The organism is Niallia sp. Sow4_A1 (genome assembly GCF_052116745.1).
Lineage (GTDB): Bacteria > Bacillota > Bacilli > Bacillales > Cytobacillaceae > Niallia > Niallia hominis.
In genome coordinates, this window is record NZ_JBQKKM010000001.1 from 57,672 (window position 1) to 259,768 (window position 202,097).

Here is a 202,097-nt window from a genome sequence, read left to right on the forward strand (position 1 = left end):
ATTCGGACTGGGGAGACCTCGATTTAAATTACCAAATTGTAGCACAAATCAATAATGACGTTTGCATCAATTGCAATAAATGTCATATTGCTTGTGAAGATACAAGTCATCAATGTATTGACATGCTAAAGGATAGTAATGGAAAAAGCTATTTAAAGGTAAGAGAGGAGGATTGTGTAGGATGCAATCTCTGTTCCATTGTATGTCCAGTGGATGGAGCCATTGAAATGATAGAAGTTGCTCATTCTATGCCTGCGATGACATGGAATGAACGACAAGCCGTAATTGGAGCATTTCCTACTGCATTAGGAATAGGAAATAAGTAAATTTTTTCAGCTGAAAAAGATAATGTTCAGACCTAAAAAGTAAATGGAGGAATGACCATGAAAAAAATTATTAAAAATGGTTGTATTGTAACAGCAACTGATACGTATAATGCAGATATTGCAATGGAAAATGGAGTAATTACCCAAATTGCCGAGAACATAATAGATCTTCAGGCTGAAATCATTGATGCAAAAGGAATGTATGTTTTTCCAGGAGGCATTGATCCGCATACGCATTTAGATATGCCGTTTGGGGGGACAATGACGAAAGATGATTTTGAAACAGGAACAATGGCTGCTGCGTTTGGAGGGACGACTTCTATTATTGATTTTTGTTTAACGACGAAAGGAAAAAGCTTAAAAAGCGCAATCGAAACTTGGCATGCCAAAGCTAAAGATAAGGCAGTGATTGATTATGGATTTCATTTGCAAATAGTAGAAGTAACAGATCTGGTGCTAGAGGAACTACAGGAAATGATCACAGAGGAAGGCATCACTTCCTTAAAAGTATTTATGGCATATAAAAATCAATTTCAAGCGGACGACGAGACATTATTTAAGACGTTAATAGCAGCAAAGGAATTAGGCGCACTAGTTATGGTTCATGCAGAAAATGGGGATGTAATTGATTATTTGGTAAAAAAGGCATTGGAAGAAGGAAATACTGACCCCATTTATCATGCATTAACAAGACCACCAGAAGCAGAAGGAGAAGCAACAGGTAGAGCTGCAACATTAACACAGCTAGCCAATTCACAACTTTATGTTGTCCATGTTTCCTGTGCAGAAGCAGTGAAACAATTAGAGGAGGCTAGGAAAAAAGGAGTAGATATTTGGGGAGAAACATGTCCTCAATATTTGGTATTAGATCAATCCTATTTGGAAAAGCCTAATTTTGAAGGAGCGAAGTATGTATGGTCTCCGCCTTTAAGAGAAGCTTGGAATCAAGATGTATTATGGAATGCATTGAAAACTGGTCAACTGCAAACATTAGGATCAGATCAATGTTCATTTGATTTTAAAGGACAGAAAGATTTAGGGAGAGGCGATTTTTCAAAGATACCGAATGGTGGACCAATTATTGAAGATAGAATGAGTATTTTATTTTCTGAAGGTGTAAAAAAAGGAAGAATTACCTTAAATCAATTTGTAGAGATAACTTCCACTCGTGCTGCCAAGTTATTTGGTCTATATCCGAAAAAAGGAACGATTGCTATTGGTGCAGATGCTGATATCGTTCTTTTTGATCCAGAGACAGAAAGAATAATTTCCGCTGAAACACATCATATGGCTGTTGATTATAATCCGTTTGAAGGCATGGAGATTATAGGAGAGCCAGTTACGGTATTTTCAAGAGGGGAATATGTGATTAAAAATAAAGTATTTGTAGGGACAGCAGGTAAAGGTCAGTATTTAAAACGTGCAAAGTATGGAGAAGCATTATCTGCAAAAAGCAAATCACTAACAATGAAGTAGTAATGTATGATTTTTGAATTCTTAATATTCTGAATAAATAAAAGGAAGGTGTTTTATATGTCCCAAAAAAGTAATTATTTAAAATCTCCTGATTTATTGCCGATTAGTCACGAAAAACGAAGTATTGGACCATTTGGTTTTGCGGTTATTTGGGTAGGGATGGCAATTGTACTGGCGGCATTTGCCATTGGCGGGGGAGGGATTATAAACCTTCCTTTAGGTATGGTTATCTTAGCAACAATCATCGGTTCAGTAGCTATAGGAATTCTTATGACGATTATTGGCGATATAGGGGTGGAGCATGGCCTATCGTTTCCTGTTTATATGAGGGCTCCATTTGGAACGATTGGGACACATATTCCTTCTATTGTAAGGGGGGTTACTGCCGCTTGCTGGTTTGGAATTAACACGTATTTTGGATCGACTGCCATTAATGCCATATTAAATTTATTATTTGGCTTTGACAATTGGCTAGTATGCTTTTTTCTCTTTGCTGCATTGCAATTATTAAATACTTCATTAGGGATTAAATCAATTGAACGATTTGCTGATTTGGCGGCACCTATTATTATCCTCATCTCATGCTGGATGTATGTCTCTTTATCTGATAAAGCCATTGCAGATGGAAAGGATGTGTGGACTTGGGTGGAAAGCCCTGTAACAGGGGGAGCTGCTTTTACAGCATTTATGGTCATTGTCATGAGCAATATGGGATTTTGGGCAACATTAGCTGCCGATATGCCTTCTCTCTCTCGTTTTTTTAAAGCACCAAAAGAAGAAAGAAATTGGTTTAAAAGAAATAAAACACAGCTACTAGGAAGCATTGTTGTAATGCCGATTGTGAATACATTTATGATTATCATTGGTGCAGTATCCTATATGGCTGTTTCTAACGCAGATCCTGTCGTTGCTTTGCAAGAAGCTGCAAGTGGTTTCGCATTAGGAATCTTATTATTAATGATTGTTCTTGCACAGTGGTCTACAAATACATCTGCTAACGTTATACCAGCAGCCACTATTTTTTCAAATGTAGGTGGACCAAAGATGCCTTTTTGGGTAGGCGTGGTGATTGCAGGAATTATTGGTGTCATTGCACAGCCATGGAGTTTATTTGAAGTATTAAATAGTGCCCTGCTTGTTATCGGCGGAATTTTAACATCCATTGTAGGAATCTTGTTTGCAGATTACTATCTTTTAAGAAAAAGAAGGGTAAATGTCATCGATTTATATGAACCAGATGGACAATTTCGATATATGAAAGGAATAAATCTTGCTGGATTCATCGCTTGGATTGTTGGTGGAGTGCTGGCAAATCTTCTTTCTTCTTATTCTTCCATCGTTGGTTTTGTTGTAGGATCAGGGCTTTATTATGTATTGGCAAAATATTGGTGGTTTAAAAAATATCCACAAGCAGAAATAGAGGATCCTTGTGATGAAAAATATTTAGGTATCACGGTAAGTCATGACTGGTATATTGATGGAGCAGAAGAGGAAGCTACAGAAATAGAGGATGCAATGGTGGAAAGAGTTTAGTTACTAGAATGTAATTGGAAATATTTAAACAGCGACAGTAAGTGAATGGGAAGCTCCCCTGCTTGAAGTAGATTTATCTTGAATAAATAATCATGTTGAATCCCGTGAAGAAAGACTTTTTAAAAAGGAGGAGTTAGATGTCCGATTATCAGAAATTCTTACATGAGCGTGACCAAATAGATTATTTAATTTCGGACGGCTATCGAATAAAAAGTATATTAGAAGATTTAAATGGTGCGATGGTTCAACTAGAAAAACAGGATAGAATTAATCGACTAGTAGAACAGCAAACACTACGAATCCATACGGCTAACGGAAGAAAATACTTTTCTGTGCTTTTACTAGAGCAATTAAAAATGCATCACGCTTCAAAAAGTTAAAAAAGGGAGTGAATCAAGGATGGAGGGCCAAAAAGTATTAATAAATGGTGATCGCTTAAAAGCTTCATTAGAAAAATTTGCAGACTTTGGTAGGACAGAAAATAATGGCGTTACGAGACTTGCCTTGTCAAAAGAAGATGAGGAGGCTAGAAATTATTTTCGCAGCTGCTGTGAAGAACTGGGGATGATCGTAAGTATTGATGATATGGGAAATATGTATGCCCTTTTGGAGGGGGAAGCAGAGCATCCACCAATTGTAATGGGATCTCATTTGGATTCTGTGAAAAAAGGGGGCCGATTTGATGGAGTATTTGGTGTTGCAGCAGGACTTGAGGTCATTACAACGATTGTAGACAATAGCATTAAACCAAGGATTCCGTTAATGCTTGTTAATTTCACAAATGAAGAAGGAGCAAGGTTCGAACCTTCCATGATGGCTTCAGGTGTTATAACAGGAAAATTTGAAAAAGAAATAATGATGAGAAAAAAAGATGAAAATGGCATTACTTTTGAACAGGCATTAAAAGCAATCGGCTATGATGGGGATAAGAAAAACCGATTAACAAAGGCCACAGCATTACTAGAAATGCATATTGAGCAAGGACCAGTTCTTGAAGCAGAGAATCTAACAATTGGCGTTGTTGAATGTGTTGTTGGAATGGTGTGTTATGAAATAACAGTAAGTGGCGAATCGAATCATGCTGGAACGACGCCAATGTCAATGAGAAAAGATGCGCTTTTTGCTGCTAATGATATAATAGCGGAAATAAGAAAGCAGCTTGGAAAATTAGATAGTGAATTAGTTTTTACGATAGGCAGAATGAATACATATCCTAATATTCATACTGTTATTCCCAATAAGGTGATTTTTACAGTAGAGGCTCGGCATAAGGATCCACTTATTATGAAACAAGTGGAAAGTGTTTTGCAAGATTTAGATACTTCTGTTGAACTAGAAGATTGTAGCTTGACGGCCATAAAACTATGGGATAGAAATACCGTCTGGTTTGATGAAAGGATTTTGGAACAAATAGAAGAGTCCGTAAAAACTTTAGGCTACTCCTATAAGACAATGGCAAGTGGCGCGGGACATGATGCTCAATTTATGGCAAGTGTGGTACCTACAGCGATGATTTTTGTACCAAGTATAAAGGGGAAAAGTCACTGTGAGGAAGAACTAACGCCATGGGAGGATTGTGAGAAGGGTGTAAATGTTTTATTAGAAACTGTCTTAAGTTTAGGAAAACAATAGTAAGAGTAAATAGAACGGTAGCGAAATAGTCGAATGATGGTTGGAGGCTGGTCAAAACAATGGCTAGCCTTTTATTTTGACATAAAGGGGACAGCAAAAATGAAAGGGTTCCAATAATAGCTACAGGTGTTCATTATTTTGAAGTGTTTTTCCTGTCATCCAGAAATGATGTTGTTCTATAAAAGGAACGAAAAAAGAAAAAGTAAAAGGATGTGATTGACTTTTAGGCAATTATAATGATAAAATGTTCTTAAATAAGAACGAATGGTGGAGATGAATCCAAAAGTTATTATTTTTTTTGTTCACTTGTTCTTTTTAAAGAACGATTTGTTTTTTAGTAAGACAACTTGATGAAGTCTAACATAGCATTATGAAGAAAAATGAAAGTTGGTGGATTCATTGTCATTAGTAGTAGAAGAGGAAAAAGGTAGTATATCGTTTTTTAGCATGCCTGGTATAAAAAAATCCTATATGAAACCTAGAATTGTAGCACTAATTCCTGCTCACAACGAAGAAAAATCCATTAGAGATTGTTTAGCCGGAATTAATGATCAATTGCTACCAAAAGGCGTAGAGTTAGATGTTTATGTCATCGCAGATAACTGTACAGATCGCACGGAAGAAAAGGCAATAAAGGCAGGCGAAGAATTCGGCTTAAATCTAAAAGTGATTATTACGGAAGGAAATAAACTTCGGAAGGTTGGCGCTTTAAATAGCGGATGGAAATTATTGTATGGGGATATTATGGATTTCTATAATATTCAATTAACCGAATCGCAAGAATTATATAAACAAAGTATTAAAGCGATTCTTGGGATGGATGCAGATAGTCGTTTAGCCCCTAACTGTTTAAAATATCTATGGGAAGGGTTGATGAGTGGCCGCAACATTGGTGGAGTTATGGCTAAATATACAATGCGTATGCCGAAAAAGAAGAGCTTATTAAGCAAACATGATGTCTATTATGAAGAAAAGATAGCTAGCGGTGAGTACGGTGGTCCCATTAGTAGATGGTGGACACATCAGCAAAAACAAGATATGGCAAGCTGGCTATTAGATCTTCAGTATCATGGTGGCAGCACATATGTACTTGGAGGTCAAGCAACCTTATTTCGACCAGAAGCATTGCAAGAAGTAGTAAACCATAATAAATTAGATGGCCCATGGCAGAATGATAGTGATGTAGAAGATATGCTACTTACTTGGCAATTGCAAAAATCGGGATGGAAGACGCTTATTAGTCCAAAGGGCCGCTGCTTTGTAGATGCAATGCGCTCGTACCATACTTTTAGGGAACAACGAAATAAGTGGAATTCCGGAACGGTTGAATTGCTTACAAATAAAGATTTAAGTATTCAGACGCGACACAAGGGGAAAATTTGGCGAAACCAACTAAAGTCATTTTCGGATTTAGTAATACGTGTCCTCTTTGTCATTTTATTAAGTGTTGCATTAGCGACAGATCAATTTTATTGGTCCTGGATATGGTTAACACCAATAGTACTGGCATCTATTCTTAATACGGTTCTTGCTATCAAAACACCGATGCATCGGACAATAGATGTCATTTTTGCGGCACTATTGATTGCTCCCGAAGTTTATTTATGGGTGAATTTAATGACTTTTAGTCAGGTGTGGCTGCAAAAGCTATCTGCTAATAAGAAAGACGGATGGGCAAATCAATATGCTGCCGAGTCAGGAAAAACGCGAAGCAAATTAGCCCAAGGAATCTTGCTTGGAACAATAACTATTTTAATTATCGGCTATATATGTTTTTCTTATCGTGATTTTCTAACAAGTGAGGCTGTTCAACAAGCAATTAATCCATATTTGATGGGTGGTTGGATAACATTAACATACTTGACTATTTTAAAATCTTTCATGATGGCTTATCAAATTTGGACATTGCGCGGAAGACATACAGCTTAAGATTTAATGGAGAAACGTTTAGATAGATTATCTAAGCGTTTTTTTTTGCTTATATGGAGAGGTAAATTCCTATTTTAGACTCCGCAAAATGGTAATAAAACCACATCTAAATAACAGGAAAAAAGAGTGACCACGAAAAATGATTGGTTAAAAATCGAGGAGGGAATCACCCGTCGTTTGCAGCTTTCCTTTATTTTTAATAAGGATTTGTTTATTTCCGATCAACGTAAGAATTCCTTTATCCGCAAACTTTGCAAGTTTTCGACTAATTGTTTCTCTTGTTAAACCTACGTAACTAGAAATCTCTTCTCTTGTAATGGGAAGATTAATCAGAATAGCATTTTGTTTCTCTGTCCCAAAAATTTCACAAAACTCTAGAAGCATATTTGCAATTCTAACTTCAGGGTCTTTTGTCGCTAATGTTCTCGCTAAGTCCTCTGTATGGGCTAAGCGCTTTGTGATTGTTTTTAGAAATTTGAAAGAGATGTCAGGATTATTTGCCATAATTTGATCAAAATCTTGTTTCTTTAAAAGGCATATCTTTGTATCTTCTACTGCATAGCCGCTCAAGTTCATAACCGTATTGTCATGAAAGAGATTTTGTTCTCCAAAGAAATCACCAACTGTTAATAAATGGACAATTTGTTCTTTCCCCTGAACAGTTAATTTAGATAATTTTATTTTTCCACTATGAATAATATAGAGGGAAGTTGATTTTTCCCCTTCCTCTATAATTCTTTCGCCTTTTTTAAAGACTTTATGATGGACAACGTCAGTTATTTTTTGAATTTCTAGTTCGGATAAAGAATGGAAAATTGGCACACGTTTAGGACAAGGCTCATTCGCATATGGTTGCATATAAACACCTCAGTAGAGTTTGTGTATTTTTTCACAATTAATAATGTGAATATCTGAATAAATTATAACAAGGATTGATATGTGATTTCAATCCTATTTTGCTTTGCTTTTTTCTCCTATACTGAAGCTATTCTAAAAAAGGAGAGTGTCAAAATGAATACCATTTTTACAGAGGATACAAAAACAGGTGATATTATTATTAAGTTTCCAGCTGCGAGTAAGCTATTTAAAGAATATAAAATTGACTTTTGCTGTGGAGGGAACCGTCCAATTGGCGAAGTTATTAATTCCTTACAGCTTGAAGAGAAGGATTTAATAAAAGTGCTCAATATTATGTACGAGCAAATGCAAGCAACAGAAGAAGTGGATTGGATGAATATACCGTTAACAGATTTAGTAAACCATATCATTCGCCATTATCATGCACAAACAAGGGATTTACTAGAAGAGTTATCTGCATTTGTGAGTAAAGTATACCGTGTGCATGGAGAAAGAGACACCCATTTGAAAGAAGTATATACCCAATTTTTCTTATTAAAAGATGAATTAGAGCAGCATTTGCTTGGAGAAGAGCAACGAATTTTTCCAAAGATAATGGAATATGATTTAAATAAATCACTTGATATTCTTGAAGAAGCAAGAGCAGAAATTAGTATATTAGAAGAGGAGCATGAAGGGGCAGGAGATATACTGAAAAAAATCCGTCAAGCTACAGAAGATTATTCCATTCCTGTGAATGCATGCAATACCTACAGATTAACCTATTTAAAATTGGAAGAATTAGAAAGCCTAACATTTGATCATATTCATTTAGAGAATAATGTATTGTTTAGAAGGTTATAAAAATCTAAGAAAATATGAGGAGAACCCTCTTTCATTATATTTTTAACCTAGCGCCTCTCCTTTCCATACGTATTTTTATATACGATATGGTAAAATGTGTATGAATAGGAGAACGAAAGGACGGGATGTTTGCGTGAAAATTGGTTGGATTGGATTAGGAAATATGGGAATTCCAATGGCTTTAAATTTAGTAAAGGCTGGATATGAATTAACATTTTATAATCGTACACCAGATAAGGGAGAGGAACTGGCTGAACTAGGTGCTAAACAGGCGACTTCTTTAACAGAATTAGTTAATCAAAGTGATGTCATTTTTACGATGGTATCTGACGATAATGCGGTGAAAAGCATTTATATTGAAAACGGGATTTTATCGCAAGCAGAAGCAGGCAAAGTATTTATTGATGTGAGTACTGTTTCCCCGCAAACATCTCAATTCATATACAACACTGCTTTAGAAAATGGTGTGAAATATCTTGATGCTCCTGTATCAGGAAGTGTTCAGCCAGCAAAGGATGGGAAACTACTAGTTCTGGTCGGCGGAGAGGAAGAAGTGTATGAACAGGTAAAATCGATATTTGAACCGATGAGTAAACTATCTATTTATCTCGGAAATTCTGGAGCTGGCAGTAATGCTAAATTAGCGATCAATCTTTTATTGGGGATTACTGTACAGGGAATTGCTGAATCTGTTCTTTTTGCAGAAAAACAAGGTATTAAGCAGGAGGACATGTTAACCATTATTAATGAGAGTGCGGTCGGAACCGCTATCTCGAAAATGAAAACACCGTCCATATTAAAGAATGAATTTCCTGCTGCATTTGCGCTAAAGCATATGGCAAAAGATTTGCGCTTAGCAAGTGAAACAATGGAATTACAGGCAGTTGGTGCATCTGCCAATAAAACCTACCAGCGTGCACTTGAAAAGGGACTAGGAGAATTAGATGTAATGGCTGTTTTAAAAGAGCTAAAAGGAGATGGATCAACATCGCTTTAATGCGATGTTAGATTCATCTCCTTTACAATTTTTACACTTGTTTCATAGCAGTGAGATTTTCAAGTACATTTATTGCTGCTATAACTTCATCCACCGTATATGAACCCATTAGCTGAAGAGATTCTTTTGGATTAACAGCATGTGCAGCAATTTTATGCAAGGCTTCTGGTTGATTGTCGACAATATTTAACTCGGCTAAATTGGTAGGGAATCCAAGCTTTTGATAATACGATAATAATGCTTCGATTTCGTCTAGGCGATTTTCTAAAGCAAGCTGAACTAAAATGCCAAATGCTACCTTTTGTCCATGAAGGATTGTATGTGTTTCTTCAATAAAGCTTAGTCCGTTGTGGACGGCATGCGCTCCAGACATTCTGCCATATCTTCCTCCAAATCCACCTACTGTTCCTGCTAAAGTGATGACTGCTTCAATCGTTTTAGTAAAGCTTGGTGTAACATTACCTGCTTCACTGTTTTGAACAGCTTCAATACTTTCTTTTAGCAAAATATCGCGGATAAATACAGACTGGCTTAAAGCAGCTTGGACAAATAAAGATTGTGATCTTTCATCGTTCGCATTGCGAATAATAGCTTCTGCTTCATACCACTTTGTTAATGTATCACCAATACCACTTTTTAAATAATCAATTGGTGCATGTATTAAAAAGGAAGGATCGATTAATGTTAAATAACTAGAACGACGATGATAAGCAACTCGTTCAAACACTCCTTCGGGCGAATAAATGACACTTAATGGAGTACTAGCAGCACAGGTTCCTGCAACGGTTGGAATTAATACCACTTCGATATTTAGTTGATTTGCAATAGCTTTAGCCGTATCTAAAACAAGACCACCACCAATGCCGACAATTACATCTGTACCTGTACACGTTTGAGAGATTTGATCTACTGCTTGTTGAGAACTATAGCCTGTATGCTGAATAACTTGCCAATCAATAGGAATAGAATCAACATATTGTGAAAATGCTTGAAAAGACTTATAGCCTGTTATAATAGTAGGAGATTGAAAAGGAGACAGAAAACTACTTAATTCCTTTAGAATTCCTTCTTTACAAATGTATTGATTAGGACCACTTCTAACGATATCCTCTGGTTGAATTTGCATGTTTTTTCCTCCTTACAATAATCCAATAGTAATAAATTCTATTATTCTAAAAATTATACAACTTTTGAGAACCGAAAAGTAGATATTCTTATAAATTTCATAAAGAAAGAAGAGTGCTTGAGAAATTTGCTATAGTAAAGAGAAGAATCTTTCTGTTTGGGGGAGTCCTATGATTATTTGGATTAATGGAACATTTGGTTCAGGAAAAACGACAACAGCCTATGAGTTAGAAAAAAGAGTAGAAAAAGCATTTGTTTTTGATCCAGAAAGCTTTGGATATGTATTGATGAAAAATATCCCTAAGTCCTTACAAAAGGAAGACTTTCAAGATTTTCCTATTTGGAGAGAAACAAACTATTCCTTATTAAAGCAAATCGCCATAAATTATGAAGGGATCATTATTGTACCGATGACAATCACAAATGAAGAATACTTTCACGAAATTCTCTCTCGATTACGGAAGGATCAAATACGTGTTAAGCATGTTACACTTATGGCATCGAAAGCTACCATTAAAAAAAGGTTACGGAGCAGATTAGAAGGAGAAAATTCTTGGGCATACAAACAAGCAGCAGTTAGATTACAGCAGCTACAAAGACCATTATTTAAAGAACATGTAGAGACAGATGATTTAACTGTAGAGGAAGTCTTAGAGAAAATTGCACAAGTTACAGGTTTAAAACTGAAAGAAGAGAAAAGAAGTCTACTTAGAAAAAGAATGGATCGATTCTTGATTAAGCTAAAAAGAGATTAGCTTATTTAAGTAAAGGTAAATAAATTAAATGAATAATGGTGGTATAAATTGAAAGATATTATTTTTCGTTTATTAGATTTTATTAATAATTACAAAACAAAAGATACAAATTATTTCATTGCATTAGCTCTATTAAAAGATGTGCATCATATTGCTAGTATGAATATCAGCATTTTGGCAGAATCCTGCTATACCTCGCCAGCCGCAATTACGAGATTCTGCAAGAAAATTGGCTATGCCTCTTTTCAAGAATTTAAAGATATAGCAAAAAATGATAGGCTAGAAAATCCAGTGGATGAATATATTGATTATGGATTACAAGGGAATGAAGTTGGCGCAGAACTTCAAAAACAGTTTTATCAAAAAATGGTAGAGTGGCTTGACACAATGGAAAAAGGGATGGATGTGGCGAATGTGAGGAAGATTTTAGACGTTATTCATCGTTCTAAGAAGGTTTCTTTTTTGGGAACCCAGTTATCACAAGCAATGGCCCAAGACTTCCAATATCGTTTAGTAAAGTATGGGAAGTTTATTCATGCCTTTTCAGATATACAAGAGCAAATGGAGGATGTAGCAGAATTAGACGAACATTCTGTTGCAATAATCACAAGTCCTTCTGGAAGGTTTATAGAAGGAAATAGGGAGTTGATCCAATCTATCCAAAGGAGTAAAGCAAAAATAATAATCATTACTCATAATGAAAAGGTTCCATTTATTGACACAGCTGATATAGTATATCGACTCCATGGAAAAACATATGATCGAACTGGTTTCTCCTCTGAACGATTTGGTCTTATGTACTTTTTTGATTTTGCCATTGGATTTTATCAAAAGCTTTATCCGGTTAAGCGTACAAAATAATTTGGTGTAATGGGAGAATTGTGCGTTATTACTGTGGAAATAGGGTAATTTCTTTGCTTTGACCTGCAATTTTTAAATTGGTACTATGAGTACGAGGTGACATAATGATGGAAAAAAATTTTCAAGCAGTCGTAGTTGATAATAAAGATGGTAATTTTTCAGTAGAAACAAAGCAAGTTTTTTTAGAAGATTTATCTTCTGGTGAAGTAGTTATCAAGGTTCATTATTCTGGAGTGAATTATAAAGATGGACTTGCTAGTACACCTGATGGGAAAATTGTCCGCTCCTATCCCCATATTCCAGGAATTGATTTGGCAGGTACTGTCGTTTCCTCAGAAGATAGCCGTTTTAAAGAAGGAGATCAAGTCATTGCGACTAGCTATGAAATTGGTGTATCTCATTCTGGTGGTTATAGTGAATATGCTCGTATTCCAGCTGATTGGATCGTACCACTGCCAACAGGATTAAGCCTGAAAGAAGCGATGATTGTCGGAACAGCAGGATTCACGGCAGCTCTTTCTGTGCAACGGTTATTGGATAATGGGATGAACCCAGAAAATGGACCTGTATTGGTTACAGGTGCAACTGGTGGTGTAGGTAGCTTCGGTGTTGCCATGCTTTCTAAATTAGGCTTTAACGTTGTTGCAAGTTCAGGAAAGAAAGAGGCAGAAGACTATTTAACAAGCATCGGAGCATCAAGTGTCATCGGAAGAGAAGACGTGTATAACGGCAAGATAAAAGCAATGGACAAGCAGTTATGGGCTGGAGCAGTTGATCCTGTCGGTGGAGAATCATTGGCAGCTATTCTTAGTAAAATAACCTACGGGGGATCAGTTGCAGTAAGTGGTTTAACAGGTGGAGGAGCTGTGCCGACAAGTGTATTTCCATTTATCCTGCGAGGAGTAAATCTCCTTGGAATCGACTCCGTTTATTGTCCAATGGAGAAAAGACAAAAAATCTGGGAGCGAATCGCAACTGATTTAAAGCCAGAAGCTCTTACTTCTTTTATATACAAAGAAGTAACTTTAGAGCAACTTCCTAATGAACTGCCAACTATTTTAGAAGGCGGAATAACAGGAAGAATCATTGTTGCTGTAGTATAAAAAAAGGTGAGGCTGTTCTTACGGAATAGCCTCTAAAAAAGGATGAGTCCAATTATTATGCTTTACAAACCTCGTACAGTATCTCCAGAAATATTCGTTTTAAATTCCTTGAATAAGCGGTTGGAACTTAGTGCGAATGAAAAACAATATTTAGTTAATTTGCAAAAAGGTTTTGAAGGAGAAAAAATGTTTGATAGCTTCACGGAAAAACTTATAGAAAATGGCTATATCATCCATGATTTATTGCTCCAAACGAACAATAACATTTTTCAGATTGACTCCACAATCATCACATTAGAAGAAATTCATCTTTTTGAAATAAAGAATTACGAAGGAGATTATTACTATCAAAATGATCGCATCTATACGATGAATCATAAGGAAATCAGTAATCCATTAAATCAAATAAGAAGGAATGAAACACTATTTCAACAAATACTTCAAAAGCATGGTTTGGAGAATAAAACAATCACTTCCTCTGTTGTTTTTATAAATCCTGAGTTTACCCTATATCAAGCACCATTAACGTTACCTTTTATTTTTCCAACACAAATCCAGCGATATTTAAAAAGAATAAATCATCATTCCCAAAAGACAAACAAATCTCAGAAGCAACTAGCTGAAAAATTAACATCGTTGCATATTAATAAGTCCCCTTTTTCAAAATTACCTCCATATGAATTTAAAGAATTAAAGAAAGGGATTTTCTGCGAAGTGTGCAACTCATTCGAAGTAGCAGAAGCAGGAACGAATGTACTTTGCAAAGAATGTGGCCATGAAGAAGCATTCGAAAAGGTGGTATTACGAAATGTAGAAGAACTTAAGATACTTTTCCCAAATGAAAAAATAACAACACCCCTATTATATAATTGGTGTAGAATCATTGCTTCGAAGAAAAGGATCCGGAAAATATTAGAAAAGCATTATAAGCTAATCGGAAACAATCGTTGGAGTTATTTTGAATAATTATTGAAAGAATGATTAAGTTTATTGTTCTTGAGTGGGAAAGAAATAGAGACAGTCTGCCCCCCCTTTTTTTTAAAAAAGAGAATTGGAAGGGAATAGAGAGCGCCTCTCTGAGCCCGAAATCCAGCAAAAGAAGGTGCAAAGGTAACAGAGAAAGCGTCTCTAAGCCCGAGATCTGGAAAAAGGAGTAGCAAAGGTAAAAGAGAGCGCCTCTCTGAGCCTGAAATGCAGCAAAAGAAGGTGCAAAGGTAACAGAGAGCGCCTCTCTGAGCCCGAAATGCGGAAAAAGGAGTAGCAAAGGTAAAAGAGAGCGCCTCTCTAAGCCCGAAATCCAGCAAAAGAAGGTGCAAAGGTAACAGAGAGCGCCTCTCTAAGCCCGAAATGCAGCAAAAGAAGGTGCAAAGGTAACAGAGAAAGCGTCTCTGAGCCCGAAATGCGGAAAAAGGAGTAGCAAAGGTAACAGAGAGCGCCTCTCTAAGCCCGAAATGCAGCAAAAGAAGGTGTAAAGGTAACAGAGAGCGCCTCTCTAAGCCCGAAATGCAGCAAAAGAAGGTGCAAAGGTAACAGAGAAAGCGTTTCTGAGCCCGAAATGCGGAAAAAGGAGTAGCAAAGGTAACAGAGAGCGCCTCTCTGAGCCCGAAATGCAGCAAAAGAAGGTGCAAAGGTAACAGAGAGCGCCTCTCTAAGCCCGAAATGCGGAAAAAGGAGTAGCAAAGGTAACAGAGAAAGCGTCTCTGAGCCCGAAATGCGGAAAAAGGAGTAGCAAAGGTAACAGAGAGCGCCTCTCTAAGCCCGAAATCCAGCAAAAGAAGGTGTAAAGGTAACAGAGAGCGCCTCTCTAAGCCCGAAATGCGGAAAAAGGAGTAGCAAAGGTAACAGAGAGCGCCTCTCTAAGCCCGAAATGCGGAAAAAGGAGTAGCAAAGGTAACAGAGAAAGCGTCTCTAAGCCCGAAATGCAGCAAAAGAAGGTGTAAAGGTAACAGAGAACGCGTCTCTGAGCCCGAAATGCGGAAAAAGGAGTAGCAAAGGTAACAGAGAGCGCCTCTCTAAGCCCGAAATGCAGCAAAAGAAGGTGCAAAGGTAACAGAGAGCGCCTCTCTAAGCCCGAAATGCGGAAAAAGGAGTAGCAAAGGTAACAGAGAGCGCCTCTCTGAGCCCGAAATGCAGCAAAAGAAGGTGCAAAGGTAACAGAGAAAGCGTCTCTAAGCCCGAAATCCAGCAAAAGAAGGTGCAAGGTAACAGAAAGCGCCTCTCTAAGCCCGAAATCCGGAAAAAACAGTAACCAACGTAACAGAACCCCCATATCTAAGCCCTCACACAACCACAACCAGAATAAAACAGAAGGCAACGTAACAGAGCCCCACAATCTCCCCACAATCTCCCCACAAACAAATTATTGGAATAAAACACCAAATAAATGGATAATCTAATTAAAAAACTAAAAATGTAGGTTGTTTATGAATAGAAAACAAATAGTTATGGATGGTTTATTCCTCACTTCTTTACTAGCTATCGTTTATTTAACAATGTTTCCCAATATGTATTTAGGAACTGGCATCGCCAAAGGGGGACATAATTTTACACCCTTTTTGATGATAACGGAGATTTTCCTAGATGGTAGTGTATTTTCTGCTATTGTAAATAATATTGGAAATATCGCTATGTTTATTCCATTTGGATTACTTTACCCGTTAACCTTTCCGAAAAAAAGTTCGTTTCTCCCCGTGCTATTAGCGGGAGCAGGGCTTTCATGCTCTATTGAAATGATTCAATGGTTTATGGAAAATAGATGGAGTGATATAGACGATTTGATTTTAAATACATTTGGGACTGTATTGGGATACGGAATATATCAAGGAATTAGGAGAATGAAGAAAAGAATTTCTATATTTCTTTGAAAAGTCTTGCAAAGTTGGTTTTTAAAAAAACGGCATGCCTGTATAATACAGGTATTAGCTGTTTTTTTATTTATCCATATTCATGGAATAATTACTCTCCTCATTAGGAGAAACAAATGTTTTTTTAGGAAAACGGACCATTAGAAGCGATAAGTATGCTGCTTTTTATTTACTATTAATGTAGCGTTTTTATATATGTTTTTGATAAATTTGCAGTAAATTCCTATTAAAGAGAAGAAAGGGGAGAGGATAATGGGAAAAAGCCTGATACAGCAGCAAATAGTAACGAAGGATAGTAAAGGTTTTTTTCTTTCCAGTGAGGGTGCTGATACAATAGTCATTTCGCCAAACGTTGATGAAAGCTTCGTGAAAAAATATCTTAATCCCATTAGTACCTATCATATGCCGAGTGAATTAAAGAAAAGCGGTGATAAAGAAATAGACGCCTATCCGCCGCTATTTACCATGATTCAGCCTGAGTCAGGTGAATTCGTTATAGGAAAATCTAATTTTGCACCTGCAGAAAGCTCGAAGCAAAAGAATCGTCTTTTTGTACATAATTATATTATTCCGGCAAATAGAAAAGAAGAATGGATCCTTCAGCCTTCCCAAATTTTTCATATTGATCAATTTTATGGTTTGGAAGATATGGAAAATCTAAAGGGGGAACTAGAAGAAATCGACCATATACCTTATAAAAACGAAAATATATATGCTAAAAAGCAAGAACTGTTTCATGTTTTACAGTTGGATGAAAAGAAATATAAGGAGCTGCTGTGTGCGTGTATTACTGCAGTTGCTGAAAAGAAAAGAGTCTATATATCGTTTCAGGCTCCACCTAACATGCAACATAAATATGCCATGTGGCTATTGGAGTTACTATTTCTATATATGCCCTATGAAACAAGAAAACTGTTTGGAGCAACCACATTTCATAATGAACCGGAGATTATCGAAAATATCCATGTTATGTTTGTAGAACAAGGATCGATTCGTCTACGAAACAGAGCGGTGGAAAATCAATTTACATTTGATTTAAGTCAGCATAAAAGCAGTGGATTAACCTTTAAGGAAGAAGAACATGATTATCTCCATTTCGCTTATGAAGCACTTCAGACTGCCACGGAGCTTGACGAGTTTTTCATATACTGTGAGCGGGCCTTACAAGGATTAGATCAGCAAAAGAAACTAACTATTCAAACATATGATGATTTATTTCTGCTGTTTTATATGGAGAAGCTAGATTACTATTTTTATGAAAAGGATAAAGTAGGCACTTTACAAATGCTGTTAGCTTTTCTTCAAAAAAATCATCGAGAAAAAGTGGAATTGGTAAATATATTCACACACTTGCTTCAAAGAGAAGAAAGAATGAAGGATGCTTCCATTGTACAGGATTATTTGAGATTCGTTTTGGAAATTCAAAAGGCAGTAGAACATGTAAATGTTGTTGACTTTATAGTGAAAAGCCTTGCTTACTATGAAGGAGAAGCTATCTGTCAATCGCTATGGGGGATTTTAGAAAAATACCCAGACATTTATCAGCAAGTTTTATCTTATATGAGTGATATTTTTTCTTACGCTGAGATGATGGAAGATTACTTAAAGGATAAATTTAGCTTTCAACATTCATTAGCAGATGTATTGATTAATATAAAGAGCTTATTAAATGTTAATTCCTCTTTTGAACATAATGCAATTTTCTTAAAATTAACGAAAAATAGACTAGTGTATGAAGTCAAAAAAAGTAGTCATCCTATTTCTGTCGTTTTTGAAGTAATTACATACTTTGAACGATCCATTCCATTTCAAACATATAAACGAATGGCTCTGCCAGATGTAAAGGCACAGCTTTTGGTGCAATTACAGCTAGAAAAAGTGAATCTAGTAGATGTGAAAAATTTTGGGGAAATATTTTTACTAGATAAAGAGGAACATAGCTTTGAAATTAAAGGCTGGGAGAAGGAGAAATTTGAGGTGTTAGAGCTGCTGTATACCTACTTCTATCTTCCTATTGAACAAACACAACATGTATTTCGGATGGCGAGTACACCAATCAAGGCGAAAGCAAGTGATTTGGCACAGGAGATTATCAAAGACAATGGCCTTTTTAAACCATATGAACGTTTCCTCCTTTTGTTCCCAGGCGGAATGGAAGGGGTGGAATTTCGCCAAGTATTTTCGAATATAGCCATCTATGGATCAGAGGATGAAATGCTTGATTATATAGAATGGTCTCTAAAAAAATATGGGACAAGTCCAAGATTTAGCCATGCTTTAAAGGACTATTTAATAACAGATCGAAACTCCATATGGAAGAAAAAAGACATGAAAAAAGAATTAACAAGTATCCGGTCACAATCATTGAAGAAGTTATTAAAAGAGGTGCGTGAGCAAACGGCAAATCCAGGAGTAAGGTTTTTTCGAAAATATGGTGTACTATTAATCGTACTTGTCATTTTGGGAGTCGTTGGTTATTTTTATGTGAATTAATCGAAAAAAAGGAGTATCTTTTAAAAAAGGATGCTTCTTTTTTATAGAGTCTATTCCATTAATAGAGTAATTTTAGGAATGGAGTTTCATCAAGTGGAATTATCCAAAATGTTTGTTATGATAAAAAAAACAGACGAGAAAGGAGAATAGAAATGCAATATATTAATGGAGAATGGTGTCAGGCAACCACAGGAAAAACCTATCCAGTCTATAATCCAGCTACCGGTGAAGTTATTGAACAGATAGCAAGAGGTGGAAAGGAAGAGGGGAATTTAGCAATCGATGCAGCAAAGAATGCTTTGCCTTCATGGTCAAAGAAAACAGCTAAAGAACGCGCTTTTTATCTGAAAACAGTATCGGAAAAGTTAAGGGAGAGAATAGATCATCTCGCAACCATTATTACGACGGAAATGGGGAAACCAATAGCAGAAGCGAAGGGAGAAGTGAACTTAGCTGCTGATTATTTGGAATGGTATGCTGAAGAAGGAAAACGAATCTATGGGGATACAATTCCTTCCAGTTCTGAAACAAAGCGAATCATTGTGCTAAGACAGCCAGTTGGCGTCGTTGCTGCCATTACGCCATGGAATTTTCCAATTGCCATGCTTGCTCGAAAAATAGCGCCGGCTCTTGCTGCTGGCTGTACAGTTGTCTTAAAGCCTGCTGAATCTACGCCTTTAACAGCAATTGAGGTAATGAAGATATTTCATGAAGTAGGACTGCCAAAAGGTGTGTTAAATTTAGTCCACGGGGAAGCAGCTCCAATTGGCGAGGCGATGATGGAAAGACAAGAAGTAAGAAAAATAACCTTTACAGGATCCACTAAGGTTGGAAAAGCACTTGCAGCAAAAGCTGCAGCTACCATGAAAAAGATATCAATGGAGTTAGGGGGACATGCTCCTTTTATCATTTTTGAAGATGCCGATTTAGAAAAAGCAGCAGAAGGAGTTATTGCAAGTAAGTTTCGTAATGCTGGCCAGACGTGTATATGCACAAATCGTATTTATGTCCAGAGAACTATTGCAGAGCGTTTCTCCGAAATATTGGTAACGAAAATGGACAAATTAGTAGTTGGGAATGGTCTACAGCCAGAAGTAACAATTGGACCACTAATTAATGAAGCTGCAGTAGCTAAAACAGAGGACCATATTTCTGATTCTGTTAAAAAAGGCGCAAAAGTAGTATATGGGGGAAAGAAACCTACAGGGGAAGTCTATAAAAAAGGACATTTCTATGAACCGACCATTTTATTACATGCTACCCATGAAATGAAAATCGCAACAGAAGAAACATTCGGACCAGTCGCGCCAATTTTTGAATTTGATACAGAAGAAGAAGCATTACATCTTGCCAATGATACGTCGTATGGATTAGCGGCTTATTTTTATACAAAAGATGTATCTCGTGTCTTTAGAATGTCTGAAAAACTAGAATACGGAATAATTGGCATTAATGATCCGGTACCAACAACGGCACAAGCCCCATTTGGAGGAGTAAAGGAATCAGGAGTAGGTCGTGAAGGTGGAAGATATGGTTTAGAGGACTATTTAGACTATAAATTTCTTTCCTTAGAATTAGAGCTTTGATTTGTTTGATAGGGGGAAAATTCATTATTCAGGCTATGCCAACAAACTAGATGAAACAGCCTCTTTAAAAAAATAGAGTAAGAAATTCTGACAAAAAGGAAGAAAGTTGTACAATGATATGATATTATCCAATAAACAGAATATTCACTATTTTAATAAGTGGATAGATCACGTTTTGCTTGTATGATGTGAGCATTTGGTCGACAAAGGAATCGCTCATTCATTCTGCTATATCTATTGGGGGTGATAATCATTTTAGTTGATCAACTACCAAGAACACTAGGAGAATTGAAGCAAAGCATCATGAGGGAAAACAATCTTGTGAATCAATTGATTTTCAAAGTTGGTCTTACCGAACAGCAGATTAGTTTAATGGATAATAAAATTATTATTATTGCTAAGCATAAACGTATTCCTGTACTAGAAATAATAGAAAGTTCAAGTGATAACCTTGCGGAGATCATTGATCGTCTATTAATTGATAAATACAAGGAACTGCTTTTGCGTAATTTAGAAGAAAAACTGCACTTTAATGTGCAGCTAATATTAAAGGACTATGATTCCATGAGAGAAATTAGTGGAACAATTATTTTGTTGGAAAACAAAATTGAATCCTATTTGGCTGGTTAAATGAACTCTATTTAAGAGAGCAGGAAAACCGTCAGAATTAGACTGAGCGATTACGCTCGGTAAATTCTGGCGGTTTTTTTATTTGGAAAAAGCAAGTGTATATATAATGGCAATTCAAAGGAAAGAAGGGAGTTTCACTATGTATAAACTAGAGGTTCGCCAAACGAATAAAATTTTTAAAAAAGAAGGGAAAGAGGTTGTTGCCTTAAAGGATGCCAATTTAAAAATCGAAGAAGGAAAATTTATCAGTTTAATTGGTCCGAGTGGCTGTGGAAAATCGACGTTATTTAATATAATTGCAGGGCTTATTAAGCCAACGACAGGTGAAGTGCTTCTCGATGGCAAGAATATCGTCGGAAAAAATGGAAATGTAGGCTATATGCTTCAAAAAGATTTGCTACTACCTTGGAGAAGTATTTTGCAAAATGTGATATTAGGACTGGAAATCAAGGGAGTTACCAAGAAAGAGGCGATCGAAAGAGCAATGCCCCTTCTGCAAAAATATGGCTTAGGTGGGTTTGAACATCATTATCCAGATGAATTATCTGGCGGCATGAGACAAAGAGCAGCATTATTGCGAACCCTTTTATACGATCAAGATATCATTTTGCTTGACGAACCTTTTGGTGCCTTAGATGCACAGACTCGGTTGCTGATGCAAACATGGCTTCTTAATATTTGGACTGATTTTAAGAAAACGATTCTTTTTGTAACCCATGACATAGATGAAGCGATTTATTTGTCAGATGAGATTTATGTTCTATCTCCGAGACCTGGACGGATTAAGGAAAAGGTAGATGTACATTTATCAAGACCACGAAATGAACAAACGTTATTACAACCAGCATTTATTGATTTAAAACAGCATTTATTTGCTTTATTAAAGCAAGAAGTAGTCTTAGAAAAATAAATTTACATAAAGGAGGAGTTAGACATGCGTGACAATCCAGAGCAAATCATATTGCCGCATAAGGTGAAAGTGAAAGAGATAGACTCATCCATTCTTATTGAGGATGAAGAGCTAAAGGAAAGAAGAAGGAAACGGATTACGCTTATTGGGCAGCTCTTAATCGGTATTTTTGGCTTTGTTCTTTGGGAGTTGTTTGCAAAGTGGAAAATCATTGATGCTTATTACTGGAGCAGCCCATCGATCATATGGGAAACAGGCCTTATTGCTTTTACGGAAGGGACTTTATGGAGCGACCTCCTATATACATCAGGAGCAACGATATTAGGGTTTCTATTTGGGACTTTTTTTGGGGCATTACTTGGATTATCCTTCTGGTGGTCCTACTTTTATTCCAGAATAGCGGAGCCTTATTTAATTGCTTTTAACGCCATTCCGAAATTAGCATTGGCTCCGGTATTAGTCATTCTTTTTGGAATTGGTTTTAGTTCAAAGGTTGTTTTGGCATTTATGATGACGGTTATTGTCACAGCCATTGCGGCACATAGTGGAGTGAAGAGTGTTGATTCTGATTTAGAAAAAATGCTTTTTTCTTTAGGAGCCAAAAAACATCATATTTTTGCGAAAGTCGTTATCCCGTCTGCGATGCCATGGATTGTCAGTAGTTTGAAAATTAATATTGCATTAGCGTTAGCAGGTACAATCGTAGGCGAATTTATTAGTTCTAGACAAGGAATTGGTCGAATGATTTTGTATGCGGGACAGATTATGAATATTAATTTAGTTTGGGTAGGGGTTGTTGTTTTATCCATTCTATCTGTACTGATGTATGTTGGCACCGTATGGGTAGAAAAACGTTTATTAAGAGGACGAAGAATAAGAGGGTAACGATTTTAGGATTAATTAAGGATATAAAAAGTATGCATAGAGGGGGAGAAAAGGAAATGAAAAAAAGTATTTTCTTTAAAGCTGGAATTTATTTGTTGCTTCTTTTAATGATTTTAAGTGGATGTTCCTCATCAGAAGGTACAAGTGGAGAAGAAAAGTCTGAAAGTGGAACAAAAAAGCTTGTTATTGCAGAACCAGTTCACTTAATTGGCTATTTACCATTATATGCGGCGATTCGAGAAGGCTTTTTTGAAGAAGAGGGGCTGGAGGTGGAAGTCATTACAGCAACAGGAGGAGCACATGTTACTTCAGTAGTAAGTGGGGATGCGTGGGGAAATATCGGTGGTCCAGAATCAAATCAGATGGCAAACACAGGTAACTCTGACCCGATTGTTTCTGTAGTAAATGTCGTAAACCGAGCGAATGTCTACCTAATGGCGGATACAGAACAAACAATAACAGATACTAGTAAGGAGAGCCTTGCTGAATATTTAAAAGGTAAAACCATTGCGGCTGGGCGATTTGGTGGAAGTCCCAACCTACTAACTCGCTGGTTATTAATGGATGTAGGATTAGATCCTGAAAAAGATGTCAAACTAGAAGAACCAGCAGATGCTAGTGCTGTCGTCTCTTTAGTGGAATCCGGTCAAGCTGACATCGCAAATGGAGCAGAACCACAAATTACAGAAGGAATAAATAAAGATGTCTGGGCCGAACCATTTTACAGCTTTGCAAGTCTTGGAGATTATCCATATTCTGTTTTAAGTGTCAAAAAATCAACTATAGAAGAAGATCCAGAGACGGTAAATAGCTTTGTAAGTGCTGTTATGAAAGGATTAAAGTTGATTGATGAGGATCATGAATTGGCACTGGAGATCTTAAAACAGGAGTTTCCTTCTACTTCAGAAGATAGCTTACAGGCTTCACTTGATCGAGCTTATGCAGATAGCCTTTGGAGTAAAGATGGATTTATAACGGAAGAAGCGCTTGCGAAACCAATGGAAGTTGTAGAAAAAACAGGCGTTTACACAAATGGCTATAGTTACGATGAGTTAATTGACATGCAGTTTGTAGAGGCACTTTCCCAATAAACGAAAATTGCTTAAAAATACGGTAAAAAGAGTAGAAGTGAATTTGACTTGAAAGGATGAAACAGATGAAGTTGGAATGGAATCCACAACATAGTGCTTTACTAATTGTTGATGTTCAGAATGATTATTGTCATAAAGAAGGATGTTTGGCTAAACAGGATTTGGACGTTTCCATGGTCGAAGAAATGATGCCTAATCTAAAAAATATGATTGCAACTATGAAAGAGGAAAATGTCCCTATTATATATATCCAGACGATCCATGAGAATAGTACGGATTCGGAAACGTGGATTAAACGATTAAAAGGAAAGAATCAAACAAACTTATGTAGAAAGGATACGTGGGGAGCGGAGTTTTATCAATTAGAACCAGATAATGATGATGTTATTGTGATAAAACATCGATACAGTGCATTTATTAATACAAGATTGGATTCCGTACTTAGAGCCTTGAAAATCGAGACACTTTTAATGGCAGGGGTTAGTACAAATATTTGTGTGGAATCAACAGCAAGAGATGGCTTCATGCTTGATTATGATGTTATTTTCTTATCTGACTGTACAGCAGCCTTCTCAAGAGAGGCACACAATATGACATTGCAAACCATCAATCAGTTTTTTGGTACAGTTGTTACTAGTAATGAAGTTATCCAATCTATTCATGCTATACCTGTTGGAAGTGAATGAATTCATTCGAGATTTTGATTACTTTAGTAGTAGTAAAATGTATATAGGAGAGAATGATTCTCTCCTAATATACTCACAATTAAAAATATGCAGATGTTCAACACCACAAAGGATGATTCAAATGACTAAAAACAAGATAAGCTATTTGGAGGTAAGGAATGAGCCAAAAGCAGAGGATAAAAAGTATCAATCGATACTTTTGTTGTTATCTGTATGTACAGGCGCTTTTTTATCTCATTTTTCTGCAGGCTTTGTCAATATTGCTTTAACAGATATATCGATTGATTTTTCTGCAAAGCTATCTATCACACAATGGATTGTCAATGGCTATCTTCTATCCATCATGCTATTTTTACCGCTAATGGGTAAATTAGCTGATCAATTTGGAAAAAAACGTATACATAATATGGGCTATCTTATTTTTGCCGTAGGGGCATGTGGTTCTGCGTTATCATCAAGTATCCCCATTTTAATTATTGCGAGAGTTATCCAAGGTGGTGGTGCTGCCATGTTACAGGCCGTTAATATGGCAATTGTAACAGATGCCTATCCTGAAAAACATCGGGGAAAGGCACTTGGCATTATTAGTACTTCTGTTGGAATAGGTGCTTTATTAGGTCCTTCCGTTGGTGGGTTCTTTATCGAAGCATTTTCTTGGCATATGTTATTTTGGACCGTTGTGCCAATAAGCATCGGAGCCTATTTTTTGGCACAAAAATTTGTGCCGAGGGATAAGAGCTTTCAGAACTCCAGTTTTGATTATAAGGGGAGCATCTATTTTGGGATAGGGATTGTTTCGTTTGTTTTTGTACTTAACTCAATAGGGGAGGGTGTTTATAAGGTATATTTATTAGGAATAGCATGTGTTAGTGTTGCATGTTTTCTTTTCTTTTTTTTCCATAGCAGGAAGGAAGAGCATCCCTTTATACAGCCCTCCATTTTTTCTTCCCCAATCGTTAAAGCAGGTGGGTTGATTTTAATGGCGAGCTATTGTGCAGCGTTTGCTTCTACTGTCATTATGCCGTTTTATTTACGAGGCGTATTAGGATTCTCAGCAGATCAATCAGGACTTTTATTAATGTGTTATCCATTATTTCTTGCAGTACTCGGTCCAATAAGTGGATCATTATCAGACCGATTTGGCGGGGGAAAGGTAGTAGTAATTGGTTTAGGACTATTATGTATGACCATGCTTGGGCTTAGTTTTTTAACACCAGGAACATCTTTAGCAACATTAATTATTTTGTTTAGTTTATTAGGTTTTTCAATGGGGATTTTAACCTCACCGAATTACAGCATTATGATGCTATATGTTCCCCTGCAATATTTGGGAATGATGAGCAGTACGATTGCTTTGCTTCGTAATATCGGAATGGTTATCGGAACAGCACTTGCGATTACCTTTATGAATACATGGCTAGATGGCACGATAACAGATTGGATGAATGATACAAAGCGCTCAGAATTCGAGGCAGTAATGCTAGGTTTCCATTATTTATTTCTACTTTTGTTTATCCTTTTAGTGTTGATTGGTATTTACTTTCTTTATTCTATTTTGCGAGGTAAAGATGATGAAAGAGGTTTTTCTTAAAAAATTATGTGGATTCTTGTGAATTTTGCTTTAATTTTTAATTATATTAGCCAACCTTATGAATATATCAGCCAAAAGCAAGGGGAAATCAGCCCAAATAAAGTTATATCAGCCAAACCAATTCCATTTAGTTCCCCAAAAAAGGAGTATGGAACAGATTGTCCTATACTCCTTTCACCTCATATTTAGATTTCTTCTTTATGATTAAACTGTGATACAATATCCATTAATTCATCGGCCATACTAGATAAAGATTCTGCAGATGCTTTAATTTCTTCCATGGATGCGAGTTGCTCCTCTGTAGAAGCGGCAACCTCTTCTGTACCACTCCCATTTTCTTTAGAAAGAATGGCAATCTCGTTAGCAACCTCCACCACATCTTCAATTTGTGTCGTAATCTTGGCAACTGTTAGGGCAACTTCTTCTATTTCTGGAGCTACTTTTTGCGTATTTGATACAATGATGGAGAAAGATTCAACGGTATTGGTTGATATGCTTACTCCTGTCTTCGCTTTATCCAATGTCTCATTCAACATGGTGACTGCTTCAGATGTATCCTGCTGAATTCCATGTAAGGACTGTGAAATATCTTGTGCAGAAGCTTGTGACTGCTCCGCTAATTTACGAACCTCATCAGCAACAACTGCGAATCCTTTCCCATTTTCCCCTGCTCTAGCAGCTTCAATGGCAGCATTTAATGCTAATAGATTTGTTTGGTCAGCAATATTGCTTATTAATTCAATCATTTTTCCAATTTCATTTGATCGATCAGCCAAGGCGGCAATAATCGAATTGGAACGTTGAACAGAGTCATAGATGAACTCCATTTGATTCAAATTATCATGAACTTGTTTCGTTCCTTTTTCTGCATTTGTAAAAGCAGCTTGTGATAGTGCAGATACATGCAAGGAACGTTCCTTAATTGCCTCCACTCCGTCAAGAATCGAATCTAGGGCGAGCTTGTTATCAGAGATTTTAGCAATGGTATGCTCATTGCTCTCAGCAATAGACTGTATAGAGGACGCGACTGTAGCAGATGCATTACTCGATTGTTCTGCACTTGCAGTTAATTGTTCTGCGGATGCTGCCACAAGAGTAGAGCTATCTGTCATATTGGAAATCATGAGCGATAAATTATCTTTCATTTGCTCAAAAGCCTCGTTTAAATAGTAAATTTCATCTTTTGCTTTAATAGAGAATTTATCTGTATGTAAGTTCCCTTTAGCAACTTTCTGCATATTTGTTTTCAAACTTTGAATCGGCTTCGTAATAAGAGAAGCGTGTAGGAAACCAATAGCTAAAGAAATAGCAGTAACGAAAACACTAAATATCATAACAAATAACATTTTTTGTTTTGAGTGTGTTTGAGCACTTTCAATTTCTGGATTCAAGACATCATTTGTCAGCAAAATATTTAAGGTCTCAGCCTGTTGTGATAAATTATCAGATAATGTAGTAACCTCATCTAAAGCAGTTTGAGAAGGATTATTGCTATTCATCAGTGCGTTAGCCTTATGTGTAAGTTCTTTATTTAAAGTCTTTAATTCATTTAATCGCTTTTCTATTTCTGCATTGGTAGAGATCTTAATCCCATTGTCTACAAAAGTATCAATATTACTGCTTGCTCCATTTACTCTGTTTTTGTAATCAGAGGTTCCATAGACAAAATAGCCTCTTACGTTTGCAATTTGTCTAGCTGCATTTGTGTTGATTTTTTCTGAGATAGAGCGTAATTCTGTAACTGTTTCGATTAAATAATCATATTTTTCTACAGTTTCCTTTGTACTTCTATAAGAATAATAGGACAGAATCATAAATAAAATAGAAACAATCAGAAAACTTGCTAATAATTTCTGCTTAATGGATGTTCTCATGTTATTCTCCTTTCTTTTATAACACGCATAAGATGAAATGGACTTATTAAGCTTTTCAAAAGAATCTAGCAACTTAATGTACATCGCTTTATATCGACGAAAATCCTCTAATTTTTAGTAGAAAAAAAGAAGTCGGAATAAAAAGAAAAGCGGTAATAATTCAATGGAATCATTGGATTTTAGTGTTGCTAACTAAAGGAATGATTTAGGAAAAAGAGGGGTATACAGTAGTATCAATAGATAGAGAGGTGTACATCCAATGGCTAATCCAGATATTACAATGTATTATTTCGAACAAAATAGATATATACCAAATCACCCTTATTTGCCTGCTTTACATTATAAAAGGGCAATGGAGAATAAGGAGGAAAATATAGAAAAAGTTTTTCATTTAAATAATTGGAAAAATAGTTGGACGAATGGAGTTTTTCCATACCATCATTATCATAGCAATGCACATGAAGTACTTGGTATTAAAAAAGGATCTGCTTTATTACAAATAGGTGGGGAAGGTGGATCAAAGCTTATTGTAAAGCATGGAGATATTTTATTGCTTCCAGCTGGAACAGGTCATAAAAAATTATCTGCTTCACCAGACTTTGAAGTGGTTGGGGCATATCCTAATGGAGTAGAGTATAATCTCAAAAAAGACGTGGAGGAGGACTTGGAAGGGGTACAGGAGGAAATCGAAAATGCCGTGTTCCCTGTTGCAGATCCTGTTTATGGGGAAAGTGGTCCTCTTGCAAAAATGTGGAGAAAAAAATAATTTTTTGAAGATAATCTTTATGGAACCCTTATCACTGTAGGTATTAAGGACTACTCAGAGATATTGGTTCCATAAAAGCGCTTTTTAAAAAATCTTTACTTATATACATATTTTAGGTAATGTAAAGATATATCGTCACATTAATTTAAAAGGTGGGAGAACAGCGACAATGGTTTATAAAGAAATCGTAGAAAAGTGGACAAGTTTTGCAGGATTAGAAGCTAACTTAAAGGCGCAACTAACAGAATTACAAACATCTGATAAGTTGCTGGAGGACAGTTTTTATAAGCATTTGGAATTTGGTACTGGCGGTATGCGTGGAGAATTAGGGCCTGGTATTAACCGAATGAATATTTATACTGTTCGTAAAGCAGCAGAAGGATTAGGGAAATACATAGTAGAACAAGGAGAAGAAGCGATGAAACGCGGAGTAGCTGTGGCGTATGATTCCCGTCATCAATCTCCAGAATTTGCTTTAGAGGTTGCGAAAGTAGTAGGGAAGCTTGGAGTTAAATCCTATGTATTTGAAGAACTTCGTCCAACACCAGCATTATCTTTTGCTGTACGCTATCTAAATACATTTGCTGGAGTAGTGATTACCGCTAGTCACAATCCTCCTGAGTATAATGGATTTAAGGCATACGGAGAAGACGGTGGACAACTTCCTCCTGAGGCTGCAGATATCATTATTAAATATGTAAATGAAGTAGAAGACGAGCTTACAATAGATGTTTTAGAAGAAAAAGAGCTATTAGATAAAGGACTATTGACATATATTGGTGCAGATGTAGATGCTGCCTATGTAGAACAATTAAAGACAATTCAATTAAATCGTTTGCCAGAAGCAAAGGATTTAAAAATAGTTTATACGCCATTACATGGTACAGGAAACAAGCCAGTTCGTGCAGGATTAGAAGCATTCGGATTTGAAAATGTAACGATTGTAAAAGAACAGGAATTACCTGATGCTAACTTCTCAACTGTAAAATCGCCAAATCCAGAAGAGCATGCCGCTTTTGAAATTGCGATTCGTTATGGCAAAGAAATCGATGCGGATATTCTTCTAGCAACAGATCCAGATGCAGACAGATTAGGAGTTGCGGTTAAAGATTTAAGTGGAGAATACACGGTTCTAACAGGAAACCAATTAGGTGCATTAATGCTTGAATATCTACTATCAGAGAAGAAAGCGAAAGGCATTCTTCCTGATAATGGTGTTGTAATCAAAACGATTGTAACATCTGAAATTGGGCGCACTGTTGCCAAAGCTTATGGAATTCCTACAATTGATACATTAACTGGATTTAAATTTATTGGTGAAAAAATTAAGGAATTCGAACAAACACATGAGCATACATTCCTTTTTGGATATGAAGAAAGCTATGGCTATTTAATTGGTGATTTTGTTCGTGATAAGGATGCTGTTCAATCTGCTATTTTTGCTGCAGAAGTTGCTGCATACTATAAAGCAAAAGGCTTAACACTTTACGAAGGTTTACTAGAAATCTTTGAAAAGTACGGCTACTATCAAGAAGGATTAGAGTCCTTAACATTGAAAGGGAAAGATGGAGCAGAACAAATTGCTTATATTATGGACACTTTCCGTAAAGCTCCAATCAAAGAAGTTAATGGCTTAAATGTTGTTGCAGTAGAAGATTATTTAACAAGTCAACGTCAAGAAGGCTTAACAGAAACATTGATTGATTTACCAAAGTCCAATGTAATCAAATATTATCTAGATGACGGTTCATGGTTCTGCTTACGTCCATCAGGAACAGAGCCGAAAGCTAAGTTCTACTTTAGTGTAAATAGTTCTACTTTAGAAGAAAGCACAAGTAAGCTGAGCGCATTGAAGGCAGGCGTTATGGAACAAGTGAACACTGTAATCGCTGGATATAATAAGTAAAACTAATTGAGTATAACTAAAAAGAACTATCAATCTCTTCTTCCGATGCTTTATATGCATCGGAAGAAGAGATTTTTTTAGGTTTTTTAAAAAAATGCAAAAATTAAAGTTTAAAGCTATTTTATGTTTAAAAATGCAAAAATGGCCTAGGCGAAAATTCGATGTTTTATGTCGAAATAGTGACAAAACTTGAAATTTCGACATTTGGCAATCTTCTTCCTTAATAGTATGATTTAACTAATTTATAATAGAGAGGAGGGAAAAGATGATTAATCAGGTTACTTTAGTAGGAAGGCTAACGAAGGATCCAGAGCTAAGAGTTACACAAGAAGGAACGTCTATAGTGAATGTTACTGTCGCAGTAAATAGAAACTATAAAAATCAAGCTGGCGATTACGATGCCGACTTTGTCCTATGTACTTTGTGGAATAAAGTGGCAGAAAATACAGCACAGTATTGTAATAAAGGTTCACTGGTTGGTATTACTGGCAGGATCCATACGAGGAATTACGAAAACCAGGATCGAAAAAAGGTCTATGTGACAGAAGTAATTGCCGAATCTGTTCGTTTCTTGGATCCGAAAAAAGTGGAACATACCATTCCGTAAAGGAGGTAAGGATGGTGAATAATGCACCAGATTTAATGGTTACATTAATTAAAATGCAAGCAAAGACAAATGAAAAATTAGAACAATGTAATAGAAGAATAAAGCAATTAGAACATATTATTCACATGGAAAACATCTCGCGTACTTCCCCAACATCTTAAGACTTTCACCCTATACACTACTCACACCCATTATCTTTCCGTTTCAAAATTCATTTGAAACAATCAATCTTTTAATAGAAAAAATCAATAAACTCCCCCAAGAAATCCTTCTTTTTTGAAAGTGCCTAATGAGGCGCTTTTTTTGTGAATTATTGAACAATATTATTGTATGTAAAGGCGGCATGAAAGGTACATTGGCTTATGCTTTTGCAAAAAAAATAACCTTAAAAATAATTAAGGCTAAAACGTTATCATTATTGAATATTCTGATATTGTGTTCAATTGCTATCTTCTAATATTGTTAATAGGGCACGTACTTCTTCTTGGGTGAAGCCTTGCTTTTTTGCCTCCATTATGAGTGTTATCCATTCACTGTCCAAATTACTTTTCGTCAAAACATCTGTGGGAAACAAATTAATCATGATAATTAACCTCCTTATAGAGAATATAAGGTGACCCAGCCATCATAGTAAAAATCTACCTTAGACCTGAAGCTTTGCGTCCCACCCTTTCAGATGGTTTGCCTTTATCTGATAATTGTACAAGTAAAATTTTATCACTATTGTGCTAATGTTAACAACCTTTTCATATACAATCTTTCGACATATTTCAACATATGCATAGTGAATATTTCTGTTTAATAGAAGGGTTGTTGAGAAAATAGAATGCAAGCCTTTTTTCCTTTAGAAATGTTACGAGTAAACCATCACTAGCCTTAATTGTTTCTAGGAGACAATTTTTATATAATAGAAAGGGGCTTTTTAAAAATTTTCTCATTAGGGGATACAAAATGGATAAGAAATGGCTAGGAAATTTAAAAGTAGATGTTTTAGGCTCAAAAGAAGCTATTACATATATAAAAGAAAAACTGGAGAAAAAAATTGCATCGGATATTTTTTTTCTAAATGACCATGGATATAATATTGCACAAAAGGATTCGGAATATCGCGATATGTTAAATAATGCAGATTTATTGTTAAATGATGGAATCGGTATCGAAATGGGTGCTAAGTTTTTTGGCTTTTCTTTTAAGGAAAATTTAAACGGTACAGATTTTATCCCTGCATTATTTGAATCATTAAATGAAGAGAAGAGTAACCAATATCGAGTGTTTCTTTTAGGCGCTAAGCCTGGCATTGCACAAAAAGCTCAAGAGCGGTTGCAGGAAACCTATAAGAATATTTTATTTGTAGGCAATCAGGATGGATATTTTCCGAAAGAAAATACCGATCGGATCATCCATCAGATTAATGAGAGTAAGGCAGATATTCTTTTAGTAGGTTTTGGGATGCCGCTACAAGAACAGTGGATTAAGGAACATCGATCAAAGCTTGAGAGCACGATTACAATGGCTGTAGGTGCTTTTATCGACTTTTCTTCCGGTGAAGTTACAAGAGCTCCTAAAATTTTTCGCGACCTTCGTCTCGAATGGCTATATCGAATGGGAAAAGAGCCGAGAAGATTATGGAAACGAAATTTCGTGGGGCATTTCGCTTTTTTCTATTCTATTTATAAGCAAAGAAAGACAGAGAAAAATACCTGATAAGGAAAACTCCTTGTCAGGTATTTTTCTCTGTTAATTAGCTGTTCGCTTTTTCCTTTTTTGTACTAGAAATACAATTGCCCCAATTAGCAGGAGACTTAACCCAATTAAAAGAAGGTTATAAGTACCTGTAGCAGTATTAGGAAGTGATTCTCCTTTTCCTTTGTTTGGATTACTTGATGATTCTGTGACTTGCTTTGAATCCTCCGAGCCTGGTGTTTTAACATCGTTACCACCAGAAGCAGGCGGTGGTGTTTCCGAATCTGTTTCTCCAGAAGTAGGTGGTGTTTCTGGTTTAGTAGGCTGAGTTGGCTCTTTTTCATCAGCATCGACTAATAGAATAGTTCCACCGTCTTCTCTAGAAGGAAGGCTTATCGTAATTTTATTTTCACTAATAGGATATGTCTTTCCAGAATATAAATCTACTGCTTCCTTAGCAAATGGAACTTCAAAAGTTACTTCATTTGCTGTTTCTTTCGTATTTAATCCCACAAAAACTTGCTGATTGGAGTATTCACGTTTAAATACAGAATAACCTTCTTCATCACTCCCCGTTACTTGAGCACGAGTTCCTTTTGAAAATACGCTAGAGTATTCTTTTCTAGCATTTAATAGTTTTGTATAGTGTGCTAGGACATCATTGTTTTGTGTTAAATTCCAATCAATACTATAACGGTTATCATAGTAAGGGTAATTATTTGCTCCTGACAGTCCAAGCTCTTCTCCATAGTAAATGACAGGTTGACCTTTGGAAGTAATTTGGAGAGCTGCTGCAAGTTTAAGCTTTCCTATGTCACCATCAACAGATTCTAAAAATCCATCTTCATCATGACTACCTAAAAATTGGCCTAATGTTCCTGTATTTGAAAGCTTATTATTTCTTTCCTCTAATGCAAGTTGGACACGCTCTATATCGCCATTTGCAAAATCACGTGCTAAATATTTGAAATCGAAATCTAATAAGGAATCCATCATGCCACTATTTAAATAGCCTTGATCGTCATTTACCTGTGCTCCCCATGCTTCTCCAATTAATTTAAAGCTTGGCATAATTTTTGATAATTCATTTTTGAAGCTCATCCAGGTTGTATTTTCAACGTGCTTGACTGTATCGACACGGAAGTAATCGATCGTGTTGCCTTTCGCTGTTTTTGATTTTTCAATCCAGCTAGTTTGCCAATCTACAATTTGTTTCCGTACTTCTGGCTTCTCGGTTAAGAAATCAGGTAGTCCAGATAGTTCCCCTTGTACAGTATCTGTGCCACCATCACGGAACATTCCAGCAAAACGATTTCGATCTTCCGATGTAGGGAAGTTGGCGATTTTTCCATCATTTACTGCATCACTTGCTTTTAAACCATAGCCGGCATGGTTTACGACAACATCAACCATAATTTTTATCCCACGATCATGGGCTGCATCAATTAGCTCATGAAAATCTTCCATTGATCCAAAATGAGGATTTAACTTTTCAAAATTACTAGCCCAATATCCATGGTACGCATAATAAGGGGTTTCTGGCTCTTCATTGCGAACATCGTACTGGATATTTTCTACTATAGGATTAATCCATATTGTATTGATTCCAAGGTTTTCGAGGTAATCTAACTTTTTCGTTATGCCCTTAATGTCTCCACCATGATAGGTTCCAGATTTACTCGTATCATAGCCAATACCGTACGGATCATTGTTGGATGTATCTCCATCAAAGAATCGATCGGTAAGCATAAAGTATATTCTTGCCTCATCCCAGTCAAAATCATCTTTTCCTACTGAATGTCTTGCTTTAATGGTGATTTCTGCTTTTTCTGTATGAGTGTTGCCATACTGATCGATAATATATACTGGAATTTCTTTTGGTCCAGTAGTTGTATTTTGGTCAATAGCAATGGTTAGTTCCTTTAATTGTGGATCAATCGCTACTTTTTCTTTTCCACCAATTGTTCGTAAATCAGCATAAACTTCTCTAATAGCTGTATTCTTGTTTGTTTTCCAATCAACCGCTAGTACTGCATTGTCGTTATAAGTAGCTTCTTTTGGATGGATATTTGCAAGTATATTTAAATCTGCTTTTTCATAAGCGAGAAGGGACTTTCCATCGACTGTATTGTAAGGATCAGTAACCTCTGTTTCTATCCCATCAATTGTGACAAAGAATGAATAAGGATGCGTTCCTTCTGGAATATTTTCTATCGTATAGGAAAAACGTTCATTCTTTGTTTCATTCGCCATCTTATAACGTTTTCCATTGTATTGAAGTTCTACTTGCTCGATTTTGTCCATTTCATTTTTAGCAAATAAATCTTTGTCTCTGTAGTAGAATGTGGCATTTCCGTTTTCCAAAACAGGACCAGTAACTTCAGGGACAATATAAAGATCCTCTTGACCACTAGTTACATAAACCTTCGTTATTAAATCTGTTTTATTTAGAGAAATGTAACGGTCTCCATTACCTTCTTTAATAGCAGTATCCCAATTCTCACCCTTTCGTAAAATAAATCCAACGTTTTGCGTTTCTTCACTTACATTAATCGTTGCAGTCGCCATGCCATGGAGATTTTGATCAAAATCGATTTGATCATCTTTTACACCAGTTCCCCAAACCCATATATGCCAATCCTTGTAATCTGAATCAGGTCGATCATACATAAATTGGATATGTCGCCGTTCATAATTGCCTCCCTTTAACTTATCAATGGCTTTAATAGCTTCTTCTTTCGAGTAAAAAACAGTTTCTAATCCTTCAATTACCCATGCTTCAGTATCTTGTTTGCCATCAGCAACAACAATTGTATTTTGCGCATCTTGTGCTTCCCAGTTTCCTTTGCGGGGGATAATGGTTATCTCGTTTTCTGGAAAAGAATAAGTTCCACTTATAAACGTATAATCATTTGTAACATTCTTCGTAAAAGGAAAGCCATTATCAGGTACGCCACTGTTAAAAATCCATAAATCCCATTTCGTATAGTCTTCATCGAAACGGTAATAGTTTATATTGTACGTATACATGCTTCCAACAATCTCGATTTTCTTTTCTGCTTTTTCCCCATCTTTTTCAGCAAGAAGGGTAAAGGATTCATTTGCTTTTGCATTGTCATGCACTTTTAGTAGTCCATCAACAAGCTCGATACCTTCAACTTTGTCTTTCAGTGACCAAGTTAGCTGCGTTTCCTTTTGCACACTGCCATCTTTGTTTACTAGTGTTGCTTCTAATGGATAGGCTTTATTTTTTTCAACTTTTACAGGAATTAAATCAAGATTTAAGCCGGGAACAACGAAGGTACTGTTTCCATTTTCTATCTTTTCATTGGCTGGATCTGTTATCCATTCATTGTCCACGATAAACTTATATTGATAGACACCTGCTGCGAGATTCGGAACGGTAAGCGACCATCGATTATCAGCATCCTGTTCCATTGATAATGCTCCATTTTGCCAATCCGTAAAGCTTCCTGCCACTTTAACTTCCTTTGCAGCTGCATTATCATAGAAAAACTGCACGGACTTATCAGCAGTAAGGATAGGGGAATCTAGTAAACTATCTGCTTGTGCTTTTTTACTTGGAAGATAGCCTCCAAAGCTGCTGAAAATAAGAAGAAAAATTAAACATAGTGCGAGATAAGGATGTTTTTTTGTTTTCAAAAAACATTCTCCTTTCCATTTTTTTATGAGAAACAGAATGACTTCTGTTGCTACCTATGTATTGCTTCCAAGAAAACGATTGCGCTAAGAAAATAAAGGTATTTATCGAGAAAGTGAAGTCATGATGAAAAGGTTTGTGAAAACGTTTGCGCAAAATAGCAAAAAAAGAAGATGGTTGAATTTAATTGTTGAAAACGTTTTCTGCTGATTCTTTTTAAAGATACTATGTTTTTCGGTTTTTGACAATAGTTTTTGTAGTTTTTAATATGAGAAAAAGTGATATAATGACTAGATTATTTTAATTTTTATCTGACAGAGTAAGGTATCAATATAGGTTTTTCTTTTTAAGTTATTATATTTAACTTCTTATAAGAATAATAAATGTAAAAGATGTGATAAAATAGGAAAGAGTTTAAATTGTAATTTAAAGGAGAATTATTCTTATGATTTTAGTAGTAGGTGGAGCTGGCTATATTGGTAGCCATCTAGTCAAAGAATTGGTGGAAAAGGAAGAAGTGGTAGTACTAGATAATCTTGCTACCGGACATGAGGAAGCTGTTGATTCTCGTGCAGTTTTCGTAAAAGGTGATTTAGGAAATGTGGAGGACTTAGAATCCATTTTTTCGAAGTATCCAATTAAAGCAGTCATGCATTTTGCTGCTTTTAGTCTAGTAGGTGAATCTGTTCAAGATCCGTATAAGTATTATGAGAATAATGTTGCTAATACATTAACATTATTAAATGTCATGTTAAAACATAATGTTAAAAACTTTATATTCTCATCTACTGCGGCTACATATGGAATTCCGAAGGAGGAAATAATTGTAGAAAAATCAGAAACTTCCCCTATTAATCCGTATGGAAGATCAAAATTAATGGTAGAACAAATTTTAGCTGATTTTCATGCAGCTTATGGACTTAATTATGTAGTATTACGTTATTTCAATGCCGCAGGTGCTCATGTATCAGGCGAAATCGGCGAAAATCATGATCCGGAAACACATTTAATTCCGATTATCTTACAGCAATTATTGGGAGAAAGAGAGTCTATCTCTGTCTTTGGTACAGATTATCCAACAGAAGATGGGACTTGTATTCGCGATTATATCCATGTAACAGATTTAGCCAATGCTCATATAGCTGCATTAGACGCCCTATTAAATGGAACAAAGAAAGCAGAAACCTATAATCTTGGCAATGGGGTGGGCTATTCTGTAAAACAAGTAATTGAAATGTGTGAAAAGGTTACTGGTGAAAAAGCGAACGTAATTCTTGGTGATAGAAGAGCAGGAGACCCAGCAAGATTAGTTGCTTCTTCAGATAAAATATTCAGCGAACTTGGCTGGAAAGCAGAAAGAGGCTTAGAGACAATTATTGAAAGTGCTTGGAAATGGCATAATAAATAATACTGAAGGCGAAGGAATCAATACAATTTCTTCGCTTTTTTCTAACACTCCGGTCTTATTTTAGGTTGGATAGCTTGTCTCAGCAATCGTATTTAACACAAAGGGAGCTAAAAAATGTTTAATGTAAATCGTATTCATCATATAGCAATTATCTGTAGTAATTACGAAGTTTCTAAACAATTTTATGTTGATCTATTAGGTTTTAAACCACTAAACGAAGTATACAGAGAAGAAAGAGACTCATATAAGCTAGACCTTTTAGTAAATGATATTTATCAAATTGAACTTTTTTCTTTTCCTAATCCAAAGGAAAGACCAAGTTATCCTGAGGCTGCTGGCTTACGTCATATTGCATTTGAAGTGAATAACATAGAAGAAACTGTACAATATTTACAATCGAGCAATATTACAGTTGAAGAAATTCGGATTGATCCAATTACAGCCAAAAAGTTTTCCTTTTTTGCAGATCCTGATGGGTTACCAATTGAACTATATGAGGCTTAATTAGCATGTGCTTTTCCCTTATATTGAGAAAGGGAACAAACAGTTTGTAAAATAAATTGCTTATCTTGAGAACTTAGTAATCTCCAGCTTCCAGCTTTTATTTTCATATTTATCATCCTTTCTACTATTTTTTCTTATAGTATATATATACCGCGTTTAAATTCATTGAAAACACTAAAATTATCAACAAAAGCTGACAAGTATTTCCCGAGAAATGTCGGATGGATAAAAAGTGACCTTTAGCCAAAGTGCTAAAGGTCATTTTTTATTAAATTAACCAGTTATTTATCGTTTCGACAACATTCTTACTAGAGCTGCCAATTGAATACGTATTCCATTCTTGATGAAAATCAGCAATTTTTTCTAATTGAAAAGAAGAATGGTGAATGATTTCAACGATCTCTTCGGTTGAAAAAGCAATGGGACCAGGAACAAGTTCATGATAAGGTACCCAAAAACCTCGAGTCTTTCTGTATTCTTCTAAATCATAAGGATAAAAAATCATTGGCTTTTGCAAAAATGAAAATTCAAAAGGTATAGAGGAGTAGTCCGTTATTAATATGTCGGTAATAAATAATAAATCATTCAAAATAGGGTAATCAGAAAAATTATAAACAAAGCCGTTATAGTCACTAAAATCTATTTGATTATTAATGCTAGGATGAAGACGAACAAGAATGATATACTCTGATGCTAAAGCATTTTTTAAATAGGGAAGGTCTAAATGAATTTGATTAGATAATTCTGCTTCATTTTCTCGAAAAGTTGGAGCATAGAGAATAATTTTCTTATTTTTTAGATTGGTATACTTTTTATAAAAGGAGCTTGTCACTTTCTCTATATGTTCTTTATCAAAAAAAATATCTGTTCTTGGTATTCCCATTTGTAGTATTTGACGGGAGGAAGCAGAGAAGGCTTCACAAAAGATAGCAGACATTTTTTCTGAACCAGACAGAATATAGTCAAACTGTTTATAGACAGCTGCGAATCTCTCTTTCGCTTTACTTGAACGATCTTTGACACTTAAGTCTTTCCAGCCAAAAGTTTTAATTGCGCCATTCGCATGCCAAATCTGTATTTTTTTTACATTTTTCTTGAATGTGATAGAAGATAAGAAACCATAATAATTATCTAATATAATCACTTGAGATGTTGCTAAAAAATATATTCCTTTAAGGAAAGATAAAGGATGTTTTGGAGAGAAGTGCAAAACCGTATCTCTTGTAATCCGTTCTTTAAAAAAAGGATGAGTTTTATCATCTGTTAATAAAATGCATTGGATGTTTGGGTAATCTTTCTTTAATTCCTCATAGAGATGAGTAGTATTTTCAACAAAAGACACACAAAAAACTATTTTCTTCTGTAAAGGAAATAGTTTTGCAATTCCAAATAGAAAAGAAAATAGTTTTAAGTATAAGTAAATGGTTAACTCTCTAACCATTTACTTTAAATAAGTCCTTTTTAATTTTTGTTGTGGAAATCCCAACCGTTCTTGGAAGATAAACCACTTCACAGTAATCCTTTAAGAAGTCAAATTTTCCTTCCCAATCGTCTCCCATAACAAAAATATCAATGTTATGATCTACAACATCTCTTATTTTTTGGTCCCAATCATGCTCAGGAATTACTTCATCAACATAACGAATTGCTTCTAAAATCATTTTTCGATTATCATAAGTATGGTATGCTTGTTTATTTTTAATGGCATTAAATTCATCGCTGGAAAGGGCAACTGTTAAATGATCGCCTAATTCCTTAGCTCTCTTTAAGATATTAATATGGCCCCAGTGTAATAAGTCGAAGGTTCCATAAGTAATTACTTTCTTCATTGTTTGCCTCCTATTTAAATAAATTATTTTAAGTATGAGCCTAAATATTATTTTCTTTTTTATTTTATTAAGATGGAAACTTGGTAAAGATGGTATTAGGATTTATTTCATTCTTATATATTAAAGCACTTCCTTTAAACTGACAAGTAAATACAAATAATTTGTAATTTGGCGGAATAAATATGTAATTTTAGTATTACATAATAAGACTAGTTTATTCTCTATATTATCAATAGTAATAATAAAAAACATAACGTGTAGTATAAATTAGGAGATGTGAAATTTGAAAAAGGAATTACCTCATATAATTTTAAGTAGCTTAAATGTTATGGAAACAGAGATGATAATATCATTTGATATAAAACTCAATTTGCTAGATGGAAATAAACTGTTACTACAACTTAATAAAAGAAATAATCAAGGAAAAAAATTAGTGTTTCCTGTAAAAACTAAAAAAATTAAAAATTCCCATGCATTAATGGAAGCAGAAATTGACTTAGAAAAAAATAAAATTTTTTTCAGTGAGATAGATGTACTGGATGTATATATAATAATAAATAATGGAAAATCAGAATCAAAATATCGATTAAAAAGCAAGAATGAGCCATTAGAATTTAAGTTATATATATATGAGTCCTTAGGAAAGACTGTTTATCCATATACAACAAATAAATATAATTTATCTTTTAAAACAATACGAAATGGTATAATTGCAAGAGTGAGTGAGGTCCATCTAGATAGAGAAGGTCTATTATCCTTTTCTGGTTATGTTATTAATACTCAACAAAAAAATGAAATTAACCCTAAAAGATATTTAGTAGTTACAAATCACGATAGTGAATTAATGGAAGAAATGCCTTTGAGAATATTGGATACAAAAGAATTCCAAAAAGACTATTCTCTTTATTATTATAGTGGTGAGATGTTTTTGCCAAAATATATTCAGACAGATGGTTTAGAGTTTTTTAGGTTTTACATAAAAGAAACTTATGAAAAAGATACAAAAATAATTGAAAAATATAGTCCTCGAGTTCAAGTTTCTCCCTTTGAAGATATAAGTCATGAAGCGTTAATCTATATAAAAGGGCTTAAAAGGAAAATTATTGTAAAACAGACAAAGTCAAAAAAGTTTTTATCTACAAAAATTTATGTGTATAATCGAAGAAGAGAATGGAATAGTCAAATTAAAATTAAATTAAAGAAGTGGAAAAATAAAAAAATGTTAAAAAGAATATACAAAGTATTGTTTAAATTAACAAGTATGCTACCAGTAAAAAAAAATACGGTGATTTTTGAGAGTTTTTTAGGAAAACAGTATAGTGACAATCCTCGCGCATTATACGAATATATGAAAGAAAATTATCCTAATTATAAATTATATTGGAGTGTAGACAAAAGATATCTACACAATTTCGAAGGTAAGAATGTAGAGGTTGTTAAGAGATTTTCTATTAAATGGATGTTTGTGATGGCGAGAGCTAACTATTGGGTTAGCAATAGTAGGCTTCCATTATGGATACCTAAACCAAGAAACACTAAGTACATACAAACATGGCATGGAACACCTCTAAAAAAATTAGCAGCTGATATGGATGAGGTACATATGCCAGGAACAGATACAATTAAATATAAGGAGAATTTTCTTAAAGAGTCTTCCAAGTGGGATTATTTAATATCCCCCAATTCGTATTCCTCTGAAATATTCGAGCGAGCGTTCGATTTTAGAAAGAAAATGATTGAATCGGGTTATCCAAGAAATGATGTATTATATAGAGATAATTCGAATGAAAAAATAGAGGAACTTAAGGTTCAATTTAAATTACCATCAGATAAAAAGATTATTCTTTATGCTCCAACATGGAGAGATAATCAATTTTATGGAAGGGGCAAATATAAATTTAATTTAGAATTAGATTTGCCTTTAATGAGAGAGCAATTAGGTGATGAATACATCGTAGTACTTAGAATGCACTATCTTGTAGCGGAAAATTTTGATTTAACACCATATGAGGGGTTTGCATATGATTTTTCAAATTATGAAGATATTAGAGAACTTTATCTGATCTCAGATTTCTTAGTGACAGATTACTCTTCTGTATTTTTTGATTATGCTAACTTAAGAAAACCAATGATCTTTTATGTATATGATATCGAGGAATATCGCGATAAACTCAGAGGGTTCTATTTCGATTTTGAAAAAAAAGCTCCAGGTCCTCTTGTGAAAACAACGAAAGAAGTGATTGGTGCGATAAAGGTTGCTGAATTAGAAGGTTTAAGTGTTGATTTTGAAAACTTCTACAAAAGGTTTTGCTATTTAGAATGTGGAAAATCATCAGAAAGAGTATGGAAAGAAGTATTAAAAGGCGATATCAACTCCTAAAGTTTGATATCGCTCTTTTTTATATTTACTTTATATTTAAATGTTCTTTTAATGTATTCTGGATTTTAGTTTTTTCTGATTCATCTACAATTAGATACCAAACTTTGTTAATTGTTTGCCCGGTACCAGTGATAGTTAATTGTTCGATATTATTGGCAGCACTTTTATAATTAGCTTGGATATCAACCATTTCATCAAAAGTGATGTCTGTCTTTATATTTTTACCCAGTGCCTCAAAGATATTATGAAAATTAGTTAATGAATTTAAACTAGCCCCTTTTTTCACAACAGCTTCAATAATCATTCTTTGTCGAAGTTGTCTGCCGAAGTCACCTCTAGGGTCGTCGTATCTCATTCGTGAGAATTTTAATGCATCTTCTCCGTTTAATGTAAGGGTTCCTTTTTTAAAATGTACTCCTTCATAGGTGAAATCGAGGTCATTATTTACTGTAACTCCACCTACAGCATTAACGATATCTTGAAAACCTTCCATATTAATTTGCATATAGTAATCAATAGGAATGTCAAGGAAATTTTCAACTGTATCCATTGCCATGGCGACACCGCCAAAAGCATATGCATGATTGATTTTATCAGTTGTTCCATGCCCTATGATTTCTGTACGAGTGTCACGAGGAATACTTAATAATTTTGCTGATTTCTTTTCAGGATTAACTGTGACCACAATCATGGTATCAGAACGTCCCTTATCTCCATCACGTTCATCAACACCAAGCATTAATATGGAAAAGGGTTCTTTGTTATTCAAACTTAATGTTTTATCTCGTTTAGAAGTTTCCCGTTCAATTGGTTGCTGCATAGTTTCAACAGCATTATTTAAAGAGTTCCAAACACTATATATATAAATTCCAACACCTATTAATAGTAATAATACTACTATTAGGGTAATTCGTAGCCATTTACGCTTCTTTTTTTTGGGCCTTTTAGTATCCATTCTTCTAAATCCTCCATATCTTGACAAAAATTGATAACTAATATAAGAATACCAGAAAGAATCAATAAAAGGTATAATTAATTTGAATAGTTGCTTAATGCAAAATCTAATCGCTATTCTATTAATATGCATCATAAGAAGTTGAATTTATACAAGCGATAATAAATATTATTGAGAATATAGGGGAAAAATAATATATAGAAGTTATGTTGGACAAAAAGAGGTAAAAATAATAAAATATATTATTATTTTTCTTAAGGAGGCTAATGAATGAGTAGAGTGAAAAAAGCCATAATACCAGCTGCCGGACTTGGAACTAGATTCTTACCAGCAACTAAAGCGATGCCAAAAGAAATGTTGCCTATTGTAGATAAACCAACTATTCAATATATTGTAGAGGAAGCTGTTGCCTCGGGAATTGAGGATATCATTATTGTAACAGGAAAAGGTAAAAGGGCGATAGAAGACCATTTTGATAATTCGTTGGAATTAGAAGAAAATCTAGTTGCAAAGGAAAAGTTCGAGCTACTTGCGAAAGTAAAGGAATCGGCAAATGTAGATATCCATTATATACGACAAAAACAACCCAAAGGTCTAGGACATGCTGTATGGTGTGCTAGAAATTTTATTGGAAATGAACCATTCGCGGTTCTTTTAGGTGATGATATTGTTGATAGTAAAAAGCCATGTTTAGGGCAATTAATCGAACAATACGATGAGACGTTATCTTCGGTAATTGGTGTTCAAAGTGTTCCAGAATCAGAAACTCATCGCTATGGAATTATTGACCCTGCAAGCCAGGTTGGTAGAAGATATCAAGTTAGTAGATTTGTTGAAAAACCTAAGCAAGGTACCTCTCCTTCGAATTTAGCGATTATAGGAAGGTATATTTTCACACCTCAGATATTCCGTTTTCTTGAAACGCAGGAGATAGGAGCAGGTGGAGAGATACAGTTGACGGATGCAATTGAGAAATTAAATCAAATCCAAAGAGTATTTGCTTATCAATTTGAGGGCAATCGCTATGATGTTGGAGAACAATTAGGTTTTATTCAAACTACAATTGAATTTGCGTTAAAGCGTGAAGATCTTAGTGAACCCTTAAAGGATTATTTAATTCAGCTAACGCAAAAACTTGTAGGAGAGCAAAATAATATTTAACTGTTACTTTTAGGGGAAATAGGAGCGTTCCCCTTTTTATTATGGGGAATTAATCTATCTTGCCTAAACGGTAGAATTAAGTATATAAAAACATTATAATAATGGTTGAATATTAAATATGATTTATTCTTAATGAATTATTTTCTATAGAATAAAAAAGAAACGTAAGGTAAAAGTTAAAATTAATATCACCGTATAAGGGGAAATAAACTTGAAGAAAAATATCTTAAAACCACTAAGATTAGCTAGGAAAACAGTGGAAAAAATAACTGGTTATGAAATTAATGTAACAGACCCAAATGGAAGATCTAGAAAAAAGACTAAATTTAATACTTTAATTAAGAAAGAAATGATTGAAAAGAAAGAATTAATTGTTAGAAAGAATAGAGATATTTCAACTAACACTGAGAAAATGTATTTTACAAATAAGAGTTTTAGTCAAGTAGTTGATTATACAAATTATTATGAGATTTTGGAAGTCAGAGATAATACTATTTTTTATGAAAGTTTCCACGGGAAAAATATGACTTGTAATCCTTATGCAATTTTCAAAACACTAATTAAGGATCCGAGGTTCTCTGATTTTCATCATGTTTGGGCACTAAATAACTTAAACGATTGCCCTAAAGAGTATCTCAATTTGCCAAATGTGGAATTTGTTAGAGTAAACTCAGAGGAATATCTCCAATACTTAGCTTCTTGTAAATATTTAATTAATAATACATCTTTTCCTCCTTACTTTATAAAAAAAGAAGGGCAAATTTATGTTAATACATGGCATGGTACGCCATTAAAAACATTAGGTAAAGATATGGAAGGATCATTAGGTCAGCATAAGAATCTCATGAGAAATTTTCTACATACAGATTACTTAGTTTCACCTAATAAATTTACCATCGACAAAATTATTGATTCTCATGATTTAAGGGGAATATATAATGGACAGATAATTGAATCAGGTTACCCACGGATTGACTTGGTGAAAGAAGATAACAATGTACTTGCTAATAAATTAAATATTAAAACAGATAAAAAAGTGATTCTTTATGCCCCAACATGGAGGGGCGAAGTTGGGAATGTTTCTGGTGAAATCAATAAGATAATAAGAGACATGAGAAAGCTTAAGTCAGTACTAGGGAAAGAATATGTCATTTTATTAAAAGTTCATACGTTAATGCAGAAATATATAAAGCAAAACAAATTAGATTTCGATGTAGTTCCGGATAAAATTGATAGTAATGAGTTATTTAGTGATGTAGATATTCTTGTTACGGACTATTCAAGTATTTTCTTTGACTTTTTAGCAACAAAAAAACCGGTTATCTTTTATGCCTATGATCGAGAAGAATACGAACGTGATAGAGGTTTTTATTTAAACTTAGATGATATGCCGGGGGCTATCTGTTCTACCATTGAAAGTGTGATAAAAGAGATTAAAAATGCATCAAATTATCAGGACGTATTTAATGAAAAGTTGGACAAATGTATAAATGAATTTTTATATTTAGAAGACGGTGCTAGCACACAAAGAGTAATTGATACAGTATTTTTCGAGAATAAGCAACATACTTATTCGGTAAAAAATGATAAAAAAACAATTGTTATGTATTGTGGAGGTTTCTTAAATAATGGAGTCACTACTTCTGCTGTCAATCTGATGAATAATATTGATTACGAGAGATACAATGTTATTGTAGCGGACAAATCAGAATTTGATGAAGAAAGTTCAAAAAACTTCATGAAGTTAAATAATCATGTGAAGAAATTATATAGAGTTGGAAGTATGAATGTCTCATTGAATGAGCTAGAAAGTCAAAATCAATTATTTGCTTATGCAGCTGAACAATTTTATAAAAAAGGTCCAATGAATTATCTAGAAGAAGATATTATTACTATGTACAAAAGAGAATTCAAACGCATGTTTGGGACAGTTGATATAGATATAGCAATTGACTTTAGCGGTTATGTTAAATTTTGGAGTATTCTTTTTGCAGCGAATGATATTTCCAAAAAAGCTATTTTCCAACATAATGATATGATGGAGGAATATGATAAAATCGTAGATAATGAATATAAACATAAGGAAAATCTAAGTGTTATTTTTCCGCTTTATAATAAGTATGATCATGTTATTGCGGTATCTAAGCATACAAGAAATAAGAATAAAGCAGGTTTATCTCATCTAGTGGTCAATAGTGATCAAAAAATGGTTTATGTTCATAACTCTATTAATTATCAATATGTCCTTAACGCCATTGCCTCAGTGGAAAAAGTGCAAGTGAATAACAAAGAATATTATATTGAGAAAAATGGGGACATAAATCAAATCCTAGATGGTAATGCAATAAAAGTACCTGATACATCTAAATTTAACTTTGTAACCATGGGGCGCATGTCTCCAGAGAAAGATCAAATTAAATTGATTAAGGCATTCGCAGAATTCCATAAAGAGTATAAGGATACAGAGTTATATATTATTGGTACGGGAGAATTAGAAGAGGAGATAAGATCAACTATTAAGTCTTTTGGGTTAAATGATCAAATTCATCTGGTGGGACAATTAGATAATCCATTCCCCTTAATACAAGATTGCGATTGTTTCGTCTTATCTTCTAACCATGAAGGACAGCCTATGGTACTGTTGGAATGTTTAATCTTAAATAAACCTATTGTTGCAACAGATATACCAGGGAATAGAAGTGTTCTAGAGAATGGCTATGGAGAATTAGTGGAGAATAGTATAGAAGGTTTAGTGCAAGGCTTAAAAAAAATGAGAGAAGTAAAACCAACATTTAAGAAGTTTGACTACGTAGAATATAATAAGTCTGCTATGGAAATGTTTTATAGTTATATTCAGGTTTAATTATTTACAATATAGGGAAGATGTCCTTTATTCAACATCTTCCCAAAATATATATGGTTAGTAAAAGTTATAAAGGGTTAAAAAGGTTAAAATAAGAATAAGGATGAGTTGTTTTATGAAAAATAGTAATCTAACTCCTATAATGGTAATGGGAAATATATTTAAAAAAAATGGAGGAGTAACTAAGGCAATATACCATCGTGTGAACGCGCTTATAAAAGAATATAATGAGGTAATAATTTGTACTTTTAATTATCATCCCAATTTTAACGAACTAGTAGAGTATCATAAGAGTAACGGAAATATAGATCAAAAAGTAAAAATTTTCAACTTGTTTGAATCAACGGATCAATTTATAAATAATCAAACTTATATTAATAACTCAAAAGAAGCAAGATTTTTGGATGAAAACATGAGATATCAGGATAAAAATAACCCTAATGTTTATAGATGTTTTAATAAGTCTGGTCATTATGTAATGTATGAGTTATACAGAGAGAATAACATTGAATTTGTTGATCATTTTGAGGTGCCGTGGACAAGGGTTAGAAAAGAAATTTTTGATTCTAATGGAAATACTAGAAAAGTAATACATATGGATAAATTAAAAAATAAACCAGCTTTTAATTGTTATTATTCACCTGATGGAACATCAGTGCTATCTACAAAAGTTGATATAAATACAGGAAAAGAAACTAATTTCTTTTATCATATTAATGGTCAAGAATACCAAAATGAATTAGAATTATTAGCAGGTTGGTTACAAGGAATAGTAAATATGTTTAGTAATCCTGTGCTTTTTATAGATAAAAGAGAATTTGTTCTTCCATTTATGAATATAAAGCATGAAAATTTAAAGAAAATTTTTATTTTGCATAACGTGCATCTTAAAACTCCATATGATGATATTACGAAATTGGAACCAACTTGTGAACCGCTATTTCAAAATATTAACAGTATAGATAAATTAGTAGTGCTTACTAATGAACAATATAAAGATATAAGTAAGGTGTTTGGTCATGAAAATAAAATGGTAGTTATACCACATTTTCAAAATAAAGTGGAGATATTTCACACAACGAGGGAAGAGAATTTAGTCATTTCTTTAGCAAGATATCATCGACAAAAAAATTTAAAAGATGCTATACAAGTTATAAAAAAGGTTGCAAAAAAAATTCCTAATGTAAAGTACCACATATACGGATATGGTGCGCTAGAAAAAGAGTTAGAAAATCAAATTAAAGAATTGAATCTAGAAAATAATATCCAGCTCAAGGGTTTTACCGATAATCCAATAGCAGAATTACAGAAAGCTTCTGTTATGTTAATGACCTCTTTATATGAGGGATCTCCACTAGTTATCAACGAAGCTTTAGCTTGTGGAACTCCAATTGTATCTTATAATACAAGGTATGGCCCAAACGAAGTAGTTAGAAATGGAGTAGATGGCATTATAACAGAAAAATATGACATAGATGCTACTGCAAAAGCTGTAATTGAATTATTAAAAAATAAAAAATTGTATCAAAGAATGTCTGAAAATGGTCCAGAAGTTGTCCAAAGATATAATGAAAAAGAAATATCACAAAAATGGATTGACATGTTAGCGAATTTATAATGATAGAAAAAAGAATCTCCTACTAGTGTAAAAGTTGGAGATTCTTTTTTCTGTTTAAAGAATTTCTTTATAAAATTTATCTAATGCTTCTTTATTATAAGACGTATAGTTAAACATATTAAATCTTGGTAGATTATTATTCAAATATTGTTCCATACCTTGAACTAATCCATTTACACTATTTTCAACAATTAATCCATAATCTTCTTGCAAAATACTTCTATTTCCAGGTATATCTGTAGCTATTATAGGCATGCCAATAATAAGATTTTCTAATAGCACCATAGGCTGTCCTTCATGATTAGACGAAAGAATAAAACAATCACATTGGCTAATTAGAGAATACGGATTTGTTAATTGGCCTGTAAAGATTACATTTTTTTGTAATCCTAAATTATAAGTCAATTCTTTTAATTGTGTCTCAAGAACTCCTTCGCCAATAATATATAACATACTATCTTTCTTTTTCGTATAAAATTCTTTAAATGCCCTTAATAATTTTTCATGATCTTTTTCAGGAGAAAGTCTTCCCATAGTAACAAAGTTAATTTTATTCTTAGTTGGTTTTTTTATACCTTTAATTTGCAAATTTCCATCAGAAATGTCCTTGCTAGAGAGTAAAAAGGTAGTCTCCTCCAAAACCATTTCTTCATTTACTTTGATCTGTTGCTTAATTTTTTCTGAATCTATACAGTTATGAACATAAACTGTTTTGGTCTCTTCCATATATTTAGAAAGATTTTTAATATTTTCATCTCTTGTATTTTTGGAAACAGCAATTATTTTGTCGAAATATTTATAGATAGGAAAAATTAGATTCATCTTTTGTTTATGTTTAAATTTATTGTTGATTTTCTTATAGTATTCAGCATGCATATCGTTATGTTGGTATATTGCTTTCTTTTTGAATCCCCCGAAAGCAAATATAAATGACCAAAATGGAACATATCCACTAAAATCTATGGCCACATCATAATCTATATTACCGAAAAGCCTTTGAGCCTCTCTTTTATATAAGTTAAAAGGAAGATATTTTTCTAATCGGTTATTAATTAATCCTTTTTTAGTGATGTAATGATGGATATACCATTCGCTTACAGAAATATTCATAGCGCCAACTCTAATTAACTTTGTTGCGTTATGATTAATTTTTTTGAAGTTCTCAATGGATGCTTTGTCTGTTCTTATATTGTCCACTACAATCACATTAAACCTATCGTAATCAATATTGTTTATAAGGTTAATGGCAGAAGTGGTAATACCGTTATTTAAAAAACCTCCACAATAGAAAATTAAATTGGTTTTTTCATTTGCTATACTATAGATTTTCCATGAAGAATTGTTGTTTAAAACGGAATCTATAATTTTTGGTGTTATCTTACTCGTTTCACTTCCATATTTTATGTCAGAAGTTAAGGTATTAGACATGTTTCTCATGGCTTTAGTAACAGCAGTTAAATCTGTACAAATTTTAACTGGAATTTCAAAAGAATCAACTTCTTCGTTAGTAAAAAATATTATTGGACGATTTGTAAAAGCAAAGTCATTTATAATATGCATATTATCTGAAATAAGAAAGTCTGTAATAGATAATATTTCATTTATGTCCATATAGGAAGGAATTATGAGATCCTTTAAATTTTCATTTATAGTAGCAGGAGGAAGTCCCTCAATATTTAGTAAAAGTTGAAATCCTGTAGGAATATTCAGCTTTAGTTGTGCAAGGAAATCTGTTAGTTTTATATCATCATTTTGTTTACTGAAGTACTCATTTTTCCATGTTGTAGAATAAATGATTAATTTCTGATTGCTCTTATAGGTGGTGCAATTTGATAACTGTTTCTTAACCAATTGACTATTTGAATTCAAAACCAAATCAATTCTCGGGTAGCCTTCTGCTAAAATTTTCCCTTTGAATATACCATCTAAATCATATGAACCCATCAAATTTTTTGCGTTTTGCAAACTATCTGTAAGTAGGTAGTCTACTTGTAAGAAATTTCTTTGAGTATTTGCATAAACTCTCCCATAGTTAGAGCTTTCATCATATAAGGAAGGTGTATTATGCCATGTATTCACATAAATTTGCTCTTCTCTTTTTTGAAAGTAGCTTGGAAATGAATGGTTATTAATTAAGTATTTTGCAGAAGCAAGATACATTAAATACTCATCACTATGAAGTTTAACAAATTTAACATTAGACATAGAACTATATTGATTAATCGTGGGATTATTTATATCATTTACGACCCATATATGTTTATAACCCTTGTAGCTTGGATGGGAAATAAGTTCCTTAAAAATAGCTAAAGGACTATCGGACATCCCCATTCCATTATGAGACTGGTATAATATAGTGTTATGTAGTATAGCTTTCTTTTTAAAATAGTCAGTATATGAATTAATCATTTTAAATTCTCTATCTGTTGCTCGTTTAATATAAGGTAATCTAATAAGCTCAATTAATGTAAATATTTTATTGAAAAAATTTTTTATGGCCATTTTTAATATACTCCTCTTTTAACATTGGTCTTTGTATAGTATAGCAATTTATCTTATAAGTATAAAAAGATTTTCTTTTTTTTTATTATAAAAGAATAATCTACTGAAAAAAATTATACTTTATTCTTTTATAATTTCCTGTATAAAGAATTTAATGTTTCGAATTAGCGTAAAAAGTGAATTAAATTTGGGAAGAATATTAGAAGAAAATGAAGATATATGATAAAATATGTAGGCTATTACTTTAAAAGCTAAGGGAGGGAATATACATAAACTGAATCATAAAGAGATGAGATAAAAAGGAAGAATCACTTACTTATAGGATAATAATAACTTTAAATAAAAATAATGATAAAAAAATAAATACAATTAGGTTTGTTTTAGGAAGGGCATAATAAAAATGAGTTCTATTATCAATGTTATAAAAGAGCAAATAGATAATTTTCATTTAATAAGAAGATTGTCTATGTATGAACTTAAGAGTTCAAATAGGAATAATTATTTGGGGATATTATGGGAGTTTATCAATCCTGGTATTCAAATTGCAATCTATTGGTTTGTTTTTGGATATGTTCAAAAAAGACCAACTGTTGATGGTGCAAATGGACAAGAGATACCTTTTTTTATATGGATGCTAGCTGGGATTGTGCTGTGGTTTTTCATTTATCCAGCTATAACGCAAGGATCTAAATCTATATACACTAGGTTACGAATGGTCTCAAGAATGAATTTTCCGTTAAGTGCCATTCCGTCTTATGTCATGCTGTCCTTATTATATCCGCAGCTCTTATTAATGGTTGCTGTTATTATAATTTTTCAATTTATTGGTTATCCAATATCTATATATTATATTCAGTTACCGTACTTCTTATTTGCAGCCATTATCTTTTTATTTTCATTATCACTTATTACATCGACTATAGCTACTATAGTTCGTGACTTTCAAATGCTGTTACAATCCCTAATGAGAGTTCTGTTGTATGTAACTCCTATATTGTGGCCAGTGCATAATTTAGGTGATACATTTAAATTTATCATGAAATTAAATCCAGTCTATTATTTAATAGAAGGATATCGATATGCCCTATTAGGACAAGGTTGGTTTATTATAGAACATCCAGCTATAACGATATACTTTTGGGCTGTAGTTTTCCTATTATTGACTATAGGATCTTATATGCATGTGCGTTTCAGAAGACACTTTATTGACTTTTTATAATTGGAAGTGGTTAGATGGAAAAATCTGTTGTAGTGAAAAATTTAACAAAAAGATATAAGTTATATAATAATAAATCGGAAAAACTAAAGGATGTATTTTTTCCTAAAGATTATGGAGAACCATTTTATGCTTTAAGAAACGTTAGTTTTGAAGCAGACCATGGCGATGTTATAGGATTTGTTGGAGTAAATGGATCCGGTAAATCTACTTTATCTAATATTATTGCAGGAATTGTTCCGCCTACATCTGGTGAGGTTTTAATTGACGGACAAGCATCTCTTATAGCTGTAGCAGCGGGTGTCAATAATGAATTAACGGGTCGTGAAAATATTGAACTAAAGTGTTTGATGCTTGGCTTTACTAAAGACCAGATAAAAGTGCTTGAACCAAAGATTATTGAGTTCTCCGAATTAGGAAAATTTATTGATCAGCCAGTAAAATCATATTCAAGTGGAATGAAATCAAGACTTGGGTTTGGTATTTCTGTTCATACAGATCCTGATGTTCTTATTATAGATGAGGCATTGTCAGTAGGAGACAAGGCGTTTGCAGATAAATGTTTAGCGAAAATGGAAGAGTTTAAAGAGCGTGGTAAGACGATGTTCTTTGTAAGTCATTCTATTGGACAGATGAAGCAATTTTGTCAAAAAGGAATCTGGATTGAGCATGGACAAGTTAAGATGATTGGAAGTATAAATGAGGTTTTATCCTCTTATGAGGAGTTTTTAAAGACATATAATAAAATGTCCCCTGAGGAAAAGCAAGCTTTTAGAGAAAAAGGGTTTGAAAGTTAAATAATATATTAGCTAGATGTGTAAAGGAAACCTTAACGATTTTTTGGAGACCTCAATCACATCTAGCTTTTTTTGTTATTTTAAATTATATCTACAACTAACTCTAAATTACATAAGTAGTATTGATGATAAAATTTTTAAACATTGTTGTACCCCTTTTTATGGAAAACTAAATTAGGTTTGTACGTTTAACTGGTATCTTTGGATATTATAGATAACCACTATATAAATTCTATAAGGAAGATCATTGTAACCGCTAGAATAAAATAGACAGTTTTCGCTAGAATCCCGTGAACACTTTCGCCAAACATATAGACAATCTAGTAAACTAGAATTATTCGTTTACTGGAGGTTAAAGACTTGGAGGGAAAGTTAGTGTTATATATTGAGATTCATCAACTATTTAAGCGTAAATTAAAGATTGCTCAAATTGCTAAACATTTAAAAATTAATCGGGGGACTGTCTATAAGTATTTAGGAATGTCTTTTGAAGAAGCACAGGAGTATTTAGGAAACCCACTTCAAAAGCCTAAAAAACTAGATCCCTATCGGGATTGGATTGTAGCTTGGTTAGAGGAGTACCCTCATTTAAGTGCTGCACAAATTCAAGATTGGCTATTAGAACGTCATCCCAATTTAGAGATTGGAGAAAGCACGGTACGTTCTTATGTAAAAGAAATTCGCGAAATATATCAGATTGAGAAAAAAGCCATTGTTAGACATTACGAGGCTGTACCTGAACAGCCGATGGCTAAGCAGCTACAAGTGGACTGGGGTGAAACAAAGCAGAAAACGATAAAGAAAAAAGAAGTTAAATTGTATTTCATCGCTTTTGTCTTGGCGCATTCACGTTATAAATATATGGAGTGGCTAGACCGGCCTTTTACAACAAAGGATGCCATTCGCTGTCACGAAAATGCATTTCGCTTTTTTGGTGGTTATACAGAGGAAATTGTTTATGATCAAGACCATTTACTTTCCGTTAGTGAAAATGCAGGAGATTTAATTTTAACGTCAGAATTTCAAGCCTATATAAAAGAACGTAAGTTTCGCGTACACTTATGTCGAAAAGCCGATCCTGAGTCAAAAGGGATGATAGAAAACGTGGTGAAATACATAAAAGGTAATTTCGCAGATAGTCGCGTCTTTAAAGACATTGAGAGTTGGAATGTAAGTGCATTACAATGGTTAGATCGTACAGGTAATAAGAATGTACATAATACAACGAAAAAGAGACCAGTTGAAGTGTTTCTCGTCGAAAAGCAACACTTACAGCCAGTCTCCCCTATACTTTCATTAGAAAGTAACCATACAGTAATTATACCAAGGAACATAAATAAGGACAATACGATTCGCTTCAAGTCAAATCGTTATTCAGTTCCTGTTGGAACTTATGGGTCGCAACCAGACAATCAAGTGTACCTCAAAATAAAACAAGATACGTTGATTATTCTAACTCAGGCAGATGGCGAGATACTAGCTGAACATAAAATTAGTAATGAAAAAGGTAGACTTATTAAGAATAGAAATCATTCACGCGACCGTTCTAAAGGAATTGAGGAGATAAAACAAAGCGTCATTTCTAGTTTTGAAAAGCAGGAAGATGCAAGAGCCTATATAGATGAAATTTGTCAAATCTATACTCGTTATCGACGCGATCAACTAGCTATTCTTTTATCTGTCATAAAAAGCGATCCAGAATGGATTAATCAGGCACTTCAAAAATGTATCTACGAAAAACTTTATAGCGCCAATGATTTCCGCGATGTGGTTAATTATTTAAGTAAGTCAAATACAGAATCTATTTCCGCAATTTATAAGAGTAATATTGTGCCAACTTCTAAAACAAAAATTAAAGTAACAACACGCTCTATAAGTACATATACAAGCATTTTGGAGGGTGTATCCAATGAATAAAACCGTCAAGGAGTTACAAGACTACTTTCGCCAACTAAGATTAGCTGAAACTGCAGAGGAACTTCCTCAACTCCTTCGTGAAGCAGAAAAAGCATCATGGACTTATTTAGAATTCTTAGAAGCAGTTACAACATTCGAACTAAATAAACGTGAGATAAAAAGTATGGAGCGAAGAATGAAATGGGCTCGTTTCCCTTTTGTTAAAACGCTTCATGAATTCAATGTAGAAGAACAAACTGCCATTACAGAACGGCAGTTAACACAACTTCAAGAATTTAGCTGGCTAGAAAAACAGTATAATTTAATTTTATTAGGACCTCCTGGTGTAGGAAAAACGTTTCTAGCCGTAGGGCTAGGAATACAGGCTATCCAAAAAGGATTCCAAGTGTATTTTGTGACAATGGGCGAACTAATCCAGCTACTGAAAACACAAGAATTTGCGCATAAATCACAGGTGCAATTGAAAAGATTACAGGCATCTGATTTAGTAATCATCGATGACTTGATGTATATGGCAATGGATCAACGTGAGGCAAACCTATTCTTTCAACTGGTTAATCACTTGTATGAACGAAGTTCGATTGTTTTAACCTCAAATAAGAGTCCTGACCAATGGAGTGAGCTAATGGGAGATCAAGGTATAACTACAGCAATTTTGGACCGTTTGTTACATCGAGTAGAGGTTATTCGCATGAATGGCGAAAGTTATCGCATGAAAAATAGACAGCATGTATTTCAAGAAAAAATGTAAATGGAAAATAAGCGATAACTACAAAATTCTATTTAAAGGTGGCAAAACTATTTAGAATCAGTTAACTCAGTAAGCCGGAGGTTTTAAAAGATGGTTAAATTATTAAATGAAAATGAAGCTACCCTACTTATTCATTCATATGGGATAAAATGTGATGTGCAGATGGTAAAACAATGGTTAAAAGAAGGAAAACTCAAAGGAGTTGAAAAAGAAGGGAATACTATTATAGAGGAAGGAGCAGTTTATAACTTCTTAGCAGCATATAGATGGGAAGGGACTGCATATGAACAAGGAATAGATGACCAGCTAAAGATTAGTAGATTATTAGAAGAAGTTGAGGATTATAGACAAAGAGTGATCGAATTAGAAAAAGAGAAATCACAACTGAAGGAACAATTACAGAACTTACTAGGAATTATGCCGTTCTAAGTTTAGGAGGTATTTTTCTCCACCCATTTTAAACAGGTTTGGTAGGAGAACATTGAATAAATGGATAATCAAGGATTACGGCTGTCAATTTAGATCGTCAGTTATATGATGTAAAGGTTCTTACATAAATGGCGATCGCAAATAATAGGCAGCTGTATCTTTAGCAAAAGTGTTCATTACAAACGAGCAAAAAATGTTCATTTTTACTTGACGGTTACAATCATGCTTTTGTTTCTTCTAAATGAGTTTTATCAGCTTAATTTAAATTCTTCTATTCTTATGAAATTAACTGTCCCTTTTGACTATTGTTACGATATTCAAGCAGATAGTGTTTCTGAGTAATACCTACATTTTTCTCGTTAGTGAGATAGAATATTATGAAAATTACAAAAAAATGAAGGAGCTACTTGTTACACACCTTTGTTTAAAAAATTTATATCTAGTTGCATACTAAGTCTGAATATCACTGACCAAGTTATTTAATCCATTCTATCTAGAAGACTTGACTAACTTATTAGAACAATAGATTTTCTGTATGTTTATCTACGTATGTTTCAGTCAACAATGAAATAGTAAATATAGCGAAAGAAAGGGAGAAAGTAATGGAAGTAAATTATACTCCAGTATTTATATTTAAATCACTAAATATAGTAAGAGGTGGGCTCACTAAAGCGATTCTTACAAGAGCGAATACATTAATAAAATACTATAATCAAGTTTATATTCTTACTTTAAGCTTCCAACCAGATTTTGAAGATATTCTACAGGAATTATATAGTACAGGTCGATTAGATAAGCGTGTACAGGTGTTTAATTGTTTCCATGATTTATCAAAAAAGGTAGGCGATAATAAAGTAGATATAAAAGAACCTAAAAACAATATAATCAAAGAAGAGGGCTTATATGAGTTTATTGATAAGGGAAATGAATTGCCTTCTTATCGTTACTATAAAAATGGTGTTTATATAAAATATAAAAGATTCGATAAAGAGGGAAGGTTAGTATTTGTTGATTATATGAGTGAAAGTCGGAATCGAACTCGCAGAGATGAGTATGATAAAAATGGCTATTTGGTGTGCTCACAATTCATGGACCCAATAAATAATAGTCCAAGACTAAAAAGTTATTATGCTAAAAATGGGAAGTGCTATATGACTGTTTGGATAGATGACTATACTAAAAAAGAAGGACGTTCTCTCTTGTATGAACCAACTTGCCACGAATTTAAATCACTATATAAATTATTTACTTTTTGGGTGCAGGAAAAGTTAGAAGATATTGAGAATCCGGTTGCTTTCTCTGATTCACGTTTTTCTGATGGTCTCGTTCTTGATTTAAAGGTAGAGAATATAAAAAGAGTTGCTGTTCTACATAACAATCATTATTCCTGGCCATACAATACTAGAGCGGATACTAAGCAAACATGGAAATCCTTTCTCAATAGAATTCATGAATATGATAAGGTCATTTTTTTAACGAATGATCAAAAGAAAGACATTGGAACATTAGTGGGGAATCTCCCTACATTTGATGTGATTCCCCATGCTGTGCCTGAAATGAAGGTTGCTACAGTGGAGAAATATAATCCAAAATTAGTAGTCTATTTAGCAAGATTTGAATCTCAGAAGAGAATTGATGAAGCAATTAAAGCATTCAAATATGTTGTAAAAAAGATACCAGATGCTCAATTGCATATTTATGGATTTGGTCCCCAAAAAGTAAAGTTAGAAGCGTTAATAGAAGAATTGAATTTAAAGAAAAATATAATGTTACAAGAGTTTACGAATGCAGCATCTGCAGTTTATCAGTCCGCATCCTGTTCTATTTTGACATCTGATTATGAAGGTTTTGGAATGGTTATTACAGAAAGCATGGCGGTAGGAACTCCGGTTGTTTCGTATAATTGTAAATATGGACCAAGTGATATTATTCGAGATGGAATAGATGGGTTTTTAGTACCATGTAGAAATAAAAAGAAGTTAGCTGAAAAAGTAGTAAAGATTTTGTCTGATGACGATACTAGAAATCAATTGTCCAAGAACGCACTAGAAGTAAATGAACGTTTTAATTATCAAAAGTATGAAGAGAGATGGATAAGAGCAATTAATTCATAATAATTAGGATAATATCTGTCTATCTCCTAATCAAAAAAAAGATCTATACGAGGTGAATTTACCACTTTATATAGATCTTTTTGTTAGGAAGTATTTGCTAAATGAGTATGTTTAATCTTGCTCATTTATTGCTATTTTTGAGGGTATATCTAATAATTCTTCGCCTTCTTCATCATCGCTGTAGAATAGTTTGCTATTATAGTGCTGTAAATTTTCAAGGTTTGTTCTGTTGAACGTCCAGATTTTCATTTCTATCCCTCATTTTATATTGTTTTTTATTTTTAATAGTATGAACTAACTTAGAACGTTTTAAAGCAATAGTTGAAAAAAATATTAAACATTTCAAAACAATAATCTAAAAACTCTTCATTATAAAAAATTTAGAATTGAGTTTAATTTTAGGTAATTAATAAAAAAATTTAAGATGAAACTTTCTAAAATGAAATACGTCATATATAATAATAAGCAGTTATTTAAATTTAGTTTATAAAAAATGTAATATAAATGTAAAATAATGATGAAATTAATATAAACATGCCAGTAGGTATTGTGTTATAATAAACTTCGATTATATGCAAGAATAGATGCCTATGAAGTACGTTAATTAAGGCATTAGGGAGGATTTGCATGATTTATATAATGCTTGTGGTATGTTTCATTGCTTCTATCTTACTTACTCCATTAGTAAAAAAGCTTGCATTTAAAGTTGGAGCAATGGATAAACCAGAACAAAGAAAAGTACATCAAAAAATTATGCCTCGTATGGGCGGTTTAGCTATATACATTAGTTTTGTGATCGGTGCATTAGTAGTTAATCCGGATAAAGCTTACCATTATCCAATATTGATTGGTAGTGTCATTATAGTGTTAACGGGAGTATTGGATGATATTTATAATCTTTCTGCAAAGATTAAGTTTCTTGCTCAAACAATCGCCGCTATAATTGTTGTTGTTTGGGGTGGCGTACAAGTTGAATTTATTAACTTGCCATTCGGAGGACAATTGGAATTTGGATTCTTGGATATACCGATAACCGTTCTTTGGATTGTCGGCATAACGAATGCAATTAATTTAATTGATGGATTAGATGGGCTTGCCTCAGGTGTTTCCTGTATTGCTTTATTTACGATCACTGGTATGGCAATGATTATGGGGAATGGATATGTAATTGCTATATCTTCCATTGTTTTAGCAAGTACACTTGGGTTTTTATTTTTCAATTTTTATCCTGCAAAGATTTTTCTTGGAGATACGGGAGCATTATTTCTTGGCTATATTATTGCGGTAATGTCTCTATTAGGATTTAAAAATGTTACGTTAATCTCTTTTATTATTCCAGTAATTATTCTAGGAGTTCCTATTTCAGATACATTTTTTGCTATTATTCGTCGATTAGTTAATAAGCAGCCATTGATGGCTCCAGATAAGTCGCATTTACATCACTGCTTGTTAAATGTTGGTTTTACACATCGTCAAACGGTTATTATAATTTATGCAATGGCATCTTTTTTTGGACTAGTTGCGGTGATTTTTTCAATGGCAAAAGTATGGGGAGCAATACTCCTAATAGTTACTGTATTATTAGTAATTGAATTAATTGTTGAAAAGATAGGTTTAGTTGGAAAGAACTATAAACCTATTTTAAAATTTATTAATGATATAAGATATTCTACTGATAAAAATCGATAGTAAAAGACCCCCTTCAAGAATGAAGGAGGGTCTTTTGTTTTTTATGTAGTAAATAGAAAGGAAAGAAGTAAGGCTAGATTTGCCTTACTTCTTATTTATTATTTCACATTCTTTACGTATTGTACTGAAACATAGCCAGTAACTTTACCATATTTAATTTTATACCAAGCTCCGCTTTTTTCAAAAATTGTTATTTTCTTGTTATTAGGTATTGAACCGACTTTTTTGGATGACGCATTCGGCTTTTGTCTAATATTTAGATTTGTTGCCTTAACAGTCCCTGTCTTTACTTTATATAACGTAAACTTTTTAGTAGCTGTTTTTTTTAGCTTACTACCATTTACAGATTCAATAGATACAGTATAGCTTCCATCACTTGCATTGCCAACATTCCATGTATAAGAATGAATTCCTGCTTTTATGGACTTATTAGAAGCAAGGGTTTTGACGACTTTGTTTTTACCATTTACGATTTTTACAGTTGTTGTCGAAGCTTGGTTAACATGGAAGCTAACTTTGATTTTATTGCCAGATGTATCATAGCTCGTTTTCATCTCTTTAATGGTGGGAGCAATTGCTTTTTTTAAAGTGAATTTTTGATTAGCCGTTTTTTTCTGCCCACTAGTATTAGTAGAAGTGACTGAAACAGTATAGGTTCCATTATTAACTTTACTAACATCCCAGTTATAAGTTCTCGTACCAGTGGCAATTGATTGATTGTTTGCTAATGTTTTGATGACTTTATTTTTGTTGTCTTTAATTTGCACAGTAGTTTTGGTCGTTTGATTAACATTGAAACTAATTTTCATCTGGTTGTTACTTGCTGTATAGTTTGTCTTTATGTCTTTTATAGTAGGAGCAGTTGGCTTTTGTAAAGTGAATTTTTGAGTAGCTGTCTTTTTCTGTCCACTATTATTAGTTGAAGTTATTGCAACAGTATAGGTTCCATTATTAACTTTGCTAACATCCCAGTTATACGTTCTCGTACCAGCAGCCTTTGATTCATCACTAGCTAGCGTTTTAATTACTTTATTGTTGCTATCTTTCAATTCGACAGTTGTTTTTGCTGTTTGATCAACATGGAAACTAACTTTTACCTGGTTGTTACTTGCGGTATAGCTTGTTTTTATATCTTTAATAGAAGGAGCTACTATTTCTGCTTTTTTTAAAGTGAAATTTTGTTTAGCAGAACTTGATTTGCCAACACTATTAACAGATGTAATTTCTAGAGTATAGTTTCCGTTGTTGACATTTGATACATCCCAATTATACGAAGTTGTTCCAACAGCGATTGATTGATTGCTTGCTAATGTTTTGATAACTTTATTGTTGTTATCTTTTATTATTACAGTTGTTTTTGTTGGTTGGTTTCCTTTAAAGGAAACAACTATTCTGTTTGGATCTGAATCATATTTAGTGCTGATTGAACTAATAGTTGGTGCTTCTACTTTTGATACTTGAACAATGGCACTACTTGAAGTTGTTTGATTATTACTGTTTGTTGCTATAACTTCTGTTGTATAGCTTCCGTTGCTCCAACTTGAAGCATCAGCAGTGTAGGAGTAGCTACCTGCGTTTAAAGATTTGTTATTCAAAAGTGTTGATACGATTTTACCAGTGCTGTCTTTAATTCTTACTATGACAGTTGCTGCTTTATTGATATTGAATGATATTCTCACATTATCATTCGAGTTAACGAACGAAGCTTTTATATCTTTTATAACGGGAGCAGAAATATCAGTCTGTGTATATTCAGTAACTAGTTTAGCTCCAGGATAATAGAATGCTAGAATTTCATTGTATTTTTGTCCTGCCTTAGCACGATTATTTGCACCATATTGGCTCAAGCCAACTCCGTGACCGTACCCTTTTCCAGCAATGCTATGAGCAGTTGAATTAGAGGAGCTTTTTGTAATAAGATAACTTTTTACATTGTCTATTCCTATCATTGCTCTAACTCTTGATGCTGCAACATTCGTTTGTTTTACTTCTTGTAAAATTAGTTTTCCGTCTTTGTCTTTTATATCCTTCACGTAAAACTGAACCGTTATGGAACCTGTAGTTACACGTTTTGTGGAAGAAGGGTTATTAAAAGAAAGAGTTGGAATTGAGACAATCTTGATATCTTTATCTTTATACCCATTATTATTTAACCAAGTTTTAATAAGGGAGATAATTTTACTATCTTTTTCAGACGCATTTTTCCACCATGTATCTGGTTTAACTAAATCTTTGTCTTTCATGTCGATTTGCGTTTTTTGCAAGCTAAAATCCCAATTAAAGCTTGTATCATAAGGATCGAGTTCATTTTTTAGATATCCATATTCGTATCCCCAAACATTCTTAGCAGCCTCCATTACGCCACCATTACTTGCTGAGAATACGGCACTGATTAGTTTTCCATTATATTTTAAGACTTGTCCAGTAGTAGAATCTACAGCTTTATTGGAGTTAGGATGGGAATCAGTTAGTCCGCCATAAACTTGATGGTTTATAGTATCTGTGATTGTCTGACCACCATAATTCCAAGAATAAGTACGTGCTGCAACGGCTTGAGCTTTTAACGCTTCAAGATCCCATAAAGCTGGCATTTCTCGCGGAACAACCCCTTTAAGGTAATCTTCCATACCAACCGTATTAATTGGTCTAATATAGTTTTTGCCACTTATTGTTTCCATAATAAATTCAAAAGATCCTTTATATGAACGATTATTAATCGATAAGGAGCTGTCTGAGTCGGAAGAAGCTAGAGTAAAGGAAGTGGATTGATAAATAGATTTGCTTCCTTGATACAATTTTAGTTGAGATTGCTCTAATTTAAGGATATATTCTGTGTTGCTGTTTAAAGAAACTTTGCCATCAATGGTTTTATAGGTTCCGGATGGTTTAAGAGTAACTTGTGTTTTATTTCCGAGGTAATTCTTAAGTTTTACATGTACTTGTGGTTCGTTAACACTAGCATAGGCATTATGTTCGAAAATTGGCAGTATAGAAATCAGTAAAACAAATGAAAGCAACATGGATAGTAATTTTTTTAACATCTTTTTCTCCTTCATACATTAGTAATAAACTATGAATCTAGTAAAAAAATCTAATACTTTAGACCCCGTTACAATTAATTAGAATTATACCAAATTTTAATGTAGGTGAAAGAAATACTTAAAAATTATGTCTTTTTACCTAAAATAAGGGACTAATATGATTCTATCATAATAGCATGTTGTGTTAGTATGGATAATTATGGTGAATATCTAATAGAGAATATAATAAGTAGAATTAATGGTTAGATAAATAAGTAGGGGGAATTTTAGATAGGAAAAATATAGAACAAAATATAGAATTATTATCTTCTATTAGTTTAGTGACAAATTTCTTAATTTGAAAAGTAGATATTCATTCGGTTAACAATCTTTCTAAATAATATATTGGGAAAGATGAGGGAAGTACATTAGGCTTATCTTCTATTGAATCGAATAAACCAAAAAACATACACCAATGAAAATTGGTGTATGTCAGATATAGTGATTAGTTTAAAGTGGAGGAATCCGTTGTTGAATCTGTTTCTGTTTCAGTAGAGTTTTTAGAGTCTGATAAGAAACTGCTATTTAGACCTAAATGCTGCTGAAGGACAGATTTTGTCTCCGCTAATGCTGTTTCATCTAATTGATAAATATATTTACCATCTACACGGCCATCCGTACCCGCGAGTGTAAGTGTTTCTACTTGTAAACCGTTATCGGCAGTTGCATAAGCAATTAAGGACTGCATATCGCTGAATGATAGGTCTGTTGTCATATTGCTTCCGACCGCTTCCATTACTTTTGAATATTTTGTTATCCCTTCAACAGAGATCGCTTTTTTCATGATTGCTTGCATGATTAACTGTTGTCTTTTTCCACGCTCAATGTCGTTATCAATTTTTCTTGTTCTTGCAAGGGCCAGTGCTTCTTCTCCGTCCAATTCTTGATATCCTTCTTCTAGATGGATAGCTCCTGCTTTATCTTTTGAGTTTTGCTCTGTAAAAGTAACTGGAACATCGACATCAATACCACCTAAAGCATCAACAACATCCATGAAAGCGTCAAAGTTCATTTTTACATAATAGTCAATTGGAATCTCTAGTAAATTTTCTACCGTATCTAAAGTAGATGTAACGCCGCCAAAATAATGCGCATGGGTAATTTTATCTTTATAGCCGCGTTCAGGAATATATACGTAAGAATCACGAGGAATGCTTAGTAATTTAACGGACTTTTCTTTCTCATTTAAAGTAGCAACCATTAAGGCATCGGAACGAGAACGAGTTGTTCCAGATTGACTTGATCTCTTTTCGCTGTCATCTACTCCAATAAATAAAATGGAAACATCGTCGATATCTGGGTCCACTCTAGTTTCCCTTTTTGTATCACGATCAATTGGTTCATATGAATCATCTGCAACCGATTTTGCTTTTGAATAGAGAGTTGCTCCATAACCAATGCCTGCTAAAATAATAACAAGCAGAGGAACAAAAATAAAAAGTTTTGCTTTTTTTCGTTTCTTTTTCTTATTATCCTTTATATATGTTTCTCTTGATTTATTTGCCATAAGTTTCTCCTTTGTAAATAAAAAATACCACCAAAAGCTATATACTATATTAACGATAAATATCGGTTCCGTAAATTAGCATTTTTTGGCTATATTAGGTATTTCTTTGTATTGTGAAAAAAATTAAATAAAATTTTCTGCATAAATCTTTTCTTTGTCTGTCATAATACCTTGTCCATTCGTTAAGTCTGTTATCCACGCTTTGTAGTTTTCGATTTGATCTGAATCTACAAAGACTTCGATTTCAACATTTTCTAAATAGTGAATGTCTTTGATTTGATAGTTTGAGGACCGTAATTCATTTTCCATTTTACCAAGTAAAGGATACTCGATGGAAACACTGATTATTTGCTTTAATTTTCTTTCGATGATGCCTACGTTTGTCAAGCCTTCTGAGGTTGTTTTTCCATAAGCGCGAATAAGTCCTCCAGCACCAAGCTTGATCCCACCAAAATACCTTGTTACAACAACGGTAGTATCTTTTAGACCTTTTTTCTTGAGCACCTCAAGAATGGGTACTCCTGCTGTGCCACTTGGTTCACCGTCATCATTTGCCTTTTGAATTTGGTCATGCTCTCCAATTAGGTAAGCAGAACAATTATGTGTTGCGTCTTTATGTTTTTTCTTTATTTCTCCTATGAAAGCCTGTGCAGCTTCTTCTGTTTCTGTTCGCGCAATATGTGCAATAAACCGCGATTTTTGTATAATTAGCTCGTATTCTCCGTAGCTAGGCACAGTTAGATAGGAAGGAAGCATACTGAAAGCTCCTTTCATTATGTCTTTATAACCGTCCGTTGTTTAAAGTGCGATTAATTTTTTCTATCTATAAAGACGGGTGTATCGATTAAGCTTTTCGAAAAAAAACAGGAAAATCGATAATTAGTCTTATTTCATTATAATTCGACAAGGTCTATTCTTCAATTATTGTTCTCTTTGTAATCAAATCTTAATATAGTGATTTAGCAAGCGTGATATAATAAGTAAAACTCCATGCTCGAAAAGACCTGCTACATATGGAATGGGCTATTCTACATGGAGCGGCTTGTGTTCATGTTCTAACCTATATATATTTCTTTTTCTTTGTTTTTCGTTTAGAATAGGATAAAATTATATTAGCGAATTTTTACATACTTTTTCACAGCAATCTTTGGAATTGTTAGGTCTTAAGACATGGTTTTGAACAGGGGGATATGTGTCTAAATAACGATTTTCATTTATTTTATAATGAATTATACATATTATTAACTTTCAAGCTAAAATAAGAATGGATGTTGGAAGGGTTTTAGCCTTTTTGGAGGAATTATATATGTTAATAAGGAAATTTGACACAAAAACGTTAGATTATATTGTGGAACAAATGATTCAGACTGTTGGTTCCAGCAAGGACGAAATTTTTCGTATCGGAGAACAATGTCGACAAGATTATGAAACCCTTACCGAAGAATTAAAAGAAATGAAAGTACTTGTGTTAGAAACGATAGAAAAAGGAGACGAGCTAGAAATCCAGTCTCGATTTGCTCGTAAGCGCTTGTCAGAAGTAAGTAAGCACTTTAATGAATACTCAGAAGCGGAAGTAAGAGAAGCTTATGAAAGAGCACATACGCTGCAAATGGATTTAAGCATGAATCGGCATCTTGAAAAGCAATATCGTGAGCGCAGAGATGATTTGGAACGCCGATTGTTAGGACTAGATGAAACAATCGAGAGGGCTGAGCATCTGGTTACGCAAATTTCTGTCGTCATGAATTATTTGGTTAGTGATTTGAAACAGGTTGGCGAAGTAATAGAAGACGCCAAGCAAAAGCAGGATTTTGGCCTGAAAATTATCGGTGCCCAGGAAGAAGAGAAAAAGCGACTTTCTCGGGAGATACACGATGGACCAGCTCAAATGATGGCAAATGTTATGATGCGTTCTGATTTAGTGGAAAGAATATATAAAGAGCGTGGTGCAAAAGAGGCGTTTGAAGAAATCAGAAATTTAAAAGTTATGGTTCGAAGCGCGTTATATGAAGTAAGAAGAATTATTTACGATCTTCGCCCGATGGCTTTAGATGATTTGGGCCTCATTCCAACGTTGAAAAAATATCTGAAAACAATAGAAGAGTATCATGAATCGACAAAAATCGAGTTTGCCACAATAGGGAAGGAAGCAAGACTTCCAAGTAAATATGAAGTTGCACTTTTTCGGTTAGTTCAAGAATCCGTACAAAATGCTTTAAAGCACGCAGAAGCATCTAATATTACGGTAAAAGTAGAATTACGAAGAGATCAAATTATCGTCTTAGTTAAGGATAATGGGAAAGGATTCGATAAGAATCAGAAGAAGGAAGAATCCTTTGGCTTAATTGGGATGCGAGAAAGAGTACAACTCCTTGATGGAGAAATAACCATTGATTCCAAACTTGGGGTTGGAACCATTGTTATGATCAACGTTCCTATTAGATGATAAAGAAAAAAAGGGAGGCGGAGCAGTTGACTACAAAGATAGTTATTATTGATGATCACCAATTGTTTAGAGAAGGGGTAAAAAGAATTCTTGACTTCGAATCAAGTTTCGAGGTTGTAGCTGAAGGAGATGATGGCACACAAGCCATTCAGCTAATCGAAGAATACCAACCAGACGTAACCATCATGGATATAAACATGCCTTCTATCAATGGAGTAGAGGCAACAAGACAATTATTAGAGAAATTTCCTGAAACAAAGGTCATTATTTTATCCATACACGATGATGAAAACTACGTAACACATGCCCTAAAAACAGGAGCAAGCGGCTATCTGTTAAAAGAAATGGATGCAGATGCACTAATTGAAGCTGTTAAAGTAGTTGCAGATGGAGGTTCTTATCTTCATCCGAAAGTAACGCATAATTTAGTAAATGAATATCGTCGTTTAGCATTAGAAAATGCTTATTCAGATGAACATCATGTACAAGTAGTAGAAATTAGAAGACCATTACATTTATTAACGAGACGTGAATGCGAAGTTTTACAGCTTCTGGCAGATGGAAAAAGTAACCGAGGAATCGGCGAAGCACTATTTATTAGTGAAAAAACGGTTAAAAACCATGTAAGTAATATTTTGCAAAAAATGAATGTAAATGACCGTACACAAGCAGTGGTTGTTGCGATTAAAAACGGTTGGGTAGAAGTTCGTTAAAAAGAAAGGAGTTACCTGAATCACTAGATGGTTTGAGGAGCTCCTTTTTATTTTTAAAATAAAAGAAGACTTCCTTTTGTTATTCTGAAAATTACTACTTATTTGTTGAAAATCTGTCATAAAATTCTGCGAGTTGTAGGTGTTTTCACCTATATTTTTATTGCAATTCTTGATAAGATAAGTATAAATTTCTTTAGTGATGGGAGGATTGCAATGAATGGAATAAACAGAATTTCGGATCCAGCCCTATTAAAAGCATATACAGATGCTGTAAAGTTAGAGCTAGCGGAAGAGTTCATCATGATCCTCCTTGCTGAACTAAAAAGAAGGAATCTTTCAGTTCCTCACTCCTCTCCAAAATAAAATCTGTTGCTTTATTTACCCTGCCTTTTAAATTTCCATATTAATTCCTCTTTTTGTGCATTATAATAGAGTTAATAAATAATGCAAGTAAACTCTTTTTTAGTTAAAATGATAGACAAACGAATAGATAAGGAAGGTAATTAATTGGATGAAAACAGCTATTGTTACAGATAGTACAGCTTATATTCCTCAAGAAGTGAGGGAAAAGTATAATATACATATGATTCCGTTGACGGTGATTCTCGGTGCAGAAGTGTATGAGGAAGAAAGAGATTTAACTGCTGCCGAATTTTATGAAGTAATTAAAACAAAGGAGCTGCCAACTACCTCTCAACCACCAATTGGAAAGTTTGTGGAGCTATTTGAAAAGCTAGCTGAAAAGTATGATGAAGTAATCAGCGTTCACTTATCAAGTGGAATAAGCGGTACATACCAAGGCGCTATTTCTGCGGGATCCATGGTGGAAGGATTGGAAGTATATGCATTTGATACAGAAGTGAGTTGTATGGTGCAAGGCTTTTATGCAATTGAAGCAGCAAAGTTGGTCCAAGAAGGGAAATCAGCAGCAGAAATAATCCCAATTCTAGATAAATTGAAAGAAACAAGCCATGCTTACTTTATGGTAGATGACTTGTCTAACCTTCAAAGAGGCGGACGCCTATCAAGTGCCCAAGCAATAATAGGAAGCCTCCTTCAAGTTAAACCATTACTTCATTTCAAAGATAAATTAATCGTCCCATTTGAAAAAATCCGCACAAAAAAAAGAGCAATGAAGCGCATTGTAGAGCTTTTGGGAGAAGCCACAAATGGCGACAGCTACTACGCCGTCATTATCCATGCTAATCGGGAAGAAGAAGCAAAAGAATGGAAAGCGGAATTAGAGAAAGAATTCCCAAACATTGAATTCTCATTAAGCTACTTTGGTGCTGTAATTGGAACCCATTTAGGTGAAGGTTCTATGGGTCTTGGGTGGATGAAGAAAAGAGAATAAAGTTATGCGTGATCCCGGTTCTTGGTGAGAATCGGGGTTTTTTGTGTTGGTGGATTGATGGGGGTGCGGGTGAGTGAGAGTGGGGGAGTTGGAGGTAAGGGTGGGGAAGTTGCAAGTAAAAGTGGGGAAGTTGCAAGTAAAAGTGGGGAAGTTGCAAGTAAAGGTGGGGAAGTTGCAAGTAAAAGTATAAAAGCTGCAAATAAAGGTGTTAAGCGCAAGCAAAAGTGAAGAAGTTGCAAGTAAAAGTGAGAAAGTCGCAAGTAAAGGTGAGAAAGTCGCAAGTAAAGGTGAGAAAGTCGCAAGTAAAGGTGGGGAAGTCGCAAGTAAAGGTGTTAAGCGCAAGTAAAGGTGGGGAAGCCGCAAGTAAAAGTGAAGAAGCTGCAAGTAAAAGTGAGAAAGTCGCAAGTAAAAGTGGAAAGCGCAAGTAAAGGTGGGGAAGCCGCAAGTAAAAGTGAAGAAGTTGCAAGTAAAAGTGTAAAAGCTGCAAGTAAAGGTGAAAAAGTTGCAAGTAAAGGTGGGAAGCGCAAGTAAAGATGTGAAAGCCGCAAGTAAAAGTGAAGAAGTTGCAAGTAAAAGTGTAAAAGCTGCAAGTAAAGGTGAAAAAGTTGCAAGTAAAAGTATAAAAGCTGCAAATAAAGGTGTTAAGCGCAAGTAAAGGTGGGCAAGTCGCAAGTAAAAGTGAATTAGTTGCAAGTAAAAGTGGGAAGCGCAAGTAAAAGTGAAAAAGTTGCAAGTAAAAGTGAGAAAGTCGCAAGTAAAGGTGAAAAAGTCGCAAGTAAAAGTATAAAAGCTGCAAATAAAGGTGTTAAGCGCAAGTAAAGGTGAGAAAGTTGCAAGTAAAGGTGAAGAAGTTGCAAGTAAAAGTGGGAAAGTTGCAAGTAAAGGTGGGCAAGTCGCAAGTAAAAGTGAATTAGTTGCAAGTAAAGGTGGGAAGCGCAAGTAAAAGTGAAGAAGTTGCAAGTAAAAGTGAGAAAGTCGCAAGTAAAAGTGAAAAAGCCGCAAGAAAAGGTGTTAAGCGCAAGTAAAAGTGAGAAAGCCGCAAGTAAAAGTAGAAAAGCCACAAGTAAGAGATCGAAAGCGAAAACTAAGACTGCCCCCATCATGCCCGTAAAAAAGCATCAAAATAAATTACCTCTTCAATAGCCCCAACATTTTTCTAAAATAAGCAGGAATTTTCGCCGAGTTCCAAGAATAATGCAATATAAAATGTAAAGGAAGTGATTAATTGATTGTTAAACCAATTGAATATCCATATCGAGCGCTCCAATTAGAAGCTTTACTCTCTAGGATCAAGGCAAATCATCCTAATATTTCTTTGATTAATCAAGATTATCAATGGAAACTGGCGGGTTACAGAGGAGAGAAAGCTGTTGACTTCCCACTTAGTTTTTTACCAGACGAGGAATATTTTATTCTTCATGATTTACGGCTTTGGGATGGAAAGCATTTTTTCCAAATTGATGTATTAGTCCTCCATGCAAAATATGCGTTAATCATCGAGGTGAAAAACATAGTCGGTGAACTATACTTTGATACAGACTTGCATCAAATGATACGAATAAAAGGCGAGGAAAAAGAGGCCTTCCCAGATCCTATTCTTCAAGTGAATCGCCTAACAAGGCAACTCAAGACTTGGTTAGCGGTCCATCATTTCCCCGACATTCCAATTTATCCCCTCGTTGTGTTTAGTAATACCAAGTCGATTTTACGCTTAACCCCAACTCAAATTCAAACCTTTAAAAATACTTTAATTCATAAAGAATATTTACCAGAATTAATTCCTAAACTAACTGCTTCTTACCAAACGCCTTTCCTTCCATCAAATGAGAAAAAGAAATTGATCAAAGGGTTAAAAAGACAGCATACTCCTTTAGATACTGGGATTTTGCATAAATATCAGGTGGATAAAAAAGATATTATTACTGGTATAAAATGCGAAGGCTGCAATCAATTTTTGATGAAAAAACATATGCAACACTGGTATTGTACTGGGTGCAAGCAGAAGGAACGTCAATTATTGATACCTAATTTAAAAGACTACTACTTTCTTTTCGGGGAACAGATTACCAATTCTCAACTTAGGGAATTTTTACAAATAGAATCTATATACACATCATCAAGAATGCTAGCAAAATTAAACCTGAAAGTAACTGGAACGGGTAAAAAGACTGTCCATCACTTATCCTTAAACCTTTTTAAATCAGAAATAGGAGGAAACTAATGCGGTTTTATATAAAAGACAATCTGCTAATTCCTACTAAAACTAATCCCACACATGCTTACCGAATAGCAGATATTTCAAAAACTCAACTCAACAAACTTCCACAAAAAGAAAATTACCCATTTAACCCATCTCTACAATCCACACTTCAAGGCAAGGCCTTACTACTTGATGAAATTCCTTTTTCCCAAGAAGAAATCCAAGCCCATTATGAAAATGGATATTGTTCTTACTTGAAGGGCATTGATAAAAATGCTCGCAATAAATATATGTGCAAACGATGTGGCAATGAGAATCAGGAGCTGTTTGCCAGTTTTCCATGTGCACGATGTAAAGAGATATGCACATATTGTCGCAATTGCATCATGATGGGAAGAATTAGTGAATGCACACCACTAATTACTTGGTGTGGGCCGCAGTTAAATCAAGATACTTCAGACAATGCTTTACAATGGAGCGGGACACTTTCCCCTGGACAGCAAGAAGCATCAGATAAAATGGTTTCTATTATTGAAAATAAATCTGAGCTTTTAATTTGGGCAGTGTGTGGAGCTGGCAAGACTGAGATACTTTTCAAGGGAATTGAAAAAGCATTGCAAAAAAATCAACGTGTTTGCATTGCTACTCCTCGTACTGATGTTGTCCTCGAATTGGCCCCTCGATTACAGGAAGTTTTCCCAAAGATAAAGGTTTTGCCTGTCTTTGGTGGCAGTGAAGATCGCCATCATTTTAGTCCACTCACAATAAGCACGACCCACCAGCTCTTTCGTTTTCAACAGGCATTTGATCTTGTTATTTTGGACGAGATGGATGCCTTTCCTTACTCTGTAGACAAATCGCTTCAGTATGCTGTGCAAAAAGCGAGAAAAGATTTTTCCACGCTTATTTACTTAACGGCAACCCCTGATAAAAATTGGCAGGAAAAATGCAGGCAAAACAAGATTGATTATGTTACGATTCCGGCGCGCTTCCATCAATTTCCCTTGCCTGTACCAAACTTCCAGTGGTGTGGTAATTGGGAAAAGGGACTGAACAAGGACAAGCTCCCTGCGTCAGTTGTTAATTGGATGCAAGAACGTGTTCTGCTGAATAAGCCAATGCTTTTATTTGTCCCGAAAATTCATTATATGGAAAAAGTAAAAATCCTTTTGCAATCAATAGTTGGCAGTTTAGAAACGGTTCATGCAGAAGACCCAGACAGAAAAGAAAAGGTGCAAAAAATGCGGAAGAAAGAGGTCGATTTGCTCATTACAACAACTATTTTAGAGAGAGGGGTTACTTTTCCAAATGTAGATGTTGCTGTGTTAGGGGCGGAAAATCAAATTTTCACAGAAAGTGCCCTTGTTCAGATTGCTGGGAGAGTTGGGCGAAAAAAAGAATTTCCTGATGGAACGATCACTTTTTTTCACTATGGAAAAACAAATAGCATGGTTTCTGCACGAAAACAAATTATGAAAAGCAATAAGGAAGCAAGGGAAAGGGGGATGCTTCTTCTATGATTTGTGTGATTTGCTTAACGGCTGTTACTCCTGATTTTAACTGGACATATCTTTTATCAAAAGAGCCAGAATGTTATTTATGCATAGGATGTAAGGAAAAGCTTCAAGTAATTACGGGAGAAACATGCCAGATTTGTGGTCGGCCCCTCGACCTGCTTGAAGCTGTTCATGTGGAGGAAGGAGTATGCCATGATTGCTGCAGATGGAATGAATCCACAGAATGGAAAGGAATCTTGGAAGCAAATCAATCGTTATTTTTATATAATGATTTTTTGAAAGAAACAATCGCTCGGTTTAAGTATCGAGGGGATTTTCGAATAGCAGCATCCTTTGTCTCTTTTTTACCGAAGGATTTTGCAAAAAACAAGGTGGTAGTTCCCATTCCATTAAGTGAGGAACGGTTGTACGAGAGAGGATTTAATCAAGTAGAGGCAGTTCTTTTCTATGCTAAAGTCCCTTATTTGAACTGTATGGTACGGTTACATAGTGAGAAACAGTCGAAAAAAACAAGAAAAGAGCGATTGCAAATCGAAAATATTTTTAAACTAGAACAGAAAGAGTCGATTATGGCTCAAGATATTCTCCTCGTTGACGATATATATACTACAGGATCGACGTTACGAAATGCGGCGAAAGTATTAAAGGAAGCGGGAGCAAAGTCCATCACTTCCTTTACGATTGCAAGATGAGGAGGAACCATGGATGGCAGAACTAGGGAATTGTCCACAATGTGGAGATATTTATGTGTTAAATAATATTCGTGATGTGTGTCTAAATTGTTATAAGCAAGAAGAAGCAGATTTCGAAAAGGTCTACCAATTTATTCGAAAAAAACAGAACCGCACAGCGCAAATGGAGGAAGTAGTAGAAGCGACGGGTGTAGAAAAAACGCTGATATATAAATTTATAAAAAAAGGCAGAATTAAGCTTGCTCAATTTCCTAATCTTGGATACCCTTGTGCAAAGTGTGGAACGGTTATTCGCGAAGGAAAGCTTTGTCAGCCATGTATGACAGGAATACAGAGTGACTTGCATGTCATTGAAAAAGAAGAAGAACGAAAAAAAGAGTTAGAAAAAAGAAACACGTATTTTACTCGATAAACAAAGCGCCGATTCCCTTCGGCGCAACCTACAACCTACTATCCCCTCTAGTAATATATTCATATAAGCTATTTGGAAAGTAGTTATTTTGGCGTATTTTTATAAAAGTAGAAGGAAATGTTTAAATAAAACGCTAATCATCCGATACTAGTAATAAGAATAAAACTTGTACGGGAAAGAAAGCGAGGAATACACAATGAAAATCAATAATTTTGGGACACAGGGCATTAACCCATATAAAAAAGTAAACAAAGTCGAACAATCCAATAAAGCGGAAGGAACAAAGGGAGCAGATAAAGTAGAAATTTCTGCAGCCGCAAAAGAACTACAGCAAGTTTCCCAAGTTTCTGCAGCCCGCACGGAGAAAATTGACGCACTAAAGAAACAAGTACAAAGTGGTGCATATGAAGTAAATCCACAGGATGTAGCAAAAAGCATCTTGAACTTTTATTCCAAAAACTAATTCATCCATAAAGGCTGTTTTCTAAAAGCTTGTTGCTTTTTCAATAGAGGTATATTCTCAGTAGAAATACTACTAAGTCATAATACACGTAGACTCCCATGGAAAGCGAAGTGTATTCAGGCTACGGGCTATAACAACAAACTTTACTGAAACAACTTTCATATAAAAAGGAGGGCTAACATGTCAGCTACATTATTAATGCAGACGTTAGACAAGCTTGTAAAACTTCATGAAAGTTTACATGAAGTGGCAAAAAAGAAGACGGAAATAATTAAGGTTGGCGATATGGAAGCCCTTCAGCAAATAATGAAGGATGAACAAGCTCATATAATGAGTATCCAAAAGCTAGAAGAAGCAAGAATAGCCATCTCGAAACGAATTGTTGTCAATGTTCCAGATCCTTCTGTGATGGATTGCGTCAAGCATCTTGATTCAGAAGCTGCGGCGAATATAGCTGGAATTGCCAATCAACTAAAAGCAATCATCATGGATTTAAAAGAAACAAATTCATTGAATCAACAGCTTCTTCAGCAATCCATGCAATTTGTCAATATTTCCTTAAATTTATTTAAGCCGACGCAGAAAAGCATGAATTACGGTAAGCCGAGCGGCAATAATATTCGTACAAACACGATTGGAAAACAAGGAAATAGCATTTTAAATATTAAGGCATAATGGGGGAAAGAAAATGGCTTCAACGTTTATGGGAATAGAAACCGCAAGACGTGGACTGACTGCACAACAAAGTGCTTTATATACGACAGGAAATAATATCGCAAATGCAAATACACTTGGCTACACTCGTCAAAGAGTGGACTTGCAGCAATCACAAAGCTTTCCATCTGTAGGGCAAAATGCTCCGATGATACCAGGTCAAATGGGAACAGGAGTGGAAGCTGGCTCCGTTGTACGTGTGAGAGAAACATTTCTTGATACACAGTATCGCTCAGAATCCAGCAAGCTTGGTTACTGGGAAAATCGTGCTGCAGCATTAAGTGATTTGGAAACGATTATGAACGAGCCTTCAGATTCTGGTTTAGCTGCAGCGATGGATTCATTCTGGGAATCTCTACAAGACATGGCCGTTGACCCACAAAATGCAGGCGCTCGTGCTGTTGTTCGTCAGCGCGGTATTGCTGTTGCAGAAACATTTAACTACTTACATCAAACCGTTTCAGCAGAAAAAGCAGATGCAAAAAATGAATTGGGCGTATCAGAAAAAGCAATGAATACCTTGCTTTCACAGCTTGACCAAGTAAATAAGCAGATTGGCAGTGTGGAACCAAATGGCTATTTACCCAATGATTTATATGATAAAAGAGATAGCATCCTCGATGAATTATCCCAATACGCCAACATTAAAGTTAGCTACGAAGCGTCAGTCGGAAATGCTTTAGCTCAAGCAGAAGGTAAAGCAGTAGTAACTTTGGTGGATGATAATGGAAATGCCCTTGGCACCTTAGTGGATAAGGATGGTGTTCATCAAATAAAAGTAAACCATAATGCAGATGATACAGCTGTTGATTCAATTTCTATTGGAGATACAGTAATTGATATTAATAACTTCAATTCTACTGGAAAATTAAAGAGTGTCGTAGAATCCTATGGTTATAAGGATGAAAATGGACAATTAGCAGGAATATATAATGATATGTTAACAGAATTAGATAATCTTGCTTATACGTTTGCGACAGAATTTAATAAGGTGCATGAAGAGGGCTTAAGCCCAAATGAAATAACTGATGGGGACCAGGCGATTTCTTTCTTTGCTGATTCGGAAAGTGGAAGTATCGGAGAGCGAGAAGGTTTTGCAAGTAGAATCACGATTTCACAAGATATTAAGAATAGCTTAGATAACATTGTAAATGCTGATCCATCTAATCCAACGCTTGGTGATGCAACCTATGTAAGCAAATTAGCAGACATCTTCAATAATAATTATGATTATGGGAATAACTCAGAGCAATCTAATTTCCGTAACTATTTTGAAGGGGTTATTGGAAGTATGGCAGTAAGCGCTCAAGAAGCGAATAAAATGACTTCTAACTCTGCTACGCTTCAACAAACAGTTGATAACAGACGAATGAGTGTGAGCTCTGTTTCGTTAGATGAAGAAATGAGCAATATGATCCAATTCCAGCAAGCATATAATGCATCTGCAAGAATGGTTACCGTAATGGATGAAATGCTAGACAAAATTATTAACGGCATGGGTGTCGGTGGAAGATAGGTGAATAAATAATGCGTGTTACACAATCAATGGTGTCAGCAAACTCCCTTCGAAATATTAGCAATAGCTATAATAAATTAGCCGAGCTAAATAATCAGGTTGCAACAGGTAAAAAAATCACAAAGCCATCTGACGATCCAGTAGTTGCGATGAAAGGAATGTACTTCCGTTCCAATTTAAATCAAGTCGAACAGTACAAGCGAAATCTTTCAGAGTTACATTTATGGATGGATAATTCCGAGGCGGGAATTGAACAGGCAACAAGCGGGTTGGATCGCGTACGCGAACTTTTACTGCAAGGAAAAAATGGTACAAATGGTATTGATGAAAGATCTGCAATCGCAAAAGAAATTGCACAGATTAAAGACGATTTAGTAAATGTTGCTAATACACAAGTTAATGGAAAATACATTTTCCATGGTACGGATGTATCCAATCCGTTAGTAACGAGTGGTTCACCTCCTACTGTCGCAGCAAATATCAATGAACCAGCAATTGATAATTATGGGGTTGAAGTTTCTCAAGGAATTACAATGAAGGCAAATGTTAGTCCGGCTAGTACATTTAATCAAGAGATGTTTGATGTATTACAAGGAATTGAAGATAAATTCAATAGTAATGAAACAGAAGGATTAGACGATTTATTAGGTCGGCTTGATAATGTTATTAACTCAATGAACAGTGAAAGAGCAGAGCTTGGTGCAAGGTCTAATCGCTTGGAAATGGTAGAAGCGAGAATTGATGCACAGGAAGTAATGGCAACAAAGGTACTTTCTGATAATGAAGATGTCGATATGGAAAAGGCAATTACTGATTTATCTGTTCAGGAAAGTGTTCATAATGCAGCATTGGCAGTTGGCGCAAGATTGATTCAAACTTCTTTAATTGATTTCTTAACATAAAAATGGAAGGAGGCAAGCCTGACTATTGTTTTGGTCTGATGGTTTGGCTCCTATTTATTATTTTGTCTTTATTATTGGGGAAATTGACAAAAGGATAAAATACATGCTTTTAAATAGGTTGGTTGCTTTTCGTTCCAGGATGCTCGCTTTCCGCGGGGCGGGCGGTGAGCCTCCTCAACGTTCCGTCTGTGGGGTCTCACCTGTCCCGCATTTCCCGCAGGAGTCTCGCACCTTCCACTACAATCAACCAGTTATTAAAAGGGATTTAGTCGTTGAATTTTTATATAACAACAGTTTTCAGAATATAGTAAAAAAACTATAAAGTAGAAAAGGATGTGAATGTATGTTTCCGCAAATTAGATTACAATCGACACCTGCGCGTTTGGATATGTCTGTAGATAAGGGGTCATTAGAGATTCGACAAAAACAGGCAGAATTAGAGATAGAACAGCCAAAAGCAGAGTTAACGATCGAAAGAAGATCGTCTCAATTGACAATTGATCAAACAAAGGCAAGGGAAGATGTTGGCTATAAAAGTGTGCCACGGATGATTGAAGATGCTGCGGTAGAGGGAAAGCAGGCGGTGATGGAAGGGATAGCAAGAAGAGGACAAGAGCGCGATGAATTGCTACAAATCCAAAATGGTGGAAACCCTATTGCTGCCCAGGCTAAAAGAAATAGTCAAGGAAGTCCGAAACAATTTGGCATAGGCTGGATTCCTTCTCCAAATAGTGTCCAAATTAATTATGACCCAGGAGAAGTGAATGTTTCGATTGAACCGAAAAAAGCGGTCATTAATACTAAAATAAACAATCCTGAAATTAATTACACGCCTGCTAAAGTTAATATCCAACTAGCACAGTATCCATCTTTAGAGATAGACTTTGAAAATTTAAAGTATATTGGGGTAAACTATGAACAATACATATAAAGGAATGATGTAAGTGAAAATAGCGACGAAATATCATGGTGAAAAAGAAATACAAGAAAAAGAAGTCATTACATTTCCACAAGCAATTCCTGGTTTTCCCGAAGAAAAGGAATTTGTTCTCTTACCCCTTGATGAGGAAGGACAATTTATTGTCTTACAATCTGTGGGAAATCAACAATTAGCTTTTGTACTGTCCAATCCCTTTACCTTTTTTCAGGAGTATGATTTTACTTTAGAGGATTATATTGTTGAGCTATTGGAATTAGAATCAGAAGAAGATATCCTAGTTTTTAGTATATTAACTGTTCATGATCCATTTGAAAAGACAACAGCAAATCTGCAAGCACCTGTTGTCATTAATAGTGAGAAGAATATCGCAAAGCAAGTCATTTTAAATGAACCGAATTATCATACAAAACACCCGTTATTTGAAAAATCAAAACCAATATTGGTGAAGGGGTGATTCAATGTTAGTTCTTACAAGGAAAAAAGGTGAAGTAATAAAAATTGGGGATGATATTGAAATCACTATTGTTGCCTCTAAGGGAGAACAAGTTAAAATTGGTATTTCAGCCCCAAAGAGTGTAGAAATATATCGTAAAGAAGTATATGAAGAAATTATTGCAGAAAATCAACAGGCTTCTGTGGATGTTGCAACAGTTATGAATTTGTTTAAAGGGAAGTATTGAATTAGAATTGTATATTAGAAACGGCGTAGCTGATAGAGGCTATGCTTTTTATTTGTTAAAAACTCTATTAAAATAGCTATCTCTAAAATCTTTTAATAAAAAAATAAAAAATACTATCAAAAAACTATTAAACTTTGAATGGCAAAGACGATATATAAAGTAAGAGGCGGAAGGGCGGCCGACCTTCCTAACTCCAATAAAAATAATCATGTTCACAAGGATGTGAACACCTAAATTCAAGGAGGAAAACAAACAATGAGAATTAATCATAATATTGCTGCATTGAACACTTATCGTCAGTTGAATAGTGCTTCAGGTGCTCAATCAAAATCAATGGAGAAATTATCTTCTGGTCTTCGTATTAACAAAGCTGGAGATGACGCTGCTGGTCTAGCAATCTCCGAAAAAATGCGTGGGCAAATTCGTGGGTTAGATATGGCTGCTAAAAATGCACAAGATGGTGTAAGTATGCTGCAAACTGCTGAAGGAGCTTTAAATGAAACACATTCTATCCTTCAACGTATGCGTGAATTATCAGTACAATCTTCTAATGATACGAATACAGATGCTGACCGTGAGTCAATCAACACTGAAATTAATCAGTTAAAAGAAGAGATTGACCGCATTGGAAATACTACAGAATTTAATACAAAAAAACTTATTGATGGTTCTATTGGTGAGAAGAAGATAGCTGGTACTGATAATGCAGCAGTGGTTAGTGAAGCATTAGGAAAGCAAACTAAAGCAACTACTGGAGCTTTAGCAGTAGCTTTTAATGGAGGAACAGCAAAAATAGCAAACATTGATGCTGATGTAAGTTCTTCTATTAAAGTTGATGGAGCAGATATTAATTTTACAATTAAACAGGCTGACATTCAGGGCGCGACAAATATTGATGACTTTGCTAAGTTATCTCAAGACACTATCAATGCTGCTATTGATAAATACAATTCGGATTTCGGCACTGATGTAGCTCATATTACAGTAGCAAAAGATGCTACTGCACCAACTAAATTAGTATTCACTTCAGGCTCTGAAGGTGGCGATTCTACAATTGATATTACAGCCGATGCTGAAACTGGCAAAAATCAATATTGGGAAATCGCAGGTATAGCACCTGCCACTGGTAGTCCAACTACATCTGTAACTGGTAGTGAAGGTATTTTTGATGCGGCAGGAGCAGCAAAACTTGGTGCGGTTGATGCAGCTGATACTTCAAAAGTGACAATTGATGGGGTTGAATTAGAAGTTACTTGGGCTTCAGTTGGAGGAGCTTCTGCAACAGCAGGAACTACTACATTAGAGTCTTTATCGGATGAATTTGCAAAGGATATTAACGATACAATTGATGATTATAATGCCACTGTACCATCTGACAAACAGATTAAGAACGTAACCGTAGGTGTTAAAGATGGTTCATTTGTTGTAACTAGCGGTTCTGATAAAGCAACAAGTAGTATTAAGTTTGACGATAGTGAAGCAGCTCAATTATTAGGGGTGGCTAAGCAAAATAGTGCAACTCAAGGTGGTGGAGTTGACTTCCAAATCGGAGCTAACCAAACTCAAAAAATGAAAGTTACCATTGAAGATATGCGTACTGATGCTTTAGGAATTAAAGATATCGATTTATCTAATAAAGCAGGTGCAGAAGAAGCAATTACTAAAATTAATGATGCGATTGAAAAAGTATCAACTCAACGTTCTAACCTTGGTGCATTCCAAAACCGTTTAGAACACACAATCAATAACTTAGGTACTTCTTCTGAAAACTTAACAGCTGCTGAGTCTCGTGTACGTGACGTTGACATGGCGAAAGAAATGATGGAACAAACAAAGAATTCTATTCTTTCTCAAGCCGCACAAGCAATGTTGGCTCAATCAAATCAAATGCCACAAGGAGTATTACAACTTCTTCGTTAATTTGATTCGAAGGGCGTCTAGCTTGGTAACGAGCTGGAGTACAACTGGGTGAATTGCTGGAACTTCCTAAAGCTTCATCAACCACAACGTAACTGGAAATGGTCAGCGTGAAGGTGTGAAAATGATGAGGATGACACAATGGATAATCAGCAGCCAAGCTCCTGTGAGGAAACTCTGGAGAAGGTTCAACGACTAGAGAACACGGTCTAAGGTGAATGCTATGACTATGAATCTCGTAGGGCAGCAACAGCTGTTCGAAGTGCCCAGCTCCATGGAAAACATGGATGAAGATATAGTCTATTCTGTAATCGAAAGATACAGTCGCAAAGCAAGCGAACCAACAACCACAAGGAGTTCTACAACTTCTTCGTTAATATTAGATTATTTGGAAGGGACTCTAGTTATGCTAGGGTCTCTTTTACTAATGTACTTAGTTGAATGGATAATAATTAATTAGTTGGAAATTCAAACAGATTAAATATAAGGATGGGTTTATGGAAAAAGCAGCCTTTGAGGAAAAATCTTATGAAGGTCCTCTTAATACACAACTTTTATTTAACAATCATATCTATTGGCCCCCCGGTCAAGTATTTGAGGAGCATTTTGGAATAGATTCTGCATTAAACGCTCAAAACCCTAATTTTTGGTTATTGTTTGGTCTTAGTTCGCCTATGAATGGTGTTATAGTTGATGATTTTAACTGGGGTTATATATGGAGACGAATAGACTCAAAAAAGCAGTTGCCAACATTTAATCTTAACCTTTTTGTACAGGCAAAGAGACCTGAGTATTTATATGGAAGAAACAACCAGTATGCACGTAATGGGATTAAAGGATCATATTATAGGTTCGAAGTAATGGAACACCAACAAAAAGCTCTAGAAAGGCTAGCGACTAAACTAGGTAATAAAGCATTAATTGTTTACGCGTGTCCAGTATTTCATTCTAATAATGATTTATTTAGACATATACATAATCATTCACTTGTTGAAAACTCTACGTTTGTCCGAGCAACTAATATGAAAAATCATAAAAGATGGGTATTTGATGAACCGGGAACAATTGGGTTAGCCTGTTCCGAGATTGAGAGAATCAAAGATGAACCATTTTCAGTAATAATTCAAAATATGTTGAATGAAACGTTACAACTGGATTCAATACCAGAAATCGCCTTGAAAAATTTAATTCATATTGAATCGATAATTGTAAAAGAGTTTAGTGATCTTAGGGATAGGAATGAAATAGCGGAAGAATTTTTTAGGAGAGATAGTTTATTAAGGGACCAATTTGAGAGAGCTTTTAATGAGCCAAAATTGAGATCATATATCCGAATTATTTCAATGACCGTACTTTTGAACTTAAACTGGTATGTTTTTGGGTAGTTTGATGGAGTCAAGGGTGAAGTGACGTCTGAGAAATGCTAAGATTTATGGTATAGAAGGCAAAGGATTTAGATAGAATCTTCATAGAATAGAAATTACGATATCTTTCCTTTCTTGAACATTTTAATTTAAAACATTACAATATTTTTGGATTTTCATAAACCGAGTAGGATAAATCTTCTAAGTCTAACAGTAATGATGGGTGAAATCCATAGGTGAAATAATATATATCAGGAGTATTGTGAATCCGAAGTGCTAGACCCTCACTAAACACGAGAGGTTGATGATATAGTTATTCATTTATATAAGTAAGTATTCGCTTAATCTAATCAAATGCCACAAGGAGTATTACAATTTCTTCTTTAATTTTTGTTTTTATGAGGGAGACTCTAATTTTTGCTTGGTTTCTTTTTAAATTTTAATGTATGGTTAAGATGAGATTTCGATTAGATGATAGAGTTAAAGTAGTAAATATAAACTAGAATCATTCTAAGCAAGTATAGCAACTATTGTAAACGATTATTGGAATAAAAGGTAAAAAAATTTAAAAGAGGATTTTAGAAGAAAACGCTTATAACATTAAGTTTGATAATAGAACCAATTTTTTATTTTACGATGATGAAATAGAATTAATGTAAGGAAGTTTTTTACGTTCCTTTTTTGAATCACTGAATCAATATTAAAAATAAGAATATATTGAACATTCATGATTATAATAATGTTCGTCAAAATGTGATTTCTCTCTTTGGAGGGAGATCCTTTTTCCATTGAAGAAGGAGAAAAGATGATGTATATAGACTAGGTTATAGGAACAATGTACAAGTTATTTATCATTTAGGACAAAAGAAAGGATGTAGGTTATAACCGCCGTAATTTTTATCATGAAGAAATAGATTATTGCTCATTGGAATGCTCTGATATGTGGATGATGAAGAGTGGATTGCTGATTATGGAACAAGGAAGTATCTGCTCGAAGTTTTGAAGGCGATCGCTTTCTCTTCATCAATTTACAAAAAAATCTCATGAAATTTTCTGAATGTTTATATGATCGTATTTTTGTGGAAAATAGAAATAAAACTCTTATGAAAAGGAGGTAAATCGTGGACAATTATAGAAATAGTAGCTACAGAAAAGAAAAGAAAAAGGAAAATGGAGTGATACGATTGATGCCAACAACTATTAAACAGTCAACAGGAAAAGTTGATACTGTGAGAAAATCTGATTTTAGTAAGGAAAAGAAAAAGAGTGCACGTGAAATCCAAGATGAAATTGGCATTTATGGTGCATTTGGTCGCACACTTGTAGATTTACACAAACAAGGAAGGTAGTTGTCAAATGGACTATATTATTGATGCTGAGCAAATGAATAATGAGAATTTATTTAAAGCATCTGTTTATTTGGATGCTTGTTTTATTTTGGCGTACCTAGATAAAACAGATCTCAGAAAGCTGGATGTAGCCGATACTCTTGATATTTGGGCGGAAAATGAGGTGAAGCTTGGATATAGTAATCATACCTTTACCGAAGTAACCAATCGCTTATTTCAAATGTTAGTATTAGGTTCCCTTCAGGTTTATCATGAAAAAAAACAACTTCTTAACAATACAAGGAATGGATTTGATAAATTAAGTGATGACGAAAAAGGAAAATTAATTAATCTAGATTCTGCTCGATATCTTTACAGAGTAGCTAAAGATGAAGATATACTAAGGTTTTACAACAGAGAAGTAGCAGCAAATGTCGGTGAGTTAATTAAACGGGCAAAAGAAGACCAAAACAAACGGTATTTGTTGGATATTTTTTACCATCTTGCATTGGAAATTTTTAATAATTTTATTCGGAAAATGAGAGAAGAACTCGAATTTGAGGTAGAATTGTTCTCTGATGGTTTTGAGGAAAATGAGTTAGCTAAAGTACATATGCAACTAACCCAGCTGGATTCAACTGATTCGGTTCATTTAGCTATTGCAAGAATAAATGAATTTGATTATTTAGCCACTTTGGATAGCGATTTTGTGCATGATTATTACCCAAATGTTGATGGATTAGCTATGAAAATTATCAAGGTTGCATAAGAGTTTTAAACTTTTAATTTTGACTTTAATATAGAAGAGTCTAGTATTTATATTAGGTTCTCTTTTTTCTGTAAGAAAGCTTATAATTACTGGGGGTCTGGAAATGGATAAAAATATTAAAGAATATAAAGAATTTCTTGAAGATGAATTAAAAAGAAGTAAGGAACATTCTACCATCTTAGATGAAATTAATATAAAACTTCACGAAATGAGAGAAATAGCAGAGTATGCATTAAATAATAATCTGACCAAGGAAGAAACTAATAGATTGAATTCCCGACTCATCGCATTAAAGGAAGAAATTATCGAATTAGAAAAAGGATTATTTTATATAGTTCAATAATCCTAATGTTTTTAATAATGGCAATTAGTACTATCCTACATAGTACATTCCTCTCTAAAATAACTTCTTTCCTTTTATTCCTTAAATATCTCTCAAAATAACCGATATAAGATATATAAATTCTAGTTGTAGCCACAGGGGGATAATTAAAATGATAGAACGAATTGGTTCCCAACAAAATCTTTACACATCTAGACAAGCGGAAAATATAAATGGTATAGAGAAAACAGTAGATAGTAAAATGGATGCTCCATTGCAGCTTTATGGTCCAAAACCAAATAAAGAGCAATTAGATGAAGTAATTGAAAGTATTAATGCTTTTATGCAGCCTTCCCATACTTCTTTGAAGTTTGAGCTTCATGAGAAATTAAATGATTATTATGTAACGGTAATTGATGATGATACGAAAGAAGTAGTCCGCGAAATTCCTTCTAAGAAAATGCTCGATATGTATGCAGCAATGAAGGAATTTATGGGCTTAGTGATTGATGAAAAGATTTAGAAGAGGTGAGTTAGGATGGTATTAAGAATTGGTGGATTAGCTAGTGGAATGGATATTGATACCCTTGTTGAACAGTTAATGACAGCAGAAAAGGTACCACTAGATAAGATAAATCAGAAAAAGACATATACAGAATGGCAGCGAGATGACTACCGTGAGATGAATTCTTTGTTGCTAGATTTAGATACTACTATTTTTAATGGAGTGGCAAAGGAAGCAAGTTATATTAAGAAGACAGTGGCTATATCTAATTCGGATGCACTATCTGTAAAAAATGTCAATTCGACGATTGATTTTTCGGGTACAGTAAAAATAGAAGAAATTGCATCTGCTGCATCCATGCATAGTTATACAAAATCTAGGGTTACCGATTCTTCAAAACCTCTTAGTGAATATGGTTTAACAGCAGACCAGACAATAACAATTAGTGCGATTAACAAAGATGGAGTAATGCAAGAAAAGCCTTATGAGCTAACTATTACTAAAGAAGATACATTGGATAGCATCATTTCTAAAATTAATAAAGATTCTGGAGTAACAGCTTTCTATGATACTTTTACGCAAAAGATTTCCTTTACTGCTAAAAATACAGGGAATATTGCTGGTTCAGGAGATATTGATCGTACACCAGAGATTATTCTCACTGATACTGGTGATGGGCAAGTTGGAAATAAGTTCTTTAATAATATTTTAGGGATTAATTCTAATAATGTTCTTGCAGCAGATAAAGATGCAGGAAATGCTGGAACCAACGCTAAAGTTGAATACAATGGGCTAGAAATCACTCGTCCATCCAACACCTTCACCATCAATGGAGTAGAATTCACTGCCAAAAAAGTTACAACAGATCCAGTAACATTCTCTTCTACACCAGATGTGGACAGCATTTTAGATACAATTACCCAATTCGTTAATAAATATAACGAAGCAGTAGAAAAAATCCGTGCCAAAACAACAGAATCAAAGTATCGTGACTATGCTCCTCTAACAGATGCACAGAAGGAAGATATGACAGAGGATGAAATTGAAAAATGGGAAAAACTAGCAAAAAGTGGTACATTGAAAAATGATTCCATATTAACGAATGTTTTATCAAAAATGCGTTCTAATTTTAGCTCACCTGTTAGCGGAACATCTACCTACACACAACTATCGCAAATTGGAATTACCACAACTGCCAATTATTTAGATGGTGGGAAGCTAACGATTGATGAAGATAAACTAAGAGAGGCAATTTCTGCAGATCCAAACGCTGTCTATGAACTTTTTCAAAAGGATGGTGACACAAGTTCGGAACAAGGAATTGCTCGTCGCTTAAGAGATAGCTTAAAAACAGCGATGACGGATATCACAGCAAAAGCAGGGAAGGCTTCTAGTGTAAATAATACATTTACACTCGGAAAGGTATTAAATAATTATTCTGACCAAATAACCCGGTTTGAGGATAAATTAGAGATGCTTGAATCCCGCTATTGGGCTCGTTTTACAGCAATGGAAACGGCAATCAACAAGGCAAACAGCCAGTCTACGTATTTAACAAGTATGTTTAGTTCTTAATAAAAAGGAGATTTAAAAAATGGCCATTTCTAATCCATATCAATCCTATCAGCAAAATGCAGTAAATACTGCCTCTGCTGGAGATTTAACATTAATGCTTTATAACGGCTGTCTAAAATTTTTACACTTAGCCAAAAAAGCAATTGATGAGAAAGATATTCCAACACGCAATTTAAATATCCAAAAATCACAAAATATCATTAAGGAATTAATGGTAACATTAAATATGGATATTCCAATTTCACAAAATTTGATGTCGTTGTATGATTATATGAATCGTCAGTTGATTAAGGCAAATATTGAGAATAATAGGGCGCTTATTGAAGAAGTAGAATCACTAGTGACTGAATTCCGTGATACATGGAAAGAGGCGATTGTTCTTAATCGTCAAAAACAGCATGGTCAGGGCGGCCAAGCATAATGGAAGCATTAAAGCGATGCTATGCTATTACGAATGAATTGGTGGAGCTGTTAAAGGGTGAATCGGAAGTAGATACGGAGAAAGTCAATCAGCTTCTCGATCAAAGGCAAGCTTGTCTGACACTTCTTACGTCACCAACGACAGAAACCGAACAGAAAATCGGACAGGCTCTCTTGCAGCAAGATAAAGAATTGGTTGCATTGCTACAAAAAGAAAAGCAATCGATTCAAAAAGAAATAAGAAGCCTAGAATACAAAAAAAAATCCAATCAGAAATATGTTAATCCATATCAATCCTTGCAAACGGATGGCATGTTTTACGATAAACGCAAATAGTGGGTCAAGGGGCCAGGTTCCTTGTCCCACTTTTTTTCTGTTTAGTTAGAGGATTAGCTTTATTTTTGTTGAAATAAGTAGGCAGAGTTATTTCTCTTCTCTTTTTCTCCTTCTTTTTCCACATGTTAAAACCTTCTATCATCCATTCCCGAAAACGAATAAATCTCTAGGAGTAAATTTAGTTATTGTATGGAGGTGGTGCTTATTGGCAAGAAATCCAAGAAAAAAGAGTGTGAATGGTATTTATCACATTATTATAAGAGGTATTAATAGACAAATTATTTTTGAAGATAACGTGGATAAAATCCAATACTTAAAAACATTAAAAAAGTATAAGGGGATTTGTAAGTTTAAGTTATATGGTTATAGTTTGATGGATAATCATATTCATCTTTTGTGTAAAGAAACAGATGAATCTATTTCAGAGATAGTGAAGAGAATTAGCTCCAGTTATGTCCATTGGTATAATGCAAAATATGATAGGAGTGGCCATTTGTTTGAGGGGCGGTTTAAAAGTGAGACCGTTGAAGATGTGAGATACTTTTTAACGGTGCTTCGATATATTCATCAAAATCCACTAAAAGCTGGTGTATCAAAGAATGTTTTGAATTGTAAATGGACGAGCATAAGCGAGTATATGGATAAACCTAATTTGGTTGATACAGAACTTGCTCTTCAACTATTTTCGAGTGATGAGAAGAAAGCATTAGAATTATTTAAAGCATATTCTTTTGAACTTAATGAAGAGAACTGTTTAGATTCGAATAACGCTGTTAAAGTTGCTGATGAAGAAGTTTTGAAAATAATGAGGAGTTTAGAAATACCCAATAATGCTACCCTACAGAAACTGAATAAAAAAGAGAGAGATAAATTATTAAAGAAGCTGAAATGCATAGAAGGAGTAACTATTAGACAAATAGCAAGACTTACTGGCATATCCAAAAGCGTTGTTCAGCGTGCAAAGTAAGAAGAAGGAGATGAAAACAGAAGAAAGGGAGCGAATATCCAATTGTGGATACTTGCTCCCTTTTTCCTTTTAAGTTAAGCTGGGACAGAGAACCTGACCCCACTGTCCCACTGAGAACTGGGACAAGGAACCTGACCCCCACTGTCCCAGTTATTTAAATCACCCGAGACAACCCAACACGAGTCTGCTTATTCTCCACATTCTCACCAATCAACACAATCTCCGAATCTGCGTCTTCTGGTGCAATAATGCTATGATCCTCCACTTTTACTTTACAAGCAGTGACACTTTTTTCGATGACTACATTTTCACCGATAACGGTTCCAGGAAGGAGTACGGAGTCTTTAACGATTGATCCTTTTCCGATAATGACATCATGGAAGATGACAGAGTTTTCTACTGTTCCATAAATTTCGCAGCCTTCACTAATAATGGAGCGTTTTACGGTAGCGGAAGATTCAATATAGGATGGGGCAAAGCAGTGTTCGTGGGTAAATACGGTCCAGTCTTTGTCATTTAGAAAGATATTGCTTTCTTTTGATAATAAGTCCATATTTGCTTCCCAGAAGCTGTCGATTGTCCCAACGTCTTTCCAGTAGCCTTTAAACGTATAGGCGTGTAATTTGCGGTTATCTGTAAGCATGGCAGGAATAATATCTTTCCCAAAATCCTTTGATGATAATTCATTTTTTTCTTCTTTTTGTAAATAGTTTTTAAGTGTTTTCCATTTAAAGATATAGACACCCATTGAAGCAAGATTTGACTGTGGGTTAGCTGGCTTTTCCTCGAAATCAACGATGCGGTTGCTTTTGCTGTCTGTATTCATGATTCCGAAGCGGCTAGCTTCTTCCCATGGAACTTCTGTCACAGAAATCGTTGCATCTGCGCCTGTTTTTATATGCTGTTGTAACATTAGGTTGTAATCCATTTTATAAATATGGTCGCCAGAAATAACGAGAACATATTCCGGGTTATACTGGTCAATATAGGATATATTTTGATAGATAGCATGTGCTGTACCATCATACCAGCGTTCTTCTGTACCACATTGGTATGGAGGAAGGATGCTTAGTCCGCCATCTCTGCTGTCCAAATCCCAATCTTTTCCGTCTTTAATGTAATTTTGCAGTACATGTGGCTGGTATTGTGTTAGTACACCAACGGTATCTATTCCTGAATTACGGCAATTGCTTAAAGTGAAATCAACTATACGATATTTTCCTCCAAATGGTACTGCTGGTTTCGCTAATTCTTCTGTTAGTTTTTTTAGTCTTGTCCCTCTTCCTCCAGCTAAAAGCATTGCGATACATTTTTTATTCAAAATAGATCCCTCCAGTATGCGTTGTCAAATCTTCCATTGTTAGAATTTCAAGAGAAAGTAAGATGCTCCTTATTTTTCCAGAATTTTTTCAAATTTTAAGAACATCTCTTAAAAAGAAAATGTTCCTCACGTTTCTATCAAGTAAGTAGATCTATTTCGTTATAAACGATCATCTTCCCAAAGTTTATAAAAGTACTCTTCCTCTTCCATTTCTTTTAATTCTGCTTCATGCTGATTTTGTAAAATTTTTTCACTCATTCATTGTACCTCCAAGTTAATTTCTTAATGTGTTCATTGTAGCAAATATAAAACAATGAATTGTAAAAATATTTTGATTAATTTCGATAAATCTCGACACAAACCTAGGTGATGATACTCACAATTACATCTTTTGTTAGGAATATAGGCTTCTCCTCATAGATTATGTCGAAATGTTTTTAAATAGTGCAATTGGTTGTCTAGATATTTAACAACAATAGAATTAACCTTTAATACGAAAAATACTAGTATTGACGGCCTTTTGCCTATCTAAATTCTTAAAATAACTAATTCTTTTAGCAGGAATAAGTTTCTTTATATTTAAGGAACGTGACGTTTTATTTATGCTGTATATATATCCTGTCCGCCGTTGATTGAAACATTTTCTGACATAAAAATTTGCTGGAATTATTATACTAATAAATTTCCTCATAAAAATGTTCACAAGTTTGTCGAAATTTCATATCGTTTTAGCAGGATTTTAGTAGGGTAGGCTAGAAATATATAGTATAGTCAAAATGATTCCTTCTAGGTATATTTCTATTTACCATTAGGAAAAAATAAGACTTGCACTGGAAATTATAAAGGAGGAGTAACTTATGAATTTCAACATTAGAGGAGAAAACATTGAGGTAACTCCAGCAATTAGAGAGTATGTCGAGAAGAAAATATCCAAATTAGAAAGATATTTTTCTGAAACACCAGATGCAAAAGTAAACGTCAACCTTAAAACATATAATGACAAAACGTCTAAGGTCGAGGTTACGATTCCAATGTCCCAGCTGCTGTTGCGTGCAGAAGAAGACCATATGGACATGTACGCAGCAATCGATTTAATCTCAGATAAATTAGAAAGACAAATAAGAAAACATAAAACAAAAGTAAATCGTAAGCATAGAGAAAAAGGCAATTTAAATGAACTATTCGGTTCTTATGAAAGTGTGCCAAGTGGTGAGGATGAAGAACAAGAGCTAGAAATCGTTCGCCAAAAACGCTTCAACCTAAAACCAATGGACAGCGAAGAAGCCATCCTGCAAATGGATTTATTGGGCCATAACTTCTTCGTCTATACAGATGCTGAAACAAATAACACGAATATCGTCTACAAACGAAAAGATGGAAAATACGGATTAATAGAAGCACAATAAAAGACAAACCTGCAGCGAAAAGCTGCAGGTTTTATTCATAAAGTAAGACGGTGAAAAGATATTGTGAAATATAAAATATCAATATAAGCATTCAAAAAATAAGCCTCTCTTTTTGTACATCATATATGTCAATAGACAAACTCTCCAAATTCCTAAAGCTAATTTGTAATTCGCATTTGAAAGTTTGAAAATTCTAAAAAATACTTCCCTATTTTTAAAGGAAAGGCTATAATGAGACATGATTTAAAACAGAAGATGCGTGGTGGTTACATGAAATTGGATGAAACAGATAAAAAGATATTAGAATTACTTACAGCAAATGGCAGGCTGTCCTATGTGGAGATCGGGAAAGAACTAAATTTGTCACGAGTGGCAATCAGAGAAAGAGTCAGTCAATTAATCGAAAATGGAGTCATTGAAAAATTTAGTGCTGTCATCAATTCCGAAAAAGTAGGTAAGACGGTTTCGGCCTTTTTTGAAGTGGACTGTGAGCCAGCTTCCCTTATTCAAGTAGCACAAACGCTTGCGGAAAATCCAGTTGTAGCAAGCTGCTATCAAATGACAGGGCCAAGTACTTTGCATATGCACGTCCTAGTGGAAGACTTTGAAGCGTTAGAAAGCTTCACGAACAATGAACTATATTCCTTAGAAGGTATAACACGAGTAGAGAGCCATATCCTTTTAAGAAGATTTAAAAGTAGAAATGGCTTAAAAATTTGATACATAGCAAAGAAAAATCAAATCCATTCGGTTTGATTTTTTTGTTTTTATACGAAACGTATTCAGAAATTCTATAATATATTTTTCAGTAAAAGGAAATAAAAACCGACGACTCGTGTTTTTATTGCAAAATTCTACAAATTTCTTCTGAAAAAGTTTATAGGTAAATGATGGAACCTTTTATTTTATTGGAATAGTAATGCTCTTTTTAATTCTTTATCTAAAGAAGACTTTTTGTGAGAGATAATCCTAAATTTAATAGAATAATGTATATTAATACCTATTTTTGAATGATTATTAGAGAAGTGTTTCTATAGTCTTTTCCTTTTCCGTATTAGTAGAAATCTTTGTGAAAAACATATTATTATTTCGGAAAACTAAATGATAGGGAAACGAAAAGGTTTACAATGATTCTGTTAATATTGAATATATAAAATTATTAAATTTTTTTGAAAAATCACTAGAATTCTTATTATAACTATCTTATAATCATGAATATTAAATATTTGCTTTCGTTTGTTAATTAAATAAAGAAATTTAGTTTACTTTTGAAAGTGGAAATTGGTTATTTTTACAAAGAGGGGAAGGTGAGACGGTTGATCTCGATGATTATTAGAAGGTTATTTCAGCTAGTATTATTGCTTATTGGAATATCTTTCTTAGTTTTTGCTAGTATGCACTTGGCACCGGGGGATCCAGCTTCAATCATAGCAGGACCAACAGCATCATCTTCTGATATTGATGCGATTAAAGAAAGCTTAGGATTGAACAAACCCTTTCTTGTACAGTATTGGGATTATCTAAAAAATGTCTTACAGGGTGATCTAGGTTATTCTTATCAGACGAAACAATCTGTATCAGAAGCTATCGCCATAAGATTTCCAAATACTTTGAATTTAGCGATAGCAAGTATCATTGTTGCAATCGTCATTGGGTTGGTTGCTGGTATTATTTCAGCACTCAAGCAAAACTCATGGCTAGATGTATTTAGCACGGTATTTTCCTTAGGTGGGATATCAATTCCAAACTTTTGGCTAGGCTCCATCTTAATTTTAGTATTTGCCGTGAATCTGCAAATACTGCCGGTCGGTGGATTAGATGCTCCATTTTGGACGATAGAAGGAATGCAACAGTTAATTCTGCCTGCTATTACATTAGGAACAGGTTCAGCTGCAATGATTGCCAGGATGAGTCGTTCTTCGATGCTAGAAGTCATTCAAGCTGATTATGTACGAACAGCAAGAGCAAAAGGGGTAAAAGAAAGTTCCATTATTGGTGTTCATGCAATGAAAAATGCAATGATTCCAGTCATTACCGTAATTGGCGTTAACTTTGGAGGATTATTAGGAGGAACAATTATTACGGAACAAGTTTTTGCGATAAACGGTGTTGGAAGATTAATGATTGATGCGATTGCTTCAAGAGATTTTCCAATGGTGCAAGGTTCTGTATTATTGGTAGCTTCCCTCTTTGTTTTAGTCAATTTAATCGTAGATATTATATATGTATTTGTAGATCCAAGAATCAGCTATGACAATTAGGAAAGGGGGAAACCAATGGAAACTGTACCAAATCCACAACTATCTCCAGCTGTGAAGAAAGTGAAAAAAGATTCCTTTCTATTAGACACTTGGAAAAAATTAATTAAAAATCGGTTAGCGGTCGTTGGGTTGATTATTATTATTTTGCAAATAGTTATAGCAATAGCTGCACCGTTAATCACAAGCTATGATCCTGCTCGTCAAAACCTCGAAGCAACTGAATTACCAATGTTCACGGAAGGGCACTGGCTCGGTACAGATAATTATGGGCGTGATATGTGGAGCAGAATTGCTTATGGAGCAAGAATTTCTCTTGTAGTAGGTAGTATTGCCGTCGCTCTTGGATTAGTTGGCGGGATTACATTAGGGTTATTAGCAGGATATTATCGTAAATTAGATGGAATTATTATGAGGATAGTAGACTTATTATTTTCCTTTCCAGGCATTTTGCTTGCAATGCTTATCATTGCTGTGCTTGGTACGAGTTTAGTAAATGTTGCGATTGCGATAAGTATCTGGTCCATTCCTTCTTGTGCCAGAATTGTCAGAGGCTCTGTCTTATCAGTGAAAAAACAAGAATATGTCTTGGCAATGAAATCACTGGGAGCAAGTGATGTACGCATTATGTTCAAGCATATTTTGCCAAACTGTACAGCACCAATTATCGTGTTTGCAACGATGCGGATGGCAACAGCCATTCTATCCACTGCATCCCTCAGTTATTTAGGATTAGGGGCTCAGCCGCCGACACCTGAATGGGGAGCAATGATATCACAAGGCCAGGCGTATATGTGGACATCTCCTCATATGACGATTATTCCTGGTATTGCCATTATGCTTACAGTGTTTGCGTTTAATGTTGTCGGTGATGGATTAAGAGATGCGCTCGATCCGAATATGAAAGTTAATCAATAACAAATACATAGATTAAGGGAGAGTTTTTAGATGAAAAAGATAGTTTTTGCCATGATGGCATTATTGCTGCTTGTTGCAGCAGGATGTTCGAATTCTAGTGGGGGATCCAGTTCAAATGGAGAAAGTGTAGCACAGGAAATAACATATGCGACAACTTCAGATGTTGTAGGATTATCCCCAATTTTAACAAATGATTCTGTTTCTTCTTCTGTCAATGAGCAAGTGTATGAAACATTGTTTACACGTAATTCGGAAACAATGGAAATTGAACCACTTTTAGCAGAGTCCTATGAAAATCCAGATGATTTAACATGGATAATTAAATTAAAAGAAGGAATTAAGTTCCAAGATGGTACAGACTTTAATGCAGAAGCAGTAAAATATACCTTTGATAAATTCCGTGATCCAGAAACAGCGGCACCACGCGCATCTTTGCTTGAACCGATTGAATCTGTCAATGTACAAGATGAATACACTGTAGAGATTAAAACAAAGTATGCATACGGTGCTTTACTTGCAGCACTTTCTCATTCTAATGCTGCCATCGTTAGTCCAGAGGCTGATAAAAATGGCGATTTAATGAAAAATCCTGTCGGTACTGGTCCATTTAAATTTGTAAGCTGGACACCAGGTGAATCTGTTGTATTGGAAAAATATACTGATTACTGGCAGGGGGAAGCAAAACTAGACAAAATTACATTTAAAGTGGTACCTGAAGTAACAACTGCAATTTCGATGCTACAAGCAGGAGATGTTCAATTTATTGATGGTATTCCAACAGAGCAATTGTCTCGTGTAGAAGGTCTTAAAAATGTAGAAGTACAGAAAAAAGAAGGTACACCTGTTTATTGGTACGGATTTAACATGGAAAAGGAACCAATGAACAATCTTGAATTCCGTCAAGCGGTAGCATATGCATTAAATCGAGATGCTTATGTAAACCAACTTAATGGCTTAGGGGTAGCTGGTAACAGCATTATTGGACCAAAAGTATTCGGCTATGATGAAGCAAGTAATGATGCTGGCTATGATTATAACTTAGAAAAAGCTAAAGAATTAGTGGAGAAAAACGGATTTGGCGATAAAGAGTATACATTGCTTGTAGCAAACAGAGCGAACTATATGAAAATGGCAGAAATTAGCCAATCTCAATTACAAGAGGCAGGTTTCAAAATCAAAATTGAAACAATGGAGTGGGGTGCATTCTTAGATGCAAGTCGTAATGGCGACTATGAAATGAACTTCTTAAGCTGGACTAACTCAACTGCAGATGGAAGTGAATTATTATACCCTAATTTCCATTCCGATAATGTTGGCTCGTCTAACATGGTGAGATACAGTAATGAAACGTTTGATAAATTAGTAGAAGAAAGTCGTGAAAGTGTAGACCAAGATGTGCGTAAAGCAAAACTGAAAGAAGCAAATGAGTTTCTTGTAAAAGATGCACCAGCTATTGTCATGAATCATGGTGTAGTAACACTTGCGTATGATAAATCTGTTAAAGGATTAGACATTGATCCAACAGGAACTTGGTCACTATATAAAGTTTACAGAGAGTAGGGATAAAAATGGAGAAGAAGCTATTATCTGTAAAAGACTTACGGACAAATTTTCGTACAGCTGATGGGGAACTGTCAGCTGTACGAGGAATTTCTTTTGACTTAGATAAGGGAGAAACATTATGCATTGTGGGGGAATCAGGTTGTGGGAAAAGTATTACCTCCCTTTCCCTTATGGGGCTTCTTCCGAGCAATGGCTATATAAGCAAAGATTCTTCGATTGATTTAAATGGAACAGATCTATCAAAGCTCACAAAGGACCAATTACGTTCTATTAGAGGGCGCGATATGGCGATGATCTTCCAAGAACCAATGACTGCTCTAAATCCAGTGTTAACGATAGGGTATCAGCTTAGAGAGCCTCTTATGCTTCATCAGCAGTTATCCAAGCAAAAGGCACATGCCAAAGGAATTGACCTGTTAAAGCAGGTAGGAATTCCTTACCCTGAAAAAAGAATGAAGCAATATCCACATGAATTAAGTGGTGGAATGAGGCAACGTGTCATGATTGCCATTGCGTTATCGTGCCGTCCCCAATTATTGATTGCAGATGAACCAACAACTGCTTTAGATGTAACAATTCAGGCGCAAATTTTAGATTTAATGGATGATTTAAAGAAACAGCTAGGCATGGGAGTGATTATGGTTACTCATGATATGGGAGTAGTCGCTGAAATCGCTGATCGCGTCATGGTTATGTATGCTGGAGAAAAGGTGGAAGAAGGCGATGTGGAGAGTATATTTACAAATCCACAGCATCCGTACACAAGAGGTTTGCTCCATTCTGTGCCAGATATTGATGACCCATCCTTTGAACTGGAAGCAATACCAGGTTCATTGCCTAACTTAAATGAAGAAATAAGTGGATGCCGTTTTCATCCGCGCTGTCCATTTGCTACAGATAGATGTAAAGCAGAATCACCGAAGGAATATGAGCTTCATTCCGCTCATCGCGTAAAATGCTGGTTGCAGGAGGAGGTGGAAATACATGCAGACGATCGAGAAACAATCCCTTCTTAAATTAGAAGGTGTTAAAAAGTACTTTCCTATTAAAGGCGGTTTGTTACAAAGGGTTCAAGGTCATGTGAAAGCTGTCGAGAATGTTAGTTTAGAAGTTTTTGAGGGTGAAAGTGTTGGAGTAGTAGGTGAATCTGGGTGTGGAAAATCCACGCTCGGCCGAACCGTTCTTGGCTTAGAGGATATAACGGATGGAAAGGTCTATTTTCAAAGCCAAGATACACAAGCACTTTCTGGTAAAGAAAGAAAAGCAATCAAAAAAGACATGCAGATGATTTTCCAGGACCCTTATGCTTCTTTAAATCCTCGTCAAAAAATTGGAAATGCATTAGAAGAAGCATTTGTTATTCATACAAATCTAGCAAAAGAAGAAAGAAAACGAAGAGTAATAGAGCTTTTACAAGAAGTAGGGCTAAAAGAAGAACACTATGATCGATATCCCCACGAATTTAGTGGTGGACAACGTCAGCGTATCGGAATTGCTCGTGCGATTGCCCTTAATCCTTCCCTTATTATTTGTGATGAAGCAGTATCTGCTTTAGACGTATCGGTTCAAGCACAAGTATTAAAATTAATGAAGGGCTTAAAAGATAAGTATCAATTAACTTATTTATTTATCTCCCATGATTTAGGTGTAGTTCGCTATTTCTGCGATCGAGTATTAGTCATGTACTTAGGGAATACGATGGAGCTAGCTTCCTCGGAACAATTATATGAAAATCCACTTCATCCTTATACAAAAGCGTTGTTATCCTCGATTCCACGCCCTAAAATAGGTGTAAAGGGTGAACGCATTCGCTTACAGGGAGAGATTCCGAATCCAGCGAACCCGCCATCAGGCTGTCCATTTCATACCCGCTGTCCGATTGCAACTGACTTATGTAAACAATCGAAACCAGAGTGGAAAGAAGCAGAGCCGAATCATTTTGTAGCCTGTCATTATGTCGGAAAGGAATTGAATTAATATGAAATTAGATTACTTATATCATCCTTATCCATCCCAACGCAATACTGTTTTTGCCAAGAAAGGAATGGTTGCTACTTCCCAGCCTTTAGCTGCTCAAGCTGGGCTGGAGATTTTGCAGAAGGGGGGAAACGCAATTGATGCGGCGATTGCTACAGCAGCGGCATTAACGGTAGTAGAACCTACTTCTAATGGAATCGGTGGAGATGCGTTTGCACTTGTATGGGTAAAAGACAAACTTCATGGATTAAACGCAAGTGGTCCTGCTCCAAACGCTATTTCCATTGATGATTTAAAAGCGAAGGGCTTCGAGAAGATGCCAACCCATGGTGTTATCCCAGTTACTGTACCGGGAGTTCCATCTGCTTGGGCTGCTCTTGCTGAGAAATTTGGAAAGCTGCCTTTAAAAGAAACATTAGCACCTGCTATTCGTCTTGCAGAAGAGGGGTATCCAATTAGTCCAACTTTAGGAAAGTATTGGAACCTTGCCTATAATCGTTTTAAAGAAATTTTTCAAGGAGAAGAGTATAAGCCTTGGTTTGATACATTTGCACCAAACGGAAAAGTACCACAAATTGGTGAAATTTGGTCATCAAAAGGTCATGCAGCTACTTTGCGCTCGATTGCAGAAACGAATGCAGAAAGCTTTTACCGTGGAGAATTAGCAGACAAAATATCGCAATTTATGGAGGAGCATGATGGCTATCTTCGTAAAGAGGATCTAGCTCGCTTTTATCCAGAATGGGTAGACCCGATTTCTGTTTCTTACAAAGGCTATGATGTTTGGGAAATTCCGCCAAATGGCCAAGGTTTAGTGGCGTTAATGGCGCTTAATATTGCAAAAGGCTTTGATTTAACCGAGAAGGATTCTGTTGATACATATCATAAACATATTGAAGCAATGAAGCTTGCGTTCACAGATGGGAAAGCCTTTATTACGGAAGAAAAAGAGATGCCTCATACGGTGAGTGAGCTATTAAGTGAAGAATACGCAGCGTTAAGAAGAGAATTAATTGGCGAGCATGCGATTACTCCTGAGCCTTTATCTCCTCCAAAGGGCGGAACGGTATACTTAGCAGCTGCAGATGAAGAAGGAAATATGATTTCCTATATTCAAAGTAACTATATGGGCTTTGGTTCAGGGATTGTCATTCCAGGAACAGGAATCGGTCTGCAAAATCGTGGACATGATTTCTCACTAGATCCAACCCATCCCAATGCATTAAAGCCAGGGAAACGAACATATCATACCATTATTCCTGGGTTCCTTACCAAAGATAATAAACCAGTTGGTCCTTTTGGGGTTATGGGTGGCTATATGCAGCCACAAGGACATTTCCAGGTAATAACAAATACAATCGACTTCCATTTAAACCCACAAGCTGCTTTAGATGCACCAAGATGGCAGTGGATGGAAGGCAAGAAAATTTTAGTAGAACCTCATTTTCCAAACTATCTCGCTCAAGCACTGGCAAGACGAGGGCATGAGATTCAAACGGCTACAGACTACGGTCATTTTGGCAGAGGACAAATCATCTGGCGAGATGAAGAAACAGGTGCATTAATTGGAGGAACAGAATCAAGAACAGATGGAGCGATTGCATCCTGGTAAGACTTCAGAAAGGTTGTTGATTTTATGACATATTGGCATCTATTTCTTGCTTTTTTCCGAGTGGGAATATTAGGATATGGCGGCGGTCCATCTTCTATCCCACTTGTGAAAAACGAAGTAGTGGATAAATATAAATGGATGACAGATGATGAGTTTTCCGATGTTTTAGCATTAGGGAATGCATTGCCTGGACCGATTGCAACCAAAATGGCAGGCTATATTGGTTGGCAAGTAAAGGGAGTCTTTGGAATGATAATTGCCATTATCGCATCTGTTGTTCCTACTATTTTATTAATGATTGTTCTTTTAACCTTTTTAAATTCTTTCAAGGATAAGCCTTGGGTATTAGGAATGACAAAGGCAGTAGTTCCAGTAGTTGGCGTGATGCTTGGGGTATTGACAGTGGACTTTTTAAAGAAAGTAAATACTAGCTTTGGCGTGAAGCTAACGATTGGGTTAGTTGTAGCAAGTATCATTCTTTTAGTTCTTCTGAATATCCATCCTGCGATTGTGATTGGCGTCGTCATTGTCATTTCACTTCTAAGTAAGAAGGAGAAGCAGGAAGTGAAAGAGGTGAAGGCTTCGTGATTTATTGGCACATCTTTTGGGCATTTTTTCTACCTGGAATTCTTGGTTATGGAGGCGGACCTGCTTCGATTCCTTTAGTGGAAAAAGAAGTGGTTGATCGGTATGAATGGGTAACAGAAAATGAATTTAGTGAAATGCTGGCAATGGGAAATGCATTGCCAGGTCCAATTGCGACCAAAATGGCAGGCTATATTGGGTTTCAAGAGGGTGGAGTACTTGGCGCAATCATCGGTGTGTTTGCAACAGTCGCCCCATCCTTAATTTTAATGATTGTCCTCTTACGTTTGCTAATGAAATTTAAAGATTCTCCAAAAGTGAATCTACTGACAAACTTAGTTAGACCAGTAATTGCTGTTTTGCTGGCAATGATGACAATCAGTTTTTTCCAAAATTCTTATAATGGAATTGGAATTCTGCAGACTGCATTCATTGGCCTCATTAGCTTCATTTTATTAGAAAAAGTAAAAGTTCATCCTGCTTATGTGATAGCAGGTTCCCTTGTATATGGGGCAATTTTCTTAGCTTAAAAAGGAGGCAAGAACATGACATTTTCTATTGTCGGGTATGATCCACAGGAAAAAGAATGGGGTATTGCTGTCCAATCGAAATTTCTTGGTGTTGGAGCAGTTGTTCCATGGGCAAAGGCAGGAGTGGGAGCAGTTGCTACTCAATCTTATGCAAATACGTCCTTTGGTCCAGAAGGCTTACGTTTAATGGAAGAGGGAAAATCAGCAGAAGAAGCATTGCATGCCTTATTAGACAAGGACCCAGGCAGAGAGCAAAGACAAGTTGGTTTTATTGATGCTAACGGCAATGCAGCAACGTTCACGGGAAAAGAATGCTATAACTGGGCTGGAGGGGTAACAGGGCCTCATTTCGCAGCACAGGGAAATATTTTAGTGGACGAAAATACAGTAAAAGCAATGGCTGACACTTTTCAAAAAAGAGAAGGGAATCTTGCTGAGCGATTACTTTCAGCATTGCAAGCAGGACAGAATGCAGGTGGTGACAGTAGAGGGCAGCAATCAGCAGCTCTTCTTGTTGTAAAGGATAGAGGAGGCTATGGTGGCTTTAATGATCGCTATATTGATTTGCGTGTAGAAGATCACGAAGAACCAATAAAAGAACTAACCCGCATCTATCAATTACAGCAATTATATTTCGCTCCATCAAAGCCAGAGAATATTATTCCAATTGAAGGAAGTACGTTAGAAGAATTAACGACACACCTCAAAAGATTGGGCTATCTAAACGAAACAATCACGGCAATATCTGAAGCACTTACTACCTATATTCATACCGAGAACTTTGAAGAAAGAGAACAAAAAGAGGGCTTTATTGATTCAGAAGTACTCGAGTATATGAAAAAACAAAAATAATCAAACTAGAAACTTCCTATTATATAGGGAGTTTTTTGTTTGATAAAAGAGAAGTTAAGTGTAGCCTCCATCTTGCGAACTAATTGATTTGGCAGAACAAGTTGATCTACAGTAATCATTTCTAATTGGTCTCTTTGAATAGAAGAATGTTTGGAAGGGAGTGTTTCAACTCTAAAAAATTTTCTAGCTGTAATTTAAAAACAGAGCAGTTAAAATTCTAGACTAAATTGATAAAGCCATGTTGATTGGAGCGGAAGGGGTGAGACTCCTATGGGAGATGCGAGAAAGTCCGAGACCCTGCAGGAGCGAAACGAGGGCACTGAAAAAGTCTAGTTCTCCAAATTAAATGAGGTTTTATTTATTTGAAAGCAAATAATAAGTTGGTTTGGAGAGGTGTCCGCTCGACTCCTACGGGAGATGCGAGAAAGTCCGAGACCCTGCAGGAGCATAGCGACGAAGCGGCTCGGCGCTCGCCCCGGTGAGTCGTGCGGTAAGCCTCGGAAAACAATAGCCTAAACTAAGTTAGAATGGTTTGGTAACTACCGATTCACCAGGTAATACACTTTTCAGTGGCCTCAGCGAAACGACGAAGCGGCTCGGCGCTCGCCCCATGGAAAGCGAACCCCTGTAGCGGAAATCAACATCCCTATTAGAAAGGGCTACAAAAAAGACCATAGGCAAAATCCTCAAACTAAAAGGAGTTTGTCTCCAGTTTGAAACTTCCTATTATATAGGGAGTTTTTTATCGTGTTGACTTCTGTATATTCTCAAACAGCAATGATCGGAATAGAATGTTCATATAGGTAAAAGCAACTGGAAAAACGATATTTCCAGACAATTTATTAAATAAAAAGGATTGAAATTCCAGATGAGAACTTCTATAATGAAGGTAATAACTACCATACTAGTACCATTAGAATACCAAGAAAAAGGTGAGTATAATAGTTTCAATAAGAAAAAGGCAAAATATTTCCACACGAGATTTTGTTTATGAAACAATAAAAAATAGAATAACAGATTTAGGATTAAAACCAGGGCAAAAGATTTCTGAACAAGAAATCGCAAGTGAGTTAAACGTAAGTCGCACCCCGGTAAGAGAAGCTTTCTTAAAGCTTTCCCAAGAAGATTTGCTTGGAATATATCCGCAAATTGGTACGATTGTTTCCTTGATTGATTTAGATCTTGTGGAAGAAGCAAGGTTTGTTCGAGAAAATATGGAAAAAGCAGTTGTGAGAGAAGCTTGTGAGGTTTTTGACCAAGAGCAGTTATTTAAATTGGAATCCAATATTGCCATGCAGGAATTATGTTTAAAAAATGAATCCCACCAACAATTATTGGAATTAGATGATCAGTTTCATCGGTTATTATTTGAGGGATGTAAAAAACTGAGAACATGGAAGATGATTAGACAAATGAACAGCCACTTTGATCGCTTGCGTGTTCTGCGATTAGAATCAAATCTGGAATGGGATATGCTTGTTTCTCAGCATAAAGATATCTTTCAATTTATCAAGGAAAAGAAAGCAATTGATGCAGAAAAATTAATAGGGATACATTTAAATTTAGTTAACTTTGAGAAAATGGAATTAAAGAAGACTTATCCTGATTATTTTAGTTAAGATTAGTAGAATTTTATCATAGCTTTTTCACAGAATTTTAATCAAGCTTTATAGGTTAATTATAGGAGGATTAAGCAAATGGAAAAAATGATGGATAAAGAAAATCAACGATTCGTAACCAATAGTTATCACTGTTGGTTGCAGTATCGTAAAATTAAAAACGCTGATAAATATACCAACATAGCTTCTACTATTTCAATTGCTTTACAATCAGTAGTCATTGATTCTGCTGTAAACGAACTTAAAATTGCTCTTAAGTCTATGCTAGATGTTGTACCAACTGTTCAACAATCTGTTGCAGATGAGTCTTCTATTGTTTTGGGTACATATGAAAGCGTTAACTTAAATGAATTTGGAATTTCGCCAAGATTATTTGATGACTTAAATGAGGAAGGCTATTTAGTAAAAACAACCGATGATAATAGACAAGTGCTATTAATTGGAAAAACAGATAAAGGAGCTTTATATGCAGTTTTCCACTTTTTAAGAATTTTACAACAAGAAGAATCCCTTATTGGCTTAGAAATAAGGGAAACACCAAAACATCAGTTAAGAATGATGAATCAATGGGATAATATGAACGGTTCTATTGAACGAGGTTATTCTGGTAACTCCATCTTTTTTAATGATAACGATTTCACGAAGGATTTCGCAAGAATTAAAGATTATGCTCGCCTTCTCTCTTCTGTTGGAATCAATGCCATCTCGATTAATAATGTAAATGTATGGGAGGTGGAGACGAAATTACTTACAAAGGAATTTTTGCCTAAAGTGAAAGAAGTGGCAACTATTCTAAGGTCTTATGGGATTACTACTTATTTAAGTATAAATTATGCTAGTCCTATAGAATTGGGGAATCTTCCAACTGCCGATCCACTGGATAAAGAAGTAGAAAAATGGTGGGCGAGAAAGGCAGAAGAAATTTATAGCCATATCCCTGATTTTGGTGGTTTCGTGGTGAAAGCAGATTCAGAAGGTAGACCTGGACCATTTACATATGGCAGAGGCCATGTTGAGGGAGCTAATGTTTTAGCACGAGCATTACAGCCTTTTAATGGAAAAGTAGTATGGCGTTGCTTTGTTTACAATTGTTTACAGGATTGGCGGGATAGAAAAACAGATCGAGCTCGTGCAGCATACGACAATTTTAAGCCCCTTGATGGACAATTTCTTGATAATGTTATTTTGCAAGTTAAAAATGGGCCAGTGGATTTCCAAGTACGTGAACCAATCTCTCCGCTAATAGGCGCTATGAAAGAAACGAACCAGGTAGTGGAATTTCAAATTGCACAAGAATATACGGGTCAACAAAAAGACGTTTGCTATTTAGTTCCACAGTGGAAGGAAATATTAAACTTTGATACATATGCTGATGGAGAAGGATCGACCGTAAAATCAATAGTAGATGGTTCACACTATAACTATAGCCATAGCGGTATTGCTGCTGTATCTAATATAGGCAATGATATAAATTGGACTGGAAATACATTAGCACAGGCCAATCTTTATGGATTTGGCAGATTAACCTGGAATCCTGATTTATCAACAGAAGAAATTACAGATGAATGGATTCAATTAACTTTTGGTCATGATCCGAAAGTGGTAGAAGTATTGGAATTTATTTTGCTCCAATCATGGAGAACCTATGAAAATTATACTGCACCACTTGGCGTCGGCTGGATGGTAAATCCTAATCATCATTATGGTCCAAACGTGGATGGATATGAGTATTCAAAATGGGGTACATACCACTTTGCTGACTGTAAAGGAATTGGTGTAGACCGTACAATGAAAACTGGAACTGGCTATGTGGGACAATACTTTGGACCAAATGCAGAACGATACAATTCATTAGAAGATTGTCCAGATGAGTTGCTTCTATTTTTCCATCATGTACCATACACACATAAACTTCACTCTGGAGAAACCGTCATTCAGCATATTTATAATACACATTTTCAAGGTGTAGAAGAAGTGGAGACGTTTATTAAGAAATGGAATGAATTAGAAGGAAAAGTAGAGAATTGGGTTTTTGAAAATGTGAAAGAACGTTTTCAGCTTCAATTAGAAAATGCTATGGAATGGCGTGATCGCATTAATACGTATTTCTATAGAAAATCAGGAATAGCAGACGAAAAAAATAGAACAATATATTAAAATCAGTACCTCATTTATCCCGCATTATGGCCAGTAAAGTAGCCTTCCCGCTGCAAAAGAAGGACGGAACTGCGCGTATAAGACCAATTGATGCAACGGTCAATTAGTGGGGGTTGAAAAGCCTCCCCTGATTGACGTTGTTTTAGGGAAAAAAGAAATCGTGGGCTAGTGATTTAGCCTGATAAACTTAATCATCAAGAGAACCTATCCTTTTACAATCACTTTTTATTATTATCCACTAAAAAATGAACATAGTATCTTTTATAGATAATCTTTGGAATAAAGCGTATAAGGCGAAATAAAAATTTATTTGAATTTTCTTATCATAAGTGGGGATTTGATAAAAGTTGAAAGCGTTTTATTTTTGCGAAAGTAGTACTTATTTTCCATCCTAAATTCTAAATAAATAAAAAGGAGAGGGTTGTGTGTTAAAAGTAGCTATTATCGGTGCAGGAGCAATTTCATCAGCTCATATGGAAGCGTATTTGCAATTTACAGAGCGCTGTCAGATTGTTGCACTATGTGACATTTATCCGGTGAAGGCAGAAAAGAAGGCGAAAGAATTTAACCTTGATGTAGCCATTTATGATGACCATACAAAAATGCTAGAACGTGAGGACATTGACCTAGTATCCGTTTGTACACCACCTTATACACATTCAGAAATAACCATTAATTTTCTGGATTCTGGTAAGAATGTGTTGGTTGAAAAACCAATGGCATCTTCATTAGAGGAATGTGATGCGATGAATGCAGCTGCGGAAAGAAATCATAAAATGTTGTCTGTCATTTCACAAAACCGTTTTCGTACCCCAATGATGAAGTTAAAAAGGGTACTAGATACTAAACTTATGGGACCCATTGTCCATACACAGGTTGATTCTTACTGGTGGCGCGGGCACAGCTATTATGATTTATGGTGGCGTGGTACATGGGAAAAAGAAGGTGGCGGTTGTACACTAAATCACGCTGTGCACCATATAGATATTTTCAAATGGATGAATGGGATGCCATCTGAAGTTACTGCCGTCATGAGTAATACTTCTCATGACAATGCAGAAGTAGAGGATATTTCTATCGCTATTTGCCGCTATAATGACGGAAGTCTTGCTCAAATAACGAGCTCTGTCATTCATCATGGGGAGGAACAACAATTAATTTTTCAAGGGAAAAATGCTAGAGTCTCCGTTCCATGGAAAGTGAAGGCATCTAAATCAAAGGGAAATGGATTTCCAGAAGAGGATCCAGAGTTGGAAGAAAAGATTCAGCATTATTATGAGGAATTGGAAGAAGTACAGTATGAGGGACACACAGGTCAAATTGATGATGTGTTAACTGCGTTGGAACATGGGATTCCTGTTTTAATTGATGGAATACAAGGAAGACAGACACTGGAATTGATTTCTGCTATCTATGAATCTGCAAGCACAGGTAAAACAATTAAACTTCCATTAACGAAGGATAGCCTATTTTACACAATGGAAGGCACACAAAAAAATGCCATCCATTTCTATGAAAAGAAAACAGCGATAGAAAACTTTGAAGACAATGACATTACCGTAGGCGGAAAATACGAGTAAATAAAGGAGGAGAAAGTATTGAATAAAAATGATGGCATGAATTATGCTCCAAAAGGAAAAGTAAGCAAAGTAGTGGAAGAAGGCGAATTCCGATTTGCAGCGATTGGCTTAGATCATGGGCATATTTATGGAATGTGTAATGGTCTGGTAGAAGCAGGAGGAACTTTAGTTGCCGTTTATGACCCAGGTGTGACACGTTTCTAACGGAAAAGGTTAGGCATTAGGGAGTATTTACCACTTTCTAAGAGAACTAATTTCTCGATAGGCGGAATGAGGAGGTAACGCTCTGAAACGCCTACTCTGATACTCCGACATGCTGATTCTAGGGTTAAATAGATTGGTATGAAGCTCGGTGAAGTCGGCAGAGAGATACCGTAAGTTGATAAAGCGGAGTGTTTACTTTTCATAATCAACACGAAAGCTGTCTAGTGGTAGATGGTGTATCCTATATGCCGGGAGTCCATAAAGTGTCTATGGTTAGAATGTGTATATACACTGACGAATCTCTGAATGTACGGTTCTAGACATAAATGCTGTAGAAATGCAGCAGGTGGCAAGTAAGCCACTCGTATGTGTGGGTAAGTAAAAATCTGGCGTTATGAAAACCCATAGCTTGTTACAGGCAAGTTCAAGCATACAGGACCATAGGAGAAACCTAAGGATATATAGAAGGATAGAGAAATTGGAACGTGGAAATCGAAGGATGTGGAGGCATTAACCAGCCGTAGAAACAGTTCAGTATATAAAGGGAATTAACCTATTAAAACTGATTAGCCATTCGAGAGAGTGGAGTCATAGTACCTATGAAACCAAGATAATAATTGGTGGAGGGATAGGCTCTAGTCGGAAATTTCCAAAGCCGATTATTGTAGATGGGGTTAATAATTTTTTTACTGAAAAAATCTTATGCATATACATACATGTTACCCCGTCTAATGATTTGTTTTGGAAAATTCGATAGAACGCCGTGTGAGGTGAAAGTCTCATGCACGGTGTGAAGTGGGGGAAAGGCTAGCGATCCTATCAAAGGCTTACCTATCACTATACCCAGAAAAAGTTCAGAAGTTTTTGGAAACATACCCTAATGTTAGTGCAGCAACATCAGAAGAAGAAATTCTTCATGATTCAACGATTAATCTAGTTGCAAGTGCCAATATCCCAGTGAATCGTGGTCCGTTGGGATTACGTGTCTTAGATGCAGGCAAACACTATTTTGCAGATAAACCTGCTTTTACAACGTTAGAACAAATTGAACAAGCAAAGCAAAAAGTGCAAGAGACCGGTCTTAAATGGGGAATTTATTATAGTGAGCGGTTACATGTAGAAAGTGCCGTTTTTGCAGGTCAGTTAATTGCAGAAGGAGCGATTGGCCGGGTAATATCTGTGATGGGAACAGGACCGCATCGCGCCAATGCCAACAGCAGACCTGACTGGTTCTTTGATCCAGAGCAATATGGCGGGATTCTCACAGATATCGGAAGTCACCAAATTGAGCAATTTTTACATTATGCGAATGCGAAAAGTGCAAAAGTTCTCCATAGCAAGGTTGCCAATTATCATTATAAGCAATACCCAGCATTTCAAGATTATGGCGATGCGACATTGGTTGCAGACAATGGTGCTACGTTCTATTTCCGTGTCGATTGGTTTACACCAGATGGACTTGGGACTTGGGGAGATGGACGTGTTACAATCATTGGAACAGAAGGGTATATTGAAGTCCGTAAATATATTGACATTGCTCGCAGCAACAAGGGCAACCATTTGTATTTAGTGAATGGAGAAGGGGAAAAGCATTTTCAATTATCAGGAAAAGTAGGTTACCCATTTTTCGGAGAATTCATTTTAGACTGCTTAAATGGTACAGAAAATGCCATGACCCAGGAACATGCATTTACTGCTGCTACCATTTGTGTCGAAGCACAGGAAAAAGCGATAAAAATTGAATAATTCGTATCCTAGATTGTGGGTCTATATATAAACAACTATGTAGAAGTCTAATAAAAGATATTTAAGAAAAGTGAGTTAGACAGGAGAAGGATGCAAATAGAAACTTCCTATTAAATATAGGGAGTTTTTTTGCGGAACTTAATAGAATAAAGACTTCTGGCCAGGTATAAGTTGTCACGCTATTGTGGAAATGGTAAGATGTATAGATGATACTAGTTTGAATTTAAGGGAAAATGGGTATTTAGCAATCATTTTTCTTCTATAATATATAGTATATAATTTTAGTTTAAAGATAAACTGGTCATAAAATTGATTTTTATAGATGGAATCCTTAAAAATGTTAACAAAGAAGACAATTATTTTTCATCATTTTTTAATGAAAAAGAGATAGTCTTCCCAATAACTACTGTGATTTCTCATTATAATAGAAAAAGGAGCGTTTTTTAATGCTTGGAATTTTAAATAAAGTATTTGATCAAAACAAACGCGATATTAAGAAATTAACGAAGATTGCCGACAAGGTGGAATTGCTTGCAGATGAAACAGCAGCATTATCGGACGAGCAATTAAAAGGAAAAACGGAAGAATTTAAAGCGCGTTTCCAAAAAGGGGAAACATTAGACGATTTATTGGTAGAAGCTTTTGCCGTAGTTCGTGAAGCTGCAAAACGTGTCCTTGGCCTTTATCCATATCCAGTGCAGTTAATGGGGGGAGCATCCCTGCATGAAGGTAATATTTCTGAAATGAAAACAGGGGAAGGTAAAACGTTAACTGCGACAATGCCTGTGTATTTAAATGCATTATCTGGTAAAGGTGTTCACGTTGTTACAGTCAACGAATATCTAGCTACTCGTGATGCTGCAGAAATGGGACAATTGTACAATTTCCTTGGGCTAACAGTAGGTCTTAACTTAAACGGCATATCTAGAGAAGAAAAGCAAGAAGCCTACCGTGCAGATATAACGTATGGGACAAATAACGAGTTTGGTTTTGACTATTTGCGTGATAACATGGTTCTTTATAATGAGCAAAAGGTACAAAAACCGTTGTATTATGCAGTAATCGATGAAGTCGACTCCATTTTAATCGATGAAGCACGTACACCACTTATCATTTCTGGTTCTGCTCAAAAATCAACACAGCTTTATGTTCGTGCCAATATCTTTGTAAGCAGCTTAAAACCAGAAAAAGATTATACGTATGATGAAAAAACAAAAGGTGTTCAATTGACGGAAGAAGGGATGTCAAAAGCAGAGCGTGTTTTCCAAATTGAAAACCTATTTGACGTTTCCAATGTTGCCATTAACCATCATATTACCCAAGCGTTAAAAGCACATGCTAGCATGCATAAAGATATAGATTATGTTGTTCAAGATGGCGAAATTGTCATTGTTGACCAATTTACTGGCCGTCTCATGAAAGGCCGCCGTTATAGCGATGGCTTGCATCAAGCAATTGAAGCAAAAGAAAACTTAGAAATTCAAAATGAAAGCATGACCCTAGCAACCATCACATTCCAAAACTATTTCCGTATGTACGAAAAACTTGCGGGGATGACTGGTACTGCGAAAACGGAAGAAGAAGAATTCCGCAACATTTATAATATGAGCGTTGTTGTTATTCCGACAAACCGTGAGATTGTTCGTGATGATCGCCCTGATTTAATTTATGCTTCTATGGACGGGAAATTCCGAGCAGTAGGAGAAGACATTGCAGAGCGCCACAAAAAAGGACAACCAGTACTTGTTGGTACAGTTGCAATTGAAACATCTGAAATCATTTCGAAGTACTTATCGAAAAAAGGAATACCACATAATATCTTGAACGCGAAAAACCATGAAAGAGAAGCAGAAATTATTGCAACTGCCGGAGAAAAAGGCTCTGTTACGATTGCCACAAATATGGCTGGTCGTGGTACAGATATTAAACTTGGTGAAGGGGTAAAAGAACTAGGTGGTTTAGCAGTTATCGGTACAGAGCGTCATGAAAGTAGACGTATTGATAATCAGCTCCGCGGACGTTCTGGTCGTCAAGGAGACCCAGGGGTAACACAATTTTACCTATCCATGGAAGATGAATTAATGCGCCGTTTCGGTTCTGATAATATGAAAAATATGATGTCAAGACTAGGAATGGACGACTCCCAGCCTATTCAAAGCAAGATGGTATCTCGTGCTGTAGAATCTGCCCAAAAACGTGTAGAAGGAAATAACTTTGATTCACGTAAACAATTACTACAATATGATGATGTGCTTCGTCAACAACGTGAAATTATCTATTCACAGCGTAATGAAGTATTAACTTCTGAAAATCTGCGCTCCATTGTGGAAAATATGATTAAATCATCATTAGAGAGAAATGTCCAAGCGCATACTCCTGAAAACGGCGACAGAGAAAGCTGGGATCTTCAAGCAATTGTGGATTATGTGAATGGAAATCTTCTTAATGAAGGCGAAGTACAAGTAAGTGATCTTCGTGGAAAAGAAAGCGATGAAATCGTTGAATTCATTTTTGCGAAAGTACTACAAAGCTATAATGAAAAAGAGGAGAAGCTTTCTGCTGAGCAAATGCGCGAATTTGAAAAAGTTATCGTGCTTCGTGCAGTAGATAGCAAGTGGATTGACCATATTGACCAAATGGATCAATTACGCCAAGGTATCCACCTTCGTGCATATGGGCAAATCGATCCTCTTCGTGAATACCAATCAGAAGGCTTTGCTATGTTTGAAGCAATGGTTATTGCTATTGAAGAAGACGTCGCAAAATACATTATGAAAGCAGAAATCCGCAATAATCTTGAAAGGGAAGAAGTGGCAAAAGGCCAAGCTGTAAACCCTAAAGAAGAAGGCGGAGAGAAGAAACCAAAGAAAAAGCCAGCAGTAAAACAATTAGACATCGGCCGCAATGCACCATGTTTCTGTGGAAGCGGAAAGAAATATAAAAATTGCCACGGTGCAAATTTGTAATATAGTTTTGTGAGAGGTCTATCTCTTCCTTTTTGGAAGAGATGGGCTTTTTTTATGGTTTGGGGAGGATGGATGGGAGGGGGTAAGTAGGAGTGGGGGAGTTGCAGGTAAGGTGGGGAGTTGCAAGAAAGGTTGGGAGTTGCAAGTAAGAGTACGAAAGTTGCAAATAAGAGTGGGAGAGTTGCAAGTAAGAGTACGAAATTTGCAAATAAGAGTGGGAGAGTTGCAAGTAAAAGTAGGAAAGTCGCAAGTAAGAGTGCAAGGGTTGCAAGTAAAAGTAAGAAAGTCGCAAGTAAGGTGGGGAGTTGCAAGTAAAAGTAAGAAAGTCGCAAGTAAGAGTGCAAGAGTTGCAAGTAAGAGTGCAAGAGTCGCAAGAAAGGTGGGGAGTCGCAAGTAAAAGTAGGAAAGTCGCAAGTAAGAGTGCAAGAGTTGCAAGTAAAAGTAAGAAAGTCGCAAGTAAGGTGGGGAGTTGCAAGTAAAAGTAGGAAAGTCGCAAGTAAGAGTGCAAGAGTTGCAAATAAAAGTGTCAAAGTCGCAAGTAAAAGTACAAAAGTCGCAAGTAAAAGTAAGAAAGTCGCAAGTAAGAGTGCAAGAGTCGCAAGTAAAAGTACGAAAGTTGCAAGTAAGGTGGGAAGTTGCAAGTAAGAGTAAGAAAGTCGCAAGTAAGAGTGCAAGAGTCGCAAGTAAGAGTAAGAAAGTCGCAAGTAAGGTGGGGAGTTGCAAGTAAAAGTACGAAAATCGCAAGTAAGAGTGCAAGAGTTGCAAGTAAGGTGGGAAGTTGCAAGTAAAAGTAAGAAAGTCGCAAGTAAGAGTGCAAGAGTTGCAAGTAAGGTGGGAAGTTGCAAGTAAAAGTAAGAAAGTCGCAAGTAAGAGTGCAAGAGTTGCAAATAAAAGTGTCAAAGTCGCAAGTAAAAGTACAAAAGTCGCAAGTAAAAGTACAAAAGTCGCAAGTAAGGTGGGGAGTTGCAAGTAAGAGTACGAAAGTCGCAAGTAAGAGTGCAAGAGTCGCAAGTAAAAGTACGAAAGTTGCAAGTAAAAGTACAAGAGTCGCAAGTAAAAGCAGGGAAGTCGCAAATAAAAGTACCAAACTCGCAACTAACCCCATCAAATCCACAATCAAATTCCTTCTTCACTATTAAATTAACCGGAAAGCATGCATTTTTTTTCAAAAAGCCATATAATACATAAAGGAAGTAGAAAACTACTTAGAACTATAATTTATATAAAGGGTGACATTAATTAATGGAATTAGCAGATATTCGTAATGAGTTAGAGAAGATAAATGTAACACTAGAAAACTTTAGGGGGTCTCTTTGACTTAGAAAACAAAGAGGCACGTATTGCTATGTTAGAAGATGATATGCTTCATCCCGATTTCTGGAATGATCAGCAGGCGGCACAAACTGTAATTTCAGAAAGCAATGCATTAAAGGATCAAGTTCATGAGTTCCATAAATTAGTGGAAGCATTTGAAAATCTTGAATTAACATATGAACTAGTCAAAGAAGAAGATGATGCTGAACTTCGTGCGGAATTAGAAGAAGAACTTTCAGAATTAGTTGATCGTTTAAGCCAGTTTGAATTAAATTTATTATTAAGTGGCCCATATGATAAAAACAATGCTATCTTGGAACTTCATCCAGGTGCAGGTGGAACAGAGTCTCAAGACTGGGGAAGTATGCTTTTACGTATGTATACTAGATATGCGGAGAAAAAAGGATTTAAAGTGGAAACCTTGGACTATTTACCAGGAGATGAAGCTGGAATAAAGAGTGTAACGCTAGCGATTAAAGGACATAACGCATACGGATACTTAAAAGCAGAAAAAGGTGTTCATCGTCTCGTACGTATTTCTCCGTTCGATTCTTCAGGTCGTAGACATACAAGTTTTGTTTCTTGTGATGTAATGCCTGAATTTAATGATGAAATTGAAATTGAAGTGCGTACAGAAGACTTGAAAATTGATACGTATCGTGCAAGTGGAGCCGGTGGTCAGCATATTAATACCACTGACTCAGCTGTTCGTATTACACATATCCCAACAGGCGTTGTTGTTTCATGTCAAACAGAACGTTCACAAATTAAAAACAGAGAAACAGCAATGAAGATGTTAAAAGCGAAATTATACCAACGCAAAATTGAAGAACAAGAAGAAAAGCTTGCAGAAATTCGTGGAGAGCAAAAGGAAATTGGCTGGGGAAGCCAAATCCGCTCATACGTTTTCCATCCATATTCCATGGTAAAGGATCATCGTACCAATACAGAGGTAGGAAATACACAATCCGTTATGGATGGTGACCTAGATATCTTTGTTAATGCTTATCTTCGTTCAAAAATTAATGCTTAATCATTGGAGCCAATTTCCGGATGGGTTAGAGTGTGCTAATCTCTTCCGAATTGGCTTTTTTATTGCTATTTTAGGAAAGTGAATCCCTTGTCACTAGCTTCTTACTCGTTTTTACCATATTTTTTATATGTTTTTCCAATTTTATGAAACTATTCTCCGATTTTGTCGTCTTACTTAAGTAGGATAATTTATTAGGCATATTTGATTTGAGCAATAAACGGAAAGAAAAGAGGTAGAACAAATGCAAAAAATAATATTAACCATCGCTGTACCGTGTTTCAATGAGGAAGAAGTATTTGATAAGACAATGGGGAATTTACGAGTGGTATTGGGCGGTTTAATGGAAGAAAATTTAATCAGTGAACAAAGCCAATTATTGTTTATTGATGATGGCAGTAAAGACACGACATGGGAGAAAATAGAAAATGCAACTTTGTTAGACCCGTTAGTTAGTGGAATTAAACTATCTAGAAATTTTGGCCATCAGCGTGCATTATTAGCTGGTTTAGAAGAGGCAGTGAAGTTTTCAGATTGTGTAATAAGTATCGACGCTGATCTACAAGATGACACGGGTGTAATCAGAGAATTTATAATTGAGTATTTAAAAGGCAATGAAATTGTATATGGCGTAAGAAGTAAGAGAGAAATAGATACTTTTTTCAAAAGAAATACGGCTCAAGGCTTTTACCGGTTAATGGAAAAAATGGGATTGTCCCTTGTTTATAATCATGCCGACTATCGTTTATTAAGTAAAAGAGCGATTGAGGAAATGCTGAAATTTAAAGAGACTAACTTATTTTTAAGAGGGATTGTCCCTTTATTAGGATTTAAATCAACAAAGATTTATTATGAACGAAAGGCAAGAGCTGCAGGGGAATCCAAGTATCCTTTCCGTAAAATGATTGCTTTTGCTTTAGATGGAATTACTTCTTTTAGTGTTAAGCCAATTCGTCTCATTACAATGCTAGGTTTCTTATTTTCTGTTATAAGCGTATTTACTGGTGTGTATGCCATCGTCCAAAAAATTATGAATCATACAGAATCTGGATGGACATCTTTAATGATTTCTGTTTGGCTCCTTGGTGGATTAATGCTCATGAGTATTGGGCTAATCGGAGAGTACATAGGGAAAATTTATGAAGAAGTGAAACAGCGACCACGTTATATTATTGAAAGCAATTTATGCAAAAAAGCAGGAAATAAATCAAAGGTACACTCTGGATGAAGGATAAGTCATTTTTTAAATTTTTAGTAGTTGGTCTTATGAATACTTTTATTGGTTTATCTATCATTTATTTATGCTTGAACGCATTTCATTTTGATTATTGGCTTGCAACCTTTAGTGGAAATGCAGTAGGTGCTTGTGTAAGCTATGTTTTAAATAAACGATTTACATTCAAAAGCAATGCCGCTTTCGGAAGCAGTGGTCTTCGCTTTATCGTAGTAATTTTAGCCTCCTATCTGCTTGCTTATAAAGCAGGGTTAGTATTTGTTGAAATGCTGCTTGGCGAATGGACTATTTTCTTTTCTTATACAGATGAAATCGCCGTTCTGTTTGGAAGTGGCTTCTATACCTTATTAAATTATGCAGGACAAAAATATTTTGTTTTTCCAAAAAGGTATCAACAAAATGCTAGGAGCGTCAAATGAATTATCTAAAAAGAGAAAGAATGTTTTTCTATATAGCAATTGCCATTATTTTCGTATGGGTACTTCCTTATTTTGTGCTAAATGAAGATGCGCATATGAGAGTGCATGATAATCTAGACTCTAACTTGGGCTGGTATGAAGTGTTGAAGGATAACGGAATTGCCTTCTCTCCGTTAAATACACCAGTGGAACAAATCATGAACGGGGAATTCTCAAGAGACACCTATTATTCTGAGTATTATGCAATGGTCTTTCTATTTCAACTATTCCCACCCGTTTTTGCCTATGGGCTTAGCCAAGCTATCACTCACTTTGTTGCCTTTCTAGGTATGTATTTATTATTGAAAAAACATGTGATGAAAGAAGAGAATAATGAAGCTTATATTATTACTATTGGTATTGCGCTAGCCTTTAGCTTAACGCCATATTGGCCATCAGGAATGCTTAGTATTCTTGGAATGCCTCTTGCTTTATGGAGTATGCTGAATATATATAAGGGAGAAAGAAGCTGGAAGGATTTAGTGATTTTAACGTTACTTCCTTTCTTTGCTACCTTTGTTATTGGTTTTTTCTATTTCCTAGCTGTGATGGGGCTGTTCTGGCTATATGAAATCGTGCGGAATAAAAAAAGCAATTGGGCTTTATTTTTCGCTATTGCATATATGACGCTCGTTTATTTAGCGATTGATTATCGTCTTGTTATTTCTATGATAGCCCCCTTATCGGATGAATTAACAAACAGAGACGTATTTTATCAATCAAAGCTAAATTTTGCGCAAACCTTAAAGCTTGTTTTGAAAAACTATGTGGTCAGCCATAATCAAGATCGAACGATTCACCAATTTATTATTTTGCCAATGACTTTATACGGATTAATCATTGTTCTTCTGAAAAAAAAGTGGAGGGAAAATAAATTATACCTAAGTCTTCATTTATTGAACATTGTCTTATCCACTTGGTACGCTTTTTGGTTTTATGAAGGCTGGCAGCCATTAAAAGAAAAGTTTGGTATTTTAACAAGCTTCAATTTTGCTCGATTCCATTATCTGCGGCCAATGATTATTTACGTTTTATTTGCTCTTACTTTAAAAATGCTATGGAAGAACCATAACATCGGAAAAAAGTTTGTCTATGTGCTAATCATTGGGCAATTACTTGTTTTAGTGCCGACAAATGAGCAAATAATGTACAAAAATAAACCAAGCTATAAAGAATACTTTGCTACTGAGCAGTTTGCTGACATAAAGGAATACATTGGAAAACCACTCGAACAATATAGAGTAGTGAGCATCGGCATCCATCCAAATGTGGCTCAATATAATGGCATGTATACACTTGATTCATATAGCAATATATATCCACTAGATTACAAGCTTCAATTCAGGAAAATAATAGAGCCAGAGCTTAATAAAAATAAAGCATTAAGGAACTATTTTGATGACTGGGGCGGAAGGTGTTATATTTTCGTCGATGAACTAGGCAAGAACTATCAATACTCGAAGCGGTCAAATAAAGAAATAAATCATTTACAACTAAATGTAGAAGCATTGAAAGGGATGGGAGGCCAATATATTATCTCGGCTGTTCCAATTAATAATGCAGCAGAAACCAATCTCTTCTTTATGAAGGACTTCGAATCAAAAAATAGCAATTGGCATATTTATTTATATAAAGCGATGTGAAAAAAATGCCTTACTTTCCCCTTACAAAGAAGTAAGGCATTTTTTTATTTTTGATTCTAGATAAGAGGGTTTAAAAATATATTAAAATGGACAGGCGTTAAAAGTCATTGTAACTGGAGATATACATACCTTTCTTAGTAGGAGGACTTCATGGAGATTATCGTTGCTATTATTTTAGGAATAGTGGAAGGATTAGCAGAGTTTGCGCCCGTTTCATCAACGGGACATCTTATTTTGGTGGCACATTTATTAGAATTTACAGGAGAAAAAGCAAAAACGTTTGAGATTATTATTCAACTAGGAAGCATTCTGGCGGTCGTCTTTGTGTTTTGGAAAAGGATTTTAAATATCCTAGGAATGAAAAAATGGCAGAAAGAAGAAGATGTTGGGACTTTAAGCATTTTTCATATTGCAATTGGGATTATCCCTTTTGGAGTATGTGGTGTACTGTTCTATGATTTTATTAAGGATGTACTATTTCGGTCAGGGACGGTAGTGATAAGTCTTGTAATCGGTGGTCTATTGATGCTCGCAGCTGAGAAATGGAAGCCACAAAATCCAGTAGCAGAAACGCTAAATGAGGTTACTTATCGACAAGCCTTTACAGTGGGAATGTTTCAATGTTTTGCGTTAGTACCAGGCTTTTCTCGTTCTGGAGCGACATTATCTGGTGGGATTCTTGCTGGAATGAGCCACAAAGCAGCATCTGAATTTACTTTTATTATGGCCATTCCTATCATGGTAGCAGCAACGGGAAAAGACCTGTTCGAAAACTGGAACTATCTGTCCCCACAGGATCTTTCTTTTTTCTTGGTAGGATTTTCCACTGCTTTTGTTGTTGCACTATTAGCAATCAAGTTCTTTTTGAAATTAATCAATAAAATTAAACTAGCTCCCTTTGCATACTATCGATTTGTACTTGCCTTCCTCTTTTGGATTTTTATTTTATAAGCTTGTTACGAAAAAGGCTGGGACATAAGTTTTCCAACAAAATAAAAACCAGAACGAGATGTTAATCAAATTTCAGATTATTGATTGTTTTTTCTTCCTTTTAAATAGGGGGTGTGGTAGTCACCAGCAAACTAAATACAGTTCGATTTCTATTGGGCTACGCCTGAGCAGCGGTCTGCATCCTCCTGTGCAAGGTCCGGATTTTCTCTCAGCAACATAGCGGGCTGTTTCTTCATGTTTAAGTAATCTATTGTACAATGAATGGAACAAAGCAATCTTTAAAAACGTAGTGAAATGAAGCGGAGGACATTTAACTTCTGTGGAAAGTAAAGCATTAGAGTGACTGTAACGCAATGGAACGAATTGGTTTTCACTACTAAATTAAGAATGGTCGTCTTTACGAATATACATTGTTTTGTCCCAGCTTCAAACTTTTTCATCCTACTTTATTTCATCGCTTTACCACGCTAATTTGCCACCATTTACACTTCAAAAATAAGATGATATACTCTCTGCTTGGGAAGAATCAGTTCGTTTTTTATGGAATTATTTATTCATGTCAAAAATGGGAGGGAAAGCTAATCTATCCCTCTATTTCATTTGGTTTTTTCTATAAAAAATTTGCTGAAACATGAAAATGATGTCATATTTTTGATTACGCTCTTTGCGATTATTGCATAATAAAAAGTGATTGTCGAATAAGAACGCCAAAGGAATGTGACAGAAACTGACAAGAAAACAGGGGTGTAAAGAATGAAGCTGCGCGAATATATATACGTGCTAATAGGGTCGGCAATTGTCGCTTTATCCTTTAATTTGTTTTTACTGCCTAATAATATTGCTTCTGGTGGAGTAAGTGGGATAAGCACCATTACTAAGTCTGTGTTTCAGTGGGAACCTGCTTATGTGCAATGGGCATTTAATATTCCATTATTTATTCTAGGCGTCCTATTATTAGGGAAAAACTTTGGGGCGAAAACGTTGGTAGGGACAGTGTTTTTGCCATTTGTTGTTTATCTTTCAAGAGGATTGGATCCATGGACAAATGAACCATTATTAGCGGCTCTCTATGGAGGGATAGGAATTGGTCTTGGAATAGGAATTGTCTTTAGAGGAAAAGCATCCACAGGAGGTACCGATTTAGCCGCACAGATAATAAACAAATATACAGGTATTTCATTAGGAAAATGTGTAGCACTAATTGATGGGGTTATCGTAATAACAGCTTCAATCGTGTTTAGTATAGAACAGGGTTTATATGCATTGATTGCATTATTTGTAACAAGCAAAACGATTGATCTTGTCCAAGTAGGTTTTGGCAGCTCAAAAATGGCGCTAATTATTACAGATAAGCAAGATGAAGTAAGGGAAGGAATTTTAAATAAAATTGATCGTGGTGTAACTAGACTAACGGCACATGGTGGTTATACAGATTCAGAAAGACCAATTTTAATGTGTGTGGTAGACCAATCGCAATTTATGAAGCTCAAGCAATTAGTGAAATCCATTGACGAAACGGCTTTCGTTGTTGTGACAGACGCTTCAGAGGTATTAGGAAGAGGATTTAAATAAGCTGTTTGTGCTGAGAGAGAATATTTGTTTAGTGTTGATTCATTTATTTTTATAATGAATCAAGACGAAAAACAGATATTCTCTTTTTTATTTGGATGGAAAGAGGAAGACTTTTATAAAATTCTTATTAATGAATTTGTCGAAATTTCTGTTTGAATAACCCTCTAAGTTTTGTGGATATTTTGTGTCTAATCAAAAAAACATTTGAATATGTAAATAATTCCAATAATATTTTCTAATATTAGGTATATAATACTATTTATCATAAAAAATGAAGAAAAAAAAGGGGAATTGGGTCGATTTGTAGTACTATAATAATAGAATATGCGGATGTGAAATGAAATCAATAGTACTTTATGTCATTATTGAAAAGAAAATGTAATAATTTTTTACGTTAATTTGACGGATTATGATGATATAATAGCTTAAGTAAGTTAAGGGACAGGCTGTGCAAAATGACAGTTGTCACTTTTAGTCGGTTGAAAGTTGTCGAATTTTGGTTTTTGAATCATATGGAAAATAGAAGGAATAGTTTTAGGGAAAACTAAGCTTATTACCAGAGGATAAATTCATGAACCACATCACTTCCAAATACACTTCTGTGATTCGTTTATGTTTTCAAACTGCCTCTTCGCTTTTTCCATAATCCATACAAAAAATTACTCAGGTGTGATAATAGATGATAGAAATGAAGAATGTAATGAAGAAGTATGCTAACGGTGTAATAGCCGCTAATGGGATAAATGTTAGGATAAATCAAGGTGAATTTGTCTATGTTGTAGGTCCAAGTGGTGCAGGTAAATCAACCTTTATTAAAATGATGTATCGTGAGGAAAAGCCTACAAAAGGAAGTATTCGAATTAACGGAATCAATTTAGAAAAATTAAGAGACAAAAAAGTTCCATTATTAAGAAGAAACATGGGAGTTGTCTTTCAGGATTTTAAGCTTCTTCCTACACTAACTGTTTTTGAAAATGTTGCCTTTGCATTAGAGGTTATTGAAGAAAATCCTAAATATATAAAGAAAAAAGTTATGGAGACTTTAGAATTAGTCGGACTAAAGCATAAAGCAAAGATGCTTCCAACAGAATTATCTGGTGGAGAGCAACAACGTGTGTCGCTTGCACGTTCCATTGTAAATTCCCCGAAATTAGTGATTGCTGATGAACCAACAGGGAATTTAGATCCTGAGACTTCATGGGAAATTATGAATATTTTTGAAACAATAAATAATAGAGGTACAACAATTGTAATGGCTACACATAATCGTGAAATCGTAAATACGATTAAGCATCGTGTTATTGCTATTGAAGGCGGCAGAATTGTACGTGATGAAACGAGAGGTGAATACGGATATGAAGGCTAGAACAGTAGCTAGACATACAAGAGAAAGTTTCAAAAGCCTTCTTCGTAACGGTTGGATGACATTTGCCTCTGTCAGTGCGGTAACAATCACATTGATTCTTGTTGGTGTATTTTTCATCATTATGATGAATTTAAATCATTTGGCGACTTCCATAGAGGAAAATGTTGAAATTAGGGTTCATATTGATGTAGCAGCAACAGAAGAAGAACGAAATACCTTAGAAGAGGAAATAAAGGCTATACCAGAAGTAGGTAGTGTTACATTTTCTCCTAAAGGGGAAGAATTAGATAATTTAATTAGTAGTCTTGGGGAAGATGGAGATGCATTTAAACTATTCGAACAGGATAACCCATTAAATGATGTCTTTGTTGTCAAGACGAAGGATCCACAAGATACACTAGCTGTAGTAGATAAGATTGAGAAGTTTGAACATGCTGCGAAGGTAAGGTATGGACAAGGAACCGTTGAAAAACTTTTTAGTGCGATTGACATGAGTAGGAATGTAGGAATCGTACTAATTATTGGATTGCTATTTACAGCAATGTTCCTTATCTCCAATACGATTAAAATTACGATTGTAGCAAGAAGAAAAGAAATTGAAATCATGCGTTTAGTAGGTGCAACTAACTGGTTTATCCGTTGGCCATTTTTCCTAGAAGGTATGTGGCTGGGGATAATCGGCGCCATCATTCCAATAGCAGCAGTTAGCGCAATTTATTATTATGCGTATCAGTATTTAGTTGAGAAACTAGCAGGAAGCTATTTGGAAATTTTAGATTTCTCTCCATTTGTATACCAAGTTGGTGGAATACTACTTCTAATGGGAGCAATTATTGGAATTTGGGGTTCTGTAATGAGTATTCGCAAGTTTTTAAAAGTGTAAGTTTGTCGTTGATAATAAAATTAGTCTTATGGTCAATAGCTTGGAGAACGGGAATTAGAGTGCTTCAAGCTATTCTATTTGGAAAAAACAGAGAGAAAGCAACAAATTTACCAAGTTTACATATTGGTATACGGGGAAGGGAGCTTAACTAGATGAAAAAGAAAGTAGCAAAATTAACACTTGTATCTGCATTAAGCATAAGCAGTATCGTCGCATATACTGCCACTACATCACCTGCATATGCTCAAACTTCACTTAATGAGCTGAATGAGGAAAAAAGTAATATTGAGAATAAGCAAAATGACGTAAAATCAAAATTAAATGATTCTAGTAATAAATTAAGTGATATCCATTCAGAACAAGAATCAGTAGAAACAGAGATTCAAAGATTAAATACCTCTATTTCAAGTACACAAGTGAAAATTACCGAGAAAAAGGAACAAATTTCTACTACAAAAGAAGAAGTGGAAAAATTAGAGAAGCAAATTAAAGAAGTGACAGCAAGAATTGAAAAACGAAATGAATTATTGAAGGAACGTGCAAGATCTTATCAGCAAACAGGTGGGATGGTTAATTATCTGGATGTGTTAATGGGGTCACAAAGTTTTAGTGATTTTATTGATAGAGTTGGGGCTGTAGCAACAATTGTAGAAGCCGATCAATCAATAATTAAAGAGCAAGAGGCGGATAAAAAGTTATTGGAACAATCACAAGCAGATCTAAAGTCGAAATTAAATTCCCTTGAAACAATGCTTGATGACCTAGAAACGTTAAATTCTAAGCTGAATTCTGAGAAAAAAGAAAAAGATACATTAATGGCTCAATTGAACGAAGAGGAAAATCATGTTCAGGCAGAAATGCTTTCCTTAGAAGAAGAAGAACAGCTGCTAAAAGATCAAGAAGTAGCAATGGAAAAAGCGATACAATTAGAAAAGGAAAGACAAGCTGAATTAGCAAGAAAAGCAGCAGAAGCCAAGGCTGCTGCTGAAAGAACAGCTGCACAAAAAGCTTCAAGCTCTAAATCATCTAGTTCGAAAACAGCAACTTCAACTAGCTCATCAAGCGGAAATACTTCCCAAAGTGTTTCTAAGCCATCTACTTCTGTATCATCTGGCAATTTCACTCGCCCAGCAGGAGCAGGCTATTTATCTTCAGGTCTTGGACAACGTTGGGGTACTTTCCATGCTGGTGTTGATATAGCGGCTACAGGTACGGTACCTATTTATGCTGCTGCAGATGGTGTTGTCATTAGTTCTTATCCTTCAGATAGTTATGGACAAGTTATTTTTATTAGTCATTACATTGACGGACAGGAATATACAACAGTCTATGCTCATATGAGAAAGGGTAGCCGTCTTGTAAACGCTGGAGATACTGTTTCAAAAGGACAGCGTATCGGTACAATGGGTAATACTGGTGATTCTACTGGTCAGCATTTGCATTTCGAATTGCATAAAGGTCCATGGAATCAAGCAAAATCAAATGCTATTAATCCAATTGGGATTGTTCCATTGTAAAAAAATATGGTAGTAATAGTTTATCCGAAATAGGGAGAATTAAACATGAAATAAGATATATCATCTTCGAGTGGAAGACTTTCCTATTTCTTCTAAACTCAAGTTTATGATGGCGCTCATTTTAAATGGAGCGCCATTATTTTTTTTATTCAGAGCGGCGATAAGCGGAAAATCGAGTTGCTACAGAAAGTAATAATTTGTATGCTATAATGGGAGCAAAGTTCTGTAATAATAAAGGGGTAAGATTATAGATGAGCGAATTGAATGATAAAAAGGAATCAATAGATCCAATCGATCAAAATAAGCTAGAGTTGGATGAAGAAACATTGTTTATTGTTTCTCAAACGTTTAAAGCACTTTCTGACCCTACAAGGATAAAAATTCTTCATTTATTATCAAAAAAACAGCATTCCGTAAATGAAATTGCCGAAAGTTTGAATATGCTCCAATCCACTGTTTCCCATCAACTTCGGTTTTTAAAAAATTTACGATTAGTAAAATATAAGCGAGAAGGTACAACAATGATTTATTCTTGTGATGATGAACATGTAATGGGCGTATTAAAACAAATGATTGATCACGCAAGACATCATTAATTTGCATGTAATGTAGTTTAAAGTGATTTTTATGAATTCAATCGATAGTCTTTAAAAGGAATAAGGATATTTAAATAATAATAAAGCATACTAGAAGAAACGGGTATCTATGATATCTGTTTCTTCTTTTTAACATAAAAATCAGAATATGGATTGACACTTTTATTGCGTTATTCATATAATAATAATATGAGTATATGAATAATTGTTCATATATTGAAGGTGAGTGAATAATCCATTGGTTAATAGATGAATGAAAGGAAAGAAGGGATAAGATGGAGGAAGAGAAGCAGCTACTAAAAAAAGAATTTACATTGGAAGGCTTGGATTGTGCTCATTGTGCGATGAAAATTGAAAATGGAATTGCCTCCATTAATGGTGTGAGTGAATGCAATGTTAATTTTGCAACACAAACATTAATTCTACAGTTAAAGGAAGAAGAACGAGACAGCATTTTAGCAAAAGCACAAAAAACAATTTCAAGACTAGAGCCACATGTAAAGTTGGTGGAGAAAGGCAATAAAATGACAGCATCCACCTCGCATAATCATGGGAATGGACATCACCATGAACAGGCTCATGTAACACATAGCCATTCACATGATCATGGAGCGGAAAATACAAAGAGATTAGTTGGTAGATTAATAGCTGGAACAATTGTTGCAGTAGCTGGCTTCTTTTCTCCTTTGACTGGAATAGCAGAGTTTTCCTTTTTCTTTATGGCATATTTAATTGTCGGAGGAGACATTTTATATCGAGCCATAAAAAATATTTTACGCGGGCAAGTATTTGATGAGCACTTTCTTATGGCGATTGCTACATTGGGAGCATTTGCGATTCAAGAATACCCTGAGGGAGTAGCGGTTATGCTCTTTTATCAAATAGGGGAACTATTTCAAGGGATAGCAGTGAATCGTTCTAGAAAATCCATTACAAGTTTAATGGATATTCGCCCTGACTATGCAAATGTGAAGGTTGGAGACCGATATAAAAAAATAAGTCCTGAGCAAGTGAAAATAGGAGATATTATTTTCGTAAAACCTGGAGAAAAAATCCCTCTTGATGGGCGAGTAATAGAAGGTAGCTCCTCTGTTGATACATCAGCATTAACGGGAGAATCTATTCCTCGTGATATCGAAATTGGCAATGAAGTACTCTCAGGATTCATTAATAATCATGGTGTATTAACAATAGAAGTAACAAAAGATTTTGGAGAATCTACTGTAACGAAAATATTAGAGCTTGTCCAAAATGCCAGCAATAAAAAGGCTCCCACCGAAAATTTTATTACCAAATTTGCAAGATACTATACACCTGTAGTAGTAATAATTGCGGCCTTATTAGCTATCTTGCCACCACTAATAATAAGTGGTGCAACATTCTCCGATTGGCTATATAGAGCCCTTGTATTCCTTGTTATTTCCTGTCCGTGTGCACTTGTTGTTTCCATTCCTTTAGGTTTCTTTGGCGGGATAGGTGCCGCCTCGAAAAAAGGGATATTAGTTAAAGGAAGCAATTATTTAGAAGCTTTAAATGCTGTTAAATATGTTGTTTTTGATAAAACAGGGACTTTGACCAGAGGAGTATTTGAAGTGGATTCCATCCATACTGCTTCTGGATTTTCTGAAGAGGAAGTTCTTGAATATGCTGCATATGCAGAAATGCATTCTAATCATCCTATTGCAGACTCCATCAGAAATGCTTTTCCTGGGAAGATATTAGAAGAACGTATCAGTGAATATCAGGAAATATCTGGGCATGGGATTAGTGTGAAGCTTGACGATAGAGTAGTGTTGGCTGGGAATCAAAAATTGATGGTAAAGGAAAACATAGATTACGTACAAAACAAAGAAATTGGCACAGTCATTTATATAGCGGTGAATCAAGAATTTATCGGTTCTATCGTTATTTCAGATCAAATAAAAGATGATGCCAAGAAAGCGATTCAGCTATTAAAAGAACAAGGTATTAAGAAAACGGTAATGCTAACTGGTGATGCAAAAAAGGTTGGCGATAAAATTGGTGCTCTTCTGCAAATAGATGAAGTACATGCAGAGCTATTACCACAGAATAAAGTAGAGGAAATCGAAAAACTAGATGAACGAAAACAGATAAAAGAGAAGATTCTATTTGTTGGAGATGGGATTAATGACACGCCTGTTTTAGCAAGAGCCGATGTTGGAATGGCGATGGGGGGATTAGGAGCAGATGCAGCGATTGAAGCAGCTGATATTGTAATTATGACAGATGAGCCTTCAAAAATAGCGACAGCTCTATCTATTGCGAAACGTACAAGACGAATTGTTTGGCAGAATATTATTTTTGCTTTAGGAATAAAAGCAATCTTTTTACTGCTAGGAGCTTTTGGAATTGCGACAATGTGGGAAGCTGTTTTTTCAGATGTAGGTGTTACTGTATTAGCAGTTCTAAATGCAATGCGGGTATTGCGGGTAAAAGGGTTATAGAAGAAAAACGGTGCAAGGGGTCTTTTCCCTTTGCACCGTTTTGTTTAAAATAAAACTTATTTAACATCTGGGGGAGTATCATGCTCAGCTGGAGGGGCTGGCTTTAATTTTTGAGCAGGACCAAATGGAGGTACATCTCTTACATATTGGAAAGTTCCCATGCCATCCATGCTCGGTCCAGATGCCCATCTACCTTTACTGCTTTCGTCTCCCATTGAATGATTTAGGAATAGATAGGATACTTCTGTTTTTTCTAAATGTCTAGGGAAAGTGCTTGGTACAACTACCCCTTCTTGTTGTTCTAGTTCATAAATAGCAGCAAGCCATTGATTTTGATGCATCGTGTCACGTGCGATTAAAAAGGATAGCATATCTTTAATGCCTCTATCGTCCGTTTGTTCAAATAAGCGGACTGCTTGAAGGCGACCTTGGGATTCCGCATTTAAATTTGCACGCATATCAGCTAACAAGTTGCCGCTTGCAGCAACATATCCTGCATTCCAAGGAACTCCCACACTATCCTTTGGCATTGCTCCAAGTCCTGAGACAATGGCATGCTGTGGGTTCATACCGCCAATAATGGCAGCCATTGCAGGGTTACTTGCAGCAGCTATTTCTAGTTCCGTTACTGGAGCATCATCTAGTAATCTTGCAACCATTGTTGCCAATAGTTCAATATGGCCAATTTCCTCTGTTCCTGTATCTAATAATAAGTCACGATACTTATCATGTTTTCTTGTACCTCAAGCCTGAAATAAGTATTGATTCATAACCGACATTTCCCCGAATTGTCCACCGATTAGTTCTTGCAATTTTTTAGCAAATACAGGATCTGGCTTTTCGGGTTTTGCTTGGTAAGCTAGTTCTTTAATATGATAAAACATTCTTTCCCCTCCTCATAAAATACTTTATATACTATGCATTTGCCTGTATTAGGTTCGTGTCCAATGGATAAAAGGTAGATTTATTCATAAGTTGTCCCAGCTTATCATATACATGGAAACAGGATAAAACACATCGTGTGCGATAGAAGGGACGGTTGGAATGAAACAAAAATGGCTGGCTGTTTACATGGCAGGATCCTTATTAGCGGGGTCAGGAATGACATATATGGGAATAACCATTTTCGAAAATAAACAGGAGAAGGATGCAATTGATCATACAATGGAGACGAACTCTCTATATAAATTAGATAAAGCCTATCAGCTAATCCTTCAAAACTATGTGGAAAATGTAGACAAGCAGAAATTGGAAGACGGAGCAATCAGAGGGATGCTAGCTACATTAGAGGATCCATATTCTGTTTATATGGATCAAGAGGCTGCCAAACAATTTGAACAGGCGCTAGATTCGTCATTTGAAGGAATTGGCGCAGAAATTAGTATAGAGGATGATAAAATAATCATTGTTTCGCCAATTAAAGGTTCACCAGCAGAGAAGGCCGGTATCAAACCACAGGATCAAATTATTTCTGTGGATGGAGAAACCGTTGAGGGGAAGGATTTAAATGATGTCATTGGCAAGATTAAAGGAGAAAAAGGGACAAAGGTAGAGCTAGAGATTAAACGAACAACAGTAGATAAGCCGTTAAAGGTAAAGATTGTGCGGGATGAAGTTCCTCAAATTACTGTTTATTCGGATATCAAAAAAGATGGAGGAGAAAAGATAGGCTATATTGAAATTACCTCTTTCTCTAAAGATACTGCAATTGAGTTTGAAAAGGCGCTGAGTAGTTTAGAGAAAAAAGGAATAGCTGGTCTTATCTTGGATGTCCGCGGTAATCCAGGTGGTTTACTTACTAGTGTGAATGCAATAGTGGAGCAATTTTTAACAGACAGTAAACCATATGTACAAATAGAGAATCGAAATGGCGACCGTGAACAGTTTTATTCCGATTTATCAAAGGAAAAAGAATATCCAGTTGTCGTGTTGATTGATAATGGAAGCGCCTCTGCATCAGAAATTTTAGCTGCTGCATTGAAAGAGGGAGCAGATTATCCCCTAATTGGCGAAAATTCTTTTGGGAAAGGAACGGTCCAACAGCCAATCTTGATGGATGATGGAAGTGAAATCAAATTAACTGTCTCTAAATGGCTCACTCCTGATGGGAATTGGATTCATAAACAAGGAATAAAGCCTACTATTGAAGTAAAGCAAACCGATTTATATCATACCCATCCTCTTCAGATTGTAGACAATTTAAAGATGGAAGATAATGATGAACAAGTAAAATATGCACAAGAAATATTAACAAGCTTGGGATTTACAACAGATAGGCAGGATGGCTATTATAGTCCTCAAACAGAGATTGCTGTCCGAGCATTTCAAGAAAAAAATACATTAGAGGTAACAGGTATTATCGATAAAAAAACGGCAGCCAAAATGGAGGAATCAGTAAGACAAGAAAAACTGAAAGACGAAAATGATATCCAGCTACAAACAGCGATAAGATATATCGTGCATTAAATAATTATTTAAATAAACTATTTTTCATATAGTTTATTGCTAAGATCAACAGCCTGAATAGACTCGCTTTCTATGGGAGAGCAAAGTCTCCTTTCATTAATCTTATTGAAAAAACAACAATGTCATAGAAACAGCCGCATAAATAATCTCCTGCATAATTATTTGCAGGAGATTATTTATGCGGCTATTGATTTAACACACTATCTTCTAACACTAAACTTTTATCTCCGTAAATTTTGGTAATATGTGTATCTCCCCAAGCGCAAAGGGCATTTAAAATGGGCTCAAGACTTCTTCCATAATCACTTAATTCATATTCTACTTTTGGCGGGATTTGTTGATAGATGATTCGGTTGATTACTCCATCTTCTTCTAATTCTCTTAATTGTTGTGTTAGCATTTTTTGTGTAATATTTGGCATTAATCGTTTTAACTCGCTCGTTCTTTTTTTACCATGTGTAAGATGACATAAAATTACACACTTCCATTTACCGCCGATTACTTCTAAAGTTGCTTCTACTGATATATTGTATTTTTTATTATCCATCCTAATACTCCTTCTTTTACAGGTACTTTTTTGTTCCTATCATACTTATTGGTTCCTATATTACAAAAAGGTGCGTACTTTTCTATTTGTCTTATATGATTCATAATAACACTTGCCGGTTAAAATGCAAGACTACTAAAAAGCTAACCACTAGTGGATAACGATATATTTATTAGGAGGAAATAGAATTGAAGCAAAGAAATAATACGCTTGCCTTAGTTGCATTGGCTATTAGTGCCTTTGCAATTGGGACAACTGAGTTTATAAGTGTCGGTTTACTCCCATTAATCGCGGAAGATTTTCACGTAGGCATTACGACAGCTGGATTAACGGTTTCCATATATGCCTTAGGTGTCACAATAGGTGCACCAGTTTTAACAGCTATTACATCTAATATTTCACGAAAATCACTTTTATTGTGGATTATGATTGTATTTATTATTGGAAATAGTTTGGCTGCTATTGCACCAAATATTACGATTTTACTTATTGCCCGCATCATATCGGCTTTTGCCCACGGAATTTTTATGTCGATTGGGTCAACAATAGCAGCAGATTTAGTTGCAAAAGAAAAAAGAGCTAGTGCTATCTCTATTATGTTTTCCGGATTAACCGTTGCAACAGTAACCGGGGTTCCATTTGGAACGTTTATTGGACAACATTTTGGATGGAGATTGGCATTTATTACAATTGTTATTATTGGTATTATCGCCTTTATCGGAAACAGTGTTCTCGTTCCAGGTAATTTATCAAAAGGAGGACGGGCGACACTAAAGGATCAATTGCGTTTAGCCACAAATGGGCGTCTCTTAATGCTATTTTTCATTACAGCTTTAGGTTATGGGGGAACTTTCGTAGTTTTCACTTATCTATCGCCATTATTACATGAAGTGACTGGTTTTAAACAAAATACAGTGGCAGGCATTTTGCTATTATATGGTGTTGCCATTGCAATAGGCAATATGATCGGTGGTAAACTATCTAATAAAAATCCGCTTCAAGCTTTATTTTATATGTTTATCATTCAAGCAATTGTTCTATTTATTCTTTCCTTTACACTTCCATTTAAGGTCATTGGCTTAATAAGTATTCTATTTATGGGATTATTGGCATTTATGAATGTACCAGGATTACAGGTTTATGTTGTTATATTAGCAGAACGATATGTGCCAAGTGCAGTAGATGTTGCTTCTGCTGTCAATATTGCTGCCTTCAATGCAGGAATAGCAATTGGCTCTTATTTAGGAGGAATAGTAACGAATTCGCTCGGATTAATTCATACTTCTTGGGTTGGGGGAATAATGGTTGTAGCGGCAATCTTTCTGACGGGCTTTAGTTTAGTTTTAGAAAAAAATTCATTAGATAAAGGAGTTTTACCACGATGAAAAACTTACAAGATACTGTTAACTTATTAAACGGAGTAAAGATGCCTTGGTTAGGGTTAGGTGTATTCAAGGTGGAAGAAGGTCAAGAGCTGGTAGATGCTGTAAGCTCTGCTATTAGAAATGGTTATCGTAGCATTGATACAGCAGCTATTTATGAGAATGAAGCAGGTGTTGGTGAAGGGATTAAAAAAGGAATGCAAGAAACAGGAATTACAAGAGAAGATTTGTTTATTACTTCAAAAGTATGGACAGAAGATTTAGGATATGAAGAAACAATAAAAGCGTATGAAACAAGTCTAAATAAATTAGGACTGGAGTATTTAGATTTATATCTTATTCATTGGCCAAAAGAAGGAAAGTATAAAGAAGCATGGAGAGCTTTAGAAACATTATATAAAGAAGGAAAAGTAAGAACAATTGGTGTAAGTAATTTTCAAATCTATCATTTGGAAGAGTTAATGAAAGATGCAGAGATGCAACCAATGATTAATCAGATAGAATTGCATCCAAGACTAACACAAAAAGAACTAATAGCATATTGTCAGGAGAAAAGCATTCAAGTGGAAGCATGGTCTCCATTGATGCAAGGACAACTATTAGATCAACCTGAATTAGTGGAAATAGCATCAAAATATCAAAAATCAGTTGCTCAAATTATCATTCGATGGGATCTGCAAAATGGAATTGTCACTATTCCAAAATCTGTGAAAGAACATCGTATTATCGAAAATGGAAATGTTTTTGATTTTATATTAACAAAAGAAGAAATGGCTAAAATCGATGCATTAAACTTGGATCAACGTGTTGGTCCAGATCCTGATAATTTTGATTTTTAATCAAGGCTTTTATCTTATTGCAAAAGAAAGGGAATGGAGAAAGGGCTTCATTCCTTTTTCCTTTTTTAACAATTAAGGAAGGTAATAAGTAATTCGAAATATAAAAAAATTATAAATTTCACGTGAAACCGAATACAAATCCTTGCTTTTATGTTAGAATACATCTGAAAAAGAAGCATCTTAACTAGGAAGGATGAGCTTATGAAAATAGCAATAGCTAGTGATCATGGCGGATATCAGCTAAAGGAAGCAATAAAAGCACATCTACTTAAATCTAATGCAGAAGTAATAGACTTTGGTTGTCATAGTAGGGAAAGTGTTGATTTTCCAGATTACGCAAAGCTTGTTGGGGAATCCATTATAAATGGAGATAATCAATTAGGCATTTTGTGTTGCGGAACAGGAATTGGCATGAGTATAGCTGCCAATAAAATCACTGGAATACGGGCAGCGGTAGTTGGTGACGTGTTCTCTGCTAAAGCAACAAGAGAACATAATGATAGTAATATCCTTTGTTTGGGTGAAAGAGTTACAGGTGAAGGATTGGCATGCTTAATTGTTGATACATGGTTAAATGCAGAATTTCTAGGTGGCAGACATGCTAATAGAATCAATGGAATCAAAGAAATAGAATCATATTATTGTTAATAGTAGGACTAATTAACATCAAAAATCTTAAATGAAACATATTATAACTTGTACGTACCATTAATAGGTTATACTAAATATGTATGGTTTATTCTTGGGAAGTTGTATGGTATAATGGGTTTGGAAAAATATATCATAAAGAAGATAAGGTAAAAAAATACTTTTTCTTCCAATAGCATGTGCACTTTTCTGTATATTTTTTATTATGACCATTTTTAGTTACAGCTCGATAATAGTTAGGGGGTAAGGTGTTGAAGGTTGGAGTGATTGTCTTAGGTTGTTTGCCTTCGGGGGTAAAACAAATTCTACATCGTTTATATGAAAATTTATCTCCTGCGCATCAACTTTTTGGACTTGAAATAGACAGAGAGTCCGGTGAAATCACTTATACAGAAGTAAAAGAAATTAGTGATGCACCATATTTAAGCCATTCTATCTTAAAGGTAAGCGCTACACCGTCAGAGTATCAGTGGGAAGAGGCATTTGCTCCGATGGATATGACAGTTGTAATGGGGGATGCAGTTGCAAAAGAATTATGGCAAGCTTCTATTGCAAAGAAAGAAACGATTCGGACATTATTTGTGCCAGTTTCCATTTACAATAATATTCGAGGAAATGATTGGACTTTAGGGTATGATACTGCGCTTAATAGTATTACTCAAAATGTGTTAAAGGTTCAGGATACCATTCAATCTCTAAAATATGACAAACCAAGATTATTTGGTTTTTCAATAGAGGGAAATCCTTCGACTAACATGCTGCAGGATATTTCTCTTGCTGTAGATGGAAACTATTTAGCAGTTGATTATGAGAAAGAGGAAATTGCCGCTTTATGTGAAACCATAACAAAGAGCTATACATATACAAAAACGTCAAGTGTCTTAATATATAGCGAGTCTTTGCAAGCAGTTGTCCAAGATTCTGTAATTAGCAAGCTTGATGTAGATTGGAAATATACAGAAATTAATGAAGCACTTTGTATGGGAACAAATCCGACAGCTATTGATCGAATCCTTGCAAACGAATTAGCGGATGAAGTATTGCGATGGACAAATAATAATTGTTTGACAGGTGAGCTTGTCGTTCATAAAGATGGAATTCAATTTAAATAAAGGCTAAGCTAAATAAAGCTATGACTTCATAAGAAAATTAGCACATCATTATGTTTGTGTTTAGCATTAAATAAATCAAAAAAGGATGAGGAAAATGAGTAATCAAGTAAAAACAAACATTGAGCAATTAGCAGTAAATACGATTCGTACATTATCAATTGATGCAATTGAAAAATCAAATTCAGGTCACCCAGGAATGCCAATGGGTGCAGCACCTATGGCATATACACTATGGGCAAAGGAAATGAATCATAATCCAGCTAATCCTAACTGGTTCAACCGTGATCGTTTTGTTTTATCAGCAGGACATGGTTCTATGCTTCTTTATAGCTTGTTACATTTATTTAATTATGGAGTAACAGTTGATGACTTAAAGAACTTCCGTCAATGGGGAAGCAAAACTCCAGGGCATCCAGAATTTGGACATACACCAGGTGTGGAAGCTACTACTGGTCCACTAGGACAAGGTATCGCAATGGCAGTTGGGATGGCAATGGCAGAGAGACATTTAGCAGAAACATATAACAAAGATAATTATCCAGTTGTTGACCATTATACGTATAGCATTTGTGGTGATGGTGATTTAATGGAAGGTGTATCTGCAGAAGCAGCATCTCTTGCAGGGCACTTAAAACTAGGAAGATTAGTAGTATTATATGATTCAAATGATATTTCTTTAGATGGTGATTTACATCTTTCATTCTCAGAAAGTGTTCAAAAACGTTTTGAAGCATATGGATGGGAAGTAATTCGTGTAGAAGATGGCAATGACTTAACAGAAATACAAGCAGCTATTGCACAAGCGAAAAAATCAGATGTACCAACATTAATCGAAGTAAAAACAGTAATTGGTTATGGTTCCCCAAATAAAGGTGGAAAATCTGCGTCACATGGTGCACCACTAGGAGCATCTGAAACACAATTAGCTAAACAAACATATGGTTGGTCTTACGAAGAAGCATTCCATGTTCCAGCAGAAGTTTCTGAGCATTATGCATCATTAGCGCAAGAGGGAGCAGAAAAAGAAAAAGCTTGGAATGAATTATATGAAGGCTATAAAGCAGCATATCCAGAGTTAGCAACACAACTAGATACAGCAATTAAAGGTGAGCTGCCTGCTGATTTACAAGAGAGATTACCTGAATTTAATGCAGGCGATTCTATGGCAACAAGAGATTCTTCTGGCAAAACAATTCAAGCAATCGCAAGTGCTGTACCTTCTTTCTTTGGAGGATCTGCAGACCTTGCTGGTTCAAACAAAACATTAATGACTGCTGAGAAAAACTTTGCAATCGACGGTTATGCTGGCAGAAATATTTGGTTTGGTGTACGTGAATTCGCAATGGGTGCAGCATTAAACGGTTTAGCGCTACATGGTGGAGTAAAAGTATTCGGAGCAACATTCTTCGTATTCTCTGATTATTTACGTCCAGCAATCCGCTTAGCTGCATTAATGAAATTGCCTGTTACTTATGTATTCACACATGACAGTATCGCAGTTGGAGAAGACGGTCCAACACATGAGCCAGTGGAACAACTTGCATCATTACGTGCAATGCCAGGACTTTCTATTATTCGTCCAGCAGATGCAAAAGAAACAGCTGCTGCATGGCAACTTGCTGTAGAAAGCACAGATACACCAACAGCGCTAGTATTAACACGTCAAAACTTGCCAACATTAGATTTAACAAAGGCTGAAGCATACGAAGGCGTGAAAAAAGGTGCTTATACTGTTTCAACTGGTAAAGAAGCAGCACAAGCTTTAATCTTAGCATCTGGCTCAGAAGTTTCCCTTGCAATGAAAGCACAAGCAGCATTAGCAGAAGAAGGAATTTCTGTAAATGTGGTAAGTATGCCAAGCTGGGATCGTTTTGAACAACAATCAGCTGAGTATAAAGAGAGCGTATTACCAGAAAGTGTTCAAGCCCGCGTTGGTATTGAAGCTGGTGCATCTCTAGGATGGAGAGAATACATTGAAGCTAAAGGTGAGCATATCACAATCGATCATTTCGGAGCATCAGCACCAGCGGATAAACTATTCCAAGAGTATGGATTTACAGTAGAAAATGTAGTAGCAAAAGTAAAATCTTCTATTGCTAAAACAAAATAAAGTTAAAATAAGCCAATGACCTTTATATATAGGTTGTTGGCTTTATTTATAGAACATGAAATATAAAGCGCAAATATCTTCAATAGTAGCAAAAAGAGATAATATTTCTTCCACATAGTCTTTCTATTACCATATTAGTAGAATATAATAGATTATATATAATAAAAGATTAAATTCCTTAAAATAAAGGAATGAATAGATGGAAAGCTTATTGTAAGGATGGGGGAAGTTTTATGTGGCAAGATTGGTTGCTCGAGCTTTTAAAAGGATTTGGTAAACTATTTTTGAATCCTGTTTTCTATTTATCGTTTTTATTTGCTGCTTATTTAGGGGTTGCTAGAGTAAAAAAAGAAAGAAGACATTTCACAGTAAGAGCACAGAACGCTTATTTTGAACTGAAACAATTACTGCCAATGGGGATTATCATTGGACTTTGTATATCAGTTTTTTCCATCGGACTTGTCTTAGTAGTTCCAATGGAATTTGTTGTTTTTACAGGGATTATTACAATCGTTTTAGCGTTAATTGGAAAAACGAGAATGTTATCTCCTGTCTACACAGCTGGATTAGGAATAATTGTTAGCAGTGTTTCGCTTTTCCTTGGATGGGATTATTTCTTGTTTTCGAAAAATAATCTGAGTTCATCTGAATATATTTTTCCAACTGCTGTAATTTTATTAGGATTATTGATTATTTCCGAGGGAATATTTGTTCGTAATAATGGAGTGAAAGCAACTTCGCCACGGCTGAAGAAAAGTAGACGAGGGCAAGCAATAGGTGTCCATCTATTAGAGAGGGCTTGGATTTTGCCAGTATTTTTATTTATTCCTTCAGGATTGCTGACGATTCCGTTTGAATGGTGGCCAATGTTTACTGTAGGCAATCAAACATATTCCCTACTCTTGGTTCCATTTTTGATTGGATCAAAAATGGAAGTTCAAGGAGAACATCCGATTATTGCCATAAGAAATGTAGGAAGAAACATTATTATTCTTGGTTCTATTATGGTAGTAGGCGGAGCTGCAGCTTATTTGTATCCACTAGCTTCCATTGCTTTAGTATTAGTAGCAATTATTGGTCGCGAATGGATTACGAGGAAGCAGAAAAGCAAAGAAAAGAATAAATCCTTCTACTTTTCTAGAAAAAATAATGGTGTTGTAATATTAGGAATTGTCCCAGATTCTCCAGCGGATAAAATGGGTCTGAAAATTGGCGAAATGATTTCGAAGGTTAATAGTATTCCTGTTCAAGATAAAAACCAGTTATATAAAGCATTACAAAAAAACTCAGCCCATTGTAAATTAGAAGTGTTCGATGCAAATGGTGAAATTCGTTTTGTGCAAAGGGCCTTATATGAAGGGGATCATCATCAATTAGGACTGCTATTAATTCCTGACGAGAAAGTACATGGAAATGAAGCGGTCTAAAGAATAAACACATAACCAATAAAAAAATCGAGTAATCTATTTCATGATTACTCGATTTTTTATAAAGAATAGAATGATAGTTTACAGTGTACATATGTCAACTACGAGCGATATTTAATCTGTGATGCTATAATCCGTTTATAGATAAGTAAAAGAAAAGAGGGCTAGAATGAAATTAGATGAATTTAAAATAGGACAAAGCTTTAGAACAAAATCCTTTAAAGTTACAAAAGAAGAGATAATAAAGTTTGCAGGAGAATTTGATCCCCAATATATGCATGTAAATGAAGAGAAAGCAAAGGAAGGGAGATTTAAAGGAATAATTGCTTCTGGTATCCATACTTTAGCTATTTCATTCAAACTATGGGTAGAAGAGGAGAAATATGGGGAGGATGTTATAGCTGGAACAGAAATGAATCATATTAAATTTTTGAAAGCCGTTTTTCCAGGAGATGAACTTTATACGATTGTAAAAGTTCTCGAAAAAAAGCAAAATAGGAGTGCTACTGGAATTCTTACAGTTTTGCTTAGCACGTATAATGATAAAGAGGAAGAAGTGTTTGAAGGGGAATTATCTGTACTCATCAAACAATGAATAAACAGGATTAGTAATTGATTAATGTAGTCTTGCTGTCATTAAGCTGTCTTAAGGAGCTTAATGGCAGTTTCTTTGGTTGAAAGCGCTAACTATAAAAATAAAAGAATTTTTAACAATTTGTGAACTTTTACACAATCTATAAAGTTAATGTTATACTTTGGTAGATAAACGCATCAACGCAATTATCAGATTATGAAATCATTTGGAGGATAAATGATGAAAAAGAAATTTATTGCAACCTTTATTTTTGCTTTTTCTTTCGTACTTATTATTGCAGGCTGTGGGAATGAAAAAACAAATAGCACACAAAAACAAGAAAATGAAGAAAAGGAAGCTGAGGCAGTATCGGGAGCTTCTCAAACAAGCTATACACCGTATGAAGAGCTTAAAGACAGCTATGATATTATCATTGTTGGAGCTGGCGGCGCTGGGATGACTGCTGCATTAGAAGCAAAGGCCAAAGGATTAAATCCCGTTATTTTAGAAAAAATGCCTGTTGCAGGTGGAAATACAACAAAAGCTTCTTCTGGAATGAATGCTTCTGAAACTAAGTTTCAAAAAGAGCAAGGAATTGAAGATAGTAATGATCTTTTTTATGAAGAAACATTAAAGGGTGGACATGAAACAAATGATAAGGAAATGCTACGTTTCTTTGTTGATAACTCAGCTAGTGCGATTGAATGGCTAGATACGATTGGTATTCGTTTGAATAATTTAACGATTACTGGTGGGATGAATGAAAAACGTACCCACCGACCTGAAGATGGATCAGCGGTAGGGCAATATATTGTAGATGGTTTATTGAAAAACGTTCAAGAAAATGGGATACCTCTTTTTGTCAACGCAGATGTGAAGGAAATAACTGAAAAAGATGGAATTGTAAATGGTGTAGACGTACTTTTCAATCAAACAGAGGAAAAAACAATTACAGCAAAAGCGGTGGTTGTCACTACAGGTGGTTTTGGCGCTAATATGGAAATGATAAAAGAAGTAAGAAGTGATCTAGGAGATTATGTAACTACAAACCAAGCTGGTAGCACTGGTGATGGTATTAAAATGATAGAAAAATTAGGAGGAGCGACGGTTGATTTAGAGCAAATTCAAGTTCATCCAACAGTACAACAAGAGGAGTCTTACTTAATTGGTGAAGCTGTTCGTGGTGAAGGAGCTATCTTGGTATCTGTAGAAGGAAAAAGATTCACAAATGAACTTGATACTCGTGATAAAGTAACAGCAGCAATTAATGAACTACCAGAAAAATCAGCATACTTAGTGTTTGATTCTGGCGTAAAATCACGTGCAAAAGCAATTGAACAATATGAGGAAATGGGCTTTGTGCTAGAAGGAGAAACAATAGAAGCGCTTGCTGAGAAAATGAATGTTTCTTCAGATGAACTGCAAGTAACATTAGATACTTGGAATAAAGCTGTTACAAATAAAGAGGATCAAGCTTTTGGAAGAACAACAGGAATTGAAAATGATTTGTCAAAGGCACCTTACTATGCTATTAAAATTGCTCCTGGTATTCATTATACAATGGGTGGAGTAAAAATAAATACAAATACAGAGGTACTTAATGAAGAGGGTCAGACTATTCCAGGATTATTTGCTGCAGGAGAAGTAACCGGTGCTCTACATGGTGAGAATAGAATTGGAGGAAATTCTGTTGCAGAGATTATCATCTTTGGTCGTCAAGCAGGTGTAAAGTCTGCAGATTATGTAAAAGCTCAATAGATTATTTTGAAAAACAATAGAAGTTAAAAAAATTACATTGGTAAGATAAAAGATTCAAATCGTGTATGATTTGAATCTTTTATTTTGGAAAAATCCATTGTTGAAGAATGGAGGACATCGGACAAACGTTTTCCATCATACTTTAATTGCAAAGGGGAGTTGGGGAAAATGAATAAAGAGGATCAGAAACAAATAATTATTGTCGTAATGGACATATCGAAAATGAAGCGATTTGTTATGATGGATATGGGAATAGGCACATTATCTTATTACTTAATTAAAATGATAAATGGAAATATTGTTATCGATCTAATTGGAAGCACGATTATTACAGAGGGTGTAAAGAGAATATATAAAGAGATGAATAGTAGAAGAAAAATAGACTAATACATAGAATTCCATTAACTTGCCTTAAGAAATTTGTAAAAGGGAGGAAAGAAATTATCCCTTTTACGTATAATTAAAAAAGTGCTCTTCATTATTCAGCAAAGATTGAATTTGTATAGAGCTAGATGACTATAGATATAATCTATCCATAAATAAATTGACGAATATTTCGAAATTGGTTAAAATCTTTCCTAAGAGAAACATTTTTAAACGAAGGTATAATTTTTATATATACGAAAAAGTTAAAAATAATACAGAGGAATAAGGGGGATTTAAATGCCCGAAAATTTATTGGTTGCATTTGGTTTGACATTATTAGCGGGGCTGGCTACTGGGATTGGAAGTATGCTTGCATTTTTTACATCGACCACCAATACGAAATTTCTCTCTTGGATGCTAGGTTTCTCTGCCGGTGTGATGATTTATGTATCGATGATTGAAATCTTTGTGAAAGCAAAAGATGCATTAGTTGGATCATTAGGACAGCAAACGGGTAATTGGCTTACTGTAGCAGGGTTCTTTGGTGGAATATTGTTAATTGCTTTAATAGATAAATTTGTTCCTGAACAAGGAAACCCACATGAGTTAAAGAAAGTGGAAGATATTAATAAATCTAATGTAAGGCAGACAGATCACTCTCTTTTGAAAATGGGAAGTTTTACTGCACTGGCAATTGCTATTCACAATTTTCCAGAAGGGATTGCAACCTTTACTGCAGCTCTTCAGGATCCGGGACTTGGTGTAGCAATTACCGTTGCGATAGCGATACATAATATTCCAGAGGGAATCGCAGTTGCAGTCCCTGTTTATTTTGCGACAGGTGATCGAAGAAAAGCATTTAAACTTTCCTTTTTGTCAGGATTAGCAGAACCAGTCGGCGCGATTGTTGCCTTTCTTATTTTAATGCCATTTCTAAATGATGTTATGTTTGGACTAATTTTTGCAGCAGTAGCAGGCATTATGGTTTTTATTTCACTAGATGAATTATTGCCAGCAGCAAAAAAATATGACGAAGGTCACCTATCGATATACGGCTTAATAGCAGGAATGGCTGTGATGGCAGTAAGTCTGTTATTGTTTATTTAAAGCTTGGTTGAATAATATTAAATGAATTACGCTATTCAGTTTTTTAAAAATTATTTCCTTTTTGAAGCAAAAAAACTTTTAACAACGAAGTGGGGGACAGTCCACTCCTACGGGGAATAAAGCAAGCTTTAGCCAAGGAGCTAAGGTTGTCCCCCCACTTTTTCAAGAAATGCCTAGTTCTAAATCACTTCTTCTCCAATAAATTATTTTCCTTCTCCATTTTCTCCACTTCTAATTTCATTTTATTTGTTTCTAATAAAAAATTTTCATGCTTTAATCTTTCAAGCTCCAATTGATCTTTTAGCATAGCATGATTTAATTTTGTCTGCTTCTCTAAATGGGTAGTTATAATACCAGCTAGGGGAATAGAAAATACAGTTAAAACGATAATGACAGTAATCATTTTTTAACTCCTTCTGTTTTTACTAAATAATACGGCTGTATAAAGCAAAAGTTTCAATTATTTAAAGGCCAAAGAGGGCTTCTCTCTATAGATTTGGATTTTTTTTACTGCATAACAATAGACGTTAATGAAATGATATAAAGGTAGTAAAAAAATTTAAGGACGGTGGCTGCTCTATGACGGTAATTTCAGACGTTAAACAAACAATTGCTGGTTTAAAAAGTGCACAAGCAAGTTTAGAAACCTTTGCTTTAGCTACAGATAACCAATCGGCAAAGCAAATATATCAAACTGCTGCACAACAAACACAACAAATAGTTGATTCCTTAAATCCAAGGCTACAAGAGATTCAGAAAGAAGAACCACAATATGCACAACAATAATACATGCTAAAAATATCGAGAAGCCGTTTCTAGGAGAAAATTGACTTCCCTTCTATATACGGCTTCTCTTCTATTGGAGGAAAAGATGACAGTTGCATCTAATGTGAAGCAGACTTTAGCGAGTTTAAAAGGTATTGAATCCCAGCTATCTGCCTTTGCTCTTCATTCCATGGAAGAAGAGGCCCAAAAGGCTTTTCACGAAGCAATGGTATTAGTTGGAGAGATTAAAAATGATATTCAGCTAAGGGTATATCAATTAGAGCGAGAAGAAAAGGAATATAGCTCTTCTTAATGGGATGGTGAAAACATGTTTATCGTAGTTTTGCGTTCTTTGCTTTTTGTCATTGTATTATTTATTACCACAAAACTATTAGGAAAAAAGCATATTTCTCAGTTATCCCTTTTTGAATACATAGCAGGTATTACACTGGGAGATATCGCAGGAGAGGTTATCCTAAACTCCAGTCTTAGTGTTATGCATGGGATACTCGGGATATTCGTCTTTGCAATCATCTCCTATTTAGCAGATGTGATTTCCTTAAAAAGTAAAACATTGCGCAATGTAATAGAAGGCACTGGCACGGTATTGGTGGAAGATGGAAAACTCCTGGAAGGGAATTTGAAGAAAGAGCATTATACGATTGATGATTTTTCTACGCTTTTGCGGCAAAAAGATGTTTTTAGCTTGGCAGAAATTGAATATGCTGTACTTGAGCCAAAGGGAATGCTCAGTGTTTTATTGAAAAAGGAAAATAGACCCATCACTCCCAAAGATCTTAACATGAAAGTGCCAAGTGAAAAGGCGCCTCAAACGATCATAATGGATGGGAATATCGTTTATGATTCTTTAACAAAAGCGGGAAAAACCCCATCTTGGTTGCGTATGGAATTAGAGAAATTAGGTGTAACACAAGATAATGTATTCCTAGGGCAAGTTGATTCTTATGGGGAACTTACCATTGACATTTTTGACGATAAAATCAAGCTGGCAGAAGCACAAGAAAGACCACTATTGCTTGCGACGATAAAAAAAGTACAAGCAGACTTGGAAATGTATTCGCTACAAACAGACAATAAAGAGGCGAAATTAATGTATAGAAAAAATGCGAATAAAATGGAGCAAGTAAAAAATAAAGTGAAAATGTATTTAGGAGATAATATCTAATGAAAAATAGATGAAAGAGAAGGATATATCATCTATTATAGAAGGGAGGATAACGATGACAAAATAATTGTAGGTGAACAGGATGGATAGACAGGCTGAAAAAGCATTAGTAGGAGAAACAGCAGCAATTCAATATGTAAAAGATGGAATGACAGTTGGACTAGGAACAGGATCTACAGCATTTTATGTGATTAAAACGATGGGCGAAATGATTAAGGCAGGGATGAATTTAAAAGGGGTTGCCACGTCAAAAGCTACGGAAAAATTAGCAAGTGAATATGGAATTCAATTAGTTGATATCAATGAAGTGGAAGAATTAGATATTGCCATTGATGGTGCAGATGAAATTGATGCCAATTTCTTTGCTATAAAAGGAGGAGGCGGAGCATTATTACGAGAAAAAATAATTGCGAGTGCTGCCAAAACCTTTATTGTTGTAGCTGATGGGAGCAAGAAAGTCCAAACCTTAGGCCATTTTCCTTTGCCTGTAGAGGTAGTTCCATTTGGGTATAAACAAACAGAGAAAGCTATTCAGAAATTAGGGTGCAAAACAGAGTTGCGGATGAAAGACGAAGAGATTTATCTTACGGATAATGGAAACTATATTATCGATTGTTCTTTTTCTAGTATCCAAAACCCCAAGCAATTACATCAAACACTGAATAATATAGTAGGAGTAGTAGAAAATGGTCTCTTTATTCATATGGTTGATGTATTAATCTCTGTAAATAAGCAGGACGAAATAATTGTTGATATAGCTAAAAATGAATAATGGTGAATATTGAATAATCATATATTAAAGATGAAAATGTATTAAACATTAACTTGCAGTTAGCCCTCGTCTAATAAATGGTTAGGTGGGGGTAACTGCGTGATATCTCGTTGGATTTAACCATGCAGAAAAAATGTCTAATAAAGCTTAGTTTATGAAAGCGTTTCCTTTTCGGCTTTTCAATATACCATGAAAAATACCTCAATGAGAAAGAAGCATTATGTTAGAGAAAATGGCAATCAATAAGGGAGAGATAAAATGTCTTTAAGAGAAGAAGCTTTACATATGCATCAGGTTAAACAAGGGAAATTAGGGATTTATGCAAAGATAGATGTGAAAAATGCCCATGATTTAAGTCTAGCTTATTCTCCAGGAGTTGCCGAACCGTGTAAAGAAATCTTCGAAAATCCTGAATCTGTATATGATTTTACGATGAAAGGGAATATGGTGGGCCTCTTGACAAACGGTAGCTCTGTACTTGGTTTGGGGAATATTGGGGCAGCGGCCTCTCTTCCGGTTATGGAGGGAAAAGCAATTTTATTAAAAAGCTTTGCTGGGGTAGATGCCTTTCCGATTGCTTTAAATACAATAGATAAAGATAAGATAGTGGAAACTGTGAAATTAATGGCTCCTACTTTTGGTGCAATCCACCTAGAAGACATTGCTGCACCTGATTGTTTTCAAATAGAAGAACGATTAAAGCAAGAATTAGATATTCCTGTATTTCATGATGATCAGCATGGAACGGCGATTGTAGCATTAGCTGGTCTTATTAATGCACTGAAGCTTGTAAATAAAGAAATGAAGGATTTAAAAATTGTTATAAATGGGGCTGGTGCTTCGGGGATAGCCATTGCGAAACTTCTCTTTTCTTCTGGTGTAACCAATATGATTTTATGTGACACAAAAGGGACGATTTATGCAGGAAGATCTGTTGGAATGAACCAAGCAAAAGAATCTGTGGCAACCTTTACAAATGGAGAAAATGAAAAAGGGTCTTTGCGTGATGCTATTAAAGGAGCGGACGTATTTATTGGAGTTTCTGTCGCAGGTACCTTAACAAAAGAGATGGTACGAACGATGAATCAGGACGCAATTATTTTTGCGCTGGCAAATCCAGTGCCAGAAATAAGTCCTGCTGAAGCGAAAGAAGCAGGTGCTAGGATAATCGGAACAGGAAGATCTGATTTTCCGAACCAAGTAAATAATGTATTGGCATTCCCAGGTGTTTTTCGTGGTGCTTTAGATGTCCGAGCAACGGCTATTAATGAAGCGATGAAAAAAGCTGCTGCTGAAGCAATTGCAGAATTAATTGCGGAATCAGAGTTGGATGAAGAGTATGTTATTCCAAGTCCTTTTGATGCAAGAGTAGCTCCCGCTGTTGCGGCGGCTGTTGCGAGAACAGCAATGGAAACAAATGTAGCGAGAATTCAGGTCAATCCAGAACAAGTGAGAATGAAAACGATGAATCTGACAAAGCTAAGAGATGAATAAAGGAAATGAGAAAAGCGGCCGTTTGTCAAAATAAGACTGGCCGCTTTTCTCATTAAAGTGTATGTGTTTCGGTTACTTCTTCTGTAGGGAGAATGGAAGCACTCGTGCTTTGTTTATTTGTTTTTACCCTAAAAAGAAGATTTAACAGGATAGCAGCTATACTTCCAGTAATAATTCCATCACTGACAATGATACGTAGTCCAGAAGGAAGTTGATCAAATAAAGTAGGAACAGCAGTTGCTCCTAAGCCGATGGAAATAGAGCATGCTATAATCAATAAGTTAGCTTGATTTGTAAAATCTACTTTACTAAGCATTCTGATTCCAGAAGCTACAACCATCCCAAACATAACAACCGTTGCTCCGCCTAATATAGGTGTTGGGATTATGGTAGCGAATGCTGCAACTTTCGGAATGAGTCCTAGGAAGACTAAAATTCCTCCGGCAGCGACAACAACATTGACGGTTTTCACTTTAGAAAGCTGTACAAGACCAACGTTTTGTGCGAAGGTGTTATACGGAAATGCATTGAATAATCCACCTAAAGTAATGGCCACTCCTTCTGCTCGATATCCTCTTGTCAAATCTTTTTCACTTAAAGGAGTTTCCGTAATCTTGCTTAGTGCAAAGAAAACGCCAGTTGATTCAATGACGATAACCAAACCAACAATTAACATTGTAAGGATCGGACCTATCTCAAAGCTAGGAGTTCCGAAATAAAATAGTTCAGGGAAATGGAACCAACTCGCCTCTTTTACTGGGGAAAGATTCACTTTTCCAAGAAAAGCAGCAACAACAGTACCGACGATAATTCCCATTAGAACAGACAATGATTGCATAAATCCTTTTGTGAAACGATTTAACAAGAGAATAAATAATAATACCCCGAATGAAAGAATCAGATTTTCAATGGAACCAAAATCTTCACTAGTTGCTCCTCCGCCCATATTTTTAATGCCTGATGGAATGAGTGATAAACCGATTATTGTGACCACTGTTCCTATCACGACAGGAGGGAAAAGTTTCGTTATTTTACTGAAAAAAGGAGCGCAAATAATCATGAAAAGTCCTGTTATGATGATGGCTCCATAAATAGCAGTAACTCCGTAATTTGTTCCTATGGAAATCATCGGCGTTACAGCAACAAAGGAGCTACCGAGAACAACGGGTAATCCAATTCCTAAATATTTATTTTTCCAAGCTTGAAGCAAGGTGGCAATTCCGCATGTTAATAAATCAATTGCAACAAGATAAGCGAGTTGTTCGGTTGTTAAATTTAATGCTCTTCCAACTAATAACGGTACGAGGATAGCACCTGCATACATGGCAAGCACATGCTGAAGTCCTAAAGAAAAAATTTTTAAACCCTTTTCTTTGTTTTGAGCCATTCATTACACTCCTTTTTCTTATAATGTTAATAAAGTTAACACTGTTTGTTATGCTAATTAACATCATAATGAGCAAGAAGAAAGAAGTCATTGGTTATATTGTACAAAATATTTAGAAAATATAGATTATATATCTAAGTAGACTCCATTATATTTGAATTTGTTTTTTTCCTTCATTCGTTTTTAAAATCGACTTTATCCGGAATGCAAATCGAAGATGAAAGGTTGTTTCTGGATCTTTCAGACTTTTTCCTAAAAGTTCTTCACATTTCTCTAAACGATAGATTACAGTGTTACGATGAACATAAAGGCGTTTTGCCGTTTCAGAAATTTGGCAATGCGTTTCTAAGTATACCGATAAAGTATTTAGTAATATCTGTTGCTCTTCCTGCTGCTGATTGGTTGTAAATGATTGAAAGATATATTCGTAAAATTCCTGAAGATCCTTCGTTGGAATAATTCGTAATATCTCAAAGACATCCTTTGGCCGGTGAATCTGGATAAAGGGGATATTTCCAGATAGCTGTCCAATATGTAAGGCACTAAGTGCTTCTTTATAGGCATTAGGTAAATTTAATAGACGCTGAAAAACATTGCTAATACCAAATGAGATAGACCGTTTAAAGGTATTTCCAATATACTCTTGAATATTTTGCAAATAAGGAAGAATCGAATGGTCTAAATCATAAGATGAATGGGCGACTTCCATAATAATAATACAGTGATCATCTTTAATAAAAAGCTGGGAGTTAAATGGTGCTTTTTTTATTTCCGTTTCCAAATATTCATATATATAATCCACCTCAACTGAATGCTGTGTAAAGGAGATATATTGATCACTGTTATCCATTTTGCCAATAATTGCAATCGAAGCATGTTCCCTTTTTAAAGAAAATTCTTTTGCCCGACTTTCAATTTCCTCCGCAAAAGTAAATTTGCCTTCCACAAACTGAGCAAAGAAATCATTTCGTGCCCTTCGTGAATATTGCTTTACTGTATTTTCTCTCATTAGCTCAAAAGATAAAACGTTGGTAGCTTGTTCAATGGTAAGCAGTAAACTCTTGTCTTCAATCGATATTTCTCCAAGTACAACTAAAAATGCTGGCTTCCTCATATGAGTATAAATTGGAAAAATAGTAAAAACCTCTTCTGTATTTCTGCTCGAAAAACAAGAATAGGGCGAGCTTGCTAATAAAAATTCATATCCTTTTGCATGAAGGGAGCTGAAGTAGTTTTCAATCGAATTTCTAGTATGAGAAGAGGTATGCATTTGAAAATGTGCATCAAGTAAAACAATTCGCTTGTTAATCATTTGCGATAGGTCGTCTACAAGCCTTTTTATCCCTTTTCCTTTCAAAATATGCTGTGTGAATTTTCGATGGGTTTCAAAGGCATTGGTTAGCTCTGCTGTTCTCTGACTCAGCATATAATTTAAAGAGCCATTAACAATTTCACCAAGTGATGTTTCTAATGGAATTTCTAAAAGTGGAAAGCCTTTTTCATTTGCAAATTGAATTGCTTCTTGTGGAATCTGTCCTAAAAATCTTTTTGCTTTAATTCCTAGTGCAGTACAATCTTTTTCCTGCATACTTTTTATTAAGGAAAGCAAAACATCAGGCTTATCTTTAAGATGGTAGGCTGTTGTAACTAATAAATCGTTAGGATATAAATATTCAACAATATCTGGCGCATCCATCATCGTAATATTCTTAATTTCTTTATTTAAACCAGTATGACCTGCAATAACTTCCACAGCATTGAAAACAGGTTTTTGTAGTATTTCTGCTAGTTTCATTTTATCTCCTCCTAAAAGAACGCTATATTACAAGTCTTCTCCGCATTTCGGATTTAGTTATTTTATACAAAGTATTTAGATAATTCTAACACTTTATCTAATGTATTGCCAGCGAGTGCTTATTAAAATAATGGTTACATAAATAATAGTGCGTAGTTTTAATGGGCATTTTATGCTAGAAAAAGTTATGGGGAAATAACAAAATGAAGAGCCTTGTTCCTTCATTTTAGGTTGAATTAATTGGAGATCTCCCCTGAATAGGAGCGATTGAAATGAAGACATCTAATGAAATAGATACAAAAGAAGTAGGCAAGTGGATGGAATGGCTGGCTACATTCGGGGCTAACGAAAATGGCGGGGTTACACGACTTCTTTATGATGAAAATTGGCGGTTAGCTCAGCATGCTCTTTTACAAAAAATGAATGAGATTGGTTTAAAAACCTATTTTGATGGAGTAGGCAATCTGTTTGGCAGGCTAGAAGGGTCCCTTGAAAGCGAGAAAACAATTTTGACAGGTTCCCATATTGATACAGTAATAGATGGAGGAAAATATGATGGTGCGTATGGAATCATAGCAAGTCTGCTTGCTTTGGACTATTTAAAGAGACATTATGGAATCCCCAAAAAAACAATAGAAGTTGTATCATTATGCGAGGAAGAAGGGAGTCGATTTCCTTTAGCTTTCTGGGGTTCAGGATCCATAACAGGAAAATATACGAAGGAGGATTGCATAGGTTTATACGATGCGAATAATATGTCTTTTTCGCATGCGATGTCATCCATGGGCTTGCAACCAGATAGAGAAGAAGTAAAAAGAGCAGATATTGATTGTTTCATAGAAATACATATCGAACAAGGTGCAGTATTGGAGAAAGAGCAAGAGTCCATTGGCGTCGTTTCTCATATTGTTGGGCAAAGACGATTTACGGTTAAAGTAACAGGAGAGAGCAACCATGCAGGTACGACTCCCATGTATTATCGAAAGGATAGTATGCATTTGGCTGCTGAATTAATTACTTATGCTATAAACCAAGCTAAGGAAATTGATTCACAGTTAGTAGCAACGGTCGGGAAAATAGTAGCCGCGCCTAATGTTCCGAATGTAATTGCAAAAGAAGTTACGTTTTCGTTAGATGTCAGGCATCATCAAGAAGAAGTACTAGATTATTTTTGCAAGAAAATTTTTGCTTATTTTAAGCAGAAAAGTATAGAGGCGAGCATGAATGTTGAATGGGAACAATGGATGAACGTTAAGGCTGTTGCGATGGATGCAGAATTAACAGAGCTAGCTCATACCATTGTACAAGAAATGAATATTCCAAACCGAAAAATGATCAGTGGGGCAGGGCATGATGCGCAAGTATTTGGAACATACTGTCCGTCTGCTTTACTATTTGTGCCAAGTGTTTCTGGCGTCAGCCATTCTCCCAAAGAACACACGAATCTAGAAGATTTAAAAAGAGGGATTAGTGTTCTCATCCAATTATTGCACCGTTTAGCTTATTAAGGAATGTACATATTTTTATAGAAAGAAAAGAATTATGCGTTGTAGTAAAGAAAATAGATAAAAGGAAAGGACGTATCCAATGACTTTTTCAGAATTAAACACACCTATAAGAACAATTATGACACCAGGTCCAGTTGAAGTGGATCCACGCGTGTTAAGAGCACTAAGCACTCCTATTTTAGGTCAATTTGATCCTGCGTTTACATCCATCATGAATGACGTAATGGCAATGATCCAACAAGTTTTCCAAACAAAAAATAAGTGGGCATATCCGATAGATGGAACCTCGAGATCTGGACTTGAAGCTGTCTTGGCCAGTATTATCGAGCCGGGAGATAAAGTACTAATACCGATTTACGGAAGGTTTGGCCATTTGTTAACAGAAATTGCTGAAAGATATGGGGCAGATATTCATTTACTTCAATGTGAATGGGGCGAAGTTTTTGACCCGGAAGATATCATTGCAGAAATGAAACGAGTGAATCCAAAAATGGTGGCACTTGTTCATGGTGAAACATCAACTGGGTGTATGCAGCCATTAGAAGAGATTGGTAAAGCATGCCGTGAACAAGATATCCTATTTATCGTCGACGCTGTGGCAACGATTGGCGGTGTAAATGTGCAAACAGATAATTGGCATATAGATGCAGTGATTGGTGGGAATCAAAAATGTTTATCGGTGCCATCAGGAAATGCTCCTATTACATATAATGATCGAGTGGAAAAAGTATTGATTGCGCGGAAAAAGGTAGAAAGAGGGATAGCGACAGACAGTGAGTTAGCAGAGAAAAAAGCTCATGCTCCGATCCGCTCCAATTATTTAGACTTAGCACAATTACAGGATTATTGGAGTCCAAGAAGATTAAATCATCATACAGAAGCAACTTCTATGTTATACGCATTACATGAGGGACTAAGAATTGTTTTAGAGGAAGGACTGGAAAATAGATTTGCTCGTCATCAATACCATGAACAAGCATTAATGGAAGGGATTAAAGGAATGGAGCTAGAGCTATTTAGTGATAGCAAGTGTAAATTACCAACTGTTACTTGCATCAAAGTGCCAGAAGGTATAGATGCAGAATCTGTCCGAAGTATGATGCTTCAACAATTTGGTGTAGAAATTGCAAGCTCTTTTGGTCCTTTGTATGGGAAAATATGGAGAATAGGTACGATGGGCTATAGTTGCCGAAAAGAAAATGTCCTATTCGTACTTGCCAGCCTAGAAGCCTGCTTGATTAGACATGGAGTAAAACTTCCTGCTGGTCAAGCACTTCAAACGACATTGGATTTTTATTCAAGGGGGTAGGATAGTAAGTAACAGAGAAACGTTCTCTGAGCCCGAAAGCAAGAGAAAGAGCAAGAAAAGGTAACAGAGGAGCATTCTCTGAGCCTGAAAGCAAGAGAAAGAGCAGGAAAAGGTAACAGAGAAACGTTCTCTGAGCCCGAAAGCAAGAGAAAGAGCAAGAAAAGGTAACAGAGGAGCGTTCTCTGAGCCCGAAAGCAAGAGAAAGAGCAAGAAAAGGTAACAGAGGAGCGTTCTCTGAGCCCAAAAGCAAGAGAAAGAGCAGGAAAAGGTAACAGAGGAGCGTTCTCTGAGCCCAAAAGCAAGAGAAAGAGCAGGAAAAGGTAACAGAGGAGCGTTCTCTAAGCCCAAAAGTAAGAGAAAGAGCAAGAAAAGGTAACAGAGAAACGTTCTCTGAGCCCAAAAGCAAGAGAAAGAGCAAGAAAAGGTAACAGAGGAGCGTTCTCTGAGCCCAAAAGCAAGAGAAAGAGCAAGAAAAGGTAACAGAGGAGCGTTCTCTAAGCCCGAAAGCAAGAGAAAGAGCAAGAAAAGGTAACAGAGGAGCGTTCTCTGTGCTCGAAAGCAAGAGAAAGAGCAGGAAAAGGTAACAGAGGAGCTTTCTCTGAGCCCGAAAGCAAGAGAAAGAGCAGGAAAAGGTAACAGAGGAGCGTTCTCTGAGCCCGAAAGCAAGAGAAAGAGCAAGAAAAGGTAACAGAGAAACGTTCTCTGTGCCCGAAAGCAAGAAAAAGAGCAGGAAAAGGTAACAGAAAACTAGCCTTCAGCACTCACCTCCCTTACAAAATGCAAGAAAAAGGAACAAACTATAATCTATCTATTAGAAAAAGAATAAAAAAATCCATATTGACAATAATGAATCTATCCGATATGATTTTTCACAAAGAAATGAATAAAGAAACTATAAAAAGGAATAGTATACAGCCATGTCTATTAGAAGAGAGGGTCTAATTGCTGAAAGGACCTATAGGCTACCTGTGGAACCTGCCTTTTTCGTTCTGTATCGAATAGACATTGTTTAGAAAGATTCAGCGGTTCAATACCGTTACCATGGATGAGTGTAAAGCTTTGCTTTGAATTAGGGTGGTACCGCCATTATTATGGTCCCTAATGAGAGGCAAAGCTTTTTTAATGGTCTTTTTCAAAAAGATGGACCTTTAAAAGTAAAAGTTATAGAGAAATAATATCGATAAAAAACAATAAAATAGGAGGCTTCTAAAATGGCAAAGGATTTTGTAAAAAGCATTACTAGTATGGAAGAAGATTTTGCTCAATGGTATACAGATGTTGTCACAAAAGCAGAACTAATCGATTATTCAAGTGTAAGAGGGTCTATGATTATTCGCCCATATGGAACAGCAATATGGGAAAATATTAAAGAGGCATTAGACAAACGCATTAAAGAAACAGGACATGAAAATGTTTATATGCCACTCTTTATACCAGAAAGTCTATTGCAAAAGGAAAAGGATCATATCGAGGGATTTGCTCCAGAAGTAGCATGGGTGACCCATGGAGGAGAGGAAGAATTAGCAGAAAGACTTTGTGTGCGTCCAACCTCTGAAGTTCTTTTTGCAGAGCATTATAAAAATATTATCCATTCCTACCGCGATCTTCCAAAGCTATATAATCAGTGGGCAAATGTAGTACGTTGGGAAAAGACCACTCGCCCATTTTTGCGTACATTAGAATTTTTATGGCAAGAAGGGCATACATGCCATGAAACAGAAGAAGATGCAGATAGAGAAACTACTCAAATGCTTGAAGTTTATGCGGAAGTTTGTGAGAAATACTTAGCGCTACCTGTTATTAAAGGGAGAAAAACAGAAAAAGAAAAGTTTGCTGGTGCTAAGTATACGTATACGATTGAAAGTTTGATGCATGATGGAAAAGCATTGCAATCAGGAACGTCTCATAATCTTGGTGATGGCTTTGCAAAATCATTTGGAATTCAGTTCTCTGATAGGGACGGAAATCTCCAGCATGTTCACCAAACATCATGGGGCTTTACTACTCGAATTATTGGTGCCATGATTATGGTTCATGGGGATGACCGTGGCTTAGTAGTGCCGCCAATGATTGCGCCAACTCAAGTAATGATCGTACCAATTGCCCAGCATAAAGAAGGGGTTTTGGATTTTGCCTATGATTTGCAAAAGAAATTAAACCGTTCCATTCGAGTGGGCATTGATGGAAGTGATAAAAAGCCAGGCTGGAAATTTAATGAGTATGAAATGAAGGGGATTCCTTTGCGTTTAGAAGTAGGACCAAAGGATATAGAAAAAAATCAAGTTGTGCTCGTTCGCAGAGATACTGGAGAAAAGCAATTTGTATCAATGGATGGACTAGAAGATACAATTGCCCAATTGTTAAAGGATATCCAAGATAATTTACTACAGAAAGCTATCAATCATAGAGAAGAAAATACTCATATTGCTTTAAGCTTCGATGAATTTAAACAATGGATATCGAAAGAAAAGCCAGGATTCATCAAAGCAATGTGGTGTGAAGATCAAGCATGTGAAGATAAAATCAAGGAAGAAACAAGTGCAACTTCTAGATGCATGCCTTTTGAACAGGAGGCAATTGCAGATACTTGTGTATGCTGTGGCAAGAAAGCAAGTAAATTAGTATATTGGGCTAAGGCGTATTAAAACTTTAGCTGTATTATCTAGCTGAAATAAACGAAGGAATAAAAATGGTGGTGACCTCCGAAATGTTTTTACTCTAATTTTTGGAGGGCGGTACCAATATTCCTTCGTTTTTTATTTGTCTTCGTCTGGCTCAATATGCACATGTACCTCGAGTGCATGAAACTCATCAATTAAAGCATTCTCAACAGCGGAAGAAATATCATGGGCATGAGTAACATCTAACTGCTGGTTAACTGTAATGACAACATCAACAACTGGACTGTTTCCATAGTTTCTTGCTTTTATCTCTTTTACAGCTTTTACACCTTCTGTACGCAAAATAGTTTTTTTGTATTGATCAATTAATAAAACATCAAATCCATCTGTTAAATAGTGAGTTGTTTCTCGGAAGATACCCCAGGCTGTTTTACAAATTAATAGCCCAACAATACAGGCAGCAAGGGGATCTAAAAAGGTTAATTTTAGTTGAGCGCCAAAAATCCCAACTGCTGTCCCAATGCTAACCATTGAGTCGGAGAAGTTATCCTTTGCAGCCGCTTTAACTGCTTGGCTATTAATTTTATTACCTAAACGTAAATTAATGCGATAAACACCAAACATTACAGCACCACAAGCGATGGCCGTATATGCCGCTACTAAATCAGGTGCTTGCCTTGTCTGGCTAAAGAAGGAAGAAACGGCTTGGAATAATACTTGCAATCCGACACTCATCATAATAAAGGAAGCAATTAAAGAAGCAACAGTTTCTGCTTTCCAATGACCGTATGGATGATCTTTATCCGCTGGTTTTTGCGAAAGACGCAACCCGATTAGTACAGCAACAGATGCAATAATATCTGTGAAATTATTCCAACCATCAGCTTTTAGGGCTTGGGAACCTGTGCTATTTCCAATAAATAATTTAACAGAAGCTAGTACAATATATGTAAAAATGCTCAATATCGCAGCACGTTCTCCAAGCTTTAAGTCTGCATATTTTTTGTCCATTACAAATGCCCCCTTAACTAACCCACTTATCATATCAATTCCTTATAGGGTGGGTCTAGAGCAACGTTTTTATACATATCAACAAAAGTGTTAGAGAGATAAAATAGTTAGCTAGAGGAAAACTTCATCCATTTAATATTACTTAGCATGTGGAAAAAAATCTCACTGACTTTAATAAACTAGAAGAGATAAAAAATCTCCAAGACTTATCTTAAGACAAACCTTGGAGGCGTATAATCACTTATTCGTTTCCTTTTACATATACTTTCTTGCTTGGCCAAAAGACTGTATTTCCTAATAGAGAAGTAATTGCAGGAACTAAAAAAGGTCTCACGATAAAGGTGTCTAGTACAACCCCAATAGCGGTTATCGTTCCAAAATGGACAAGCACTTCCATAGGTAAAGTAGTCAACACCATAAAGGTAGCTGCTAAAATGACTCCTGCAGAAGTAATAACCCCACCTGATTCTGCAACTCCCTCTTTTATTGCTAGTAGGAGAGGCATTTTTTTTCGTTTTTTCCAAATGCTTGATATCATGAAAATATTGTAGTCTTCTCCTAAAGCAACGATAATGACAAAGGAGTACAAGGGGATTAAGCCTTGAATTGCTTCTACTCCAAATCCATAATGAAGAATGACCCACCCTAAGCCTAGGGCACCAAAGTAAGAAAGTAGTACAGAAGCTATTAAATAGAATGTTGCTATAATGGATCTAAGATAAACAAGTAACAAGATAGCAATCATGATTAAGATAATTGGAATAATTAATTTTACATCTTGATTTGTCAATTCTCTTGTATCATATTGTTCCGCAGTTACTCCTGCAATCCATATCTTCTCATTCGGTTCCTTTATGCCATTTTCAGCAAGCTTCTCTTCTAATGTATCACGAATAATAGGGAGTTCATCCATCGCTTGATTTGAATAAGGATTTGTTTCTAATTCAATCGAATATTTTACTAAATTAGGATTGCTTCTACCCGATTCTTCCTCCGAAACCGTTGCAATGAAAGCTAATTTATTTAATTCTTCTTCAATATTTAATGTTGCACCTTCTGTATCAATAATGACAGAAACCGGTGCGAGTTCCCCTGCATTAAAATGTTCTTCTATTAAGGTATATCCTTCTTTTGATGGCATGTCATCTGGAAATGAGGACAATAAATCATAGGTATATACTGTTTTAAGGGAAAATACAGCAAAAATACCAAGAAATAATGTCGTTAGTATAGTCACTTTCCATGGATGCTGTGTTACTACATTTCCGATTGTTTTCCCCAATGTATTTCTTTTTTTAGTCGTCTTTATTATCCTACCATTTATAATTTGTCCTTCTAATTTCGGAACAAATGGATAAAAAGATAATCTACCAATAATGGCTAGAATGGCTGGGACAAGACTAAGACTGGCTATCATCATAATAAATATAGCTAAGCTAAACGGGATTGCAAATCGTTGCACGGCACCATATTGGGCAAATAATAGGACAAGAAGAGAAAATACTACTGTTAATCCACTCATTGCCACAGCACCACCAGATCGATGCAATGCTCTTTCCATCGCCATTTCTTTAATTGATTCTTTGGTTAAATACGTTCGATATCTACTAATAATAAATAAACAATAATCTGTACCTGCTCCAAATAGTAATACAGTCATAATGGCAATGCTTTGTGAATCGAATTCAATCCACTCATGTTCTCCCATGAAACCAAGCAAAGGACTGATAACTCCATAAGCAATACCTACTCCAATTAAAGGAATTAACGCTAAAATAGGAGAACGGTAAATGACAAGTAAACAGATTAGCACAATAATAACTGTGCCAATGAGTAACGATAAGTCCCCTTGGCTAAATAGCTCTGTTGCATCTATGGAGATACCAACGGGGCCAGTAGTCCTTGCATGTAATATCGTTTCATCCTTTCGTGCAGTGTTAAACGGATTTTTTTCAAAGATTCCATTTGCAACAGCTTCTAGCTTTTGAATACTAGCTTTTAATTCACTAGTAGCTAAATTATTTGAAAATAAAATAGGGAGAACTAGAGTTGTGCCATCTTCTGAAATTTGTTGTTTGACTCCCTCAATAGGTAGTTGATGATAAGGAATAATTGCTTCTTGATGAGCAAGTGGCGCATTTGTTAATTGGTTCGTAAGTTCTTGGATTTGTTCAACATCCTTATCTGTTAAGCCATTTGAGCGAAACCATGTAATTAACGCAGGAGTTCCTTGGTCATTAGAAAATTCCTCCTTTATTTTTTCATCTGCCAGCTGTGATAAAGCATTAGTTGGAATATTGCTAGCTAAGTCGTTTTTTTGTGAACTAGCTTGAGGGAAAAGTGTACTTAATATCCCAACAAGGAGAATCCAGGCAAGTAATATTATCCATTTCCCTTTTTTACTAGTGACAGCGGTAAAATAGCGATGAATATACCGTTTCATTTTGTTCACTCCTTAAAATACACATAACTTATCACTTGATAAGTTATGTGTAAAGAAAGAAACTTATCAAGTGATAAGGTGAGTATATATTTATTTTTATAAGAAAGGAAGTGTTTTTTGAAAAATCATTACTTATCTACTATTCCAAATATAAATAGATGAACGACTAATTTTGCTTTACGCCGGATTTCCTTTGTTTGTTCTTCATTAGAAAGTTCTTTCATATGAGAAGGACGCATGGCAGTTTGAATATATTGAAGAAAGGTGAATGCTATTTCTTCGCTATTACTTTCTATTTTTTGAAAAGAAATATTATTATCTTTTTCAGCCATATCAAACACATGTTTAATCGGTTTTAAAAATCCCTCTTGCCAGCGAATTCTTAGTTGGGTTTGTATATCATTTGGCATCTCATGTTGTAAGTCATGGAACATTTGCATGAGATCTTCTTGATAATGTTCTAAAAAGTAAAGAGCAATTTGGTAAAGACATTCTTGAAGAATCTGATATTCCTTCGTAATTTTTAATAAAGCATTTTCAGTCTGTTGAATAGACGTAATAATTACTTCTTTATAAATATCTTGTTTATTCTTAAAGTGATGGTATAAAGCAGGCTGTGTAATTCCACAACGCTCTGCAATCATCCTTGTGCTGACCTTACGAAATCCCAATTCCATAAACAACTGATAGGAGACACGGATTATAAATTGATAGGTATCATGATCCGTATTAGTTCTTTCCCATTTTTTATTCATATTGTAAACCCTTTCATTGTTGTTTTTATCACATTTTATATTATAGGAAAAGTAAGGAAATATTACAAATGTGTATAAAATGTGAATGAGTTTGTGAAATGTTGAACATTTTTTCAAGAATAGGCTTGAAGGTTTTAGCAAGTCATTATATGATAAGCATGTAAAGAATAACAACGAGAAATTCCAAAAGATATAATATGTTTGTAGGAAGCTAGTGGGCAAACAAACTACTAAATTAGTAGTTTTTCTTTAAAGAATTATTTGTGAATATATTCACAAATTAACTGCTTTTTTAAAGTAGTTTTTTCTTTAAAGTAACTTGTGAATATTTTCACAATATTATCATTCTCGATTTGGAGGGATTTAGTGATGTCAGTTGTTGAAAAAGAAGTAAAAGCGAAAAATGAGCAAGTTGATGTGCAAACCGTTATTAATGAGATGGCAGCAAAAGGGAAAAAGGCACTAGAAGAATTTATGTCTTTAGATCAAGAACAAGTAGATACAATTGTAAAGGCTATGGCCCTAGCTGGTTTAGATAAGCATATGTATTTAGCTAAATTAGCGGTTGAAGAAACGGGAAGAGGCATTTATGAGGACAAAATTACAAAGAATATATTCTCTACCGAATATATCTACCATAATATTAAATATGATCGTACAGTTGGGGTGATAAGCGAAGACCAACAAACAGGAATTGTGGAAATCGCTGACCCGGTAGGCGTAGTTGCTGGGGTAACACCTGTTACAAATCCAACATCTACAACCATGTTTAAAGCTATTATTGCGATAAAAACACGTAATCCAATTATATTTGCTTTCCATCCATCTGCACAGAAATGTAGCAGTGAGGCAGCTAGAATTCTAAGAGATGCAGCAGTTAAAGCGGGGGCACCAGAAAACTGTATTCAATGGGTAGAAAAACCTTCTATTGAAACAACTAAAGCGTTAATGAATCATAATGATATTGCATTAATTCTTGCAACTGGTGGACCAGGAATGGTTAAATCCGCATATAGTTGTGGCAAACCTGCACTTGGCGTTGGCGCTGGTAACGTACCTTGTTATATCGAAAAAACAGCGAAAGTTAAAAGAGCAGTGAACGATCTGATTCTTTCAAAAACATTTGATAATGGAATGATTTGTGCATCTGAACAAGCAGTAATCATTGACAAAGAAATCTACGATGAAGTAAAGAATCTATTGATTCGAAATAGCTGCTACTTCTTAAATAAAGAAGAGTTGGCAAAAGTAGAAAAACTAGTAATTAATGAAAACACATGTGCTGTAAATCCAGATATAGTTGGTAAATCTGCTCATTATATCGCTGGATTAGCAGGAGTAAAAGTACCAGAAGATACAAAAATTCTTCTTGCTGAATTAGAAGGTGTAGGACCTGATTATCCTCTATCTAGAGAAAAATTGAGCCCTGTGCTTGCATGCTATAAAGTGGAATCAACAGAAGATGGAATTAAACGTGCAGAAGAAATGTTAGAGTTTGGCGGATTAGGACATTCAGCAGTCATTCACTCTGAAGATCCGAAAGTAATAGAAAGATTTGCCCTAAGAATGAAAGCATGCCGTATTATCAACAATGCCCCATCTTCTCAAGGTGCAATCGGTGACATTTATAATGCATTCATGCCTTCTTTAACACTTGGCTGTGGATCTTATGGTAAAAATTCTGTATCTACTAACGTAACAGACATTCATTTATTAAATGTTAAAAAATTGGCAAAAAGGAATGTAAATATGCAATGGTTTAAAGTACCTTCAAAAATTTATTTTGAGAAAAATTCTGTACAGTATTTACAAAAAATGCAGGATATCTCTAGAGTATTTATCGTAACAGATCCATACATGGTTAAATTTGGATATGTGGATAAATTACTTTATAACTTAAGAAAACGTTCAAATCTAGTGCAAGTAGAAGTGTTCTCTGATGTTGAGCCAGATCCATCTATTGAAACAGTTGTTAGAGGAACAGAGATGATGGCTAAATTCCAACCAGACTGCATTATCGCACTTGGTGGTGGATCTCCAATGGATGCAGCAAAAGGTATGTGGTTATTCTATGAGCATCCAGATGAAGAGTTCTTCGGATTAAAGCAAAAATTCTTAGATATCCGTAAAAGGGTTTATAAATATCCATCATTAGGTGGTAAAGCTAAATTTGTTGCTATTCCAACTACTTCTGGTACAGGATCCGAAGTAACATCTTTTGCGGTAATTACAGATAAAGAACAAAACATTAAATATCCTTTAGCTGATTATGAATTAACACCAGATGTAGCTATCATCGATCCACAATTTGTTATGACAGTACCGCCTGCTGTAACGGCAGATACAGGAATGGACGTATTAACACATGCTGTGGAAGCATATGTATCTAATATGGCAAATGACTATACAGATGCATTAGCGGTGAAAGCAGTTCAATTAATCTTTGAATATTTACCAAGAGCATATAGAAATGGAAATGACGAAGAGGCACGCGAAAAAGTGCATAATGCATCTACAATAGCTGGTATGGCATTCGCAAATGCATTCTTAGGAATTAATCATAGCTTGGCACATAAATTAGGTGCCGAATTCCATATCGCACATGGTCGTTCAAATGCCATCTTATTGCCACATGTTATTCGCTATAATGCAGAGAAACCGAAAAAATTCATGGCATTCCCTAAATACGAATACTTTAAAGCAGATGAGCGCTATGCAGAGCTTGCAAGAATTCTAGGATTGCCAGCTAATACTGTGGAACAAGGAGTAGACAGCTTTGTCAAAGCAGTAATCAGACTTGGAAAAGAATTAAATATCCCAATGAGTATTGCAGCACAAGGTGTAGATCCAAAAGAATTCGAAGCAAAAGTAGATTATTTAGCAGATCGTGCTTTTGAAGATCAATGTACAACAGCTAACCCTAAATTACCATTAGTAACGGAATTAGCAGACATTTACAGAAAAGCTTTTAAAGGGGTTTAAAATCAAGTCAAAGAGCAAACAATTTGAGGCTGGGACATAAGTATTCCAGCTTAAAATAAACCTGAATGATTATACGAAGGTGCCAATGAAAGGTTCGTATAATCATTTGGGCTTTTTTATTCGTTTTAAAAAGGATGTTCCATGAAGTTTGTTGCTATTATCCGCAGCCTGAATACACTTCGCTTTCCGTGGGGCTCGCGCTGAGACGCGGTCTGCTTCCGCCTGCAGGGTCTCAGACTGTCTCGCTAATCCCCGTGGCGTCTACGTGTATTCAGGCTGCTCCGTTCTTCCAACTAATTTATTTTTTCTTTGGAAAACAATATTTTTTAGGAAATAGCCTTTAAAAACGAAGTGGAATGGAGCGGAGGACGGTCAACTCCTGCGGGAAGTAGAGGAAAGGCTGAGACCCCGCAGGCGCGCCGAGGAGGCTCAGCTTCCTCCCCGCGGAAAGGGAGTGTCCGTAGCGCAATGGAACGAATTGGTTTTTACACTTGAATATATTTAAAACCATAAATAACTAATATGAAAAAGTAGCTTTATTTAAGAGCTAAATTAGAGATTGTTCGTCTTTAAAGATTAGTTATATAGATTTGTCCCAGCCTCTTATATTCAATTGGCTAAGCCTGTAATTTTCAAAGATGTCTTACGTAAATCAATATAGGAGTCCTCTTGACGAACAAGCGGGAGATGTGGTTCATTTTGATGGATAAAGATAATTTCTGCTGTTTCGTTATTGGATAAAGTAACCTTTTTAAAGAGTTGCTTTCTCATAATAAAATTTGTAAATGGAATGACAATGGCAGGATTTAATGCATTTCCATATGATTCATTCACTAATTCATTGATCGCTTCAAAGTAGGTTTTCTTTTCTTTATGGGTGTGTGAGGAACACATGCTATTAAACATGTCTGCAACCGAAACAATTTGAACTAAGAATGGAATATCCTTTTCTGTTCGATGAGATGGATAGCCTTTTCCATTTATTTTTTCATGATGCAATAGAGCAGTTCTCGATATTAATATATCTAATTGAGAAATCTGAAATAAAATACTTTTTCCATAGATTGTATGTTTTTGAATTTCCTTATATTCTTTTTGCGTTAAGCGATCTTGCGCTTGTAAAATGGATGGATCAACTTTTAGCATGCCGATATCATGGAATAGTCCCATTTGGCTTAGGAGGTAACATTCCTTCCTAGCTAATCCTAAAACCTTGCCTATGATTGCTGAAATAATTCCAACATTAATACTATGCTGATAAATATAATTCTCAGGTTCTACTTCCTTATGGATAATATCTAAAATTGCTAATTCTTGAAGGGAAAAATCAATTGCTTTTTCATAGGTATGAAGAAGTCTATCCACATTATCATTTTGCTGTTCGATAATGGAATGGAAGGTTTCTTTCACTTCATCTATTAAAGTAGAAAATTCTTTATTTTCGGAGGAAAGAGAGGCTTCTTCAGTCGGATTAATCACATCAAATGGATTTACCTGATGTTTTGTGAGTAATTCCACATGTTTTTTCGTAAGAGTGGAGCCTTTTTTGAGTAGAAATAAACCTTCAATGGAGTTAGAATAAACATCTTCTTTTATTCGATATCCGGTAATATCAGCAGTTACTTTTTCCATGTCTTTTGTCTCCTTTAATTCATGCTATTTTGCTACGTCACATCCCCTTATTAGTAAATATTACCTTACCTCTAGCAAGGATAAAACAGACTTTATGACCAGTTGGAATAATCCTAAATACCTATTTTAGTAGAAATTACTAGGGACTAAGGTCTTCAGCAATGTTTTCCTATTATAATAACTATATATTTAACCGAAAAGAATAGAATAAATTGGGCATTTTTAGTAGATTCAAAGAGAGGGGAATACACAAATGGATAGAAATCAGCTGAAAGAAAACAATACATTTTATGTACATAATAAGAAAGAATATCAAAAACATTTAGATTTTATCCATAATGAATTGATAAAGTTTCCTACCATAAATATACCTAATCACCATAAAGTAATTAAAAATCAGGATTTGGAAGATTGGATAGTAGAAAAACTAAGTCCAAAAGACATTGCAGAAATTATCTTTTTATTAGAAAACGCCAAAAAAAGAGCATCCTCTCTGGAATCAATTTTTCAAGTAATTGCAACAAGTTTATTACAAAATTCATAAAGAAATTATCTATTCTCGTCTTACTATCACAAGGCTTCTCACTTGTTTCACTATGGTGACAACTATATAATAATAGATATTTATTTTAAATGCCTTTAATTGATTCCAAAAACAAGTAGGGAATTGACTAAAAAAGTTGTGGATACTTCCATTACTCTAAATGGGAAAACGATTGTATAGATGAGTGAGGAAGGTTTGTTTCTTGTATTAGGAGGAGAAAATAGTTGGAACAATGTATGAAAAGCCTATATACCTATTTATATGATCATCTTGTAGACATGCGTGAGGAATGGCTGAGCACAATAGAGAATAGTTCATCTAATTATTATTCAATCAATAAATCCTCAGACAGTATGGAAGAACTAGTTACAGCACACCAAATACTCTTAGAAAATGTAATTAAGGTATTTATTGAGGAAGAGGAAGTATATTCAGCCAATATTTCTAAATGGGCTGTTAAAGTTGCGGAAAAGCGGGCAAAAGATTTGGTTCCTATTTTGGAATCGATTGAACAGCTTAACACAGTTAAAGAAATTCTTTTATCATATGTTGAAAAATTTTCTGCAGAAACTACTGATCAATTAACGATAACGACACTGTTTGAATGGATACGATTAGTACAATATGCATTTGATCTATTTGTAAATATCTTTATTGGCTCTTATGATGAATACAAATTTCAGCAATTGACAGCACAGCAAGAAACCATTTATGAATTAAGCAGTCCAGTGATTCCCATAACAAAGGGGATTGGGGTGCTTCCATTAATTGGAGATATTGATACAAAGAGGGCACAATTAATCATGGAAAATACTTTGAAGGAATGCAATGAAAAACGCTTTAATCATTTATTCATTGATTTATCAGGAGTACCTCTTATTGATACAATGGTTGCACATCAAATTTTTCATGTTATACATGCACTGCGTTTAATTGGTGTAAAAGGGTATCTTTCTGGATTAAGGCCAGAGGTGGCGCAAACAGCCATACAATTAGGTGTAGACTTTAGCCAAATTCCGATATTTAATAATTTAGCAAGTGCTCTTGAAAGATTTGGGTTAATGGTTAATGAAACGAAATTTGTTTAAATAGAGGTGTATGTAGATGGGGAAATATCTAGCTGCACTATTTTTTCCATGCTTATTAGTAATACTTTTTTCAAAAGCTACCTATTATCCAATTATTGGATTAATTTTAACTGTCGCCTTAATTGCTGCTTCTGTGTATAAAGGATATACTGATACATTTCTATTAATTGTTGTGGATGCATTTTCTATGACGATTGGATATATGATTAGCAGAAGATGGAAAGAGAAAGTAGCGAATAAATAATGTTTAGGCTACATTTCAAAAAGTATTAAAAAAGAATAGAAAAGAAGAATGACTAAACGATTTTACGTCGATAAAGATGATAGGTATTTTCGTATAGTCATTTTTTTTTTGAAATTTAGTATCCATAGAAAAATTGCTGATGAAATAAATAGAATGTTTGTTCTCTTTTTTGTGGTTTGAAATAGGTGGTTTGTGGTAGAATGGTGATATGTTGATTACATAAGTAGGAAATTATAAAAAAAGACTTTAATACGAACGTCGAATTTTGAAATTTTGTTTATTTTAAAAGCCTCCTGGTACCCGCATAAATCCTATAACGGTGAGACCCCGCATTCCCTTACTTTCCTCTGGGAGAATGTAAGTATATGGAGTGAAATGGAATGAACAAGTTTTTTGTGTTTAACTCTATAAAACAACAAAGGTTATGAAAATAGCTTGTAATAGATATGCCTAAACATAAAGGACCAACGGACGTATGAATAAAAAGAAGTGCATATAGATCGGAGGATGGTTTAGTGAATCATGATTTTGAATTAGTTTCAAAGTATACGCCTCAAGGAGATCAGCCGGGAGCAATAAAAAAACTAGTATCAGGAATTAAAGAAGGCGAAAAAATTCAGACATTGCTAGGGGCGACTGGGACTGGTAAAACCTTTACAATTAGCAATGTTATTAAAGAAGTAAAGAAGCCAACGTTAATCATTGCTCACAATAAAACACTAGCTGGCCAATTATATAGTGAATTTAAAGAGTTTTTCCCAAATAATGCAGTAGAGTATTTTGTCAGCTATTATGATTACTATCAACCAGAAGCATATGTCCCGCAAACGGATACGTTTATCGAAAAGGATGCCAGCATCAATGATGAAATTGATAAGCTTCGCCATTCTGCAACATCTTCCTTGTTTGAAAGAGATGACGTTATTATTATTGCCAGTGTTTCTTGTATTTACGGTTTAGGTTCTCCAGAGGAATATCGAGAAATGGTTGTTTCCTTAAGGACTGGTATGGAATTAGAAAGAAATCAACTGCTTCGTAAACTAGTTGATATCCAATATGATCGAAATGATATCGATTTTAAACGGGGGACTTTCCGTGTTCGTGGAGATGTTGTTGAAATTTTCCCCGCTTCTCGTGATGAACATTGTATTAGAGTAGAATTTTTTGGAGATGAAATTGATCGGATTCGTGAAGTAGATGCATTAACTGGCGAAATATTAGGAGAACGGAATCATATTGCCATCTTTCCTGCTTCTCACTTCGTAACAAGAGAAGAGAAAATGAAAGTGGCGATTGAGAACATTGAAAAGGAATTAGAAGAACAATTAGAAAAACTAAGGGAAAATAATAAATTATTAGAGGCACAACGTTTGGAACAGCGCTCTCGCTATGATCTTGAGATGATGAGAGAGATGGGGTTCTGTTCGGGAATAGAAAACTATTCAAGACATTTAACATTAAGACCTCCTGGCTCAACACCTTACACTTTATTGGATTATTTTCCAAAAGATTTTCTTCTTGTCATTGACGAATCCCATGTTACACTTCCGCAAATTAGAGGAATGTATAATGGGGACCAGGCAAGGAAAAGTGTGCTAGTAGAGCATGGCTTTCGCTTGCCATCTGCACTTGATAATCGCCCGTTAACCTTTGGAGAATTTGAACAGCATATAAATCAAATGATCTGTGTTTCTGCAACGCCTGGTCCGTATGAAATGGAGCATACGCCGGTAATGATCGAACAAATCATTCGGCCAACTGGATTACTTGATCCAACTATTGACGTTCGTCCAATTGAAGGACAGATTGATGATCTAATTGCTGAGATTCATGAAAGAATTAAGCGGAATGAGCGGGTGCTGGTAACGACGCTTACGAAAAAAATGTCAGAGGATTTAACGGATTATCTGAAAGAAATCGGCATTAAAGTACAATATTTACATTCTGAGGTGAAAACGTTAGAACGGATTGAAATCATTCGAGAATTACGTCTCGGCAAATATGATGTTCTCGTAGGGATTAACTTATTACGGGAAGGATTGGATATTCCAGAAGTATCATTAGTCACTATTTTAGATGCTGATAAGGAAGGGTTCCTTCGTTCGGAACGATCTTTAATTCAAACAATCGGACGTGCAGCAAGAAATTCGAATGGGCATGTTATTATGTATGCAGATAAGATGACGCATTCAATGGAAGTAGCAATAAGTGAAACGAAAAGACGGAGAGAAATCCAAGAGAAATATAACGAAGAACATGGTATTACTCCGCAAACGATTCAAAAAGGTATTCGAGATTCCATTCGTGCTACGCAAGCAGCAGAAGAACCAGAAGAATATGCAACTTCTGTTAAACTTGATAAATTGACGAAAAAGGAAAAAGAGGCAATGATTGCCCAAATGGAGAACGAAATGAAGGAAGCAGCAAAAGCTCTGAATTTCGAAAGAGCTGCAGAGCTTCGCGATTTATTGCTTGAATTAAAGGCGGAGGGGTGAGCAAAAAATGGCAATGGATAAACTTATTGTAAAAGGTGCAAGAGCAAATAATTTAAAAAATATTGATATAACTATTCCAAGAGATCAATTAGTAGTCATAACTGGTTTATCTGGTTCCGGGAAATCTTCTCTCGCTTTTGATACCATTTATGCAGAAGGACAAAGAAGATATGTTGAATCTTTATCCGCATACGCGCGACAGTTTTTAGGGCAAATGGATAAGCCAGATGTAGATTCGATTGAAGGACTGTCCCCTGCTATTTCCATCGACCAGAAAACAACTAGCCGAAATCCACGCTCTACAGTTGGAACAGTAACTGAAATCTATGATTACTTAAGACTATTATTTGCAAGAGTAGGAAGACCAACTTGCCCAGAGCATGGAATTGAAATATCTTCCCAGACAATTGAACAGATGGTTGATCGCATTCTAGAATATCCTGAAAGAACTAGACTTCAAGTGCTCGCTCCGGTTGTATCAGGGAGGAAGGGATCCCATGTAAAAGTGCTGGAAAATGTGAAAAAGCAGGGATATGTTCGATTACGAATCGATGGAGAAATGTTTGAAATTGGTGATGATATTTCCTTAGATAAAAATAAGAAACATAATATAGAAGTAGTAATTGATCGCCTTGTAGTGAAAGAAGGGATTGCTGCAAGACTGGCAGATTCCCTTGAATCCGCATTACAATTTGGGAATGGAAAAGTGATTATCGATGTAATTGGGGAGGAAGAATTGCTTTTTAGCGAGCATCATGCTTGTCCGATTTGCGGATTCTCTATTGGGGAATTAGAGCCAAGACTGTTTTCCTTCAATAGTCCATTTGGAGCTTGTCCTGATTGTGATGGTCTCGGAAATAAACTAGTAGTAGATGTTGATTTAGTCATTCCTAATTGGGATTTGACTCTAAAAGATAATGCGATTGCTCCATGGGAATCTATTAGTTCTCAATACTATCCTCAGCTCCTTGAAAGTGTATGCAACCATTATGGCATTGATATGAACATACCCGTAAAGGATATTCCTAAAAATCTAATGGATAAGATTCTTTATGGATCAGGCAAAGAATATATTCACTTTCGATATGAAAATGACTTTGGCCAAGTTAGAGAAAATGATATTCAGTTTGAAGGTGTTATAAGAAATATCGAAAGAAGATTTAAGGAAACAAGCTCTGATTATATTCGAGAGCAAATGCAAAAATACATGGCTGAACAGCCTTGTCGTACATGTAAAGGCTATCGGTTAAAGAAAGAAGCATTAGCAGTATTAATTAATGGCCAGCATATAGGAAAAATCACGGAAAAATCAGTTGTTGAGTGCTATCAATTTATGGAGCAGGTTGATTTAACTGAAAAGGAAAAACAAATTGCGAACTTGATTCTTAGGGAAATAAAAGAGAGAGTCGGATTTTTAATAAATGTTGGTTTAGATTATCTGACTTTAAGTAGATCAGCGGGAACTCTATCTGGAGGCGAAGCGCAAAGAATTCGTTTGGCAACACAAATTGGATCAAGACTTACAGGCGTACTTTACATCTTAGATGAACCTTCTATCGGTCTTCATCAAAGAGACAATGATAAATTAATTGATACATTAAGACAAATGAGAGACATCGGAAATACATTGATTGTTGTAGAGCATGATGAAGATACAATGATGGCAGCAGATTATTTAATCGATGTTGGTCCTGGTGCGGGCGTACATGGAGGAGAAATTATTTCTGTCGGAACACCAGATGAAGTAATGAAGGATCCTCAATCGATAACAGGTCAATATTTATCAGGAAAAAAATTCATCCCACTTCCATTAGAGAGAAAACAAAGTGATGGTAGGTTTATTGAAATAACTGGGGCGAAAGAAAATAATTTAAAAAATGTAAATGTAAAAATCCCCCTTGGAATGTTTATCGCCGTCACAGGTGTTTCAGGGTCTGGAAAAAGTACGTTAATTAACGAGATTCTTCATAAAGGCTTAGCACAAAAGCTGAATCGCGCAAAAGCAAAGCCAGGCCAGCATAAAGAAATTAAAGGAATCGACCAGTTAGAAAAAGTTATTGATATTGATCAGTCTCCAATTGGACGAACTCCAAGATCAAATCCTGCGACTTACACCGGAGTGTTTGATGATATTCGGGATGTTTTTGCGACGACTAATGAAGCTAAAGTACGTGGATATAAAAAAGGACGCTTTAGTTTTAATGTAAAGGGCGGAAGATGTGAGGCTTGTCGTGGAGATGGAATCATAAAAATTGAAATGCATTTCCTTCCAGATGTGTATGTTCCATGTGAAGTATGTCATGGAAAACGATACAATAGAGAAACATTGGAAGTAAAATATAAAGGGAAAAACATTTCAGATGTCTTGGGTATGACAGTAGAAGATGGAGTAGCTTTCTTTGAAAATATCCCTAAGATTCATCGTAAGCTTCAAACAATTGTTGATGTTGGTTTAGGTTATATTAAACTCGGACAACCAGCAACTACTTTATCAGGTGGGGAAGCGCAAAGGGTCAAATTAGCATCTGAATTACACCGCCGTTCTACTGGCAAGTCCTTTTATATTTTAGATGAGCCGACGACAGGCTTACATGTTGATGATATTTCAAGATTATTGATCGTGCTTCAAAGATTAGTCGAAAATGGCGATACAGTACTCGTTATTGAACATAATCTGGATGTAATAAAGACTGCAGATTATATTATCGACTTAGGTCCAGAAGGCGGAGATAAAGGTGGTACTATTTTAGGAACAGGTACGCCAGAAGACATTGCAGACCTTAAAGGATCCTATACGGGGAAATATTTAAAGCCAATCTTGGAGAGAGATCGACTAAGAATGAAGAATCATATAGAAGAAGCAGAAAAGATTGCTACAACTTAATATAGGATAAAGGGATGGGGACAGTAGAAGAGTCGATTAGTTTATAGCAAAGCAGACTTCCTATAAAATGGCCCTGTCCCTTTTTTATTTCTTCCACAGAATTCTTCTGAAATGAAAAATAATGACATAAAATAAAAAAGATTATTAGCTTTAAGTAAATAGATAAATAAAAGGATTGAAACTTTTCGGAGGGATAATTCGTATTAGAATGAAGAGATGATAATTTTGAATGCTAATGGTTGATATCCAGAATTAATTAGAGTAGACATCAACGGACTCTATTGCAAAAAAATGAAATTATTATGCAAACAGCATTTTTATCACAATTTTAATTGTAATTTCCATCATTAATCTTAAATAATATCTTAAAAATACAGCCAATCATTTCATAATTCACAGAGTATCATTAAAAACCGTTTTGTAGTTTATGGCTAAGCATTAGCAAATTATTTTTAAATGTTGAAAACAGAATAAAACAGTTTAGTTAATTTTGAGGAGGATTTAAAGTGGCTGACGAGAAAAAACGAATTTTAGAGTTAGTTGAAAGTGGAAAATTGACAGTGGATGAAGCATTAAAGCTAATGGAAAAGGTTGATGAAGTAAGTGAGAAGAAATCCTTAAATGAAGAAGAAAAGAAGATATTAGAAGATTTTCATGAAGAAGCAAAGTTCCATGAAAAAAAGAAAGAAACAAATTCAAATTATGGATTTAACTTTCAAGCAGCAAAAGATAAACTTTTTGATTTTGTTGATACAACGATAAAGAAGGTAAAAGAAGTAGACCTTGATTTGAACTTTGGTCATTTTGAAGAAGTTTCTCACATATTTCAGTACAATAATATTTCACCAAAGAAACTGGATATTGATATTCCTAATGGAGAAGTTGAGCTCATTCCATGGGATCAAGAAGAAGTTAGTATTGAGTGTAAAGCAAAGGTATATAGAGTTAATTCTTTGGAAGAAGCAAAAAAGGTGTTTTTAAAGGAAATACAAGTGATTGTAGATGATGAACAATTAGTAGTCAAAACAAATCATAAATGGATGAAGGTAAAAACTCAAGTTTATGTTCCTAAAAAGTCCTATGAATCAACCATCATTCGCTTATTTAATGGACCGATTACAACATTTGATATAAAGGCGGAAAAATTGTATGCTAAAACGGCTAATGGTAAAATAACGCTAAATGCAGGTGAAAATACAAAAGTAGAAGCAGATGCAGCGAATGGCAGTATAAAAGTTGATAAAGGAAACATCCAGAAACTTGATGCAGAAACGATTAATGGTTCGATTGCAGTGGATGGGTACTTTAATAAAGTGGATTTACAATCCTTTAATGGAAGTATTTCATGTACAAATCATGCCGAAAATTGTGAAGTTTTAGAGTTCCAAGGGACTACAGGGAGTATTGAGGTAAGCTTGCCAGAAGCATTAGCCGTTAGTGGTGTATTAAAAACGAATTTTGGCGGCTTTAATGTAGAGTTAGAGGGTATTCAAATAATTGAAGAGAAAAGTGAAGTACTTCAAAAAACGTTACAATTTAAATCAATACAATCAAGTGATCATCATACAAAAATGGAAGCAAACACAAAAACTGGATCGATAAAGGTTAAAAAAATTGAAAAAGCAGGCAATTAATTTTATAGGAAAAACCGATAATTAATTAATCGATAGTTGGTATGGAGAATAAATGAATGTGCGAATGCTAATTATATCACTTATCGTATTTTTACCACTCTTAACGGCCAGTACCATTACCTCCTATCGACTGAGAAGAATTCATGGGAGAAAGGCGGGAAATCAACTGTCCGTAAAGGTCCGATTGGTTCAACTAACCATCAGTGGGGAAGTTTCTTTATCGGTTTTTACTATGCAGAATGAGGAGCAATAAGAATGAGATGGATAATAGGAATATTAATTAATGCTATCTTCTTTGTGGCATTAGCCGGTTTATTTCAGGATTACTTTTATTTATCAGGAATCGGTGCTGCAATTGGTGCTAGTGCCGTTTTATCTCTGCTAAATATTATTGTAAAACCAATTTTAATATTATTGACATTACCTGTGACAATATTATCGCTAGGACTATTTTTATTTGTCATTAATGCGATCACACTGTCATTAACAGACAGATTGATGGGGAGCAGTTTTGAAATATCAAGTTTTAGTATGTGCTTACTTTTTAGCATTTTCCTATCGATTTGTAATATAATTGTTCAAAATACTGTCCTTCGTGGAGAAAAAAGGTAAACGCTGCTAAGTAAAGGGGGAAAACTATTTTCCTGCTTTATTGGCAGTTTTTTTATGTTCCAAATTAATGAATGGGAAGTAGATTTAATCTGCAGATATTAGCACATTCATTATGAAAACAGCCATAATAATGGACATTATTGGCTTCATAATAGCATAACTGCTACCGATTTCCACTAACAGTATGTAAACGAGGACCTATAAGTAGTCTTGTTTTCCTAATATTTTGATTGAATTCTGGCATATATTTATCTTTTAATGCTAAAATAAAGTGAATATGGAATTCTAAATAATGACTAAAATTAAACAGTTTTGTTCTGTTTATAAAACGAACAGCAAAGACCTTTAAAGGAGGAGCTTCATGGCGGCAAAAGTATTAATAAAAGATGTTATTGAAGAGTTTGATTTAGAAATTGTAAGTGGAGAAGAAGGAATTAATCGACCGATTACGGTTAGTGATATATCAAGACCTGGTTTAGAAATGGCAGGCTACTTTAACTACTATCCAGCTGAGCGTGTTCAGTTGCTAGGAAAGACAGAGCTTACATTTGCTCAACGTTTAAGTGATGAAGATCGAGCAAATCGATTAACAAAATTATGTAGTGATACAACTCCAGGTATTATCATCACTCGTAATATGGAAGTGCCACCACAGTTAATAGAGGCATCTGAAGAGCTGGCTGTACCAGTATTGCGGTCCAAGCATAAAACATCACTTTTTTCTAGTAGACTTACAAATTTCCTGGAAAGAAAACTTGCACCTACTACAGCGGTTCATGGTGTCCTCGTTGACATCTATGGCGTAGGGGTTTTAATTACGGGGAAAAGTGGTGTTGGTAAAAGTGAAACAGCACTTGAGCTTGTTAAGCGTGGTCATCGATTAGTTGCTGATGATTGTGTGGAGATTAGGCAAGAAGATGAGAATTTAATTGTTGGAAGTTCACCAGAGCTAATTGAGCATCTATTGGAAATTCGCGGATTAGGAATTATAAATGTCATGACTTTATTTGGAGCTGGTGCTGTACGCACACATAAGAAAATCTCCTTGGTTATGTCATTGGAATTATGGGAGCAGAACAAGCAATATGACCGTTTAGGGCTAGACGAAGAAAAAATGAAAATAATTGATACGGAAGTAACAAAGCTTACGATTCCAGTCCGTCCAGGTCGAAACTTAGCTGTCATTATTGAAGTAGCAGCAATGAATTTCCGATTAAAACGAATGGGTGTAAATGCAGCAGAACAGTTTACCAATAAATTGAATAATGTTATTTCTGACGAAAAAAATTAAAGAAATGTAACTAAAGGAATGAATGGTAAAGTGAAAATACACTTTTTTCTCAAGCCTTTAAAAGAAACACATGGGAAATAGGAGGAAATCTGATGGAAGATATACAACCAATCGATCCAATTGCCTTTTCATTAGGACCAATTGATGTCAGATGGTATGGACTTATTATCGGTTCTGGATTAATTCTTGCTCTTATTATTGCAATGAGAGAAGGAAATAGAAGAGGACTAGGAAAGGATGACTTTCCAGATTTAATGTTATGGGCTATTCCAATCTCTATTATATGTGCGAGAATTTATTATGTCATCTTTGAATGGAGCTATTATAAAGATCACCTTGGTGATATTCCAAAAATTTGGAATGGAGGTATCGCTATTCATGGTGCCTTAATTGGAGCTGTTGTCACTACCTATATTTTTACAAAGAAAAAGGGAATTCCTTTCTGGAAAATAATTGATATAGCAGCGCCAAGTCTTATCCTTGGACAAGCAATTGGCCGTTGGGGCAACTTTATGAATCAAGAAGCACATGGTGGGGAAGTAACACGTTCCTTCTTAGAAGGACTTCATTTGCCGACCTTTATTATTGATCAGATGTATATTAACGGAACTTACTACCATCCTACTTTTTTATATGAATCATTATGGAATATAATTGGATTCGTGATTTTACTAGCTTTACGTAAAGTTAATTTACGAAGAGGAGAAATATTCTTATCCTATGTCATTTGGTATTCGATTGGAAGATTCTTTATAGAAGGCATGAGAACAGATAGCCTAATGATTGGCGATTTACGAATGGCTCAATTAATTTCTTTAGCTTTAATTGTATTATCAGTTGTCACCATTATTTATAGAAGAAAAGCTGGATTTGCAAGTGAGCGTTATTTAGATACAAATGGTTAATGATAGAAAGGGATGTTCAGGTTGACTGGAAAAATTAATACTGCATTATTTGATTTAGATGGAACACTTATTAATACAAATGAATTAATAATTTCCTCTTATTTACATACATTAAATCATTATTACCCAGGAAAATATGGCAGAGAAGATGTAATTCCATTTATGGGTCCACCGTTATTAGAAACATTTGAATCCATTGATAAATTACGTGCACAGGAAATGATGACAATGTATCGTGCCTATAATATCGAGAATCATGATAATATTGTTACGATATTTGATGGAGTATATGAGACCATTAAAGAATTAAAGGAAAGAGGCTTTAAACTTGCGATTGTATCAACAAAGCTTTCTGATGTGGTAGAAATGGGCTTGAAATTAACAAAATTAGATGCGTTTTTTGACGTAGTAGTTGCATTGGACCATGTAAAAAAGGCAAAGCCAGATCCGGAGCCAGTTCTTCTTGCTCTCGAGAAATTGAAGGCATCACCAGCTGAAGCAATAATGGTTGGAGATAATAAACATGATATATTGTCAGGAAAAAATGCAGGTACCTTAACTGCTGGGGTTGCTTGGACATTAAAAGGAAAGGCATTCTTGCAGGAATATCATCCTGACTATATTTTTGATAATATGAAGGATATCCTTTCTATTCCAGAAGTTCAAACATCATGAGAAAGACAACAAGATATCCAGTTAGCGGACCGAATTCTTTATGGCATGTATATAAGACTGTGCCTTTTTTAAAGGTAATTAAGAATTTTATGGTTATCCAAACAGCAAGATATATGCCTTTTTTGAAAGTAAAGAACTGGATGTACCGTAAGCTTTTGAAAATGAAGGTGGGAGAACATACTTCCTTTGCTTTGATGGTAATGCTTGATATTATGTTTCCTGAAAAAATCAAGGTTGGCAAGAATAGTGTGATAGGATATAACACAACCATTCTTGCCCATGAATATTTAATTGAGGAATACAGACTAGGGAAGGTTGAAATTGGTGATGAAGTAATGATTGGTGCCAATTCAACGATTCTTCCTGGCGTGAAAATTGGAGATCATGCAATTGTTTCAGCAGGTACACTTGTCCATAAGGATGTTCCTGCAGGAAGCTTTGTTGGTGGAAATCCAATGCAAGTTATTTATACAGCAGAACAAATGGAAGAGCGCAGAAAAAACGAACCTTCTTATGTACTAGATGAATAAATAGAAGATAGCCTATCTGTCCGTTATTCCAAGATTGATAATCTTTGGAGTAACGAATAGATAGGTTTTTTAAAAAATGTCAGAATTAATAAAAAATAGAAAGATTAAGCGAATTTTCTTTTAAATGCAACTTTTCCCTTGACCTAAGATACGACGAAGAGTACACTAAAAACAACTCTTTAATTTGGTAGTATATTAGCGAACTAAAGCATTCGGAATTTTAAAACATGAGGTGTAGTGATGAGTAGCTTATTTATGTTTGAAAAGCCATTAGGCATGAGAGATACATTACCAGCCATATATGAAAGAAAATATAAAGTAAAACAATCGATGGACACAGAGATTAAGAAATGGGGATACCAATTTATTGAAACCCCAACATTGGAATATTATGAAACAGTCGGAACGGCGTCTGCCATTTTAGATCAGCAACTTTTTAAATTATTAGATCAGCAAGGACATACACTAGTCCTTCGTCCAGATATGACAGCCCCAATAGCGAGGGTAGCAGCTTCTAAACTTCTAACAGAAGAATTGCCATTGCGACTTGCCTATAATGCCTCTGTTTTTCGAGCACAGCAGCGAGAGGGTGGGAGACCAGCTGAATTTGAGCAAATCGGGGTTGAATATATCGGTGATAAAACAATTAGTGCCGATGGGGAAGGGATTTCTTTACTCGTTTCTACTCTTCAACAAGCAGGTGTGAAGGAGTATCAAGTTTCAGTAGGACATATTGGCTTTGTGCAGTCCTTCTTTCAACAAATCCTGGGAACGAAAGAAAGAGCAGAGAGTCTAACGAAATATTTGTATGAAAAAAATTATGTGGGGTATCGCCAGCATGTGGACAAGCTTTCTTTATCAAGCATTGATAAGCAGCGATTAAATGATTTCTTGCAGCTTAGAGGCGGAGAAGAAGTGATTGAGCTTGCTTATCAATTGATTGAAGGCGGTCAAGGGGCGAAAGCAATTGACGACTTAAAGCAGCTTTGGGAAATCCTTGTTGATTATGAAGTGGCAGATAGAGTGACATTTGATTTATCCCTTGTTAGTCATATGAGCTACTATACTGGGATTGTGTATGAAGTATATGCTGAGGGTGTAGGTTTTCATATCGGCAGTGGTGGCCGCTATGATTTATTATTAGAGAAATTCGGAAAAAGAACGGGAGCAACTGGTTTTGCTATTCGAGTTGACCGATTATTAGAAGCACTTGGGAAAGTGGAAAAAACAGCAACAATAGAGTGTATTTTATTTAGTAATGAGCGCAGAAAAGAAGCTTTCCAATTGGCTCAGGAGAAGAGGAAAGCAGGAATCCATGTCATTACGCAAGATATTAATGGGGTAAAAGATGTAGATGCTTGTACGAAGCAATACAGTGAAATTACGCTATTAGTTGGGAAAAAAGGAATGGAGGTTGTCAAATGAACGATATGCTAACTATCGCCATGCCAAAGGGAAGGATATTCGAAGAGGCGGCTGACTTATTAAGAGATGCAGGCTTTCGTTTACCTGCTGAATTTGATGACTCCCGGAAATTAATCATTGATGTAGAAGAAGAAAACTTCCGCTTTATCTTGGCAAAACCAATGGATGTACCAACTTATGTGGAGCATGGCGTAGCCGATTTAGGGATTGCTGGGAAAGATGTCATGCTGGAAGAAGAAAGAGATGTATATGAACTGCTAGACCTACATATTAGTGCCTGCTATTTGGCAGTGGCGGGTCTTCCAAATACAGAGCTTAATGAAATCGCGCCAAGGATTGCGACAAAGTATCCGAATGTAGCAGCTGCTTATTTTCGGGAGCAAGGGTCTCAAGTAGAAATCATTAAGCTGAATGGTTCGATTGAGCTTGCGCCTATTATTGGGTTGACGGACCGAATTGTTGATATTGTTTCAACAGGAAAAACATTGGTAGAAAATGGACTAGTAGAATACGAAAGAATAGTAGATATTACTTCAAGATTAATTGTAAATCCTGCAAGCTATCGATTGAAGGATTTACGAATTGGTGAATTAGTTGCAAGGCTTCAACAAGTCGTAAATACGAAGCTATTATCGAAATAAAGGGAAAGGGGATTTCGAGATGAGGATTGTGAAAGATATAGAGAATATTAGCTTAAAACGTTCTGTTGATGCTGGAACAGTAGAGCAGAGAAAAGCCGTTATCGACATAATGGAAAACGTAAAAAGAAATGGTGATCAAGCATTAATCGAATATACAAAAAAATGGGATGGAGCAAATCTATCAAGTCTTCTTGTAAGGGAAGAAGAGATTGCGGTTGCCTACGATAATGTTGAAAAGGATATGATTTCTATTATCAAGGAGGCAGCTGCAAACATTAAAGATTACCATCAAAAGCAGCTAAAAACTTCATGGAGTTTCACACAAGAAAATGGATCAATCCTTGGTCAAAGAATTCTGCCTTTAGATTCAGTTGGTGTATATGTGCCAGGCGGAACGGCAGCCTATCCTTCATCTGTATTAATGAATGTAATTCCAGCAATTGTTGCAGGAGTGAATCGGATTGTAATGGTATCTCCACCAAGTGAAAACGGAACACTTCCTCCTGCAGTACTAGTAGCAGCAGATATTGCAGGAGTTAAGGAAATTTATAAAGTGGGAGGAGCACAGGGGATTGCTGCTTTAGCCTATGGAACAGAATCGATTGAAAAGGTCGATAAAATTGTTGGTCCTGGGAATATCTTTGTAGCCCTTGCAAAACGAGAAGTTTTTGGAGATGTTGCCATTGATATGATTGCTGGTCCAAGTGAAATTGCGATAATAGCAGATGAAACGGCCAGAGCAAAAGAAATAGCAGCAGATTTATTATCACAGGCAGAGCATGATGAAAGAGCTTCATCTGTTCTTGTGACTACTTCTCCAAAATTAGCAGAAGAGGTTTCGAAAGAAGTAGAAATACAGTTAAGTGATTTGCCGCGAAAAGAAATAGCGAAAAAATCAATAGATCAATATGGATTTATTGTCGTTGTAAACACACTGGAAGAAGCTGTGACAATCATTAATACAATTGCCCCAGAACATTTAGAAATAATCACAGAAAATCCGTCTGATATTCTGGAAAAGATTCGCCATGCAGGTTCCATCTTTCTTGGAAGATATAGTTCAGAACCAGTCGGCGATTACTTTGCAGGAACGAACCATGTATTGCCGACAAATGGTACAGCAAGATTCTCTAATCCATTAAATGTAGATGATTTTCAAAAAAAATCTAGTGTTATCCAATACAGTGAAGCAGCATTTCGCGAAAATGCCCCAAAAATAGCTAAATTTGCACGATTAGAAGGGTTAGAAGCCCATGCAAGAGCAATAGAAGCCCGCGATAAGTAAATAATTAGTATCGATAGTTTTGACAAAGAATGACGATAGTGACCTTAGCAGCAAAGATAAAGTGGAGGTACGGTCATTCGGCTATGGGATTAGCGATAATGGGAAGACTCTAAGGGGCAAGCGAACTGCCGCCAAATAGAAAGATATCTTTCAAGGTTACTATACAAAAAGGAGGAAGGAATATGGGAAGAACCGCTGCAATCAATAGAAAAACAGGAGAAACAAACATTCAGTTATCTTTAAATATAGACGGAGAAGGAGTTTCTGAAATCGATACAGGCGTACCATTTATGAATCACATGCTAGATTTATTTACAAAACACGGTCAATTTAATTTGACGGTACAAGCAAATGGCGATATTGAAGTAGATGATCACCATACTACAGAAGATATTGGAATATGTCTTGGAATGGCGCTGAAGGATGCTCTTGGTGATAAAAAGGGCATAAAACGATATGGAAATAGCTTTGTACCAATGGATGATACGTTAGCGCAAGTAGTAATAGATTTAAGTAATAGACCGCATCTAGAATTTCGTGCTGAATTTCCAAGTGATAAAGTTGGGACGTTTGATACCGAACTTGTCCATGAATTTCTATGGAAATTTGCATTAGAAGCTAGAATGAATCTTCATGTTATTTTACATTACGGACACAATACTCATCATATGATTGAAGCGATTTTTAAAGCGATGGCTCGTGCACTAGATGAAGCTACGACAATTGACCCTAGAATCAAGGGGATTCCTTCGACGAAAGGGATGCTGTAAATGATCGGGATTATTGATTATGGAATGGGAAATTTGTTCAGTGTGAGTAAAGCACTGGAACGATTAAATGCTCCTTATTTTATTTCAGAGGACAAAGAAGCTTTGTTAAACGCAGATGCATTAATTCTTCCTGGCGTGGGTGCATTTAAAGATGCGATGGCAAAGCTAAAGGAGACTGGCTTAGCGGAGATGATTGACACATTTGTTGACAGTGGCAAGCCTTTTTTAGGAATATGTCTTGGAATGCAGCTATTGTTTGAGTCGAGTGAGGAGCATGGCTACAGTGAAGGCTTGAAATTATTGCCTGGAAAAGTAGTTCGTTTTCCTGGAATAGCAGAAGATGGTTCAGCATATAAGGTACCTCATATGGGCTGGAACAAGCTTCATTTTAAGAAAGAGTCATCAATAGCACCAAATAGGGACGATGATTTTGTTTATTTTGTGCACTCCTATTATGCAGATACAAAAGACGAAGTAATCATCGCGAGCTGTTCCTATGATAAAGAGGTACCAGCAGTAGTGGGAAGAAACAATGTATATGGCATGCAGTTTCATCCAGAGAAAAGTAGTAAATTGGGTATGCATTTATTAAGCAATTTTGCTAGTTTAATACAGGAAGGATGAACTTACATGACCTTTACCTTATATCCTGCTATTGATATGCGGGGCGGAAAATGTGTCCGTTTGCTTCAAGGGGACTATGATAAAGAAACAATCTATGGTGATTCACCGTTTGATATGGCCAAGAGCTTTGTTGAGCAGGGTGCTAAATGGATACATATGGTTGATTTAGATGGTGCAAAAGATGGCAAAAGAGTAAACGACCAATTTGTTATTGATGCAGCAAAAAAATTAGGTGTGAAAGTGCAAATTGGAGGAGGCATTAGACAAGAGGAAGATATTGTTCACTATTTAGAAAATGGGGTAACGAGAGTAATACTCGGCAGTGTTGCTGTTTCTAATCCAGAATTTGCGATGGAGATGATTCGGAAATATGGAAAGGGAATTGCCATTGGAATCGATGCGAAAAATGGACTTGTAGCGACACATGGATGGCTGTCGACCTCTGAGGTGAAAGCTGTAGAGTTGGGGAAACGATTTGCAGAAGCAGGAGCCGAGACCTTTATTTTTACGGATATTGCAACAGATGGCATGTTGAGTGGCCCAAATATAGAGGCAATTGAAGAAATGGCTTTGGCAACAAAAAAAGAAGTGATTGCATCCGGTGGAGTAAGTAGTATAGAAGATCTTAAGCGGCTGAAAGAGATACACTCTAAGGGTGTTGGCGGTGCGATTATAGGCAAGGCGTTATATGAAGGAAGGTTCACACTAGAAGAAGCTTTGGGGAAAATGTACTAGCGGAAGAAACATTTCGACAAGCTCATTGTGAGAGGGGTTTTAAAATGTTAACAAAGCGAATTATTCCATGTTTGGATGTTAAAGATGGACGGGTTGTAAAAGGAATCCAATTTGTTCAATTAAGAGATGCAGGAGATCCAGTTGAATTAGCGCGCTTTTATGATGAACAAGGAGCAGATGAATTGGTATTTCTCGATATATCTGCTTCACATGAAGGTAGAAAGACAATGGTAGAAGTAGTAATGGAAGTGGCATCCCAGCTTGCTATTCCTTTTACTGTTGGAGGAGGCATTCATTCATTAGAGGATATGAAAAAAATTCTTCGTGCGGGTGCGGATAAGGTATCATTAAATACAGCTGCAGTGCTAAATCCATCTTTGATTGAAGAAGGGGCTAATTTTTTTGGTTCTCAATGTATTGTAGTTGCGATTGATGCAAAATATGATGCAGCACTTGAATCATGGCGGGTATATACACATGGTGGTAGAAATCCAGTTGATAAAGATGTTATTACGTGGGCAAAAGAAGTGGTAGAACTTGGAGCAGGTGAAATCCTATTAACAAGCATGGATTCGGATGGAGAGAAAAATGGCTTTAATCTAGCATTAACAAAAGCAGTGAGTGAGGCTGTTTCTGTTCCTGTTATTGCTTCAGGAGGAGCTGGAAATGCTGCCCATTTTGAAGAAGCGTTTAAAGAGGGAAAAGCTGATGCTGCGCTGGCTGCTTCTATTTTTCACTATAAAGAAACATCTGTTCATGAAGTAAAGGAATATTTGAAGGAAAAGGGAGTGCTTGTCAGATGAATGTAGAGGAATTGAAATTTGATGAAAAAGGATTAATTCCTGCTATTGTACAGGATGCTACTACGAAAGAAGTGTTAACACTTGCTTATATGAATAAAGAATCCTTAGAAAAATCCTTACAAACAGGGGAGACTTGGTTTTATAGCCGTTCTAGACAAGAACTTTGGCATAAAGGGGCAACAAGTGGCAATACACAGCAAATTGTAGAGATTAAATATGATTGCGATCAAGATGCATTAGTAGTATTCACCAATCCAGCTGGTCCTGCTTGCCATAATGGAACAACAAGCTGTTTTATAGAGAGCATTTATCAAAATAAAGAAGCAGTTAAAAAAGTATCTGCAGATTATCAGATTCTGGCTAACTTAGAGAAAGTTATTGAAGAAAGAGATAGAAATCGTCCTGAAGGTACATATACAACGTATTTATTTGAAAAAGGGGTAGATAAGATTCTGAAGAAAGTCGGAGAAGAAGCAGCAGAAGTTATTATTGCTGCGAAAAATCGCGATTCAGAGGAATTGAAATGGGAAGCATCCGATCTTCTTTATCATTTATTCGTCCTATTAAGAGAGCAAAAACTTCCATTTTCTGAAATTTTAAATGTATTGGAAGCACGTCATGAAGAGAAGCAAGGTAAGTAAAGAGATAGAAAAAGAGGCCCATTCGATTAAGAAGAATGAGCCTTTTTACTTTTTGCTTGTACGTGAATGGCTTCATCGAAAAGTTATTCCGACCCCTTTTTCCTACCAACAAATTTCTGCTTTAAATTCATACACTTTTTTTCCAAAATAGGATTGACTCTTCTCCGAAATGAACTTAATATGGTATAATTGTTTAGTTAACAATAACCATTTATTTTAGCATGCTATTTATCTCTTGCTTTATAAGGGAACATATATATATTGGAGGATTTATGAATAAAAACTCAAGTAGAGTACAACCAGTGGGTAAACTTATTACATTTAATCCTATAGGCGAATTTTATTTTAACAAAGGAATTAAAGCATACCATCAAAGAGATTATTATAAATCCCTTAAATATTTGCAAAGAGCACTGGCGTTGGAGCCAGGAGAACCAATGATTGCGTGTCAGCTTGCAGTCGTTTATGCAGATGTTGGAGAATATCAAAAATCAAATGAACTTCTCCATGATATTATTGAAGAATTAGATGAGGGTATGGTTGAGTGTTATTATTTCCTAGCGAATAATTATGCCCATTTAGGATTTTTTAAAGATGCATATTATCATGCAAAACTCTATTTAAGTCTGGATAAAGATGGGGAGTTTGTAGAGGATACGGAAGACCTAATGGAGGTTCTTTCTTTGGAATCCGATGAGCTTGAGGAAGAAGAAGCCTACGAGGAAGAAGATCTTATTACAAGACAGGAGCAGGCAAGAGCATTGCTTGAGTCTGGTAACTTTGCAAAGGCTGTAGAAGTGCTGACGAAAGTGATTCAAGATTATCCAGAGTATTGGTCGGCCTATAATAATTTAGCTTTAGCTCATTTTTATCTTGGTCAATCGGAAAAGGCTAGCGAAATTTTAGAGCATGTATTGACTCAGAATATAGGAAACTTACATGCTTTATGTAATAAGCTAGTATTTGCCTATTATCAAAATAACGATGCTCATGTTGCGGAAATGGCAGCTATTTTAAGAAAAATCAACCCTATTTCTATTGATCATCAATTCAAACTAGGCACTACTTTCGCACTTATTGGCGAGTATGACACGGCGTATTTTTGGTTGAAGAAGATTTATAAACAAGGATTCCAAGGAGACAGTTCTTTTTACTATTGGTTATCGTATTCCGCGTATAACACAGGAAATAAGCAAACGGCAAAAAAAGCATGGAAAAAAGTATTGGAGCAGCAGCCAGAAAAAGAAGGACAAGAACCATGGAATAATTTGGATTATAAGGTTAGTGGATTTGAGGAGCATCTTAGCTCTATTCTGAAAAGATTTGACAGCAATCATGTAGAGGAACGATTGTTTGCGACATTCTTAACTTCTGTATCTAGTCAAAAGGAAAAAATTCTTTCTTCATCTGCTATGCAGTTAAAGAATTGTTCAACGAAATTAGAACAAGATTATTTCGCCTTTGTGAAGACTGGTACTGAAATAGAGGATCCGTTCCTATATGTTGCACATCATACAGCAGAGCAAATTTATACGAACTATCATCCAATTGGAACAGAAGAAACTAGCTTATATCTACTATGGTTTTCAGCAATCATGGAAATGCAAACAGCCGGTACTTTATATAAAAATTGCATTGCCAGTGCAGCAGCTATCGATTATTTATGGAATCAAACTCGTGAGACAAAAAAGACCCAGCAAGAAATTGCCGATCAGTATGGACTCTCTACTTCAACATTACAGAAATATATAAAGTCACTGAAGGATTATATGCAACCTATCTATAGTTAATATCTATCATTTAGGATGTTTTATGCGTTTAATGAAAAATAATTCCTTATAGAAGCAGTTTAATTCGGATAGAATTTAGCTGCTTCTTTTTTTAGGTTGCTTTAGGGATGTATTTTAATAGCAGTTGAAATGAATTAAATGATTAAATAGATGATAAAAAGAGTTATAATTAATCTAATAATAGGGTGAATGATATTTATTTTTCTATAAAGGTAAAAGCCATTTGCGATGGCAAGAATGCTAATGAAGACGATCATGTTTACCAAGTTTTAACTAATCAATTAGACGAACTTTTGAAGGAAGAAGAAGAATTACGGGAGCGGAGACTAATTTTAGAAAATGAGGTCAAGAAACTAAAGGATTTGATATAAATCTTTTAGAAATTACATAATAAAGAGTGGGAAAAATAGGGGGACTACATAAATTCCAATAAATTCTATCCTAGATTGCTATCCGTAAATGAATATACAGCTATTTTTGAAAATTTTTCGAGTTTGAGCAGATTTTTGGACGGATAGGGGATTGGTTTTATAGGATAGTAATAGATAATCATACTTATAATAAGAAATAGAAATTAATTTAAAGATTGATTCTTTTATCTAAGCGTTTATTTAGTATAATAAATGCGTTAGTTAATGGGAAAAGGAGTTTTTGAAAATGACAGAAGAAAAAATTTATGATGTTATTATTATTGGGGCAGGACCAGCTGGAATGACAGCTGCTGTTTATACTTCTCGTGCCAATCTTTCTACATTAATGATAGAAAGAGGAATACCTGGTGGACAGATGGCGAATACAGAAGAAGTGGAAAACTTTCCTGGATTTGAAAGTATCTTAGGCCCAGACCTATCCAATAAAATGTTTAATCATGCAAAGAAATTCGGTGCTGAATATGCTTATGGTGATATTAAAGAAATAGTGGATGGAAAAGAATACAAAACAGTGAAAGCTGGTTCAAAAGAATTTAAAGCAAGATCTATTATTATTTCTACAGGTGCAGAATATAAAAAGGTTGGCGTACCAGGTGAAAAAGAATTAGGAGGTCGCGGTGTCTCTTACTGTGCTGTATGTGATGGTGCGTTCTTTAAGAATAAGCGTCTATTTGTTATCGGCGGAGGAGATTCAGCAGTTGAAGAAGGTGTATACTTGACTCGTTTTGCATCACAGGTGACGATTGTACACAGACGCGATGAATTAAGAGCACAGAAAATTCTTCAAAAAAGAGCGTTTGATAATGAAAAGGTTGACTTTATTTGGAATCATACGATTAAAGCAATTAATGAAAAGGATGGGAAAGTGGGCAGTGTGACACTTGTTTCCACTGTAGATCAAACAGAGCAAGAGCTAGAGGCTGACGGCGTGTTTATTTACATTGGCATGGTTCCATTATCTAAACCATTTGAAAGCTTAGGAATTACCAATGAAAATGGTTATATTGAAACAGACGATCAAATGGAAACGAAAGTACCAGGTATATTTGCGGCTGGTGACATTCGTGAAAAGACACTTCGCCAAATTGTTACTGCAACTGGTGACGGAAGTATCGCTGCCCAAAGCGCTCAGCACTATGTGGAAGAGTTAGCAGAATCATTAAAACAACAAGCATAACTACTTCTTAAAAGTGTCATTCCGTTTTAATTGGAATGTAACAGTAGTGAAACATATTTGGGGTATCATATAAGTAGAAATTGACCCCCTTTTAAGATATATTTTTTTAGCATAGGCTTATACAGCCTATGCCTTTTTTTGCTTGGGCAGATTTTTGGTTTGGCTGATAAATGGTAACTTTCGCGAATAACTTCGAGGTTTTCGCGAATACTTCACTTTCTTTCACGAATAACTCAATAATTTTAGTGAATATCACGTTAAATGATACAAATACTTCTTTTTCATTCAAAAAAATCTTTCGAAGGGTAATAAATTCTTCCTCGATTTTCACCTGTATAAGGTAATTTCATTGAAACAAGAAGCCGATTAGCGGTATCTTTGGATGTAATATGGACAAATTCACGAAATTCCTTACTGGTAATAGAAGGTTTGATTAAGAGGAAATAATCCTCTACTGCTTTTATATGAGCCAGTTTATCAAAATGTGGAACAGGATGGAAAAAACCAGTTACGCATTTTTCTTATCATCGCAAATGCTTTACAGTGAGGGCATTGAACACCTGTTATAATGTCTTTTTTGTTTATTCGGTATTTTTCCAATATATTAGTGTTTTCCGAGGTATGATGCTTGCGAAGAAATTTGGAGATTTTGAGTAGGCTTTTTTCATCTATAACATTTACTTTATATTTTCTTTGTAACTAATCCCATTTATCAAGAAAACTATGGCTGTGAAGAACATGATTTTTTATGGAGGGATTTCCTTTTATGATTGTAGAGGGTTTAGAAATAATAACGAGGGGTTCAATGGGGGGAATGGTAAAGTGGTGTTTTTGTAAGAAATGCTCTAATTGTCGCTTTAATCTATTTACTTGGGAGATAGGATCTAAGTATCCCCCTTCTTGATTATTTCTAATTCGAGTAAACTGGTTTAAGGTTGTATCAAAAATTAATGTGCCTAAGTAGTTTTTACAGTCAATAATGACAAAAAAGAAACGAGTCAGCAGGAGATAGTCTATTTGAAAATAAGATTTACCATTATATAAACGAAGATTATGAATAATAAAGCATTCTTTATCTGGTATAAAATCAAGGTAGTAGGTTAGTTCCTTTTCACCTTTATAGCCTCGTAAATGAATATAGACATCTTTTTTGATGGTCCAATCTTTACCTCCGCGTTGTAAGAGAGCTTCCATTTTTCTTAATTTCAAACTCTTTTTTATAAAATTAATATACAAGAACAATACACATCCTTTTCAAAAGATTATATCATTCATTCTCCGTAATGAATGAAGAATCCTTCCTAATTGGAAAAGGCAATTTATTGTGAGGGCATGACAATAATAGTATAATAAAAGGAATGGATAAAAGAAGTGCCTACATACAGAGAAAATCGGGGTGAATAATTTGCAACGTGTGACGAATTGTTTGTTACTTAAAGATAATAAAGTATTGTTATTACAGAAGCCAAGACGTGGTTGGTGGGTAGCGCCAGGTGGCAAAATGGAGCCAGGAGAATCTGTACGAGATTCCTGTATTCGTGAGTATAGAGAAGAAACAGGTATTTATTTAAGAAATCCGAACATAAAAGGGATTTTTACCTTTATTATTAAGGATGGAGATAAGATTGTGTCGGAGTGGATGATGTTCACCTTTTTCTCTACGAACGCTGATGGTGTCAATGTAGATGAATCAGCTGAAGGGAAAATCGTCTGGCATGATTTAGATAATGTGAAAAACTTGCCAATGGCTGAAGGCGATTATCATATATTAGACTACATGATCCATGGGAATGGAATTATCTATGGGACATTTACTTATACACCTGATTTTGAATTAATTAGTTACCGATTAGATCCAAGCTAAAGATTTATAGGGGGAATAAAAATGAGTGCAAGTGAGCCACAAATCGTAATCATCACAGGAATGTCAGGAGCAGGAAAGACAGTTGTTATCCAAAGCTTTGAGGATTTAGGATTTTTTTGTGTAGATAACCTACCTCCAACTCTTTTGCCAAAGTTTCTTGAACTTATGAAAGAGTCTGAGAATAAGATGAATAAGGTTGCTCTTGGGATGGATTTAAGAGGCAGAGAATTTTTTGATGATTTATTCACTGCCCTAGACGATTTAGCAAATTCCTGGGTTGTACCTAAGATCCTTTTTCTAGATGCTGATGACAGCGCGCTAGTTAGAAGGTATAAGGAGACAAGAAGAGTTCATCCCCTTGCACCGTCTGGACTTCCTTTAGAAGGAATTAAAATGGAAAGAGAAATGTTAGAAGAGTTAAAAGGAAGAGCTCAAATTATTTATAATACATCACAAAGCTCTCCCAGAGAACTACGTGAAAAGATTTTAAAAGAGTTCTCTGTTAATAAACAATCCATCTTTACTGTAAATGTGATGAGTTTTGGATTTAAGCATGGACTTCCTATTGATGCAGATTTAGTATTTGATGTGCGTTTTTTACCAAACCCTCATTACGTGGAGCATATGAGACCGAAAACTGGTTTAGATGTAGAAGTATCTAGTTATGTGTTGAAATGGACAGAGACAGGTCAGTTTCTAGAAAAAGTAATTGATTTGTTAACGTTCATGCTGCCCCAATATAAGAGAGAAGGAAAGTCGCAGCTAGTTATTGCGATTGGCTGCACTGGGGGTCAGCACCGCTCTGTTGCGTTAGCAGAATATATTGGACATCATTTTGAAAAAGAATATAATATTGCTATTGCTCACCGTGATATGGAGAGGAGAAAGGACCAGCAGGCATGAGTGAAAAGGAACAGCCAAGAATAGTAATCATCGGGGGAGGAACAGGCCTTTCTGTACTTTTACGAGGATTGAAAAAATATCCAGTGGATATAACAGCAATCGTAACGGTAGCTGATGACGGAGGAAGCTCTGGAAGATTAAGAGAGGATCTTGATATCCCTGCTCCAGGAGATATTCGCAATGTATTAGCAGCACTATCAGATGTGGAGCCATTAGTGGAGGAAATGTTTCAGCATCGATTCACTAATAGTAAAGATTTAGATGGGCATTCATTAGGTAATTTAATTTTAGCTGCAATGACTTCCATTACTGGTAATTTTACCTATGCGATTCAAGAAATGAGCAAAGTACTTAATGTTCGTGGTAAAGTATTACCTGCAACAAGTCATAGTGTTATCTTAAATGCATTAATGGAAGATGGGACGGTTGTTGTTGGAGAATCGAGTATTCCGGAAGCTGGGAAAAAAATAAAGAGAGTATTTCTAACTCCAGAGGATTCTGCTCCGCTTCCTGAAACCATTCATGCTATCCAGCAAGCAGATCTAATTGTAATTGGCCCTGGAAGCTTATATACGAGTATCTTGCCGAATTTGGTTGTCAAAGAAATTAAGGAAGCCGTTCTAGAAGCGAAAGCGAAAAGAGTATATATATGCAATATAATGACACAAGCTGGAGAAACGTTAGATTATACGGCAAGTGATCATGTGAAGGCATTATATGAACATGTTGAACAACCATTTATCGACACGATTATCGTGAACAAAACGAATATCCCAGCAAGTGTACAACAAAGATATGATGAAGAAAAAGCAAAGCCTGTGGTTTTTGATATAAAACGGCTAGAACGGATGGAGCTAGATGTGATAGCTGGCGATATCATCAAGCTTGATCAAGGTGTTATTCGCCATAATACTGTTGAAATGGCGAAAATTCTTTATTCGATAATTGAATAATGGATTAAATTGCATCTGCTTTTTTCTAAAAAGGGGGGAAGGACATGTCTTTTGCGTCAGAAACAAAAAAAGAATTGACAACAATTGAAGCCAAAAATTGCTGTGGAAAAGCAGAATTATCAGCACTGATACAAATGAACGGGACTCTTTCCTTTTCCAACCAGAGGCTAGTTGTAAATATACAAACAGAGAATGCGGCTATAGCTAGAAGAATCTATACCTTGATAAAACGGTATTTCGATATACCAGTTGAATTACTAGTTCGTAAAAAAATGCGCTTAAAAAAGAACAATGTATATATTGTGCGGATTTCTAATCATGGGAAGGAAGTGCTGGAGGAATTAAGTATTCTGAAAGAAGGCTTTGTGTTTACGCATGAAATCTCCCCAGAGCTAATTAAGAAGAAATGCTGTAAACGGTCTTATTTAAGAGGGGCCTTTTTAGCAGGCGGCTCTGTAAATAACCCAGAAACATCTTCCTATCATCTTGAAATAGCATCCTTATATAAAGAGCATATCATTGCCCTTAGTGATTTAATGAATACTTTTGGGTTAAAAAGTAAGACTCTAGAAAGAAAAAAAGGGTTTATTGCTTATTTAAAAGAAGCGGAAAAAATTACGGAGTTCCTTAATATTATTGGTGCACATGGAGCACTTCTTCGCTTTGAAGACATACGAATTGTTAGAGACATGCGAAATTCTGTTAATCGATTGGTCAATTGTGAAACAGCCAATTTAAATAAAACAATTGGGGCTGCATTAAGACAAGTTGAGAATATCCGTTTTATCGATAAAACGGTTGGTTTGCAAATTCTTCCAGATAAGCTAAGAGAAATTGCAGAGTTGCGAGTTGCGTATCAAGATGTAACCCTAAAAGAATTAGGGGAAATGGTATCTTCTGGAAATATAAGTAAATCTGGAATCAATCATCGTTTAAGAAAAATTGATGAAATTGCAGATGCACTACGTCGTGGAGAAGCAGTTAAATAAAAGAAATGGATAATATATAAAGACAGGGATATATATTATCCATTTTTTTGTGTGTGAAAATATTATCAGAAAAGTTTCTTTAAACTGAATTTTATTCCCCTTGGATAGAGCAAAAAACTTATTTTCCTTGTATAATAGATATATTACTACTTTGTTAAAGGGGAGGAAGTTCGATGGTGGAACAAGAAATAACAGTTGGCCTAAAAGCGGGACTTCAAGCGAGACCTGCTGCTTTATTTGTACAGGAGGCAAGTAATTATTTATCAGAAGTATTTATTGAAAAGGATGGAAGAAAGGTAAATGCAAAAAGCATTATGGGGATAATGGGCCTAGCGATAAATTCTGGAGCGACAATTAAACTTATTGTTGATGGTAGCGACGAGGTGGAAGCGCTTCAGAAATTAAAAGATTTGCTTAAGTGATTATTTGATAAATAAAAACTCTCCTTATATATAAAAAGGCTGTTCCCTACCTAGGAACAGCCTTTTTATTAAGTTTATTTGGTTAGTGTGTGAATTAGTTATTTTTTTTGTCTTCTAGAGAATTACGGCTGATAACATGGTCAACTAAACCATATTCTTTTGCTCTATCAGCAGTCATAAAGTTGTCGCGTTCTGTATCTCTTGCGATAATATCAATAGGTTGACCAGTACGCTCAGATAAAATACCGTTTAATTTATCGCGTAAGAATAAAATACGTTTAGCAGCAATTTCAATTTCCGTTGCTTGACCTTGAGCTCCACCAAGTGGTTGGTGAATCATTACTTCACTGTTTGGAAGAGCATAACGCTTCCCTTTTGCACCAGCAGCAAGTAAGAAGGCACCCATAGATGCAGCCATACCAATACAGATTGTTTGAACATCTGGCTTAATATATTGCATTGTGTCATAAATGGCCATCCCAGCAGTGATGCTTCCGCCTGGGCTATTAATATAGATCGATACATCTTTTTCAGGATTTTCTGTTTCTAAGAATAAAAGCTGTGATACGATAGAGTTAGCTACATTATCATCAATAGCACTACCAAGCATAATAATACGGTCTTTTAATAAACGGGAGTAAATATCGTAAGCGCGTTCTCCTCTGTTTGTTTGCTCAATAACTGTAGGAATTAAATTCATTTAAAATCCTCCTTTATAATGTCTGTTCAAAAACGATAAGTATTTGTTTCTTCAGTAAGATGAAAAACATCTAAACTGTATGTAATCCTAATGATACACGGATGGTCAATTAAGGTCAAACGTAAAAGCCTAAATACCTAAAAATATCATTCGACATCTTTTTTTATAGCAGTTTTTCTAAAGTTGTTGCTACGTATATTTTTAAATTTTAAGTTCTATTATAACAGAATGTTAACGATACTATGATTGGCAAATTAACAGTATAATTCCGAATAAGCGGGGAATCACGTAATAACAGAGCCTAATTTTAAAAGTACAATAGCGTTTCATTGGGAAGTCGATACTTGAAGGTATAAGGAGATCCATCCTTTTATTTCCTCTACAATCCTTTCTACATGATACCCATTGCTCCTATTTTTAAACATCATCTATTGCATAAAATAGTAACTTCGCTTATAATATGAAGGCGTTACTTCAATGGGGCGCAAGTTATACACGATGCCCTTGTGGTGCAACGGATAGCACGTAAGATTCCGGTTCTTAAAATGGGGGTTCGATTCCCTCCGAGGGCGCTAATAAAATAATAAAAAGGTTTTTCTGAAGTTTCTAACAATCGTCGATTCTTTAGAAAAACCTTTTTATTTTGCTTCTATTTTTAGTACCTAAAAATAAATCAGATTGCTGATTCAGCTTTTAGGCTGTTTTTCCTTTGTGAGAAGCTTTGTGTTTATATTACTACCTTATTATATTTCTATAAAGACTACTGTTTAAAGAAAGGTTTTCATGTAAAGTATTCAAATATCAAAATTCCTCTTTTTAGTTATTAATACTTGCTTAATATTTTCATTCAAACACCATTTTCCTTTTTCAAAAAAACAATTAAAAATTAAGGGAATAATTATTCATTTTTTCCAAATAGTAAGAAAAGAAAGAACGACACTTTTTCGTCAAATTTTACAAAAAATAGACACATATCAGTTGAATTCATACTATACTGGTGTTAGAATTGTTCTTGTAGCAGGGAAGTTATTTTTTTTGTAGTACCCGGGACGAAAAATGTCTATGTGGGACTTCTTGCGACCACTGTAAGTGAAGGAGCGCATCAAGCATGGTTTCATTTATTGAGATTCAAAAAAGATTATTACCTGATTTACTTACAGTTATGCAAAAAAGGTACTATATTCTGCAATACATTAAGAATATGCAGCCTGTCGGAAGAAGAAGTCTGGCAGTGAGCCTAGGACTGACCGAAAGAGTCTTGAGAAGTGAAGTCGAGTTTTTAAAAGATCAGCAGCTTATACATATTTCAAACATCGGCATGACAGTCACTTTAAAAGGGGAAGAAGTATTGGAAAGTCTTTCTAGTGTAATGAGAGAAGTAACGGGTATTAACGAAATGGAGCAGCTACTGCAACGAAAACTTGGCATCAGTAAGGTAATTATCGTTGCGGGAGACAGTGATCATTCTCCATGGGTAAAAAAAGAATTAGGACTTGCGACAGCAAATTGTATGAAATCTCTCCTAAAGGGAAATAATATCATCGCAGTTACTGGTGGGACTACTATGTCTTCTGTTGCTGATGCGCTAACACCAAGTGTTGCAGATGGCGAATTATTATTTGTTCCTGCTCGTGGTGGAATAGGAGAAGATGTCAAAAATCAGGCAAATACAATTTGTTCCATGATGGCAGACCATACTGCTTCAAAACATCGAGTTTTATACGCTCCAGATGAGGTCAGTGAAGAGATGTACAAAAGCATTTCTAACGACCCTCGTATAAGTGAAGTATTAAAACTTATACGTTCAGCAAACCTTTTAGTTCATGGTATAGGCGAGGCGCTTACGATGGCGAATCGTAGAAATACAACTAAAAGCGATCTAGAAAAGATTAAGAATGCGGAAGCCGTTGGTGAGGCATTTGGGTATTACTTCAATGAAGAGGGAGAGGTTGTCCATAAGGTCCAAACAATTGGCCTTAGACTAGAAGATTTATCTTCCGTACCTAATATTATCGCTGTAGCTGGTGGAGCATCTAAATCAAAGGCTATACGTGCTTATTTAAAAGAAGCACCAACTTCAACTATTTTAATAACAGATGAAGGAGCCGCAAAAAAATTGATATAATGGGAAATCCCTTTATATATTTAATACTCTTAAAATTAGAGGAGGAAATTTATAATGACAGTAAAAGTAGGTATTAACGGTTTTGGACGTATCGGACGTTTAGCATTCAGAAAAATCATGGAAAACCCAGAATTAGAAGTGGTTGCAATCAATGATTTAACTGACACTAAAATGCTAGCACATCTTTTAAAATATGATTCATCTCAAGGAACTTTCCAAGGTGAAATCGAAGTACATGAAGGATACTTCTTAGTAAACGGTCAAAAAGTTGTTACAACTGCTGAAAGAAATCCAGCTGACCTTAAATGGGGAGAACTTGGTGTAGATACAGTTATCGAATCTACTGGTTTCTTCACAACTAAAGAAAAAGCAGAAGCTCACATTCAAGCAGGTGCTAAAAATGTAGTTATTTCTGCTCCAGCAACTGGCGAAATGAAAACAGTTGTTTACAATGTAAACCATGACGTTCTTGATGGAACTGAAACAGTTATCTCTGGTGCTTCTTGTACTACTAACTGTCTTGCTCCTATGGCACAAGTTCTTCAAAATAAATATGGTATCGTATCTGGTTTAATGACTACAATTCACGCTTACACTGGCGACCAAAACACTTTAGATGCTCCACATCCAAAAGGTGACTTCCGTCGTGCGCGTGCAGCTGCTGAAAACATTATTCCTAACTCAACTGGTGCTGCTAAAGCAATCGGTTTAGTATTACCTGAACTTCAAGGTAAATTAGACGGTGCTGCTCAACGTGTTCCAGTTAAAACTGGTTCATTAACAGAGCTTGTAACTGTTCTTGACCAAAAAGTTACTGTTGAAGAAATCAACGCTGCAATGAAAGAAGCTGCTAACGAATCATTCGGTTACACAGAAGAAGAGCTTGTATCTTCTGACATTATCGGAATTAGCTATGGTTCATTATTCGATGCAACTCAAACAAAAGTAATCACTGTTGGTGATCAACAACTTGTTAAAACTGTTGCTTGGTATGATAACGAAATGTCTTACACTAACCAATTAGTAAGAACTGTTAAGCACTTTGCACAACTTGCAACAAAATAATTTCCCTTTTCAATGGAAATATGTGCGAGTTAATAAGCACCCCCTTTAATCAAACAGCGGAAACAACTTTTGTTTCCGCTATTTTAAAAATATGCAGTGGAGGGTACCTATAATGAATAAGAAAACAATTCGTGATATCGATTTAAAAGGGAAAAAAGCTTTTGTTCGCGTTGACTTTAACGTACCAATGAAAGATCAACAAATCACTGATGAAACAAGAATTCAAGCTGCACTTCCAACTATTAACGCTTTAGTAGAAAGTGGAGCAATTGTTATTCTTGCAAGCCACTTAGGACGTCCAAAAGGTGAAGTTGTAGAAGAGTTACGTTTAACTCCTGTTGCAAAACGTCTTTCTGAAATACTAGGTAAAGAAGTTGTAAAAGCTGATGAATCATACGGTGAAGCTGTTAAAGCACAAATCAGCAAGCTTTCAGAAGGAGATGTAATCCTTCTTGAAAACGTACGTTTCAATGCTGGAGAAGAAAAAAATGATGCAGAGTTAGCAAAACAATATGCAGAGCTTGCAGATGTATTTGTAAATGATGCATTTGGTGCTGCACACCGTGCCCATGCTTCAACAGAAGGAATTGCTCATCATATTCCAGCTGTATCTGGATTATTAATGCAAAAAGAACTAGATGTTCTTGGTAAAGCTTTATCCAATCCTGATCGCCCATTCACTGCTATTATTGGTGGAGCAAAAGTTAAGGATAAAATTGGAGTAATTGAAAACCTTCTAGAAAAAGTTGATAACTTAATCATAGGCGGAGGCTTAGCTTATACTTTCGTTAAAGCACTTGGTCATGAAGTTGGTCAATCATTATTAGAAGAAGACAAAATCGATCTTGCTAAATCATATATGGAAAAAGCAAAAGAAAAGGGCGTTAAGTTTTATATGCCTGTTGATGTTACAGTTGCAGATGATTTCTCTAACGATGCTAACATCAAAACAGTTTCTATTGAAGAAATTCCATCTGATTGGGAAGCATTAGATATCGGACCTAAAACACGTGAAATCTATGCAGATGTTATTAAAAGTTCTAAATTAGTAATTTGGAACGGGCCGATGGGTGTTTTCGAATTAGATGCATTCGCTACAGGTACAAAAGCAGTAGCTGAAGCACTTGCTGAATCTCAAGATACATATTCCGTAATCGGTGGTGGAGATTCTGCAGCAGCAGTTGAAAAATTTGATTTAGCGGATAAAATGAGTCACATTTCTACTGGTGGCGGTGCTTCATTAGAATTCATGGAAGGTAAAGAACTTCCAGGTGTAGTGGCATTAAACGACAAATAATATCTTTATAGATATGCATGAAAGGATGTATAACCATGCGCAAACCAATTATTGCAGGTAACTGGAAAATGAACAAAACGCTTCCTGAAGCGGTTGAGTTTGTTCAAGAAGTAAAAGCTTCTGTTCCATCAAGTGAAAAAGTGGATACAGTTGTTTGTGCTCCTGCGTTATTTTTAGGACAATTAGTAGAATTAACAGATGGCACAGATGTAAAAATCGGTGCACAAAATATGCATTTCGAAAAAAATGGTGCATTTACTGGTGAAATCAGCCCAGTAGCATTAGAAAATATCGGTGCAAAATATGTAGTACTTGGTCATTCGGAGCGTCGTGAGTTCTTTAACGAAACAGATGAGTCTGTTAACAAGAAGACAATCGCTGCATTTGAAAATGGTTTAACTCCAATTGTTTGTTGTGGTGAAACACTAGAACAAAGAGAGAACGGCGAAACAAATGACTTTGTTGCAACTCAAGTAACAAAAGCGCTTAACGGCTTAACTCCAGATCAAGCGAAAGCAACAGTTGTTGCATATGAGCCAATCTGGGCAATTGGAACAGGTAAATCTTCTACTTCTGCAGATGCAAACGAAGTATGTGCACATATCCGTAAAGTAGTAAGTGAACAATTTTCTTCAGAGGTTGCTGAACACATCCGTATTCAATACGGCGGTAGTGTAAAGCCTGAGAACATTAAAGAATATATGGCACAGCCAGATATTGATGGAGCATTAGTAGGTGGAGCTAGCCTAGAAGCTCAAAGCTTTTTAGCTTTATTGGAGGCAGGTAAGAATGAGTAAATCTCCAGTAGCTTTAATCATTTTAGATGGTTTTGCTTTAAGAAGCGAACGCATGGGTAATGCTGTAGCACAAGCAAATAAGCCTAATTTCGATAAATATTGGAACTCTTACCCTCATTCTACTTTAGTAGCTAGTGGGGAAGCTGTTGGTCTTCCAGAAGGACAAATGGGTAACTCAGAAGTTGGACATTTGAATATCGGTGCCGGCCGGATCGTATATCAAAGTTTAACAAGAGTTAACCTGTCTATTAGAGAAGGCGAGTTTTACAAAAACGAAACTTTCGTTAATGCAATTAAGCATGTAAAAGAAAAAGGCAAAAATCTTCATTTATTCGGATTATTATCCGATGGTGGAGTTCATAGCCATATTGAGCATATGTTTGCACTTCTTCGTTTAGCAAAAGAAGAAGGCGTAGAAAATGTATATATTCACGGTATTCTAGATGGTCGAGACGTCGGTCAAAAGACTGCTGAGAAATACATTAAAGCTACACAAGAAAAAATGGCTGAATACGGTGTAGGTGAATTTGCTACCATTTCTGGGCGCTACTATTCCATGGATAGAGATAAGCGTTGGGATCGTGTAGAAAAATCATACCGTGCTATGGTATATGGCGATGGACCAGCATACTCTGATCCATTACAAGTAGTAGAGGATAATTACAATAACGGAATCTTTGATGAGTTCGTACTTCCATCTGTAATCACAAAAGAGAACGGTGAGCCAGTTGCGACAATTAAAGATGAAGATGCTGTTATTTTCTATAACTTCCGTCCTGACCGTGCAATTCAAATTTCTAATACGTTCACAAATGAGGACTTCCGTTCATTTGATCGTGGGGAAAAACATCCAAAAGATCTTTACTTTGTATGTTTAACTCATTTTAGTGAAACAGTAAATGGGTATGTTGCATTCAAGCCAACAAACTTGGATAACACTTTAGGTGAAGTACTTTCACAAAACGGATTAACACAGCTTCGTATCGCTGAAACAGAAAAGTATCCACATGTTACTTTCTTTATGAGTGGTGGACGTGAAGCTGAGTTCCCTGGTGAAAAACGTATCTTAATCAATTCACCAAAAGTGGCAACCTATGATTTAAAACCTGAAATGAGTGCATATGAAGTAACAGATGCACTATTGAAGGAAATTGAAGCAGATAATTTTGATGCTATTATTCTAAACTTCGCTAACCCTGATATGGTTGGGCACTCCGGAATGCTTGAACCAACAATCAAAGCGATTGAAACAGTGGACGAATGTTTAGGCAAAATTATCACTTTAATAGAACAAAAAGGTGGTAAAGCAATTATCACAGCTGATCATGGTAACTCTGATGAAGTGGTAACACTTGAAGGAACACCAATGACAGCACATACAACAAATCCAGTTCCTGTTATCGTAACAGATAAGAATGCTGAGTTGCGTACAGATGGGATTTTAGGAGATCTTGCTCCTACTATGTTAGATTTATTAGGAATTGATAAACCAGCAGAAATGACTGGAACATCTATTATTAAAAAATAAGATTTAAGATTTTTATATTTAAAGGAGAGAATAAATATGCCTTATATTCAACAAGTTTATGCTCGTGAAGTATTAGATTCACGTGGTAACCCAACAGTAGAAGTAGAAGTATTAACTGAATCAGGATTCTTTGGTCGCGCACTAGTTCCATCTGGTGCTTCAACTGGTGAATACGAAGCAGTTGAATTACGTGATGGTGACAAATCTCGTTACCTTGGTAAAGGTGTTCTTAAAGCAGTAGAAAACGTAAACGAAGTAATCGCTGAAGCAATTATCGGTATGGACGTTACTGACCAAGTTGGAATCGATAGAGCAATGATCGAACTTGACGGTACAGAAAACAAAGGTAAATTAGGTGCTAACGCAATCCTTGGTGTATCTATGGCTGCTGCACATGCTGCTGCTGAAGTAGTAGGATTACCTTTATACCGTTACCTTGGTGGATTCAATGCAAAACAATTACCAACTCCAATGATGAACATCATCAACGGTGGTTCACATGCTGATAACAACGTTGATTTCCAAGAATTCATGATCTTGCCAGTAGGAGCTCCAACTTTCAAAGAAGCTCTACGTATGGGTGCTGAAGTATTCCATGCATTAAAAGCTGTTTTACATGCAAAAGGTTTAAACACTGCTGTAGGTGATGAAGGTGGATTCGCTCCAAACCTTGGTTCTAACCGTGAAGCATTAGAAGTAATCATCGAAGCAATCAAAAAAGCTGGTTATGAGCCAGGCAAAGATGTATTCTTAGGAATGGACGTTGCTTCTTCTGAATTCTTTAACAAAGAAACTGGAAAATATGATCTTGCTGGAGAAGGCCGTAATGGTTTAACTTCTGAAGAATTAGTATCTTTCTACGAAGAGTTAGTTAACGAATTCCCAATCCTATCTATTGAAGATGGATTAGATGAAAACGACTGGGAAGGTCATAAATTATTAACAGACCGTATCGGTTCTAAAGTACAATTAGTTGGTGATGATTTATTCGTTACAAACACTAAAAAATTAGCTGAAGGTATCGAAAAAGGTATTGCTAACTCAATCCTTATCAAAGTTAACCAAATTGGTACTTTAACTGAAACATTCGAAGCTATCGAAATGGCTAAACGTGCTGGTTACACAGCTGTTGTTTCTCACCGTTCTGGTGAAACAGAAGATGCTACAATCGCTGACATCGCTGTTGCTACAAACGCTGGTCAAATCAAAACTGGTTCTATGTCTCGTACAGATCGTATCGCTAAATACAACCAACTTCTTCGCATCGAAGACGAGCTTGGCGAGTTAGCAGTATACGATGGTCTTAAATCTTTCTATAACCTTAAGAAATAATAGAAGTTAAGCTTTCCTTAACTTGATAAGCACCCTAGCTTTAGGAGATTTCCTATAAGCTAGGGTGCTTTTTAATAATTGTGAAAGAATAGGGAGAAGAGGAGCCGCATCATTTCTCAGTGCCCGAAAACAAGAGATCCAGCAGGAAAAGGGAACAGAGGAGCGTTCTCTGAGCCCGAAAACAAGAGATCCAGCAGGAAAAGGTAACAGAGGAGCGTTCTCTGAGCCCGAAAACAAGAGATTCAGCAAGAAAAGGTAACAGAGGAACGTTCTCTGAGCCCGAAAACAAGAGATTCAGCAAGAAAAGGTAACAGAGGAGCGTTCTCTGAGCCCGAAAACAAGAGATCCAACAAGAAAAGGGAACAGAGGAACGTTCTCAGTGCCCGAATACAAAAAATCCAGCAGGAAAAGGTAACAGAGGAGCGTTCTCTGAGCCCGAAAACAAGAGATTCAGCAAGAAAAGGTAACAGAGGAGCGTTCTCTGAGCCCGAAAACAAGAGATCCAGCAGGAAAAGGTAACAGAGGAGCGTTCTCTGAGCCCGAAAACAAGAGATCCAGCAAGAAAAGGGAACAGATGCTTCTTATTCAAAGGTTATCGCGTAATTAAGAGAACTCTTCCATACATTCATGCTGGATAAATATATTCTACTAATTATTATGACAAAGAAAGCGACATACTATTGTGGCAAAACATAAAATATGATACATTTAAACTAATGTAGGTTGGGTTTAATGGAGGTGTTTGATATGATACACACAGTTTTGATTACTTTATTGATTATCGTTGCGATTGCATTAATCGTAGTAGTACTTCTTCAAAATGGTAAGAGTGCTGGACTATCTGGAGCAATTTCTGGTGGTGCAGAGCAGTTATTTGGTAAACAAAAAGCACGTGGTTTAGAATTAATCCTTCACAATGCAACAATCGTTTTAGCAATTCTATTTTTTGTATTAACGATTGCAGTTAGTTATTTTGATCTATAATAACGAAATTCTGTATAGATAAAAAACCTGGCCATGAAAGGGAGGCCACTGACAAACTGAGGTCATTTCTAAATAATCAGCTGGCCGCATAAAAAAAAGACGACCCTCATTAAATTTTTTGAATGTAGAGTCGTCTTTTTTTATCCATTTTC

The 202,097-nt window shown here is 35.5% G+C and carries 182 protein-coding genes, 1 tRNA gene, 2 pseudogenes, 1 riboswitch and 1 other annotated feature (1 of these 187 only partly in view); of the genes and pseudogenes, 160 read left to right on the forward strand and 25 right to left on the reverse strand.

Features of this window, described 5'->3' with window-relative positions; translation table 11 throughout:
• The 6 genes from preA to ACTQ5K_RS00315 form a co-directional block, all read left to right on the forward strand.
• Positions 1–326, forward strand: the 3' end of a protein-coding gene (gene preA / locus ACTQ5K_RS00290) for an NAD-dependent dihydropyrimidine dehydrogenase subunit PreA (protein WP_441993148.1). 961 nt of this gene lie to the left of the window's left edge; 326 of the gene's 1,287 nt are visible here — the last part of the coding sequence; its start codon lies beyond the left edge, outside the window; the stop codon is at positions 324–326.
• Between the two features lie 57 nt (positions 327–383).
• Positions 384–1,802, forward strand: a complete 1,419-nt coding sequence (hydA, locus tag ACTQ5K_RS00295) for a dihydropyrimidinase (RefSeq protein WP_031540420.1) — start codon at positions 384–386, stop codon at positions 1,800–1,802.
• A 57-nt stretch (positions 1,803–1,859) separates the two neighbouring features.
• On the forward strand, positions 1,860–3,335 hold the full coding sequence (locus ACTQ5K_RS00300) for an NCS1 family transporter (protein WP_031540419.1): 1,476 nt from the start codon (positions 1,860–1,862) through the stop codon (positions 3,333–3,335).
• A gap of 137 nt (positions 3,336–3,472) precedes the next feature.
• On the forward strand, positions 3,473–3,715 hold the full coding sequence (locus tag ACTQ5K_RS00305; protein ID WP_109767401.1) for a hypothetical protein: 243 nt from the start codon (positions 3,473–3,475) through the stop codon (positions 3,713–3,715).
• Between the two features lie 19 nt (positions 3,716–3,734).
• Entirely contained in the window at positions 3,735–4,967 is a 1,233-nt protein-coding gene (locus ACTQ5K_RS00310; RefSeq protein WP_441993151.1) for a Zn-dependent hydrolase, read from the forward strand.
• Between the two features lie 447 nt (positions 4,968–5,414).
• Positions 5,415–6,896 (forward strand): glycosyltransferase family 2 protein, encoded by a 1,482-nt coding sequence (locus ACTQ5K_RS00315; protein WP_235250683.1) that lies wholly within the window; start codon positions 5,415–5,417, stop codon positions 6,894–6,896.
• 147 nt (positions 6,897–7,043) lie between these two features.
• On the opposite strand, the gene ACTQ5K_RS00320 is transcribed toward ACTQ5K_RS00315, so the two are convergent.
• The gene (locus tag ACTQ5K_RS00320; RefSeq protein ID WP_441993153.1) at positions 7,044–7,754 is read right to left on the reverse strand and encodes a Crp/Fnr family transcriptional regulator; all 711 of its coding nucleotides are present in this window, start codon (positions 7,752–7,754) and stop codon (positions 7,044–7,046) included.
• 153 nt (positions 7,755–7,907) lie between these two features.
• Here ACTQ5K_RS00320 and ric point away from each other — a divergent pair, with 153 nt between their 5' ends.
• Positions 7,908–8,597, forward strand: coding sequence for an iron-sulfur cluster repair di-iron protein (ric, locus tag ACTQ5K_RS00325; protein ID WP_109767403.1), 690 nt, complete (start codon positions 7,908–7,910; stop codon positions 8,595–8,597).
• Positions 8,598–8,730: 133 nt separating this feature from the next.
• Positions 8,731–9,594, forward strand: coding sequence for an NAD(P)-dependent oxidoreductase (locus ACTQ5K_RS00330; RefSeq protein WP_109767404.1), 864 nt, complete (start codon positions 8,731–8,733; stop codon positions 9,592–9,594).
• A gap of 31 nt (positions 9,595–9,625) precedes the next feature.
• Here the strand turns inward: ACTQ5K_RS00330 and ACTQ5K_RS00335 are convergent, their stop codons facing one another.
• Positions 9,626–10,714, reverse strand: a complete 1,089-nt coding sequence (locus ACTQ5K_RS00335) for an iron-containing alcohol dehydrogenase family protein (protein WP_031540412.1) — start codon at positions 10,712–10,714, stop codon at positions 9,626–9,628.
• Between the two features lie 175 nt (positions 10,715–10,889).
• Between ACTQ5K_RS00335 and ACTQ5K_RS00340 the strand changes: the two genes are divergently transcribed.
• The 13 genes from ACTQ5K_RS00340 (at position 10,890) to ACTQ5K_RS00400 (ending at position 26,174) form a co-directional block, all read left to right on the forward strand.
• The gene (locus ACTQ5K_RS00340; protein ID WP_031540410.1) at positions 10,890–11,474 is read left to right on the forward strand and encodes an AAA family ATPase; all 585 of its coding nucleotides are present in this window, start codon (positions 10,890–10,892) and stop codon (positions 11,472–11,474) included.
• Between the two features lie 48 nt (positions 11,475–11,522).
• Positions 11,523–12,335 (forward strand): MurR/RpiR family transcriptional regulator, encoded by an 813-nt coding sequence (locus ACTQ5K_RS00345; RefSeq protein WP_441993156.1) that lies wholly within the window; start codon positions 11,523–11,525, stop codon positions 12,333–12,335.
• A 107-nt stretch (positions 12,336–12,442) separates the two neighbouring features.
• Positions 12,443–13,438 (forward strand): NADPH:quinone oxidoreductase family protein, encoded by a 996-nt coding sequence (locus ACTQ5K_RS00350; RefSeq protein WP_441993281.1) that lies wholly within the window; start codon positions 12,443–12,445, stop codon positions 13,436–13,438.
• A 57-nt stretch (positions 13,439–13,495) separates the two neighbouring features.
• Complete coding sequence (locus ACTQ5K_RS00355; protein WP_031540407.1) at positions 13,496–14,404, forward strand: nuclease-related domain-containing protein; 909 nt, start codon at positions 13,496–13,498, stop codon at positions 14,402–14,404.
• A gap of 1,457 nt (positions 14,405–15,861) precedes the next feature.
• Positions 15,862–16,302: a VanZ family protein gene (locus ACTQ5K_RS00360; RefSeq protein WP_235250474.1), complete on the forward strand. Its 441-nt coding sequence runs from the start codon at positions 15,862–15,864 to the stop codon at positions 16,300–16,302.
• Positions 16,303–16,554: 252 nt separating this feature from the next.
• Positions 16,555–18,795: a GAP1-N2 domain-containing protein gene (locus tag ACTQ5K_RS00365; protein WP_349205348.1), complete on the forward strand. Its 2,241-nt coding sequence runs from the start codon at positions 16,555–16,557 to the stop codon at positions 18,793–18,795.
• A 152-nt stretch (positions 18,796–18,947) separates the two neighbouring features.
• The gene (locus ACTQ5K_RS00370) at positions 18,948–20,381 is read left to right on the forward strand and encodes an NAD-dependent succinate-semialdehyde dehydrogenase (protein ID WP_441993159.1); all 1,434 of its coding nucleotides are present in this window, start codon (positions 18,948–18,950) and stop codon (positions 20,379–20,381) included.
• Positions 20,382–20,624: 243 nt separating this feature from the next.
• The gene (locus ACTQ5K_RS00375) at positions 20,625–21,011 is read left to right on the forward strand and encodes a Na-translocating system protein MpsC family protein (protein ID WP_152910832.1); all 387 of its coding nucleotides are present in this window, start codon (positions 20,625–20,627) and stop codon (positions 21,009–21,011) included.
• 139 nt (positions 21,012–21,150) lie between these two features.
• Complete coding sequence (locus tag ACTQ5K_RS00380; protein ID WP_109767437.1) at positions 21,151–21,921, forward strand: ABC transporter ATP-binding protein; 771 nt, start codon at positions 21,151–21,153, stop codon at positions 21,919–21,921.
• 24 nt (positions 21,922–21,945) lie between these two features.
• Complete coding sequence (locus ACTQ5K_RS00385; protein WP_081836744.1) at positions 21,946–22,806, forward strand: ABC transporter permease; 861 nt, start codon at positions 21,946–21,948, stop codon at positions 22,804–22,806.
• Positions 22,807–22,862: 56 nt separating this feature from the next.
• Complete coding sequence (locus ACTQ5K_RS00390; protein ID WP_031540400.1) at positions 22,863–23,897, forward strand: ABC transporter substrate-binding protein; 1,035 nt, start codon at positions 22,863–22,865, stop codon at positions 23,895–23,897.
• A gap of 65 nt (positions 23,898–23,962) precedes the next feature.
• Positions 23,963–24,583 (forward strand): cysteine hydrolase family protein, encoded by a 621-nt coding sequence (locus ACTQ5K_RS00395; RefSeq protein ID WP_035416839.1) that lies wholly within the window; start codon positions 23,963–23,965, stop codon positions 24,581–24,583.
• Positions 24,584–24,704: 121 nt separating this feature from the next.
• Positions 24,705–26,174 carry an MFS transporter gene (locus ACTQ5K_RS00400; protein WP_031540398.1) on the forward strand — a complete coding sequence of 490 codons (1,470 nt, stop codon included), beginning with the start codon at positions 24,705–24,707 and terminating at the stop codon, positions 26,172–26,174.
• A 185-nt stretch (positions 26,175–26,359) separates the two neighbouring features.
• On the opposite strand, the gene ACTQ5K_RS00405 is transcribed toward ACTQ5K_RS00400, so the two are convergent.
• On the reverse strand, positions 26,360–28,048 hold the full coding sequence (locus tag ACTQ5K_RS00405) for a methyl-accepting chemotaxis protein (protein WP_441993163.1): 1,689 nt from the start codon (positions 28,046–28,048) through the stop codon (positions 26,360–26,362).
• A gap of 259 nt (positions 28,049–28,307) precedes the next feature.
• Between ACTQ5K_RS00405 and ACTQ5K_RS00410 the strand changes: the two genes are divergently transcribed.
• The 4 genes from ACTQ5K_RS00410 to ACTQ5K_RS00425 all read left to right on the forward strand — a co-directional run bounded on the left by ACTQ5K_RS00410 (position 28,308) and on the right by ACTQ5K_RS00425 (position 31,488).
• Positions 28,308–28,814, forward strand: coding sequence for a cupin domain-containing protein (locus ACTQ5K_RS00410; RefSeq protein WP_031540395.1), 507 nt, complete (start codon positions 28,308–28,310; stop codon positions 28,812–28,814).
• Positions 28,815–28,983: 169 nt separating this feature from the next.
• Positions 28,984–30,720, forward strand: a complete 1,737-nt coding sequence (locus ACTQ5K_RS00415; protein WP_031540393.1) for a phospho-sugar mutase — start codon at positions 28,984–28,986, stop codon at positions 30,718–30,720.
• Positions 30,721–30,985: 265 nt separating this feature from the next.
• Positions 30,986–31,327 (forward strand): single-stranded DNA-binding protein, encoded by a 342-nt coding sequence (locus ACTQ5K_RS00420; protein ID WP_031540392.1) that lies wholly within the window; start codon positions 30,986–30,988, stop codon positions 31,325–31,327.
• A gap of 11 nt (positions 31,328–31,338) precedes the next feature.
• Positions 31,339–31,488 carry a hypothetical protein gene (locus ACTQ5K_RS00425; protein WP_204375772.1) on the forward strand — a complete coding sequence of 50 codons (150 nt, stop codon included), beginning with the start codon at positions 31,339–31,341 and terminating at the stop codon, positions 31,486–31,488.
• A gap of 278 nt (positions 31,489–31,766) precedes the next feature.
• On the opposite strand, the gene ACTQ5K_RS00430 is transcribed toward ACTQ5K_RS00425, so the two are convergent.
• Positions 31,767–31,910, reverse strand: coding sequence for an anti-repressor SinI family protein (locus ACTQ5K_RS00430; protein WP_109767414.1), 144 nt, complete (start codon positions 31,908–31,910; stop codon positions 31,767–31,769).
• Positions 31,911–31,936: 26 nt separating this feature from the next.
• Positions 31,937–32,023, reverse strand: a riboswitch (cyclic di-GMP riboswitch).
• 255 nt (positions 32,024–32,278) lie between these two features.
• On the opposite strand from ACTQ5K_RS00430, the gene ACTQ5K_RS00435 reads away from it, so the two are divergent.
• Complete coding sequence (locus tag ACTQ5K_RS00435; protein WP_251627633.1) at positions 32,279–33,031, forward strand: WecB/TagA/CpsF family glycosyltransferase; 753 nt, start codon at positions 32,279–32,281, stop codon at positions 33,029–33,031.
• A gap of 33 nt (positions 33,032–33,064) precedes the next feature.
• Here ACTQ5K_RS00435 and ACTQ5K_RS00440 read toward each other — a convergent pair whose 3' ends face one another.
• Positions 33,065–36,673, reverse strand: a complete 3,609-nt coding sequence (locus tag ACTQ5K_RS00440; protein ID WP_251627631.1) for an alpha-amylase family glycosyl hydrolase — start codon at positions 36,671–36,673, stop codon at positions 33,065–33,067.
• A gap of 443 nt (positions 36,674–37,116) precedes the next feature.
• Here ACTQ5K_RS00440 and galE point away from each other — a divergent pair, with 443 nt between their 5' ends.
• Together galE and gloA2 are read left to right on the forward strand one after the other, a co-directional pair.
• Positions 37,117–38,079, forward strand: a complete 963-nt coding sequence (gene galE / locus ACTQ5K_RS00445; protein WP_016202175.1) for a UDP-glucose 4-epimerase GalE — start codon at positions 37,117–37,119, stop codon at positions 38,077–38,079.
• A gap of 114 nt (positions 38,080–38,193) precedes the next feature.
• Complete coding sequence (gene gloA2, locus ACTQ5K_RS00450; RefSeq protein ID WP_169189145.1) at positions 38,194–38,583, forward strand: SMU1112c/YaeR family gloxylase I-like metalloprotein; 390 nt, start codon at positions 38,194–38,196, stop codon at positions 38,581–38,583.
• Positions 38,584–38,851: 268 nt separating this feature from the next.
• Here gloA2 and ACTQ5K_RS00455 read toward each other — a convergent pair whose 3' ends face one another.
• A complete protein-coding gene (locus tag ACTQ5K_RS00455) occupies positions 38,852–40,024 on the reverse strand; it encodes a CDP-glycerol glycerophosphotransferase family protein (protein WP_285846402.1) in 1,173 nt (390 codons plus the stop codon).
• Positions 40,017–40,412, reverse strand: coding sequence for a glycerol-3-phosphate cytidylyltransferase (gene tagD / locus ACTQ5K_RS00460; RefSeq protein ID WP_016202177.1), 396 nt, complete (start codon positions 40,410–40,412; stop codon positions 40,017–40,019). Before tagD ends, ACTQ5K_RS00455 begins: the two co-directional genes overlap by 8 nt.
• Before the next feature lie 283 nt (positions 40,413–40,695).
• Here tagD and ACTQ5K_RS00465 point away from each other — a divergent pair, with 283 nt between their 5' ends.
• Positions 40,696–42,792, forward strand: a complete 2,097-nt coding sequence (locus ACTQ5K_RS00465) for a CDP-glycerol glycerophosphotransferase family protein (protein ID WP_016202178.1) — start codon at positions 40,696–40,698, stop codon at positions 42,790–42,792.
• A gap of 25 nt (positions 42,793–42,817) precedes the next feature.
• Here the strand turns inward: ACTQ5K_RS00465 and tagU are convergent, their stop codons facing one another.
• The gene (gene tagU, locus ACTQ5K_RS00470; protein ID WP_016202179.1) at positions 42,818–43,747 is read right to left on the reverse strand and encodes a polyisoprenyl-teichoic acid--peptidoglycan teichoic acid transferase TagU; all 930 of its coding nucleotides are present in this window, start codon (positions 43,745–43,747) and stop codon (positions 42,818–42,820) included.
• A 270-nt stretch (positions 43,748–44,017) separates the two neighbouring features.
• Here tagU and galU point away from each other — a divergent pair, with 270 nt between their 5' ends.
• The 3 genes from galU (at position 44,018) to ACTQ5K_RS00485 (ending at position 49,389) form a co-directional block, all read left to right on the forward strand.
• Positions 44,018–44,908, forward strand: coding sequence for a UTP--glucose-1-phosphate uridylyltransferase GalU (galU, locus tag ACTQ5K_RS00475; protein WP_016202180.1), 891 nt, complete (start codon positions 44,018–44,020; stop codon positions 44,906–44,908).
• 211 nt (positions 44,909–45,119) lie between these two features.
• Positions 45,120–47,771, forward strand: a complete 2,652-nt coding sequence (locus ACTQ5K_RS00480) for a glycosyltransferase (RefSeq protein WP_016202181.1) — start codon at positions 45,120–45,122, stop codon at positions 47,769–47,771.
• Positions 47,772–47,886: 115 nt separating this feature from the next.
• Positions 47,887–49,389, forward strand: coding sequence for a glycosyltransferase (locus tag ACTQ5K_RS00485; RefSeq protein ID WP_016202182.1), 1,503 nt, complete (start codon positions 47,887–47,889; stop codon positions 49,387–49,389).
• A gap of 54 nt (positions 49,390–49,443) precedes the next feature.
• On the opposite strand, the gene ACTQ5K_RS00490 is transcribed toward ACTQ5K_RS00485, so the two are convergent.
• Positions 49,444–51,891: a glycosyltransferase gene (locus ACTQ5K_RS00490; RefSeq protein WP_251627624.1), complete on the reverse strand. Its 2,448-nt coding sequence runs from the start codon at positions 51,889–51,891 to the stop codon at positions 49,444–49,446.
• A 400-nt stretch (positions 51,892–52,291) separates the two neighbouring features.
• Between ACTQ5K_RS00490 and ACTQ5K_RS00495 the strand changes: the two genes are divergently transcribed.
• From ACTQ5K_RS00495 to ACTQ5K_RS00520, 6 genes are all read left to right on the forward strand, one after another.
• Complete coding sequence (locus tag ACTQ5K_RS00495; RefSeq protein ID WP_016205206.1) at positions 52,292–53,110, forward strand: ABC transporter permease; 819 nt, start codon at positions 52,292–52,294, stop codon at positions 53,108–53,110.
• Between the two features lie 14 nt (positions 53,111–53,124).
• The gene (gene tagH / locus ACTQ5K_RS00500; protein WP_016205205.1) at positions 53,125–53,904 is read left to right on the forward strand and encodes a teichoic acids export ABC transporter ATP-binding subunit TagH; all 780 of its coding nucleotides are present in this window, start codon (positions 53,125–53,127) and stop codon (positions 53,902–53,904) included.
• 375 nt (positions 53,905–54,279) lie between these two features.
• A complete protein-coding gene (gene istA / locus ACTQ5K_RS00505) occupies positions 54,280–55,821 on the forward strand; it encodes an IS21 family transposase (RefSeq protein ID WP_251627623.1) in 1,542 nt (513 codons plus the stop codon).
• On the forward strand, positions 55,814–56,572 hold the full coding sequence (gene istB, locus ACTQ5K_RS00510) for an IS21-like element helper ATPase IstB (protein WP_251627622.1): 759 nt from the start codon (positions 55,814–55,816) through the stop codon (positions 56,570–56,572). The genes istA and istB overlap by 8 nt, the downstream gene beginning before the upstream one ends.
• Positions 56,573–56,662: 90 nt before the next feature.
• Positions 56,663–57,001, forward strand: coding sequence for a hypothetical protein (locus ACTQ5K_RS00515; RefSeq protein WP_251627621.1), 339 nt, complete (start codon positions 56,663–56,665; stop codon positions 56,999–57,001).
• 602 nt (positions 57,002–57,603) lie between these two features.
• Positions 57,604–59,115 (forward strand): glycosyltransferase, encoded by a 1,512-nt coding sequence (locus ACTQ5K_RS00520; protein WP_016205204.1) that lies wholly within the window; start codon positions 57,604–57,606, stop codon positions 59,113–59,115.
• A 111-nt stretch (positions 59,116–59,226) separates the two neighbouring features.
• Here the strand turns inward: ACTQ5K_RS00520 and ACTQ5K_RS00525 are convergent, their stop codons facing one another.
• A complete protein-coding gene (locus ACTQ5K_RS00525) occupies positions 59,227–59,364 on the reverse strand; it encodes a hypothetical protein (protein ID WP_169189142.1) in 138 nt (45 codons plus the stop codon).
• 378 nt (positions 59,365–59,742) lie between these two features.
• Here ACTQ5K_RS00525 and ACTQ5K_RS00530 point away from each other — a divergent pair, with 378 nt between their 5' ends.
• Positions 59,743–60,804 (forward strand): glycosyltransferase family 4 protein, encoded by a 1,062-nt coding sequence (locus ACTQ5K_RS00530; protein WP_169189141.1) that lies wholly within the window; start codon positions 59,743–59,745, stop codon positions 60,802–60,804.
• A gap of 98 nt (positions 60,805–60,902) precedes the next feature.
• Here the strand turns inward: ACTQ5K_RS00530 and ACTQ5K_RS00535 are convergent, their stop codons facing one another.
• The 3 genes from ACTQ5K_RS00535 to ACTQ5K_RS00545 all read right to left on the reverse strand — a co-directional run bounded on the left by ACTQ5K_RS00535 (position 60,903) and on the right by ACTQ5K_RS00545 (position 66,147).
• Positions 60,903–63,845, reverse strand: a complete 2,943-nt coding sequence (locus tag ACTQ5K_RS00535) for a SpoIID/LytB domain-containing protein (RefSeq protein ID WP_016205201.1) — start codon at positions 63,843–63,845, stop codon at positions 60,903–60,905.
• 484 nt (positions 63,846–64,329) lie between these two features.
• Positions 64,330–65,391: an LCP family protein gene (locus ACTQ5K_RS00540; protein ID WP_441993175.1), complete on the reverse strand. Its 1,062-nt coding sequence runs from the start codon at positions 65,389–65,391 to the stop codon at positions 64,330–64,332.
• A 123-nt stretch (positions 65,392–65,514) separates the two neighbouring features.
• Positions 65,515–66,147, reverse strand: a complete 633-nt coding sequence (locus ACTQ5K_RS00545; protein ID WP_441993177.1) for a YigZ family protein — start codon at positions 66,145–66,147, stop codon at positions 65,515–65,517.
• 550 nt (positions 66,148–66,697) lie between these two features.
• Between ACTQ5K_RS00545 and ACTQ5K_RS00550 the strand changes: the two genes are divergently transcribed.
• The 33 genes from ACTQ5K_RS00550 to ACTQ5K_RS00710 all read left to right on the forward strand — a co-directional run bounded on the left by ACTQ5K_RS00550 (position 66,698) and on the right by ACTQ5K_RS00710 (position 89,443).
• Positions 66,698–67,837 carry a sensor histidine kinase gene (locus ACTQ5K_RS00550; RefSeq protein WP_031540587.1) on the forward strand — a complete coding sequence of 380 codons (1,140 nt, stop codon included), beginning with the start codon at positions 66,698–66,700 and terminating at the stop codon, positions 67,835–67,837.
• Positions 67,834–68,550, forward strand: a complete 717-nt coding sequence (locus ACTQ5K_RS00555) for a response regulator (RefSeq protein WP_109767419.1) — start codon at positions 67,834–67,836, stop codon at positions 68,548–68,550. The genes ACTQ5K_RS00550 and ACTQ5K_RS00555 overlap by 4 nt, the downstream gene beginning before the upstream one ends.
• A gap of 213 nt (positions 68,551–68,763) precedes the next feature.
• Positions 68,764–68,913, forward strand: a complete 150-nt coding sequence (gene sda, locus ACTQ5K_RS00560) for a sporulation histidine kinase inhibitor Sda (RefSeq protein ID WP_081836754.1) — start codon at positions 68,764–68,766, stop codon at positions 68,911–68,913.
• Positions 68,914–69,061: 148 nt separating this feature from the next.
• On the forward strand, positions 69,062–69,904 hold the full coding sequence (locus ACTQ5K_RS00565; RefSeq protein WP_235250681.1) for a DegV family protein: 843 nt from the start codon (positions 69,062–69,064) through the stop codon (positions 69,902–69,904).
• Between the two features lie 69 nt (positions 69,905–69,973).
• The gene (locus tag ACTQ5K_RS00570) at positions 69,974–70,132 is read left to right on the forward strand and encodes a hypothetical protein (RefSeq protein ID WP_441993180.1); all 159 of its coding nucleotides are present in this window, start codon (positions 69,974–69,976) and stop codon (positions 70,130–70,132) included.
• Positions 70,129–70,332 carry a hypothetical protein gene (locus tag ACTQ5K_RS00575; protein ID WP_441993182.1) on the forward strand — a complete coding sequence of 68 codons (204 nt, stop codon included), beginning with the start codon at positions 70,129–70,131 and terminating at the stop codon, positions 70,330–70,332. Before ACTQ5K_RS00570 ends, ACTQ5K_RS00575 begins: the two co-directional genes overlap by 4 nt.
• Positions 70,333–70,406: 74 nt before the next feature.
• Complete coding sequence (locus tag ACTQ5K_RS00580; protein WP_441993184.1) at positions 70,407–70,559, forward strand: hypothetical protein; 153 nt, start codon at positions 70,407–70,409, stop codon at positions 70,557–70,559.
• A 32-nt stretch (positions 70,560–70,591) separates the two neighbouring features.
• Complete coding sequence (locus ACTQ5K_RS00585) at positions 70,592–70,723, forward strand: hypothetical protein (protein WP_284560974.1); 132 nt, start codon at positions 70,592–70,594, stop codon at positions 70,721–70,723.
• On the forward strand, positions 70,707–70,847 hold the full coding sequence (locus tag ACTQ5K_RS00590; RefSeq protein ID WP_284560973.1) for a hypothetical protein: 141 nt from the start codon (positions 70,707–70,709) through the stop codon (positions 70,845–70,847). The genes ACTQ5K_RS00585 and ACTQ5K_RS00590 overlap by 17 nt, the downstream gene beginning before the upstream one ends.
• A gap of 2 nt (positions 70,848–70,849) precedes the next feature.
• Complete coding sequence (locus ACTQ5K_RS00595; protein ID WP_441993187.1) at positions 70,850–71,047, forward strand: hypothetical protein; 198 nt, start codon at positions 70,850–70,852, stop codon at positions 71,045–71,047.
• 82 nt (positions 71,048–71,129) lie between these two features.
• On the forward strand, positions 71,130–72,125 hold the full coding sequence (locus tag ACTQ5K_RS00600) for a nuclease-related domain-containing protein (RefSeq protein ID WP_441993189.1): 996 nt from the start codon (positions 71,130–71,132) through the stop codon (positions 72,123–72,125).
• Positions 72,125–73,624 carry a DEAD/DEAH box helicase gene (locus ACTQ5K_RS00605; protein ID WP_441993191.1) on the forward strand — a complete coding sequence of 500 codons (1,500 nt, stop codon included), beginning with the start codon at positions 72,125–72,127 and terminating at the stop codon, positions 73,622–73,624. Before ACTQ5K_RS00600 ends, ACTQ5K_RS00605 begins: the two co-directional genes overlap by 1 nt.
• On the forward strand, positions 73,621–74,313 hold the full coding sequence (locus tag ACTQ5K_RS00610) for a ComF family protein (protein ID WP_441993193.1): 693 nt from the start codon (positions 73,621–73,623) through the stop codon (positions 74,311–74,313). Before ACTQ5K_RS00605 ends, ACTQ5K_RS00610 begins: the two co-directional genes overlap by 4 nt.
• A gap of 13 nt (positions 74,314–74,326) precedes the next feature.
• Positions 74,327–74,725, forward strand: a complete 399-nt coding sequence (locus ACTQ5K_RS00615) for a TIGR03826 family flagellar region protein (RefSeq protein ID WP_441993195.1) — start codon at positions 74,327–74,329, stop codon at positions 74,723–74,725.
• Positions 74,726–74,921: 196 nt separating this feature from the next.
• Positions 74,922–75,188: a flagellar biosynthesis anti-sigma factor FlgM gene (gene flgM / locus ACTQ5K_RS00620; protein ID WP_235252097.1), complete on the forward strand. Its 267-nt coding sequence runs from the start codon at positions 74,922–74,924 to the stop codon at positions 75,186–75,188.
• Positions 75,189–75,368: 180 nt separating this feature from the next.
• Entirely contained in the window at positions 75,369–75,863 is a 495-nt protein-coding gene (locus ACTQ5K_RS00625) for a flagellar protein FlgN (RefSeq protein WP_441993197.1), read from the forward strand.
• Between the two features lie 13 nt (positions 75,864–75,876).
• A complete protein-coding gene (gene flgK, locus ACTQ5K_RS00630) occupies positions 75,877–77,418 on the forward strand; it encodes a flagellar hook-associated protein FlgK (RefSeq protein ID WP_251627595.1) in 1,542 nt (513 codons plus the stop codon).
• An 11-nt stretch (positions 77,419–77,429) separates the two neighbouring features.
• On the forward strand, positions 77,430–78,320 hold the full coding sequence (gene flgL / locus ACTQ5K_RS00635; RefSeq protein WP_154708630.1) for a flagellar hook-associated protein FlgL: 891 nt from the start codon (positions 77,430–77,432) through the stop codon (positions 78,318–78,320).
• 25 nt (positions 78,321–78,345) lie between these two features.
• Complete coding sequence (locus ACTQ5K_RS00640) at positions 78,346–78,642, forward strand: hypothetical protein (RefSeq protein ID WP_441993200.1); 297 nt, start codon at positions 78,346–78,348, stop codon at positions 78,640–78,642.
• A gap of 21 nt (positions 78,643–78,663) precedes the next feature.
• Positions 78,664–79,251, forward strand: a complete 588-nt coding sequence (locus ACTQ5K_RS00645; protein ID WP_441993202.1) for a DUF6470 family protein — start codon at positions 78,664–78,666, stop codon at positions 79,249–79,251.
• A 13-nt stretch (positions 79,252–79,264) separates the two neighbouring features.
• Positions 79,265–79,714 carry a flagellar assembly protein FliW gene (gene fliW / locus ACTQ5K_RS00650; protein WP_251627593.1) on the forward strand — a complete coding sequence of 150 codons (450 nt, stop codon included), beginning with the start codon at positions 79,265–79,267 and terminating at the stop codon, positions 79,712–79,714.
• A gap of 4 nt (positions 79,715–79,718) precedes the next feature.
• Positions 79,719–79,940: a carbon storage regulator CsrA gene (csrA, locus tag ACTQ5K_RS00655; RefSeq protein WP_251627591.1), complete on the forward strand. Its 222-nt coding sequence runs from the start codon at positions 79,719–79,721 to the stop codon at positions 79,938–79,940.
• Between the two features lie 255 nt (positions 79,941–80,195).
• Positions 80,196–81,860: a flagellin N-terminal helical domain-containing protein gene (locus ACTQ5K_RS00660; RefSeq protein WP_441993205.1), complete on the forward strand. Its 1,665-nt coding sequence runs from the start codon at positions 80,196–80,198 to the stop codon at positions 81,858–81,860.
• 220 nt (positions 81,861–82,080) lie between these two features.
• A complete protein-coding gene (locus tag ACTQ5K_RS00665) occupies positions 82,081–82,317 on the forward strand; it encodes a hypothetical protein (protein ID WP_441993207.1) in 237 nt (78 codons plus the stop codon).
• 37 nt (positions 82,318–82,354) lie between these two features.
• Positions 82,355–83,242 carry a hypothetical protein gene (locus tag ACTQ5K_RS00670; protein WP_349204451.1) on the forward strand — a complete coding sequence of 296 codons (888 nt, stop codon included), beginning with the start codon at positions 82,355–82,357 and terminating at the stop codon, positions 83,240–83,242.
• A 1,100-nt stretch (positions 83,243–84,342) separates the two neighbouring features.
• The gene (locus ACTQ5K_RS00675; protein WP_349204450.1) at positions 84,343–84,570 is read left to right on the forward strand and encodes a hypothetical protein; all 228 of its coding nucleotides are present in this window, start codon (positions 84,343–84,345) and stop codon (positions 84,568–84,570) included.
• Positions 84,571–84,577: 7 nt separating this feature from the next.
• Complete coding sequence (locus ACTQ5K_RS00680; protein ID WP_349204448.1) at positions 84,578–85,318, forward strand: hypothetical protein; 741 nt, start codon at positions 84,578–84,580, stop codon at positions 85,316–85,318.
• A gap of 103 nt (positions 85,319–85,421) precedes the next feature.
• A complete protein-coding gene (locus ACTQ5K_RS00685; protein ID WP_441993210.1) occupies positions 85,422–85,661 on the forward strand; it encodes a hypothetical protein in 240 nt (79 codons plus the stop codon).
• A 151-nt stretch (positions 85,662–85,812) separates the two neighbouring features.
• Positions 85,813–86,163 carry a flagellar protein FlaG gene (gene flaG / locus ACTQ5K_RS00690; RefSeq protein ID WP_031540566.1) on the forward strand — a complete coding sequence of 117 codons (351 nt, stop codon included), beginning with the start codon at positions 85,813–85,815 and terminating at the stop codon, positions 86,161–86,163.
• Between the two features lie 15 nt (positions 86,164–86,178).
• The gene (locus ACTQ5K_RS00695) at positions 86,179–87,720 is read left to right on the forward strand and encodes a flagellar hook-associated protein 2 (protein ID WP_349204445.1); all 1,542 of its coding nucleotides are present in this window, start codon (positions 86,179–86,181) and stop codon (positions 87,718–87,720) included.
• Between the two features lie 19 nt (positions 87,721–87,739).
• On the forward strand, positions 87,740–88,141 hold the full coding sequence (gene fliS / locus ACTQ5K_RS00700; RefSeq protein ID WP_154708615.1) for a flagellar export chaperone FliS: 402 nt from the start codon (positions 87,740–87,742) through the stop codon (positions 88,139–88,141).
• Positions 88,141–88,476 carry a flagellar protein FliT gene (locus tag ACTQ5K_RS00705; protein ID WP_349204444.1) on the forward strand — a complete coding sequence of 112 codons (336 nt, stop codon included), beginning with the start codon at positions 88,141–88,143 and terminating at the stop codon, positions 88,474–88,476. The genes fliS and ACTQ5K_RS00705 overlap by 1 nt, the downstream gene beginning before the upstream one ends.
• A 205-nt stretch (positions 88,477–88,681) precedes the next feature.
• Entirely contained in the window at positions 88,682–89,443 is a 762-nt protein-coding gene (locus tag ACTQ5K_RS00710; RefSeq protein ID WP_441993213.1) for a transposase, read from the forward strand.
• A gap of 154 nt (positions 89,444–89,597) precedes the next feature.
• Here ACTQ5K_RS00710 and ACTQ5K_RS00715 read toward each other — a convergent pair whose 3' ends face one another.
• Positions 89,598–90,767: a glucose-1-phosphate adenylyltransferase gene (locus ACTQ5K_RS00715; protein WP_311296729.1), complete on the reverse strand. Its 1,170-nt coding sequence runs from the start codon at positions 90,765–90,767 to the stop codon at positions 89,598–89,600.
• Positions 90,768–91,621: 854 nt separating this feature from the next.
• Between ACTQ5K_RS00715 and hpf the strand changes: the two genes are divergently transcribed.
• From hpf to ACTQ5K_RS00875, 32 genes and pseudogenes are all read left to right on the forward strand, one after another.
• A complete protein-coding gene (hpf, locus tag ACTQ5K_RS00720; RefSeq protein WP_031540560.1) occupies positions 91,622–92,170 on the forward strand; it encodes a ribosome hibernation-promoting factor, HPF/YfiA family in 549 nt (182 codons plus the stop codon).
• 270 nt (positions 92,171–92,440) lie between these two features.
• A complete protein-coding gene (locus tag ACTQ5K_RS00725; protein ID WP_031540559.1) occupies positions 92,441–92,890 on the forward strand; it encodes an Lrp/AsnC family transcriptional regulator in 450 nt (149 codons plus the stop codon).
• A 596-nt stretch (positions 92,891–93,486) separates the two neighbouring features.
• Positions 93,487–94,431 carry a nickel ABC transporter permease gene (gene nikB, locus ACTQ5K_RS00730; RefSeq protein ID WP_031540558.1) on the forward strand — a complete coding sequence of 315 codons (945 nt, stop codon included), beginning with the start codon at positions 93,487–93,489 and terminating at the stop codon, positions 94,429–94,431.
• 15 nt (positions 94,432–94,446) lie between these two features.
• Positions 94,447–95,346, forward strand: coding sequence for an ABC transporter permease (locus ACTQ5K_RS00735; RefSeq protein ID WP_349204442.1), 900 nt, complete (start codon positions 94,447–94,449; stop codon positions 95,344–95,346).
• 30 nt (positions 95,347–95,376) lie between these two features.
• Positions 95,377–96,906: a glutathione ABC transporter substrate-binding protein gene (locus tag ACTQ5K_RS00740; RefSeq protein ID WP_284560968.1), complete on the forward strand. Its 1,530-nt coding sequence runs from the start codon at positions 95,377–95,379 to the stop codon at positions 96,904–96,906.
• An 8-nt stretch (positions 96,907–96,914) separates the two neighbouring features.
• Positions 96,915–97,925, forward strand: coding sequence for an ABC transporter ATP-binding protein (locus ACTQ5K_RS00745; protein WP_349204441.1), 1,011 nt, complete (start codon positions 96,915–96,917; stop codon positions 97,923–97,925).
• Positions 97,894–98,886 (forward strand): ABC transporter ATP-binding protein, encoded by a 993-nt coding sequence (locus ACTQ5K_RS00750; RefSeq protein WP_031540554.1) that lies wholly within the window; start codon positions 97,894–97,896, stop codon positions 98,884–98,886. Before ACTQ5K_RS00745 ends, ACTQ5K_RS00750 begins: the two co-directional genes overlap by 32 nt.
• Before the next feature lies 1 nt (position 98,887).
• Entirely contained in the window at positions 98,888–100,498 is a 1,611-nt protein-coding gene (locus ACTQ5K_RS00755; protein ID WP_031540553.1) for a gamma-glutamyltransferase family protein, read from the forward strand.
• A gap of 24 nt (positions 100,499–100,522) precedes the next feature.
• Complete coding sequence (locus ACTQ5K_RS00760) at positions 100,523–101,086, forward strand: chromate transporter (protein WP_031540552.1); 564 nt, start codon at positions 100,523–100,525, stop codon at positions 101,084–101,086.
• Positions 101,083–101,613 carry a chromate transporter gene (locus ACTQ5K_RS00765; RefSeq protein ID WP_441131212.1) on the forward strand — a complete coding sequence of 177 codons (531 nt, stop codon included), beginning with the start codon at positions 101,083–101,085 and terminating at the stop codon, positions 101,611–101,613. Before ACTQ5K_RS00760 ends, ACTQ5K_RS00765 begins: the two co-directional genes overlap by 4 nt.
• Before the next feature lie 15 nt (positions 101,614–101,628).
• On the forward strand, positions 101,629–102,465 hold the full coding sequence (locus ACTQ5K_RS00770) for a DUF1028 domain-containing protein (RefSeq protein WP_441993218.1): 837 nt from the start codon (positions 101,629–101,631) through the stop codon (positions 102,463–102,465).
• Between the two features lie 932 nt (positions 102,466–103,397).
• A complete protein-coding gene (locus ACTQ5K_RS00775; protein WP_441993220.1) occupies positions 103,398–104,084 on the forward strand; it encodes a GntR family transcriptional regulator in 687 nt (228 codons plus the stop codon).
• Positions 104,085–104,171: 87 nt separating this feature from the next.
• Positions 104,172–106,241 (forward strand): alpha-glucuronidase family glycosyl hydrolase, encoded by a 2,070-nt coding sequence (locus ACTQ5K_RS00780; protein WP_441993284.1) that lies wholly within the window; start codon positions 104,172–104,174, stop codon positions 106,239–106,241.
• Between the two features lie 425 nt (positions 106,242–106,666).
• Positions 106,667–107,821 (forward strand): Gfo/Idh/MocA family protein, encoded by a 1,155-nt coding sequence (locus ACTQ5K_RS00785; protein ID WP_441993222.1) that lies wholly within the window; start codon positions 106,667–106,669, stop codon positions 107,819–107,821.
• An 18-nt stretch (positions 107,822–107,839) separates the two neighbouring features.
• Positions 107,840–108,007, forward strand: a pseudogene (locus tag ACTQ5K_RS00790) (Gfo/Idh/MocA family protein); the annotation flags it as partial.
• 813 nt (positions 108,008–108,820) lie between these two features.
• The gene (locus tag ACTQ5K_RS00795; protein ID WP_441131208.1) at positions 108,821–109,771 is read left to right on the forward strand and encodes a Gfo/Idh/MocA family protein; all 951 of its coding nucleotides are present in this window, start codon (positions 108,821–108,823) and stop codon (positions 109,769–109,771) included.
• Between the two features lie 446 nt (positions 109,772–110,217).
• Positions 110,218–112,737 (forward strand): preprotein translocase subunit SecA, encoded by a 2,520-nt coding sequence (gene secA, locus ACTQ5K_RS00800; protein ID WP_441131207.1) that lies wholly within the window; start codon positions 110,218–110,220, stop codon positions 112,735–112,737.
• Positions 112,738–112,849: 112 nt separating this feature from the next.
• A complete protein-coding gene (locus ACTQ5K_RS00805; protein ID WP_441993225.1) occupies positions 112,850–113,134 on the forward strand; it encodes a hypothetical protein in 285 nt (94 codons plus the stop codon).
• A gap of 72 nt (positions 113,135–113,206) precedes the next feature.
• Complete coding sequence (locus tag ACTQ5K_RS00810; RefSeq protein WP_441993227.1) at positions 113,207–113,464, forward strand: hypothetical protein; 258 nt, start codon at positions 113,207–113,209, stop codon at positions 113,462–113,464.
• Entirely contained in the window at positions 113,455–113,586 is a 132-nt protein-coding gene (locus tag ACTQ5K_RS00815) for a hypothetical protein (RefSeq protein ID WP_441993229.1), read from the forward strand. The genes ACTQ5K_RS00810 and ACTQ5K_RS00815 overlap by 10 nt, the downstream gene beginning before the upstream one ends.
• Positions 113,577–113,876: a hypothetical protein gene (locus tag ACTQ5K_RS00820; RefSeq protein ID WP_441993231.1), complete on the forward strand. Its 300-nt coding sequence runs from the start codon at positions 113,577–113,579 to the stop codon at positions 113,874–113,876. Before ACTQ5K_RS00815 ends, ACTQ5K_RS00820 begins: the two co-directional genes overlap by 10 nt.
• A 103-nt stretch (positions 113,877–113,979) precedes the next feature.
• Positions 113,980–115,084 (forward strand): peptide chain release factor 2 gene (prfB, locus tag ACTQ5K_RS00825; RefSeq protein ID WP_441993233.1). Its coding sequence is split into 2 segments (ribosomal slippage): positions 113,980–114,051 and positions 114,053–115,084, totalling 1,104 coding nucleotides; the frame shifts between segments, so codons are not numbered across the junction.
• Positions 115,085–115,325: 241 nt separating this feature from the next.
• Positions 115,326–116,309 (forward strand): glycosyltransferase family 2 protein, encoded by a 984-nt coding sequence (locus ACTQ5K_RS00830; RefSeq protein WP_441131202.1) that lies wholly within the window; start codon positions 115,326–115,328, stop codon positions 116,307–116,309.
• On the forward strand, positions 116,306–116,734 hold the full coding sequence (locus ACTQ5K_RS00835) for a GtrA family protein (protein ID WP_441131201.1): 429 nt from the start codon (positions 116,306–116,308) through the stop codon (positions 116,732–116,734). Before ACTQ5K_RS00830 ends, ACTQ5K_RS00835 begins: the two co-directional genes overlap by 4 nt.
• Positions 116,731–118,416, forward strand: a complete 1,686-nt coding sequence (locus tag ACTQ5K_RS00840) for a DUF6044 family protein (RefSeq protein WP_441131200.1) — start codon at positions 116,731–116,733, stop codon at positions 118,414–118,416. The genes ACTQ5K_RS00835 and ACTQ5K_RS00840 overlap by 4 nt, the downstream gene beginning before the upstream one ends.
• Before the next feature lie 150 nt (positions 118,417–118,566).
• Positions 118,567–119,367, forward strand: a complete 801-nt coding sequence (bacA, locus tag ACTQ5K_RS00845; protein WP_441131199.1) for an undecaprenyl-diphosphate phosphatase — start codon at positions 118,567–118,569, stop codon at positions 119,365–119,367.
• A gap of 753 nt (positions 119,368–120,120) precedes the next feature.
• Positions 120,121–120,939, forward strand: coding sequence for a YitT family protein (locus tag ACTQ5K_RS00850; RefSeq protein WP_031538573.1), 819 nt, complete (start codon positions 120,121–120,123; stop codon positions 120,937–120,939).
• A gap of 679 nt (positions 120,940–121,618) precedes the next feature.
• Complete coding sequence (ftsE, locus tag ACTQ5K_RS00855; RefSeq protein ID WP_031538572.1) at positions 121,619–122,305, forward strand: cell division ATP-binding protein FtsE; 687 nt, start codon at positions 121,619–121,621, stop codon at positions 122,303–122,305.
• The gene (ftsX, locus tag ACTQ5K_RS00860; RefSeq protein ID WP_031538570.1) at positions 122,295–123,188 is read left to right on the forward strand and encodes a permease-like cell division protein FtsX; all 894 of its coding nucleotides are present in this window, start codon (positions 122,295–122,297) and stop codon (positions 123,186–123,188) included. The genes ftsE and ftsX overlap by 11 nt, the downstream gene beginning before the upstream one ends.
• 152 nt (positions 123,189–123,340) lie before the next feature.
• Positions 123,341–124,705: a murein hydrolase activator EnvC family protein gene (locus ACTQ5K_RS00865; protein ID WP_251629656.1), complete on the forward strand. Its 1,365-nt coding sequence runs from the start codon at positions 123,341–123,343 to the stop codon at positions 124,703–124,705.
• A 251-nt stretch (positions 124,706–124,956) separates the two neighbouring features.
• Complete coding sequence (locus tag ACTQ5K_RS00870; protein WP_031538566.1) at positions 124,957–125,301, forward strand: ArsR/SmtB family transcription factor; 345 nt, start codon at positions 124,957–124,959, stop codon at positions 125,299–125,301.
• Positions 125,302–125,576: 275 nt separating this feature from the next.
• Complete coding sequence (locus tag ACTQ5K_RS00875; protein ID WP_441993239.1) at positions 125,577–127,766, forward strand: heavy metal translocating P-type ATPase; 2,190 nt, start codon at positions 125,577–125,579, stop codon at positions 127,764–127,766.
• A gap of 56 nt (positions 127,767–127,822) precedes the next feature.
• Here ACTQ5K_RS00875 and ACTQ5K_RS00880 read toward each other — a convergent pair.
• Positions 127,823–128,650 (reverse strand): annotated as a pseudogene (locus tag ACTQ5K_RS00880) (manganese catalase family protein).
• 160 nt (positions 128,651–128,810) lie between these two features.
• On the opposite strand from ACTQ5K_RS00880, the gene ACTQ5K_RS00885 reads away from it, so the two are divergent.
• Positions 128,811–130,232, forward strand: a complete 1,422-nt coding sequence (locus ACTQ5K_RS00885; protein ID WP_441993241.1) for a S41 family peptidase — start codon at positions 128,811–128,813, stop codon at positions 130,230–130,232.
• 184 nt (positions 130,233–130,416) lie between these two features.
• On the opposite strand, the gene ACTQ5K_RS00890 is transcribed toward ACTQ5K_RS00885, so the two are convergent.
• Positions 130,417–130,779: a winged helix-turn-helix transcriptional regulator gene (locus ACTQ5K_RS00890; protein WP_031538558.1), complete on the reverse strand. Its 363-nt coding sequence runs from the start codon at positions 130,777–130,779 to the stop codon at positions 130,417–130,419.
• A 182-nt stretch (positions 130,780–130,961) separates the two neighbouring features.
• Between ACTQ5K_RS00890 and ACTQ5K_RS00895 the strand changes: the two genes are divergently transcribed.
• The 10 genes from ACTQ5K_RS00895 (at position 130,962) to zupT (ending at position 142,102) form a co-directional block, all read left to right on the forward strand.
• Positions 130,962–132,164, forward strand: coding sequence for an MFS transporter (locus tag ACTQ5K_RS00895; protein ID WP_441993286.1), 1,203 nt, complete (start codon positions 130,962–130,964; stop codon positions 132,162–132,164).
• Entirely contained in the window at positions 132,161–133,000 is an 840-nt protein-coding gene (locus ACTQ5K_RS00900) for an aldo/keto reductase (protein ID WP_441993243.1), read from the forward strand. Before ACTQ5K_RS00895 ends, ACTQ5K_RS00900 begins: the two co-directional genes overlap by 4 nt.
• A 201-nt stretch (positions 133,001–133,201) precedes the next feature.
• Positions 133,202–133,648, forward strand: a complete 447-nt coding sequence (gene rpiB, locus ACTQ5K_RS00905; protein WP_441993245.1) for a ribose 5-phosphate isomerase B — start codon at positions 133,202–133,204, stop codon at positions 133,646–133,648.
• Positions 133,649–133,896: 248 nt separating this feature from the next.
• Positions 133,897–134,760 carry a 6-phosphofructokinase gene (locus tag ACTQ5K_RS00910; RefSeq protein WP_251629652.1) on the forward strand — a complete coding sequence of 288 codons (864 nt, stop codon included), beginning with the start codon at positions 133,897–133,899 and terminating at the stop codon, positions 134,758–134,760.
• Positions 134,761–134,854: 94 nt separating this feature from the next.
• A complete protein-coding gene (gene tkt, locus ACTQ5K_RS00915; RefSeq protein WP_441993247.1) occupies positions 134,855–136,870 on the forward strand; it encodes a transketolase in 2,016 nt (671 codons plus the stop codon).
• Positions 136,871–137,103: 233 nt separating this feature from the next.
• Positions 137,104–138,297 (forward strand): PDZ domain-containing protein, encoded by a 1,194-nt coding sequence (locus ACTQ5K_RS00920; RefSeq protein WP_441993249.1) that lies wholly within the window; start codon positions 137,104–137,106, stop codon positions 138,295–138,297.
• 169 nt (positions 138,298–138,466) lie between these two features.
• A complete protein-coding gene (locus ACTQ5K_RS00925) occupies positions 138,467–138,892 on the forward strand; it encodes a MaoC family dehydratase (protein ID WP_031538546.1) in 426 nt (141 codons plus the stop codon).
• Between the two features lie 219 nt (positions 138,893–139,111).
• Complete coding sequence (locus ACTQ5K_RS00930; protein WP_031538545.1) at positions 139,112–140,629, forward strand: flavocytochrome c; 1,518 nt, start codon at positions 139,112–139,114, stop codon at positions 140,627–140,629.
• Between the two features lie 168 nt (positions 140,630–140,797).
• Positions 140,798–141,016, forward strand: a complete 219-nt coding sequence (locus tag ACTQ5K_RS00935; protein WP_031538544.1) for a hypothetical protein — start codon at positions 140,798–140,800, stop codon at positions 141,014–141,016.
• 276 nt (positions 141,017–141,292) lie between these two features.
• Positions 141,293–142,102, forward strand: a complete 810-nt coding sequence (zupT, locus tag ACTQ5K_RS00940) for a zinc transporter ZupT (protein WP_031538542.1) — start codon at positions 141,293–141,295, stop codon at positions 142,100–142,102.
• 184 nt (positions 142,103–142,286) lie between these two features.
• Here zupT and ACTQ5K_RS00945 read toward each other — a convergent pair whose 3' ends face one another.
• On the reverse strand, positions 142,287–142,505 hold the full coding sequence (locus ACTQ5K_RS00945) for a hypothetical protein (protein WP_031538540.1): 219 nt from the start codon (positions 142,503–142,505) through the stop codon (positions 142,287–142,289).
• A gap of 176 nt (positions 142,506–142,681) precedes the next feature.
• On the opposite strand from ACTQ5K_RS00945, the gene ACTQ5K_RS00950 reads away from it, so the two are divergent.
• The 5 genes from ACTQ5K_RS00950 (at position 142,682) to ACTQ5K_RS00970 (ending at position 146,319) form a co-directional block, all read left to right on the forward strand.
• A complete protein-coding gene (locus tag ACTQ5K_RS00950) occupies positions 142,682–142,888 on the forward strand; it encodes a DUF1657 domain-containing protein (RefSeq protein WP_031538538.1) in 207 nt (68 codons plus the stop codon).
• An 85-nt stretch (positions 142,889–142,973) separates the two neighbouring features.
• On the forward strand, positions 142,974–143,180 hold the full coding sequence (locus ACTQ5K_RS00955) for a DUF1657 domain-containing protein (RefSeq protein WP_031538536.1): 207 nt from the start codon (positions 142,974–142,976) through the stop codon (positions 143,178–143,180).
• Positions 143,181–143,195: 15 nt separating this feature from the next.
• The gene (locus ACTQ5K_RS00960; RefSeq protein WP_031538534.1) at positions 143,196–144,053 is read left to right on the forward strand and encodes a DUF421 domain-containing protein; all 858 of its coding nucleotides are present in this window, start codon (positions 143,196–143,198) and stop codon (positions 144,051–144,053) included.
• An 82-nt stretch (positions 144,054–144,135) separates the two neighbouring features.
• Entirely contained in the window at positions 144,136–144,825 is a 690-nt protein-coding gene (gene rpiA, locus ACTQ5K_RS00965) for a ribose-5-phosphate isomerase RpiA (RefSeq protein WP_031538533.1), read from the forward strand.
• Positions 144,826–145,083: 258 nt separating this feature from the next.
• Positions 145,084–146,319 carry an NAD(P)-dependent malic enzyme gene (locus ACTQ5K_RS00970; RefSeq protein ID WP_031538531.1) on the forward strand — a complete coding sequence of 412 codons (1,236 nt, stop codon included), beginning with the start codon at positions 145,084–145,086 and terminating at the stop codon, positions 146,317–146,319.
• A gap of 52 nt (positions 146,320–146,371) precedes the next feature.
• On the opposite strand, the gene ACTQ5K_RS00975 is transcribed toward ACTQ5K_RS00970, so the two are convergent.
• Together ACTQ5K_RS00975 and ACTQ5K_RS00980 are read right to left on the reverse strand one after the other, a co-directional pair.
• Positions 146,372–147,706 carry a nucleobase:cation symporter-2 family protein gene (locus ACTQ5K_RS00975; protein WP_031538529.1) on the reverse strand — a complete coding sequence of 445 codons (1,335 nt, stop codon included), beginning with the start codon at positions 147,704–147,706 and terminating at the stop codon, positions 146,372–146,374.
• 148 nt (positions 147,707–147,854) lie between these two features.
• Entirely contained in the window at positions 147,855–149,501 is a 1,647-nt protein-coding gene (locus ACTQ5K_RS00980; protein ID WP_031538528.1) for a PucR family transcriptional regulator, read from the reverse strand.
• Between the two features lie 272 nt (positions 149,502–149,773).
• Here ACTQ5K_RS00980 and ACTQ5K_RS00985 point away from each other — a divergent pair, with 272 nt between their 5' ends.
• The 3 genes from ACTQ5K_RS00985 to proS all read left to right on the forward strand — a co-directional run bounded on the left by ACTQ5K_RS00985 (position 149,774) and on the right by proS (position 154,963).
• Positions 149,774–151,009, forward strand: a complete 1,236-nt coding sequence (locus ACTQ5K_RS00985; protein WP_031538526.1) for a Zn-dependent hydrolase — start codon at positions 149,774–149,776, stop codon at positions 151,007–151,009.
• 79 nt (positions 151,010–151,088) lie between these two features.
• Positions 151,089–152,318 (forward strand): pyridoxal-phosphate-dependent aminotransferase family protein, encoded by a 1,230-nt coding sequence (locus tag ACTQ5K_RS00990; RefSeq protein ID WP_109769262.1) that lies wholly within the window; start codon positions 151,089–151,091, stop codon positions 152,316–152,318.
• 885 nt (positions 152,319–153,203) lie between these two features.
• Positions 153,204–153,421: a binding site (T-box leader), on the forward strand.
• 108 nt (positions 153,422–153,529) lie between these two features.
• The gene (proS, locus tag ACTQ5K_RS00995; RefSeq protein WP_031540642.1) at positions 153,530–154,963 is read left to right on the forward strand and encodes a proline--tRNA ligase; all 1,434 of its coding nucleotides are present in this window, start codon (positions 153,530–153,532) and stop codon (positions 154,961–154,963) included.
• Positions 154,964–155,074: 111 nt separating this feature from the next.
• Here proS and ACTQ5K_RS01000 read toward each other — a convergent pair whose 3' ends face one another.
• From ACTQ5K_RS01000 to ACTQ5K_RS01010, 3 genes are all read right to left on the reverse strand, one after another.
• On the reverse strand, positions 155,075–155,950 hold the full coding sequence (locus ACTQ5K_RS01000) for a cation diffusion facilitator family transporter (protein ID WP_031540643.1): 876 nt from the start codon (positions 155,948–155,950) through the stop codon (positions 155,075–155,077).
• Positions 155,951–156,191: 241 nt separating this feature from the next.
• Positions 156,192–158,393: an MMPL family transporter gene (locus ACTQ5K_RS01005; protein WP_441993257.1), complete on the reverse strand. Its 2,202-nt coding sequence runs from the start codon at positions 158,391–158,393 to the stop codon at positions 156,192–156,194.
• A 128-nt stretch (positions 158,394–158,521) separates the two neighbouring features.
• Positions 158,522–159,148, reverse strand: a complete 627-nt coding sequence (locus ACTQ5K_RS01010; RefSeq protein WP_349204758.1) for a TetR/AcrR family transcriptional regulator — start codon at positions 159,146–159,148, stop codon at positions 158,522–158,524.
• 369 nt (positions 159,149–159,517) lie between these two features.
• On the opposite strand from ACTQ5K_RS01010, the gene adhE reads away from it, so the two are divergent.
• Positions 159,518–162,130, forward strand: a complete 2,613-nt coding sequence (gene adhE, locus ACTQ5K_RS01015; RefSeq protein ID WP_031540646.1) for a bifunctional acetaldehyde-CoA/alcohol dehydrogenase — start codon at positions 159,518–159,520, stop codon at positions 162,128–162,130.
• Between the two features lie 609 nt (positions 162,131–162,739).
• Here adhE and ACTQ5K_RS01020 read toward each other — a convergent pair.
• Positions 162,740–163,762 (reverse strand): HD-GYP domain-containing protein, encoded by a 1,023-nt coding sequence (locus ACTQ5K_RS01020; RefSeq protein WP_251629497.1) that lies wholly within the window; start codon positions 163,760–163,762, stop codon positions 162,740–162,742.
• A gap of 253 nt (positions 163,763–164,015) precedes the next feature.
• On the opposite strand from ACTQ5K_RS01020, the gene ACTQ5K_RS01025 reads away from it, so the two are divergent.
• The 23 genes from ACTQ5K_RS01025 (at position 164,016) to trxB (ending at position 186,986) form a co-directional block, all read left to right on the forward strand.
• Positions 164,016–164,306 carry a hypothetical protein gene (locus tag ACTQ5K_RS01025; RefSeq protein WP_284560951.1) on the forward strand — a complete coding sequence of 97 codons (291 nt, stop codon included), beginning with the start codon at positions 164,016–164,018 and terminating at the stop codon, positions 164,304–164,306.
• Positions 164,307–164,530: 224 nt separating this feature from the next.
• Positions 164,531–165,394 (forward strand): STAS domain-containing protein, encoded by an 864-nt coding sequence (locus tag ACTQ5K_RS01030; protein ID WP_031540649.1) that lies wholly within the window; start codon positions 164,531–164,533, stop codon positions 165,392–165,394.
• A 16-nt stretch (positions 165,395–165,410) separates the two neighbouring features.
• Positions 165,411–165,638: a CsbA family protein gene (locus tag ACTQ5K_RS01035; RefSeq protein ID WP_031540650.1), complete on the forward strand. Its 228-nt coding sequence runs from the start codon at positions 165,411–165,413 to the stop codon at positions 165,636–165,638.
• Between the two features lie 515 nt (positions 165,639–166,153).
• Positions 166,154–168,133, forward strand: a complete 1,980-nt coding sequence (gene uvrB, locus ACTQ5K_RS01040; protein WP_031540651.1) for an excinuclease ABC subunit UvrB — start codon at positions 166,154–166,156, stop codon at positions 168,131–168,133.
• A gap of 7 nt (positions 168,134–168,140) precedes the next feature.
• The gene (gene uvrA / locus ACTQ5K_RS01045) at positions 168,141–171,017 is read left to right on the forward strand and encodes an excinuclease ABC subunit UvrA (protein ID WP_031540652.1); all 2,877 of its coding nucleotides are present in this window, start codon (positions 168,141–168,143) and stop codon (positions 171,015–171,017) included.
• A 506-nt stretch (positions 171,018–171,523) separates the two neighbouring features.
• Positions 171,524–172,651 carry a DUF4097 family beta strand repeat-containing protein gene (locus ACTQ5K_RS01050; RefSeq protein ID WP_031540653.1) on the forward strand — a complete coding sequence of 376 codons (1,128 nt, stop codon included), beginning with the start codon at positions 171,524–171,526 and terminating at the stop codon, positions 172,649–172,651.
• 52 nt (positions 172,652–172,703) lie between these two features.
• A complete protein-coding gene (locus tag ACTQ5K_RS01055) occupies positions 172,704–172,904 on the forward strand; it encodes a hypothetical protein (protein ID WP_349204762.1) in 201 nt (66 codons plus the stop codon).
• Positions 172,905–172,906: 2 nt separating this feature from the next.
• Positions 172,907–173,263, forward strand: a complete 357-nt coding sequence (locus ACTQ5K_RS01060) for a phage holin family protein (RefSeq protein ID WP_031540654.1) — start codon at positions 172,907–172,909, stop codon at positions 173,261–173,263.
• Positions 173,264–173,624: 361 nt separating this feature from the next.
• Positions 173,625–174,554, forward strand: a complete 930-nt coding sequence (gene hprK, locus ACTQ5K_RS01065; RefSeq protein ID WP_031540655.1) for an HPr(Ser) kinase/phosphatase — start codon at positions 173,625–173,627, stop codon at positions 174,552–174,554.
• 92 nt (positions 174,555–174,646) lie between these two features.
• Positions 174,647–175,459 carry a prolipoprotein diacylglyceryl transferase gene (gene lgt / locus ACTQ5K_RS01070; RefSeq protein ID WP_031540656.1) on the forward strand — a complete coding sequence of 271 codons (813 nt, stop codon included), beginning with the start codon at positions 174,647–174,649 and terminating at the stop codon, positions 175,457–175,459.
• Between the two features lie 12 nt (positions 175,460–175,471).
• Positions 175,472–176,134, forward strand: coding sequence for a pyrophosphatase PpaX (ppaX, locus tag ACTQ5K_RS01075; protein ID WP_031540657.1), 663 nt, complete (start codon positions 175,472–175,474; stop codon positions 176,132–176,134).
• Positions 176,131–176,664, forward strand: a complete 534-nt coding sequence (locus tag ACTQ5K_RS01080; RefSeq protein ID WP_031540658.1) for an acyltransferase — start codon at positions 176,131–176,133, stop codon at positions 176,662–176,664. Before ppaX ends, ACTQ5K_RS01080 begins: the two co-directional genes overlap by 4 nt.
• A 240-nt stretch (positions 176,665–176,904) precedes the next feature.
• Entirely contained in the window at positions 176,905–178,089 is a 1,185-nt protein-coding gene (locus tag ACTQ5K_RS01085) for an ATP phosphoribosyltransferase regulatory subunit (RefSeq protein WP_031540659.1), read from the forward strand.
• Complete coding sequence (hisG, locus tag ACTQ5K_RS01090; protein ID WP_031540660.1) at positions 178,086–178,730, forward strand: ATP phosphoribosyltransferase; 645 nt, start codon at positions 178,086–178,088, stop codon at positions 178,728–178,730. The genes ACTQ5K_RS01085 and hisG overlap by 4 nt, the downstream gene beginning before the upstream one ends.
• A gap of 19 nt (positions 178,731–178,749) precedes the next feature.
• Positions 178,750–180,015 carry a histidinol dehydrogenase gene (gene hisD, locus ACTQ5K_RS01095; protein ID WP_031540661.1) on the forward strand — a complete coding sequence of 422 codons (1,266 nt, stop codon included), beginning with the start codon at positions 178,750–178,752 and terminating at the stop codon, positions 180,013–180,015.
• Positions 180,016–180,197: 182 nt separating this feature from the next.
• Positions 180,198–180,785, forward strand: a complete 588-nt coding sequence (gene hisB, locus ACTQ5K_RS01100; protein ID WP_031540662.1) for an imidazoleglycerol-phosphate dehydratase HisB — start codon at positions 180,198–180,200, stop codon at positions 180,783–180,785.
• Positions 180,786–181,409, forward strand: a complete 624-nt coding sequence (hisH, locus tag ACTQ5K_RS01105) for an imidazole glycerol phosphate synthase subunit HisH (protein WP_031540663.1) — start codon at positions 180,786–180,788, stop codon at positions 181,407–181,409.
• A gap of 6 nt (positions 181,410–181,415) precedes the next feature.
• Positions 181,416–182,144 carry a 1-(5-phosphoribosyl)-5-[(5-phosphoribosylamino)methylideneamino]imidazole-4-carboxamide isomerase gene (gene hisA / locus ACTQ5K_RS01110; protein ID WP_109769007.1) on the forward strand — a complete coding sequence of 243 codons (729 nt, stop codon included), beginning with the start codon at positions 181,416–181,418 and terminating at the stop codon, positions 182,142–182,144.
• 44 nt (positions 182,145–182,188) lie between these two features.
• Complete coding sequence (gene hisF, locus ACTQ5K_RS01115; protein WP_031540665.1) at positions 182,189–182,947, forward strand: imidazole glycerol phosphate synthase subunit HisF; 759 nt, start codon at positions 182,189–182,191, stop codon at positions 182,945–182,947.
• The gene (gene hisIE, locus ACTQ5K_RS01120; protein WP_031540666.1) at positions 182,944–183,588 is read left to right on the forward strand and encodes a bifunctional phosphoribosyl-AMP cyclohydrolase/phosphoribosyl-ATP diphosphatase HisIE; all 645 of its coding nucleotides are present in this window, start codon (positions 182,944–182,946) and stop codon (positions 183,586–183,588) included. Before hisF ends, hisIE begins: the two co-directional genes overlap by 4 nt.
• Positions 183,566–183,739, forward strand: a complete 174-nt coding sequence (locus ACTQ5K_RS01125; protein WP_204375777.1) for a hypothetical protein — start codon at positions 183,566–183,568, stop codon at positions 183,737–183,739. Before hisIE ends, ACTQ5K_RS01125 begins: the two co-directional genes overlap by 23 nt.
• 121 nt (positions 183,740–183,860) lie before the next feature.
• Complete coding sequence (locus ACTQ5K_RS01130) at positions 183,861–185,378, forward strand: tetratricopeptide repeat protein (protein WP_441993267.1); 1,518 nt, start codon at positions 183,861–183,863, stop codon at positions 185,376–185,378.
• 657 nt (positions 185,379–186,035) lie between these two features.
• On the forward strand, positions 186,036–186,986 hold the full coding sequence (trxB, locus tag ACTQ5K_RS01135; protein WP_284560944.1) for a thioredoxin-disulfide reductase: 951 nt from the start codon (positions 186,036–186,038) through the stop codon (positions 186,984–186,986).
• Between the two features lie 699 nt (positions 186,987–187,685).
• Here trxB and ACTQ5K_RS01140 read toward each other — a convergent pair.
• Entirely contained in the window at positions 187,686–188,222 is a 537-nt protein-coding gene (locus tag ACTQ5K_RS01140; protein ID WP_048718872.1) for a nuclease-related domain-containing protein, read from the reverse strand.
• 169 nt (positions 188,223–188,391) lie between these two features.
• Between ACTQ5K_RS01140 and ACTQ5K_RS01145 the strand changes: the two genes are divergently transcribed.
• From ACTQ5K_RS01145 to ACTQ5K_RS01165, 5 genes are all read left to right on the forward strand, one after another.
• Positions 188,392–188,850: an NUDIX hydrolase gene (locus ACTQ5K_RS01145; RefSeq protein ID WP_031540670.1), complete on the forward strand. Its 459-nt coding sequence runs from the start codon at positions 188,392–188,394 to the stop codon at positions 188,848–188,850.
• Between the two features lie 21 nt (positions 188,851–188,871).
• Positions 188,872–189,753, forward strand: coding sequence for an RNase adapter RapZ (rapZ, locus tag ACTQ5K_RS01150; RefSeq protein WP_031540671.1), 882 nt, complete (start codon positions 188,872–188,874; stop codon positions 189,751–189,753).
• A complete protein-coding gene (locus ACTQ5K_RS01155) occupies positions 189,750–190,706 on the forward strand; it encodes a gluconeogenesis factor YvcK family protein (RefSeq protein ID WP_031540672.1) in 957 nt (318 codons plus the stop codon). Before rapZ ends, ACTQ5K_RS01155 begins: the two co-directional genes overlap by 4 nt.
• 44 nt (positions 190,707–190,750) lie before the next feature.
• A complete protein-coding gene (whiA, locus tag ACTQ5K_RS01160; RefSeq protein ID WP_031540673.1) occupies positions 190,751–191,695 on the forward strand; it encodes a DNA-binding protein WhiA in 945 nt (314 codons plus the stop codon).
• Positions 191,696–191,868: 173 nt separating this feature from the next.
• The gene (locus ACTQ5K_RS01165) at positions 191,869–192,117 is read left to right on the forward strand and encodes an HPr family phosphocarrier protein (protein WP_031540674.1); all 249 of its coding nucleotides are present in this window, start codon (positions 191,869–191,871) and stop codon (positions 192,115–192,117) included.
• Between the two features lie 94 nt (positions 192,118–192,211).
• On the opposite strand, the gene clpP is transcribed toward ACTQ5K_RS01165, so the two are convergent.
• The gene (clpP, locus tag ACTQ5K_RS01170) at positions 192,212–192,817 is read right to left on the reverse strand and encodes an ATP-dependent Clp endopeptidase proteolytic subunit ClpP (RefSeq protein WP_031540675.1); all 606 of its coding nucleotides are present in this window, start codon (positions 192,815–192,817) and stop codon (positions 192,212–192,214) included.
• Between the two features lie 500 nt (positions 192,818–193,317).
• On the opposite strand from clpP, the gene ACTQ5K_RS01175 reads away from it, so the two are divergent.
• The 8 genes from ACTQ5K_RS01175 to secG all read left to right on the forward strand — a co-directional run bounded on the left by ACTQ5K_RS01175 (position 193,318) and on the right by secG (position 201,945).
• A tRNA-Arg gene (locus ACTQ5K_RS01175) sits at positions 193,318–193,389 on the forward strand.
• A 536-nt stretch (positions 193,390–193,925) separates the two neighbouring features.
• Positions 193,926–194,942 carry a sugar-binding transcriptional regulator gene (locus tag ACTQ5K_RS01180; RefSeq protein ID WP_031540676.1) on the forward strand — a complete coding sequence of 339 codons (1,017 nt, stop codon included), beginning with the start codon at positions 193,926–193,928 and terminating at the stop codon, positions 194,940–194,942.
• Between the two features lie 54 nt (positions 194,943–194,996).
• Positions 194,997–196,007 (forward strand): type I glyceraldehyde-3-phosphate dehydrogenase, encoded by a 1,011-nt coding sequence (gene gap / locus ACTQ5K_RS01185; RefSeq protein WP_031540677.1) that lies wholly within the window; start codon positions 194,997–194,999, stop codon positions 196,005–196,007.
• Between the two features lie 112 nt (positions 196,008–196,119).
• A complete protein-coding gene (locus ACTQ5K_RS01190) occupies positions 196,120–197,304 on the forward strand; it encodes a phosphoglycerate kinase (RefSeq protein ID WP_031540678.1) in 1,185 nt (394 codons plus the stop codon).
• Between the two features lie 35 nt (positions 197,305–197,339).
• Complete coding sequence (gene tpiA / locus ACTQ5K_RS01195) at positions 197,340–198,101, forward strand: triose-phosphate isomerase (RefSeq protein ID WP_031540679.1); 762 nt, start codon at positions 197,340–197,342, stop codon at positions 198,099–198,101.
• On the forward strand, positions 198,094–199,629 hold the full coding sequence (gene gpmI / locus ACTQ5K_RS01200; protein ID WP_031540680.1) for a 2,3-bisphosphoglycerate-independent phosphoglycerate mutase: 1,536 nt from the start codon (positions 198,094–198,096) through the stop codon (positions 199,627–199,629). Before tpiA ends, gpmI begins: the two co-directional genes overlap by 8 nt.
• 36 nt (positions 199,630–199,665) lie before the next feature.
• Positions 199,666–200,961 carry a phosphopyruvate hydratase gene (gene eno, locus ACTQ5K_RS01205; protein WP_031540681.1) on the forward strand — a complete coding sequence of 432 codons (1,296 nt, stop codon included), beginning with the start codon at positions 199,666–199,668 and terminating at the stop codon, positions 200,959–200,961.
• 750 nt (positions 200,962–201,711) lie between these two features.
• Entirely contained in the window at positions 201,712–201,945 is a 234-nt protein-coding gene (secG, locus tag ACTQ5K_RS01210; RefSeq protein ID WP_031540682.1) for a preprotein translocase subunit SecG, read from the forward strand.
• Positions 201,946–202,097 lie beyond the last annotated feature (152 nt).

Coding starts and splice junctions, on each gene's coding strand:
- tagU (WP_016202179.1), bottom strand. CDS start 43,747: ATGGATACTAAAAGGCCCAAAAAAAAGAAGCGTAAATGGCTACGAATT.
- ACTQ5K_RS00665 (WP_441993207.1), top strand. CDS start 82,081: ATGACTATGAATCTCGTAGGGCAGCAACAGCTGTTCGAAGTGCCCAGC.
- ACTQ5K_RS01000 (WP_031540643.1), bottom strand. CDS start 155,950: ATGGACAAAAAATATGCAGACTTAAAGCTTGGAGAACGTGCTGCGATA.
- ACTQ5K_RS00495 (WP_016205206.1), top strand. CDS start 52,292: ATGAGTTCTATTATCAATGTTATAAAAGAGCAAATAGATAATTTTCAT.
- flgM (WP_235252097.1), top strand. CDS start 74,922: ATGAAAATCAATAATTTTGGGACACAGGGCATTAACCCATATAAAAAA.
- tpiA (WP_031540679.1), top strand. CDS start 197,340: ATGCGCAAACCAATTATTGCAGGTAACTGGAAAATGAACAAAACGCTT.
- hydA (WP_031540420.1), top strand. CDS start 384: ATGAAAAAAATTATTAAAAATGGTTGTATTGTAACAGCAACTGATACG.
- ACTQ5K_RS00930 (WP_031538545.1), top strand. CDS start 139,112: ATGAAAAAGAAATTTATTGCAACCTTTATTTTTGCTTTTTCTTTCGTA.
- ACTQ5K_RS00725 (WP_031540559.1), top strand. CDS start 92,441: ATGAAATTGGATGAAACAGATAAAAAGATATTAGAATTACTTACAGCA.
- ACTQ5K_RS00955 (WP_031538536.1), top strand. CDS start 142,974: ATGACAGTTGCATCTAATGTGAAGCAGACTTTAGCGAGTTTAAAAGGT.
- ftsE (WP_031538572.1), top strand. CDS start 121,619: ATGATAGAAATGAAGAATGTAATGAAGAAGTATGCTAACGGTGTAATA.
- ACTQ5K_RS00975 (WP_031538529.1), bottom strand. CDS start 147,706: ATGGCTCAAAACAAAGAAAAGGGTTTAAAAATTTTTTCTTTAGGACTT.
- bacA (WP_441131199.1), top strand. CDS start 118,567: ATGGAGATTATCGTTGCTATTATTTTAGGAATAGTGGAAGGATTAGCA.
- ACTQ5K_RS00300 (WP_031540419.1), top strand. CDS start 1,860: ATGTCCCAAAAAAGTAATTATTTAAAATCTCCTGATTTATTGCCGATT.
- adhE (WP_031540646.1), top strand. CDS start 159,518: ATGTCAGTTGTTGAAAAAGAAGTAAAAGCGAAAAATGAGCAAGTTGAT.
- hisG (WP_031540660.1), top strand. CDS start 178,086: ATGAACGATATGCTAACTATCGCCATGCCAAAGGGAAGGATATTCGAA.
- ACTQ5K_RS00605 (WP_441993191.1), top strand. CDS start 72,125: ATGCGGTTTTATATAAAAGACAATCTGCTAATTCCTACTAAAACTAAT.
- ACTQ5K_RS00660 (WP_441993205.1), top strand. CDS start 80,196: ATGAGAATTAATCATAATATTGCTGCATTGAACACTTATCGTCAGTTG.
- ACTQ5K_RS00425 (WP_204375772.1), top strand. CDS start 31,339: ATGGTGAATAATGCACCAGATTTAATGGTTACATTAATTAAAATGCAA.
- ACTQ5K_RS01025 (WP_284560951.1), top strand. CDS start 164,016: ATGGATAGAAATCAGCTGAAAGAAAACAATACATTTTATGTACATAAT.
- ACTQ5K_RS00670 (WP_349204451.1), top strand. CDS start 82,355: ATGGAAAAAGCAGCCTTTGAGGAAAAATCTTATGAAGGTCCTCTTAAT.
- ACTQ5K_RS00515 (WP_251627621.1), top strand. CDS start 56,663: ATGGTTAAATTATTAAATGAAAATGAAGCTACCCTACTTATTCATTCA.
- ACTQ5K_RS00525 (WP_169189142.1), bottom strand. CDS start 59,364: ATGAAAATCTGGACGTTCAACAGAACAAACCTTGAAAATTTACAGCAC.
- ACTQ5K_RS00485 (WP_016202182.1), top strand. CDS start 47,887: ATGAAAAATAGTAATCTAACTCCTATAATGGTAATGGGAAATATATTT.
- ACTQ5K_RS00980 (WP_031538528.1), bottom strand. CDS start 149,501: ATGAAACTAGCAGAAATACTACAAAAACCTGTTTTCAATGCTGTGGAA.
- rpiA (WP_031538533.1), top strand. CDS start 144,136: ATGGATAGACAGGCTGAAAAAGCATTAGTAGGAGAAACAGCAGCAATT.
- sda (WP_081836754.1), top strand. CDS start 68,764: ATGAATGGAATAAACAGAATTTCGGATCCAGCCCTATTAAAAGCATAT.
- ACTQ5K_RS01085 (WP_031540659.1), top strand. CDS start 176,905: ATGAGTAGCTTATTTATGTTTGAAAAGCCATTAGGCATGAGAGATACA.
- flgK (WP_251627595.1), top strand. CDS start 75,877: ATGGCTTCAACGTTTATGGGAATAGAAACCGCAAGACGTGGACTGACT.
- ACTQ5K_RS00380 (WP_109767437.1), top strand. CDS start 21,151: ATGTATAAACTAGAGGTTCGCCAAACGAATAAAATTTTTAAAAAAGAA.
- fliS (WP_154708615.1), top strand. CDS start 87,740: ATGGCCATTTCTAATCCATATCAATCCTATCAGCAAAATGCAGTAAAT.
- tagD (WP_016202177.1), bottom strand. CDS start 40,412: ATGAAGAAAGTAATTACTTATGGAACCTTCGACTTATTACACTGGGGC.
- ACTQ5K_RS00410 (WP_031540395.1), top strand. CDS start 28,308: ATGGCTAATCCAGATATTACAATGTATTATTTCGAACAAAATAGATAT.
- ACTQ5K_RS00435 (WP_251627633.1), top strand. CDS start 32,279: ATGGATAAGAAATGGCTAGGAAATTTAAAAGTAGATGTTTTAGGCTCA.
- ACTQ5K_RS00555 (WP_109767419.1), top strand. CDS start 67,834: ATGATAAAGAAAAAAAGGGAGGCGGAGCAGTTGACTACAAAGATAGTT.
- hisF (WP_031540665.1), top strand. CDS start 182,189: ATGTTAACAAAGCGAATTATTCCATGTTTGGATGTTAAAGATGGACGG.
- ACTQ5K_RS01190 (WP_031540678.1), top strand. CDS start 196,120: ATGAATAAGAAAACAATTCGTGATATCGATTTAAAAGGGAAAAAAGCT.
- whiA (WP_031540673.1), top strand. CDS start 190,751: ATGTCTTTTGCGTCAGAAACAAAAAAAGAATTGACAACAATTGAAGCC.
- ACTQ5K_RS00835 (WP_441131201.1), top strand. CDS start 116,306: ATGAAGGATAAGTCATTTTTTAAATTTTTAGTAGTTGGTCTTATGAAT.
- ACTQ5K_RS01035 (WP_031540650.1), top strand. CDS start 165,411: ATGGGGAAATATCTAGCTGCACTATTTTTTCCATGCTTATTAGTAATA.
- hisA (WP_109769007.1), top strand. CDS start 181,416: ATGACCTTTACCTTATATCCTGCTATTGATATGCGGGGCGGAAAATGT.
- ACTQ5K_RS00840 (WP_441131200.1), top strand. CDS start 116,731: ATGAATTATCTAAAAAGAGAAAGAATGTTTTTCTATATAGCAATTGCC.
- trxB (WP_284560944.1), top strand. CDS start 186,036: ATGACAGAAGAAAAAATTTATGATGTTATTATTATTGGGGCAGGACCA.
- ACTQ5K_RS00400 (WP_031540398.1), top strand. CDS start 24,705: ATGACTAAAAACAAGATAAGCTATTTGGAGGTAAGGAATGAGCCAAAA.
- tkt (WP_441993247.1), top strand. CDS start 134,855: ATGAGTAATCAAGTAAAAACAAACATTGAGCAATTAGCAGTAAATACG.
- ACTQ5K_RS00935 (WP_031538544.1), top strand. CDS start 140,798: ATGAATAAAGAGGATCAGAAACAAATAATTATTGTCGTAATGGACATA.
- ACTQ5K_RS00735 (WP_349204442.1), top strand. CDS start 94,447: ATGGAAACTGTACCAAATCCACAACTATCTCCAGCTGTGAAGAAAGTG.
- ACTQ5K_RS00850 (WP_031538573.1), top strand. CDS start 120,121: ATGAAGCTGCGCGAATATATATACGTGCTAATAGGGTCGGCAATTGTC.
- proS (WP_031540642.1), top strand. CDS start 153,530: ATGGCAAAGGATTTTGTAAAAAGCATTACTAGTATGGAAGAAGATTTT.
- ACTQ5K_RS00870 (WP_031538566.1), top strand. CDS start 124,957: ATGAGCGAATTGAATGATAAAAAGGAATCAATAGATCCAATCGATCAA.
- gap (WP_031540677.1), top strand. CDS start 194,997: ATGACAGTAAAAGTAGGTATTAACGGTTTTGGACGTATCGGACGTTTA.
- ACTQ5K_RS00865 (WP_251629656.1), top strand. CDS start 123,341: ATGAAAAAGAAAGTAGCAAAATTAACACTTGTATCTGCATTAAGCATA.
- ftsX (WP_031538570.1), top strand. CDS start 122,295: ATGAAGGCTAGAACAGTAGCTAGACATACAAGAGAAAGTTTCAAAAGC.
- ACTQ5K_RS01130 (WP_441993267.1), top strand. CDS start 183,861: ATGAATAAAAACTCAAGTAGAGTACAACCAGTGGGTAAACTTATTACA.
- hprK (WP_031540655.1), top strand. CDS start 173,625: ATGGCGGCAAAAGTATTAATAAAAGATGTTATTGAAGAGTTTGATTTA.
- eno (WP_031540681.1), top strand. CDS start 199,666: ATGCCTTATATTCAACAAGTTTATGCTCGTGAAGTATTAGATTCACGT.
- ACTQ5K_RS00645 (WP_441993202.1), top strand. CDS start 78,664: ATGTTTCCGCAAATTAGATTACAATCGACACCTGCGCGTTTGGATATG.
- ACTQ5K_RS00680 (WP_349204448.1), top strand. CDS start 84,578: ATGGACTATATTATTGATGCTGAGCAAATGAATAATGAGAATTTATTT.
- ACTQ5K_RS00490 (WP_251627624.1), bottom strand. CDS start 51,891: ATGGCCATAAAAAATTTTTTCAATAAAATATTTACATTAATTGAGCTT.
- ACTQ5K_RS01060 (WP_031540654.1), top strand. CDS start 172,907: ATGAGATGGATAATAGGAATATTAATTAATGCTATCTTCTTTGTGGCA.
- ACTQ5K_RS00310 (WP_441993151.1), top strand. CDS start 3,735: ATGGAGGGCCAAAAAGTATTAATAAATGGTGATCGCTTAAAAGCTTCA.
- ACTQ5K_RS00565 (WP_235250681.1), top strand. CDS start 69,062: ATGAAAACAGCTATTGTTACAGATAGTACAGCTTATATTCCTCAAGAA.
- ACTQ5K_RS00385 (WP_081836744.1), top strand. CDS start 21,946: ATGCGTGACAATCCAGAGCAAATCATATTGCCGCATAAGGTGAAAGTG.
- ACTQ5K_RS00925 (WP_031538546.1), top strand. CDS start 138,467: ATGAAATTAGATGAATTTAAAATAGGACAAAGCTTTAGAACAAAATCC.
- ric (WP_109767403.1), top strand. CDS start 7,908: ATGAATACCATTTTTACAGAGGATACAAAAACAGGTGATATTATTATT.
- hisIE (WP_031540666.1), top strand. CDS start 182,944: ATGAATGTAGAGGAATTGAAATTTGATGAAAAAGGATTAATTCCTGCT.
- ACTQ5K_RS01010 (WP_349204758.1), bottom strand. CDS start 159,148: ATGAATAAAAAATGGGAAAGAACTAATACGGATCATGATACCTATCAA.
- ppaX (WP_031540657.1), top strand. CDS start 175,472: ATGTTCAGGTTGACTGGAAAAATTAATACTGCATTATTTGATTTAGAT.
- ACTQ5K_RS00615 (WP_441993195.1), top strand. CDS start 74,327: ATGGCAGAACTAGGGAATTGTCCACAATGTGGAGATATTTATGTGTTA.
- ACTQ5K_RS00305 (WP_109767401.1), top strand. CDS start 3,473: ATGTCCGATTATCAGAAATTCTTACATGAGCGTGACCAAATAGATTAT.
- ACTQ5K_RS00875 (WP_441993239.1), top strand. CDS start 125,577: ATGGAGGAAGAGAAGCAGCTACTAAAAAAAGAATTTACATTGGAAGGC.
- ACTQ5K_RS00885 (WP_441993241.1), top strand. CDS start 128,811: ATGAAACAAAAATGGCTGGCTGTTTACATGGCAGGATCCTTATTAGCG.
- ACTQ5K_RS00535 (WP_016205201.1), bottom strand. CDS start 63,845: ATGTTAAAAAAATTACTATCCATGTTGCTTTCATTTGTTTTACTGATT.
- lgt (WP_031540656.1), top strand. CDS start 174,647: ATGGAAGATATACAACCAATCGATCCAATTGCCTTTTCATTAGGACCA.
- ACTQ5K_RS00770 (WP_441993218.1), top strand. CDS start 101,629: ATGACATTTTCTATTGTCGGGTATGATCCACAGGAAAAAGAATGGGGT.
- ACTQ5K_RS00365 (WP_349205348.1), top strand. CDS start 16,555: ATGGGAAAAAGCCTGATACAGCAGCAAATAGTAACGAAGGATAGTAAA.
- hisH (WP_031540663.1), top strand. CDS start 180,786: ATGATCGGGATTATTGATTATGGAATGGGAAATTTGTTCAGTGTGAGT.
- ACTQ5K_RS00900 (WP_441993243.1), top strand. CDS start 132,161: ATGAAAAACTTACAAGATACTGTTAACTTATTAAACGGAGTAAAGATG.
- tagH (WP_016205205.1), top strand. CDS start 53,125: ATGGAAAAATCTGTTGTAGTGAAAAATTTAACAAAAAGATATAAGTTA.
- ACTQ5K_RS00390 (WP_031540400.1), top strand. CDS start 22,863: ATGAAAAAAAGTATTTTCTTTAAAGCTGGAATTTATTTGTTGCTTCTT.
- ACTQ5K_RS00315 (WP_235250683.1), top strand. CDS start 5,415: ATGCCTGGTATAAAAAAATCCTATATGAAACCTAGAATTGTAGCACTA.
- ACTQ5K_RS01125 (WP_204375777.1), top strand. CDS start 183,566: ATGAAGAGAAGCAAGGTAAGTAAAGAGATAGAAAAAGAGGCCCATTCG.
- ACTQ5K_RS00830 (WP_441131202.1), top strand. CDS start 115,326: ATGCAAAAAATAATATTAACCATCGCTGTACCGTGTTTCAATGAGGAA.
- ACTQ5K_RS00705 (WP_349204444.1), top strand. CDS start 88,141: ATGGAAGCATTAAAGCGATGCTATGCTATTACGAATGAATTGGTGGAG.
- hisD (WP_031540661.1), top strand. CDS start 178,750: ATGAGGATTGTGAAAGATATAGAGAATATTAGCTTAAAACGTTCTGTT.
- ACTQ5K_RS01180 (WP_031540676.1), top strand. CDS start 193,926: ATGGTTTCATTTATTGAGATTCAAAAAAGATTATTACCTGATTTACTT.
- ACTQ5K_RS00890 (WP_031538558.1), bottom strand. CDS start 130,779: ATGGATAATAAAAAATACAATATATCAGTAGAAGCAACTTTAGAAGTA.
- ACTQ5K_RS00320 (WP_441993153.1), bottom strand. CDS start 7,754: ATGCAACCATATGCGAATGAGCCTTGTCCTAAACGTGTGCCAATTTTC.
- ACTQ5K_RS00430 (WP_109767414.1), bottom strand. CDS start 31,910: ATGATTAATTTGTTTCCCACAGATGTTTTGACGAAAAGTAATTTGGAC.
- ACTQ5K_RS00350 (WP_441993281.1), top strand. CDS start 12,443: ATGGAAAAAAATTTTCAAGCAGTCGTAGTTGATAATAAAGATGGTAAT.
- ACTQ5K_RS00360 (WP_235250474.1), top strand. CDS start 15,862: ATGAATAGAAAACAAATAGTTATGGATGGTTTATTCCTCACTTCTTTA.
- ACTQ5K_RS00750 (WP_031540554.1), top strand. CDS start 97,894: ATGCAGACGATCGAGAAACAATCCCTTCTTAAATTAGAAGGTGTTAAA.
- secA (WP_441131207.1), top strand. CDS start 110,218: ATGCTTGGAATTTTAAATAAAGTATTTGATCAAAACAAACGCGATATT.
- ACTQ5K_RS00420 (WP_031540392.1), top strand. CDS start 30,986: ATGATTAATCAGGTTACTTTAGTAGGAAGGCTAACGAAGGATCCAGAG.
- ACTQ5K_RS00780 (WP_441993284.1), top strand. CDS start 104,172: ATGATGGATAAAGAAAATCAACGATTCGTAACCAATAGTTATCACTGT.
- ACTQ5K_RS00415 (WP_031540393.1), top strand. CDS start 28,984: ATGGTTTATAAAGAAATCGTAGAAAAGTGGACAAGTTTTGCAGGATTA.
- ACTQ5K_RS00625 (WP_441993197.1), top strand. CDS start 75,369: ATGTCAGCTACATTATTAATGCAGACGTTAGACAAGCTTGTAAAACTT.
- ACTQ5K_RS01080 (WP_031540658.1), top strand. CDS start 176,131: ATGAGAAAGACAACAAGATATCCAGTTAGCGGACCGAATTCTTTATGG.
- ACTQ5K_RS00920 (WP_441993249.1), top strand. CDS start 137,104: ATGTGGCAAGATTGGTTGCTCGAGCTTTTAAAAGGATTTGGTAAACTA.
- clpP (WP_031540675.1), bottom strand. CDS start 192,817: ATGAATTTAATTCCTACAGTTATTGAGCAAACAAACAGAGGAGAACGC.
- rapZ (WP_031540671.1), top strand. CDS start 188,872: ATGAGTGCAAGTGAGCCACAAATCGTAATCATCACAGGAATGTCAGGA.
- ACTQ5K_RS00950 (WP_031538538.1), top strand. CDS start 142,682: ATGACGGTAATTTCAGACGTTAAACAAACAATTGCTGGTTTAAAAAGT.
- flaG (WP_031540566.1), top strand. CDS start 85,813: ATGATAGAACGAATTGGTTCCCAACAAAATCTTTACACATCTAGACAA.
- ACTQ5K_RS00540 (WP_441993175.1), bottom strand. CDS start 65,391: ATGGCAAATAAATCAAGAGAAACATATATAAAGGATAATAAGAAAAAG.
- ACTQ5K_RS00695 (WP_349204445.1), top strand. CDS start 86,179: ATGGTATTAAGAATTGGTGGATTAGCTAGTGGAATGGATATTGATACC.
- gloA2 (WP_169189145.1), top strand. CDS start 38,194: ATGTTTAATGTAAATCGTATTCATCATATAGCAATTATCTGTAGTAAT.
- zupT (WP_031538542.1), top strand. CDS start 141,293: ATGCCCGAAAATTTATTGGTTGCATTTGGTTTGACATTATTAGCGGGG.
- rpiB (WP_441993245.1), top strand. CDS start 133,202: ATGAAAATAGCAATAGCTAGTGATCATGGCGGATATCAGCTAAAGGAA.
- ACTQ5K_RS00610 (WP_441993193.1), top strand. CDS start 73,621: ATGATTTGTGTGATTTGCTTAACGGCTGTTACTCCTGATTTTAACTGG.
- ACTQ5K_RS00340 (WP_031540410.1), top strand. CDS start 10,890: ATGATTATTTGGATTAATGGAACATTTGGTTCAGGAAAAACGACAACA.
- ACTQ5K_RS00960 (WP_031538534.1), top strand. CDS start 143,196: ATGTTTATCGTAGTTTTGCGTTCTTTGCTTTTTGTCATTGTATTATTT.
- ACTQ5K_RS00760 (WP_031540552.1), top strand. CDS start 100,523: ATGACATATTGGCATCTATTTCTTGCTTTTTTCCGAGTGGGAATATTA.
- ACTQ5K_RS00685 (WP_441993210.1), top strand. CDS start 85,422: ATGGATAAAAATATTAAAGAATATAAAGAATTTCTTGAAGATGAATTA.
- uvrA (WP_031540652.1), top strand. CDS start 168,141: ATGGCAATGGATAAACTTATTGTAAAAGGTGCAAGAGCAAATAATTTA.
- ACTQ5K_RS01165 (WP_031540674.1), top strand. CDS start 191,869: ATGGTGGAACAAGAAATAACAGTTGGCCTAAAAGCGGGACTTCAAGCG.
- ACTQ5K_RS01020 (WP_251629497.1), bottom strand. CDS start 163,762: ATGGAAAAAGTAACTGCTGATATTACCGGATATCGAATAAAAGAAGAT.
- ACTQ5K_RS00520 (WP_016205204.1), top strand. CDS start 57,604: ATGGAAGTAAATTATACTCCAGTATTTATATTTAAATCACTAAATATA.
- flgL (WP_154708630.1), top strand. CDS start 77,430: ATGCGTGTTACACAATCAATGGTGTCAGCAAACTCCCTTCGAAATATT.
- ACTQ5K_RS00755 (WP_031540553.1), top strand. CDS start 98,888: ATGAAATTAGATTACTTATATCATCCTTATCCATCCCAACGCAATACT.
- ACTQ5K_RS00740 (WP_284560968.1), top strand. CDS start 95,377: ATGAAAAAGATAGTTTTTGCCATGATGGCATTATTGCTGCTTGTTGCA.
- istB (WP_251627622.1), top strand. CDS start 55,814: ATGAATAAAACCGTCAAGGAGTTACAAGACTACTTTCGCCAACTAAGA.
- ACTQ5K_RS01005 (WP_441993257.1), bottom strand. CDS start 158,393: ATGAAACGGTATATTCATCGCTATTTTACCGCTGTCACTAGTAAAAAA.
- ACTQ5K_RS00945 (WP_031538540.1), bottom strand. CDS start 142,505: ATGATTACTGTCATTATCGTTTTAACTGTATTTTCTATTCCCCTAGCT.
- ACTQ5K_RS00550 (WP_031540587.1), top strand. CDS start 66,698: ATGTTAATAAGGAAATTTGACACAAAAACGTTAGATTATATTGTGGAA.
- ACTQ5K_RS01155 (WP_031540672.1), top strand. CDS start 189,750: ATGAGTGAAAAGGAACAGCCAAGAATAGTAATCATCGGGGGAGGAACA.
- ACTQ5K_RS00530 (WP_169189141.1), top strand. CDS start 59,743: ATGATTTATATAATGCTTGTGGTATGTTTCATTGCTTCTATCTTACTT.
- ACTQ5K_RS00395 (WP_035416839.1), top strand. CDS start 23,963: ATGAAGTTGGAATGGAATCCACAACATAGTGCTTTACTAATTGTTGAT.
- hpf (WP_031540560.1), top strand. CDS start 91,622: ATGAATTTCAACATTAGAGGAGAAAACATTGAGGTAACTCCAGCAATT.
- ACTQ5K_RS00405 (WP_441993163.1), bottom strand. CDS start 28,048: ATGAGAACATCCATTAAGCAGAAATTATTAGCAAGTTTTCTGATTGTT.
- ACTQ5K_RS00455 (WP_285846402.1), bottom strand. CDS start 40,024: ATGGTTAGAGAGTTAACCATTTACTTATACTTAAAACTATTTTCTTTT.
- hisB (WP_031540662.1), top strand. CDS start 180,198: ATGGGAAGAACCGCTGCAATCAATAGAAAAACAGGAGAAACAAACATT.
- gpmI (WP_031540680.1), top strand. CDS start 198,094: ATGAGTAAATCTCCAGTAGCTTTAATCATTTTAGATGGTTTTGCTTTA.
- ACTQ5K_RS00990 (WP_109769262.1), top strand. CDS start 151,089: ATGACTTTTTCAGAATTAAACACACCTATAAGAACAATTATGACACCA.
- galU (WP_016202180.1), top strand. CDS start 44,018: ATGAGTAGAGTGAAAAAAGCCATAATACCAGCTGCCGGACTTGGAACT.
- ACTQ5K_RS00970 (WP_031538531.1), top strand. CDS start 145,084: ATGTCTTTAAGAGAAGAAGCTTTACATATGCATCAGGTTAAACAAGGG.
- ACTQ5K_RS00745 (WP_349204441.1), top strand. CDS start 96,915: ATGGAGAAGAAGCTATTATCTGTAAAAGACTTACGGACAAATTTTCGT.
- ACTQ5K_RS00985 (WP_031538526.1), top strand. CDS start 149,774: ATGAAGACATCTAATGAAATAGATACAAAAGAAGTAGGCAAGTGGATG.
- ACTQ5K_RS00545 (WP_441993177.1), bottom strand. CDS start 66,147: ATGCTTCCTTCCTATCTAACTGTGCCTAGCTACGGAGAATACGAGCTA.
- galE (WP_016202175.1), top strand. CDS start 37,117: ATGATTTTAGTAGTAGGTGGAGCTGGCTATATTGGTAGCCATCTAGTC.
- ACTQ5K_RS01055 (WP_349204762.1), top strand. CDS start 172,704: ATGAATGTGCGAATGCTAATTATATCACTTATCGTATTTTTACCACTC.
- csrA (WP_251627591.1), top strand. CDS start 79,719: ATGTTAGTTCTTACAAGGAAAAAAGGTGAAGTAATAAAAATTGGGGAT.
- ACTQ5K_RS00370 (WP_441993159.1), top strand. CDS start 18,948: ATGCAATATATTAATGGAGAATGGTGTCAGGCAACCACAGGAAAAACC.
- ACTQ5K_RS00355 (WP_031540407.1), top strand. CDS start 13,496: ATGCTTTACAAACCTCGTACAGTATCTCCAGAAATATTCGTTTTAAAT.